Below are 226,856 nucleotides of genomic sequence, written 5' to 3' on the forward strand. Positions count from 1 at the left end.
CCGTATAAGGCGTGATTTCGGCACGGAAATGCCCGCCGGCGATCGCCGCGGACGCGCGCTGGTTCGAATGCAGTGCGAAAAGATCCTGGTCTTCGCGGCTGACTTTCCACTGCTGCGCGACCTTCTCGGCAGTCAGCCCCATGCCGAACGCAATGCCGACGTTGTCGCGGTTCGCGAAGATCGCCGGGTTCAGGCTGACCTTGTTGCCCATGATCTGCGGCATCACGCTCATCGACTCGGTGCCGGCGGCAATGATCACATCGGCTTCACCGAGGCGGATGCGCGCTGCGGCGTCCGCGACCGCCTGCAGCCCGGACGCGCAGAAGCGGTTGATCGTGATACCGGGCACGTTGTCCGGCAGCCCGGCGAGCAAGAGGCCGATGCGCGCGACGTTCATGCCCTGCTCGGCCTCGGGCATCGCGCAGCCGACGATGACGTCCGCGATCTCGTGCGCGTCGAGCCCCCGCACTTTGCCGACGACGGCCGACAGCACGTGCGCGAGCAGGTCGTCGGGCCGCACGTGCGCGAACATGCCGTTGCGCCGGCCGACAGGGGTGCGCGTCGCGGCGACGATGTAGGCGTCCTGGACTTGTCTGGTCATGTCGTCCCCCTCTCAGTTGCGCAGCGGCTTGCCCGTCTCGAGCAGGTGCGCGATGCGCTGCTGTGTTTTTTCGGTTTTCAGCAGCTCGACGAACAGCGCACGCTCGACGTCGAGGATCCACTGCTCGCCGACCTGCGCGTTGGACTCGACTTCGCCGCCGCACAGCGCAGTCGCCGCCGCCTTCGCGACCTTGTAGTCGTGTTCCGAGATGAAGCCGCCTTCGGCCATGTTGACGAGCATCAGCTCGCAGGTCGCGATGCCGTTGCGCCCCGCGACCGTCACCGCGCGGTTGACCAGCGGCGGGCGCCAGCCGGCCTCAAACATCGCCCGCGCGCGAGCAATCGCGACGTAGAGCAGTTCGCGCGCATGCATCACGACATCGTCCGAAGGTTGCGCGAAGCCGAGTTGCACCGCCTCGAGCGCGCTTTTCGCGACGGTTGCCATCGCGATCGTCTGGAAGCTCTGCTGGATGAACGGGAACACGTCGCGCCCCGCGGCGTGCTGCGCGCGCCGGTGCGCCTGCAGCGCGAATTCCTTGCTGCCGCCGCCGGCCGGAATCAGGCCGACGCCGGCTTCGACGAGCCCGACGTAGCTCTCGAGCGCGAGCACGCGGTGCGCCGCATGCATCGCGAACTCGCAGCCGCCGCCGAGCGCCATCCCCTCGACTGCGGCGACGACCGGCACCTGCGCGTGGCGGATCGCCATCGACACCTGCTGGAACTTCGCGACCTTGCCATCCAGGAGCCCGAACTCGCCGGCCTTGCACGCTTCGGCGACCTGCTGCAGGTTTGCGCCGACTGCGAACGGCGCGTCGTGCCACAGCACGACGCCGTCGAGATCCGTCTCGGCGCGCGCAATCGCTTCGAGCATGCCGTCGATGACTTCGTCGCCGATCGCGTGCAGCTTCGCCTTGAACGACAGAATGCCGATGCGCGCGTCGACGTCCGGGCGCGTCCACAGCCGCACGCCGCTCGCGTCGTCGCCGTTCTCCCACAGCGTCTCGCCGCGGTCGGCCGGCGCTTCGCCGAGCAGCGCGTCGGGGTAGAGCTGGCGGCGATAGACCGGCAGCGTCGGGCGCGCCTTGAGGACGTTGTCGCGTGCGGAATACGAGCCCGCCGCCTCATGCACACTCCCGCGCAGAAACACCCACGCCGGCAGCGGCTCTTTCGCCATTGCGCGGCCGGCGTCGATGTCCATCTGGATCGCTTTCGCGACGTCCGCCCAGCCCGCGGCCTGCCAGGTCTCGAACGGTCCGCGCGTCCAGCCGAAACCCCAGCGCATTGCCAGGTCGATGTCGCGCGCGCTGTCGGCGATCTCCTCGAGATGCACTGCGCAGTAATGGAACAGGTCGCGGAAGATCGCCCACAGGAACTGCGCCTCGGGCAGCCCGCTCGCGCCGAGCCACGCGAACTTCTCGGCCGTGTTCAGCGTTTGCAGCGCGGTCGCGACTTCCGACACGATATCGCCGCGGCTCGGGCGGTAGTCGCCCGTCTTCCGGTCGAGCACGAGGATCTTCTTGCCGTCCTTGCGGTAGATGCCGGCGCGCGTCTTCTGCCCGAGCGCACCTTTCGCGATCAGCGCCTGCAGCCAGTCCGGCTGCTTGAAGTACCCGTGCCACGGGTCATCAGGCAGCGTCTCGCCCATCGTGTCGATGACGTGCGCGAGCGTGTCGAGACCGACGACGTCCGCGGTGCGGTAAGTCGCGCTTTTCGGCCGGCCGATCAACGGGCCGGTCAGCGCGTCGACTTCGTCGAAGCCGAGGCCGAGCCGCGTGGTGTGGTGCATCACCGCGAGGATCGAGAACACGCCGACCCGGTTCGCGACGAAGTTCGGCGTGTCCTTCGCACGCACGATCGACTTGCCGAGCCGCGTCACCAGCCACGCTTCGAGCGCGTCGAGCATCAATGGGTCGGTCGCGGGCGCCGGGATCAGCTCGACGAGCGCCATGTAGCGCGGCGGGTTGAAGAAATGCACGCCGCAGAAGCGCGACCGCAGCGCTTCGGGCAGCCCTTCGGCAAGCGTCGCGATCGACAGGCCCGACGTGTTCGATGCGAAGATCGCGTCCGGTCGCAGATACGGCGCGGCTTTCGCGTACAGGTCGCGCTTCCATTCGAGCTTCTCGGCGATCGCCTCGATGACGAGATCGCAGTCACGCAGCCGTTCGAGGTCGCTGTCGTAGTTCGCGGCGTCGATATGGCTGGCGCGGACCGCAGCCGCGAGCGGCGCCGGGTCGAGCTTTGTCAGGCCGCCGATCGCGCGGTCGACGACGCGGTTCGGCGGACCGTCCTTCGCCGGCAGGTCGAACAGCACGACCGGCACATCGGCGTTCGCGCAATGCGCCGCGATCTGTGCCCCCATGACGCCGGCGCCGAGGACGGCGACCTTGCGGATGATCAGCTTGCTCATGCGAGTTCTCCAGATCCTGGCTCGCCCCGAATGACCGGCCCGGAACGGGCCGATGCACGAGGGGAAATCCCGCCATCGTTTCAGTGGAACCGGCCGGCCCGGGCCGGCACTGCGCGGGGGCGAAGCACACCCCCGGTGTTCGCCGCGGCGATCAGAACGCCATCGAGTACTGCGCGCCGAAGAGCCAGACGTCGGTCTCGTATTCGCCGGTCACGCGCCCGCGTCCTGCCGCGCTCTGGTCGTTGTCGATCTTCGTGTCGCGCACGTAGAGATAAGCGCCGCCGACATCGAGCGTCGTCGTCTTCGTCGCTTTCCACTGCGCGCCGAGCGCATACCAGGTGCGATCGTTGTCCGGCAGCGCGACGAGCCGGCGGTCCCGGCTCCTCACCGGCGCCTGGTCGTAGGCGACGCCGAACTTCAGCTTCCATGCGTCGTTGAGCTTGTAGTTCGCGCCGAGCGCGACGCGCCAGCTGTCGCGATAATCGGTGTCGAGCGTCTGCACCGTGACGCCCGACAGCGGCCCCGAGCGGCGGTCGATATCGACTTTCCTGATGCTGCTCCAGCCCGTCCACGACAGGTCGCCGAGCATTTCCCAGCGCTCGTCGATCTTCTGCGCGACGCTCATGATCAGCGTGTCGGGCAGATCGACATCGGCGCGGGCCTTGCCGTTGCTCGTCTGCGGCACCCGGCCCGCGAGCGTCCCCTTGAGCTTCAGGTCGCCTTCGAGCTCGTGCTCGATTCTCGATCGGTACGAGACACCGATTTTCATCGACGGCGACGGCGTGAACAGCACGCCGATGTTCCAGCCCCACGCATCGGAGTCGACGTCGAGCGTCGCGAATGTCGTGGCGAGGCCGGGCGCGACCGCGGCGATGCGCTCGTACTCGGCTTCGGCGCGCTGCCAGTTCAGGCCGGCACCGAGCGAAAGCTTGTCATTGACGCGGTACGCGATCGACGGGTTGATGTTGTAAGTCTTGATCTCGAAGTTCAGCGACTGGGCGCCACCGACCCACGACTCGTCGTAATCCGTGACGAGGCCGAACGGGGCACCGAGGCCGACACCGACATACAGGTCCTTGTTCAGCGCCCACGACAGGTAGGCGTTCGGCAACGCCTCCCACCCGCCCGCGTCGTCGCCTTCGCCCCTGAGCACACCGCTTTGCGAGCCCTTGTCGCTGAACTCGAAGCTCGGCCGCACCGCCGTCACGCCGAACGACGCTTCGCGCGCCTGCAGCTGCGTCATGCCGGCCGGATTGAAGAAGATCGTCGCGGCGTTCTCGGCGACCGCCGCGGAGCCCGCGTAGGCGTTGCCGAGTCCGCTGGCGTTCTGCTCCATCAGCTGGAAACCGGCAGCCGAGGCCAGGCCGGACGCCATCGTCAGCAGCGCCGCCGGGACTGCCCGGGCAATCATCGTCGTATGCATGGGTGTGTCGCCTCCTTGTCATGCCATCAGCAAGTCTAGCACTGCATTCGCGAAGCCGCCGGGCTGCCCGGTGTCGCTCATTCGGCCGGCGGAACCGGTCGCTTGTTGCCGTGGTCGTCGAGCGCCACGTAGGTCAGCTTCGCCTCGGTGACTTTCACGACGAACAGGCTCTCGGGATTGCGCTCGGCGAACACCTGGACATCGACGGTGATCGACGTGCGCCCGACCGACACCACGTCGGCATAAAAGCTGACCAGGTCGCCGACCGAAACCGGCTGCTTGAACGTGAAGGCGTTGACCGCGACCGTCGCACAGCGGCCGCGCGCGCGGTAGTGCGCGGCGATGCCGCCCGCGATATCGACCATCGACATGATCCAGCCACCGAATACGTCGCCGGCGGGGTTGAGGTCCCCCGGCATCGGCATCACCCGCAGCGCCGGCTGGCGGTTCTTCGGCAATTTCACCGGGGTCGTTGAAACATCGGACATCAGCTCGTTTTCCAGGAATTCATCGGGCCGAAACGATAGCATCATCCCGGCGCGCCGATGCCGCGTCGAGCGGTTTTTCCCCGACGGACGCCAGATAGTGCAGCGGGCCGCCGGTGAAAGGCGCGAAGCCGGTGCCGAAGATCACGCCGGCATCGGCGAGATCCGCATCGGCGACGACGCCTTCATCGACGCATCGTCGCGTCGCGGCGAGGAGCGGTGCGACGATGCGCGCGGCGAGCCCCGCGGGGACAGTGTCGACCGGGGTTTTCTGCGCCTTGCCGTCGCTCCAGCGGTAATAGCCCTGGCCGGACTTCCTGCCGAGATGGCCGGCGGCGACGAGCTCCGCGAGCCGTTTCGGCACTGCGACTGCGCCCCCGCCGAGCGCCCTGCCGGCGGCGAGCGCGATATCGAGTCCGACCGTGTCAACGAGCTCGACGGGTCCCATCGGCATGCCGAACGCGACCAGCGCCGCGTCGACGGCTTCCGGCGCGACGCCTTCCTCGACGCAGCGCAGCGCTTCGAGCATGTATGGCCCGAGCACCGCGTTGACGAGGAAGCCCGGCGCGCTGCGGACCGGCAGCGGCAGCTTGTCGAGGCGGCGGACGAACGCCGCGGCGCGGTAGAGCGCGTCGGCATCCGACGCCTCGCCGGCGACGACTTCGACGAGCGGCATCTGCGCGACCGGGTTGAAGAAATGGATGCCGACGAGGCGCGCCGGGTTCGCGAGTTCCGCGCCGATGTCCTCGATGCGCAGGCTCGACGTGTTCGTCGCGAGCACGGCGTCGGGTCTGGCGCGGCGCTCGAGCTGTGCGAACAGCGCGCGCTTCGCGTCGAGATTCTCGAAGATCGCCTCGATGACGACATCGGCGCGCCGCGCGCCATGGCCGTGCGGGTCCGGGATCAGCCGGTCGAGGGCGAAGCGCACCTGCCGCGCTTTCGTCGCCGTGTCGCCGCGCAGCTTGCGCTCGAAGAGCTTCGCGGCGCGGCCGACGGCCGGCGCGATGCGCTCGACGGCCTGATCCTGCAGCGTCACCGTCATGCCCGCGAGCGCGCACACCGCCGCGATGTCGCCCCCCATGACGCCGGCGCCGACGACATGCACACGGCGCGGCGCGAGGTCCCCGCTGTTGTCATCACTCTTGCCGAAACCTTTCAGCCGCTCCTGCAGGAAGAAAACGCGGATGAGGTTCTTCGCCGTCGGCGAGCGCAAGATCGCTTCGAGCGACGCCGGATGGCCGGCCGGCACCGCCAGCGCGTTGCCGCCGAAACGCTGCCAGATGTCCACGATCGCGTACGGCGCCGGGTAATGCTCGCGCGGCGCCTTCGAGGCGACCTGCTTCCTCGCCCGGTCGGCGACGACCGACTTCAGCGGACCGTTCATCAGCCGCAACGCGAGGGGCGGCTTTCGCCGCCGCTGGCGGGACAGCACGAGCATGCGCGCGGCGTTCTCCATGACGCGCGGCGGCACGCACTCGTCGGCGAGCCCGAGCTGCTTCGCGCGGCGCGCGTCGACGCTCTTTCCGGTCAACATCAGGTCGAGCGCCGCCGGTGCGCCGATCGTCTCCGGCAGCCGCTTCATGCCGCCCCACGCGGGCACGATGCCGAGCATCACTTCGGGCAGCGCGAGCTTCGTCGCAGGCTCGTCGACGACGACGCGGTAGCGGCACGCGAGCGCGAGTTCCAGCCCGCCGCCGAGGCAATGGCCGCGAATCAGCGCGAGCGTCGGAAAGCGCAGGCGCACGAGCCGGTTGAAGAGCTCCCAGCCACGGCCGACCAGATCGCGCGCTGCCTGCGGCGAGTCGAGGCGCGTGAATTCCTCGATATCGGCTCCGGCGATGAAACCGGCGGGTTTCGCCGACGCGATGACGAGCCCTTTCGGCGGCTGCGCTTCGAGCGCGGCGAACACGGCCGCGAGTTCGTCGAGCACCGCGCGCGACAGCGTATTCGTCGCCGCGTCGCGACAGTCCAGATGCAGCCACGCGACGCCGTCCCCGGCCCCCTCTCCATCTCCCTCGTCGCGCACGAGGCGCAGATGTTCGTAGTGCGCCCCCATCACACCGTCTCCACGAGCATCGCGCCACCCTGTCCGCCGCCGATGCAGATGCTCGCGATACCACGCGCGAGATTGTCGCGGCGCAGCCGCTGCACGAGATGCAGCACGATGCGCGCGCCACTCGCGCCGACCGGATGGCCAATGGCGATCGCGCCACCATCGACGTTCAGGCGCTCCTCGTCGAGGCGGCCGAGCGGAGCGTCGAGGCCGAGCTCGTCCCGGCAGTAGTCGGCGTCATCCCAGGCACACAGGCACGCGATGACCTGCGCAGCGAACGCTTCGTTGATCTCCCACGCGTCCAGGTCGTTCAGCCCGAGTCCATGCCGCGCGAGCAGCGGTGTTGCCGCATGCACCGGGCCGAGCCCCATCTGCGCCGGATCGAGCGCTGCCCATTCGCAATCGACGATGCGCCCGACCGGTGTCAGGCCGCGGCGCTGCACCGCCTCTTCGGACGCGAGGATCAGCCACGCCGCGCCATCGGTGATCTGCGAGCTGTTGCCGGCGGTGACGCGGCCGTACTTGCGGTCGAAGAACGGCTTGAGCTTGGCCAGCTTGTCGACGGACGAATCGCGCCGCACGCCGTCGTCGTCCTTGTACAGCATGCCGTCGCGATCGATCAGCGGCACGATCTCGCCGAGATGCCCGCCATCCTGCGCCGCAGCGACGCGGCGGTGGCTGCGCACCGCGTATTCGTCCATCGCGGCGCGCGAAATGCCGAAGCGGTGCGCGAGGTTCTCCGCCGTCTGCCCCATCAGCTGGCCGACGACCGGATCGGTCAGCCCTTTCATGATGCCGAGCACCGGCGCGAGATCGGCCGGGCGGAAGCTGTGCAGCGCAGCTGCTTTCCGACCGACCGTCTTCGCCGCGTACCATCCCGACAGCCAGCGCACCATCGCGTCGGAAAACAGCAGCGGCGCGCGGGATAGCGCGTCGACGCCGCCCGCGAGCACGAGGCCCGAGCGGCCGGTGCGGATGTTCATCATCGCCGAATCCAGCGCCTGCATGCCGGACGCGCAGTTCCTCATGACGGTCCAGCCCGGCACCTTGTGGCCGCAGCCGAGCCGCAGCGCGACGACGCGGCCGATATTGACTTCGTCCGGCGACGGGCTTGCGCAGCCGAGGATCACTTCGTCAAGTTCGTCGGGCGCGAACGTCTGGCGCACGAGCAGCGCCGTGCCGGCGGCGGTCGCGAGGTCCGACGCGGCGAACGGTCCGGGGCCGTTCCTCGCCTTGAGGAACGGCGTGCGGGCGCCGTCGATGATGTAGATGCCGGGGCTCATGCGCGAGCGGCTCCTCAGGCGACCGCGTGCAGCGGGCGCGAATCGTTCGGCCCGACTTCGGCAAGCGCTTCGCGCAAGCCGAAGTCGTACGGGAAATCGTCGACGCGGATGACCTTGTCGCGCAGCACGTTGCGCCGTTCGACGAGCGCGAATTCGGCGTCGCTGATGACACCGGCTTCGAGAGCGCGCCGCCACACCGCATCGACGCCGCCGCCGACGGCCAGGCCCGGGTCGAAGCGCCCCTGGCGGCGCGCCTCTTTCAGCTTCGCTTCGACCGGCTCGGCTGCGATCGTCGCGGCGAGCGCCGCTTCGAGCGCCGCGGCCGGCTCGTCGAGGTCGTCCGGCACATACACGTCGGCAGTCAACCGGTCGCGCGTCGGCGACGGCTCGATCAGCAGCTTCGCGACTTCGTGGCCGAGCGCGTCGGACGGCACGACGTACGGCCGCCCGAGCGGGAACACGACGAGCCGGCGCAGCACCGCTGCGAAGAACCGGTTCGGGAAGTTCGCGATGACGCCTTCGAACGCGTTCTGGGCGCGGAACATGCAGTCCCAGATCGCCCAGTGCATCAGCGGCGCATCCGTCACCTGACGCCCTTCGGCTTCGAAGCGCCGCAGCACTGCCGACGCGAGATACATCAGCGACAGGATGTCGCCGAGCCGCGCGGAGAGCTTTTCCTTGCGCTTCAACGCGCCGCCCATCGTCCCCATCGAGATGTCCGCGAGGAACGCGAACGCCGCCGAGAAGCGCGTCAGCTGCTGGTAGTAACGGCGCGTCTCGGGCGCGACGTGCTGCGGCACGGCGACGAAATGCGAGCCGGTGAGTCCCATCACCAGCGCGCGCACCGCCGACGACAGCGTGTAGCCGACGTGCCCCCAGAACGCGCGGTCGAACGCGGCGAGGTCGCCTTTCTGCGCCGCGTGCATCTCGTCGAGGACGTAAGGATGACAGCGGATCGCGCCCTGGCCGAACAGGATCAGGCTGCGCGTCAGGATGTTCGCGCCTTCGACGGTGATGCCGATCGGGACCTGCTGGTAGGCGCGGCCGAGGAAGTTCTGCGGCCCGAGGCAGATGCCCTTGCCGCCGATGACGTCCATGCCGTCATTGACCGTCTGGCGCGCGCGCTCGGTGACGTGGTACTTGACGATCGCCGACACCACCGACGGCTTCTCGCCGAGATCGATCGCGCCCGCCGTCATGATCCGCGCCGCATCGGACAGGTAAGTGTTCGCGCCGATGCGCGTCAGCGCCTCCTCGACGCCTTCGAAGCGGCCGATCGCAGTCTTGAACTGGTGGCGCACGCGGGCATACGCGCCGACCGCGCGCGCGGTCATTTTCTGCATGCCGGTGTTCGAGCCCGGCAGCGAGATCGAACGTCCCGCCGCGAGGCACTCCATCAGCATCCGCCAGCCCTGGCCGGCCATCTGCGGGCCGCCGATGATGAAATCGAGCGGCATGAACACGTCGCGCCCGCGCACCGGCCCGTTCATCCACACCGCATTGAGCGGCAGGTGGCGCCGGCCGATATCGACGCCCGGGTGCTCGGCCGGCACGAGCGCGCAGGTGATGCCGAGGTCCGCGTCCGCGCCGAGCAGGCCGTCCGGGTCGTACAGGCGGAACGCGAGCCCGAACACAGTGCAGACCGGCGCGAGCGTGATGTAGCGCTTGTCGAACGTCACGCGCATGCCGAGCACCTCGCGTCCCTGCCACATGCCTTTGCAGACGACGCCGGAATCGGGGATCGATGCCGCGTCCGAGCCGGCCCACGGGCTCGTCAGCGCGAACGCCGGGATGTCGACGCCGGCGGCGAGCCGCGGCAGGAAATGCGCTTTCTGCTCCGGCGTGCCGTAATGCAGCAGCAGCTCGGCGGGTCCGAGCGAGTTCGGCACCATCACCGTGACGGCCGGCGCCGACGAGCGCGTCGACAGCTTCGTGATGACCTGCGAATGGGCGAACGCCGAGAAGCCTTTCCCGCCGTATTCCTTCGGGATGATCATGCCGAGAAAGCCGCGCTCCCTGATGTAGCGCCACACTTCGGGCGACAAGTCCTGGCGCTGCGTCGCCGCCCAGTCGTCGGTGAGGCGGCACAGCTCGCCCGTCTCGTTGTCGAGGAACGCACGCTCCTCGGCGGTGAGCGTCGGCCACGGATACGCGAGCAGCTTCGCCCAGTCCGGCTTGCCGGCGAAGAGCTCGCCTTCCCACCACACGCTGCCGGCTTCGAGCGCGTCCTTCTCGGTCTGCGACATCGACGGCAGCGCACGGCGGAAAGCGGTGAAGATGCGCGCCGTCACGAGCCTGCGCCGCAGCGGGCGGAGCAGGAACACGCCGGCGAGCGCCGCGTAGAGGACGAGCACGGTGACCCTCGCGGCGGTCGGCCACCCGGCCGCCGCGCCGAAGAGCACCAGCCACAGGAAGCCGACGGCCGCCCAGACCGGAAACCCCGCCCGCCGGTAGGCGAGAATGCCCCCCATGACAGGGAGAAAAGCGATCAGCAGCCACGTCATTGTTGTCTCCTCACTATGCAGTCCGGCGATCCGCTCGCGCCTCGCTTCGCGCTGCGGTCGTCCGCCGCATTCCGGATCGGAGGCGCGGGTGCGGGGAGCGTGTTCCGCTCTTCACGCGGCAGCGCGCCCCGGCTGCTCGTCGCAGGCCTGCTCGAACCCCGGCAGCGGCGCGCGCAGGCCGCCGAGCAGGAAGGACATCAGCCGCGGCATCAGCCGTCCCGGGTCCGCGTCGTCGAAGCAGCCGGCGAAAAGCTGCAAACCGTCGGTGCCGGCGAGCGCGTACGACATCGCGCCCATCATGAAGTGGAAGCGCCACAGGATCTCCTCGCGCGGCACATCGGGCAGCGCCCGGTACAGCGCGGCGCGAAAGCGCTCGAGCACGCCCGCATACTCCTCGGCGAGAAACTTGCGGATGAACGCGTTCGGCTCGGTGTAGGTGCGCCCGAGCAGGCGCATGAACGTGTGGCCGCCGTGTTCGGTATCGGCTGCGAGCTGCAGCGCGGGGCCGAAGTAGGCTTCGACGATGCGGCTCGGTTTCAGCGCCGCGCCCCCGGCGTCGGCCTCGAGCCGGTCGAGCGCCGCGAGCCGCTGGCGGTTCAGCTCGGTGAGGCGGCGGCGGAACACTTCCTGGATCAGCGCATCCTTGCTGCCGAAGTGGTAATTCACCGCCGCGAGGTTCGCACGCGCCGCCCCCGTGATCATCCGCATCGACGTCGCCTCGAAGCCGTGTTCGACGAACAGGACTTCGGCGGCATCGAGGATGCGGTGGCGCGTTTCCGGCGCGGCGGGAGACTTCGCAGGCAGGGTCATCACGGCAGCCCATTCAAACGATCGTTTTAATCATACGTTTCATCGATCGGGAGTCAAGGCCTGCTTTCGGACTTCGAATGACAGTGGCGGGGGGTGGTGGCCGCCCTTTCCCGGAATTCTCACGACGCGCTGCGACCGGAAACAACAAAACCCGCTAGCTGCGCGGGTTTCGTCGACTATTGCAACGTGCCGAGACGGTGCAAAACGTCATTCAATGTTTTGCACCTGCTCCCGCATCTGCTCGATCAGCACTTTCATTTCCATCGCGATACCGGTGACGTCGGTGGCGGCGGATTTCGAGGCCAGGGTGTTCGCTTCGCGGTTCAGCTCCTGCATCAGGAAGTCGAGTCGTTTTCCTGCTGCGCCGCCGGCAGCGAGGATGCGTTCGACTTCGTCGAGATGAGTGCTGAGGCGCGACAGTTCCTCGGCGACGTCGATGCGGTGGGCGAACAGCGCGACTTCCTGGCGGATGCGGTCCTCGTCGAGCGAGGCGACCGCATCGCGCAGCCGCGTCGCGAGCCGCTCCTGGTATTCGGTGACGATCACGGGCACGCGGGGCTCGGCCTGGGCGACCAGTTCACGCAGGCGGACGAGCCGCTCGCGGATCATCGCGGCGAGCTTGCCGCCTTCGCGCCGGCGCGTCGCGGCGAGTTCGTCGAGCGCGGCCTGCGCGAGTTCGAGCAGCGCCGGCTGCAGCTGCTCGAAGCTCACGCCGTCGTCGGCGAGCATGCCGGGCCAGCGCAGCACTTCATTGACCGACAGGCACCCGGCCTGCGGCAGGCGTTCGCGCACGAGCTGTTCGGCGGCACGCAGCTGGTCGAGCAGCGCAGTGTTCAGCGCGAGGCTGCGCGGGGCGGCACCGTTCGTCTGCAGGTTGAGGCGGCATTCGACCTTGCCACGCGTGAGTTTCGCCGTGATCCGCTCGCGCAGCGCCGGTTCGGCCTGACGCAGTTCGTCGCCGATGCGGAAGAACAGATCGAGGTAGCGTGAATTGACGCTGCGCAGTTCGATATGCAGGCTCACTGGCCCGAGGTCCCGCGTCTGTGCAGCGAAACCGGTCATACTGTGGATCATGAAGTGTCTCCGGGAACCTGCCGCGATCCTTTACACTGCAGGCCTAATCAAGAAAATTCCGCGGAAAGCCGGCTCCGGCTCTCCCCCTGTCAATGCCGCCTCCAGCCAACTGCCCTCTGCCCTCCGGCTTCCAGCTGGACCAGTACCAAATAGAGCGGCAGCTTTCCGTCGGCGGTTTTTCGATTGTCTATCTCGCCCGTGATCGCCACGGCACGGCAGTGGCGATCAAGGAATACCTGCCGAATTCTCTCGCGCTGCGCCAGGACGGCGAATTCGAACCGCAGGTCACGGCAGAGAACCGCCCGGTCTTCCGCTACGGCATGAAATGCTTCTTCGAGGAAGGTCGTTCGCTCGCGAAGCTGATGCATCCGAACGTCGTCCGGGTGCTCAATTTCTTTCGCGCCAACGGCACAGTGTACATGGTGATGGAGTTCGAGCGCGGCCGCACGCTGCACGACTATATCCACAGGCACCGCGACGGCGTGCGCGAGACTTTCATCCGGGCCGTTTTCGCACGCATGCTCAACGGCCTGCGCGAAGTCCACTCGCACAAGCTGCTGCACCTCGACATCAAGCCCTCGAACGTCTATCTGCGCAACGACGGCACGCCGGTGCTGCTCGACTTCGGCGCCGCACGCCAGACCCTGCTGGCCGGCCAGCCGATGCTCAGACCGATGTATACGCCCGGCTTCGCATCCCCCGAGCAGTTCACGAACCGCGACGCGCTGGGGCCGTGGAGCGACATCTACAGTGTCGGCGCAAGCCTGTACGCATGCGTCGCCGGGGCCGCGCCGCCGCGCTCGGACGAGCGCAGCCGGCGCGACACTTTCGTTCCGGCGAGCAGGGCGTATGCCCCGCGCTATTCCGCGCAGTTGCTGCAGACGATCGACTGGTGCCTGAAGCTCGACCCGCTCGAGCGGCCGCAGAGCGTCTATTCGCTGCAGAAGGCGCTGATGCACAGGGGCGATGACGCAGTTCCGGCCACCCTGTTCGGCGAACTGGGTGCGCGCATCAAATCGTTTATCGGCCGCACTTGAGAGGCCCGCGATGAAATTCACGATCTACCAGGAAAGCCGCATCGGCCGGCGCAAAAGCAACCAGGACCGTCTCGCATACTGTTACTCGCGCGACGCACTGCTGATGGTGATCGCCGACGGCATGGGCGGGCACCGGCATGGCGAGATTGCGGCGCAGCTGGCCGTTCAGTCCGTCACCGAAGCGTTCCGGCGCGAAGCGACCCCGACGCTTGCCGAGCCGGGGCGCTTCCTGTCGCGCGTGCTGATGAACGCACACACCGCGATCGTCGACCACGCGTTCGACAAGGACCTCGACGACACGCCGCGCACGACAATCGTCGCCTGCGTGGTCCAGGACGGCCTCGCGCACTGGGCGCACGCCGGCGACTCGCGCCTCTACCTGCTGCGGGACGGTCGTGTCGCCGTGCGCACGCGCGATCATTCGCGCGTGCAGCTGATGATCGACCAGGGCCTGCTCGACGACGAAGCGGCCGCGCACCATCCCGAGCGCAATCGCATCTACAGCTGCCTGGGCGGCACGCGGACGCCGCAGGTCGAACTGTCGATGCCGACGCCGCTGTGCGACGGCGACATCCTCGCGCTATGCACCGACGGCGTGTGGGGCCCGGTGCGCGACCAGGGCGTCGTCGACGGGCTCGCCGGAACCAATGTCATGCACGCCGTGCCGAAGCTGCTGGACCGCGCCGAGCAGCTCGTCGGCCCCGGCTGCGACAACCTGTCGATGATCGCGATGTGCTGGCACGACGAGAGCGGCGCGGCGCACGACGACATGGAAGCGACGCAGACGAGGGCGCTCGACCGGGTCACGACGCAGCTCAACGTCTTCGGACACGCGCGCGCACCGACCGCCGCCGGCGACATCAGCGACGACGAGATCGAGAAAGCGATCGCCGAAATCAACCACGCCATTCACAAGTACAGCAGATAGGAATCCTTCATGCGTCCCAGCCAACGCCGCCCCGACCAACTGCGCGCGGTCATGATCACCCGCAACTTCACCTGCCACGCCGAAGGCTCGGTGCTCGTCGAATTCGGCGCCACGCGCGTGCTGTGCACCGCCAGCGTCGAGGACACCGTGCCGCCGTTCCTGCGCGGCCGCGGCCAGGGCTGGCTGACCGCCGAATACGGCATGCTGCCGCGCGCCACCCACACGCGCAGCGCGCGCGAAGCGGCCAAGGGCAAGCAGAGCGGGCGCACGCAGGAAATCCAGCGCCTGATCGGCCGCAGCCTGCGCGCGGTGGTCGATCTCAGCGCGCTCGGCGAACGCCAGATCGTCATCGACTGCGACGTGCTGCAGGCCGACGGCGGCACCCGCACCGCCGCGATCACCGGCGCCTGCGTCGCGGTCCACGACGCGTTCCGCAAACTCGTCACCGAGGGCAAGCTGCCGTACAGCCCGCTGCGCGAGTTCGTCGCCGCAGTGTCGGTCGGCATGTTCCAGGGCGTGCCGGTGCTCGATCTCGACTATGCCGAGGATTCGGGCTGCGATACCGACATGAACGTCGTCATGACGGGCGCGGGGGGGTTCGTCGAAGTGCAGGGCACTGCCGAAGGCGCGACGTTCTCCCGCGCCGAGCTCAACGCGCTGCTGGAGCTTGCCGAGTCCGGCATCCGCCGGCTCGTCGAAGCGCAGAAAGCGGCGATCGACCGGAACTGAAATCATGACGGCCCGACTCGTTCTCGCCAGCAACAACGCCAAGAAAGCCGTCGAGATGACGACGCTGCTCGCGCCGCTCGGCATCGAAGTGCTGCCGCAGTCGGCGTTCGACATTCCGGAAGCCGACGAGCCGCACCCGACGTTCGTCGAGAACGCGCTCGCGAAGGCGCGCCACGCTGCCGCGTTGAGCGGGCTGCCGGCGGTCGCCGACGACTCCGGGCTGTGCGTCGCGGCGCTCGGCGGCGCACCGGGCGTGCAGTCGGCGCGCTTTGCCGGCGAACCGAAGTCCGACGCGCGCAACAATGCGCTGCTCGTCGAGCGGCTCGCGGGCAGCGCCGACCGGCGCGCATTCTTCTACTCTGTTGTGGCACTGGTGCGCCATGCCGATGATCCGCGCCCGCTGATCGCCGACGGCGAGTGGCACGGCACGATCCTTTACGCGCCGCGCGGCGCCAACGGCTTCGGCTACGATCCGCTGTTCTTCCTCCCCGAGCTCGGCCAGACTGCTGCCGAGCTCGACGCGCAGCTGAAGAACACGCTCAGCCACCGTGGCGCGGCGATGCGCCACCTGCTGGCCCGCCTGTCCACCGCACCGCTGTGACCCGCCATCGCGTCATCCCCCTCGCGCCCGCTCCAGCCGCTGCCGGACCGCTGCCGGAGCGGGCGCAACTGACGGCGTCGCCGCCGCTCGCGCTGTACGTGCATTACCCGTGGTGCGTGAAGAAGTGCCCGTACTGCGACTTCAACTCGCACGCGTCGCGCGGCGGGCCGGGCGAGATCCCGGAGCAGGCCTACATCGACGCGCTGCTCGCCGACATCGAGACCGCCTTGCCGCAGGTGTGGGGACGGCGCGTGCTGTCGGTGTTCATCGGCGGGGGCACGCCGAGCCTGATGTCGGCCGCGGCGCTCGACCGCCTGCTGACCGGCGTGCGCATGCTGCTGCAGCTCGACCCGCTGGCCGAAATCACGCTCGAAGCCAATCCCGGCACCGTCGAGGCGGGCCGCTTCCGCGATTACTGCGCTGCCGGCGTGAACCGCCTGTCGCTCGGCATCCAGAGTTTCGACGACGCGCAGCTTGTGCGCCTGGGGCGCATTCACGACGGGCGGGAAGCGCGCGTCGCGATCGACACTGCGCTGGCGAACTTCGATCGCGTGAACCTCGACCTGATGTACGCGCTGCCGGAGCAGACGCCGGAGCAGGCACTCGCCGATCTCGACACTGCGCTCGCGACCGGCGCGACCCATCTGTCGTGCTACCAGCTGACGCTCGAGCCGAACACGCCTTTCCACCACGCCCCGCCGCCGCTGCCCGATACCGATACTGCGGCCGACATGCAAGATGCGATCGAAGCGCGCCTCGGCGGCGCGGGATTCCGCCACTACGAGACGTCGGCGTTCGCCCGGCCCGGCGAGGAATGCCGCCACAATCTCAATTACTGGACGTTCGGTGACTACCTCGGCATCGGCGCAGGCGCGCACGGCAAGCTGTCGAGCTTCGAGGGCATCGTGCGCGAGATGCGCCACAAGCATCCCGGGCGCTATCTCGACGCGGCGAAGAGCCGCGAGTTCGTGCAGGAACGTCGCACGATCGGCGTCACCGAGCTGCCGTTCGAATTCATGATGAATGCGCTGCGCCTGAGCGGCGGCGTCCCGCGCCGGCTGTTCGCCGAGCGCACCGGCCTGCCGCTCGCGGTGATCGAGGACGAACTGAAGGCGGCGCGCGAGCAAGGGTTGGTCGAGGTCACGCCGGAGCTCATCCGTCCGACTGAACGCGGACGGCATTTCCTCAACGATCTGCTGACACTGTTCCTGCGCGACTGAGCGAGTCTCTCAGGACCGCGCCGTGCCCGCCGGAGGTCACGCCGGGCGGCACTCCGTCGCGAGCGGCCGGTCCTCGCGCGAATCGAGCAGCATGCTCTTCCACGGCAGGTCGATCCACACCAGTCCCGCGTCGCGCGCCTCGAAGCGCGGCAGGCCGGACGACGACACGTCGCGCTGCAGGTCGAACGAGCGCCCCGCCCAGCCCAGCTCGAGACGATTGGCGTCGCGCAGGTCGCGGCTGACGCGCACCTTGACGCCCAGTTCGCAGTCGTAGTTGCCGCTCGCGAGCTCGAAATACAGCTGCTGATCCGGCCCGACGCGGGTCGCCGGCAGTTCCGGCTCGCGGGGCGTGTCGCGTGTGCCGGCACACGCGGCGAGCAGCAGCGGCAACAGCACGGCAACCAGGGCGCAGCGCGGCGACAGCACGGCAGCGCGGGGCAAATCGGGATTCGGCATGGATCATCCTCGGCTAAAGCGCTTCGCAAAGGCAATGCGTGTAAAGGTGGCGCGGATCATTCCAGCGTAGCAGCTCATTGGCATCCTGCTGCAGACCGCCGATGACGACGGCGAGCGGCGACGCGGGAAGACCTGAAAGAACTGAAAGACCGCCGACGGGCGCCAGCGCGGCGACGAAGCGCTGCAGGAGCCGCTGGCCGGGGCCGACGTCCGCTCTCGGCCAGACCGTCTCGTAGCGCTTCAGGCCGGCGCGAGACGCTGCCGCCGCGACCGCCGCCTCCAGGCCGCCGAGCTGGTCGACGAGGCCGAGCTTGGTCGCCGCCTCGCCGGTCCAGACGCGCCCGCGCGCGACCGTATCGACTTCGGTGGCGCTCATGTCGCGCGCCTTGGCGACGGTTTCGAGGAAGCGCCGATAACCGTGTTCGATGCCGAGCTGGATCGTCTTCGCCGCTGCCGGTTCGAGCGGGCGGCGCGGATCGAAGGCGCCGGCGAGAGGACCGGTCGCGACGCCGTCAGTATTCACGCCGAGCTTGTCGAGCGCTCCGGCGAGCTCCGGGAACAGCGCGAAAATGCCGATCGACCCGGTCAGCGAAGCAGGGCTTGCAAAAATCTCTTCAGCCCCGGTCGCGATCCAGTAACCGCCGGACGCGGCGACCGAACTCATCGACGCGACAACCGGCTTGCCCGCCTCGCGCGTCAGTTCGAGCTCGCGCCGGATCACTTCCGACGCCCACGCGCTGCCGCCGGGGCTGTCGACGCGCAGCACCAGCGCCTTCACCCGCTCGTCTTCGCGCGCCATGCGGATCAGGTGCGCAAGGCTGTCGCCGCCGACTGCCGACTGCGTGTCGCTGCCGTCGATGATTGCCCCCTGCGCGACCAGCACTGCGACGTGATCGTCCTGCTCCGGCCGCGTGGCGCGCACCACGGCGAGATAGTCGTCAGCCTCGACGCGGCGGAAATCCTTGCCGTCCTCGCTTGCGCCGACGCGCGCCTTGAGCAGCTCGCGCCACTCGTCGCGCGTGCTCGCGCGATCGATCAGGCCGGCATCGCGCGCCGCGCTCACCGCATCGCCACCGGTCGCCGCGAGCGCGGCGGGGTAAGCGTTGACGTAAGCGTCGAGCTTCTCGGGGGCGAGGCGGCGGCTCGCGATGAGATCCTCGCGCACACCGGTCCACAGCCCTTCGAGCAGATCGCGCGACGCTTCGCGGTCCGCCTCCGACATGTCGTTGCGCGTGAAAGGCTCGCTGAACGCCTTGTATTCGCCGACGCGAAACACATGCATTTTGACGCCGAGCTTGTCGAGCGCCTCGGCGAAATAGCTGATGTAGCGCGCGAGCCCTTGCAGCAGCACGAAGCCGTCGGGTCCGACATGGACTTCGTCGGCAGCGCTGGCGAGGTAGTACTGCCCCTGCGTGAAGCGCTCGCCACGGGCGAATACCGGTTTTCCGCTCTGCCGGAAAGCGACGATCGCGGCGCGCAGCTCGGCGAGTTTCGACAGGCCGGTCGGGCCGAGCCGGTCGGTTTCGATGACGAGCGCCTTGATCCGCGTGTCGTCGCGCGCCGCCTCCACCGCTTCGAGCAGATCGTGCAGCACGGTTTGGGAAGGCGCGACACCGCCATTGCGCAACAAATCGAGCGGCGTCTCGAACGTCTTCTGCTCGACGAGCGGACCGGCCGGGCGCAGTACCAGCGCCGCGCCGTCCGGCACCGCGGGCAGCGCGCGCCACAGCAGCACCACGACAAAGGCGAGCAACAGCAGGAATACCGCATTGAGGACCACGCGCCGCAGCACATCGATCGTGCGCCAGAATCCCGCGAGAACCGCGCCGAAAAAGGCAAAGATGCGTTTCACCATCGTTCAGATCTCCCTTCGACGCGCGCTTCGCTCAACCGCGCCGCCTGAACACCAGGTCCCAGACGCCGTGCCCGAGCTTCAGGCCGCGGTTTTCGAATTTCGTCAGGGGGCGGTAGGCGGGACGCGGGGCGTAGCCATCGGCAGTATTCTCCAGCGCCGGCTCGGCGGCGAGCACTTCGAGCATCCATTGAGCGTATTCCTCCCAGTCGGTCGCGCAGTGCAGGTAAGCGCCGGGCGCGAGCCGGGATGCGATCAGCGCGACGAAGTCGGGCTGGATGATGCGCCGCTTGTGATGACGCTTCTTGTGCCACGGGTCGGGAAAGAACACATGGACACCGGCCAGCGCCCGCTCGGGGATCATGTCGCGCAGCACTTCGACCGCGTCATGCTGGACGATCCGCACGTTGTCGAGCACGCCTTCGGCGATCAGCTTGCACAGGCTGCCGACTCCCGGCCCGTGCACTTCGATCGTGAGGAAATCCTTGTCGGGCAGCGCAGCGGCGATTTTCGCGGTCGTCTCGCCCATGCCGAAACCGATTTCGACGATTTTCGGCGCCGCCCGTCCGAACGCCGCGTCGAGATCGAGCGGCGCGACGCGGTAGGGAATGCCGACTTTCGGCAGCGTCTCGTCGAGGTGGCGCTGCTGCGCGACCGACATGCGTCCCTGGCGCAGCACGAAGCTGCGGATCGAGCGGCTCGAAAAACGCGCTTCCGGGTCGCCCGGCACAGGGGCTTCCGCGGCCGGGAGCGCTTCGTCCGGAGCTGCGGACGGATGCCCGGTTTCCGGCGGGTTGTGGGAGGGAAAAGTCATCGTCGGGGATCGTAACGTCGTGCGAATCCATACCGGCGCGCGTGCCGGCACGGCGAAAAGGGTCGACGCGCGCGGTCCAGCTTGCAGGCGGCGCGCGCGACGTTCGTTCAGGAACCGATCAGACCGCTCGTCGGCGAGCTCGGATCGGCCGAATAATGCTTGCGCGGCATGCGTCCGGCAAGAAACGCCTCGCGCCCGGCCTCGACCGCCTTCTTCATCGCCGACGCCATCAGCACGGGGTCCTTCGCGTGCGCGATCGCAGTATTCATCAGCACGCCGTCGCAGCCGAGCTCCATCGCGATCGCCGCGTCGGATGCGGTACCGACGCCGGCATCGACGAGGACCGGCACGTTCGCCTGGTCGATGATCAGCCGCAGGTTCCACGGATTCAGGATGCCCATGCCGGAGCCGATCAGGGACGCCAGCGGCATCACCGCGACACAGCCGATGTCCTCGAGCATCTTCGCCTGGATCGGGTCGTCGGCGCAGTACACCATCACCTGGAAACCGTCCTTGACGAGGGTTTCGGCCGCCTTCAGCGTCTCAGGCATGTTCGGAAACAGGCTCACCGGGTCGCCGAGCACTTCGAGCTTGACCAGCGCGTGACCATCGAGCAGCTCGCGCGCGAGCCGCAGCGTGCGCACCGCGTCGTCCGCGGTGTAGCAGCCGGCCGTGTTCGGCAGGATCGTGAAGCGCTCGGGCGGCAGCACGTCGAGCAGGTTCGGCTCATCGGCGTTCTGGCCGATGTTCGTGCGGCGGATCGCGACGGTGACGATCTCGGCGCCGCTCGCATCGATCGCGGCGCGCGTCTCGGCGAAATCCTTGTATTTTCCGGTGCCCACCAGCAAACGGGAGCGGTAGGACTTGCCTGCGATCGTCAGGGAGTCGTTCATGTTCGGCCTGTAGGAATCGGGTTGATGAAGGCGCGGCTCAGCGACCGCCAGCCGGGGCGGCGAAGGCTTCAGCCGCCGCCGACCGCGACGACGATCTCGAGCCGGTCGCCGTCAGCGAGCAGCGTGTGCGCATGCTGCCCTTTCGGCACGATCTCGCCGTTGCGTTCGACTGCGAGACGCTTGCCGGCAAGCTGCCTGGCTTCGAGCAGCGCGAGCACGGTCGGCGCGTCGTCGAGGCGCTCGGGTTTGCCATTGATGATGAGCTCAATCATGCTGAAGCTGTCGAGGGTGCAATGAACCGAAATCTTACCATGTCCCCCGCCGGCGCTTGCCCGGTCGCCGGTTTCCCCGAAGCCCCCGCCGCACGCCTGACTCACGCATTGCGCGCTGCCGCGCCCGCCATTAGAATGGCAGCCCTGTTCAGCGCAAATCGGGCTGAAGCGCGGGCGTCGTATAATGGTAATACCCTAGCTTCCCAAGCTAGAGCCGTGGGTTCGATTCCCATCGCCCGCTCCACTTCAACTTTCCAGGGACTTCCACTGAAATCCAAGGACTGTTGTAAGTTACTGGCCCGATTGACTTTTTAGCAATCCTCTCAGTCCAGTGACATCCAGCGAAATCCACTGACAGCCGGTACAAAGCGGTACAAAAAGTGGTACAAAATGCGGAGAGCGTTCGTTCCGCATTGTGGCTGGAGGAGCCCGGGCCCGGTAACGAACATGGCATCCAACTCGCTTTTCAGGAGTTGGACACATGCTCACAGACATGACGGTCCGGCAGGCCAAGGCCACCGGCAAGCTGTACACCATCGCGGACTTCGATGGTCTCTGCCTCCATATCTCCGCCGTCGGCGGCAAGGCGTGGCACTTCCGCTACACCTGGATGGGCCAGCGCGCCCGCATCTCCCTGGGCAGCTACCCCGAACTGTCGCTGCGCGAGGCCCGCGAACTGCGCGACGCGGCGCGCTCGCTGCTCGCCAGGGGCATCAATCCGCGCACCGATCGCAAGCAGAAGCGCCACGCGATCCGGCTCGCCGGCGAAAACACCTTCATGGCGGTCTACGAGAAGTGGATGGAACACCGCCAGCTCACCCTCGAGGAGGGCCGTCAGAGTTCGCTGGAGCAGATCCGCCGCGTCTTCAGGAAGGACGTTTTCCCTTTCCTGAAACGGCTGACCATCTACGAGATCACCCGCCCCCACCTCCTGGAGGTGATCGGCCGCATCGAAAAACGCAACTCGTTGTCGGTGGCCGAGAAGGTACGTACCTGGCTCAAGCAGTTGTTCGACTACGCGATGGTCGTCATCTCGGGCATGGAGACCCACCCGGCCACCGACCTGCATGTGGTCGCGGTGCCGTTGCCGCCGGTCGAACACAATCCGTTCCTGCGCATGGCCGAACTCCCCGAGTTCCTGCAGACGCTGCGCAAGTACCGCGGCATGCTGAAGACGCAACTGGCGATCCGCCTGCTGCTCCTGACCGGGGTCCGAACGGGCGAACTGCGCCTGGCCACGCCAGATCAGTTCGATCTGGACCGCCGGCTGTGGATCATCCCCGTCATGTCGCTCAAGCAGCGCAAGATGCTCACCCGCAAGAAGCGCAGGCGTGTCACCGACATCCCGCCGTACATCGTCCCGCTGTCCGTCCAGGCCATCGAGATCGTCCGCTACCTGCTCGAAGACGTCAAACCCGTTCAGAAGCACCTCTTCGCCGGGGTCAAGCGCCTCACCGACCGCATGAGCGAGAACACGGTCAACGTTGCCCTCAAGCGCCTCGGCTACGATGACCGCCTGACGGGCCACGGCCTCCGCGCCACGATCTCAACCGCACTGAACGAGCTGGGCTATCCGAAGGTCTGGGTGGATTCCCAGCTCTCGCACGCCGACCCCAACCGCATCAGCGCCACCTACAATCACGCGGAGTACGTCGAACAGCGCCGGGTGATGATGCAGGACTGGGCCGATCGCCTGGACCTCTTCGAGCAGAACCAGGTGCAGGTCGCCAGCATGCACCTGACCATCCACCTGCAGGGTTTGCCGACGATCGCCGGGCAGGAAACCACCCCGTTGCCGACTCCGGGCCAGCACGCGCCCATCCTGCTGGTGGCGTCCACCGAGCGGAGTGTGCCGACGGTAACGCCCGCAACGCAGCGCCTGTCGGCCGTTGAGATGCCCGAGTACGCGCGGCCGAAGCTTTCTGACTTGCAGCACGAGCGCCTGAAGCTGCTGGAAATTTTCGAGGGGCCGGACAACCTGGTGGTGGCTGACTACGCCAACCTGGCAGGCAAGTCGCGCCGCTGGATCACCTACGAGATCCAGACCGGCAACCTGCTGTCGATCCAACTGGGGAACAAGGGTCAGCGCGTCCCGGTGTGGCAGCTCGATCCGCTCAAGCGTCAGCTGGTTCAGGCCATCCTCAGGCAGACGCCGCGGGGCGTAGATACCTGGGACATCTATCATGCACTGCTACGACCGCATGACGCCCTCGGCAATCGTTCGCCTGTCGACGCGGTGACGCCCGAGAACATGAAGATCGCCGTGCGCGTGGTTGTAGAGCAGTGTTCGCAGCAAGTTGAAACCTTGGCTCCAACGCACTACCCCATGCAGGTGGTGCAGAGCGTGCAGCGAATGGTTCAAAACGCAATCGCGACCGGTTCGGTGGAAAGCGTGGCGAGCGACTGATCGGCATACTGGCGATCCATGAACTGCCGCCGAACAGACGAACGGGCGCCAACTATTCGGGTCAGGCTGACTCGGCTGTCGCGACCCTCACCGCCCGTTCGGCGAACCTCTCGACAGCCGGCGTCCATCGTTGGGGCGACTGCAGCAACTGGGTTCTGATGAGATAGGGGCCGTTGGCCAGTGGGCGCATTGCGACACCCCTGCTACGTGCCTGCACGACGCACGATCGAGGCGCAATGCCGACACCGTAGCCAGCCGCCACCAGCACAGTCATGAGTTCGAAGGAGGCAATCTCCTGGGCAGAGCGCTTTTCAGGTCCGAAGAGTGCATCAAGCTGCTCGCTCAGCGCATCACATTCCCACCGGCACCACCGAAACAACGGATAGTGCAGCAGGGCATCCAGTGACACCTCAGGATAGACGAGCAATGGCGAGCGCAAGGGAACCGCCAAGGCCAGTTCATCGACCCACAGCAGCTGGACGTTGAACGCATGGTCCGTCGGCCTCGTCGCCAGCGCCAATCCGATGTCGTAGGTCCCGTCTTCGAGGCCATCGACCAGGTCCCCGGAAGCGACGTCCTGCGGCACGATGACGGTCTCCGGCTCCTCGACACGTTGCAGGGCAAGCAGGGTTGCCAGCCGAGGCGAAAGTGCTCCAGCCGAGATGGCGAGTGTGAGGATCGACGATTGACGAGACGCACTCGTGGTTCCCATGTCGTGATGAAAGCCGGACCGCAGAAGAAGCGTTCATCATAGCAAGAGTTAAATTTAACGTGGTTAAACACGTCGCGATATTCGACGCTTTTGCCGATGCAAAAGCGTACCGTCCAGCGTGGCCGCCCTGTCGGATCGACCACCTACGAACCTGAGCCTGCGTTGGCCTTCGGCCAGGCGGTTCGTGCTGCACGGATGGAACAGGGAATGGCCCAGGAGGAACTGGCGTCCTTGGCAGAAATCGAGCGCTCCCACATGGGCAAGATCGAGCGTGGAGAGCACATGCCCACGCTGGCGCTGATCCTCAGAATTGCAGCCGCGCTGAACAGAAGTGCCGCGGATCTGATCGCTGCAACGGAGAAAAACCTGCGCTCGGGACTGACGACTTAGCCCGCGAATAGGCGCGAGGCATTGCCCGTCACTTGTCCGTCTGAGCGTGTAGACGCGCCATGAAGCGGTCCAGCGGTATGGCGGGAGCGGCGGCAGTGCCACTACTGTCCGGCCGTAATAGGTAGGTAGTGTGGACGACGTTTGGGGCCGCGAGGGGACGCGTCACGATGTCGGGACGATGGCAACCCCCAATTCGTGCGGCGTTCGCGAATCCAACGCCATAACCTGCTGCGGCCAGCATCAGCATCATGTCCATCGAGGTGACGTGCTCGACGACAATGGGTCTGTCTGTCGCGGTACGTAGCAATCGGTCCAGGTCGGAATTGCATTGCCCGAATAGACGGGGGTCGCCCATCACGAGCGGATAACGTACCAGATCTTCCAAGGGGACTTGCTTGTGAACGAGCAACGGATGCCGTGTCGATACGACTACGACCAACGAGTCTGTCCAGATCGGTTCGGCAACGATTCCGTCCCCGACCTCAGTGGTATATCCAAACCCGACATTGAAGCCCCCTGATCGCAGTCCGCGCAGCTGTTCGGCCAGCGGCGCCTCGGTCAAACGTATCTCGACTGCCGGATCCTCCTCGCGACAGCGTGCGAGAAAAGCAGAAAGCCGCGGATCGATGCAGCCACAGGGGACGGCGACGCGAAGAATGCCCAGGTAGCCCGAAGAAACAGCCTTTACGTTTTCACGGGCCATCTTCAAAGTTGTGAACAACCTCCGCACATCCTGGAGAAAAACCTCACCTGCCTGCGTCAGTCGTGTGCCGCGGCGGTCTCGATCAAAAAGCAACACGCCAAGTTCGCCTTCGAGCTCCTTGATGGTGCGGGACAGTGGGGATTGTTCGATGTGCAGTCTTTCCGCGGCACGCGTGAAGTGCAGTTCCTCCGCCAAGACCTCAAAGCAGCGAAGATGGCGCAACTCCATGGCCTCGCCTCTTTCGAGATACCGTGGGTCAACGATCGGCACGCATGCCGCGCCGATCAAGCTGAACAACCGTATTGAGACCGTATTTTTCCCTTTCCCAAGCTTGAATAGATTGACCTGGGGGGACTCTGACGGCAGGGCACTTGCGCCTACATGTCATAGCATGATCCGACGGCAACAAAAAGCTCGATTACCACCGATGACTTGCGCGAAACCTGCGGATAGCACGGCTATCCCTTCTACTTTTTTCCGTTTGCTGAGCAATGGAAAAGAGTCTGGTGGAGCAGTTTCCGACGATCGAAGACGTAAGAAATCGGCACGCAGCGCATGACTTGATGAAGATGCTGGTACCGAACTCTTCAACCGCGGAGTGCGTGATCGTCAAGTCGTCCTCCGGAAGGTCGACGCCCAGAGTGGTACCGCTTATCAAGCTGGGGTCCCACGCAAGGGACGATTCGCGTAAAAAGGAAAGATGCCGCGCATGACGGGGAGGAGAGGAGGACGAAAACCATCAGGCGCTTTGTTGGCATCTTTCCGTAAGCTGCTGTTCACCTACATTCCTTGGTAGATGGGCCACTCACCGCCCTGCGGCACGACCCAGTTGACGTTCTGCGTCGGGTCCTTGATGTCACAGGTCTTGCAGTGCACGCAGTTCTGCGCGTTGATCTGGAGGCGCGCGCTGTTGCCAGATGAGTGCCCCGCCTCGTCGCGCACGATCTCGTACACCCCGGCCGGACAGTAGCGCTGCTCGGGGGCGTCGAACTTGGCGACGTTCACCGCGATCGGCGCTACAAGCTGTCCACCAACATCGACAATAAGTCGAATCGCTGGAACCCACGACGATTCGAAGCAAGAACGGGGCGACACTGCCGGCGAAGGCGGTGATTTGCCGAAGGAATTGAACCGAATTCGGTCACGATCATCTTTGCCCGGCGGGTTTTGGCGAGAACCTCAAGTTATTCGAGCTGCCCACGTGTTAGTTTATTCCGGTTGTCGACTGAATCAACTTCGCAGCGCCTAAGCATTTCTTCAATCCATGCTGGATCAATCGCCTGTCCAATGAATATCAGCAAAGTTTGCCGCGGCTCAAAGGTGCGCCAGATCGTTCCACCTGTGATCTGGAGAAGACTCTGCACCCCCTGAACGACGAGACGTGGGCGCTGATGCGCGGCCCAAACAATGCCCTTGTAGCGCCATAGCCGGGGACCGTAGCGCCGCTGCGCCATGTCAAAAAACACGTTCAACCGCTCCAGATCGAGCGGGACACTGGACTCGAAGATATAAGACACTATATCGCTGGTGTGGCGTGACGTAGGCGCCGCAAGACAAAATCTCTTATCCGTCGCCGGCCGACGCCGCTTGATCTGAGTCAGTTCCTTACGCGGCACATAGTCAAAGGTGTACCCATGTGTATCGAACAAGTGATTCAGGACGTCCACGATAGGCGCGTTGTGCAAATCCACGGAGAGTAGCTCTGCCCGCGGATTCATTTCTGCCACGCGTCTGCCAATCGCTTCGATCTGCGACTCCGTAGCGAGGTCGAATTTGGTTAAAAGCAATCGGTCGGCATAGGCCACCTGCGCCCGATTTTCAGTCATGTCGAGTTGCGCAAGTGCATGCACGCTATCGACGAGCGTGACAACACCGTCAAGGTGGAACCGCGTCAGAATCGTCGTTTCCGCGAGGAATGTTTGAACAATCGGTCCCGGATCGGCTATACCCGTTGTTTCAATCAGGACTCGATCAAATACAAATCCCTCTGCCTCACTGCTCTCGCTTAGCGTGTTCAGGGCGCGCGCAAAGTCGCCTCGCACAGTACAGCACAAGCAACCGTTGGCGAGCTGAATGACTGTTTCGTTACCATCCGTTATAAGAAACTCTGCATCGACGCCGACCGCACCGAACTCGTTTTCAATCACCGCGACACGCTCGCCGTGCAACTCCTGCAGTATGCGGTTGACGAGTGTCGTCTTCCCGCTACCGAGGAACCCGGTAATGACCGTAACGGGCGTCGTGATCTGCGTCATCAGTTACTCGACCGCCAGTACAATGGCTGCGCCCGTGTCACGCGCAAGTCCAGGGCTTGAAACGTCCGCCAAGCTGCTCTACCAATGATCAAATGGCGAGGACCACAAGTGCCGCGCACTGAATAAGGCATGTTCGAATTTCACCTATTCTCAGTGTCTCACCATACCGCCATCAACCGCGAGCGTCTGGCCTGTAATAAAACTGGCGTCATCGGAAGCCAGGAACGCAGCTGCGCCCGTCAGATCCAGGGGCACCTGAAGACGCGGAATCGCCTGAAGCATGTTTGGCAGCACGTCGAACATCGCGGACAATGCAGAAGCTTCGGTTGTTGCCGTGCGGACAAGGCTCGGCGCGATGGCGTTAACAGTGATTCCGTCCTTCCCCAGGTCCGAGGCAAGGGCGCGGGTAAAGCCTATGTTTGCCGCTTTCGTGCTGATGTAATGGGTATACGCCTCGATCTTTAGCCAATATGTCGTCGAAGTCAGGTTGATGATGCGTCCCCACCCGTTCCTCTTCATCCCGGGGACAAAAGCCTTCGCCATAAGAAAACCTGAATCGACGTTGATCTCGAATGTTTTCTTCCACTGTTCAAAGGTCAGCTCGTCAAAAGGAATCAGCGGGTAAATTCCCGCGTTGTTGACGAGGATGTCGCAGCGACCAAACGTGGAGATGACCTGCTTTCCGAATGCTTCTACGTCGCCAGGTTGCGAGACATCGCACTTCACGGTCAGAACGCGCCGACCGAGGTTCCTGATTGCTGCCTCGGCTTCCGGGGCCGGCACCAGATCCGCGATTGCGATGTCGGCACCTTCGACCGCAAATCGCTCCGCAATTGCCCGCCCGATGCCGTTGGCACCGCCGGTAATTACTGCAAGCTTGTCCTTCAGTCTTTGCGTCATTGGGATTGCTCCTAGATGAATGCCGCACGCGGCAAGAATTTCTCGGCAACGAACCTGCTGGAAAAGCAGGCCTACTGAATGGTCCGGCGACGGCGGTTGAACTCCGCATCGCCCTCCACGAATTGCGCGACGACCCGGGCCAAGTCCGCGTATGGCGTGCCTTCTGCAACCGACCTGAGCTTCTCGCTAAACTTTGGAATCCATTCAGCGACGTGCTTCTCCAGAAAATCGGCTTCGGCAGTGGCGTAGATATCCACCATGTCGACCGGCGCGCCCGCCTCGAGAAAGGTCAGGTAATGCAGAAATTCCAGTTGAATGCAGATGTGATCGGGCCACTCCTTGCATGCCCCCAGGTCGTAGTTCAAACCGAAATGCTCGTAAAAGCGGATCAATTCTTCCCAGATGAACTTCGTCTCGTCCCTGGAATAGTCCTTCTCATGCAGGGATACCGCGGGCCGCCCGGAGCAATTGTCGAAAATCCGGCTGTACGTCACAGCGAGATTCTCTGAACTCACTCCCCGAGACACACCGATGTTCGCGAGGGATTCAATTGCCGGAACCGTGAAGGGGAGCCCATCAAGAGACTCGCGCAACTCGCGCCTAGCCTGCAGCATGAAGTCCTCGGGCAGACTATCCACCGGATAGCCAAACATCCCGCTCAATATCCTGTAGCACCGGGACCGCGCGGCGGTGGCGCGATTGTGCTGCGAGAGTTCCACTTCGAGTTTTTCGCTCATTTGGTCGCTCACTTGAGGATTTCGAAATCGACGAATTCGCCTGAATATGACTTGCGCCCGGACCGCTCGGCGTTCCCCCCGCTCCAGACGGCGAAGGCTATCTTCGAGCTTCCACCTGCCTGGAGTTTCGCGAGCCCGTCGCCAGTTGCCATCGACCGACACAGGATGACGTTCCATTCTCCGTTTCGATGTTGCGCAACCGCCTTGAGGTCGCTGCCCGCTTTGTCCTTCATGCGCCGAACCGCTGAGAAGCCTTCAGCAACGATTTCCATTGGCTCGTTCGCGTTGGCCTTCCAGTACCAGGCGTTGACCGGTCGTCCCGTCGCCCCCATGGTGACAGCCTGCGCACCACGCGCGACCGGAAACATCGCCCCGACGCCATCAACGAAGGAATTCAGATCGACGATTTTGTCGTGCTTTTCCGACGCCCATTTGAGGCGTAGCGCAATCATGCTGCCGTTATGCAGCGCCGCGACGTCGAGACGCTTGATCACCCCGTGTCCTTCACTCAGCGCCAGAAACGGAGAGACCTCCTTGACCATGACCAGCGGCGTGGGAAACATCTCGAACGTCGTGCTCTCGGCGCCTGCCCAAATCGGCGCGTCCAGATCAAGAAGCAGTTCTTTTCCACCCGGAACTCGTTTTGCTTTCATCTCATCCCCCGTGTGCTGTTAGGACTGAGTCAAGGGGTCATTCGTAAAGCCCCCGAATCGATCGGACCATTTCTTGCTGATCAGAAGGTCCATCAGTTCCGAGCCCCGCCCCGCCCTCATGTTTTCGCGCTCAGTGTGCAGAACCGCGAGCACGCGCTTGACTTCGGGCCCGAACAGCCCTTCGAGGACGTCAAGCGGAATACGGGTCTTGTCGGTAATTTCCCCGTCCTCCCCGAAACCACGCGCGCCCATGGGCGGCACGTAATAGATGTTTGGGCCGGTTCCGTATTCAGCGTGCAGCGGCAGGGCAACCTTCCATTTCTTGACCAGTTTGTGGACATGGCTCGTCGTGTCATCGAGATAGCCAAAAGCGCGGACCCGACCTGGACATTGCCGGTTACAGGCATTTGCGATCCCCTTTTCGATGCGGGGATAACACAGAATGCACTTTTCACTCGTTTGCGAAACCGGGTTGAAATAAATCGCCTTGTATGGACAGGCCTCGACGCAATGGCGATGCCCTTTGCAGCGCTCTTGGTCCACGAGAACGATACCGTTGTCCTCACGCTTGTAGATCGCCCCGGTCGGACACGCGGCGAGGCAAGCCGGATTGGTGCAGTGGTTGCACATTCTTGCCAGATAGAAGAAGAAGGGATTCGGCCACTTTCCACCGCCCTGATCTTCATCCCAGTTGTAGCCCCACGCAGGGTCCTTTCCGGTTGACTTGCTGGTCGGATGGAAGTGCACCGTCTGCCCTTTCCCCTCATAGAAGACTTCCTTGTGATTGAACTGGAAGTCATCACCCGAGTCGATGAGCGTAGGGAGCACGCCCGGTTGCGGCTCGCCTCGCAGGAATCCGCCGCCCTTCCTTTCATAGTCGCGCGGATACCCCTTGCCCGGATAGGTGGTCACGTTGTTCCACCGCATGTGCTCGGTTCCGGGGCGCTTGGTCCAAATGTTTTTGCAGGCAACCGTGCATGTTTGACACCCCAAACACTTGTTCAGGTCGATTACCGTTACGAGTTGCCGCTTCGCCTTTCTTAGCTCACTCTTGTTACCGTCTTGCACGTAAGTCATGTCTGTCTCCAACGACTGATCTCTGCGCCACTATGCTTTCTTGATGCTTACCCGCACGCCACGGTCCGTGACGGGGGCCGGACTTCCGTTCATGAAGTAGTAGCGAAACTGTTCGTAACCGCCCGCCAAGTGCAGTGGCTTGGGCATTCCGATGAGCAGGATGTCGTAGGGTTTCCAGCCTTTGTACTGATGCGCGTCCCAGAAATAGACAATGCACTGCTTCGGCTGAACGTTCGGCGCCGTGCGCACCATGATTTCGCAATCGGCAAAGTCGTTGAACAGCTTTGCCATGTCGCCGTCCTTGATCCCCAGCTCCGCGGCGTCCTTGCTATTCATGTGCACGACCGGTTGTCCGCGATGCAGCCTGGACAGATGGGAATTCGTGAGGTGCGTGGAATGGATGCTCACACGCGGATGCCCGCCAGTGATCTTGAACGGATGGTCGCCCCCCACCATCGGCGTGTCCTTATGGGTAGGCAGCGACTCGCCGGCTTCGAGATACCAGTCGTGGTCAAGGTAGAACTGGGCACGGCGCGTATGCGTCGGAAAGACCTTCTTGTCATCGAAGTGCCATCGCATCGGATAGATCGGCTTGGTCACATCGACCTCGTTTGCATGCGCGTACCTGGAAACGCCCGTTCCCATGCTCAGGAACCTGGTCTGACCTTCCTTCTTGAACTTTTCGTACGTGTAGTCCTTCGCAAAGACGCCCACCGCCCGGTTGATGTCGACCATTTCCTTCAAACAGTCCTCGTTCGTCAGGAGGTGCCCGTCCATCGTGAACTTCTTGTACAACTCGTCGTACCGGCGCTTGCGCCCGTTGTGATCATTGAACTCCGTGAGCCCCCGGGCTGCCGCGCGTTCCCCGACCTTCTTGAGAATGAGCGCAATCGCGTCCCATTCTTCGCGACATTCACCCGGAGGTGCTACCGACCGATCCACGAAGGTGAAGAACGGATTGCCGCTGCACGGCGTCGTCATCTCGTGTTTCTCGTAATACCATGCACACGGCAGAACGATGTCGGCATACATCGCTGACGACGACATGCGCGTTTCCAGGGCGAAGATCATCTTGAGTTTCGGAAATAAAACGTCCGGAAACATCTTGGCACCGCTACGCTTCCGTCTCATCGGATTCTGCGACAGGAGCATGTACACCTGAGGCGTCTTGTCTGGGGCCGGGCGGATGTGGTCGTTCGTCCACCAGCCCTTTTCCTTCGCCTCGTCCAGATACGCACCAAACGATTTCTTGAGGGCCGGATCAGTCCACGCCTTGTTGTTCCACAACTGATCGTAGCCGACGTGGTAGTACAGCCACATCGCCGGTGGCACCAACCCCACCGCCGAAGTAACGACTTTCATGAACTCGATATTCCCCATTTCGTCTGTTGACGTGGGGTCTGCCTCGAGCGTGCGCTTGTTGAAGCCCTCGGCCATCTGATGCAACTCGTCCATGCCACCTTGGGCGGTCGGTTTGCTCATTACACCGAGGTAGACCATGTTGTCGTCGGAGTAGGCCCACGCGAACGCGCCGGTTCCCGGCTTGCCCCAATTACCGCTGAGTGCCATCGCGAGAAACAGACTACGTTCCATCAGGTCGCCGTGGTAGCTCTTGGCGGACGAGAAACCGATATAGCTACACGTGCGCTTTTTCGCGACTTTTCGGCCCAACTCACGAATCAGCGAAACCGGCACACCGCACTTCGCACTCGCCTTTTCCGGCGTGTAGTCCTTCAGATGCTCCCTGAGTCCTTCGAAAACCGTCCGCACCTGAATCGTCTTGCCGTTCTTGAGCCGCGCACTGAACGTGCCCTCAAGGGCCGGCATGAAATCGAGTTTCAGAGTTCCTCTGGACGCCTTGCGAACCGATCCCGCTTTTTCGTCGAAGAAATAGAATTGCTTCGCTTCACCGCCATCGACGTCTTCGGCACTGAGAAATTTCCCTGTATCCATGCGCACAAGAAGCGGCAGGTCCGTCTGCTCACACACAAACTGACGATCGAACAGCTTCTCGTCGATCATGACTTGCGAAAGCCCAAGCCAGAAAGCGGCGTCGCTGCCCACACGGACCGGAACATGAAGGTCTGCGGCCGGCGTGGTGGGATTGAAGTCAGGCGCAATGACCACGACCTCGGCCCCCTTGTAGCGAGCCTCCGACAGGAAGTGGTAACTGGACGGGTAGGTGTACGACCAATTGCTACACGTCATGAAGATGAGCTCAGCATCCAGCAGATTGTCCGCCGAATAGCCCATATGCATTTTCCCGAACGTGTGGAATGCTCCCATGTAGGTATCGCCAATATCCACGTTGATATCGGGCGAGACACCGTCCATCAGATACGTCATTCTGAAACCGGCACCCCACGCAATGGAGCCCGCGTGAACGTGAGGCGCATCCAGGATGAAACCGTCCGAGCCCTGGGCCTCGAAGCTGTCGATAATAGAATCTGCGATATCGCCGGCGGCTTCGTCCCACGAAACCCGCTTCCACTTGCCTTCACCCCGCTTGCCGACACGCTTTAGCGGATACTTGACCCGCTCGTCACCGTACAGATTGTTGTTGAATGCTGAACCCTTTTGACACCCCAGCGGGTTGTAGTCCACATAATCGACGTTACACGCGGGCGTCTGGGCGGCCTGCTCTTCACGCCAGACGATGCCATTTCTGACGTATACGTAGAACTTGCACGAACCCTGCGGCCAGCAAATGTTCAGATGGGACCCCCAATTGACCTTGTCCCATTTCCACTCTTTGCGATAGATGTCTTCCCAACTCGCGTAACCGGGTGCTTTTGTCCCGGCCTGCGCGTCCTTTAGAAAGCCTGGAACCACGCCGGTCGCAAGTGACGACAGCGAAAGTGAGAGCACCGCCGCCCCACTGCGCTTCAGAAAATCGCGCCTGTGTTGGTCCTGCAATTCTGCGGCTTCGGGCTCCACAGAAATCATTTCGTCTCGTGTCATCTCAAGCTCCGCCAAGTTGATTGGATAGTCTGCGTTTGCTGTCTCAATGTGGGTGAGACTTTAGGTGGAATTGCGACTTCAACCAATTGGCAACAAACACCTAAATGCTAAAGGTTTACCCGTATTGCGACGCGTCACCCGACGGCTTGCGCCAACTCTCACTCCGACCTTCCGGCACCGGACCACCTAAATTCAATTTCGAATTTTCAGGTCGAGGACCTGCCTGCCAACGCGTCGTAGGCCCCTCCCCAATAATTAACTAGTCGCGTTAGTCGCCACCGCGCATGTTCTGAACGGTGAATAAATTGGGTGGATTATTCTCCGGATCGACTACGATTCGCGCCTTCAGGGTCGTGCAATGTCCGGTCTGGACGTCGACCATGCTCGCACCGGTATAGACGGCAACTCCTGCCCCCTTGTTTTTCGGCGCCGATTTCTCCGCATCAGTGAAGCTGACTACCCAACGCTTCCAGATCTCGCCCTTTTTGTCATAGATCAGGACGATCGGAAACTGCATCGTCTGGGCGTCCATATACATGATTCGTTTTCCGACCGGACTGCTTCCTTCGACGGGCTTCGACTCGAGGATGAAAACCTTCCGCAGCGACCACGGAACATCCGGAAAACAGCCGGATTTCCCACCAAATTTTATCTGTCCGTAGCCGTCCTCAAGTTTCGGATCCACATTCTTTAGTGCGGTGTGATCATAGAACGGAACCAGCGTTTCAGCGGTTCCAGAATATGTCCATTGCATGTCTTGGATACGCGCATTGTAGCCCTCGAAATCCTCGATCATCAAGTCTGAGCCAAGGAACGCATCCGTCGTCTGGCCGGTGGCGAGGCGCCTTACCCGGCGCTGAAAACCAAGATACAAATAGGAGTCGTCGAGCTTGTTGTCATCATCAAATCGCTGAATCAGCAGCTGGGTGTTCTTGAGGTCTTGTGGCTCGAGAACCTTGACGTAGATTCCCCTATAAATATCGGCGGGATTGGGTGTGATATTGGGTGTCGGCTCCTGAGCGATCCGGTACTTATAATTCAGAAAGTGAAAATCGAAGGAAATCGATCGCTCGACTTTGCCGGTATTCAGGTTCTTGTAATCCCACAAAAAGGGGAAGATGCGCCCGCTGTCGCCGGCAACCTGGCTGTACTTGAAGTTGAATGCGAGCTTTTCGCCGGCGCGCGGATCTTTCGTGTCCGGTTCTTCCGGAAAGGGGCGGCCGCCCTTGTAGCTCTCGATGCTCCCGACCTTGGCGCCGAGTTTTGCCTGGTTTGCATTTTTCTTGGTCAGGGCAATGTAGTTCGGATGCAATGCAATTGATTCGGTAGGCCCGACCTCGATCTCGTTCCAGCCACTCTCAATGAACTTCGCTGTCGCCGGATCGATGGCGTTCTTGAAATTTTGAATGTTCGCCTTGTTAATAATGGTCCCGCGTTGCAGTCCCGAAAGACCGGGCACTTTGTTCTTGTACGGAAAAAAAGATGTTTCAATGTCCGCATCAGTAACCGCTCTTGCCGAAGTGCAGAGGCCGGCAACCGTCGCACAGGTCAGCGCGACGCCGACTTTTTTTGTGATGCTCATGTAGCAATCCTCCTTCGAATTCAGGATCTGTATCACACAGTCAATGAATCTCGCTTTCGGCGTGCGTCGTCTCCCCACGCCATAGGGGCGTCTTCCAACGGGTCGCAACCCCCCAGTTCACCCCTCGATCAGTGACTTCCCATGGGATGCAACAGCGCCACCTTCTCGACGGTGGTAGGGAGCTTAGAGCCGATCACCCGATAACAAAATTGGCATCGAATACCTAAGGGCTAAAGCTTTACCCGTATTGCGACGCAACAACAACGAGGGCGCGCTGGCGTCCGGAGTACGACAACTAGTCGCGCAACTGTCAAATTTGCTGAAACCGAATTTCAAACAGGGCACTACGATTGACGCAACGAGAGGAAGCACGACGTGAAACGCATCCCGAAGCAGGAATACACGACCGAGTTCAAGGAGCAGGCGGTCAAGCGCGCCGACGAGGTCGGCAGCATCGCTCGCGCCGCCGAAGAGCTGGGGCTGGTCGAGCAAACGCTGCGCAACTGGGCCAAGGCCGCGAAGGCCGGCAAGCTGAACCCAGCCGGCGCTAAGCAGATCACCGCCGAGCAGATGGAACTGTCTCGATTGCGCGCTCAGGTGGCGCGATTCGAGATGGAGAATAAGATATAAAAAAGCGACGGCACATTTCGCGTAGGAGCTGCTATGAAATATGCCTGTATCGAGAAGCAGCGCGGATTCTTCCCATTGCCCATCCTGCGTGAGGCCCTATCGGTGAGCCAGAGCGGCTTTCGGGCCTGGCAGGCGGGCGGCACGCCACAGCGCAAGCGACTGACCGATGCGCAGGCGCTGACGCTGATCAGTACGATTCACCAGGAGGTTCGGCAAGCGTACGGCGCGCGCCGCATTCACGCTGAGCTGCGCGGGCCTGGCTAGCGAACGACAGAATCAGCAGGAATTGGCAGTATGACGACGGCCGGTTGGAAGACGGAAAACGTAGGGCACCTCAGCTGCGCTCGCCCACCGCCATCGAGCGTACACGCCGCTACGCAGCGCGCCAAGACGCAAGGGGTGCGCATCGCCGATTACGATTTCGCTAACAAGGCGGCTTTACTTAATAGCATTGGCGATAACCGTGGACACTAGGGAATCCCTGATCAATTGACGTTTCGAGCACGCCCACCCAAGCCAGCCTGTTGAACCGACTCCGATGAACGCTTTCTTCGCCGCCACCGCTGAAATTCGAGGCCTATTCGGCTTCGATCGCCCTTTTTCGGGCGCAGCGGGCGGATTTCGCCTGTCAGTTCATCAAGGCTCGCCTCGCCAGATAAAGATTGGTCAGCCCGATCAGCGAGAACACCTGCGCGGCGTTCTTCGCGATCCCCTTGTAGCGCACCTTCGTGTAACCGAACTGGCGCTTGATCACGCGAAACACATGCTCGACCCGAGCGCGGATCGAGGACATCTTGTGATTGAAGCGCTTGTTCGCCGCGCTCAGCGGATGCGGCTTGCTCGCCTTGAGCGACACGCCCCAGAACACGCCGGCCTTGCGCGCCGTGCGCTTGAGATCGTTATTGACGTAGCCCTTGTCGCCGAACACCGCGCGATCATCTTCGCGCAGCAGATGCGGCAACTGGCTGATGTCGGAGGCGTTGGCAGGCGTCACCGATACTGTGTGTGCCAGGCCGGAATTGACGTCCGCACCGACGTGGATCTTCATGCCGAAGTACCACTGCTTGCCCTTCTTGGTCTGGTGCATGTCGGGGTCGCGCTGCCTAGCCTGATTCTTCGTCGAGGGCGGTGCGTGGATGATGGTCGCGTCAACCATCGTGCCGCCCTTGAGCAGCAATCCCTTGTCGGTCAGGACCTCATTGATGACATTCATCATCTGCGAGGTCAGCCCGTGCTGCTCAAGCAGGTGACGGAAATTGAGGATCGTCGTCTCGTCGGGCATCGCGTCGTCGGCCAGATCGAGTCGCGCAAAACGACGCATCGACTCGATTTCGTAGAGCGCATCTTCCATCGCAGGGTCCGACAGCGCGTACCACTGCTGCATGAAGTAGATCCGCAGCATCGTTTCCATCGGCATCGGCTGACGACCCCGTCGGCCCGCCTTCGGGTAGTGCGGTTCGATCACCGCAAGCAGCGCCGCCCACGGCACGACCGCATCCATCTCGGCGAGGAAGCGCTCCCGACGGGTCTGTTTCTTCTTTCGGTCGAAGGCCAGCGAGGCGAAGGTCGTTTGCTTCATGGCGGCAGTGCGATTTATGACCTCGATATTTTACAGGCTCTGAATAGATCAGAGTTTCCCTAGGGGCCAGATACGGGAATGGCAACTTTCAGTTTCACGCCTGCCCCTCGGCGACTGCCAATCTCAAAGCGCCCTCCCAGGAGGATGGTGCGCTCCTTGATGCCACGCAACCCGAGGCCACGCAGTTGATCGTCGCTCCCTGACGGATCGAATCCAACCCCGTCATCTTCAATCACCAACTCTGCAAATTTACCATTCCGCGCTAGCCAAACCCCAACGTTGCTCGCCTTTGAATGACGGGCCGCATTGGTAAGCGACTCCTGCAATATTCGAAACAGCGCCAGTGTCTGACTACTACCGAGAGAATTTACAACGCCTTCGTCCTCCAAATGAAGCTGGCAGTGGATGCCCGATCTACGCATGAAATCCTGAAGCAACCATTCGACGGCAACCACCAACCCAAGTTCGAGAACTTTTGGCCTGAGGGCGGTTGCGATATCCCGCACGCGGACGATTATCGAGTCGATCAGGACGCCCATGGCGTCAGCCTTGGACATCAGCTCGACGTCGTGACTGCGGCCTGGTTTGATACAAAATACTTCCATCTTCAGCGCGGTAAGCAACTGCCCCAGCTCGTCGTGAATCTCGCGCGCGATGCTTGCTTTCTCCTCTTCGCGCACTTCCTCGACGTGCTTGCACGTTTCACGCAGGAAACGCTCCGACTCAATCAATTTTTTTTTCGCACGGTTTCCGGCGGTAACATCCTGCCAGGTGGCATGTATGATCTTCTTCCCGCCCACAAAGATCGCAGTCAGAACAACCTCCGCATCAAGCACCTCGCCGTCTTTTCGGCGGATCGCCCAGGGGAAATGGTACGAACCGTTTTCCAGCGCAATTCGAACGACCTCAATCGCTTTTTCGGACGACAGCCGACCGTCTGGCTGACTCTCCGGGGATACATCGGCGGGCGTAAGGCCAATCAGTTGAGCCTTGTTTTCGTACCCGTGAAGACTAACCGTCGCGTCATTGCAGTCGACGAATACGCCGTTGTCGATAAGGGTTACGGGGTTCGGCGATTTCTCGAATATCGTGCGAAATTTGCTTTCGCTTTCCCTCAACGCAATTGCGGTGGCACTGCTGGTTTCGCAGTTGCCGCATTGCGGCCCCGAACTTCCCTTGCCAAAATTTACGCCGTTTTTGTGGTCCTTCATTGCGATCACCCAATAGAGAACAACAACTTCTTCTACGTTCTGAAGAACGGCTCCCCCCGCGCAAACCCTGACACCGGGAGGCATGACCAGGATCGCGCTCGCATCGAGGGGCAATCCATGCTCTGCGGGTTGTATGGAAGCCCGTGGCCTAAAGTCCTTCCTCGGGACGATAGCGGATCAGGTCAGCATTGTTCGCAATACCGAGTTTGCGCATGAGGTGGACCTTGTGCGTACTAACCGTCTTCGGACTAAGCGACAGCTCTACGCTGATTTCTGTAACCGTCTTTCCCAGCTGCAGCATCCGCAGAACCTGAATCTCCCGCTCTGACAGCGGTTCCTGCGGGCCAGCGAAAAACCTTGCATTAAAGATGATCTTCTCAGCGAGGTCAGGGTCGATGCACGGTTGTCCCGCAGCTACCTTCCGGATAGCGTTCGTGAGCGACTCCACGTCCTTCCCCTTCGTCAGATAGCCGGCCACTCCGAGCTTCAGAGCGCTCGCGGCGAGTTGGGCCTCACCATGCATCGTGAGCACCAAGATCGGAAGAAGTGGTTGCTCCGCCCTGACACGCTTGATGAGATCCACACCATCGTGCCCCGGCATGCTCATATCCAACAGGAGCACATCGAACTTCTTTCGCCGAATGAGGGCCAACACCTCGCCTCCATTCGCAGCTTCCCCGGTTACGGCAATATCCGGGGCCATGGATATCACTGTCTTCAACCCCTCGCGCACGATGGGATGGTCATCTGCCACCAGAATCTCGATCATGTGAGTCTCCTGCCACAGTCGCAGCCGATCTTCCAGCCCTTTTTGAACTTCGCGTGGTAGTCGAGCACAGTAGCCGGACATCTTCGCCGACCGTGCAACTGATTATTATTCTCGAAACAAAATTCCACGTAACGTACCGATCGGGAGTCCGCCCTCCGGGCTCTTCCATTCATAGAAGTCAGAATTAGATAATGATACGCCCAAATATTCTGACTCCTTTCAGGGTCGATGGACAGCGACTGCCCCATCACACTCAGAACGTCCCTGAACAGCTGGCTGACTCACTCCGTCCGGCATGCAGCCCCTCGCACGGCGAAGGGCCCCTGCCTGCGACCTTACTCTGGAGTTCGGGACGGATGCACGGTGTGCGTGTCTTCTTCAGGCCAAATCCTGACAGGAATTTCCGGGCGCCATAGGATTTTTCCTATCATACGTTCGGGTAATTCCAGAAGAACAATCTGAATTTCCCGATATCGATTCCCCAGTGTCGCCGGTATGCTTTGTGAACGGTGCCGCAAAACCGGTGGCTGTGGAGCGAATCTTCGGCACCTTCGCATGACGAAATCGTCGGCGACACCCGCTTCTAAAGCACCCTATAAATTTACCATAACCACGCACCCCGACCGGAATCCGCCCAATCCCATGGAGCAGTACGCGTTGGCTCGGCCACAAGAAAGTTCGCCCACTGGGAGGAACACGACGACAAAAATCTCGACAAGAGAGGACCTCGTCCCCTATGACCTGATCTTTGACAACGCGATTGTGGGCATCTGCTTTATGCGTGGTCGACACTTCGTTAAGGTCAACCCGAAAATGGAAGAAATGTTCGGGTATGGTCCTGGCGAGCTGAACGGAAAGTCGGTACGTACGCTTTACGCCAGTGGAGATGATTTCGATGCCATTGGCAGACTCTATCCGACAATTTCGCGCAACGAAGGCTATGTCCACGAAAAACCGATGGTGCGCAAAAACGGCGAAATATTTTGGTGTCAAATCTCGGGGCGCGTAGTAAATCCGGACCGTTTTGCGTCGTCCGTGTGGGTTGTACAAGATATTAGCGCCCGCAAACTCGCCGAGGATCAGCTACGGCGTTCGAAGGAGCGGCTAGCCCAAACAGTCGAGCGGCGCACTGTCAATTTGCAGCGCACAAACCGTGCTTTGAAGGACGAAGTCCGTCGGCGGAAGGATACAGAGCGGGAGATGATCGAAAGTCGGGAGAAATATCGGGCGCTGTTTCGCAATATTCCGATGGGCATTCTCGCCACCGACGAATCCGGAAAGGTCATTGAGATCAATCCTGCAATAAAAAGAATGTTCGGCATTGGAAGGTCTGTCGATTTTGAGCGAGTAGCACGCGATCCAGATCGCGTCATTATAGACAAGAGCAAGCGCCTTTCGCTGTACGACCTGATTCAATTTCATTCGCCCACCGACGGACGCCGGATTAAGTCCGGGCATGTCCAGTGGAGGAAGGAGAATGGATCGCTGTCCGAGTACGAAGTGACCGGTATTCGGCTGCCGATCAGTGGCCTAGGCGCCGCTCTGGTTTTCGAAGACGTAACCGACCAATGTGTCGCCCGGCAGCGAGAACAGGAACAGCAGCACCAGTTGGCTCATGCTACACGCCTGTCGGTGATGGGGCAGTTCGCGTCCGCTCTGGCTCACGAATTGGGACAACCCCTGAATGCATGCCAGAGCTATCTCGCCGGTCTTCGCCACCGCTTGGCGCCGGAGCTGTCTGTCCGTCCTGATCTTCGTGAGGCCGTGGACTGGATGGATCTACACCTTACGCAATCCGGCGACATCGTGCGCAACGTGCGCAGCTTCGTCACCAGGCATCGCCCCGACAATGGCGAAATCGAGTTACCCACGTTGATTTCCAAAACTTTGGAACTGTTGCACTTTCATCTTTGCAGCGCGCGCGTCCTTGTAAATGTTCAGGTTGCAGGTGACTTGCCGCCCGTGTGTGGGAATCGTGTCGAGATTCAGCAAGTTTTGATCAATCTGGTAATCAACGCGATCGAAGCCATGTCTGAAGCGCCGAGCGCCAGACGGGAAATAGAAATCGGATTATCGGTGGAAAACCGGTCTCAGATCGCCGTACGCGTCAGCGACAGTGGCGTCGGGGTTCCCAGCGAATATAGTCAAAAGATATTTGAGCCGTACTACACAACAAAACCCAGTGGTCTTGGACTTGGACTCATGATGTGCCGAACGATCCTCGAATCACACGGGGGAATGCTCACGCTGAGCTCGGGCTCACGCGGTGGAGCCACATTCAAGTTCGTCTTGCCGGTATCGACGAGCGCGAAGGACGAGGAGGAGGAATATGAACCCGCATCAAGTGACAGTGTACCTGGTTGATGACGAGCCGAATGTGACACGGGCGTTATCGTGGCTGCTGGATTCCATCAACGTTCCGTCCCGGGCATTTGGCTCGGCTTACGATTTTATTGCCCAACTTGATCTGTCCGGTGGGCCAGCGTGCCTGGTGCTTGACCTGCGAATGCCTGAAATCGGAGGACTGGAGTTGATGCAAAAATTGAACGAAACAGGGCGTAGTCTTCCTGTCATATTTCTGTCCGCTCACGGTGACATCCCCGCCGCTGTTCGCGCCATACAGCTCGGGGCCATGGACTTCCTGCAAAAACCATTCAATCCGCAGTCATTTATCGACGCAATCAATAAGGCGATGCAGATTGCTCGCGAACGTTTCGAATTGCTCCAGTCGAAATTGACGACCGAGAGATTGTTGCAACGCTTGTCAACACGTGAGCGCGAGGTGCTGGACCACTTGCTCGCCGGCTCGACAAGCAAGGACATCGCTCGCCTGCTCGACATAAGTTACAAGACGGTCGACGTCCATAGAGCCAATGTGCTCAGGAAGCTGGGGGTAACGTCGTATTTGGACCTAAAAAGGAAACTCGAACACGCTCAGGAGAAGTGCGAATACTAATTGTTTAGTCCACAGTGCAAATCAACACGGACAGTTATGAACGATCCCCGCGGCCTCCGAGCACGGCCCTTCAACGGCCGCTGCTGAGATTAAGTCCGACAACGCCTACGACGATCAGCGTCAGAAACAGGAACCGCCGCAACGTAAACGGCTCGCCGAAGAAGAGGATGCCAATGGTGGCGATCACGGCTATGCCAACGCCCGACCAGATCGCGTAAGCAATGCTGATGTCGACGACCTTGACCGCCAAGGTCAGACAGAGAACGCTGGAGATATAGAAAATAAATATCCCGATCGAAGGCAGCGGTTTCTGGAATCCTTCGGAAAGCTTCATGCAGGAGGTGCCTGAAAGTTCGAAGAGAATCGCGGCGTAGAGGTAGAGCCAGTGCATGAACGCGGCCTTCGTGTCAGTGCCATTGCGGGACTGCCGCAATGGCACATAGGATTAGCGACGCTCAGCCCTTCTTGCGGGCGACGAATCGTCCTTGGGCAATCTTGCCGGCACGGGCGAGCTCCCCTAGGAACTTCATCTCACCGGCGACTGCTCCGAGCATGGCAGTGTCGAAATTCAAAATGCGTAAAGCATCATAAGTTAATTGTTTGTCGACCATGTCGAGGTACAGATCGACATAGGGATCGAAGCGCCCCGTATCACTCGCCTCGATGACCTCGCAGCCGCTCGCCTCGAGCAGTTTTGGGTAGCCCTCGAGCGATTCGACGTTGGGGAATTTCATGAAGCTCAGATAGCGCCGGATTTCGTCGTCGCTCATCGATACATTGCCAAGCACCCAATCGGTGAAGGCAATCTTGCCGCCCGGCTTGACGATGCGCGCCGCCTCGCGGATCAGCGCGGGCTTGTCGACGACATAGCACCAGGCATCCTCCCCCCAGACGAAATCGGTGTAATTATCAGGCAGGCTGCTGTGCGTCACATCCGAGTGGACAAACTCGATCTGCTTGTCGAGTTCTTCCTCGAAGCAGCGATCGCGACCGCGGTCAATAACGGTCTTGGCGGCATCGACGCCGGTCATCTTCTGGACATTGCGGAAGCGCACCAGAAAGCGCATGCCAGCACCATTGCAGCAGCACAGATCGACGCCATGCTTCGCCCCGGCAAGGCCGGCGCGCTCCGACAAATCCATCGATGACCGGAAGCCACCGATGTGAATCTGGTGCCCCATGATGAGTTCCCAGAGATCACCTTCGGCGCCGTTATATACCGCTTTGACTTCATCCAGCCCAACCAAATTGCTCATACACCATCCTCCTTCATGCAAAAGCAATTCCTCCGCGCGTCTTCGCGTGTCGTATTGAGAGCCCTACATCAATTTCGCCAGAAGCCCAACCGTCGGCTCCGCATAAATCTACGAGAAATTCGATGTGTGGCTCTCAACGTATTTCTTGTCAGAATTTGTAGCGTAGCGTCACGTACGCCTCATCTTCCCTCCACGCTGTGCCGACCGGTCCGGCTCGGAATCGTCCGAGTGGCTCCAGGCCCGAGAGACCAGCTGAACCAGGCGACAGAGTTTGCCCTGAGTAGGTCGTATAGGGTGCCCACGGATTACATGAACGGCAGTCGTCCCATTCCCAACGTCTGTCGGAATCGTCGCTCTTGCCCTTGATGTTTGCGCCGATCGTCAGCTTCAGATTGTCGGTAAGCAGCCAGTCAACCTGGGGTGAAGCCACCCACGCCTTTGCCTTGAAGTCCCGCACCAGAATGAGTTGGGGGCTGACGCGATCGTTCTGCACGAAACCCTTGATCAGCAGGGTGCCGATGAAGTTGTCCTTCCAGTCCGGCATGCCGACGATGCCGCCTTGGGCATGCTCCTCTTCATGGTTGAAAATGTGCTGATGGAACAGCTGCGCCGAGATCAGCGTCGTCCGTGACGTGCTGATAAAGGGAATGAAGGTTGGCCGGTCCATGCCGATCACCGAACGCCATACCCTGTTGCGCGAGTAGAGCCCTGGTCGGGCCGTGTTCACAAACTCTTCGCCCGACGTCATGGCACCTTCCAATCTGAATGCTGCCCCCAGTGCCTCAGACTGGAAGTCGAGCGAGCCACCAAGCAGGTTCACCCTCGGGAAGTGCATATCGAAGGCGATCAGGTGCGTCGTCGGGATGCCTTGCGCCGGCCCCGAGAATGGAGAAGTGTTGCCCTTTGCGCCGGTAAAGGCGTTTACCGCTGCACCGTTGATTGCATGCAGCGACGGAAGTTGCGACCGGTAGTGCAGGGCGTTCAACGAGAACGAAAGACCACCCTCCGTGACACCTTCAAACTTGGCGCCGATTTGCGTATTGGAAAGACTCCATTCGGGCAGTTTTACGTCGCGAATGCCGATCTGATGGGTACCGAAGTTGGTGGCAAACCACGGGCCTGCGACGCTGCCCGGCACCCCGGGCGGCGACAGCGCGGCAAAATTGGCGACGGTACCGCCGTTATCCCACAGGTTCTTCATGCCGCGGAAGAAGCAACCGGCGTCGAGCATGACATTGGGCGTTCCGCACTGACCAAGGTTGCTCGCGCGATACTTGTCGAAGTTCCAAACTACGCTCAGGTTGCGTTCCTGCATGCTTTCCGAACTACCCATTCGCCATTCGCCCTGGGCAATCCACATCGGAATCCGGATATCCTGCAGCTCATCGTAGATATTGTTACGAGAATAGTCGATCGGGTTCACGACGTCGAGCACGCGGAACAGGTCGGTTCGGCCCCACACGACCTGCTGCTTGCCCAGCTTAACAAAGACGTCGGTGCCATTGGCAAGACCGAAGGTCTTCTTGACATAGGCTTCACGGATGAAATCAAGGCGATCGTTGAATTCCGGAAATTCAAGTTCGCTCTGGTTCTGATCGCCGTAGCCACCGAAGTCTGCGCAACCGCGGCTGTCGACGTTGCACGGGCGCACCGGAACTGCAAACGTGATGCCACCCCGGTTGTTGTCGTGCCAGGAGTCCCCGAGCAATCGCAGACCGGCGCCCGGGCCGTACTGGGCCGGCGGAATGTTGACGTTGGCATAGTTGGGATCGACAAACATGTTGATGTTCGGGCCGCCGCCAGGGCCGCCAAGATTCGGGAGGCCGGCGCCGGCCTGGATGGCGTCCACGACCGTTCGGCCGACGCCACCGCCAAAGGGAACCGTTGAACCCAAATGGACTGGAGGCAACCCGAGTCCGCCGAGCGAAGCTGCAGCGGGACCTGCGGTATTCTGAAGGCGGACATCGGTGGCACGTCGGCTACCAGCAGACCTGCCAAACTGATCCTTGTTCAGCTCATAGACACCGTCGTAGGTACCCCGGAATACGCCATGAAAAGCCCATCCATTCGCCAATTTCTTGTCTGCTTCGGCCTGTAACGTGTTTCGAAACTTCGACAGTCCGACCACGTCGCCGGTGCTGTTTTTTCCACGATAACGTGTGTCGTTTTCATAGTAGATGTCGACCTTCCAGGGGTCGTCCTTTACGTCAATCGAGGCGACTTTCTCCTCGGCGCGCACCCCCGGCATCACCATTGCAGCAAGGGCCGTCGCCGTAACACCGACGATCTGACGTCGCTTCAGTCTGGTTCTCTTTTTCATAGCGTGCTCCTCCCGTGGATTACTCGCTCACGCGAACAAAAAACACTCATTCAGCATCAGGCACACCGATGAACCTTCAGCCCGCCATAGCCGCCTGCCGCCCATGCTCAATGTTTTCATCCTCTTCCAGCACTCCGTCTGAATCGTAGTGCGTCGCAACCAGAAAATGCGGTTGAAATACTACGCACCATGCTGGAACGATCAGCACTGCAGCGATTGCGTTCACAACGAGCATGAATGAGAGCAAGACGGCCGCATCGGACTGAAAGCGCAAGTCAGAGAGGAATATCCACATGACGACCCCGGCTATGAGGGTCGCTGCAGTAAATGACACTGCATAGCCCGTGGTCGCCACAGCATTCACTACTGCCTTGTGAATGTTGCGCGTCGCTGCCATTTCCTCGCGGATTCGGTCCATGAAATAGACTGCATAGTCGATCCCCACACCGACGCCAACGGCTATCACCGGAACTGTGTTCACGTTGATGCCAATGTTCGACGCACCCATATAGGCGTATGTGAGCAGGGTGGAGAACAGCATCGGCAGCACCATCAGCCAGCCGGCATGAATTGACTGGTAGTACGCCATGACCATCAGGAACGCGAGCACCATTACTGCCGGAATGATGACCATGTGGTCCTTGTGCAGTGCCTGGTTTCCAGCAGCGGTAACCCCCATGATTCCGCCGCCAAGTTCGATGTGAAGTCCCGGCACTTTCGCTTCGATCTTCTCGATCCCCGCTTGCGCCAGGGCCACAGCCCGCGCGACGGTTTCCGCCTGATGATCCTTGTAATAGAAGACCATGTTGGCTTCGTTCTCGTCCGGATTGATGAACTCGTTGAGCGCGCCAGGAATGGGGCTGGATGCCATGTAGGCGAACATCAGGCCGCCCACCTCATCTGCGTTGTCCGGAATCTGCATCCAGCGCGGATCATCGTTATGGGTAAGACGGTTGACCACCCTCACAACACCCGGGATCGCCTTGGTTCCGCCAACCGATGGATCATCCAGCATATGTGCCTGAAATTCTTCGATGGCAACCAGTACTTCCGGCTTCTTTATGCCGCCCGGCGCGTCAGTGCGGGCTACGATGTGCAACTCGTCCGAACCTGGGAAAAGTGTGTTGATGGCTTTCGTGGACTGGTTGTAGTCATGATCGCGGTGCAAGAGCGGGCTGCCCGGCTCCGACTCGCCCATCTGGACCCGACTGACAAAGTAGGCAGCCCCCAACGCCCCTATCGCCGCCAAAACAAGAATTGAGCGCGCACCACCGGTGGTGCCGCCCGTCTTCGCCATCGCCATTCCGAGGAAATTGCGTACCCCCGAATTCTTGTTCTCCATCGAGCGGGGTTGCGGCAGGATCGTCAGGGCCAGCGGAATCATGAAGTGGACGGTAAAGATGACCGAGAGTCCCCAAAACCCCGCACCAATACCGAGCTTGTGATTGAAAGGCGCCGCACCCAGGATGAGGACGCCGATACCGACGGCATCGACGATAATGGCCAGGGAGCCCGGCCGAAATAGAGCCTCCAACGCGTTTTGTGCCGCGCGCTTTCCGTTATGAACGACAGCCAGTTCTTCGTAGTAGCGCGCGACGAGTTGAACGCCGTGTGATGTGGCGCGGGCAGCGATCAGAAAGGGAATCGGCAGAGACAGCGGCTCCAGATTGATGCCCATGATTGCCATGAAGCCAAGGCCCCAAATCGAGGAGAGCGCGATTCCGAGCAACGGCAGCGCAATACCGTAAAGGCGCCGAAAGTAGACGACCAGCAACGCGGCAATCAGCGTAGCCGTGTAGGCGAGGATTTCAACAATCTGGGCCGTGTAGGTATAAACCCACCCCGTCAATACCGGGTTGCCGGTGATGTGAATGCGATGCCCAGGACGAGTGATCGAGGTACGCAACTTTTGCAGTGCCGCGAAGGTTTTGGCGTAGTCAATCCCGGACTCGTTGAGTTGCGCCTTGATGAGACCTGCCTTGAGATCCGGTGACACGAGCAAGCCATACATCAGCGGGTTGGCAATGACGTCCTGCTTGGTCTGCTCAAGTTCCGCGACGGTGCGCCTGGATTTGCCAGGGTCGTAGTACGGCTTGGACAGAAACGAGCCTTCCTCCGAGAGGTAGACCTTGCGCGAGGTGCGATGCGTCAGACTGGAAACGAGGTTGTGGTTGACTGACGGCAGCTCGTCGACACCCCGGGTCGCATCGTCGATGAGCTTCAGTGTTTCATCGTTGAAGATCGTGCCTGTCTCGACTTCGACGGCGATAACGATCATGTTGGCACCGCCAAAGTTCGCCTTGATGCGGTTGTAAGTTTTAATGTAGCTATGGTTCTGGGGCAACAGATCGGCGAAATCCGAATACACCTGAAGTCTGGGCAAAGACAGGGCGAAGATGACGGTGACGGCGAAGATGAACCCCAACACGATCTTTGGATTTGCGAAGAGCCATTCCTCGCCCGTGTGCAGTACGTGGGTTAGCTTGTGGCGCAAGGCATGCATGGGAGTATTCCTTCAATTGACCTGGGTACCGATGACGCGGGCAAGACCACCCGTACCACCGATCACAATGGCGGCTTCGCCCGGCAAGGCCGCGCCTGCAGCGACCAGGACGGGAGTCGAATCGGTATAGGGCACCTGCCTGAGGACGTTTCCGTCAAGCCGGGCAACGACGCCCGCTGCACCGACGCCGTAGGGCTTCCCTTCTGCCAGGAAGAGCCGGTAGAGTGGTGCCTGCGTGGCGTTCTCGATCTTGCTCCAGGTGACACCTGCATCTTGCGTGCGGAGAATCGTCCCGGCGATACCGCTCACATACCCGTCATTTCGGTTTGTAAAGACAGCTGCATAGGGATAGAAGTCGTTGGCGATGGGAGCTCCCTTCGTCCATGAAGCCCCACCGTCTTCGGTTCTGGCGACGATACCGAATTCGCCCAAGGCAATCCCTGATTGCCCTTCGGTCATGGCGAGCACGGTGATTTGTGCATCCGCCGCCAGATCCGTCACTTGCCAGGTCGCGCCCCGATCGGAACTCATGGCGATCGTCGCGTGCGAGCCACCCACCAGCCATTGCATCCTGGCATCGCAGGAAATTGTCAGCGGTGTTTCCGGGGTTTTGAGCGCCACACTTTTCCACCCATTGCCGTGTGCGTCTGCGCTCCAGACTTTGTGATAGAAATCGATCCCGACAAAACTGCCGTCCGGACAGGTCGCCAGCCCAACAATTGAGGCCAGACCCAATGACTGTCTTGACCACGTTTTGCCCTGATCTGCCGACACCAACAGTGCGCCGCTCTGGGTTCCAGCCACCACCACCACATCGTTCGCTGCCAGCGACTGAAGGACGTCGTAACGCTTGACCGCACTGGCGCGATCAGCGTTCGTCGCATTCACGTCCTGAACTTCTGCACACGCAGAAAGCAGGAGTGCCGTGAGCAACGCAGAAACTCTGGTACCGATTCGCATATTCATTCTCCGAGTCAGGTGCGTATCCATGTGCACTCCCTGCCTTCGCCGACCGCGCGCGATGACACCTCGTTCGCTTACATGGTCGGGCTTTAATCAGTGCAGTTGTCACGCGACGGATCGCCTATGTTTTTTTTGAGCTCAACTGCTGCCTCGCACCGCGAGGAGCGAGTTCTTGTAGGCGCTGCGCGGCAGGCTGCCGGGTTCGAGCACCTTGGCTTCGATACGCACCTGCAACTGAGCGCGCACGGCCTGCGCGATCGCGGTGGCAAGTCCGGCATAGGCACTTGCGTCGAGCCGCGGCGATGCTTCGACATCGACTGCAATGGGGTCGTCGAAGCGGACCTGATCGGCTCGCTCCTTCCAGATTCGCACCATCGGCCCCACGTCTTCCGCGAAGCGCTGGGTGATCAGGTCGCGGATCGCGGTCGGGAAGACGTTCATGCCCTTGTAGATCAGCATGTCGTCGGTGCGCCCGATGCAGCGGATGCGGGGACTCGTGCGGCCGCAGCGGCAATCCGTGCCGATGACGAGCGCGTGGTCGCGCGAGCGGTAGCGAACCAGCGGCGTGGCGTCGCGGGCGAAGGTGGTATACACGAGTTCGCCGGTCGCGCCCGCTTCCCACGGCACCGTCGCGCCGGTCTGCGGGTCGATCAGTTCCACCGCGACGTGCTTCTGCGCGTTGAAGTGCATGCCATCGTGCTCTTCGCATTCGCCCCACATCGCGGAGATGACGTCGCCGAGCCCCATCACTTCGCGCAGTTGCGAGATGCCGAGCCCGCGCGTGATGCGTTCGCGGATCTCGGGCTGGTTGAGGCCCGGCTCGCCGCCACACAGCACCGTGCGCAGCGCCGAGGGCACGCCGGTCTCGCGGCCGACCGCGTCCCACTGCTCGGTCAGATAAATGCCGAACGAAGTCGTCGCCAGCAGCGCCGACGTGCGCAGCCGCCGCATCTCGCGCAGGATGCGTTCGGTCGGGAAGCCGCCGAGCCAGCACAGGGTCGCGCCGATGCGGCGGAAGGCGTCGGCGTAGGGCAGGCCGCCGGCAACCATCGGCAGGCCGACGAGGTGGGCAACAACGTCGGACTTGCGTACGCCGGCCGTGAAGAAGTTGTTCGCGATCGCATCCGTCCACACTTCCACGTCGCTGGCGGTCAGTGCGTAGTACAAGGGCCTGCCGGTCGTCCCCGAGGACGACACGGTCTGCACGATATCGGCGAGCGCTACCGATTGATTGGCGCCGAAAGGCTCGGATTCGCTCGCTCGATCCTGCGCATCGCGGATATGGTCCTTCATCGTAAACGGCAGGTCGGAGAGATCGGCGAGGGACCTGATCTCCCTCTCCAGATCCACATCCGCATGCAGTTCCCAGTACAGATCGGAGCGCTGCCGCAGCGGCGCGAGCATCTGGTCGATGCGCTGCGCCTGCCAGCGCTCGACCTCCCGCCACGGCATCGTTTCGAGTACTTCGTTCCAGTATTCGCGCTTCCGGCCGCGGGTATCGTCCGAGTGTTGGGTGGCGAGTTCATTCAACATGACTTCTCCTTGCTGCTCATTGCCTGGTGCTCATTCGCCGCGCACGCGCTCGACCTGTGCCTTGAGCGTGGCAATCTCGGTTTCGGGCGGCACTTCCGCGTCCGTGAGGATCAGGCGTTCCGCAACACCCTCGACCGGTAGGCACGGCCAACCGGCGGGGTCGGCGGCCCAGGCGCGAGCGTGGGTGCGCACCGGGGGCAAGGGCGGATGGTTCAGTGCCGGGCAGGGAACGGCCTGCGCAGGCCAGGGGCCGGCGGCGAGCGACGCAGGCAGGACCAGCACGGGCGGCACGCGATGGAAGCGGGCGACGTTGCCGGCGGTGCCGAGGGCGCCTTTCCAGAAGTCGTCCTGTTCCTCGGCGGGGCGCGCCGCCTCGTGCCACGACAGCAGATTCACGCCGGCTTCTGCATACAGCCGCGCCAGCGTCGCGAGGATGCGGCCGGCGAAGTCGTAGATGGCTTCGTCACCGGCTTCGACGCCCGCCGCGCGCAGCTGCGCGACCAGGGCCGCCGGTCCGGTGAGCGCCGCGGCGATAACCGGCTCACCCGGATCCACCGCGATCTGACGCACCGCGTCGAGCGCGGCGGCAATGCGCGGACTTGCGGCAAGACGATCGGCATCGATCTCGGCGGTCACATCGACCTGCGCCGTCGTTCCGATGCGCGGCGGCCATTGATCCTGTGACACCTCGACACCGACCGCTTCCGCTTCCATGCACGACGGTACGGCGCAGGTCAACGCGTCGAGCTTCAACATGCGCCGCAGCTCGGACAGGTTCTTGCGCAGGCGCGTGCCGTCGCGAACCATGTCGATCGCGGGGATCGCCTCGATTTGCGCGGCGCAGCCCATGATCAGGGGGACGAAGAGCGGCGCATGCGGCTTGCCCGCACCACGGGCAAGCTCCTGCATGCGACGCCGCCAGAGTGCTCCAGCGGCTTCCATGGTGGTCTCCTCTTATGCGCGCAACAGCGGTTGCGCAACCTTCGCATCGGGCCAGGTGCCGTAGTACTTCAGGATCTCGTCATCCGGCCTCTGCTTGAGCCACTCGCGCTCGAACTGCTCGTAAGGCACGCCGCGCTTGCGCCGCGCGTCGTGCTCCGCGGCGCGCAGACGGCTGGTCTCGTCGAGATCGACGCGCCGCAGATTGGCGTCCCACTTCACCTTGTAGATGTTCTGCGCGGTCTGCTCGGTCAGCACGCCCTTGAGCAGATCGACCTCGACCGACTTCGGATCGCGGTCGAGCGGGTCGCCGTAACCGGTGCCGCCGCACGAGAACGCGAAAGTGACGACTTCGCCGTTGCTGTACGGGCGCACCGAACGACCCTGGAACTCGATCTCGTACTTGCCGTCGATCGTGCGTTCGGCAAGCAGCGTCTCGACGTCGAGCTTGATCTTGTCGCTGCCTTCGGCCATCAGCTCCTTGATGTTGGCGTTGCGGATGCCGATTCCCGGCACGGTGCAGGGCGCGTAGCCGCCGAACAGCGGCTGTGGGGTCTGCAGCTTGGTGTTGTCGGCGATCGCCATCATGTACAGCTCCGGCACATGGTGCGCGACCCACACCTGGGCGGTGCCGACGCCGCCGCGATACTTGCCGTGGCCGCACGAGTCCTTCCAGTGATTGGACAGCGGTACCAGCAGCGGGAACTCGTTCTCGACCGACTCGGTGTTCGGCGCACGGCCGAACACGCACCACGGGAAACCGAAGGCGTCCATGCCGTCCTCGGTCGGCCGGGCCCCCTGGCCCTCGGTGTTGATCGAATACGCGAGCATGTCGGCGAAGGACGATCCCCACTGGTTCTGGCCCGCGAGCACCAGTGCGTTGCCCCCATTGCCCATCGACGCACCCGACTGCTTCCACAGCGAGGTGGAGAACATCGCCTTGGCGCACGCGTTATGCACCGCGCTCATGACGCCGGTGGAGATCATCACCGAACACGAGGTCGCCGCACGCGGGTCGGGCGACAGGCAGGTGTTCTTGCCAAACTTGAAGTCGATGTTCGCAAAGGTGCCGTTGGAGATCGGCAGCGAATGAAACAGGTACTCGTAGATGTAGTTCGAGAAGTGTGCGATCGCGGCCTGCGGATGGGCGTTGTACGGGGACGGCGTTTCCGGCCCGGTTTCGGACAGGTCGACCAGCATGCGGTCGCCCTTCTTCTCGAGCGTCATGTAGCAGGAACGCACCAGGCCCTGCTTGAGGCCCACCGCGTCGCTGAAGGTCACGCAACGGTACTTGCCGTCGGGCCACTGCTCGATCAGCTCGCGCGCGCCGGCCTCGGCCACCTGCAGCATCTTGCGGAACAGCCCCGTCACGTAATCGGCACCCTCGCGCTCGCAAAGTTCGATGATGCGGGTGCGCACGCGGTCCGCAGTGGTGCAGCGGGCCTTGAGGTCGACCGCGATCATCGACGGAGCACGCAGGCCGAAGGCGACGAACATCGACACCACGTCCTCGCGCAGCTTGAAGTTCTCGCCGATGCGCATCGGCGGCAGGTTCATGCCTTCCTCGAAGCGCGTCGTCGCCGACACCGGCATGCCGCCCGGCTCGATTGCGCCGGTCTCGGTCGTATGCACGAGCGCTGCGGTCCAGGCGACGAGCTTGCCTTCGTAATACACCGGCATGCAGACCATCTGGTCCGGGTTATGCACGCCGCCGTACACCGCATCGTTCGCGAACCACAGGTCGCCGTCCCTGATCTCGTCGCCGTACGTCTCCAGGATGTACTTGATGATCAGCGGCGGGATGACCGCGTGCAGGTAGGTGCCGCAGGAACCGTTCACGATGTCCCCGTCGGCGGTCATGATCGCGACCAGCGAGTCACCAGCGACGCCCATCGCGCAGCGGCACGAACGGACGAACACGTCCATGCCTTCGTCGAGAATGTCGTTGGTGCGCTGGAAGCCGATTTCGAACTGCGCGGGATCGATCTGCGCCGCCAAGTCGAGTTCGCGCGAGCTGGCGGGCGCGGGCTTGAGCCAGGTGAGTTTCTGTTCAAGGGTGGGAATAGCCATTTCTGTGTCTCCTCAACTTGTATCAATCAGACGATCGCTGCGGCGGCCGCGCTGACCCTCTTGGTCGGGGGGGCCGGATCGATCGCTTCGAGGATCGCCAGGCCATGGGTGTCGATCGAAAGGCGCTGTCTGGGCGGGACGACGATGGTCGTGAGTTCCGCTTCCACGATCGCCGGGCCGTCGATGACGTTGCCGGCCTGCAGCAGTTCGAACTGGTAGGTCGGCGTATCGGCCCAATGCTTGGTCTCCGGCCAGTACGCCTTGCGCTTGCCGAGGAAGGCCGCGCTCGGGTCCGTGCCCTGAAGCGGGTACTCGGGGATCGGCGGCTTCCACGTCGGCACGGTCACGCGCAGCACGAAGTTGTCGAGGAACACGCCGCCGGGCTTATTGACCACCAACGGACTGAAAGCTTCGGAGAATTCCGTCTCGAAGGCCTGATACACCTTCAAAGCGTCCTCCGCGGTGCGGATGTGCAGCAGCGGCGAGGACATGCGTTTGAGGTTCACCTGGCCGCCGTAGAGCATGTCGAGTTCGAGGCCGAAGCTCGCGTCGTCGACTTCCAGCCCTTCGCTCCGCAGCTCCTGGCGGGCCCGCTCGATCATGGTGTCGACCGTCTGGTTGAAGTGCTCGTAGTCCACGACGAACTTCTCTGTGCCCGGCTCCATGAACACCATGCGGCGCGACTGCTCGTACATATGCACGATGTCCATGATCGACGAGCCCATCGCGCAGAAGACGGGGGCAGCCGGGAAGACCACCGCCTTCGGGATATCGCCCTTGAGGCCGGCCATGTGGGTGGGGCCGGCCCCGCCGAAGGCGAACAACACGAAGTCCTCGGGGTGATAACCGCGCATGTGCACTTCGCGCTTGATCGCCGAGGCCATGTTCTCGTCGACGATGTAGCGGATCAGCGCGGCCGCCTCGATCGTCTCGATGCCCAGCGGCTGGGCGATCTTCTCGCGGATCGCCTTCTCGGCCTTGGCCTTGTTGAGCGGCATGCGGCCGCCGTAGTAGGTATCAGGGTTGATGTAGCCGAGCACGACGTCGGCGTCGGTGACCGTCGGTTCGGTGCCGCCGAGGTCGTAGCACACCGGTCCGGGCATCGACCCGGCGCTGCGCGGACCGACCTCGAGGCGCGTGCCGCTGCGGTCGACTTTCGCGATCGAGCCGCCACCCGAGCCGACGGAGATCGTCTGCATCATCGTGACGTTCACCATCCACTTGTCGATGACCGGACGGAAGGTGTAGTTGCGCACGCTCGACTCGACCACCAGCGCGACGTCGAAGCTGGTGCCGCCGACGTCGCCGGCGACGACGTTCTTGTAACCGAGCTTGTTGGCGAAGTAGGCCGAACCCATGAGGCCTGCGACCGGGCCACCGTTGAAGGTGCGCGAGGCCGGCGTCTTGAAGATGTCGGCACTGCCACCCGAGTTGTGGATCATCAGGAAGGCGCCGTGGTAGCCCTTCGCGCGCAGCTTGTCCCAGGTCGCGCCGATGTCGTTCTGCATCGAGCGCTGCAGATAGGCGTCGAGCACCGCGGTCATCGTGCGCTCGTACTCGCCGATCTTCGAGACCACGGAGTGCGACATCACCACCGGCACGAAGCCAATGTGATATTCCTTGTACTCCTCGCGGATAATTTCCCGCACGCGCTTCTCATGCGCCGGATTCATGAAGGACCACAGCAGCGACACGACGATGGCGCGGGCACCGCGGTCCATCAGCATGCGCAGCTTGGTTCGTACGTCCTCTTCATCGAGCGGCCGCACCACCGAACCGCTCGAATCGATGCGCTCACGCACGCCGAGGATCAGGTCGCGCTCGATGAGCGGCAGCGGCTTGTTCTGCACCGCGATGTTGCGCCGCTCGGCGACACGCTGGCCGTCGGTCCATTGCGCACCGCGACCGATGAGGATCGCGTCCTCGTGGCCTTCAGTGGTCAGCAGGCCGATCCGCGGCCCCTGGCGCTGCAGCAGGCGATTGAGGGCGACCGTCGTCGAATAGCGGATGATGTCGATGCGCGGCAGCAACTCCTCGACCGACAGGCCCACCTTGTCGCCCCCCGCCTCGACCGCGTTGAGGAAGCCGATGGATAGATCATGCGGGGTCGTCGGGCACTTCGCGATGTGGCGCTCGCCGTCGAGCGTCAGCACGAAGTCGGTGAAGGTGCCGCCGACGTCGATGTCGATCGAATTGATGGCGTCCTGGTTGGTCAGTGAGCTCATGCCAGCACCTCCGCTTCGGGCTTGGTCAGTTTTCCGTCCTTGATCACGATGACCCCCTTCTTCAGGCGGGCCTTGAGGCTGTCGATATCCACCTCGATATCGACCGTGATCGGGTGGCCCGGCGGCAGGTATTCGGTTTCGATCTGGCGCGTGCAGCCGGGGCAGTAGAACTCCAGGATGCGGACCCAGTTTTCGTCGGGTGCGAAGCTGTATTCACCCTCGATCACCGGGTTGTGGATCTCGTGCGGGCGGCGTTCGGCGACCAGGCAGCCCTTCTTGTAGCTTTCGCGGGCCGAGATCAGCTTGGTGCCGCAGTCATGGCAGTACCAATGCTCGTCGTTGAGGTCGAGATCGAGGTACTCGGTGAATCGGATGCGTTCATACATGTCTTGTGTCTCCTCGGGAATCCGTTCTTATTGCGCGCGGCTCAGTTCGGCATTGCCGTAGTCGTCGACACGCAGTTGCCAGCGCGGGGGAATCGGGCAGGTCAGCGTGCTGCCGTTGACCACCGCCGGTCCGACTGCGATATCGCCGACGTTCATCGTTTCCCAGCGATAAACCGGTGAGGCGGCTTCGCTTGCACCGTTGAAGCGCATCTCGCGGGAGGCCGGCGCCTCGGCGGGGACGCGGTCGGCGCGCTTCTTCATGCCGTGGGCGCCGACGACGAAGCGGCTGGACAGTCTGGCCCCCAGGAGCGGCAGGCTCGCCACGCCCGCCGCGGTGACCGCCTGCGTGAGTGCATCGAGCACGGTGCTCGCCGCGCTTTGCGCCAATTCCGCACGCACCGTCGACACCTCCGCCTCGGTCGTACCGAAATCGAGCTCCCAAACGTAAGCCGCCTTGGCCGGATCGAAGCTCTCGCCCTTCAGGTCGCGCTCTGCCTGGGTCTGCAGTGCATCGAGTGTCGGCAGCAGCTGACCCTTCACGGTCGCGTTCCAACGCAGGTCGACGCCGCGCTCATACACATGCACCACGTCGGAGATCGCCGAGCCGAAGGCGCTGAACACCGGGCCGAGGTTGAATGCGTACGCCGCCTGGACGCCCAGCCGTTCAGCAACGAAGGCGGCGAACATCGGGCCATTGCCGCCGAAGGCGAACAGCGCGGCGTCCTGCGCGGTGAGCTTCGCCTCCGCCAGGGTCGCCTGCAGCAGCTCGGTCATCATCGCCACCGCCTCATCGCGGATCGACAACGCCGCGACTTCCAGCGATACGCCCAGCGGCTTCGCAACATTGCGTTCGATCGCGGCGCGGGCGAGGTCGACCTTGAGCTGACGACGACCGCCGAGGAAGTTGTTCGGATCGAGGTAACCGAGCGCCAGCAGCGCATCAGTCAAGGTCGCTTCGTTGCCGCCGAGGCCGTAGCACGCAGGGCCGGGAGCGGCGCCCATGCTCTCCGGGCCGAGGGTGACGCTCTTGTCCCGCACGCGGGCGATCGAACCGCCGCCGACGACTGCCGAGCGCAGCATCGCGAACGACGATTGCACCGGCACTTCCATGAGTTCGCCGCCGCGCTGGAACATCGGCTGGCCGTCGCGAATGATCGACGCCTTGGTCGTCGTCCCGCCGACGTCGAAGCACACGACATCCTTCAGCCCATACAGCCGCGCCATGTAGGCCCCGCCGAAGGTGCCGAAAACCGGGCCGGATTCGATCGTATCGACGGACTTGGTCTTGCCGATGCGCGCGACCCCGCCGTTGGTGTTGCCGATCAGCAGCGGGCCGGTCCAGTTGTGGTCGTCGCGCAGCAGATCCTCAGCCTTGAACAGGGAAGTGGCGAGCTGGGTGTGCGTGTAGGCGTTCATCAGCGAGTAATGCACCCGCGTCTGGTCGTGGCGCAGCGGCGCCATCTCACTGCCGAGCAACACCGGCACCGCGCCGATGATGTGGTCGGGATACTGGTCCTCGATAACCGCCTTGATCTCGCGCTCGGCACCGTTGTCCGGGAAGGCGTTCGCGAGGCACACGCAGATCCGGCGCACGCCGCCTTCCAGCAGCTGCTTGACTCCGGAGAGAATGTCGACGGCGGTCGGGTTGGACGGCAGACCGATGATGTTGCGCTCGTCGACCAGCTCGCCGACGACCGGGGATTGCACCGTGCCGTAAAGGTTCTCCTCATTGCCTTCCGTGACCAGCAACCCAACCTTCGAGCCACGCCGCTCGCCAAGCACGTTCGTCGTGATCGTCGAGGACCAGCGGATCATGCCGACCTTGGCGAGAAAGGCCTCGGTGCTGGGGTAGCCCAGGCGCTTGGCCGCCTCGCTCAGGCAGCCGTTGAAGGAAACGGTGTAGTCGTGCGGGGTGGTGTCCACCTTGATCGCGTGGCGCTGTTCCCCATCGGAAACCAGCGCATCGGTCATGGTGCCGCCGGTGTCGATATCCACGGTGTACATGAAGTTCTCCTGTATGTACTTTCGTCAATTTTTCTGACAGGCGAACGCCGTGCTGCCTGTCCCTCGTGAGCGTTGAACTGGACTGCACTCTATCGAGTCGAAATTCGTGCCGCATCGGGATCGAGCACCTAGGCAATAAAGCAAACTCGTATTGCACCGCAGCACGCCGATGCGTTCGAATTCAGATACCGCCCGCAAAGCCGGTGGCCTGGTCTTGTAAGTGCTTCAAGGACGCCTTCAAAACCGTGATCCGCTTCGCCACTAATCCATTGCCGACTCGAGCCCCGTTCCGAACATTGATGAGCAACCCGCAATTTCCGTGGTCCCTATTGATACGCCGCATCAACAATTTTTTTGAACGGCTGCATTATTCTGCCCTCATAAATATTTATTAAATTCCGTGGAAGAGGCTGATAAATTCGGACGTCACCACATTCCGCTGTTTATGCATTTGCGATATAACGAAACAAATTGGTTACCGAACATTGATTTCTGGCGATATGCGAAATTTCGACATGGAGAAGAGAAATGGTCGCTTCCTGTCACATGCCACGCTCGACGACATTCGAATTCGGGCGGTGCAGCGCATCGAAACGGGTGAATCGCCGTAAGTCGGCGGTCAAAGCACTGGGATTTTCGCGTCCGCGTATTTACGAGGGGTTGGCGCTGTGAGGGCGGGCTCGATGCTCTGCGTGCCACGCCGAAGCTCGTCAGCAGGACGCTCGATTGGTCGTGCCGCACGATCACGCTGTCGAACCCGCAGCAGTTCAAGTTCGAGTTCGCGCTGTGGACGCGGGCGATGGTTCGGAATCTGATTCGCACCCAATTCAAGGTGGCGATGTCGGAGGTGAGCGTCGGGCGCCTGCTTCACAAACAGGGGCTATCACCGCAGCGGCCTTTGATGCGCGCCTACCAGCGCGATCCGGCTCTGGTGAACGATTGGATCAAGGACGAGTTTCCGCACATCCGTTCCGAGGCTAAAAGCAGCCGGGGCGGACATCTTCTTCGGCGACGAGGCTGCGGTGCGCTCGGACTATCACACCGGGACGACATGGGCGCCGGTCAGCGTAACGCCGGTGGAAAACGACCGGTGCGCGCTTCAAGCTCAATCTGATCTCTGCTATCAGTCCGAAGGGACAGTTGCGATTCACGTGCATCGAAGGAACCGTCACCGCCGATGTCTTCATCGAGTTTCTGAAGCGCCTCTGCTCCAGGGCACAACTCGGACGATCTTTCTGGTGGTCGACTGCTATCCAGTCCATCGCAGCGCCAAGGTCCGAAACTCGTCGAGGAACTCAATAGCAGACTGCGCCTATTTCGCCTGCCGGCCTACTCGCCTGACTTGAATGAACACATCTGGGCGCATCCGAAAAGCCACAAACTGGGGCGCAGCATCATCGACGGACCCAAGCAGATGAAGAAACTTGCGCTGTCCTTCATGCGCTCATTGCGGAAAACTCCCAACATCGTGCTAGCCGGTAACTTACTGTGAAAGAGAACGTACGAAAGGCAAAACGCCCCGAACCCCGTGAGCGGGGCGATGAGCGAGTCGTCGATACAAACGGTTGCGGCAATGGCGGTGCTCAATTTCGCTGCCAAGCAACCAAAATGCCTTCGCTCTGTGCGGGAGCGAGGCAGAGGGTGTCTCAAGAAGAGGTGAAAGAACGGGGGAGTCGGGTTCATCGAACTGGGCCGCAAGCTGAACCCTGGCCGAACTCGGAAGGTTGCTGGTACGCGCCTTTCTATGCGGAATCGGCAGCGGGAGATAGCGACAGGTAAGGGTTGTGCGGCGGCATATCGGTGAACAGGACTCGCGGGTCTTCCAGCAGGTAGCCGTGAAGTCTCCGCGACTTCCGAGGCCCCGTGACTGTGCAGGTCCAGATGTTCAGACCGTTTCGCTGCTTGCGATGCAGTTGCAACTTCTCAAACTGTTTCTGCACCCACTGCCAGTCGGCGACCTTGTCTTGCTTCGCAAGTAATGCGGTCTTGGGGTGTTCCTGAGTATAGCGCTGGAACACGCCGGGACTGACCAGATAGACGGTATCCGCAACCGTATGCACCAACGCCTTGGCGTCATTGATGATGAGCGTGCGCTCTTCTATGCGCCTGCGCAGCCAGGCGACAAAATGCTCGCCTGACGGCAATTCCTCCAATTCTGGAATCGACGCAGACGTCGGCGGCATCAAGTCGACCGGAGCCATTGACTCACCGGATTTGAGAGATAGCCCTTCCACGGTTGGAGGAAACAATTCGATGGCCGACGGGAGGTCAGCCGACATGTCGAGAGTGTCGAGTAGATTCAGGACAGCTTCGACGCCATCACCTACTGACTGTGCCGACAAAGGCTCAGATACAGTCGACTCCGGTACGGCGGGCTGGGACTCAGCAATGGGTGGATCCCCCTCTTCCTGCACCACGGTCACCGTGCCGGCGAACGGTGGGGGCCGCTCATCGCCTTCCCAGATCACGGAGGGCGCAAGACGCAAGAGCGTGAAGGCATGGGACCAGCCCGCATCGCTGGTGATGGCAGCCTTCCAGATAGCCTTTCCGTCTGGCGTCGGTAGTGCAATGCCATGATCCTGAAGCACGTTGAAGACGGCCGTGTTGCTCGACGGGATGCCATCGATACCCTGCGACAACAGATGGGCGCGCAGCTTGTCCGAAACCGTCTTGCTGACCAGCCACAGCGCATCCTGGGTCAACCAACCGTCCGAGGCTTGAGGCTGGTTCAGCTTGAACTCTTCCTTGAGCAGGTAGCGCAATCCATCAAGGAGCTTCCGCTGAAGCGCATGGCGGGGGGCCGCCAGCGCCTTGGCGGGATCACCCCCCAGCGCCTGCGCGACCGAGGCCTGGTCGGCCTGCGCGACCAACTCCCCGAGCGTGCCGGCGTGCTCGTACTGGCCGGCCAGCACGTATAGGAGCGCCGACCACAGGTCGGGATAGCCACTGAGCCAATCGAAGATCCCAGCGTCGAGCAGTCGGGTGTAGAACAGCCCGGTCGCGGCGCCGTGCAGACGGTACTCGCGCGCCTTGTGATAGCGAAAGCGGTACGGCTTCCGCAAAGGCCCGTGCCAGGGGTGCCAGCGCGTGCCGTCCTCGTACTCGACGTGCAGGTCCACGGCGATCTTGCCGATGTCGTGCAGTAGTGCCGCGTAGGCCGTGCCGGCAGTCCACGCCTCAGCCTGAGCCGCCTGTGCCTCAGGACTGGCGCCGGCCGGCAGCAGATGCGATTGCCGCAGCTTGAGCGCGTAGGCAACAATCTCAAGGCCGTGGTCCAGCATGCCCCCAGGATAGGCATGATGGTGGCTTTCGGAGGCGGGGAACTGCTGGACCAGCTCGGCGTACCGTTCCAGCGGTGCCAAGTAGAGTGTGGCGAACTGCCGGCGCGATAGGGAGGTGCGCTGCCAAATGTGTTCCAGCAGCTTCTGCCGCCGCGGCGTAGCCAGCAGCGATGCTGCCGACTCCGGCCCCATCAGCCCTTTGGGGGCTTCGGGAGGTGGTGTGATCGGTGCACCGACAGTCGGCGTCACCCGTTTCCGCTGGAACAGCGAGAGCATGGCGAATCCCGGATAACGGACTGATCGGGGCAGCCTTTTGGCCTTTTCGGGTAGGGCCTTTCCCCTTGACCCCGTTACCTTGCCCCTTCCCAGCCCTTTGGCCTTTGTAAGGTGATCTGGATACGTCCTCCACAACCAATGAGGTCTTGGAGCTGCCCTGATTGAAAGCGAGACTGACCGCAGTCATAGACCTCGCCCCAAGCATTTTTGACATTGTCTGATTTTTTTTACTACACTCTGACAACACGGAGATCAGGCTATGAGCGATGGACCCCATAGAAGTCTGCCGATGCGAAGGCCCTGGAAGGAACTGGCCAAGCGCGGGGATCAGTGCGCCTACGATGCCGAGCAGGTGGCGGAGGCTGCAGCTGGCGCGCTCGCCAGCGACTTCAAGAACGAGATCAAGTGGTCATTGGTCGATGCTTTGAAGTCCATCTTCACTGGCCGTGACAACTCTCTGGGGCTTCCTGAAATCGCTCTTCAAGAACTGGAGGACGCGAAGTCCTTGGCCGCAGGCTCGGTTTTTGGAACGAACGCAGTTGCGTGGAGCATTGATCTCATCAACGAAGGTAGATTTGGTTTGGATGCTTTTCATGAAGCGATTGGCCTTGCAGCCAAGATGCGTGGTTTCGCAAACGTGCGGCAAGTTGAAGAGCATTACCTTCGGGAATCGAACCAACGGAGGGCGGATCACGTAAGTGTTCGACTCTCTAGCGCAATTTCTAGCTTCTCGGAAGGCAGGTTGGGCGCCATGCTTGTATCTCCTGAGTCTGCCGGAGCCCATCGCCCCGAGAAGAGGACCCATCTGGACGAAGGAGTGCCCTTGTGACGACTCTATTACCTCTCAAGGAGCTGGCGGTAGATGTGGTCGAAGCTGGTGCCCGTCGCCGCAAAAGTATGGTGCCCTGCATACTCGGGCAAAACATTGATTTCGACCTTGAAGCTCTTGAGTCCTTCTCGTCGATCAAATGGCAAACGACGGTGTACGACGCTCTTGTCGTGGCCGCTGTAGTGGAGTTCTGTGATCGCAGCCTTGCACGCAGTGCCATGAACTGGGGGCGGAAATTCTCAGTACATATTCCCGTTCATGATCCCGACAAATGGTCAGACAAGACGGTAATCCGGGCGCTAGTGGAGGCATTGAACCTACTGACCGGGGACGACTGGCACTTCGAATTCCGCGCCAGAAAAGTGCCGGCGGAACCACCTCAGCAGGATCGTCTGAGGTTCCCCTCCGATGCGGAAGCGATCATTGCCTATAGTGATGGAATGGACTCACGCGCGGTTGCCGGGCTTGAAAGCAGCCGCCTTGGCCGCCGATTGGTACGCATGAGGGTGGGAAGCAAGCAACACGACGTTTCAAAAAAGGAGCGTCTCCGAATCCCTTTCACCGCCCTCCCGTATTCCGTCAAGCTTGAAAATGGCAGGAATGCTGAAAACAGCGCACGTAGCCGGGGATTCAAGTTCAGCGTGGTATCCACGATGGCAGCCTATTTGATTGATGCTCCATCGGTCATCGTTCCTGAGAGCGGACAGGGAGCACTGGCACCGGTCCTTCTTCCCGTCGGGCAGGGCTATGAAGACTATCGCAATCACCCCGTCTTCACTGCATTGATGGCACGCTTCTTCAATGCCTTGCTCGGATACAAGATTCAGTACCGATTTCCACGTTTGTGGATGACGAAGGGTGAGACCCTTCGCGAATTTGTCGATGTCTGCGGTAGTGAGGCGCGCTGGGCAACAACCAGATCGTGCTGGCAACAATCGCGGCAGGTCGCCGTCTCGGGCGAAAGGCGTCAATGCGGAGTATGTGCAGCTTGCATTCTCCGTCGCCTCAGTGTTCACGCTGCTGGCTTGAACGAACTGCCCAAGACCTATGTATGGGAATCACTTAAGGCAGCTACGTGGGAGACTGGCGCGGCAAAAGACTTCGCCAGCTTCACGCCGGCCTTGCGCGAATACTCGATCGCAGGGGTGCTTCACTTTGAGCACCTCGCCTCGCTTCGTGGAGCCGTGCAGTATGAACTGATCAAGCGTCGAACGACGAACGAGCTGGCGCGCGCTCTGTCAGAACCGCCGGCAGTCGTGGCGCAGAACCTTGACCGGCTTTTGCAGCAACACACCAATGAATGGTCTGCATTCACGAACGATCTTGGGTCAGGGTCGTTTGTGAGGCAATGGATAGATGACGCATCATGACCACGCCAAACTATGAGTTAAGTCCAGTCGAGCTGGGCGAAAGATTGAAGATTGCGCGGGAGACTGCCAACATTACCCAAGACGCTGCTGCCAAGGCGGCAGGCATCGCTCGTACTACGCTTGTCTCCATTGAGAAGGGGCAACGTACCGCTCGGCTCGATGAGATCCAAGCACTGAGCCGTTTTTACGGTGTATCCGCCAATTCCTTACTGCGCAGAGAGGCCGTTCATGTTGACCTGGTTCCTCGCTTCAGGTCACTTCCGGAAACTGGTGGCGCAGGTATCGAGCATGCTGCGAGGGTGCTGAATGATCTTGTCAGGGTCGAAGTAGAACTCGAGAACATTCTGGGTATTCACAAGCCGTATAACTATCCCGCGGAGAAAACTATCCTGCCGGGCGACGTCCGCAAGCAAGCAGAACAAGATGCGCAGAGCTTACGGAATTGGTTAGGGATCGGAGAAGGGCCTATTCAGGACTTGTTTGCCCTCCTTGAGCTACAGCTTGGCGTGCGGGTCTATGCTCGGAAGCTGGATGCCAAGGTCTCTGGGCTATTCGCCTACGATGAAGCGGTTGGTGCTTGCATCCTTATCAATGCAGGCCATCGAGAGGACCGTCGGACCTTGACCGGCGCTCATGAACTTGGCCACTTCATTGCAACGCGACGCCGGCCAGAGATCTATCAAGACGAGAAGTACGAAAACTCTCGTGAGGAGCGCTATGCGAATGCGTTTGCAAGTGCGTTCCTTATGCCGGCTCGCGCCGTCATGGAAAAGTTCAAGGAGCTGACCATTGGCTCAACCCATTTGACGCGCAGGCATATCATTTTGCTGGCTCACTTCTTTGGCGTATCCCGCCAAGCAACGGTTCTACGGCTTGAAGAACTTGGCCTGACGAAGAAGGGAACCTGGGATTGGTTCATGGACAATGGAGGTATCACCGACGAACAAGTTCGCCAAGTTATTGGCCCAGCAGCATACGGGCCTGTTCCCGCAGAGGAAGCACAATCGTCACGACTGTTTCTATTAGCGATCGAGGCCTGGAAGAAGGATCTGATCAGCGAGGGGCAGATGTCGGAAATGCTGAAGCTCGATCGTGAAAAGGTCCGCGAATTGCTCGATGAGGCCGAAGAGGACGAAACTGATGACCTTTTCAAGCTGCCTCACTAATCAGAACAACGTGATTGTTCTGGACGCCAGCGTAATCATTAATTTGCTGGCGACGGCAAACGCAAGTGCAATCCTGCAAGCGCTGAAGTCGGACCTCGTCGTAACCGGCAATGTCGTGCGCGAAATTGATCAAGGTTTAGCAAACGGCCGCCCGGAGTCCAAACATCTGGCTGAATTGATCGATGCTCGGGTCTTGCGGATGGAAGAGCTTGCCGGTCCGTCTCTTGAGCACTTTTTTGACATGGTCTCTGGCCATACGTCGGACTCCCTGGGGGATGGTGAAGCGGCAACTCTCGCGTTTGCTTACAGCAACGGATTCTGTGCCGCAATTGACGAGAAAAAGGCAACAAGGATCGCAGGCGAACGTTTTGAAGCGATGAAACTCGTCACAACCATAGACATTCTTGCCTATAAGCCTGTGCAGGCGTTGCTGGGGCATGAAGTGCTAGGCAATGCAACGCTTCAGGCGCTACAAGTTGCAAGAATGCAGGTTAGGCCGCATCAATTCGATTGGGTAGCTCAGTTGATTGGTGCGGACAACTTGGCCGAATGCGCGAGTTTGAAGAAACTTGCACGGCGAAGGATAGAAAGCCTGGGCACCACCATACCGACCTCTTCTGTGGACACCAGAAGACTGCCATCATGAAAACTACTGCACATACCAGGTTCGCGGAGCATGCTGGCCGGTCGCTAGGCCGGATGTGGCGGGTGCTCGTGCGTCTGGATCGGAAGGCGCAAGGCGGGCTCGTGACGCAAGGATGGTCCCTTGGTGCGGCTTCGGCCGCACTGCTGGTCACCAAGCTTGTTCTATTCGGTGTGTTGGCCTACGTGGCGTTCTGGCCGGCAATGTCGCTTGCCCTGCTGGCGCTGGTCGCTTGGAACATGCGCGGCTCAGCAACGTGGGATGCGGAGGGCAAGGACGAGCCTGAATGGCGCGAGGGACACGGTGGCTTTGGCCTGTATGACAAGAACGAGTGGCGCCACGACATGTGCGACCCCGACAAGCAATAGTGGCTATCCAGGTGTCACCGCTACTTTCCTGAACCCTTGGCTGCAGAGATCGCAAGGCGGGAGCCGCTTCCGCCGGCCGACTTGGCGTCACCGGTTGCGACGGTGAGGCCGCTCAGCACATTGCCTGCCCGCACACCAACCCACCCCAGTGCCGCCACCCAAAATCCCGGCAGCACGATGAACATCGTCGCCATGACGAAATTCAGCAGCATGTCCCCAAAGGCATTGTTCAGCCCGATCAAGGGGTCGAAATTGCTGTGCGGCCGGTTCGCTCCGAATCCCCAGCCGTAGAGTGCGTCGAGAATTGTGCTGTCCAGCCATCGCGCGAGCTGGAACCAGAAATCCACGAAGAACAGCGCGAACTCCACGCAGCTCACCGCGACCAGGGCCTTCAGCTCGTAGGTTCCGAAGAGCAGCACCAGCGGGATGCAGATGACGAGCGCCATTTTGAGCAGCGACAGCACCATGGGCAGCGCCTGTCGGACCACATCCATGGCCGGGAAGAATCCTAGCGACCCGACGGTCAGGCCGAGGTCGCCGGCGCCGCGGGTCACAACATTGGGCAACGTTTTCTCGATCTGGCCGCCGTAGTCGGTATAGACGGCGCCTTGGTTCATCTGCTGCTGGCGCGGCGACACGACGGCACGGATCACCGCATCGTTCACCTCGATCTGCGACAGGAATCCCGCCCAGCGGCCCATGCGCGACAGCAGATCGGGATCGACCTGAGACAGCAGGCGTGCGCGCAGCCCGCTGCCGTCCGACCACCACTGTCGGCAGGTCGGATAGCCCCCACCGTTGTCCACCTGAGCTAGGCCCGCGTCGCGCGTTGCATCATAGGGCCAAGCGGTGCGCGGCGTGCTCGAATGATAGGTGTCGTAGAAGCCGGACGTGTTGAGGAAGTAGCTCGAACCGATCCAGGTCACGTCGTTCATCTGCTCGTCGGAGAGCGTTGGCCGGTTCATGAACAGCTTGGCGCGCGAGGGGGCGTAGCAGTCATGCACGAAATCGCCGACTTCCTGCGCGAGCACCGGGTCGTTGATGCGCGTGGCATCGACGTCCATGCGTATCTGCCGCAGATCGGTCCCGCAGGGAATTGCCGCCACCGCGGCCCCGGTGACCGCCTTCGAGATGGCGTGCATGAAGAACCACCACACCGGCGCCAGCGCGCTCTGGTTGTTGAGGGTGGTGTAGGCGTTGGACCAGCCCGTGTCCGCGGGCTGCGGCACATTGACTTGGCATTGCGCAGAGCGGCTCGTATCGAACGCGATCGTGCTCAGATCCAACGGAATGAACGGGATGCCGGCGAACATGATGACGACGATCGCCACCCAAACGCGGCTCTCGATGCGCATCGAGGACAGTACGCCCTTGTTGCCTTCGTCCGCGCCTTCCGCGCGCGCCCGGAGCCATTCCTGGATGACGATGGCGACGAAGGGCAAGGCGAACACACCGCTGGCAACGAGGACGTTCCAGATGCCGTTGTTGACCACCCAAGCCACCAGGGTCAGGTAGTACTCTAGGTAATCCGTCGTATAGAGGGTCATGACATCCTCCCTGCATCAGCCATGGCGCAGGAGCTGGCTGCCTTCGAGCAGCACGATGGTGGTCATGGCCGCAATCTCGACCCGCAGCAGGCGTTGATGTGTTTCGGCCGCCGGCTCGCGTTGGCGCAGGCGCTGCCGCATCCACCACCAGCCGTAAGCCGTCCCGGCGTAGAGAGTGAGGCGCCAAGCCAGAAAGTGGGCAGAGTGCGCGTGCAGCCAGCGCTCCCAGCCATTGATGCTGCCGACGACGTGGATGCCGGTGACGTTTACTGCAACCGCGACACCTGCCACCAGCAGCCCCCAAAGCAGCCCGATGCCGACGCGACGGTTGAACAGCCACGCCGGCCACAGCCAGGTGCGGCCGCTCATGGCGTGCCCCGGGGCTTCTGGACTTCCTTGAGGCGGTCGCGCGTGGTGTCACCCTCGAAGATGCCGCGCGATCCACCGGCGCGAGTACCGTGGCGCTGGACGATCGCCATCGCGGAATTGCCCGCCAGCGTGCGCCGCAGTTCGAGTTCGGTCTTGAGGTTGTTGATTTCCTGCTCCAGCGCGCTGTTCTCCTGGTCGACCGCCTTCACGGCCAGTTCGTTGGCTGCAACGTTCGGCTCCTTCTTGCCGGTGAGCAAGGTGCGCTGCAACAGCAATGCCTTCTCCAGCGCACTGGACAGCGCTGCCTCGGAGGCCAGGCGCTTGCCCAGCAGATCCTGGTCGGGCTCGTCGCGAAGGGCCTCGATCACACCGCGGGTGATCGGCAGCGAATTGCTTCCGGCCGCTTCTAGGTTTGCCACCGTCGTCGGCTTCGCCCCCGTCACCAGTTCCTGCAGCGCCTGCAGCTTGGTCTCGTACTCCTCCTGGATCACCGGCGTGAGTCCGACACCGGGCGTGGTCTGGGTCTTGGTGCAACTTTCGCAGGTGCGCTGCTCACGCTCGCCAAGCACGCGGGTCGCCCAGGCCGCAGCCGCAGAAGGCGAGGACCAGGTCTGGCAGGTCAGCCGGTTGCCGCAGGAAGTGCGCGGGATCGACGAAGTGTCCGTCGCGCTGCGTCCGTTGAGCAGGTTGTAGCCCGCGCGCGTCACGTCGCCCACCACCTTGATCGACCCCTGGCCCGAGCCGCCAGCGTTGCTGCCGCCAACCCAGGGCACACCGCTGTTGCCCTTGTTCGACTCAGCCTGCTCGATCGCCGAGACGGCGTCAGCGCTGCTGACCGCATCCCGCAACGCCATACCCTCGGCGAGCTGGTCCCAGCCGGCCTGCCCGCCGGCCATGTCGGCGAGCCGGTTGGCGATGGCCCGGCAGGTCATCTTCGAGCGATCGAAGTCCAGGCGGGCCTGCAGAACGCCGTTGGTGAGCAGGTTGTAGAGGCCGGGGTCGGCGCGCTGGATGATCAGCGCCGGCAGCGATGCCACGGCGCTGGTGGCGCTCTGGATCACCGAGCTCATGATTGCCTGGAAGCCGTTGGTGATGCCGTTGAGCTGGTTCTGCAGCGTCGTCGTGATGCTCATGTCGCCGCAGATCAGGTTGCTATTCCAGCCGATCCCGACGCCGATGCTCTGCATGTTCCCGGCGCCACCCATGGACACGGCCCGGCCGCCGCCGATGCTGTATAGCACGTCGTCGCCGATGACGCTGCCGCTCACGCTGGCGCCGTTGCGGTCGATGCGGGTCTGTGCCCAGGCGACGCTTGCCGCTGCCGTTACGGCGCAGGCGAGCGCGACGGCAAGGGCATAGGGCTTGGTCCGCCGAGCGAAGCGGGAAAGGGACGCTTTCATCGGTGGCACCTCACATGAAATCAACGCTGCCGAGGAAGATCTGCCCCCGGCGCTGGCAGCAGGCATAGGGCCGCCACAGCGCCCAGGCGTAGTCGCCCTGCCGGGCCTGCACGCGCGTATTGCCGTGTGGGAAGACCGCGCAGGTGGTCGAGAGGGTCGGCGTCAGCTCCTGCCACTTGCCGGTGGAGGCGTCGGTCTCCACCAGCGCGCCGGCGGGCCAGTAGCCGGCGCGCGCACTGGCGAGCAGCGGCTGATACACGTGGGGCTGGACGCGCCGCGTCACGACGTCGCCCGCGCGCTGCGCCACCACGGCACCGCTCTTGTAGTCGTCGGCCTGATGCAGGAAACCGCCGCGCGGATAGACGTTGCCCCACAGGTTCAGCGCCGCGCGGCTGCCGATCTCGCGCATGCCGGGGATCAAGGCCTCCGGGTAGGCCAGCTCCGGGATGTTGTAGCGCCAGGCCAGCGTATCGAACGTGCTCAGCAGGTACGGCATGAAAGGCGTTCCCGCACCCTGGCAGGTATAGCCGGATGAGCTGACGAACCGGCTGAACACCAAACCGGCGGGATGCCCGATCACATCCGCATTCTTGAACTTGGCCAGGTTGTTCTCGTTGTCGTGGTTGGTCGTGCCATCACCGCCGGCCCGAGCGGTGGGATTGGGCATGCTCATCGCCCGCACTTCCATCCATGGGTTCGCGCCGGTGTTGGAGTAGCTCGAAACCACGGCATCGGGAACGTAGTGGCGGACCCTGACCGAGGTACGGACCGAGCAACCGAACATGGTGCAGAACAACCAGTAGCAGACACCAACGACTCGATATTCCAGGCAATTCGGCGACAAGGCCGAGGCAACGATGGTTGCCGTGTCCAGGGCGAAGGTTGACGTGGTGCCGTACAGCAGCAGCGAGGCCATGGCCGCCCGCAGGCGCCGGGACGGGGCGGTCAACAGGCAGGTCATGGCCGTGCGCTCCGATAGGCATCTATACGGGCGACGGCCCGCGCCACGTCGGGCTCGCCGTAGACCACGTAGCGCCGGTCGACCACCACGGCCGGAATCTTGGCGATGCCCAGACCCCAGGCATCGGCGACACCCTCGTAGGCACGGCCGATCCGGCGCTGCAGTGTCTCTTTCCCCTCGCGCAACCGCTGCTGCACGCTTGCCTCGGCCTGGCCTGGATCGGCCGGCAGGCCAGCAGACAGTTCGGCCTCGATCCGGTCCGGCAGGTCCAGTTCGATGACACGTTCGTCACCCATGATCTTGATCGGGTGATGGCTATCAGTCACAACCAGCACGTCGGCTACTGCAAGCGGGCTGAACAAGGCCACGCACATCCACGTCACCGCTGCGGCAGCCATGGGTCGCCACGCAGCAAGGGCAGGAAGAATGCGAAAGGGTGGGACCGGCATATGGCGCCTCCGTGGTGTCAATGCAGGTCGTAGTCGAATCCAAGGGCGTTCGCGGAGCGACAAAGAATCCGAAGCCGGCGTGTGCCGGTTTTGCGGGAGCGCTGGCGAAAGAAATGGAGCCCGAAGGCCCCCGTGGAGATGAACGGCGCGTGCCGGGGCAGCGAAGGTGAAACGACGCTGCTACAGCAGGCCGGCTTCGGCGAACGAGTACGGCGCGCCCTTGCCGACGATGAAGTGATCCACCACCCGGACATCGACCATGGCCAGGGCGTCTTTCAGCCGGTCCGTGAGCGCGCGATCGGCGGCCGAGGGCTCGGTCACCCCGGAAGGATGCTGGTGCGCCAGGATCAGCGCCGAGGCGTTGAGCGCCAGTGCGCGCTGGACGACCACCCGCGGATACACCGAGGTCTGGTCGACCGAGCCCTTGAACAGCGGCTCGTAGGCGAGCACCTGGTGCTGGCTGTCGAGGAACACGACGGCGAAGATCTCGTTGGGTTCCACGACCAGTTTCAGGCGCAGGTAATCACGCACGGCGGCGGGACTGCCCAGTGACGGACCGGCCTTGAAAACGCGCTTCTCCAGCAAGGTGAAGGCTTGCTGGATGATCCAGTCCTCGTGCTGGGCGGCGATCAGGGTGAGCGACTCCGAGCGGGAATCGGCGATGACGCAGGACATGGCGAACCTCCAATGGATGAGATCGGAGGGCAAATGCCCCGGGAGGGCAAACCCTCCTGGGAATGACGGGATGAGACAGGCGACGAGTGGGCATCCGCCACCGCTTGTACGGTGGCTGTTCGCGGCAAGCGATGCGAAGCGAACGGGGGTTTCGATCAGCGCGGTCGCGCCGCGCCGTAGCCTTGAAGATCGAGAGCTACCTGGGCATGTCGCCGACGGACGCGGCGGGCATGTCTGGGGGTCGGGACGATTCGGCGGTCGACTCTTCGTCCGAAGCAAGCAAATCGAGCGCCGAGAGCAATGCATCGCCGTCGACCGGCCCGTGCAGCAGGATCACCTTGCCGGATTCGCGGTCGCGCAGTTGCAGGGCCGGCGTGGCCGCGACGCCATGCCGTGCCGCTTCCGCGGCGTGGGCGCGGACCACCGCATCGGGCCGATCGCTGGCGAGACACTGCTGCGCGGCAGGCGTGAGGTCGGGATAGTGTGTCCCCTCGGGCAGTCCCAGGCCGTCGCCGCGCGTGTGCGCATAGACCCAGTCCACGGCCTGCCAGAACGCCGCGTGGCCGCCGGACTCTCCGACGCACTCCACCAGGCGCGCTTCGGCGGTAGCCGCCGGCTCGTGCATGGCCAGTGGCAGGTGATGCCATTGCCAACTCACCTCGGGATGTTCGTCGATCCAGCGCTTGAGCACCGGGAAATATGTCCGGCAGAACGCGCATTCCAGGTCCGCATACTCGACCACCGTGAAACGCGCCTCAGGGGGACCATAGCGCCAAGGGGGCCCCGCTGGAGTCAGAGGTGGTGAAGGCGTCGAGGGGGCCGCTTCTGCAGGGTGCAAGGGACGCGCGTCAGCTTGTGCAGTGATATCCGGGCGAAGGAACATCCAGGCGGCAGTGCCAAGCGCCATGGCCGCCGCCGGCAGCGTGAGGAGAATGACGGCACGCGATCGAGCACATCCGGGCAGTTTCATCGCGTCGCCATCACGTCAACATATCGAGCGCAAGTGACGCGATACCGCGAGCTTGGTCGATCTTCTCGGCCACCTTGAATGCCGCATCCAGCTCGCTGATGCCGTACTGCTGCATCAACTGGTAGCGCTCGGCCTTCTCTTCCGGCTCGGTTTGCGCGAGCGCCAGGTACAGGCTGGGTGGCACCGCGCGGAACAGCACTTCCATCGATTTGGACAGGATCACGCCTTCGGTGAATTTCCCGGCCTCCTTGCGGGCGGAGAGCATCAGCGCCTTCTGCGCCGGCTTCAGCTCGCGGAAGCGCGCGAGCTTCTCCACCTCGTCGGGCGGCATCGAGAGGCAGATCCACCACTCGATCATGTTGAGCATCGGCTCGACGGCCTTTGGCAGGTCGTCGATGTTCTGGGTCGCCAGCCAGTACCAGGCCCCGAGCTTGCGCCACATCTTGGTGATCTTGACCACGTAGGGCGCGAGCAGCGGGTTCTTGGTGATGATGTGGCCCTCGTCGGTGACGTTGATGATGGGCCGGCCGAGGAACTGGTCGCGCTCGGCGATGTTGTTCACCGTGTTGATGAGGCTGATGTAGGCGATCGAGAGCTGCGCGTTGTAGCCCTCGCGGGCGAAGGTCGCCAGATCGACGATCGTGATGTCGGCCTCGGGCCAGGGCGTGCCGGGACGATCGAACATCTCGCCGTCCACGCCTTGGCAGAACATGTCCATCGCATCGGCCATCTCCAGCAGCCGGGTGCGCCGCGCCTCCGGTAACGTCGCATCGCGGGCACGTTCGCGCAGCGCATCGCGCACGTCGCGCGTGAGCGCCGCGCGCTTCTCCGCCACGCAGCGCTGCGCCGCATCGAGGATGCACTGGCGGATCAGGCTGCGATCGGCGCGCGTCATGCGGGCCTCTTCCTTGTCCTCGCCGCCGGTGATCATCAGGCGCGCGGTGATCTCCAGCTCGCCCAGCACGTCGCGCTGCTCGTCAGCCTCGGCGACTTGAGCCGCTTCGTCCCGGTCTTCGTCCAGGTCGTCCGCATCCAGGGTCTGGACCTGGCTGGGTGTCTCCACCAGGCGGTGTGCGTCCGCAAACGGAGCGAGCCTGACCCCCGCACCGGGCGCGAGCTTCACACGATGCACCGTGAGGCCCAGCCGCGCCGCGAAGTCGCCGAACAGGCCGAAGCTGTTGCCCGCCTCGACGATGAAAAGCCGAGGCCGATAAATCGCCGTCACCTGGTTCAGGATATTGTTGAGGGTCGCGCTCTTGCCCGAGCCGGTGGGGCCGAAGAGGAACAGGTGCGCATTCATCTGCCGGTCGAGACGATTCAGCGGATCGAAGGTGATCGGCCCGCCGCCACGGTTGAAGAAGGTGATGCCCGGATGCCCCGTGCCCAGGCTGCGGCCCCAGACCGGCGCCAGATTCGCCGCATGTTGCGCGAACATGAGCTGGGTGTACCACTGCCGCTTGTCGAGGGCCGGGTCGAAGACGCAGGGCAGCCAGCGCAGGTAACTGTTGAGCGGCGCCACCTCGTCCTCTTCCCGCACCGGCTGCAGGCCGGCGTTGAGCATGACATTGACCAGCTGCAGGCCCCGGGCGTCGAGCTGCGCGAGATCGCGCCCGCGCAGGTAGAAGGCCAGCGCGCCCCGGTAGAGCTTGTGCGTGCTGCCGATCAGGCTGCGCGCCTGCTGCACGTCCTGGCGGGTGTGCTCGGAGGCCAGCGTCTCGCCGACCGACTTCTTGCTCAGCTGGTTCAGGTGTGCCTCCAGCACGTCCTGGGGTGTAGCGACCAGGGTCAGGCACATCACCGTGTCCTCCGGCATCTGGTCGAACAGCGCGTTGACCGCATCGCCGCCCTTGCGGGTTTCGCCGGTGATGTGGCCCGTCGGCGGCGCCATGCGTAGCCGGTCCATCACGATCACCCGGTGCGGGAGCCCGTCGAAGAGCCAGGTGCCGTTCGTCACGTCCGAGCGAGGCCGCCCGAAGAAGAGACGCTGCGCGAAGTCTCCGCTGGCCAGCTCGATCTCGCCCTCTTCCTGTTCTTCCGGATAGCGGGTCAGCGCGTAGAAGCGCTCCCGATCCTCGGCGCTCGGGCCGAGCAGGGTCGGATGGGGATTGAACCAACGCAGCAGCCAGTCGTGGATGTTGGCTGCTTCCATGCGGCGGGCCTTCACGCCCGCGTTCGCGAGCCCGCCTGCGAGGCGGTCGCAGATCGTCGTGAGCGCCTGCTCGGGCGACAGACCGCGGCGGGGAGACGTAGTCAGGGGGCTACGCCGGTAGACCACCATGCGCACCCGCCGGACCTGCCCACGCCACGGCAGGCGCGTCACCGTCGTGTCCTCGAACAGCCCGCCGGGCTTGGCAATGGCGCGCAGGTGATGCGCGAAGAAGCGCAGGTAGAACTCGCTGAAAGCACTGCCTTGGGCACGCGGTTGCACATAGCCTGCCAGCGTGCGCAGATAGCTGTCCCAGTTCGCCTCATCCTGGGCGTAGAGCTGGACCACCCAGGGGTTTTCGTCGAGTTCGTCAAAGGAGTCCTGCAGCGCGTTCTCCAGCGCATCGCGCGCCTGCCACTGCCAGGCCATCTCGCGACCCTCGGTGCCGACCGGTGCCAGCTCGAAGAAGGCCGCGACCGATTGGCCGTCCTCCAGCAGCATGCTCTTCGACTCGGGCAGGTATTCCACCCAGGGCAACAGATCGGCGAAGGACTGGGCCACTTCATAGAGTGCCTGGGCATCCGCCTCGGTGGCGGGCTTGGGGCGATCACCGTTCAGGGGGCACCCGGGCTCGGCAATGCCATGCGCGGCCAGCGTCGACACGTGCCGGGTCCAGGCGTCGTCGGCCGGCACCTCCGCGCCGTTTGGCGTTACGGCCTGACGTGCCCGCAAGAAAGGAACGGACGAGGCCATCAATAGTCCTCCAGGCGCTCGCCCGGCATGGCGTACTGCACGCGCTGGTACAGCGGAAACACCGTCGTGTAGCCGGGCACGGAGACGGGATCGCTGCCTGCCAGGTGGGGGAACACGTACATCACCAGGTCGGGGTTCGGTAGCCGGTGGAACTGGCGGTGGATTTCGTTGACCGCCGTGCGGGTGTAGGTCGCGTTGGTCACGGGCACGGCCTGCACGTCGGCCTCGGTCAGCGGCCGGCGCAGGCCCTGGCGCGCATCGAGCAGTTGCCGGGCAGGCTGGCCCCCGCCCGCGCTGCCGCCAGTCTCCTGGTTCCAGACATCGAACATGGTGTGATCGCCATGCGGCAGCAGCTTGTCCTTGCTGGTGGCGCAGCCGCCCAACACCATCAGCGCGATCAGCGTTGCGGCCGTTTTAGTCCAGATCCGATGCATGGGTGTCTCCGAGACGGTGATTGACCCGACGCCCCTTGGCGTCGTAGTCGATGTCGAGCGGGTGCTCCAGATGCACGGCGACCCTGGCGCCGGGCTGCACGTAGATGGCGGCGAAGGCCTGTCCGTAGAGTTTGTTCACCCAGTCGGCCATGTCGCGCACGCCGCCGGCCAGGATGCGACCCATGGCCTCGTTGCCCGAGATGCCGACCGTCCCGAGCGAGCCGTTGCTGTTGGCGACCACGGCCACGCTGCCGTTGTCGGACTTGATGAGCGAAGCCGCGCCGGCCCCGGCTGCGGTGATCAGCGCCTGCGAGCCGAGGTACTGCTGCGCATTGCTGCGCCGCTCGCCGGAAACGCAGGGAATACCGTAGGGGTCGCTGATCCAGCCCAGACCGCCCTGGGTCGTTCCGTTGGCTTGGCCGCCGTTGCCTCCCTGACCGCGACTGCCCCCCTCCGGCACGGTGCGGATGGTGCCGTCCTGGAACACAAAGGTGACGCTGCGGATCTGCCCGCGCACGCAGGAGAGTGTCCAGTCGCCCGAGGCCGTGCCGCTGACCACGGCGCCCGCCACGTCGGGAATGTCGATGCCGTTGGCAGTGAGGTTGTCCGCGCCGATCAGCACCTTGAACGGGTACGGATCGTTGACGGTGCCGTCGATCGGCACACGGCCGATCAGCGCCGTCATGGCCACCGACCCCATCAGCGTCGAGTTCGACGGCACCGTGAAGACCGGCTTGGTCGAGACGCCCACGGCGCGGCTGCCGGCGTCGGCGACGGTATCCGCGGCACTCGAGAGGGCTTTCTGCGCCGGACCGAAACTCGTCGGAAAGTTCGGCCCGCCGCCAGTGCCGCCGTTCCTGGCCTGAGGCTTTGCGTCGTCCGGTTCGACCCAGCGCGTGCCGCTACCGCTGCGATGATTCCCGCCACCCTGAGCACTGCCGAAGTTCTTGCCGTCCCCCTCCTCCAAACCCAACCCCACGGGTAGATCGGCTTGGCTGCCCTTGCTGGAGAGGCCGTCGAGGCGTCGCTGCAGGTCCTGTAGCAGGCTCTGGGTCTGCTGGCGGTCGGCTGCCACCTGATCGCGGTCCTGCTGCAGGCGGCCACGCTCGCCGTCCAGGGCGGTCTGGATGCGCTGATCGACCGCGCTTTCACGTGCGCGCAGGCGCTCGTTCTCGGTCTTCTGGTTCTTGTTGTCGGTAAGGGACGTCTGCAGTTCATTGCGCAGCTGCTTGACCTGGGCCACCAGCGTGGCGACGGTATCGCGCGGCGTGTCGCCCTCGATGCCCAGGGCCTTCATCTCCTCGGGCGTGAGCGGGTTGGCCGCGCCGGACTGCGTGGGCTTGGCGCTGTGATCACCCGAGAAGAGTTTGATGCTGACGAAGACCACCAGTAGCGCCATCGGGATCAGCAGCCACTTGAGCAGCGGATTACTTCTCATCGCGTGCGCCTCCTTCGGCCTGGCCGCCCGCGGCTGCCGGCGGCAGGTTCACCGTCGCGTCGATCGGCGCCACCTTCGGCAGCAGCGACTCGGCCAGGCCATGGCCACGGGTGACGAGGTAGACCACGGTGGTATCGGCCGACTGACCGGCCGGCCCCAAGGTCGTGTGCTGGAAGGTCGCAGCGACGAAGTCGCCCTGCAGGGCGCGCGGATCGAGATCCAGCCAGCGTGCAGAGGTGTTGGTGAGCTTCACGGCCGTCACCCACTGGTCTTCGAGCCGCCAGGCGGCCAGCACCTGGGCGCGCACCGGCAGCGTAGGCAGCAAGGTGTCCAGGGCCAGACTGCGGCGCGGGCTGACGCGGCCGATGCCGGCCACCGGCTCCACGGTCCGCAACGGCGCATAGAGGTTCTGGGCCGCATAGCGCGTCAGCACCACCGGTACCGGAGTTGCGTGCGGCGCCGCTGCGCTGGCCGTGACGCTGGGCTCGTCCTCGCTTGCGCTGGTGCTCGCGGGGTTGGCGGTGGGGGACGGCGCCCACTCGCTCGCGACGATGCGTACCGGCTCCAGTGCCGGCTGCCCCGCCTTGGCCGGCTCGGCGGCGATGTCGAGCAGGATCAGCGCACCGGATTCCGCGTCCTGCAGTTGCAGCCGCGAAGGCGGAATCGGTTCGCTTGCCCGCAGGTAGATCGCCCCGCCTGCGCTCTGCACCCGCAGGTGCGCGCCGATGCTCTCCGGCACGCCGATGCGCACGTTGCGGTCGATGAAGATCACGCGCTCCTGGCCGACCACAAGTGGCACCGCGAGGGGCAGACGCTCCCAGCGCAGGATCTCCACGGCTCGAGCGGTGGAGGCGAGCCCCATGCTGAGCAGGAATCCGGCCAGGGCCGGCAGGACAAGGCGTTTCATGGGGCTCCTCCTTGCAGTGTGTTGGCGGCCGTAGGCTGGCTGGCCGACGCAGATGCCGGTGCCGGGTCAATGCGCTGCGGCGCGTATGCATAGCAGTTCAGAGCCAAGCCGAAGGGGTTGCGCTCCGGGTCGACATCCATGCGCTCGACCTTCAAGGCGTAACGCACCAATGCGCGCTTGACCTGCTCGGAGCCCAGGTACTCGTCGGCGCTCACATCGAGCGTGACGATCCAGTTATTCGTCGACACGACCCGGACGCGTGCTGAAGGATCGTCGCCGTAGCCCCGGCCGGGAATCTCGTAGATGCCGCGCACGCGCTGACGCAGTTCGCCGTTACCGCGCCGATACACGTAGTCCTGCTGCAGGAAGGCCCGGCAGCTCGGCGTGAGGTAAGCAGACAGCGCATTGAGGTTGCGCGGATAGTCTTCCTCGCCGTTCGTTGGCCAGCGCTGGGCCTGCTGCCAGATGTAGAAGGTGAAGGCGTACACGCTCTCCGGCGGCACGTCCCACCACTTGCGTGTGCTGCCGGAACGCAGGTCCGGGGGCACATGGATGGTCAGGCTCTTCGGCGCATTCCACCAGCCGACTCCGAGCAGCAGCGCCACCACGAACAGCGCGGCGGAACCCAGACGCAGGGTTTTGACATGCGCCTGCAGGTGCATGACCTCGTTCTTGAACCGACTCATGCACCACCTCGCCGGATGAACGTGGAAGTCCGCTGGCGCCGCGTGGTCCACCAGCCCGAGCGGGTGATAAGCTGGCCGCCCCCCACGTGAGCCCCCAGCGACGGAAAGCGCAGCGCGAGCCGCCACTGGAGCTGGCGGTAGAGCCAGGTGTCGGGCCGGCCGCGCTTCTGCCGGCGCAGGAAGCCGCCGCCCGCGAAAACGCCGACCCCGATACCTACGACGACCAATGTCGGTACCATCGCGATGCTGTGGGTCAGCCAGGCCAACGGCACGCCCGCCACGAACCCCGCCGCGGCCGACAGGCCGGCGCAGACCCACAACTCGTCGGCAGTGAGCCCACGCACGACCACGGGGTGCCGGTTCAGCCGATGCGGCAGAAAGGTCACGAGCCCGTCGCGCGGACTCTCCGAGGGGCCAATCATCGGTCCCGGCCCTTACAGCACGCCGGTGGCCTTGGTCAGCAGCCAGATGCCGACGACCAGCAGGATGGCACCCACCGCCACGGACAGGCCGAACTGGCCCCAGGTCGCGCGGCCGGTGTGGATCTCCGAGTAGCGCGTGTAGGCGTGGTAGCAGACGCCGACGAACATCGAAGCGACCACGAGCAGCGCGATGAGCAGCACGATGTCATAGCCGTAGTTCTGCAGCGTCTGCATGATGCCGCTTCCTGCGCCGCGCGACGGGTCTTCCATGGTGGGCAGGCCCGCCGCGAGCGAGGGCAGCGGTGCAGCCGCGATCGCCAACGGGGCGAAAGCGGCAACGTTGCGGGAGAAGATGCGACGCGAAGTCGAGGAAGCATTCATGGTGGAACCCCTTTGGTGGTGGTCAGGACAGGAGGAAGAAACCCAGCACCAGGTACATCGCGACGAAACGCACGATGACGCCGAGGAACTGGCGTTCGTTCAGGCGGTGTTCCGCCCAGCCGACATAGGCGGTACGCATTGCCCACACGCCCCACAGCAGCAGGACGGCGAAGACGAAACCGAGGACGACGACGGAGACGGCTGCCGGAGTAAAACCACCGTTGGCCTGGAAGGCGGCGACCTGATCGGCAGAGGGCGTCATGGCGTGGACTCCTCCCGGTCGTCGCGGCGCACGTAATCGCCGGTCAGCGGGACCGAATCGCGTGGTTGGGCGCGCCGTGGGACGAGGTAGTCCTGCACGCCGGCGCGGACGCGCTTGAGGTCCGTCCGCAATCGGGCATAGTCGAAGTGGTAACGGCTGCGGTATTGCGGCGCAGTGTTGGTGGCGTGCTCGGCGAGGCGATCGAGCAGGTCGAGCTGACGTGCAAGTGCGGCGAGTTGCTCACGCTCCGGCGTGTCGTCGGCGGCATGGGCAGGAGGCACAACCGAGAACGACACGACCAATGCCAATGGCAGCACGGCCATCAAGTGATGCAATGTGGATGCGTGGCGGTTGGTATGTCCCATCGTGCCATTCCCCGTTGATGCGGATGGCCAGATGCTGTCGCGCGCTCTCGCTTTGCGCCGCAGGGAATGGGAACTACGGTCTGACCGGATTCCTCGGTCGAGCCGGCCGTCAATCGCGGAATGCTCCCTGGATTGAGGAGTTGGCCAGCAACCCACAACACCTTGGTAGAATTGGGCAAACTTGGCAATCCAACGCCACGAAAGACCAAATCAAATGGATTTCAGATGACTGACGTCGAGAGCGAGATCCTCACGCTTGAGGAGGTCGCGGCCTACCTCAAGGCCGGCAAGAGGACGGTCTATCGCCTTGCCCAGAAAGGAGAGATTCCGGCGTTCAAGCTTGGAGGGACTTGGCGCTTTCGCCGCTCAGAACTGGATCGCTGGATCGCCGAAAGCATCAACAAGAAGAAGCCGGAGGCCGAGTGAGCGCGGACCAAGCCAGCCGCCGAATCACGCTCGGGGAAGAACAAGGGGAGGATCGCCGTTGACAACACAGCAGCTTCTGACGCCGCACCAGAGCCAGTACTTTGCTTGGCTGCTGACCAGGCGTGCAGCAGGCGACTCCGTGGAGTCGCTGGCTTCGACCTTGGTCGATTCGCAAGTCGATCTGAATCCCCATCAAGTCGAGGCCGCGCTCTTCGCTTGCCGCAACCCCCTCTCACGCGGCGTGATCCTCGCCGACGAGGTTGGTCTGGGCAAGACCATCGAAGCCGGCTTGGTGCTTTCCCAACGCTGGGCCGAACGGCGGCGGAAGGTGCTCATCATCGTTCCGGCGAACCTGCGCAAGCAATGGCATCAGGAGTTGCAGGACAAGTTCGGCCTGCAAGGGCTGATCCTCGAAGCCAAAAGCTACAACGCGATCCGCAAGCAGGAGCAGCGGAGCCCGTTCCTGTTCGCGTCCGGCCCGACCATCTGCTCCTATCAGTTCGCGAAGGCCAAGGCCGACGACGTCAAGGGCATCGACTGGGACCTGGTCGTGCTCGACGAAGCGCATCGCCTGCGCAACGTCTACAAGACCAGCAACGTCATCGCCAAGACCCTCAAGGAGGCGCTTTCGCGCGTTCACTCCAAGGTGCTCCTGACCGCGACGCCGTTGCAGAACTCATTGCTTGAACTCTATGGACTGGTCAGCTTCATCGATGACCGCGTGTTCGGAGACCTTGATAGCTTCCGCTCGCAGTTCACTGGCAGAGAGCAAGCCTTCAGCAGCCTGCGTGACCGGCTGGCCCCCATCTGCAAGCGCACTCTGCGCAAACAGGTTCAGCCCTACGTGTCGTACACAGCGCGCAAGGCCATCGTTCAGGAGTTCACGCCGTCGAGCGAAGAGCAGGAGCTTTCCAGCCTCGTCGCCGATTACCTGCGCCGCCCCAACCTCAAGGCCCTGCCCGAGGGGCAGCGCCAACTGATTTCGCTAGTGCTGTGGAAGCTGCTCGCCTCCAGCACGCACGCGATTGCGGGTGCGTTGGAGACGATGGCCAAGCGCCTCCAGGGCGTGCTCGACGAAGTCACCGCGGTTCCCGATCTGGCCGACCAGCTCGACGAGGACTACGAGTCGCTTGACGAAACCGCCGATGAGTGGAACGACGAAGACTCAGACGTCGCAGCGGCGAGCCGCTCGGAACGCGATGTCATCGCGCAGGAGATCGAGGAGCTTCGCCACTTCAAAACGCTGGCAACCAACATCCGAGACAACGCCAAGGGCAAGGCGCTGCTCACCGCGCTGGATCGCGCCTTCGCCGAACTGGATCGGCTAGGCGCGCCCAGGAAGGCCATCATCTTCACCGAGTCCAAGCGCACGCAGGAATACCTTCTCAACTTGCTGGTCGACACGCCATACGGCGACGGCATCGTGCTCTTCAACGGTACCAATAGCGACCAGCGTGCGCAGGCGATCTACAAGGACTGGTTGAAGCGCCACGAAGGCACCGACCGCATCACCGGCTCCAAGACCGCCGACACCCGCGCGGCCCTGGTCGAGCACTTCAAGGAGCGCGGCAAGGTCATGATCGCCACCGAGGCCGGAGCAGAGGGCATCAACCTCCAATTCTGCTCGCTCGTCATCAACTACGACCTGCCCTGGAATCCGCAGCGTATCGAACAACGCATTGGCCGGTGTCACCGTTACGGGCAGAAGTTCGACGTGGTGGTGGTGAACTTCGTCGATCTCGGCAATGAGGCGGACAAGCGCGTTTACGAATTGCTGTCGCAGAAGTTCCAGCTCTTCGAGGGCGTGTTTGGGGCTAGCGACGAAGTGCTGGGCGCCATCGGTTCGGGTGTCGATTTCGAGCGGCGTATCGCCGAGATCTACCAGAACTGCCGAGAGCCCGCGGAAATCAAGTCCAGCTTCGAGCAACTCCAGCTCGACCTCTCCGGCGAGATCAACGAGGCGATGGTCAAGACGCGCCAGGTATTGCTTGAGAACTTCGATGAGGAGGTGCAGGAGAAGCTGCGCATGCGGGCCGACGACAGCCGCAACGCGCGCAACCGCTTCGAGCGCATGCTGATGGACTTGACCCGCGCCGAACTGGTCCATTGCGCTGCGTTCGATGACGACGGCTTCGATCTCCGCCACATACCGACTGGAATCGAGCATGGCGGCCTCGCGGGCATCGAGCTGGGGCGCTACGAATTGCCCCGCCGCTCCGGCGACGCGCATCTATACCGCATCAATCATCCGCTGGCGCGATGGGGCATCGAGCAGGCCAAGGCTCGCGTACTCGACGGGGCTCGTCTCGTCTTCGACTACACCGCCTACGGTTCAAAGATCAGCACGCTTGAAGCCCACCGCGGCAAGGCCGGATGGCTCACCGTGAAGCTGGTCACGGTCGAGACGCTCGGCAACCAGGAGCAACATCTGCTGGTTGCCGCGGGCACGACCAACGGCGTTGTACTCGCGGAAGAAGACCCGGAGAAACTGCTGCGCCTGCCCGCGACCACGCAGGCAGCGAGTCTGTTCAACGCCCCCGATGCCACCCTGCTGGCCGACGTGGAGGCCCGCAAGACCGCACTCCTGCGCGACGTCAACGAGCGCAATCTCGGCTACTTCGAGCAGGAAGTCCAGAAGCTGGACGCCTGGGCGGACGATCTGAAGCTAGGGCTGGAGCAGGAGATCAAGGAGATCGACCGCGAGATCAAGGAGGTGCGTCGAACCGCCGCGACCGCGCCAACGCTGGAAGAAAAGCTCTCATGGCAGAAAAAGCAGCGTGAGCTGGAAGGCAAGCGTAGCAAACTGCGCCGCGAGCTGTTTGCCCGGCAGGACGAAGTCGAAGCGCAGCGCAATGACCTCATAAGTCAGTTGGAAGTGCAGCTCCAGCAGCAGGTCGAAGAGCGCACGCTGTTTACCGTCGAATGGGAGTTGAAATGATGTCCGATAAGGTCGAGAAAATGCTCCCCAACATCTTGAGGGTGCGTGATGACCATCAGCCAGTGCGCTTTGAAAAAGCGGCCGAAGACGGCAGGTTCAAGATTTGCGACGGTTTCGACGCCTCATGGGCTGGTGAAGAATTTGGTCCCAAGGAACTGCGCCGCCAGATCGAGCCTTGGCTCACCGCACTGTTCCAGTCCGAGCACCTTTCGCTACTGGCTGGCTCCGGGCTGACCCATGCGGTGCATTACCTAGCCGCCGGGAAAGGCGCTGCCGGCATGGGCGCCCTGACGCTGAGAGATTACCAGGCCAAAATCGATCAAGCAGCAGAGAAAGCAGCGGAAGCGGCCGGGCGTAAGAAGGGCAATCTGGAAGATCAACTGCGCGTTGCCAACGAATTGCTGCGCGGCCTGGAGATTCTGCAGCAGGACAGCGAGGCCGAAGCCCTGTGCAACGAACTGCGGACCGGCATGCAGGCGTTCGCGCAGTCGATTTTGAGCAGCGAAGCGGGCATCGCCACGGCCGAAGAAGGCAAGCGCGAGCAGGCGTTCAATACCCTAGTCACCTTCCTGATGAGCTTTGCCAGCCGCACCGGGGTACGCGACCGCCTGAATATTTTCACCACCAACTACGACCGGCTGGTCGAGGCCGGGGCGGAGCTGGCCGGCCTGCACCTGCTGGATCGCTTTCTCGGCAACCTCATGCCGATCTTCCGCTCTTCGCGGCTGGATCTAGACATGCACTACAACCCGCCCGGCATTCGCGGCGAACCGCGTTATCTGGAAGGCGTGGCGCGCTACACCAAGCTGCACGGCTCAGTGGACTGGGTGCAAACAGGCAAGGATATCCGCCGTATCGGCCTGCCGTTCGGAGCAGGGAGCGTCGCCCCCTATCTGAAGGCGCCGGGCTTGGGCGCGGTCACAGCCCACCAACTGATGATCTACCCCAACGCTGCCAAGGATAGGGAAACCGCCGACTACCCCTACGTGGAGCTGTTTCGCGATCTCGCGGCCGCCGTCTGCCGCCCGAACAGCACATTGGTGACCTATGGCTACAGCTTTGGCGATGAGCATATCAACCGCGTGATCCGCGACATGCTCACCATCCCTTCGACGCATCTGGTGGTGATCTCATACGACGATCCGCTTGGTCGCATCATGCAGACCTACCAGGAATTGGGCAGACCATCACAGATCAGCTTGCTGATTGGCCCCGCGTTGGCCGACCTGACCACGCTGACCGAGAACTATCTGCCCAAGGCCGCCATCGACAAGACAACCTTCCGCATGAGCGAACTGCTCAAGCAGCGAATGGGGACAGAGCCACCGCCTGCCAAGCGTCCCTCCGCAGAGGCTAGCGCCTTCGACGGGAGCGATCTGGTATGAGCTTGTCACCGCTGGCCTTTGCTGACTCCCTGCGCATTGGCAGCATCGACTTCGTCTCTCCCGACGAAATCAAGGTGCTGCTGGACATCGAGGCTCCCGATGGTGTGGCGCTCAATACCGGTACGCCTCGCTCGTTTCCGCGCATCAACGGTTATCTGCTGATCCCCAGCGACGAGGGGCACCTGGTCGCCCAGGTCGAATGGATCACCATCGAGCGTTCGCAGTACCCCAAGCGCAAAGGAATGCAGGACTTCGGCCTGGTGGACTTGCCTTACCCACTACGCAAGATGAGCCTGAATCCGCTGGGTTGTCTCATCTACGAAGGCAGCAATGCAGGCGGCGAGGAGGTCTACCGTTTCCGGCGCGGTGTCGAGAGCTACCCCACTGTCGGCGATGCGGTGCTGTTGCCCACGCAAAACCAGTTGCGTGCCATCGTGGAGTCGGGCGATAACCGCCGCGTACTGATCGGCAGTAGCCCACTGGCTGCCAATGCCAAGGTGATGATCGATCCGGACCGGCTTTTCGGACGCCATCTGGCGGTGCTGGGGAACACCGGCAGTGGCAAATCTTGCTCGGTCGCGGGCCTGGTCCGCTGGTCCATGGTCGAAGCCCGAAAAGCTCGCGCAGGCGCAGACCCCAATGCCCGCTTCATCGTGCTCGACCCCAACGGCGAGTACGCAAATACCTTCCGAGACATGAGCAAGGTACGGGTGTATGCCGTCGAACCCGGCGAGGGAGTGGAGCAACTGCAAGTACCCCTGTGGTTCTGGAACAGCGCGGAGTGGAGTGCGTTTACCCAGGCCAGCGCAAAGATGCAGCGCCCCCTGCTCAGGCGAGCACTGCGTGACATCAAGGCAGGAAGAGCCCTTTCAACGTCCTCACCAGAAGAGGAAAAGCTCGCGCTACGCCGCTACCTCTCATCCAGACTGATCTCAATCCGTCGGGACCTCCGTTCCGGTGACATCCAGACCGATGAGTCAAAGTTCGGCTTCCGCCTGAAGGCGATCGCTACGGACATGCAAGGAAAAATTGCTGTACATGGCAACAACAAGTTGGATGACGTTCTAGCCGCGATCAATACCGCGTTAACGGCCGCGCACAACAGCTTCATCAAAGACGGCAAGACGATTGAATACTACCGGGCCTTTAATGAGGCTCACGTGCAGGCAATCATCGCAGCGCTGGAGTCCTCTGTTGACACGGTGGGCGGTGTGCTTCTCCAAGAGGGTCCAGATGAGGACGTTCCAATAGCCTTCGATGGATCTCAGCTCCCAGATCACCTCGAAATTCTGGCGGAGCAAGAGAACGCCAGTCAGTTCACTGACTTCCTAGTGTCGCGCATTCGCACGCTCCTGTCCGACACCCGGATGCGTTCGATCATTTCCAACCCGAATGGCATCAATCTTCACGACTGGTTGAGCAGGTGCATCGGCGACAGCCAGGCCTCCAACGGCTCCGTCACCGTCATCGATCTGTCGCTGGTGTCTGCGGAAGTGGTGCACATCATCACGGCAGTAATCGCCCGCATGACCCTGGAGGCCCTGCAGCGCTACCGCACGCTGCACCACGGCAAGACCTTGCCCACCGTGCTCGTGATGGAAGAGGCGCATACCTTCATCAAGCGCTACAAGGACGACGCTGAAAACCAGAACTCGGCCGCTATCTGCTGCCAGGTGTTTGAAAAGATCGCCCGCGAGGGGCGAAAGTTCGGGCTAGGGCTGGTGCTGTCCTCGCAGCGCCCAAGCGAACTGTCGCCCACCGTGCTCTCCCAATGCAACAGCTATCTGTTGCACCGCATCAGCAACGACCGCGATCAGGAACTGGTGCACAAGCTCGTGCCCGACAACCTGCGTGGCCTGCTGCGCGATTTACCCTCGCTCCCCTCCCGCCACGCCATCCTGCTCGGCTGGGCATCGGAGCTACCGGTGCTGGTGCAGATGAACGCACTGCCCGAGCACCATCGTCCGAAATCGGACGATCCAGACTTCTGGGCGGTGTGGTCAGGCCAAGGCAGTGACGGCAAAACGGTCGAGCGCAATGTGGATTGGAAGGAAATCGCGGACTACTGGCAGCAAATACGGCCATCTAACGAAGGCCGTGACGAAGATTTGGAACTCTAGAAATGACTGGTAAGCAAAAACTAGAACTCACTTGGATCGGCAAGGAAAAACGGCCCAAGCTGGAGCCGCGCATCCTGCTTGAGGATTCCGAAAAGTCATACCACGCCAAGCATCGTGTGTCGGACAACGACATCTTTGACAACCGGCTGATCTTCGGTGACAACCTGCTGGCGCTCAAGGCGCTGGAGCAGGAGTTCTCCGGCAAGGTGAAGTGCATCTACATCGACCCGCCCTTTAACACGCAACAGGCATTTGAGCACTACGACGATGGATACGAGCACTCCATCTGGCTTGGGCTCATTCGTGATCGCGCTGAGTCACTTCGGCGATTGCTGTCCGATGACGGAACGCTGTTCGTGCACATCGACGACAACGAGCTTGGCTACCTGATCGCCTTGCTTGACGAAGTTTTCGGCCGGCGTAATCGCATCGGCGTAGTGACCTTCAAGCAAAGTTCGGCCTCAGGGCCGAAAGCCATCAATCCAGGGCTTGTGACGACAAATAACTACATTCTCTATTACGCGAAGAATAAGGATGTCTGGTCTCCGAACCGAGTTTATGTTCCCGGATCTCGCGATGACAGATACTCCAAGTACATAGAGAATTATGAGGACGATTTTCAAGACTGGTGCCTCATCGGACTTCGTGAGGCATTCCTCCGAAGCAACAGACTGCAATCGTGGGATGAGGCCAAAGCGAAATTCGCAGATAAGCTCGAAGTCAAGTTGGCCGACTTTGTCGTGACCAATGCCCACCGAGTGGTTCGCACCGCACGGGTTGCTCCCAAGGATGTCAATGAGTCGGCAAGAGATGCCCTTGCTCAATCAACCGCTGACCGCACCAAGGTTTATCGATCTGCCCGAGAAGACAAGGATGACTACTACTTCCTCGGGGGCGAGCAGCTAGTCTTCTACAAAGCCAAGACTCGCATCATTGACGGTAAATCAACGACCGCCTCACCCCTGACGAATCTTTGGGATGACTTGCTATCGAACAACTTGCATAACGAGGGGGGTGTTTCGTTCCCGAATGGAAAGAAGCCCGAGGCGCTAATCAAGAGGTGTCTTGAACTCTCCACGACCATTGGGGACATTGTTCTTGATTCATTTGCCGGCTCCGGGACTACCGGATCTGTTGCACACAAGATGGGTCGCCGCTGGATCATGGTCGAGCTTGGGGAGCATTGCCACACTCATATCATTCCTCGACTCAAAGCTGTCATTGATGGTGAAGATCAGTCTGGGATATCAAAGGCAGTTGGTTGGCAAGGCGGCGGCGGCTTCCGGTATTACCGGCTCGCCCCTAGTCTGATCATCAACGACCGCTGGGGCAACCCGGTCATCAACCCGGAATACAACGCGGCGATGCTGGCCAAGGCGCTGGCCAAGCTGGAAGGCTTCAACTACGCACCGTCGGAAACGCATTGGTGGCAGCACGGCCACTCCAGCGAGCGCGATTTCATCTATGTCACCACCCAGAACCTGTCCGCAGAGCAACTGCAAGCCCTGTCTGATGAAGTCGGACCAGAACGGAGCCTTCTCGTGTGCAGCGCCGCTTTCCACGGAGTCACGGCGGCCAAAGCGGCGGAGCGCTGGCCGAACCTGACGTTGAAGAAGATTCCGAAGATGGTGCTGGCCCGCTGCCATTGGGGCCGTGACGACTACAGCCTGAATGTGACCAACCTGCCGATGGCGGAGATTGAGAAGGCCGAGCCTGCGGCCCCTGGCAATAGCGTCAAGAACACCAAGAGCAGAAAGGCGGCCCTCGCCAACGCGGGACAGGGCGGCCTGTTTGGGGAGAACGAATAATGAACGCCCGCGTCCTGCACGCCGTCACCGGTCGCCTGTCCCTTCGTCCCCCCCAGGCGGAATCGCTCACCAAACTGTCTCGCGCGCTCAATGCCGCGCCCGAACTCTTGGGTCACGAGCGCGATGTCTCGGCGATCCTCTCCACGCTGAAGGCCGAGTTCAGCACCCTGGAGGACTTCGAGCGCGAATTCCCCTCGCTGTGCTTTGCGCTGGCTACAGGCGTGGGCAAGACCCGCCTGATGGGGGCCTTCATCGCGTACCTGCATCTGGCGCACGGCATCAACAACTTCTTCGTGCTCGCGCCCAACCTGACGATCTACAACAAGCTCATCACGGACTTCACACGCAATACGCCGAAGTATGTCTTCAAGGGGATCGCCGAATTCGCGCAGCAGCCACCGCTGATCATCACCGGCGACAACTACGACCAGACCGGCGCGGCGGTGGATGAGCAGTCGATGGGCTTCGCTCACGACGTGCGCATCAACATCTTCAACATCTCCAAGATCAACTCCGAGGTGCGCGGCGGCAAGGAGCCGCGCATCAAGCGGATGCGCGAGGTGCTGGGCGACAGCTATTTCAACCATCTCGCGAACCTGCCTGACCTCGTGCTGCTGATGGACGAATCGCACCGTTACCGGGCCAGCGCCGGGGTGCGCTCTATCAACGAGCTCAAGCCGCTATTCGGTCTCGAAGTGACGGCGACGCCGTTCGTCGAGTCCAACCGTGGGCCGGTGCCGTTCAAGAACGTGGTGATGGACTACCCGCTGGCGCGGGCGATGGAGGATGGCTTCGTCAAGGAGCCGGCCGTGGTCACCCAGCGCAACTTCGACGCCAAGGCGCACACGCCCGAGGAGATCGAGAAAACGAAGCTGGAAGACGGTGTGCGCCTGCACGAGACGACCAAGGTCGAGCTGCTCACTTATGCCCGCGAGAACGGCGTCAAGCCGGTCAAGCCCTTCATGCTCGTCATCGCCCGCGATACCACACACGCGCGGCAACTCTTGGCGCTTCTGGAGTCGGAAGCCTTCTACGAGGGGCGCTACCAGGGGAAGGTGATTCAGGTCGATTCAAGCCGTACTGGCGCGGAAGAAGAGGAGATGATCACGCGCCTGTTGGCCGTGGAGAGCGTGGACGAGCCGACCGAGATCGTGATTCACGTCAACATGCTCAAGGAGGGCTGGGACGTGACCAACCTCTACACCATCGTTCCGCTGCGCGCCGCCAATGCCCGCACGCTGATCGAGCAGTCCATCGGGCGCGGCCTGCGTCTGCCGTACGGCAAGCGCACGGGCGTCGCGTCCGTGGATCGCTTGAACATCGTCGCGCACGACAAGTTCCAGGAGATCATCGACGAGGCCAACCGCGGCGACTCGCCGATTCGCCTGAAGCAGGTCATCCTCGAGGCGCCGAGCGCCGACGACAAGAAAGTCAGCGTGCAGGTCGAGTCCGGGGCGGCGGCGCGTCTCGGTTTGACGGAAGCACCAGTCGTGATCACAGGGGCTTCAGCCACTGACAGCGGAGCGGAAGTCCCCGCGCCCAAACCGATGTTCACGACGGAGGCGGAGAAGCAGGCCGCGCGCGTGGTCATGGACGTCATCGGCAAGTACGAGGTCAAGCGCGATCTAGTGCCCACCAGCAGCGCGCTGCTGAAACCAGAGGTTCAGAAGGAAATCCTCGCCGAGGTGGCGGAGCGATTGAAGCCGCTGCAAGGCGAATTGCTGGCGGGCGTGGACGAATCAGTCCCCGCACTTGACTTGTCCGCCGTGGTGGCGAAGACCACCGAGATCGTGGTGCAGCAGATCATCGACATCCCGCGCATCGCGGTGGTGCCGACTGGCGAAGTCACGACGGGCTTCCACGCCTTCAAGCTGGATGTGAGCCAGCTCCATCTCCAGCCGGGCGAGCGCGAGATCGTCGGGCAGATGCTGCGGACCAACGAGCAGTTCACCCTGGCCGCCGAGGTCGGGCTCAAGGAGCAGCGCCCGGAGGACTACATCGTCCACGCGCTGGTGGACTTCGACGACATTGACTACTTCACCCACGCCGATCTTCTCTACGACCTCGCAGGCCAGATGGTGCAACACCTGCGCGGCTATCTGTCCGAGGACGAAGCCATCAGCGTGCTGGATCGTGACCGCCGCCTAATCGCGCGCGAAATCCACGCGCAGATGATGGCTCACTTCTGGGAGGAGGCAAATGAGTACGAGGTGCAGGTCAGTCGCGGCTTCACCGAACTCAAGCCGTGCAACTACACCGCCACGGCAGGCCAGACTGCCCACCACTTCCGGGAGACCGTGACCGAGACCAGTCGCATCAAGCAGATGCTCTTCGGTGGCTTCACGCGTTGTCTGTACCCACTACAGAAGTTCGACTCGGATACCGAACGGCGCTTCGCCATCATCCTGGAGCGCGACGCCTTGAAGTGGTTCAAGCCTGCGAAGGGGCAGTTCCAGATCTACTACAAGCTCGGCACCGAGCAGCCGGAGTACATCCCCGACTTCGTGGCCGAGACGGACACGACCATCTTCATGGTGGAGACGAAGGCACGCGCCGACATCAACACGCATGAGGTTCAGGCCAAGGCCGCGGCCGCCATGCGCTGGTGCAAGCACGCATCCGATCACGCTTCGAGCGTCGGCACCAAGCCCTGGAAGTACCTGCTGGTGCCCCATGACGAAATCAACGAGTCGAAGCGGCTCGCGGATTACCTGCGCTTTGAGGTCAAGGCGTAATTGAGTTGCCGCTGTTCGCCGAAAAAGACGCGAGGAAAAGCATGAGCTTGACGACCGATCTTATGGCCCTAGTAGATGAGCTGGATCGTGTACACAAGGGGGCCGCACCGTGGTCTGAAGAGGCTGGCATACCTGATTTTGTCACTGCTGAAAACGGCATGCAGCGGTACTTCACCCGAAGAGGCAGAGAGGCGCTTGGGCAGTTCTCCAACACTCTTCATCAGAATCGAGACCGAAACTCGCTGAAGATCGAGCTTGAGGATTACCGAAAGATCGTCAGACAGGCTGTTGCCGACATGCACGCCACGGGCGAGCTGTCAGGGTTCGACGAAGGCAACCAGGATGCACTACCCAAGCTGAAGTTGCTCATTGTGGAGCGCCTCGCAAGCATCACCAACGAGCATACGCACTACTTCCCCGCCTGGACCCTGGGCATGGAGAGAACTTCTCCGTTCTCGCTCGGCCCGGTGACATTCTTGAATAGGGCCGCCTGGATAGATTCCGTCGACTTTCCTCAGCAGGGAAAGGATCACTATCTGAATCAGCCAGAGGCGAACCACCGCTGGAAGGAAATTCTCAAGGATGCCTTGGATAAAGCCAACCGCGACGTCCCCATCGACGGATTGGCCAACGCTGTCTATAGCGCGGTTGCTGAATGTCCTGCCCTGCTCAAAGTAACCGTCCGTGGCTATGAGCATAATTTCTCGTGCAAGCTGGCAAGGCTGGTTGGTAAGACTGCGCTTGATGCCATCTCTTTGGGCTTCGGAGCCCCTGAGTGTTTCCTGCAGCAGGCGCTTCAAGACGAACGCCTGCCGCCCGTCGGCAGCAATAGCCTGGTAGAAACCAAAGGATTTCTGTGGCTGCCTGGGACCGCGCTTGGAAAGCGGATTCCCTCGCAGCCTCCCCAGCGAGTGAGGCAGGCATTGGATGACATGGCACCCGTTCTTCCAGCGTTCGCGGCAATCCTGGAAGGACTGGTTGACCCAGCGAGTCATCCGCACCCCAAACTCGCCAACCGATGGGCTACAGCATTGGATTGGTTCGGTGAAGGCCACCGTGAGTCTAGTGATGCGATAGCGCTGGCCAAGCTCGGGACCTGCCTGGATGTACTGTGCTGCGGCGGAAAGAACGACGGTATTCGAGAAATGGTCGTACACCTTACCGGCACGAGTGGCGACACGCAGGTAGTGCGGGGCAGTCGTCCTCGCACACTGAAGCAGTTGGTCAAGGACATCTATGACCACGGTCGATCTCAGATACTGCATGGCACCCACTATGACAGGCTGGAGTCGTTCGCCGCGGAGCGTAACTACGCCGCCTACCTCGCCCGGATCGTCTTGATTGAGAGCGCAGTGCGGCTACAACGCTATGGCGGTCCTGATACAGATAAGGCGTTCAGAACGATATAGCTACAGGTACTTCTTGAACGTCGCCGCCGCAATGCACACCGCCACGCCGAGCAATGCGGCGCTGGGCAGCAGGATCAGCAGCGGGTTCACGCTGACCGGCAGTGCTAGGTAAGTCACCCACGGCAGCACGGCCAGCGGGATCAGGCTGGCCCTGGCGCGGTGATAGATGAACCCCGACTCGCGTCCCGCGCCGAAGCGGCGGATGTCCCGGCGCACCAGGCCGTCCACCAGCCCGACGAAGGCGGCCACCAGGAACAGTGGCAGGGTCAGGCACAGCACCAGCAGCCGCACGAGGAAGACCAGCGTCGTATAGGCCGCCGCGATCAGGTAGCTCTCCACGTTCACGTAGACCAAGCCGATGTAGTAACGGAAATCCTTGGTCGGGCGATGGCTGCCGGCGCTGGCCTGCACCGAGGCGTCGCGTATCCAGTCCAGCAGACCGCTTTTCACGAACAGCCAGTCGTAGCCCTGTTCGACAAGCCGGTGCGCGGTGCGCCCCGGCTCCTGCACCAGCGCGCTGCGCGTGAAATACGTGGAGAGCTGATCCAGCTCGTAGTGCAGCATGCCCTGCGCGTGGCGCCAGCCCTGATCGGGCCAGAAGAAGTGCATGCCGACGAATTCGATCAGGATGCACAGCAGCAGCGCGCCGCACAGCACGCCGAAGAAGCGGAACGGCAGCGTGACCAGGCCGGCGATCAGCCCCTGCTGTCGTTGCTGCTGGCGCTGGGCCGCGACGGCCGGATCGCTCACGCTTCGGCCTCTTCAGGGGCGGCCATCTGCTTGAAGTCGTCCAGCAGGTCGTCGGGCAGGGCCTCGTCCTGCAGGCCGGGGATGCCCTGGTTCTCCCACCAGTCTCCTGCCTCGACGTAGCGCTGTCGCATGTAGCCGGCCAGCTCCTGCAGATCCTTCGGCATGGCTTCGTCGGGATCGGGTGCCGGCAGTGGCATGCGGACTTTCCAGAGGTTGCCACCCTCGATCAGCGCGAAGCATTGTCCCTTGGGCAGCGCCACGACATGCGCCGGCTCGATCAGCGGCACGCTGGTGCTGCTGATGCGGTCCTGGGTATTGGAGGTGAACGCGGTATTGCCGTGCGGGTCGGAGCTGTCGGTGGCGCCGCTCATCAGTGCGGTGGCGTACACGTCGACCTTGGGAAGCTGGCGCGTCAGCAGTTCGGCCGTGGCGGTCTCGCGCACACGCAGCATGAACAGGTTGTTGAAGTTGCCGACCACCTGGCCGGCCTTGGCGCGGTTGCCGATGCGGGCCTCGATGTCTGAGAGCGTCTGCGTATAGGCCGTGACCTGGACCCCGGCACCACCACCCTTGTTGATCATCGGGATGAACTCGTCGCCCATCAGCTCGTTGAACTCGTCGGCGTGGACGTTGATCGCCACCTTCACGCCGATCGCCGATCCGGGCAGGCCGTCGTCGATGCCGAATTTGTAGATGTGCCCCGCGACCGAAACGAGGTCGGAGAACATGGAGTTTCCCACGGCGGCAGCGACCTCCGCGTCGGACAACGCATCCAGCCCGACATAGACCACTGCACGTTTGCGAATGATCTGCATCCAGTCGAAGATCGGCCGCGGGTCACCCAAGTCCGAATAGTTCGGCGCCAGCAGTTGCGCGATCTTGCCGGTGGTCAGCTTCTCGAGTAGAGGCAGCAGCGAGGCGACAATCTTGTCGAAATACGTCCGGTCGTAACGCACGGCGCTGCGCAGGCCGTCGAGCACCGGGTCGTAGACCCGCACCTGCGACAGGTACTGCTCCAGCGCCACGACGCGCTTCTCGCGGCCGATCATGTTGCGCGGGATGTTCTTGTCGTTCAGCCTGGCTTCGAGCTGGACGATGATCTCCCAGGCCTTCGGCTCGTTCTTCGCGAAGAAGTGCTGGGCGTACTCGATGAACAGCGCGTCGATGTTGATGACGTGGCGCTGGATCAGCAGGTAGTCCGGGCGTTGCCCCAGCTCGACCAGGGCGCGGGCGATGATGTTGACGAAGCGCCAGGCGAACTCGCGGAACGCGGCGCTGTTGCCCTCGCCCGAGAGCTGGCCCGCGATGCGCGTGGCGACCTCGGAGATACGACCGAACCGGCCCACGGCGTTGTAGCGCGCCGAGATGTCCGGCCAACCCAGGTGAAAGACGTAGAACTCGCCCTCACGCCCAGCGCGCTTGGCTTCCACGTACATGCGCTTCAGGAGATCGGCATCGCCCTTGGGGTCGAAGACGATCACGACCTCATGCTGGCCGCCCACCTTGCGGCGGATGTCCTGGGTGATGAACAGTTCGGCCAGGCGGGTCTTGCCCACGCGTGTGGTGCCCAGGACCAGCGAATGGCCGACCCGTTCGCCCAGCGGCAAGGTGACGTCGCCCTCATTCAGCTCGATGCCGTGCAGACGTGGAAGCCCGCCGAGCGGCGGCAATGGACGCACCGGATTGAACGCGCTGTCCCAAGTCAGGGCGCTGGCGAGTTTGGACAGCGGGGACGGCGCGAATTCCAGGCGCTCCTCGATGCGCCGGGCGGCCCGGTAGATCGCGGTCGGCTCCACGTAACGGCGGAACTCCGGCCGGTAGGTCTGCATCAGCCGGTGCGTGTGGCGCTGGTCCCAGCGAAAGCCCCGGCCGACGAACAACCGTTGCTGGCTCACCGGCACGTCGCGGCTGGTCATCACGTAGCGCGGCAGGCGGCGGATGTTGCGGCGGTAGCGCAGAATGACCCAGGCATCCCCAAGGCGGATGGCGCCGAAGGTGAGAAACGCCAGCGCGCTGCCCAGACCCAGCAAGGGGCTCAGCGCGAGCGACCACGGTGCCACCAGGCACAGAAGCGCGGCGCCGGCACACACTGCCACGGTGTACAGCTCCACCGCTGGCCGCAGCAGCACTTCGACAGCTTGGGGCTGGGCCATCGCGGGCGCTTCACCTTATTTCACTTCAGGGCTCGATACCGGTGGCAGTGACCAGCACCGGGTAATGATGGATGCCCAGCCGCTGGGCCAGATCGTCAGCCGAGACCGGCGCGAGCGTCAGACCGGGAGCGAGGCGGCGCAGCGCGGCAAGCGCCTCAGGCGACGCCACATTGACCACCAGCCCCACCGCTTGCAGCTCCTGCAGCGCAGAGCGCCGCTGCCGCAGCCAGGCGCGCGAGCGATCGTCATCGCCGACCAGGAACAGCGGCGTCAGGCCTGGCGCGCGAATGACGCGACGCGGCTCGTTGCCAGGCGACAGACGCGCCGAGCGCACCGGCAACATCGCTGCCTCGGCGTCGGCCGCGCTATCCATACGGGGAGCCGGTGTCGGCACCGGTGGTGTCGTGCGGTCCAAGTCTTGAGGATTCAATGCCTGGTAGTACGGAAGCGCCGACACGCCGCCACGGTCCTCGACGACGGTCAGCGGTTCGGCAGCGGCTTGGACGGCGGCAGTCGCGGAGGACAGCAGCCCCATGGCGGCGGCATGCAGAATGCAGTTCATGGCGTGGTGGTCCGGGTGGAGATAACGGACGCGTCGGGCCCCAGTACGCGGGCGAGGTGCAGATGGACGCTTTGGCGGTAACGGACGGCCGGCGCGCCGCCAGCCGGTCGGTGATAGCGGCCGATGGCGATCAGCCAGTCCTCGCCAGGCATGTGCTGCTCCCGCAGAATTTCCGCGGCGATGGCGAGATTGCGGTACGGATCGAGCAGCTCGCAGGGGTGGTCGTAGCGCTGCGTGTGGTAGCCGAGGTTCACTTGTCCCAGGCCAGCATCGATGCGGTTCTCGGGGGTGCTGGCGAGCGCTTTGCGCAGGCCGGCGCAGGCCTCGGCGCGGGAGGCGAAGCGGCGCGAGGCACCGGCCACGTTGAGCATCCAGGGCCAGGGCACGAGGCGGCCGTTGAAGCGGGTGCCGCTTTCCTGCAAGGCGACGGCATAGAGCACGGTCGAGGGGATACCGGCGCGCTGCGCTGCGACCTGATAGGCCGGCGGCGGGACTTCCTGCGCCTGCGCGGCGCCGACCAGCCAGCTCACCAGCAGCACGAGCATGGCGTGGCACCGGGTCAGGGCTGCCGTTGCCATTGCCCGCCGACTTGGCGCACGACGGCGGGCAACTCGCCCTGCAGGCGGAGGGACAGCCAGCGCCCGCTATCGTGGTTGAGGGTGATCTGCCGGGCACCTACCTTGGCCGGGTCGATCCGCACGCGCCGCGCCCAGTCGCGGATGCGTGCATCGTCGGCGCGGCTACCCACGACGTAGACGTCGAACTCGGCACCGGAAGCCTGCAGCCGCTGCGCGGCCTGGTCGCAGGCGGGGCAACCGTCCTTGACGAAGACTGCGATTCGGTCGTCGCCCTGCGGGATGCCGGGTGCAGAGCCGACGGAGTTGGCACCGGGCAGACTGACCCGCTGCATGCCGGGTGCCAACCGCTGCCAGGCCGCATCGTAGGCCCGCTGGTAGGCGAGCGTCTTCTCGACCCGGCGGGCTTCGGCCTGCACCTGCAGTTCCGCGTAGCGACGGCGCTCCTCGTCGGAGCGCGCCTCGATGCCGAGCGCGGTGAGCGGATCGAGATTGGGCGAATACACACCCAGCGGCCCCTGCATCAGCTCACGGTAGTGCGCCCAGTCGTCAGGGCGCAGCCCCCAGTCGCGCGCCTGCTGTTCGTCGCTGCGTACGGTGGTCGTCGGGCGCTCGCGGCTGGGGGCGGTGGCGGACAGGCTGGTGTGCTGGGCGACGGCGGCGGGAGCCGCACCGGCGAGCAGCACGGCAATCAAGAACGGGGCGCCCCTGAAGCAGTTCACGCGCCTTCTCCTACCGTTCGGGAACGGTCAGGCGGCGGGTTTCGTCGCCATGCCGGAAGACGGCGGTGCCGCTCTCGATCGCCTCAAGCCGCCAGCCGGCCTCGGCCTCGCCGGGCCGTAGCAGGCGGACCTGTGTGAGTGCGGCCGCGTCGGTCGGAAGAATTGCCAGGAAGCGTTCGCCGGCGCGCAGCTCGACGCCAATCACCCGGAATGCAGGTTCGATGGGCCGCGGTCTCACCGGCGCGGGTACGCGGGGACGAACAGACGCCGAGGGCGTCGGCCGGGCGGAGGCGAGGCGCTCCTCCATCCGCTCGAGGCGGGCCAGCAAGGACTGCAGCGCGTCAGTGGTCGGGCGATCGCCGAGTGCCGCCTCGACCGCGGCAATCCGCTGATCGAGCGCGAGGCGCTCGGACTCGTAGCGCGTCTGAGGCAGTGCGGTCGGCCGTTGCCGGTACTGCTCGAGCTGCTGCGCGAGTTCGTCCATCCGCCCCTCGAGGACGGCGATCCGCATGGCTGGAGTGCGGTCTTTGGCCTCTTCGGCCAGGTTCGAGAGGACGACGTGGTCGATCACGACCGTGGCGCTGACGAGCAGCAGCCAGGTGGCTGCGGCCACGTGCAACAGCTGTAAGCGCCGATGTTGCGGGGTGCCGGGAATCGCGATCATGGCTGCGCCTCCTCGACGAGTGGAAAGGCCTCGGCTGGCGTTTCGGCATCTTGGAGGGAAGCCGGCAACAGGGTGAGTGGATCGGCCGGTGTGATGGCCGGACCGAAACAGACCCGGCGCGCGCCGTCATCTGCGCGCAATTTCCAGGCTGGGCCAGCGAGCGTCAACAGCGCGTCGCGCAACACGATCGGCCCGAGTTGGTAGTGGGCTGTCGGCAGCGGGAGGGCGTTCAGTGCATCGGTCTCAGGACCGCTGCAAAGCTGGTAGCCGGAGCGCTGCAACACATGGCGCAGCGCGTCGCCCACCGTCGCGTGCAGGGTGTCCGGCACGGTCACGTCGACCACTTGCAGCAGCAGGTTCCGCTGGGCCTCGGTTGGTGCGAGTTCGACCAGGGTGTAGCGGCCGTAGCGGACCACCGGGACGTAAGCTGGTGGTGGGGGCGCGGATTCAACGGCTTGCGATGACGTGGATGGGGACGGTGCGGTAGTCGCGCAGCCTGCGGCTAGGGCGGCGCTCAGCAACAGGCCACGGCGTGCCGTCCGATGGGACGGAAGGGCGGATTGCATGGATCGGCTCTCGGCAATGTCGAGCCGACACCATCGCCATCCGGGGAGGTCATATCAGCAAACAAAGGGAATCGCCGCTTTACCGATTTCACGAGGAGCAGGGATCCCGTTGGTCGAAAAAGCGTCATAGCCTTCGGGGGCCAGAACGTCGGGCGGTGGCGGACTTATCGAGAGAGTTATCCACAGTTTCTGTGGAGAAACGCGGAAAGGGACTGCCGGCTGGGTCGGTTGCGTTCGACGCTTGCTTGGGCGATTGGCGAGCTCGAAACGGGGGAGGACCGTCTGACGACGATGAACCCTGCTCAGGCGGCCTTTCTGCGGGCGGTTGCCACCATGGGGGCAACATCCACCCGTTCTCGCAATTCCTTGCCCGATTTGAAGTGGGGCACATACTTTCCGGAGACATGCACCGTCTCGCCGGACTTCGGATTGCGGCCCACGCGTGGTGGTCGATAGCTCGACGAAAAGCTGCCAAAACCGCGAATCTCGATTCGGCCACCTTGGGTGAGCGCATTGGTCATGGTGCCGAGGATCACCTTCACCGCCTCTTCCGCATCCCGTGCAACAAGCTGTGGGAAGCGCTGTGCGAGACGGTCGATGAGTTCTGATTTCGTCATCGGGCGATTATATCAATTGAAACAGCAACTTCGCGTGCAAGCAAAACCCCGTGTTTGGAGCCGATCCGCGCGTAGGGGAGGATTGGTCGTGCCGCATTCCGGCGAGGCGTATTTCGACGATAGGGGAGAAGAAAATGCCGACGACCCGATGGGCCGCCGGCAGCGTCAGTGAATCAAGTCGCAACAAGTTGCCTGGCGAGCGCGACCTCGACGGAGTCCCCGTCCTGGTTGAGGACATCCAGACCCGACTCGGGCACGTCGCCCGACGTGCTCTGCGACACCATGATTTTCTTGGCCATCAACCCCAAGCAGGTCATCTGCGAGGAGTTGGCATAGCCCAGGTAGATCACGCGCACCGGCTGCTTCTGGCCGATGCGCCATGAGCGCCGGGCGGCCTGCTGCAACGAATACACGTTGTAGCCCGACTGCATGAACACGATCGTCGGAAACTCCAACAGGTCCAGGCCGGTTTTCACCAGCTCGGGATTGGTGATGAGCACGTCGATGCCGCGGTCCAACTGCTCAGCGATCCAGTCCTCGCGGCGGGAGGCATCCACGCTCGCGCGCAGCACCGCCACCTTGAAGCCTTCCTGCTCAAGCAGCACCTTCAAACGCGACGTGGTATCGCGCGTGCCGGTGTAGACCGAATAGACCAGGGTCTTGCGACCTTCAGCCTTCTCCTGCTTGCAGATCTCGATCAACTCGCGTTCCTTGGGCATCACCTCCAGCTCGTTGAACTGAGCCGGGACGAAGGCCAGGGTGTTGCGCGTACGCGGATGCACCACCGTTTCCGAGCGGAAGCAGCAATCCGGCCAGGCCAGCAGCACGTTGAGGACCACACCCAGCAGCGTCGTGTCGCGCCTCGCCAGGGCCTCCTTCAGCTCCTGAGTCAGCCGACCCGCCAGATCGCGATAGGCGGCAGCTTGCGCCGTGTCCATCGCGACTTCGCGGAACTCCTCGTCGTAGGGCGGCAGCACGTTGCCGCCGATGTCCTTCAACTTGAGGAAGACCGTGAACGGCAGGACGCAACGCAGCACGCCCTTCGGACCGAAGCCCGGCGCCTTGACCGTGCGCACCGATACCTTGGTGCCCTTGGCCGTCTTGTGCGCCGTGCCGGTGCTCTCGGAATAGATGTCCTTGAGCACCCCGTGGTCGCGCATGAACGCCATCGCGGCCGACGTCATGCTGCCGCTCTTCGTCGGTCGGTAGCCGTCTTCGATCATCCGCCCAGGCAAGGCGCGGAACAGCAGGTGGAACAGGTCGTCGCCGTAGCCGCCCATCAGCGTACCAGTGAGCAGCAAAGTCTTGCGCGACTTCGCTGCGAGCACGCCCATGGCCTGGCCCTGCGCACTGCCACCGTTCTTGTACTCATGCGCTTCGTCGGCAATGAGCAGGTCAAACGTGCCTTGCGGCAGGTAGCGTTTGATGAACTCGGACGGCTGGTAGCCGCCCTCGCCGAAGCCGAACTCCATGTTGGCCATCGCGCGCTCCATGCGGTGCGCCTGACGGTCGGAGAAGACCAACTCGCCGCGGTCGTCCATCAGGTTGATGAACTCGTGGATGTTGTCCCCGAGCATCGACGCGAGGAAGGCGTCACCGAATTTCTGCATCAGCTTCTGTGCGGTGACTTCCCCGATGGTCGGGATACGCTTCAGGGCTTTGAGCACGGACGAGGACTGGTCACTGGCGGACAAGCCTCTCGGGCGGATCAGCGTCCACAGCGGTGCGGCGCAGTGGCTGCACTTGCGGCGGATCTCCTCGGCTTCCAGCTCGACCGGGTTCGCCGGCTCGCCGTCGAGGTCGGTAATGACATGGCCGCAGTCCGGGCACGCCGCCACGTCGCCGTGGCGGCTCCGATGCCGGGTGAACACTGGCTTCCAGTGAAACCCCATCCGCATCCGCACGCGGCCGAGGACGAAGAACTCCTGGCCATGTGCCGGCACGCCCAACTGCTCGCGCAGCTTCAGCAGCTTGACCAGCGTGTCCGGGCCGTTGAGCACCCAGACCTTGGCGCTGGCCACCGTTTCCTGGATTTCGCGCCGCCACTTGTAGACCAGGTGGGGTGGCGAGAGCACCAGGGTGCGGCGGTAGCCTTCGGCATTGAGTGCGGCGGCCGTGGCGATGCCGACGGTCGTCTTGCCGCAGCCCATCTCGCCATTGACGATCGCGGCGCGTTCGCCACGGTCGACCAGCAGTTCGGTGACGGCATGGACCACATCGGCCTGCGCCTGGAACAGCTTGCGCTTGAGACCCGCGAGGACGATCTGGCGATGCGCCCGCGGCTGGCCGGTGTAGACCGGCGGGTTGGCACGGTTGAGCGAATCGAGCAGTTCGTCGCCGAATTCGGTGACGAAGTCCTGCAGGCTGAGGATGAGAGGAGAAGCGGCCGCTTCGAGCAGGTCGCCCTGTGCAGCGGTTTCGGGAATAGTTTCAAGATCGAGGGACATGGTGATGCTCCAAAGCGATCGGGCATGCACCTCCCCTACGGGGCGATGGCATGCCCCAGAGTGGGAAGAAGGAAGCGTCTAAAGCCGCTGGATGCGGATCAGTACTCGCTGGGCAACAGCAGCGTGGTGACGCTGCGATCCCATTCGGTGATGATCCAGAGCTTCAGGTCGGGCGTGACCTGGTAGGACGAGAACAGACGATCCTCGCCGGACTTGAGCGCGGCATCGTTCAGTTGCCGATCGTCGTCGCCGAGGTCGCCCCAGTCGCCATGAAGATGGCGACGCAGGAACGGCGCGGGGTTGAGACGGCCCTGTCGGATCAGACCATCGACGCCGACGGTCATAACCACCTGCCCGGCGGGAAAGCGTGCTTGTGACGCGAGGTTGAGGACTGCGAATGCCATGATGATTTCTCCTTGTGGAGGAAGGGGCCACGGCACCCCAGCGGGGCGACATGACCCCGGTGGGTAGATGAAGGCGACGGCGAACCGTCAGGGAACAGCGATCAGCGGATGGTCAGCACCTCGCCCCGTGTCGGGGAACCTGGCGTCATGTCCCAGGCGCGGATGACCGGCACGAACTTGTCGGTGAGGATGCGCGTCTCGGCCACGGAGCCGTCGTCGCGTTCGGTGTATTCCGTCTGGAGGGTCTTCTCCTTGTGGGTATCACCTTTGACGACGAGCACCCGCCCAGCCCTGGACCTCACCACGCCCGAGATCGCGCCCGCGGCCAAGGCCAGGGCGAGATGCCAGTGCGACAAGGCCCGCGCTGGCGGACGCAGCGACTGCTGCGCGGCGCCCAGGTGCATATCGAGCGCCGGCCAGAGCCCTTGCAGCCGGCCGACCTCGTCGGCGAACTGCTCGGGTTCCATCGTCACGCGATAGAAGTGCTCCGGCTCGGCCGGGCTGGCGGGGACCACGTAAGGCAGGAACGGCCATTCCAGCGGCAGTTCTTCGGCTTCGGCGTCGCCCTGCCCGATCTGCAGCAGGAGACCGCGCACGGCCTTGACCGAATCCGATGCCTGGTCGCGCTGGCGAACCCGACGACCGAAGATCACCACCTGCTTGAACTGCGTCTCCACCGCACGGTAGATGCGCAGGCCAGCGAAGTGGCGCGTCAGCCATCCGACCAGTTCGGCGTCGAGCACATAGGACGGCACGATGAAGACCAGCACGCCGCCGTATTGCAGCAGCGGCAGCGTGCGCTGGTAGAACAGCTTCTCCAACCTGGCGCGACCCTGCCCCTGGTAGCCGATGTTGCCGTTGGCGTCCTTGCTCAGGTCGCCATAGGGTGGGTTGAGCCACAGCAGGCCGAAGGATTGGCGCGAGATCAGCGTGTCCATCAGGTCACCGTGGATGCAGCGATCGACGAGTCTGCGTGCGTGGGCTGCCCGCTCGGCGTCGTACTCGACGGCGAACGCCCGCACCTGCGCGCGCCCGAGGGCGTGAGCGGCTTCGGCGATCGCCACGCCTTCGCCGGCGCAGGGATCGAGGATGCACATCGGCCCGTCGGTGGGCGCCAGTGCGGCGAGCGCTCTTTCGAGCGTGGGTTCATCCGTTGGGAAGTACCCGTTCTTGACGAAATTGCGGGCGAGCCGCGGGAACATGAGTGCCATGGGAATCTCCTGGGGCATATCGATGGAACGAAGCGGACATGCGCGCGCATGTCCGGTGCGGAGACCTCAAGCCACCGCCTCGAGCGGCAGGTCAGAGGTGATCGGGTGCCCGAAGGCGTCCGTGGTGAGCACGTTGCTGCGGATCAGGCCGCCCAGCGCCTGGGTCAGCGCCGACACGTCGATGGCGAGCCGATGGCCTTCCAATGGCCCGAGGGCGAACGGAAGGCGGGTCAGCATCGACCGCGCCTGCAGCAGCTCCAGCACGATGTCGCGCCAGTGATCGAGCAGCGGCAGCGGGCAGGTGTCCCGTACCAGCGACCACAGCCGGTCGAACCGGTGAGCGGACTCGCGCGGCAGAAGCGCCAGCGCGCTGGCGTTGGCCTTGTCGGGCCGAACGCAGCGGCGGTCGAACAGCCACACGTTTGTCAGCGAGCCGAACAGCGTGCGGCGATATGCGCGCGTGATGCGCTTCTCCAGGTTGTCGACGTTGCCGACGAAGACGGGAAGCGAACCGCCCTCCCCGTTGATGATGTGGAACTGGTCCAGCCCCTGCTCGTCGCGCCCGAGGGTCAGGCGAGCCAGGAACTCCTGAACGGCGGTATCGCGCGCCCAGATGGACAGAAAGACCAGGTTGCCGTGTTCGTCGCCGACGCTGCCGTCGGCCATGAGGTCGGGGCATTCGTCGATGCGATACAGCGTCTTGGATGATGCAGGTACGGGCATGGTGATGTCCTTTCGAAGAGGCTGGGACAGCACCGGCCCCAGGGGCGGCTACGGCCCCAGGGGCGGCTACGGCCCCTGGGGATGGAAGAACGCTCTGGTCGGAGCGGTGTGTGAAAACCGCGGCCCCTGCCCGGGATGGGTAGGACTCGCGTGGAGATCAGGCCTTCAGCTGCCGCAGGCCTTCTGCCAGCATCCACAGCGCCCGGTTGAGCCGGACGTTCTGGTCAATGCCTTGCACTGGTCGCGTCCGTTGATGCCGGCCCAGGGCCGTTCGGCCGGACAGGCCGCCTTTGACGAGGTTTTCCTGTACGCGGTTGAACACCGACCACAGGTCCGAGTACTTGTCGTCGAAACGGCGAGGCGCCAGCACCTGGCTCTCGGTGATCGGCAGCGCCTTGTTCTGGCTGTCGTACTTGAGCGTCAGGGCCGAGTGTGCGAAAACCTCCGCCTCGCCATCGTCGAGCGCGACGACACGCATGGCATCGCGGGAGTCCTGAACCTGCGCGAAGCCCTGCAGGACCTCGTAGGCGCCTTCGATCACCTGTTCGGTGACGTTGCCCTTGTGGGGCACACGGACATCGCCGAACGTATCGCCGCAGACCAGGCCGTTCTGGCAGACGAAGCGGAACATGCCGGCCAGCATCTGGTAGCTGCTGGTGCCGTCGTGCGAGTTCAGCAAGATGACCTCGTTCGCCTCGGCGCCGTTGATCTGGCTCGCATGGCGAAGGCGGAGCATATGCTTGGTGTACTCGCGGCGATCCTCCTGGCGCACGCGGGTCTGGCACACCATGAATGGCTCGAACCCTTCTCGGCGCAGCTCCGCCAGGACGGCGGCGGTTGGTATGTAGCTGTACCGCTCGGACCGGCTTTCGTGCGGGGACTCTGCAAAGATCGAGGGTGCGACCGCGCGGATCTGGTCATCGGACAACGGATGATCCGCACGCAGCGTCGGGGAATGGGGTGCGAAACGAGAAGCGAGTTGCATGGCTATCTCCTTGAGGATGGAAGCAATCGGCCTTGACCGGCTTGGAGCCGGGCGTGCGCGAATGCGTGGGACAAGAAGGGCCCTGTAATAAAGGGCCCGGACAGGGACAAGTAGGGAAGAAAAAAGCCCGAGCCCCTCCCCGTCGGAGAAGAACCCCGGCGGGTAGTGGAACGTCGCGGATGCGACGGACGGATCAGGCCTGGGCGCGGTGCCAGTCCTGGGACAGCGGTGCGAACTCGTAGCCGAGCGCTCCGAGGCGGTCGCGCTGCTGACGCAAAACGCGGCGATCCACGGTGGCGTCGAGCTTGACGCTGTCGCCCAGCGGCCAGAGCGCGCCGAACAGCGCCTCATCCGCGTCGGCCGAGGACTCGGGGGACGGCGCGGCCGATTCGCGGCCGAACGGCGTGGTATCGATCAGGGGATCGCGCAGGCTGCGGGACTTTGCCTTGGCCGGCACCTTGGGAGCGGCCGGCGCGGGTGTCTGCGCTTCCTCGTCGATCGGATCGACCTCCTGCGGACTCAGCCGGTGGGCTTCGTCGCGGCTCAGGGCATCGATGTTGGACAACGTCATCCCGCCCAAGAGAGCGCGGATCTCGATGACCATGCGGCCGTTGGCGGTGTAGGTGGAGGGCCGAATCTCGGCAATGACGAAGTCGCCCTCGTACTTGCCCTCGGCGTACTGGTCGAGTTCGGCGTTCTTCACGACGAACTCGCCGATGGAAGTCTCCAGGCGACCGACGTTGAAGTCGCCGTTCCTGCCGTGAATGGTCTTGATGGCCAGTTGGCCGGGGATGGTGATCATGAAGGTCTCCTGCTGAAGAGCGAGCGATCACCCGCCACCGACTAGAGGTTTCGGTAACGGGTGAATCGCGGAAGGAAGGACCAGGCTCCGGAGGCGGAGCCTCGTGGATCAGAACGACTCGGCAACAGCCAATGCGGAGGCATCGGCAGCGGCTTCGTCATCAGCCACGGCAACGGGCCTGGAAGGCTCCGGCGCGGCGGCCTGCGGCTCGGCGGGCGTGGACGTCGCAGGGACTTCCGTATCGCGCTCGTCACCATCCGCCGGCTTCGACTCGGCCTTGTAGACGAGCTTGCCGTCGACCTTGATCCAACTGATGAACAGCAGGCGTGCCTTGAGGCTCACGCCCTGTTCGCCGGCACGCTTGCCCTTGGAGTACGTGAAGGTGTCGGTCCACAGGTCGCCCAGACGAAACCCGATCATCACTTTCTTCTCTGCCTCGACGGCATCGATGCAGCGACGCACCAGGTGCTGCGCTTCCGAGCCCGATACGCGCGTATCGAAACGCACGTACGAGACGTCATCGCTGGGACCGTTCAGCGCCGCGATGTCGCAAGCCAGGAACGCGTCACCCTTCTTGGGCTTCACCTCGCGGATGCGATTGAGGTACCCGAGGCCGGTGATGTGCAGATCGAAGTAGGACTTCTCGGTGGGAGTGGTCATGGTGAATCTCCTGAAGGACAAAAAGGCGGAGACACACCCGACCCGGGCGGAGAAGGTGTGGAACCCCCGCGTGGGTTGATTGAGCAACGTCGTGGCATCGCCATCGGAAACCGATGGGCGTTCGAGCGTGGATGCCGGTGCGAACTGGGGTGATCAACGCGGTCGGAACCGCGTCGTAGCCTTGAAGATCGTGGCTACCTGGGCATGCTGCTGACGGGAGTCAGCGGAACATGGCAGGAAGCGTGGAGGTAGGATGGCGTTAACACGAGCAGATATCGGTATTCGTCAGTGCCCGCATTGGTGGAACTTCAGTGATGAAGCGTCACTGACGCGCAGAGGGGTGAATCGTTGTCTTCTCGGGGCTCGGCTCGAAGCGGTCGTTCCTGCTGCTTCGGGCTGAAAGGCGGCGTGACAACGCAGCGGAGCCGTCGCACGACACGGCCACTCGCGGACTAGGCAATCTATGTTGCCTTCACTGGCACGTTGGATACCACGGCATTCGCGTCGAGGAACTCACTCGGTGGGTCGTAAGGAGTCCATCGCGCCATCATCCAGTGACGCATGGCGTGACGCAGATTCAGTCAGCTCTAACCAGACGCCCTGGCGCTCCGCGGAGACCGCCCAGACGGCCATGGAGACAGGACTGCCGCGGTTGCCAATGATGACCAAGAGGTACCGGGACCGTTGGCCCTGAAAGGTCTCCAAGTACTCGTGCGTGGTCTGGCGGTCCAGGTCTGAGGGAGAAGGCCACGGCTCGGGGTGCGTATGCCACAGGCCCACTGCATGCTTTCCCAGGGCGAATGCGGCGTGGCGTGCCCGGTCGGCCGCAGCTGCATCCGGGATCCAGCCATGTCTTCGGCGGTGATCGCGCGGGTGTGGGCCGGCCGCAGCACTGATGACAAGGCCGGTCGCGCTTGGTGCGGCGCTGAAGATTTCACCGCCCGCTTCCTTTTGCCACGGCCGGCGTTGAGCGTGGACGTACATATGCGCGAGGACCTGTTCGGTAAACAGGACGTAGCGCGTGGAGTCGGGGTAGAAGAAGATCCGTATCACGGGAAGGGCCGGGTCAAAATGAGACCCTCGTGAGGGGCCGCCGGGAGTGCCCAGTCCCGAAGTGCCAAGCCGGGCCAGTGCTTGTCAAGGAAATGCTGGCCTCGCACCCAGCTCACCACTTGGGCCGTTGCTGAGCCGTCGCCCCCGTCGATCAGGTCCAGGGCATTCTCAGTGACGAGAGCGACCGCATGGGCTGCCGCTGCCGCCGTATAGCTCTGGAACCGGCTGCTGCAGCCAGGCTCCCGACGAATCACCTCGTCTGGCCAGGACACCGCTTCGAGATCGTTCAGAGGATCCCTACTACCCTGGATCCACGGCGTCTGCGGCGGAAGAAGGCACGCGTGAGCAGCCGCGACATATGGCTCCATCCAGCCGATCAGCAGCGGACAAGGATGCTCGTGTCGGGCTTGGTCAACGTACCAGCGCACATCCGGCTCGCCGGTGAGATCGAGGACGACGTCCACGCCGGACAGAGCGTGTTTCTTCAGCCAGTTTTCCGCGGTCATCGCGTGGGGAGTAACGACCGTGGCGGGGTATCCGAGGTTGACGCGCTGGGCAGCGGCGCTGGCCTTTCTCTTGCCGATCGATTCGGCACCCAACAGGTGCCGTCCGATGTTCGCTGGCGAAAGATTGTCGGCGTCCACCACAGTGATAAAGCCGACCCCGGCCTTGGCTAGATGGTCGATTACCGGACTACCAAGAGCGCCGGCGCCGAGAACAAGAACGTGTTTACCCTGACGATCCGCCACTTCAGGGTGCTGGTCACGCCCCACGGTCCAACCCGGATCGAGGCGGATTGCGCTGAGCGGCAAAGGCCTGCTCAAGGGCGGGTACGTCTTCTTGCGCTTACCGTCATCTACGACAGTCGGCGGGCCGCCTGGGAGCAGGTACGCGACGGTGGCCTCGGAATTACGCAGCAGGACCACCCGATGAATGCGGCGGCCACGCCGGCTGGTGGCCGAATGGAACATCTCGTAGTCAGCGGGCTTGAGGCGTCCTCCGAGGATCAGATCCAGGTCGGACGCGGTGCGTGGCCACGTACCTGGGGTGAGGGTGTGCGAAATGGGGATGACGGCCACCAGAACGCCGATGTGCTGGCTTGCCCTCTTGCCCATGGACTGGAGCAATCGATTGGTGATGGGCAACTGTTCATCGGCTGCGATGACGATCCGCTCGGGTAAGAGAAGCAGGCCCTGTCTGACGATGGCCTGAGCGGGGCATGGATCGGCCGTCCAGACGGCCCGGACTGGATCGCTGTGGGAAAGGGACTGGGCCACCTCGATTGCCCAGTAGTTGAGGGCCTCTGCAGCGAAATCGCCATCCAGGGCGCCAGCCAACCAGGGGGCCAGGAAATGCTCCTGATAGGCCCGCAGAAGGAGAAGAATTCTGTCTTCGGGCGAATGCCCCGAGCCGGGGCCTGGGTCTCCGTCGGTGCATAGGACGCCAGCTTGGTCGAGGTGCGGAACACGCAGCACTGCGTCGGGAGAGAGAACGATTTCGGCCCGAGCATGCTCAGGAAAATCCTTCGGCAACCGCATCTCTGCCCACCCGAATGCTCTGCCCGACGGAAACGCCGGCAGTCTTAACCGATAGGCCGTTGCGCCGCGGTCACGGCTCAGGGCGGATGGTAGCAAGTCCGGGAAGTGCTGTTGGACACTGGTTAGGTCCAGATTTGCAAGACTCACACTACAGCCTTATGCCAGCCCTCGTCCGGGACGAGTCGGCGGCGGCGCGGGATAACGGGCAGACGACAGACCTGTACCGTCGGTCGTGGGCGCCGGAATGCCGAACACTTCACGGACGCGCGTGGATATCTCCTGCGGCTCGGAAAGGGCCAGAATCGTCTCCAGATCCGCAGACAGGGCGTTGCACCATGCGACGAACGCCCTATATCGAGTCCCACCGTCGTGATTCCACTTTTCAGCAAAGTTCTCGCCCTCAACGGTCGGGTTATCTACCCGGTACTGGTCTTCGAGTTTCAGGACAAGGTGGGGCAAGAGGGAGGCGAGATCGTCGAGCAATTCCACCGGATGAGCGTAGACGCGACCGAGGTCGGCGAGGCCCTCGTAGCAACTGGTCAGCAGGGTCACGATGATGATGGAGATTGGCTTGGCCTCGCCTGCAATGATGCCCCGTCGCACGCACATGTCTCGATGGCGCTTGAAAAGGCGGATGGCAACCCGCAGCGTATCGGTAATCTCCACTGCCTGCTCTGGCACAGGCGCGACCTCCGCCTTCGCCTCACGTAGTACTGCAGTTTCCATTGAGACTTGACGGATCAGGGACCGCTTGGCCGTGTCATCGACCCACTTGGTTATGCCTGCTGGGTTCGATGTCTTCCAGCGTTCGGTCGGTGTGTCCACGACTGCCAAGGCGGTTGCTCGGTATGCGAAAGCTGCCCGGTACCGGGGCGCCATCGACTCCATGGTGTACTGGGGCACGTTGTTCAGCGGCACTGACGGGGTGAACTCGAGATAGAACGGCCGGTTGGGGAACGGAATGTTCCAGCAGCGCTTCTTCGCTTCTGCCTCGAGTTCCTCAAGGGCGTCCCCGACCGACTGAAAGAAACCCATCGGGTCTTGCGCTGCGACGCGGGAGATATCGACCTGGCAGACGGCATCGATGTCGAACTTCTCACCGCCGAAAGGGGAGCGGATGAGGGTTTGCGTGCTGGCGGAGCCTTGAGGCAGGATTCTGATGGTGTCATTTGGCCAGTCCAGCTTCGCGACCAAGAGTCCCGCCACCTCCCTGTATGCCTCGGCCGCGGCGGCGATTTCTTCCGGGCGCACCGTGATGTGGAGGTTGGCTTCATTCAGTGCCCGAGCCCAAGGACTGTAGGCCAACAGTAGATCTCGCTCCGCGGAACGGGTCAGGCCGTCGTTCCGCAAAGCGGCAATCGATTCGAGGGACTCGGTAAGGCGGGCAGGACGGGTACGCTCGGCTTGAAGGACCAGGTCGGCGCTTTTCGTGAGTGTCATGGCGTCAGGGCACTTTATCGAAGGGAGATAGAGAAGGGGCGCTCGCTATCGAGAGCCGACACATCGTGGCCTGTGATGGAGAAGGCCGGAACGAATGGATATTCGCGACCGGCGCGGTCGTAGAGGATGTATTCGGGATGGTGGCCAGGCTGGAGCATCTGGCCGAAACGAAACACGGTGCTGGCCGAGCTGATGGCGATCAGATGAACTTTGCGGGCCCGCATCACGTCTTGCACGTGGTTGATCGTCCTTCGGGCGACCTGCATGAACTGGTCCAGGTCGTCCGGGTGTGCAATGCAGTCGGAATCAGGATCCGGCGTCGTGATACGAAGCCACGGCAGGCGTCCGACGGCCAAATCCGGTTGCAGCGCCGGCGGTATGGCGTCCTCGTCGATCGCAGCGCTGAGTTCGATGGTGATGAGGACCTCGGAAGCACGCGCCTGGGGCATAGTGCTTACGCTGAAAGTGCCGACGGGCTTGGGGGCGACGTTGGGATTCCACGCCCACGTGCGACGGCTCCTGCTGTACTGGAAGACTTGGATGGCCTGGGCTTCGCCCATGATGCGGCCGGCCAGAACCATCGTCGGGATATGGTGGAGTGGGAAAACGGCGAGATTCTCCGTAAGTGCGCCACTTGCGGCACTGAACCCGGCGACCAGTTGGCGGATATCTCCTTCGTGGTCCCGGAGGTACTGGGACCAGAACCCCGGCGTGTTGCGATCATCGCGTGGAGCCTTACGGCGCACATAGTGGATAACCCCTGGCAGCATGGCGCAACCGGTTGCCAGAATGGCGTCGATCAGCTCGGAATCATGAAAGTAGGTCGGGACGTGGGCCAGATTGGCATGCAGCGTTGCCGCGCGGGTGCGCGGGAATGCCAGAGAGTCCAGGTAGTCCCGCACCATGTCGCGGTGGGTCCGGCGCATCTCGTACAGGATGTGGGGTTTGTAGTCGTCCGGGGCAAAGGAGTCGATCAAGCGGTGATGCGCATCGCACATCAGCATGATGTTCTCCGGGTTGTTTGCGAGCCGGTGGGAGTCCTGCTGGTTGCCGCGCGGTCCCTGAGGATCGGACGCGATGATGTGAGCCAGATATCCAATCCTGGCGGTCCGGGTCCAGAGGGGGATCTCGGTCAGGTCTTCCCCGCATCCCGCGAACATGCATCGACCACCAGCATCAGCCCAGACCTTCTGCGCTGTCTTGTCGGTGATCTCCGGCCCTCGACCGGCGGTCCTGCCAAGCAGCCCATCGCGCGTAGCAATGAGGGTATCCACGGCTGGTTTCGACGACACCTGGGAATACGTCCAGCCCGGATCGGCTACGTGAGCATCCTGTAGGGTCTGAAGCGGTAGTTCCAGGCATTGGAGCAGGCCTCGGGTGGCCAGTTTCTTCAAGCACTTCTTCGCCTCGCCTTCGGGATCTGCCGGATGCAGGGAGTGGTCTGGCCCATCGAGATCCATAACCTTGCACAGGAAGCCGCTGTGGATATACGCGACGTGGTGTCGAGAGGCGAGGCGAGCTTCCAGCCAAGCCACCAAGTCCTGATCGTCGAGATAGTCGGTGGACGGGGTAACACCGGGTGCGGACGCATGGGGGCTGGTAGCCATAGTGTTCGGCGTTCTTCTTCGTTGGCAGCAGCCTACGTGGGGGCGAGAAATCCCATTTCAACCCTGTGGAATTGCGATGCTCATGACGAACTGCTTCTGACTTGGTGGAGAGAAGTGACTTCGAGCATCGCGCATCGCAGCGCGGTGAGGGCCTGATGCCGGACGATCAGTTCTTGATTTGAGCGGCAACTCTACAAAGGATCGTTGCCGAGACCACGGAGCAGTCATTCACCCTCTGGCGATGAAACGCCCCCGGAGCGGGGGCTGGGAATATGGGACGGTCAGTCGCCGTTCGGCGTTGGGCCCACGGCTTGCAACGACAGGTGTGTCGCGGTGGCGGACACTTCGAGGTCGTTCGCGCTGTGCAGGATGAGCGCAAAGACACCGTCGCGCGGATTGAAGAACTCGCCGAAGTCGTCGCCACCGAGCTCCGCGCGCGCCAGCTCCCACCAATCATCGAACACATCGACATCCGGGTTGCAGCCCACGGCGTAGGCGATGAGCTTCTGGCGCCCGTCGGGCCTGCGCTCACCACGCTCGGCCAGGAAATACACGCCCTGATCCTTGACCAAGACGACGCGACATTGGTTGACCACCGCTTCGAGGAGCACGGGCCGCAGCTCGGTACCCTTGAATCGAACAGACATGGATGTGATCTCCAGGGAAAGGAATGAAGGGCCTTCCGTCGAAAGGACGGAAGGCCGCGTGGCAGTCAGTGCTGGGCAGACTTACGGCCGGGCAGGCATTGCACGCGGATGCGCCGCCAGTTCCCGTCGTCGATCAGCCGTTCCAGCGTCTCGCCGAGCGCATCGAAGAACACCTCGCCGACCCGCTCGACGAGTTCGCCGTCGCGGTGCAGTTCCACCGCGTACAGGTCGAGCCCGCGTTCGTACAGGACAGTGACGCGCCCCTGAAACTTCGCCGTGGCCACCGTGAAGCCAATGGCCGGCGGCGTCGCGATGATGTCCTCGGGCAACGGATCGACCCAGGTGAAATCCCGCGCGCCCGCATCCACCAGCATGTGGGTGATGCGCCGGAAGCCGTCGGGCGCGGGCAACTGCTCCATCTGCTGGATCAGCTGCTGCAGCTCGGGGCAGCGGGGCTCGGGGATAGGCAGCTTCGCCGGCGCGGAGCCGAGCACGAACCGCTGCACCGTGTAGGGCTGGCCGTCGGCGGTGAATGCGGTCTCTTCCTCGGGCGTGTCGGCGCGCAGGCCGTCGAAGCGGTGTCGGGCATAGGGTTCGACCTGCACCTTGGCGCCTTCGTCGGGCACCTCGGTCACGAGCGCCCGGTCGAGCACTGCGAACTCGGCCCGCCCCGTCTTGACGACGATGGCCTCGTCGGTCCTGGCAATGACCTTGCCCTCGAAGGGCTTAGGATCGATGTGGAAGCCCAGCGTCGATACCTTGGGCTGGCCGTCGAAGATGTTGAACTTGAAGGTACGGAGTTTGGAAGGCACATGGCCGCGAACGAGCGTCGGCATCTGTGCGCGAATGACTTGGGTATCCATGGGAGGCTCCTTGTGGCAACCAAGGGACTCCAGCCCGCAAGGGAGGCATGTCCCTTGCGGGTGAGGTGGATGGACGCGAGAAGCGTCCGACGAAAGAAACGAGCGGCGTGGTGAACCGGCTCACCACCCGCTGTAGTTCAGCACCAAATCGGCGATGACCTTGCGACGCTCCAGATCAAGACCTCCCAGATCGGAAAGCCCCTCGAATCCGCAACGCTTGAGCATCGCGCCGCCTTCGCGGGCGTTGTAGAAGCTCACCATGGCGGAAAGGAACATGCGCTGGCCGCCGCTCAGGACATCCAGGGCGTCGTTGAGCAGCAGGACCTTGGGGCGCAGATCCCACTTGCTGGTCGCACGCTGCAGGCCTTCGGGCGTGCCGTCGCCGAACCATTCGGCTCCGGCGATTTCCGCTCCGCGTTTCCACGCTTCGAAGAAAGCCCGCGGTGCATCAGCGAAATGCCGCTCTTCCGCCGCGATCTGATCAAGTACGTCCTGAGGCAAAGAGTGGTTCATGAAATTCTCCTGGTGAGTGGAAGTCAGGGATGAATGCGTTGCTGCCAGCGGTCTATTGCCAGGGCGCGGTCGGCGGTGGGGTGGGAGCGGATACCCGAAGGGCTGAACACGAACAGCACCGGCGTCGTGAAGACGCTCGTCCGCGGCGGGCGATGCGAAGCGGACTGGTTCGATCCACGCGGCGAACCGCGTTGCAGCCTTGAAGACCGGAGCTGCCAGGGCATGGTGCTGACGGCTGTCAGCAGCGCATGGCAGCAGCATGGACGCGACGCATCACGGGCGTCTTCGAGCAATGCGCATTGCACGCGGGCCGCTTTGAGGCTGGGCGACACCGATCACGATCAAACAAAGACCAACAGGCCGAAGGCCCTTGAGCCTTCAGCCGGAGAAGAGAGAAACCACCTGTGGGCTGTGGCAGTCCCGGCCGTCGCCAAAGCCGCTCGCTGCGTCAGCAATCGCACCCGACCCGTGTCGTGGCTGGGGTCGATATCCTTCGGCACACATCCGCGCACAAAGGGAGCCCGTTGTTCCGCCGGCGGGCACCGGCACCGAATACCGTCGACCCGAGGGGTCTCCTGACGGCTCGCCAGCGTAGCCAGGCGTCAGGAGACCTCTCGTCATCGGCGGAAGCATCTCGATCAATGGCGTCGCGGCAACCGCGACTTGCGGAGGAACGGCCTTCTCGTCCCGCGAACCCGTTGCGGGGCAGCGAGACGCGCACACCGTTGCAGAAGGAGACGTGTGCTGGGGAGTCCCGCGGGGTGCGGGACGTTGGCACCGCCGTCGGAAACGGCCGGCGTGGCGAAGGGATTCGTCGGCGTCAGGACGCCTTGGGGGAAGCGCGCTGCTTGCGCGATGCACTGCGCTTGCCTGTCGAGGTGTCGACCGGCAGCGTGCCCTTGCAGTCCGGGTAGCGGCTGCATGACCAGAAAGCGCCGCTCTTGCCCGTGCGCTGACGCATCGGCGCGCCGCACTGCGGGCAGGATGGCGATGGCGATGGCGGCAGCTTGATGGCGAGCGTTGTGCCGCGGTACTGCTGCACGAGTTGGGTCACCCAGGCGGATTGCTTGGCGATGAAGGCGTCCAGTGTCATCTGGCCTGCCTCGATCATGTCCAGCGCCTGCTCCCAGACCGCCGTCGTGCCCGGATCGGCGATGGCCGCCGGCACGGTGTCGATCAGTGTGAAAGCTGCATCCGACGCGCGGACGGCGCGGCCCTTCGTCAGCAGATAACCGCGGCCGAGCAGGCCGCTGATGATGTTGGCGCGCGTGGCCTCGGTGCCGATGCCCGTCGTGTCCTTGAGCTTCTGCTTCAAGCGCGGGTCGGTAACGAGCCTGGCGACGCCCTTCATGGCCTTGACCAGTTCGCCCTGGGTGTAGGGCTTGGGCGGCAGGGTCTTCAGCGCCTTCAGGTCTACGTGACCGACCTGGCAGGACAAGCCGGCTCGCAACGCCGGCAGAACCTGACTGCGCTGCGCGTCATCGCTATCCGCCCCGCCTTCCTCCGATGACGCCAGCACCTGACGCCAGCCGGCCACGGCGATCTGCTTGCCGACGGCCAGCAGCGACTGCCCGCCGCAAGCGAGCTCCGCCACCGTCCGGTCGAACTCGTGATGTGGCAGGAACTGCGCCAGGTAATGCGCGCGGATCAGTTTGTAGACGGCCAGCTCCTTGTCGTTCATCGCGGAGAGATTGGCGGGCTCCAACGTCGGGATGATGCCGTGGTGGGCCGTGACCTTGGCGTCGCTCCAGGCGCGCGAGCGCTGATTGCGGTCCAGGCGATCGATCAACGGGCGCAGGCTGGGATCGGTCTTGACCAGGCTGTCGAGAACGGTCGGCACCTCCGCGAGCATGCTCTCGGGCAGGTAGCCCGAGTCGGAGCGCGGGTAGGTCGTCGCCTTGTGCGTCTCGTACAGCGCCTGGGCGATGTCCAGCGTCTCCTGCACGTCCAGGCCCAACTGCTGGGAACACAACTCCTGCAGCGTGCCCAGGTCGAATGGCAGCGGCGGACCTTCGCGCACGCGCTCCGTCTCGACCGACGCCACCTGGGCGCTGCCAGTAGCACGCATGCGCTCGGCAGCCTGCTGGGCCACCGGCTGTTGCAGGCAGCGGCCGGCCTCGTCGGTACAGCCTTCCGGCGGCGTCCAGCTCGCCGTGAAGGGCTGCCCCGCATGGGACAGCGCCACCTCGACGGCCCAGAACGGCGCCGAGACAAATCGCGCGATTTCGCGGTCGCGATCCACCACCAGTTTCAGCGTCGGCGTCTGCACCCGGCCCACCGACAGCACGCCGGTGTAGCCGGCCTGTCGCCCGAGCAGCGTGAACAGCCGACTCAGGTTCATGCCGATCAGCCAGTCGGCGCGCGAGCGGGCCAGGGCCGAGTAGTACAGCGGCAGCGTTTCGGCGGAGGACTTCAGCGCGCCCAGTGCCTTGCGGATCGACGCATCGTTGAGCGCCGACAGCCACAGGCGCTGAATTGCCCCGCGGTAGCCGCACAGCTCGATGATCTCGCGGGCGATCATCTCGCCCTCGCGATCAGCATCGGTGGCGATCACCAACTCGGTGGCCTGACCGACGAGTTGCTTGACGATCTTGAATTGCGCGGCGGTCGCAGCCTTGGGCTCGACGCGCCAGCGCTCGGGAATGATGGGCAGCTGCTCGATGACCCAACGCTTATCGCGCTCGTCATAACCCTCGGGCGGAACCGCTTCCACCAGATGACCGATGCACCAGGTCACGACGATGCCGGCGCCGCTGTAGCAGCCATTACGACGCTGGCCCGCGCCCAGCACGCGGGCGATGTCCTTGCCTTGCGAAGGCTTCTCGCACAGGAACACGCGCATGAAGTCTCCTCGGGATGTGCTGTTCATCGGATGAACAGCAGCATGTCCTGATCAAGCGCGGCGGTCCGCAGGGAAGCGGAACCGTCCTGGCACCGATTTGTTGGCTGGCGCTATCCCCTGGGGATAGCTCGTTTGGCGCATGGAGGGCGTCTGATGGCTGCTACAGCCGCCCTTGAGCGCCGGCTACTGGCCCCCGGTTGGTTTGGCGCCGAGCGTCACGGTCTCGATGCGGTACGGCAGGATGCCGACGCGCCGGGCCTCGATCTTGAAGGTCACACGCTCGTTTTCGTCGGCGTCCTCCCATTCGTCGCGCACGGTCCGGCCGTCGACCAGTACGCGCATGCCCTTCCGGTACAGCGACTGCCAGTGCTCGGCATCGCGATGCCACAGCTCCACCGGTGCCCAGAAGCCGCCACGGTCCTCATACTCGCCGTCCTTCTTCGGCACCGGGTTGTCGAAATAGACATTCAGGCGCAGCAGCCGACGCGGCTCGTCGTTGCCGTTGGGGAATTCGCGATACTCCGGCGCAGATCCGATGTTGCCCTCGCCGACGAAGTGCGTGCTCATGGTGACTCCTTGGGGGTGGTGGGAATGGATGCGTCATGCCCGTGGGCACGCCGCAGATAAGTCGCCTCAGCCCGCTCCATCCTGCTGGCGCATTCCAGGGCGTGGCGGGCGATGCTGTGGGTCAGGCTGATCTGCATGTTCAGCGCGATGCGCTGCAGTTCGATCGCGTACAGGTCGTCGATCAGCGAAACCGGTGTCGCGGGGCGAGCGAGCAGCACCTCCCACAAGGCCACGCCCATGGCAGAGCGGTCGAGGTTGCGCCAGCGCAGAAAGGTCGTCCCTGCGCCAGTCGTCTGCTGGGCCAGTTGCACGTCAAGCAGGTTGAAGGGGTAGGCCCGTGCCTGGGGCAACATCTGCCGCCGTGCCAGGGTGATCAACCCGTCGCGCAGCGCAATGCACTGGCTGGCCCAGATTTCCAGACTCCCCTTACCTTTAAAAGGCTGTAAAAGGCCTTTTAGGTAGCCTGCGTGTTCCAGCCGCTGGAAGTCCGCCTGTGCCAGCGGAATGAAGCGCGCCGGACGGCCGGAAGAGAACACGGCTGTCATGCCTTGGCGTCCTCGTCTTGCGCCGTGGTGTCGACTGCGCCATCGGCGAGGCTTGGCTCCGGGGCATCGGCGGCTGGAGCCTCGGGCCGGTTTCCCCGTCGCGCGACAGGTGGCGCAAAGCGCGAACGGCGCGTGCCTTCCAGCACATCCTGCGGCAGCTCGCCGAATTTCTCCTGTGCCGCCCGCGCCGCGGCGTTCTTCGCCGCGAAGTCGTCGCGCGTCGTGCCGGAGAAGCGGTACTGCTGGGCCAGCGAGAATAGGCTGCGCAGTGCATGCGCACCGTCGTTGAGCCAGCGTTCCAGCGTGCTGCGGTCGATCAGCGCCGTGTGGTGCGCCAGGATCAGCTTGCGCGCCAGATCGTCATAGTCGGCCAGGAGGTACACGGCCATAAAACCGAGCTGCGCGTTCACGAACAGTGGTAGCTTGACCGGCTGCACGTTCATGTTTTCGCCGAGAGATAGCGCCGGTGGCACGTCGGACAGGGCCTGGTCCACCTGTTCGCGCAAGGTCTGCAGGCGGCCCTTGGTGTCGGCCAGCTTCTCCTCGATGCGCAGCATCCACCAGTCCGAGTAGGGGTCGTCCTGCTCGGCGCCGCGCTTCATCTTGTTCATCGCGCTGATGTACCCGTTGAGGCCGATGATGCCGGGGCGCCCCTCGGCCGGCGCGCGGCCGTGCCAGATGCGCGAGGCGTGGTGGGTGTGCAGCGTCAGCGACATCGCGCTGCGCAGCGATCCGAGGTTGAGCTGCAGGGGTTCGTTGGCCATGGAAGCGACTCGCGGTGAAGGAACGAGTCGCCAGCATCGGGATGGGCCGGAAGGCCGTCAGTCAACAAACCGCAGCCAGTGTTGGCCCGGTTTGCCTGATGCGGAAAGCCGCCTGTTCCGGCTATCCCCTGGGGATAGCGCTGCGGAAAGCAAAGCAAGGCATGAGTGCTGGCACAGCATCATGCAATGCCGAGCAAGGCTACATCTCTCGTGCCCTGAACCAAGCTGCACGCCGACCATCTACGTCGCGGTAGCGAAGCTCGAAGAACCGGCACTCATGCACCACCTGGCGCCAACTGCTGCATCCGTACTTGGCGGGCAGTTGCTCGGGATGCCGTTCGGAGATCCACCGTCCGGCCGCGGCGACGGGCGTCCATCCCTCCACGGCCAGTTCCCCGGCCGCCTCGCGCAATGCGCGAACGATGCCAACCGCCGGCCAATCCACCGTGCCGTCCGGTGCAATGCCGTTGACCACCAGGTCGTGAAACACATCCGACTGGACGAACTCCGCCGCCAGGCGGCGCGCCTGATCCATGTGCTCGGCCCAACCACGCAGTTGCTCGAAATGCTGGTCGATGCGGGTGTAGGCGGTGGTCAGCGCATCGTGCGCGGTATGACACCCCTCGATTGTCCAGAGGTCGTGCTGGTCGATGAAGTGGTGTACCAAGGCATTGCGCAGCGACACCAGATCCTTGAGGTCGGCCTGCGTCCTGACGTAATCCTCCGCAGAGAGGCTCAGTTGCACCCGCGTGCGAAATGAAATCATGTCGGCGGGCAGGTCCGGTTCATTCTCGCTGACGTCGCCGCCCTCCGTGACGACATACGATCCGAACAATTGGCCCACCAGCGTACCCAGAGTCTTGGTCGCCGTGTCCTCGATGCGCGCCGCACGAACAGCCTCCAGTGAATGCGCGGGCCCCGAAATGTCGTGATGGGCCACGATGGCCTTCATCAGGCGTTCGTATTGCTGTAGGCGCAACAGGCAGCGGCCCAGCAAGCGCTGAACTTCTCGCTGCTGTGCCTGAGGTTCGTCATCGCTCACAGAGTGGTGGAATCCGGGGTGCAGCAATCCTGAGCCCGGACCATGCGGGTCGGAAGCCATCGAAGGTACTGCTTCAGAGATCAGGCTCATTTGTGCCATCAAGCGGCAGTTTCGCTCATGGGACGACAGGGAGCAATCAAGAACTGAAGGAAGCCTGTCTGTGCCGGCTATCCCCTAGGGATAGCCCAGTCGATCAGGGATCGCGCATCATCGACCGCAACTGCGCCAGGTAAGCGCGCGCCATTTCGCGGTCGGGTCCATTGGACGCAGGAGGTGGCGACGGCGCAGGTGCCGCGCCTCGAGGCGGTGGCGGCACTGACCCGCCTTCGCCAGCCCAGGCCTTGAACTCCCCGCGGATCGCCTTCTGGATGATGCCGAACAGGTAGCCGGCCGGGTTGCGCACCGTGCTGCTACGGCAGCGCGCCGCCCACTCGTCGAGCACCGCCTGCCGCTGGGCATCGTCCACCTGTTGCAGAGCGATCATCGCTCCGGCCTGTTGTTCCTCCTGCAGACGCAGGAAGCGCTCGGGCAGGCGCAGGTTCTGCAAGGCCTTCGTGCGCGGTACTGTACGTACTTCATTTATACGATCCTTACGTACCGTACGGTCTTCCTTCGGATTCCGAAGAGAGCAGTCCGGCGCGGGTTTTGGTCCTGCTACGGATTCCGAAGACGGGTGTTCTGCATTCCGAAGCAAGCCCTCCCTGCCTCCTTCGGAATCGTGATCGGCACCATCCTGTGGATAACTCTCTGGCATCCAGCCGTGCGGGACCATGCGCTGCGCGAGCACCTGCAGGCGTGTCGGCAGCATGCGGCCGCTGAGCAGCGGGTCTTCGGCGATCTCCTTGAGCGAATGTATGCCGACGATCTGTACCGCCTTGGCGGCATGGGTGAGGGCCTGGCTCACCAGGCCCAGGTAGTCGGGGTCGAGTTGCATCGCCTCGAAGGGCGTCAGCGGTTCGTCGTGCAGCACATAGAGGTTGCCCAGAATGCGGCCGGTCTTCGGATCGCGCCGTCGGCGCACCAGGCTCAACCAGCGCGTCAGCCGCAGCAGCGTCAGGGCACGCGCGACGGTCTCGTGGGAGGCCTGCGCCGAACACGGCATCGACGCCAGGTAGGGCCGAAGCTGGTCGTAGGTCGGGAAGGCGGTCACACCGTCGTCGTTGAGCAGCAGGCGGAACACTTGCCAGGCGTTGCGCTCCAGCGGCGTCAGGCGCCGGTCGAGGAACAGCGCCCGCGGCACGCTCTCGTGGCGGTTGCCGCTGTAGAGGAATCCATCGGCGGCGGGTGCCGTGGCGTGGCTTGATCGTGGGGACGGCGCCAGCTCGCGCAGCGCATCGTCGAACAACGCCGACAGCGCCATGGGACCATCGCACCGTGGCGCGCCGCCCGTGGCCATAATCTACACGGCCCCCTGATCGATCCAGTTCCGTATCGCCGCCCAGATCACCGACATCGGCAGCGTCAGGGTCTCGGCGAGGTCCATGGTCAGCGCCAGCATCGCGATGTCGTCGTCCAGCGCGATGTGACGCTCGGTGAAACCGGCCTTCCAGCGCTCCCACAAGGCAGCGTCCTGCGCCTCGTCCAGCACCGGATGCCGCCCCTTGCGCTTGGGTAAGCCGAGGATGTCGCGCCGTAGGGCGACCTCCTGATGCGTGAGACCGTAGAAGCGGCTCACCATCTCCGTGCTCGCACCCAAGCGCAGCATGCGATCCACCGTGGCGATTTCCTGCTCCACGTCATGCACCTGGCTCAGGAGCCGTTTCAGCACCTCGCGGTTGACGGAGACCGAACACCACGACACCGTGGCGTTGACCAGCACGCTGACCAGCGCCGGATGCTTGAGCGCATCCAGCTCCTCCTCGCCAAAGCCCATCGCCTTGCAGCGACGTAGTTGGCCGTTGCGCAGATCGTGCAGCGCCTGGGCGATGACGGCTTGGTTGAGCGGATGGGGTGACGACATGGTGGTCTCCCGAGCTCAGGGTTCGTGGCCCGGGGCAACGGATGTCACACCGGTCTCCAGGTCCAGCAGGCGGCGCGCCAGGCGCAGCAGCCGGAACAGCTTCACCAGGCCGGCGTCGCTCAGCCGCATGGACGTTCCGCCGCCGCGCAGCAGCGGCGCCAGGTCGTTGGCCAGTCGCTCACGATCCAGCCCCGGCGCCGGTACCCGCGCCGCGCTCAGCGCATGTAGCAGCGTCAGCACGGCACAAGCGAAGGCCGGAAAGTCCTTCGTCTGGCCCACGGCCGTAGTCACACAGATAAACCCGATGCCGCTCTCACTGGACTCGACGTGCTCGGCGACCGCCGCCTCCTCGGCGATCTCGCGAGCGAACTGTGCGATATGCACCCGGAGCCGGTCCGGACCGTCCAGTCCGGGTTCGATGTACCAGACATCCGAGATGGGGTAGAGCCCGCCGACCTGCACCGGAATCGCGCGCAAGGCATCGGTCTCGAAGTCGGGCAGCTTGTCGCCCATCTGATCGGCCACCAGGCGCTGAATGGATTGCAGGCGTTCGGTGGTCAGCGCCGGAGACACGATATGTCCCTGCAGGCGCTCCGCATCGCGGTCGGCCGGTACTGGCGCGGCGCCTTCGCCCTCACTTTGCTCATTGCCAAGCGCGAGCGCCGTAGCAGTCGGTGTCGCGGGAAGCTCGGCAACGGGTCCAGCCGGTGCGCCAGCCTGCTGTGCAGGTGTCGCCGCCGGAGGTGGCGACGCAGGCCTCGGCGTCGCGGGCACGATGGGTGCCGCCGGGCTCGCCGACGCCGGCTCGCGGGTCAACGCCCGCTGCCGGTTTTCGCTGTCGTCGATTTCCAGGCTCAGCGCGTCATAGTCCGCGTCCAACTGTTCGGCCATCTGGCCCACCAGTTCGTCCTGCACTCGCTGGAACGAAAAGTCATCCGGCTGCGTGTCGAACTGCGACAGCACATCCTGAAACAGCGCGGCGAAATCCACGGCGAGGTGACGGCCCAGTGCTCTCCGGTCCCAAGTGCGCTCGCACGCCTTGCGCAGCACCGCGAGCCGTTCCACCTGATGGCGGCCGAGCCCGCCGTACAGCACGGTCGGAATCGCCGGCAGCAGGTAGTGCACCGCGTCCTGCATGCGGCTGATGTGCGACTGCTGCACCGGGTAGCCGTCGGCCGTCAGGCGCCGCGCCAGCTCGGACTGGGTCAGCGTGCTGCCGATCTCCTGCTCGTAGAACTCGCGCGCCTTCTCCACCCCCAGTGCGCGCTCGATGAAGGTCAGGCCACCGCGCAGCTCGTTTTCGGCCAGGTGGCCCGTCAAGGCGACGATCTCGCCCCGTTCCGGCCAAGGGCGAAACAGGCAGGAGATACGGAAGAAGCGCTCCTGCCTGGTCTCGGCCCACAGCTCGCGAAGGATTGCCAATCGCGTGTTGCCGCCGTTGCGAATGATGAAGTGTTCTTCGCCCGGGCGCCGCGTGATCGCCGGTGGGGCATCCAAACCGCGCTCTCGGATGGACGCCTTGATTTCCTCGTAAGCCGGATTGCGCTTGACGCGAGGGTCGTGGTCATACGGGCGCAACTCGTCCAGCGTCACGATCATTGGGGTGTCGGCGATCGGATCGCTCAAAACCGTCGCGGCGGGACCGGTGCGCTGAAACCCGGCGGCGAGCAACTTGTCAGCCATGTCCCGAGGGGTTATCTCAGCCATGCCCACCGCCGTTCACGGCAGCATCGAGGGCGCAACGAGCTTCGCGATCGGCGCGCCGGATCTGAGCCCGGGCATTGAGGCTCGCCCGATGGTCGCTGGCCGTCGAACTGGTGTAGATCGGCGCGCAGCCGTGCTTGATGAACTTGAGATGCCCTCCCGGCGTGCGCTTGACGTGCCAGCCCTCGGCGAGGGCGAATTCGATCAGGGCGCGCAATCGCTTGTGGCCACGCGCCAGTTCATGCGCGTTCGCCATGGCGGGCTCCCCTGGGCTCATTGTGTTTGCCTGTCACCAACGCGAAGCGTTCGCGCCACGCCGGAAACAACTCCCCTGCCAGGGCACGCATGGTCTCCAGTGCCGCCGGCGCGACCCGCCCCAGGGGTTGTCGGTACTCGACGCGGTGCACAGGCAGGCCGCTCGTTGAGGCACGCGGGTAGGCCTCGATGGCGGGCACGTCAGTGTCGAGGACATGCACCCCGACGTGGCTGGCGAATACGTCGCGCAACGCCTGGCGGATCAGCTTTGCATTCGACGAAACAGGATGCACACGGTTGATCAGCAGAGTCAGCGGCGGGGGCTCTATGCCCAGACGCCGGTACGGGGAGATGTCCTCGATCAACTGCAGGGTGCCGCGGCGCAGTTCGCGCGCAGCCAGGATTTCCGGGGTGACGGGCGAAAGCGCCAGGTCGGAGGCGAGTACCGCCATTTCCAGCAGCACGCTGCGTGCGCCCTGGGTGTCGATGAGTACCAGGTCGTACAGCGGTGCCAGGATTGGCAACTGATGGCGCAGACGCAGCCGCCCGTCCGGGGCGTGCAGGAGCAGCGTGTTCAGTTCGCCCCGGTCGTCATTGGACAGAACCAGGTCCAAGCCGGTGATGGCAGTCCGCGATACCAGTTGCTCCAGGCGCCGCTCATTGAATGCCAGCAACTCGTAGATGCCGCCAGGGGCTCGGTGCGCCAACTGATAGTAGGACGACAGCGTAGGCTGCACGTCGAGATCGATCAGCAGCACGCGCAAGCCCGCGTCGGCCACCAAGCCGCCCAGGTTCGCGGCAGTGGTCGTCTTGCCGACACCGCCCTTCGTGGAAATGATGGATACGACCCGCATCAGGCTCTCCTCATGGGTATTCAAGGAATCCGTGGGAGACTCGGTCACACCCGGTTCTTGAGGCGTTCGCTGATCCAGAGGTCCACCTCGGTCGAATCCCAACCGACCGCGCGCACTCCAAGGCGCAGGGCCTGGGGGAATTCGCCCTTCTTCATCAGGCTGTAGATGTGGGCGCGCTTGAAACCAGACTTGGCTTCGACTTCGTCGAGCCGCAGGATGCGGCGCTCGCCCGGCGGCAATGCAGGCGTTTGCGACATGAGGGTCACTCCTTAACGCTCGGTGGCGTTCGTTGGCGTGACGCTCATTAAATAGACCTGATTGACGGAAGCCACTGCAAATGCAGTTTCCGGGACTGCACATACACACTTGCAAGTCGGCGCGTAACTGGACTCGCGTCTCCGCGGCGTGACGGCCGGCGGTCTATGGGCCTACGAGGCCGAGCTGCGGATCTTTCGGCGCGCCTGCGCGAACTTGCCGTGCAGAGTGCGCTCGGTGATCCCCATGATGCCGCTGTGATGTGCGATCAAGGCGGTCACGACGGCTTCCTGCGTCCTGAAGCACGAGTACGGAGTGCCTGCCGGCGACTGGCTCAGCATCAAGTCAAGCATGCCGCCGATGATGTGCTGGTAGGTGGATTCCGACCGATCGGTGATCGAACACTCGTCGCAGGCGGGTATCACTTCGCCCTGTTTCGACAGGACGTGATGCTGCTCCTGCAGCGTCTGGAGCTGGCGCCGGCAGTGTTCCAGTTCGGCCTTCAAGGCCTCCCGCTCGACCAGCATTGCCTGGCCGGTCTCCAAGGTGATGACAGGGTGAGCGATGCGCTCGCGGCGACTGAAGAGGAAGGCAGGACGTTCGTCAGGGTAGTGATCCCGCATCCAGCGCTTGAGATCCAGGTGCCTGATGGTGAGGTCGGGAGAATCCCAGAGTGCCTTGTCGTTCTGCGTGATGCCATTGCATCCGTACGGAAGCTCGCCATTGAAGATGGCATCGTGGATGCGCTCGGTGCATAGCCGTAGCTCAGCCCATCCAGGGCAGTCGAGCGTCATCGGCAAATGTGCTGGTGACGATATCAAGCGCAAGATATCTTTCTTGTATTGCAGCAGGCCTGCCCAGCGTATGGCCGCTTCGATCGGTCGATAGTAGACCTTGGATATAGGTGGACTGTCGTGCATGCATCCGGCTCCCTACAAGGAATATCTTCCAAAACTCCTCCAGACCAGGGCGTCCCAGGCGCTAACAACGCCGAGGGCGTCAAGGCCCGTGCGTTCGCGCGCACCGATCACCTCGCCCCCTGCCAGACCACCGCGAAGCGGTTCATGTGCAAAGATGGATATTGGGTCGGATCCGCTCTTGACTGCAGGACGATGCTGGGCCGAATCTCGCGACAGCGACGTCTAATCATGCCCTTCGCATAGACGTGAGGGTCACGGCTCTGTCGGAACCCGACAAGACCCGTTTTGCATGAGCTGTTGCACCCAGGGTCTATCTGCCTCCGCACCACGAGCGTTCCGATCGACACCATGCAGCACATTTCAGGCACGCTCGGCTTATCCGTGCGCGTGCTTAAACCTGCAGAGAATGCTGTCAGACTGAAATAGTCGCAGGCGCCACGTGGATCACGGTGCTTACAGCGCGTCCCAAAGTACGGGCGTGGCCCTGGTGGGATCGACGCCCAGGCGGACAAGCAGCTCTCGTTTCTCAGGCCATTCTTCGGGGAAACAACAGGCGACCTGCCACTGCGCGTCAGCCACGCGGCGCTGTTCGAGTAGGGCCCTGAAATAGGCCGCGTCGACATCCGACAACGAGTGCCCCAGCACGATCACCTGCTTGATGTCGGTCAGAGCGTCGAAAAAGCCCTGGTGTTGCGCGATGAGTTCGGCGGAGCGCTTGAACGTCGCCGAAAAGTAGCCGTCGATGATGTCGTTGGCCTCCATCAACCGCGTATCGATCTCCTCGATATCTGGACGATCGTTCAACGACGTGCGGGTCTGCGGATGCCACGCGTGCCCCAGCACAAGTTCGTCGTCATCCAGATCGGCGCAGCCGTGTATGAACAGAATCCGTTCGGGACGGACGCCGTACAGCGTGCCCAGCGTGCTGGTGTAATTGAAGCTGAAGAACACCGCGCCCGTATCCATTGTCGCAATCCGTTTCCGGGCTGTTGACGGGCTGGGGATTGGCAACTTTCGGATCCACTCGGCGAACCTTAGTCGCAAGCCGGCGGACAGGCGCTTAACGACGTTCTGCACCTCGTACTGGAAATCGTGATGCCCCGAGTCGCTCCAGTCCTCAGCGCCGTACGAACCCATGAAGTGCCCCAAGTTGTCGATCAGGGCATCCACGTCCATGTCGGCCAGTGCAAGCTCCAGATCGCTCCAGTCATCCTCTGTGGGGAGGTACTCCTCGACCTCACGGTAGACGTCGCGGTCGGTGGCTTGGACGTGCTGCTTGAACTGAGCCAAGCTTGAGGGAATGCCGTGCCACAGGTCAAAGCCGTTGCCGATCACATAGAGCGTGCGAGATTTCATGGACCCTTTCCTCCGATTCAGGCGCGCCGCCTCTGCAGAAAGGAGTGCGCTTTCAAGGTTATTTGAGATATGTTAACATTAGATAACTTTCATAACCTCCAAAGGAGAGCATCCATGAGCGTCGTTGCAGACCATCCGGGGGTCTCGACCTTGGTTGGCACCCCGAAGGAGGTACAGGCCCGTCTTGGGAAATCGCACGCTGACCGCGTGCTGGTGGTCGCGTTCGACCACATAAATCCGAACGTCTTCCAGGCCCTGGCGGAGAACTTCACCAACGTGGCTTCTTCCATGTTCGAGGTATTGCTGGAGCGCCATGACCGGGAGTCGCTGGAGCGCTTGGCCGAGGTTCTAGTGCCCCGGACGCCACCGTCTCCCCGTCTGCTCAAGGAAGCGGCCATGCTGGTGCGGTCGCGCAAGGCTGTGCTGGAGAGCGGTGACTGGTTGACCGCAGCCGACATCGCACAACTAGCAGGCCTGAGTACCCGCAATCCCAGCGCCCAGCCCAACAAATGGAAGAAACAGGGGTTGATCTTTGCCATCAACCATGGGGGCGTCGATTACTTCCCGGGCTATGGGCTGGACCGCGACGCCGGTTTCCGGCCGGTGAAGGCGCTCGCCAAGATCATCGAGACCTTCGCCGGACGCAAGGACAGCTGGGGCATGGCCTACTGGTTCCGCTCCGACAACAGCGTCCTGGGCGGCAAGCGGCCACAGGATCTGCTGGCATCAGCACCCGAGCGTGTGATGGACGCGGCAATGGACGAGGTTCAGGAGATCGCCCATGGCTAAGCGAAGCGCCAAGCCCGCGGGCAGCACGGACCCGTCGCCGCCCGCCGACGAGGCGTATTCCTGCACGCCAGCTCCTCCGGACAAGCTCCATGTCACGCTCACCTCGCTGGTAAAGGACGAGGTGCTGCATCGTGTGCATCAGAGCAAATATCAGGCTGACCAGTTCAACCCGGGCGTACAAGGCAATGCGCGTTTCAGCCCGATCCACAATGAATATGGAAAGCCGATCCCCACCCTGTACGGCGGAACGACGATGGCGTGCGCTTTGATGGAGACGGTCTTCCACGACGTTCCGCATACCGCCGGCTTCAAGAGTTTCGACAAGGGCAAGCTGGTTGAACAGGTGCATTCCACCATCCAGATCGAACAGGAGCTTCAACTCGTCGATCTGGCGAGCGTGCCCCTGCGCAAGCTGGGTGTGACGCGCAAGCAGCTCATCGACACCGAGAAGGATCAATATCCGACCACCCGCAAGTGGGCGGAGGCGATCCTCCGCCAATGCCCGCAGGCCCAAGGGCTGTCCTGGATCTCAAGGCAGGACGACTCGGCGCGCGCCTTCGTTCTTTTCGGTGATCGCATCCCCGACGGTGCCCTTCGACGGAAAGGCAACTCCCGCAACCTGCTGGACGATGGGGACGCTTACGATGCGGTGCTCGATCTGGCCGATCGAATCGGCGTCAACATCGTGCCGGGGAAAAACTGAATGGAGTGCTTCCAGATCGCCGAAAGCGGCAAGAGGGGCGGTCTCGGCAAGGCATGCGGGCCGCTGTGTTGATCGACTTCAGCACTAACAGGCTGATGCAAAAACACTCGACACCGCGCCACCCGGGGCCGTCCAATTGAATTTCATGCCGACTTCGTCTCAGGAATTGGATTTTCAATCCCTTTCGAATTGCCGAAAGGGTGTTTCTCGTGCCCTGCGCGGGCCATTTTGGCGCTCCGGTTCACGCCTTCACCTCCGAACCGCTCAACTTCGCGATTCGCAACAGGTTGTAGGCGGCCCCCGAAATAAATGCAGCCATCTGGGTTTTTTCCTGGCCGATAAATCGGGTCTTGCGCATTCCGCCAACCGTCTTCAACCAGCCAAAGATTTCCTCGACCCGTTTTCGCTTGCGCTGACTGATTTGGTAGCCCTCGGTTCTCGTCGTCCGTCCGTCGAGCCCCGGTGTCGTTCGGTTCGCGATCCGTGCAATGTGCGGGCGGACACGATGCTCACGAAGATGGCTGACGAACTCCTTGACGTGATAGCCCTTGTCGGCGCCCAAGGTCTTCGGATGAATACGCCGGCGCCGAGCACGGGTGAGCAGTTGGCGCGCAGCGCGATGTTCGGCCTGGGTGGATTCGGTGATCAGGATGTCGACGCACAGCCCGTTCCGATTCTCCATGAGCACGTGACCTCCATAGCTGAGCTTGGCGGGCTGTCCATTGCCCTTCCTCATGAGCCGGGATTCGGGGTCGGTGGTGCTCTGATGGGTGGCGTTCGAGCGCTTCTCGCCCTTGAAATCGACCATTCCGGTGCCATCGCCGCCGTCCTTGGGCGGCTCACCATCTTTGCGCTTGAAGCTTTTGAACGAGGCCCATGCGTCGATCAGCGTGCCGTCGACGGTGAAGTGATCGGACGAGAGCAATTTCTCGCGCCGGGCCAGGCTCACCACCTCGTCGAAGAAGCGCCGGGCGATGTCGGTCTGCACCAGGCGCTCGCGCAGTCGGCTGAAGTTCGACTGATCCAGGCTGGTACTCTCGAGATTCATGTCAAGAAACCAGCGAAAGAGGATGTTGTAATCGAGCTGCTCGCAGAACTGACGGTCAGAGCGAATGGAGTACAGCGCGATCAGCAATTGCCCCTTGAGCAAACGCTCCGGTGCAATCGACGGCCGACCGATGTTCGAGTAAAGCCCGTTCAGGTCTGCCGATATCGCACTGAGCGCGCGGTCGGCCAGTTTCTTCACCCGGCGCAGTGGATGGTCGGCCGGGACTCGCGACTCGGGCGAGAAATAGTGGAACGTCGAAGACTGGGGGTCGAGTTGGCCGCGCATCGTCGTAGCTCAATGGACTTGGGAATGTTTCTATGACAAAGACATCGTCGAATCGTTCACTGGCTTTTGCATCACCCTGCTAACCTCGATGGCTGTGGGTGGATGTCAGAAGTTCTCGGCAGACAGCACTACTTGCCGAGGGTGAGGGGGGCGGAACATAATACGGCCTTGTCCCGTTGGGCGAACACAAAGAAACTGTTTTTCGTCAATGGGTTGGGTGCGATATTCTGTTCCCATCGCCCGCTCCACTGCACACTTTCCACGGAGTTCCGTGGATGTCCAAGAAGCTTTTTAAGTCGTTGATAAAAGACGGCTTTTCAGCGCATCGATGTTCCAGGGACATCCACAGAAATCCACCTGAAGCCGCGATTTTTGTGTCCATTATTGTGTCCATTTTTGCGGGCGCGGCTGATTCCGGATTGTTGATGGAGGGGCGAGGTCGACGTGACCAGCATCTGGTTCCTGACTCATGTTCAGGAGCAAGAGCATGGCACTCTCAGACCTGGCCGTTCGACAGGCCAAGGCAACTGGCAAGGCATACACCCTCCCTGACTTGGATGGCCTCTCCCTGGCCGTCACGGCTGCAGGGGGCAGGACTTGGCACTTCCGCTACTACTGGGCGGGCAAGCAGAAGCGGATGTCGCTCGGCACCTACCCGGAGGTGACGCTTCGCGAGGCCCGCAGCCTGCGCGACGAAGCGCGCGCCCTGCTGGCCAAAGGCACCAATCCTCGCGTTCACCGCAAGCAGAAGCGCACCGCTGTCCGGCTCGCCGACGAAAACACCTTCGAGGCCGTGTATCGCAAGTGGCTCAAGCATCGCGGGCTCAGCCTCAAGGAAGGCCGGCAGACGACCCTCTCGATACTCCCGCGCATCTTCGACAAGGATGTGCTGCCCACCTTGGGCAAGCGGTCGATCTATGAGATCAAACGTCCCGACCTCTTGGAGGTGATCGCCAAGATCGAGAAGCGCAAGGCGCTCTCCGTTGCCGAGAAAGTCAGGACGTGGTTCAACCAACTGTTCCGCTACGCGCTGGTGATCGTGCCGGGCCTGGAGCAGAACCCCGCCTCCGATCTCGATGTGGTGGCGCTGCCGCTGCCCCCCGTCAACCACAACCCGTTCCTGCGCATGGCCGATCTGCCGAAGCTGTTGCAGCGTCTGCGCAAGTACCGTGGCCGGTTGCAGACCCACCTCGGTCTGCGGCTGTTGCTACTGACCGGTGTGCGAACCGGCGAGCTGCGCCTGGCGACGCCGGATCAGTTCGACCTTGATCGGGGCCTGTGGATCATCCCGCCGGATGTCGTGAAGCAACTCCAGGTGGACATGCGCAAGAAGCGCCAGTTGCCCAAGGACATTCCGCCCTACATCGTGCCGCTGTCGGTGCAGGCCACCGAGATCGTTCGCCACATGCTGGAGCAATTCAAACCGGCCCAGCACCACCTGTTCCGGCACGATAGCGAAATGAAGAAGCGCATGATGCGCATTCCGACGAACGTGACCGCCTGCACCGACGAACGTGACCGGTGGGGGCGCGCGCAAGCGTGGGGTTCAGATTCTAACCGCGTCGGTCACGATCACGGTCGATTGGGGGCAGTGCGCAGGCTTATCCACAGGCGACCGCCAGCGCGCCTCATACGCTGGCGGGCGGGCGCCTGTGGGTAAGGCGTCTCGCGCGCACGGCCTCATGCCTTTTCCTTTCTTCTCATCGACTCGCCCTTGAGGGCGAGCTTGTGCGCGGCGTGCACGACGCGATCGAGGATCGCATCGGCGAAGGTCGGGTCGCCCAGGTAGGTGTGCCAGTGCTCGATCGGCAGCTGGCTGGTGATCACGGTCGAACGCGTGCCGACGCGGTCGTCGAGCAGCTCCAGCAGGTCGCTTCGCTCCTGCGCCGACGGCGCGGCCAGGCCCCAATCGTCGATGACGATGAGATCCATGCGCGCGAGCTGCATCAGGCGTCGGCTGAAGCTGCCGTCGGCATGCGCGATGCGCAGCTCTTCGAAGAGCCGCGGCAGACGCACGTAGTAGGCCGCGAGGCCCTGCCGGCACGCCGCGTTGGCGAGCGCGCAGGCGAGCCACGTCTTGCCGCTGCCGGTGGGGCCCGTGATGAGGCAGTTCTGGTGGTGGCGAATCCACTGGCCGGTTCCGAGCGCGGCGATCTGACTGCGCTCGAGGCCGCGCCCGGCGCGGTAGTCGACGTCCTCCAGGCAGGCGGCAGCGGCTTTGATGCGGGCGGCCTTGAGCAGCCGATCGATGCGTTTGCCGTCGCGCAGCAGGATCTCGCGATCGATGAGCTGGGCGAAACGCTCCTCGAAGCTGAGCGCGGTGATGGCGGGCTGGGTGAGCTGCTCCTCGAAGGCGCGGGCCATGCCTTCCAGGCGCAGGGTGCGCAGTTGTTGCAGGCTGTGTTGCATCAGCATCGATGTTCTCCGGTGGGTGGAATCAGTGGTAGTAGCGCGCCCCGCGCAGGTTCTCGTGCACGGCGGGGAGCGCCAGTTCGGTTTGGCTAGCGGCAGTGGGAGTGGGGAGCGGTGCGCGGTCGAGCCCGCTCTTGAGGATCGAGGCGACACTGCGGTAACGCATTGCCCCGAGGGTGACGGCGCGGGTCGCCGCGGCTTCGAGGCGTTCGTTGCCGTATTGACGACCGAGGCGCATCAGCCCGAGGCATGCCCGGTAGCCCTGCTCGGGGTGCGGCATGCGTTCGAGTTGGTGGCTGACCACCTGCTCGGTGTGAGGTCCGACCGTGGCACCCCAGGCGATGAGTTTGCCCGGGGACCACTGGCGATGCGCCTGATGCGATGCGGGCATGTGCTCGGTGAGCGTGGTGAAGGCACCGTGCCGGTGGCTCCTCGCATGCACGGCCACGCGCCTGCCGCCGGCGAGGCATTCGATGCTGCTCGCGGTGATGCGCAGCTCCACCGCCTGGCCGGCGAGCGCATAGGGCACGCTGTAGTAATGCCCGTCGAACTCGACGTGGTAATCGATGTTGGGCTTGGCCCGCTTCCACTGGGCGAACTGGAAGGGCGTGGCCGGCAACGCGCGCAGCGCCGGGCGGTCGAGCGTCTCGAACGCTTCGTGGCGCGAGCCTGGCAGGCGCCGGAAGGCACGCGTGTTCAGCGGCTCGAGTAACGCGGCGATCGCCTCGTTCAACTCCCCCAGCGAGAAGAAACGCTGATGCCGCAACCGCGCCAGAATCCAGCGCTGCACGATCTGTACGCCGACTTCGACCTTGGACTTGTCCTGCGGCTTGTAGGGGCGCGCGGGCAGGATCGCCACGCCGTAGTGCGCGGCGAACTCGGCGGTGGTGCGCTGCAGTTGCGGCTCGTAGCGGTCGGCTTGGCCAACGAGCGAGCGCGTATTGTCGGGCACGACGAGCTCGGGCACGCCACCGATGAAGGCCAGCGCCCGGGCGAGCGAGCCCAGCCAATCCGCCTGCGACTGCGTCGCCGTGGCACAGGCGAAGGTGTAGCTCGAGGCCCCGAGGACCGCGACGAAGATCTGCGCGCGGGAAATCTCGCCCGTGTCGGCGTCAACAATCGGCACCGTGTCGCCGGCGTAGTCGATGAAGAGCTTCTCGCCGGCGCGGTGAACCTGGCGCATCGAGCGCTTCAGGTGCCGGGCGAACTCGCGGTACAGGTCGCAAAAGCGCGAGTACTGGTAGGCCGGCCCGGCGGCCGCCTGCACGTACTCCTCCCACAGCAGCGCGAGCGTGACGCTCTTCTTCTTCAGTCCCTGATGCACCGCCGCCAGGTCCGGCGGCACATAGCCCGCCGTCGCCCCGCGTGGGCGCATCGTCCCGCCGAGCCACCCGCGCAGCTGCGCCTCGTCGGCCGCCGACAACTCGGCCCACGCCCGTCCGCTCGCCTCGGCCGCCTTCACATACTTGGCGACCACCCCCTTCGAAATCGATAGCGCGCGGGCGATGCGCTCATGCGAGAGCGCGCAGTCGTACTTGAGCCGTAACAGCTCCCTGATCTTGTGCATGGCAATCCGCTCCGCCGGCATCCTCGGTCTCCGCGCAAAGCGCGCGAGGGTAGCCGGTCTGATAAACGACGTTGCCACGCCTGCTGCATACACCCGTTCCGATCTGATCGTGACCGGCGATTCCGACAACGTGACCGGTCATTCCGACGACCGCCCAAATCGGTCACGATCAAATCGGAATCCGCGGTCACCATCCCGGAAACACCGGTCACACCCTTCTCGGATTCAGCGGTCACGTTGGGTCGGAATCCGCAGCATGAGTGAGAACACGCTCAACAGTGCCCTCAAGCGCATGGGCTATCGCGACCTGCTGACCGGACATGGCATCCGGGCCACGATGTCCACCGCGCTCAACGAGATCGGCTACCCGAAGGTGTGGGTGGATGCGCAGCTCTCCCACGTCGATCCCAACAAGGTCAGCGCCACCTACAACCACGCCGAGTACGTGGAGCAGCGGCGGCGCATGATGCAGGACTGGGCCGATCGGCTCGACCTGTTTGAGCAGAACCTGGTTGAACTGGCGAGCATGCCGCTCACCGTGCATCTTGAAGGCGTGCCCGTCATTTTGGACAAGGAAGCCGCCAGCGCGCCGCTCAAGCCTGCAGCGGTGCCGCTGCTGATCGTGACGAAGCCCGGGGACGCAATGCCGCTGGTATCGGCCGCAAAGCATCGGTTGCCGGCGGTCACGTCGCCACGGTCGGTGATGAAGCAGCCGCTTTCCGACATTCAGCGCGAGCGGATGGAACTGGTCGATGTCTTCGAGGCACCGCACAACCTGCCGGTTGCCGAGTACGCGAAGATGGCGGGCAAGTCCCGCCGGTGGATTAGCTACGAGATCAAGGCGGGCAACCTGCTGGCACTGAACCTCGGCAACCGTGGCCAGCGCGTGCCGGATTGGCATCTCGATCCGGTCAAGCATGCCCTGATTCAGGCCGTCCTCAAGCTGAGCCGGGGCTCAGACCCCTGGCAGATCTACCACGCGCTCCTGCAGCCCCGCGCAATGCTGCGCGGCCGCTCGGCCCTGGAAAGCGCCACCGCCACCAACCTCGACAAGCTCATCATGGCGGTGAGCACGACCGTGAAGGAGAGCGAGTGGTCCCCGCAGCAGTTGAGGCTCACATAACGGCAGGCGCTGACTGGGACAGCTGCATGGCGTCAGAACGCCGGCCAAGCGTCGGCTGCGAAACGATGCCAAGGACGAGTCTCGCGTGGGGCTCGGCCTCGCCTCTCTCGGCACAATGCCTAGCAAACCAGGGATTAAGCACGACTTTGCCAAGCACGAGTGGCGCCGGAGGCGTCAGGACACGGATCGGGCGCGGCGCGCAAACCTCGCTTGGGGCTCGGTCAACGACGCATGGGGACGCAGCAGGTAGGCCATCACGACGGTTGGTGCGCCTGCCAGCGGCCGCACAGCGATGCCTCGGCGCTGGTAGCCGGTCAGCCTCACGGCCGGCGCGACGGCGATGCCATATCCCGCAGAGACGAGCGTCATCGCCATGTCGAAGGTGCTGACCGTCTGCTCGCGATCCTGAAGCGCATCCTCGAATAGACGTTGTGCCACCGCGCGCCATGGCTCGTCGGCCGTTGACTGTGCGCAGATCAAGGGCTGTTTGAGCACTTCGCAGCAAGGCACTTCGTGGTAAGCCAGCAAGTGCGAGCGCTTGGCCACTGCGACCGCCAGCGTGTCATGCCACAGCGCCTCGCATACCCAGCCCGGCCACTGCCAAGCAGCCGTGGACAAGGCGAAGTCGAAGCCTTCGCCTGGCTGCTGTGTGGCCTGGTCATCGGCCGTACAGCCGACGAGAGCTGCGGGGATCTCCGGCTCTTCGGCGCGCTGCAGTGCGAGCACATCAGCAAGCTGGGGCGGCACCCATTCGCCAAGGACGGCCACTCGAATTTCGGTGGAGGCATCGCTCGATTTCACGTCCAGCTCCCTCCAGGCAGTGGATTCGCGGCGACTGGGGCGCCGCTGGATTGAGTTAAGTTTAACGTGGTTTAGATCGTGGCTGTATTCGACGCTTTTGACAATGCAAAAGCGATCGATTCAACGAGGCCGGCCTACCGGCACCACCACCTACGAAGCGGAACCCGCCATCGCGTTTGGGGCGGCCGTGCGCGAAGAAAGAATGAACCAGGCCATCTCCCAAGAGGCGCTGGCCCATCTGGCCGGGATCGAGCGCTCGCACATGGGCAAGATCGAGCGTGGCGAACACGTTCCCACGCTCCCCCTGATCCTCAAGATCGCCCGTGCGCTGAAATGCAGTTCTGCCCATCTGATGGCACTCACCGAGGACAAGCTGGCATCGCCCAATTCCTCGGACTGAAGCCGACCTGTATTGCGGCGGCTGGTCTATTCCTGGTCGTCGTTCCTGCCCCCCAAGGCTGAATTTTCGCGCTTTGCGGTTTCGTCGGCGAGACGCAGGTGCGGATTGTTCGGAGGCACCTCCTGGAACAGCGTCTGGGGATCGGTCAACAGGTAGCCGTGCAGCCGCCGAGACTTGCGCGGCCCTGTGACTTCACAGGTCCAGATGTTCAGCCCGCTGGCCTGCTTGCGGTGCAGGCCCAGCTTTTCGAAACGCTTCTGCACCCACTGCCATCCCTCCAGCTTTTCCGGCTTGGCCAGCGCGGCGACCAGCAGGTGTTCCTGCGCATAGCGCTGAAAGACACCAGGGCTGACGAGGTAGGTCGTTCCATCGACGGTGTGCACCAGCGCCTTGGCATCGTTGATGATGAGTTTGCGCGTCTGGATGCCCTGACGCAGCCAGGCCATGAAGTGGGTGCCGGAAGGTTCGGCGCGCTCTTGGGCCGCTGTGTGGATCGCCGTGGCCGACAGCGCGGTTGCCGGCATCGATACGGGGTCAGCCTCGACGCCAACATCTGTGCCGACCTCGGGCTCGGATGCGATCGGTAGCGTCGATGGTGTGGGCGTGACGTCCAGCAGATCGAGCAGCGCCGCCACGTCGTTGTCCGCGGTCATCGGTGCGGCCGGCATGACCGCTGGAGCCGCTGCCGCGTGTTCCACGCGATGGGCTTCAGGCTCAACGGGCGTCTGCGGCACCGTCTCTTCCTGTTCCTCCTGATCGACCAACACACGGCCTGCGAAGGAAGCCGGCCGGTCGGCGTGTTCCCAGATCGCCGCGGGCGACAGCTTCAGGAAGGTGAAGCTGTGCGACCAGCCGGCGTCGCTCGTGACGGTGGCCTTCCAGATCGCCTTGCCGTCCGGCGTGGCCAGAACGATGCCATGGTCCTGCAGCACGTTGAACACCGCCGTGTTGTTCGACGGAATGCCGTCGATGCCCTGCGACAGCAGGTGTGCGCGCAGCTTGTCCGAGACGGTCTTGCTCACCAGCCAGAGTGCGTCCTGGGTCAGCCATCCATCCGAGGCCTGGGGCTGGTTCAGCTTGAATTCCTCCTTGAGCAGAAAGCGCAGGCCGTCCAGCAGCTTACGCTGCAGCGCGTGCCTAGGCGCAGCCAGTGCCTTGCCGGGATCGCCGCCGAGTTCCTGGGCAACCGAGGCCCGGTCGGCCTGCACCACCAGTTCGCCGAGCGTGCCGGCATGCTCGTACTGGCCGGCCAGTACGTAGAGCAAGGCGGCCCACACGTCGGGGTAGCCGCTCAGCCAGTCGAAGATGCCCGGATCGAGCAGGCGAGCATACAGCAGCCCGGCGGCGGCGCTGTGCAGCCGGTACTCGCAGTCCGTTCGGTAGCGGAAACGGTACGGCCGCCGCAGCGGGCCGTGCCAGGGGTGCCAGACCGTGCCGTCTACGTACTCGACATGCAGGTCCACGGCGATCTTGCCGATGTCGTGCAGCAGGGCCGCATAGGCGGTGCCGGCGGTCCAGGCTTCGGCCTGAGCGGCTTGGGCTTCCGGCGTGGCGCCGGCAGGCAGCAGGTGCGACTGCCGCAGCTTGAGCGCGTAGGCGACGATCTCCAGGCCGTGGTCCAGCATGCCACCTGGATAGGCATGGTGATGGCTTTCGGAAGCTGGGAACTGCTGGACCAGCTCGACGTAGCGTTCCAGCGGTGCGAGATACAGCGTGGCGAACTGCCGGCGCGACAGCGAGGTGCGCTGCCAGATGTGCTCCAGCAGCTTCTGCCGACGCGGCGTCGCCAGCAGCGATGCGGCCGAAGCCGGCCGCATCAGCCCTTTGGGTGGCTCGGTGAGTGTGGGCGGCGCGCCGGTGGCGGGTGGCACCCGTTTGCGTTGGAACAGTGAGATCATGGCGAACCCCGGATGACGGGGCCGGTCGGGGGAGCCTTTTGGCCTTTTCGGGTAGGGCCTTTCCCCTTGGCCCCGTTCCCTTGCCCCTTGCCGGCCCTTTGGCCTTTATGGAGGCCTTTGGGTATAGGGACGTTGCTTCATGGGGGCCACGATCAATGCGGCATGGGGCAATCCCGGCAAGCTGGGAGCGTCGTCACGTCTGGCCCAGGCCGGCATCAAGGGCACCGGCGTGGGCTGTGAAGCAAGTCTCATGGGATGGAGGGCACAAGGGGCGTGCCAGCTGCAGGATGAGCTTCAGTTCGAGTTCCAGTCCTTGGCGGTACGACCTTCTGCTGCACTGTCTTCGTGATTCTGGACAGCGCCTCGCAGAATTTTCATTGCGGCCAGCACGGGCCTGGGTTTTCAGTTCGTCAGAACGCCGTAGCGTTTGAACAGTGCCTCGAAGAAGGCCTTGACGTCAGCCTTCGCCGTTGGCACCTGCAGTTCCGCTGCCCCGAAGCGAAAGACTTCATAGCCGGCGAGTTTGAGTTCGCGGTCGGCTTTGACCATCTGCGAATAGCGCTGCACGTCGGCGCTGCCAGTGGAGTCTGCATAGTGATGCTTGCCGTCGACCTCGATGACGACCCGAACGCCTTGCGGTAGCAGGAGCAGGAAGTCCATGCGAAACCGCAGAAGCGCATCCGGCCCTCGCGCCTTGACCGTGCGTGGGTCCCAGTGCAGCCAGACCTCGGGCAGCAGTGCCGGCAGGTTCGGCACCGCACTGCGAAACCCCTCGAAGAAGGCATCGAATAGCAGGGTTTGCGGCGGGGAGTTGCGTGGCAGGCTGGCCTTGAGACGCGCGTACAGCGAGCGCTTGGCCTGCGTGGCATCGGAGATCTGCTCGGCTTCCGCCCACCACTGCTGCAGATCGTTCCAGCGCAGCCCGACGTTGCCGATGGGCCGGTCATAGACGAGCACCTTGTCCGCATTGGTGACGATCTCGACGTCGTTGTCCAGCGCGTCGCGAAAGCGCAGGTCGGGCTTGTCGGGCGAGGCGAAAATGAGATTCTTCGGCCGGCCCTTGGTCGCCGCGTGCAGTGAGACCAAGGAGAAGATCGGGTAGCCGCCTTCCGAGTCGGTCTCGCGTAGCTCGGCGCCGCAACTGCGCAGCGGCTCGTTGACGCAGGCCACGAAGTGGCGTTGCGCGGCCTCGTCGGGGCGCACATCGGCCGAAGCCAGCCCCTCAAGAAACAGCGCGAAGCGCCGGTCGGATGCGTCATACGCTCCCAACTGGTCGAACAGCACTTCGGCTGGCCAGTCCTCCGGGTTGCGATGGACATGCTGCTGGATTTCAGCGCGCAATCCCGTGGGCTTCCCGCCAAGCAGGCACATCCAGTCACCGGCATCCAGAATCCACAGGCGCTCCAGCAACTCGTCGAACCTGCGGGCATCTCCGTACAGTTCTTCGCTGTTGAGCCTGCGCGCGACTTCGCGCCGGTACCGCTTCGGGATGGGCGGACACGGACTGTCGCTCCAGAGGATGTCCTGAATCTGATTGCGCGTGGTGGCGCTGGGTGGGTGGCGAATCAGCAGTTTCCGAGCAACCGACGGCAGGTCCGCGTCCGCGAGCGCGTTGAAGCTGGCCGTCATGCGTTCGCGTTTGGAGCCATCGGCGGCAGGCACAGGTAGGCCCAGCTCCTCGCAAAGCACCGGCAACATGGTGTGCGTACCGGCATCCTTCAGCCCGGTCACCAGGGGCTCCAACAGGTTGCGAAGTCGCGCGTAGTCCATGGTCTGAAGCGTGACTCAACCTCGCAGCGCCATGGCGCGCAGCAGCGCGTCGATTTGCCCGAATGCGTCCTGCTGCCACTGTTCGGGCGTGCGATCGCCCAGCGCATGCGTGTCTTCGACGAAGCGCCGCACACAGGTGGGCCCATGACCCTCGAAGGTGTCGAACTTGTCGGCGATGTGCCGGAAGCCACGCTCGCCGCTGGGATGCCCCAGCAGTGGCCGACATTCCTGGGCCAGCACATCGATGCCGCCGGGGTAGTTCCGCACGCAGTAGTAGATGTCGTAGGCGTCCTTCTGCTTGTAGCGGCCCGCCAGTGCATGGCCTTTCATCGCCAGCAGAGCAGGTATCGAGCACACCGCGATTTCCACGCGGTTGGTTCCGCCTTCCGGCATCGGCCCCGCCACAGCGACCAGTTGGTAGAACCGCATCGCCAGGTCGGCGCCATCGGCCCGCTGCACCGCGAAGTCATTGATCAACGGCGGATCGTTCTTCACGATCTCCGCGTCGCGCGGCATCAAGAAATCGACCACGACGTCGATCGCTTCCCCACCATCTCGCGCGGTAACCTGGCGAACCAGTTGGAAGCGCCGAAGCCCCTCACGCTGGGCGTAGCCATGGCCTTGAAGCGCGCCGATCAAGGTCGCGTACTCGCCGTCGCCGAGTGCTTCCGCGTCCAGGCCGACGTCCACATCGAGCGTGCCGACGTGCGGCATGTCCTCGTTGGCCAGCAGCAGCCAAGGAACCGCGCCGCCGATGATGGCGAACTTGCCCTTGAAGCTGCCAAGTATCTGGCCGATCTCGATCAGCACCGACTTTACGGCCGCCGTCGTCCGGTCGTCGTATTCGGCGGCCGACTGTGGTTCGTGGGGTGTCATTTTGGCCATGTGAGCCTTTCTAGGGAATTGTTCGCAAATAACCTGAACAATTATTGGGCTCTGGGGCTGATTCGATAATTCCATTCGCCATGGAAAGGATCGCGTTCGATATTGATAGCGGCGAATGCGTCGTCAGGGACCTTGACTCCCTTGGGATAGATGTTGGTGTCGAGTTGCGCGCGCACTGCCAAACCGGAACGAGTCGTTGTGGAGCCGATCAGATTGACGATGACCTCATGGCTGATCAACGGGCGACCGCGCCAGTTCATGCTGATGAACGAGAATAACCGGTGTTCGATCTTGTTCCACTTGCTGGTGCCCGGCGGGAAATGGCAAACCCGAACCGGGAATCCAAGATCGTTGGCCAGCGTCTGCAATTCCTGCTTCCACAGACGCACTCGAGAGCCGTTGCTCCCACCGCCGTCTGCCGTGATCGTCAATTCGCGGGCTCCGGGGTATAGGGCTTGGCCCATGGCGAACCACCAGCGGCGGATCGACTCCACTGCAAAGGCCGCGGTGTCATGATCGGTCCCTACACTGACCCACCCCTGGTCTGCGCCAACGTCATAGACGCCGTATGGGTTGGCACGTCCCAAATCGGGATCAATGAAGTCATGCACCTTGACTTCGACCGGCCGGCCGGCCTTCTCCCATTCCCGACCGGCATTTTTGTAGGCGCCGACCAGCTCCTTCTTTTTGGTGTCCACCGAGATGACCGGCTCGCCCGCTTCGAGCGCAGTTCCGACGCGGGCATTGATCTGGATAAACTGAGCATCGCGATCCGGATGATCGCCCCCTTCAAGCGTCTTGGCATTGGCCTGCAGGCTGTAGCCTTGCGCCTTGAGCAGTTCCCCCACGACGACATGGCTCACTTGATGCCCCTGGCTACGCAGTTCGTCGGCCAATTTCCGCAAACTCTTGCAGGTCCAGCGCAGCGGCGACTCAGGGTCACCCCGTGTCACCGGGTCAATCAGCATTTCAAGGTCGGACAGCAGGGTGGGATCGGTCTGCGCAAGCTTCTTGCGCCCCCCGCCCAAACGACGCACTCGCCCTGGCGGCAAAGGGGCGGACTCCGCAACCGCGTCAGATTCCAGCTCACCCAGGCCAGCCGTGATCGTTACGCGCGATACCCCCGTCGCCCTCGATACGGCCGAAATGCCGCCTCGGCCAAACACCTTCGCCTCCGTCGCTACAAACAGCCGACGCTGTCGCTCATCCAGCCGGCTCGACAAAAGCTGGTAACGCTGCTCAATCTCATCATCGGTAGATGCCATTTGCGCAGCATAACGGCGTCGACCTTACTGTTCAAGTTGTTTTTTAACGAGTCCTAGGCGTAGGTGCTCGGCGGCCTCAGCGCCGCGTTCGCCGGCAATGGAGAGGTCGAGGTAGGTCTGCACCGGGCTCGTGCAGACCGCACCCGGCGCGGGTTCAATCGTGTCGGCGAGCAGTCCCAAATCCTTCGGCACGGTGATGACTACGTTCTCGCCTTTCGAGGCGGGCGCAAGCTTCAGCGCTGCCTGGAGCTTGCGCAGACCTTCCTCGTCGGCAAAGAAGTAGTGCGTGCCGGTGCGCCCGTATGGGGCAAGCCACTGCGCTGCCGAAAAGGACGCGAAGGCAGCATGTCCGCGGCCGCCTTGTGTGCCCAGTGCACTGCGGGCCGCGTCTTCCAGCGCGCTGCCATGCAATGGCGTGTAGAACCGCATACGCTCACCTGACGGCGCGGCGTAGCTGTCGCGCCATGCGTCGAGCAGTGCGTCGGGCTGCGACAGGAGAAGGCCCTCGTCCGAGGCTCGTGCCCATTCCCGATCGATCAAGCCGGCGCGCACATTGCTGACATGCCCCAGGCTGACCCCGGAGATCTCCGACAGCTCGGCGACGCGCCATGCACGGCCGGGTTCGCGCAGCATGGCGCGTAGAACCTGTGCCGACTTCGGCCTGAACAGCGACTTGAGCTCACGTTGTTCGGCCGCTGGCTTGTCTGCCACCATGCGCTCTATGAACACGCCGCCGAAGGCAATCCGGGCGTTTCCCTCCAGATCGAGATAACCGACGCCCTTCTCTTCGCACAGTTGCCTCACTGCGGGTGAGATGTAGGGCGCCATGAAGACGGGGGTAGCCTGCGGGGCTCGCTGCTCCACATAGTCACGCAGTTCCAGCAGCGCAGAACGGGCGTATCGAGGTTGGCCGTTCGATTTGTATTCGCAGACCAGCACGTGCCGCCGCCCGCCCACCAGCAGCCGTGCGATCAAGTCCGGTTCCCACCGGCCGGACACAGCTTCGGACTCGATGCCTTCGATCTGGAGGATCGGGATCTTCTCAAGCAACCGCCGTAGCGCCTCGCCGGCACGGGCTTCTGCTTCGTTCATTGGATTGGACTCTTTCAGCATCCGCTGAAAGTACCATATTTCTTGAAATAGGCCATTAGATTTCACCGTCTCTGGGCCTTTCACCGGATGCTGAAAACCAGCGTGGTGGTGAAATATTGGACATCGTAAGGAATATTCCTTACTCTGCTTGCGTGCTGACCGGAGAACCTCCATGCCCAAGATCCGAGAAGTCGGGACGCTGACCTCGAAGGGGCAGATCACGCTGCCCAAGTCCATCCGCCAAGTGCTGGGAGTAGGCCCTGGTGACAGGCTGGTGTTTGAACAGCGGGGCAGCGACGTGGTTGTGAGCCGTGCCGATGCCGAGCACGAAGACCCTGCCATCGGCGCCTTCCTGGGCTTGCTCGAGGCAGACATCCAAGCCGGCCGGCATCTTGGGTTCCTTCCCAAGGATCTTGCCCAGGCCATGCTGGCAAATGTTGGCCACGTGGTGGCCCTGGATGGAGACATCGAGGGCGAGGTGGCGATTTGATGCAGCGGCATGGCTGGACACTGCTGTTTCATGATCGCGCGATCGAGCAGTTGCGCGGACTACAGGCGCGCGCAGAATGCGCCAAACAAGACGATCGGCAAGGATGCGAGGGCTACGCGAACCTCGGGCTGTTCCACACACTGAGCCGCCTGATCCTCGAAGTCGTGCCAAGCAACCCCTCGCGGGATGCCTACGTTCCGGACAGCATGCAGGGGCAGATCGGTGGTCACTGGCGCCGCATGGAGATCGGGCGGAGCGTCCAACTCTTCTTTCGCTACGATTCCAAGGCCAGGGTGATCGTGTTCGCCTGGATCCACGAAGAACAGGCCCTGTGGTCGGCAGTCAGCAAGTCCGTCCACACCGCGACATCGAAGAAGATCGGACACGGCAATCCACCAGACGATCGGGGGCGCTGATGGCAGCGAATCAGGCGGACTCGCAGCCATCGAAGAAACGGTAGACCGGCATGATTGATTAGATGTTGCAGAGAACTTCGCCTCTTGGTTGAAATCTCGTGCAGGATTCAATCAACCGAACAGCAAACGAGCTTGAGAACCCCACAGGACAAACGTGAGGTAGCACCATGAAACCCGCTGCACAGACCACATTCGCAGAGCGCGTAGGCCGGACCCTGGGCCGGCTGTGGCGGGGTTGCGTGCGGCTGGACCGACGGGCGACCCATCGGCTTGTGGCGAAGGGCTGGGCACCTGGTGTCGCCAAGGCCGTGATACTGCTTGTCAAGCTCGCTGCAATCGGCGTGTTGCTGTTCGCCGCGTTTTGGTCAGCGCTGGTGGCCCTGGGCATCGTGGTGGTTGCCGCTTGGACTGCACGTAGCCTTGACGATGAAGACGACTCGATTAGCCAGACAGAATGGCGGTATGGCCCTGCTGGATACGGTCTCTACACGTCAAACGAGCAGCGGATTGATCCGCACGATCCCGAAGGCGACCAGCCGTAGCTACTTCGCTGCCTTCAGCGCCACCCCAGCACCTTTGCCTCCCGCCACTTGTGCATCTCGCGTCCCAGCGGCCAATCCCTGGATCGCGTTTCCGGCGCGCACTCCAACCCAGCCGAGCGCAGCCACCCAGAAAGCTGGCAATACGATGAACATCGTCGCCATCACAAAATTGAGCAGCATGTCCCCGAATGCGTTGTTCAGCCCGATCAACGGATCGAAGTTGCTGTGCGGCCGGTTCGCGCCGAACCCCCAGCCGTAGAGCGCATCGAGGATCGTGCTGTCGAGCCAGCGCGCGAGCTGGAACCAGAAGTCCACGAAGAACAGCGCAAACTCCACGCAGCTCACCGCGACCAAGGCCTTCAGCTCGTAGGTGCCGATCAGCAGCACCAGCGGGATTCAGATGACGAGCGCCATCTTGAGCAGCGACAGCACCATCGGCAGTGCCTGACGGACCACATCCATGGCCGGGAAGAAGCCCAGCGAGCCGACGGTCAGCCCCAGGTCGCTCGCGCCGCGCGTGACGATGTTCGGCAGCGTCTTGTCGATCTGGCCACCGTAGTCGGTGTAGACGGCGCCCTGGTTCATCTTCTGCTGCCGCGGTGAGACCACGGCGCGGATCACCGAGTCATTGACCTCGCTCTGCGACAGGAAGCCCGCCCAGCGCCCGACGCGGGTCAGCAGGTCCGGGTCGACCTGTTCCAGCAGCCGGCTGCGCAGTCCCTGGCCGCCATCGGCCCACCACTGTCGGCAGGACGGATAGCCGCCGCCGCTGTCCACCTGTGCCAGCCCTGCATCGCGGGTCGCGTCGTAGGGCCAGGCCGTGCGTGGGGTCTTGGCGCGATAGGTGTCATAGAAGCCGGGCGTGTCGAGGAAATAACTCGACCCGATCCAGGTGACGTCGTTCATCTGCTCGTCGGAGAGCGTCGGCCGGTTCATGAACAGCTTGGCGCGCGACGGCCCGTAGCAGTCGTGCGTGAAGTCGGCGACCTCCTGTGCCAGCACCGGATCATCGATGCGCGTGGCATCGACATCCATGCGAATCTGACGCAGGTCCGTGCCGCAGGGAATCGCCGCCACCGCGGCGCCCGTGACCGCCTTCGAGATGGCGTGCATGAAGAACCACCACACCGGCACCAGCGCGCTCTGGTCGTTGAGCGCCGTGTAGACGTTGGACCAGCCCGTGTCGTTGGGCAGCGGGACGCTGACCTGGCATTGCGCAGAGCGCGTGGTTTCAAACTTGATTGTGGCGAGATCCACCGGGATGAACGGGATGCCGGCGAACATGATGACCACGATCGCCACCCACACCCGGTTCTCGATGCGCATCGACGACAGCACGCCCTTGTTGCCCTCGTCCGCACCTTCGCTGCGGGCCTTGAGCCATTCCTGGATCACGATGGCCACGAACGGCAGCGCGAACACGCCGCTGGCCACGAGAATGCTCCAGATGCCGTTGTTGACCACCCAAGCCACCAGGGTCAGGTAATACTCCAGGTAGTCCGTGGTGTAGAGCGTCATTGCCTGCCTCCCGGTCTCAGCCGTGCTGCAACAGTTGGCTGGCTTCCAGCGCGACCACGGCGATCACGGCCGCGATCTCCGTGCGCAGCAGGCGCTGATGCGTCTCGCGGGACGGCTCCCGCCGCAACAGGCGCCGACGCATCCACCACCAGCCGTAAGCCGTCGCTCCGTAGAGGCACAGCCGCCACACGAAGAAGTGGCCGGCGTGCGCCTGCAGCCAGTGCTGCCAGCCCTCAACGCCGCCGACCACGTGGATGCCGGCGATGTTCACCGCCACCGCCGCGGCCACCACCAGCAAGGTCCACAGCAGCGCCACGCCGACGCGGCGGTTGAACAGCCATGGCAGCCGCAGCCAGGCCAGCCGGCTCATGGCGTACCGCTCCGCGGCTTCTGGACTTCCCGCAGACGGTCGCGCGTGGTGTCGCCCTCGAAGACGCCGCGCGAACCGGCAGCGCGGGTGCTGTGGCGCTGGATGATCGCCATCGCCGAGTTGCCGGCCAGCGTGCGGCGCAGCTCCAGCTCAGTCTTGAGGTTGTTGATCTCCTGCTCCAGTGCGCTGTTCTCCTGGTCGACCGCCTGCACGGCCAGCTCGTTGGCGGCGACGTTCGGCTCCTTCTTGCCGGTCAGCAACGTGCGTTGCAGCAGCAGGGCCTTCTCCAGCACGCTGGACAGCGCCGCCTCGGACGCGAGGCGCCGGCCCAGCACGTCCTGGTCGGGCTCGTCACGCAGGGCCTCGATCACGCCGCGGGTGATCGGCAGCGAACTGCTGCCGGCCGCGTCGAGATTGGCCAGCGTCGTCGGCCGGGCGCCCGTCACCAGTTTCTGCAACACCTGCAGCTTGGTCTCGTACTCTTCCTGGATCATTGGCGTGAGCCCGACGCCAGGCGTGGTCTGGGTCTTCGTGCAGTTTTCGCAGGTGCGTTGCTCGCGTTCGCCCAACACGCGGGTCGCCCAGTCGGCGGCCGCCTGGGGCGAGGACCAGGTTTGGCAGGTCAGGCGGTTGCCGCAGGCGCTGCGCGCGATCGACGAGGTATCGGTGGCGCTGCGCCCGTTGAGCAGGTTGTAGCCCGCGCGCGTCACATCGCCGACCACCTTGATCGAACTCTGGCTGGAGCCGCCCGCGTTGCCGCCGCCGACCCAGGGCACGCCGTTGTTCCCTTTGTTGGACTCGGCCTGCTCGATGGCGGAGACGGCATCGGTGCTGCTGATTGCATCCCGCAGCGCCATCCCCTCGGCGAGCTGGTCCCAGCCGGCTTGGCCGCCGGCCATGTCCGCCATCCGATTGGCGATGGCACGGCAGGTCATCTTCGAGCGGTCGAAGTCCAGGCGCGCCTGGAGGATGCCGTTGGTCAGCAGGTTGTAGAGCCCCGGGTCGGCGCGCTGGATGATCAGCGCCGGCAGCGAGGCCACGGCGCTGGTGGCGTTCTGGATCACGTTGCTCATGATCGTCTGGAAGCCGTTGGTGATGCCGTTGAGCTGGTTCTGCAGCGTCGTGGTGATGCTCATGTCGCCGCAGATCAGGTTGCTGTTCCAGCCGATCCCCACGCCGATGCTCTGCATGTTGCCGGCACCACCCATCGACACCGCCCGGCCGCCGCCGATGCTGTAGAGCACGTCGTCGCCGATCACGCTGCCGCTGACGTTCACGCCATTGGGATCGATGCGAGTCTGCGCCCAGGCGACGCCGACGACCAGCGTGATGGCCGCCACGAGCAGCGTGGCCAGCAGGGGCGACTTCGCGCGGCGCAGGAAGTCAGGGAGGGAGGCGTTCATCGTGGGTTCCTCACATGAAATCGACGCTGCCGAGGAAGACCTGGCCACGGCGCCGGCAGCAGGAGTACGGCCGCCACAAGGCCCAGGCGTAGTCGCCCTGCTGGGCCTGCACGCGGGTGCGGCTGTGCGGGAAGACCACGCAACTGTTCGAGAGCGTGGGCGTCAGCTCCTGCCACTTGCCCGTCGAGGCGTCGGTCTCCATCAGCGCGCCGGCCGGCCAGTAGCCGTCGCGGGCGTTGGCCAGCAGGGGCTGGTACACGTGAATCTGGCCGCGGCGCGTCACGATGTCGCCCGCGCGCTGCGCGACCACGGCACCGCTCTTGTAATCGTCGGTCTGGTGCAGGAAACCACCGCGCGGATACACGTTGCCCCAGAGGTTCAGGCCGGTGCGCGTACCGATTTCGCGCCGGCCGGGGATGAGCGCTTCGGGGTAGAACGCTTCCGGGATGTTGTAGCGCCAGGCGATCGTGTCGAGCGTGCTCAGCAGATACGGCATGAAGGCCGTGCCCGCGCCTTCGCAGGTGTAGCCGGAGGCGCTGGCGAACTGGCTGAACACCATCCCGGCCGGATGGCCGATGACATCGGCGTTCTTGAACTTGGCGAGGTTGTTCTCGTTGTCGTGATTGGTCGTGCCGTCACCGCCAGCCTTGGCGGTCGGGTTGGGCATGCTCATCGCCCTGACTTCCAGCCACGGGTTTTCGCCGGTGTTCGAGTAGCTCGACACCACCGCATCGGGGACGTAGTGGCGCACCTTGACGGAAGTGCGAACCGAGCAGCCGAAGGGCGTGCAGTACAGCCAGTAGCAGATTCCGACCACGCGGTATTCGAGGCAGTCGGGGGACAGCGCCGACGAGACGATGGTGGCGGTGTCCAGGGCGAACGTCGACGTGGCCGTGCCCAGCAGCAGCGAGGCGACGGTGGCGCGCAGACGCCGGGATGCCAGCAGGAGGCTCATGGCTGCGTGCTCCGGTAGGCGTTGATGCGCGCGACGGCGCGGAGCACGTCGGGCTCGCCGTAGACCACATAGCGTCGATCGACCACCACGGCGGGAATCTTGGCGATGCCCAGTCCCCAGGCATCCGCGACACCTTGGTAGGCGTGGCCGATGCGGCGCTGCAGGGCCTCGCCGCCGTCATGCAACCGCTGCCGCACCAAGGCCGCGGCCTGTTGGGGGTCGGCCGGCAGGTGCGCGGCGAGTTCGACCTCGATGCGCGCGGCCTGGTCCAGCTCGATGATCCGCACGCCGGCCGGGGCCTGCACCGGATGACGGCTGTCGGTGACGACGAGCACATCGGCGGCGGCCGCGATGGGACCGAGCAGCGCGGCGCACAGTCCAGCGGCCAGCCGGGCGGCCAGGGGACGCCGCGAGGCGGCAGGAAGGTTGAGGGAATGAGCCGGCATGTCGCGCCTCCGCGGAGTCGATGCAGACTCGTAGTCGAGCGCAACGCAGATCAGGGGACGACAAAGAAACCGAAACTGGTCAGTCCCGATTTCCTGCGGACCGACGAAGAGAAACGGGAGCCAAGGGCTCCCGTGGTGATGAAATGAGTGCGCTACAACAAGCCGGCTTCGGCGAACGAGTACGGGCTGCCCTTGCCGACGATGAAGTGATCCAGCACCCGGACATCGACGGTGGCCAGGGCGCTCTTCAGCCGCTCGGTGATCGCACGATCAGCCGCCGATGGCTCGGTGTTGCCCGAGGGGTGCTGATGCGCCAGGATCAGCGCCGAAGCGTTGAGCGCCAGCGCACGCTGGACCACCACCCTCGGATACACCGAAGTCTGGTCGACCGTGCCCTTGAACAGCGGCTCAAAGGCGAGCACCTGGTGCTGGTTGTCGAGAAACACGACGGCGAAGATTTCGTTCGGCTCCGCGACCAGTTTCAGGCGCAGGTAGTCGCGCACGGCGGCGGGACTGCCCAGCGCCGGACCGGCCTTGAACACGCGGTTCTCCAGCAGGGTGATGGCCTGCCGGATGATCCAGTCTTCGTGCTGGGCGGCGAGCAGGGTGAGCGACTCCGGGCGGGAGTCGGCGATGACGAGAGACATGGCGAACCTCCAATGGATGAGATCGGAGGGCGCCTGCCCCTGGAGGGCAAACCCTCCTGGGGACGATGGGGATGGAACAGGTGACGAGCGGGCATCCACCACCGCGGATGCAGTGGCTGTTCGCGTCAAGGGATGCGATGCGAACGGGTGTCGATCAACGCGGACAAGCCGCGCCGCAGCCTTGAAGATCGATGGCTACCTGGGCATGTCACCGGCAACGCCGGCGGGCATATCTGGGGAATGGGCGGGTTCGGCTGCGGTCGTGCTGCTGGCGGCAAGCAGGTCGATGGCCGACAGCAAGGCATCGCCTTCGACGGGACCGTGCAGCAGGAGGGTCTTGCCGGACTCGCGGTCGCGCAGTTGCAGGGCCGGCGTGGCCGCGATGCCCGGCTGTGCGGCTTCCACCGCCTGGGCACGGATGACGGCATCGGGGCGCTCGCTGTCGAGACAACCCTGCATGGCTGGCGTGAGGTCGGGATAGCGCAGACCGTCCGGCAGGCCGTGGCCGTCGCCGCGGGTGTTCGAGTAGAGCCACGCCATGGGCTGGACGATGAGCCTCCGATAGTTCTCGGGGAAAGCTCGCATTTCCCCAGGAGGGGCCATGAATCAACAGACACAGCCATCACCAAGAGAGCATCATTTCTACGTTGCGATTGCCAAGTTCCTTTTCCACCATCCGGAGCATGGCGTTGTATCAGTGCAGGACCCGATCAAGGTCAAGGACGCAGAGCGGTACGGGCTCAGCCCCCTCATACTCTATGGATTGACCGTTGCCGGGTTGCCCATTCGGTGGATGACCTTTACCCCGGTCGATCAGCCCAGGGCCTTCCGGGATGTTCTTTTGGATGCGTGGCGTAACGCCGAGGGCTTGCGTGGCCGACCGGACATTCTGCGGATCAACCGCCACCTCGCGACAGCCAGCCCTGAACTGGCACGGGATATGGCGGAAATCGGAGTCCAGGTCGAGGTCGCCGATGCCAAGGAGAAATCCCTTCCAGCTTCCCTGCGCTCAGCCCAGGACTCCAGCCGGTGGCTGCTGAGGAAGCACGACGGAAAAGACCAGTCTCTTAACGGGTCCATCCAGGCCCTTTGCCGGGACGCTCAAAATGACCACGATTTTCGTGTCAGGGATGGTCACAGAGGCGTAAGCAGCCGCGAGGTCGAGGACAGAATCCAGCAGTGGCTGGCCTTACCGGCGCAAGTACCGGTGCCAACAGTGACAGGTGGGCTCGACTGGCAACCCGGTCCATGGATGTCGTCCTGGGAGACCTCTCTGCCGCCCGATCAGCCCCGTTATTTCAACCTCGACGGGTTCGATGGCAGGACTTGGCTGGTGACAGGTGAGAAGGCACCGGAGGACATCGTTGAGGATGATGATTTCTGGGCCGACAGTGACTATGACAACGCAGCCGAAATCGCCAAGAACCTCGTGGCGTGCTGGCCCAATTCGCCTGCAGACGTTGCCAAGTGTGCAGGGATCACCCTGCGGGAACTTCAATGGTTCACCTCGGGAAAGGCTCCCCTGGGCCGACATGCACGCTTTGACCTGGAAGACTTGCTCGGCATCGAATACGACGAACGCATGGGTAGTTATGTAGGGGCCGGGCCTTATGTCCTGGTGGCCCACAAACCCCAGGCCATCAAGGAGGTCTACGAAGCCATTTCCAAAGGCGGAGACGCACGTCCCTGTGAGATTGTCCCTCGCCAGGGAGCCGCAGACCCAAGCTGGCGATACGTGTTGATCAATACGTGTGGAGAGCCCCCGAGCATTGTGATGGCACCTCGCGGAGCAAATATCACGGAGCGTCTTCCGGACTTGCTTATGAATTATGACGGCATCAGGACTGTCGCCCCGGAGTTCTACCGGGATGTCGTTTCTACCTGCGCCCGGGCCTGCCGCGAACCTGCCGTCAACATCCGGGAGATGAAAGACTTTGTGAAACGCTACGAAGCGCACTGGGCAGATTGCGCCTGGCAGCCGGAGTGATCTACAGGTACTTCTTGAACGTCGCCGCCGCAATGCACACCGCCACGCCGAGCAGCACCGCACTGGGCAGCAGGATCAGCAGCGGGTTCACGCTGACCGGCAGTGCCAAGTAAGTCACCCATGGCAGCACGGCCAGCGGGATCAGGCTGGCCCTGGCGCGGTGATAGATGAACCCCGACTCACGTCCCGCGCCGAAGCGGCGGATGTCCCGGCGCACCAGGCCGTCGACCAGCCCGACGAAAGCGGCCATCAGGAATAGCGGCAGGGTCAGGCACAGCACCAGCAGCCGCACGAGGAAGACCAGCGCGGTGTAGGCCGCCGCGATCAGGTAGCTCTCCACGCTCACGTAGACCAAGCCGATGTAGTAGCGGAAATCCTTGGTCTGGCGATGGCTGCCGGCGCTGGCCTGCGCCGAGGCGTCGCGTATCCAGTCCAGCAGACCGCTTTTCACGAACAGCCAGTCGTAGCCCTGCTCGACCAGCCGGTGCGCGGTGCGCCCCGGCTCCTGCACCAGCGCGCTGCGCGTGAAGTGCGTGGAGAGCTGATCCAGCTCGTAGTGCAGCATGCCCTGCGCGTGTCGCCAGCCCTGCTCGGGCCAGAAGAAGTGCATGCCGACGCATTCGATCAGGATGCACAGCAGCAGCGCGCCGCACAGCACGCCGAAGAAGCGGAACAGCAGCGTGACCAGGCCGGCGATCAGTCCTTGCTGTCGTTGCTGCTGGCGCTGGGCCGCGACGGCCGGATCGCTCATGCTTCGGCCTCTTCGGCCGAGTCCATCTGCTTGAAGTCGTCCAGCAGGTCGTCGGGCAGCGCCTTGTCCTGCAGGCCGAGGATGCCTTGGTTCTCCCACCAGTCTCCTGCCTCGACGTAGTGCTGTCGCATGTAGCCGGCCAGCTCCTGCAGATCCTTCGGCATGGCTTCGTCGGGGTCGGGCGCCGGCAGCGGCATGCGGACTTTCCAGAGGTTGCCGCCCTCGATCAGCGCGAAGCACTGCCCCTTGGGCAAAGCGACCACATGCGCCGGCTCGATCAACGGCACGCTGTTGCTGCTGATGCGGTCCTGGGTGTTGGACGTGAACGCGGTATTGCCGTGCGGGTCGGAGCTGTCGGTGGCGCCGCTCATCAGTGCCGTGGCGTACACCTCGACCTTGGGCAGTTGTCGCGTCAGCAGCTCGGCAGTGGCGGTCTCGCGCACGCGCAGCATGAACAGGTTGTTGAAGTTGCCGACCACCTGGCCGGCCTTGGCACGGTTGCCGATGCGCGCCTCGATGTCGCTCAAGGTCTGCGTGTAGGCCGTCACCTGCACGCCGGCACCGCCGCCCTTGTTGACCATCGGAATGAACTCGTCGCCCATGAGTTCATTGAATTCGTCGGCGTGGACGTTGATCGGAATCTTGGCGCCCGCCGCGGCGCCGGGCAGCCCGTCGTCGATGCCGAACTTGTAGATGAATCGAAAATAGGGGACAGACCACGATTTCCACCGCCTCCGAAAAACGTGGTCGCCCTATTCGCTCAATTCGCACGAATCACGGCGCCGCTTCGACCGCGACCGGCCTTCCGTCGATGAGACTGGCCGCGAAGAACGTCTTCCACTGCCCGGGCGCCGCGGCCCACAGCTGCTGTTCGTGCTCGACGTGCGCGGCGCCGTCCTTCCGCTAGCCACCCCAGGCGACGAGTGCGCCGCAGGGCGCGATCTCCAGCCTGTCGGCATAGACGAACACGGGTGCTCCGTCGCTGGTGACGCACCAGTAGTGCGTACCGTAGTCGTTCGCAGAGCTCATGATGACCTCCATCGCCGCCGCGTGGCAGGGCCCAGGGGGAACGCAACACCGCCCGTGGCGCGCTTGGTTCGTAATAGCATGCGCGGGGCGGAATGCGAAAAATCGGCGACCGCCCGCGTGTGTTCCGTACGAAATAGGGGGACAGACCATGATTTCCCGGCAGAAGAGAGTCACGGCCGCGGAGTCGTGTAGCATATATGCATACCGCAGACACCGTTCGCCGTTATGCCGCGCCGCCCCCGCCTGTCCCTGCCCAACGTCCCGCTGCACCTGATCCAGCGCGGCAATAACCGACAAGCCGGTTTCTACGCGGACGAGGACTACCGGCGATATCTCGAGTGGCTCGACGAGTACGCAGCGACGACCGGCTGCCGCGTCCACGCTTACGTGCTGATGACCAATCACGTTCACCTGCTCGTCTCCGCGCGACGTGCCGAGGCGCCGGGCGAGATGATGAAGGCCCTCGGCCAGCGCTACGTGCAGTACATCAACCGCACTTACCGGCGCAGCGGCAGCCTGTGGGAAGGTCGCTACCGCTCCTGTCCGACGCAGACTGATGGGTATCTCCTGACCTGTCAGCGCTATATCGAGCTCAATCCCGTGCGCGCCGCGATGGTCGAGCATCCGGCCGACTACCCGTGGTCCAGTTATCGCGCGAATGCTCAGGGCGAACCCAGCACACTCGTGGTTCCGCACGAAGTATTCGAAGCGCTCGGCCGGGACGCGCTCGAGCGGCAGGCGGCCTACCGCGAACTGTTCCGCCACGCGCTCGACCCTGGCTTGGTCGATGAGATTCGCCGCGCTACGAACGGCAATTTCGCATTCGGCACTGGGTTGTTCGGCGCGCAGGTCGCCACCGCACTCGGCCGCAGGGCCATACCGGGCAAACCGGGGCGACCGCGAAGACCGCCCTAGCCGGAATCAGACCGCTCTGCGTGAATCTCCGCGATATCACGAACCGATTCACCTCGACTTGCCCGAGCCGCCGTAACAAACTACGATACACTCAATGATAAAGAGCTTTCGCCACAAAGGGATCGAAGCTTTCTTCAGGACGGGCAGCAAGGCCGGAATCACCGCCACGCACGTCGGCCGGCTGGCCCGCCAACTGGCCCTGCTGAACGAGGCGACCCATCCTGGACACATGGACGTGCCCGGTTGGAAGCTGCATCCGCTGGCAGGCAGCCTGAAGGGTCACTGGGCCGTGTTGGTCAGCGGGAACTGGCGCCTGACCTTCGCATTCGAGGGCGAGGATGCCGTGCTCGTCGACTATCAGGACTATCACTGAGGACTTCGCCATGGCACCGATGTACAACCCACCCCATCCCGGCGAAACCCTGCGCGAGGATATCCTGCCAGCGCTCGGCCTGACGGTGTCCGAGGCCGCCCGCCAGCTGGGCATTTCCCGGGTCCAGCTTTCCCGCGTATTGCACGGGCGCGCACCCGTATCGCCCGACCTGGCGCTGCGCCTCGAACAATGGCTGAGCGGGCCGACAGCCGACATTTGGTTGCGCATGCAGATCGCTTACGATTTGTGGCAGGCGCGGCACGGTGGAAGTCTGCCTCGCGTCGCGCCAGCGCAGCGGAAGGCCGCGTGACGGACGGCACGCCGCGACCGTCACACGCCGACCGCGAGAAAATCGTGGTCTGTCCCCTATTTCCTGGGAAAAAGCGCAAGAGTGAACCGGGTGGGGAAGATTCAATTTCACCGGAGGGGAACAGGGGTTCGTCGTTACATTTGCTGCAATGCTAAACTCCCTCTTGTCACGCTGCAGGAGTGAGTATGTTGAATGTTCTTATCGCCGGCGCTTCCCGTGGCATCGGTCTGGGTCTGGCACGTGCCTATCTCGAAGGCGGTGCGCGCGTATTTGCTGTGGCGCGCAATCCGGCCGCGTCACCCGGCTTGAAGGAATTGGCGGTGCAGCACGGTGAACGGTTGCGGGTCGTGACCTGCGACCTGAACACCGTGAGCGCCGCTGACGAGATTGTCACGGCGCTCAACGGCGTGCGCCTCGATCGTGCGATACTCAACGCAGGCATCTACGGTCCGGCGGCGCAGGATGTGGCGACCGCGAGTGAGGCCGAAATCGGCCAGCTGTTTTTTACCAATGCGATCAGCCCGTTGCGCCTGGCGCGCACTCTGCATACGCGACTCGCAAGAGACGCGGTGCTGGGCGTCGTCAGCTCGGAGATGGGCAGTCTCGAGCTCTCGAAGGGCGCCGAGAGTCCGCTGTACGCGGCGAGCAAGTCTGCGCTCAATAGCTTGCTGGCCAGTTGGGCTGCGCAGCTCGGCAAGGCTCGCGACTTCACGCTGCTGGCGCTGCACCCGGGCTGGGTACAGACCGACATGGGCGGTGATAAAGCGCCGCTGACGGTGGAGCAAAGCGTGCCGGGGCTTGTCGCGGTCGTCGAGGCAGCCGCGGGCACGCGGGACTTCCGCTTCGTCGACTACAAGGGCGAAACCGTGCCGTGGTAAACCCCGCGCTGTAAAGGAAATAGGGAACAGGCCACGTTTTTCGACTTGTTCTCCGGTATCCCCGCTTTACTGGATGAGCACCGCAATGACCAATCCATATCTTTCGCCGACCGCGCTGATCGACAGCGATCACCCGGAAGTCATTGCCTTCGCCCGAGCGCACTGTCGCGGAAGCGACGTCCGCGAGCGCGCAGTGTCGCTGTATTACGCTGTACGCGACAGCTTCCGTTACGACCCCTATCGCATCGACCTGTCCGAAACCGGGATGAAGGCGAGCAGCGTCATCGCCAGCGGCGCCGGCTGGTGCGTGCCGAAAGCGACGCTGCTGGCTGCGGTGTGCCGCGCGGCGGGAATTCCGGCGCGGCCGGGTTACGCCGACGTACGCAACCATCTGAGCACCGAACGCATGCGCGAGACCTTCGGAGAGGACCTGTACCGGTGGCACGGCTACACCGAAATTCTCGTCGACGGGTCGTGGTACAAGGCCACGCCGGCTTTCAACCTCGCCTTGTGCGAGCGGTTCGGGTTGCTGCCGCTGGAATTCGATGGCCGAAGCGACTCGATTTATCACCCGTTCGACCGCAGCGGCAATCAGCACATGGAGTACGTGCACCAGCGCGGCCACTATCCCGACGTGCCGCTGTCGCTGATGGCGGAGGATTTCCGCACGCATTACCCGGTATGGCTCGAACAGGCCGAGCAACTGAGGGCGGCGGATTTTCTCGCGGATGTTGAAAGGGAAAACCAGCCCGCGTAGGGGCGGAAACAGGGGACGCTATTTGCGCTGTCGGGCTGAGAAAGCGAACCGAGGGAAGCTATCGGGACTCATCGCACGACCTTGACCCGCCCGCCGGCGAAGCCGCGCGGCGCGGCTCGCGACGATTTCTTCACACCATCTCAATCCGCCTGCATCGCTTCGAGCTGCTCGGAGATTTCGAGCCAGCGCAGCTCGGCGTCGTCGACCCAGCCGGCGAGTTCCGCCTGGCGCTTCAGCAGCGTCTGCAGCTGGCCGGCTTCGGCGCCGGTGTAGAGCGCCGGGTCGGCGAGGCGCGCGTCGAGGAGCTTTTTTTCGCCGTGCCAGTTGGCGAGCTTCTTTTCGAGCTGCTCGAGTTCCTTGACGAGCGGGCGGCGCGCGGCGAGGCGCGCCTGGCGCTCGGCGGCGGACTGTTCGCGGTCGGCCTTGCGCGCCGCCTTGTCGGCGCTGCGGTCCGGGCATTTCGCCGCTGCGCTCGCCTGCGCGCGACGCTCGGCGAGCCAGTCGCGGTAGTCGTCGAGGTCGCCGTCGAAGGGCTGGATGCGGCCGTCGTCGACGAGCAGGAAGCGGTCGCAGGTCGCGCGCAGCAGCGCCCGGTCGTGCGACACCAGCACCATGCCGCCTTCGTAGTCCTGCAGCGCGAGCGTCAGCGCGTGGCGCATCTCAAGGTCGAGGTGGTTCGTCGGCTCGTCGAGCAGCATCAGGTTCGGCCGCTGCCAGATCATCAGCGCGAGCGCGAGGCGCGACTTCTCGCCACCGGAGAAGCTGCCGCACGGCGTCGTCGCCGGCGTCGAAGTGCCACCAACGCCGTCGCCGCGAAAATCGAAGCCGCCGAGGTAGTCGCGCAGCTCCTGCTCGCGCGTGCGCGGATCGAGGCGCGTCAGATGCTGCAGCGGCGACTCGTCCGGGCGCAGCGTTTCGAGCTGGTGCTGCGCGAAATAGCCGATCGCGAGGCCCTTGCCTTCGCTGCGGCTGCCTGCCGCGAGCGGCAGCTGGCCGGCGAGCAGCTTGATCAGCGTCGACTTGCCGGCGCCGTTGCGCCCGAGCAGGCCGACGCGCTCGCCGGGGCGCAGCGTGAGCCGCAGGCGCTCGAGCACGGTATGCTCGCCGTAGCGCACGACGCCGTCCTCGACCTGCAGCAGCGGATCGGGCGCCGGCGGGCCGTCGCGGAAGCTGAAGCTGAACGGCGTGTCGATATGCGCCGCGGCGATGCGCTCCATGCGTTCGAGCGCCTTGATGCGGCTCTGCGCCTGGCGCGCTTTCGTCGCCTTCGCGCGAAAGCGGCGGATGTAGTCCTCGATGTGCGCGATCTCGCGCTGCTGCTTGTCGAACAGCGACTGCTGCTGCGCGAGACGTTCGGCGCGCTGGCGCTCGAAGTCGGAGTAGCCGCCGGAATACAGCGTCAGCCGCTGCGACTCGATGTGCGCGATGTGCGTGACGCAGGCGTCGAGGAATTCGCGGTCGTGCGAGATCAGCACCAGCGTGCCGCGGTAGTCGCGCAGCCACTGCTCGAGCCACAGCACCGCATCAAGGTCGAGGTGGTTCGTCGGCTCGTCGAGCAGCAGCAGATCGGAGCGGCACATCAGCGCCTGTGCGAGGTTCAGCCGCATGCGCCAGCCGCCGGAGAAGTCCGACACCGGACGATCGGCCTCGCCCGGCAGAAAGCCGAGGCCGTCGAGCAGCGCCGCGGCACGGGCGCGCGCCGCGTAGCCGCCGATCTCGTGCAGGCGAGCGTGGAGGTTACCGATATGAGCGCCGATATGGGCTTCGCGATGAGCACTCTCATGCGCGTCGTCGTGCGCGGCTTCGGCCGCGGCGAGCTGCGCCTCGATGGTGCGCAGCTCGACGTCGCCGTCGAGCACGTACTCGATCGCCGGTTTCGCCAGCGCCGGAGTTTCCTGCGCGACGTGCGCGATCCGCCACCCGGCGGGGATCTCGAGATCGCCCTGGTCCTGGTGCAGTTCGCCGCGCAACAGCGCGAACAGGCTCGACTTGCCGGTGCCGTTGGCGCCGGTCAGACCGACCCGCCAGCCGGGGTGGATCTGCAAAGAGGCGGCATCGACGAGGATTTTGGCGCCTCGGGCGAGGCGGAGGTAGCGGAACTGGATCACTTGACATCCTCCCCGGCCTGAAGGCCGGAGATTCCTGCGGCGCTCAGGCGCGGCATTGAGCCGCCCCCGAGTCGCTTCGGTGGGTTCCTGCTGCTGGCGACATTACTGCACCGCTCACTTCACAGGCGAACCGGGCGTGCCCCGCCCTTAAAACATTGAGCGCGCCGACCACATCGGCGTTTTCCTCGAATCCGCAACCGACGCACGCAAACCGTTCCTGCGTGCGCCGGTTGTCCGCCGACACCTGGCCGCAGCACGGACAAGTTCGGCTCGTGTTCCGTGCCGCCACGGCGATGAGATGTCCGCCGTTCCATGCCAGCTTGTAGTCCAGTTGGCGGCGGAACTCGGCCCAGCCCTGGTCGAGGATGGCTTTGTTCAGGCCGGACTTGGCCCGAACGTTCTTGCCCAGTCGCTCGGCTGTTCCCACTGCCGATTTGCTCATATTGCGCACCTGCAAGTCCTCAATGGCGATCATGGCGTGGTTTTGGCTGATCGTCGTGGTGGCTTTGTGCAGGAAATCGCGGCGGCAATTGCCGATCCGGACATGAATGCGCTGGACGCGGGCCTTCGCCTTCTTCCAGTTGTTGCTGAACTTCGTTTTGCGCGACATCCCCCGCTGATACCGGGCCAGCCGTTGTTCGTGTTTCCTGAAGCTGTTGAGCGGGGCGATGTAGCTGCCGTCGCTCAACGTGGCGAAGCGGGCAATGCCGACATCGATGCCGATGGCGGTAGTCGCCGAGGGTAGGGACTGCTCGGCTTCGCGCTCCGTCTGGATCGACACATACCACTTGCCGCCTGACGAACTGAGGGTGACGTTCTTCACTGCCCCGAGCACATCCCGGCTGTTGCGGTAGCGCAGCCAGCCGAGTTTGGGCAGGAAGATGCGGCTGTGGCCCTGATCGAACTTGATCTGCTTCGGGTCGGGATAGCGGAAGCTGTCCGACTGGCCTTTCTTTTTGAAGCGCGGGAAGTCGGCCCGCTTGGCAAAGAAGTTGGTGCAGGCCCGCTCCAAATCCTTGAGCGCCTGCTGCAGCGGGTGAACCGGAGAGGCGGCCAGCCACACGGTTTCAGTGCTGTTGCGCCACTCGGTGAGCCGCTTGCACAGGCCCGCGTAACCAAGCTTCTTTTCGCCTTGCTCGTAGCGTTCCTTCTGCAACCCTAGCGCCTTGTTGAACACGAACCGGCACGAGCCAGCGAAGCGGCGCATTTGCCGCTGCTGCTCGCCACGGGGCATCAGTTCGTACTTGAAGGCTTGAAGGCGTTTCATGGCGATATTTTACCCGCACTCCCCTGAACGGCAAGGACGGCTACGCCGTCCGCGCTATCCTTCCCCGCCCTGGACGGCGGGGCTTGTCGCGCACCGGGTCAGCGAATCGAAGGGCAAAGGCGTTATTCTACGCATCCCCCAATCGACCGCTGCCGAATGCCGATGATCCCTCGCCTACTGCCGCTGCTGCTGGCTGTCGCGGCTGCGGCCGCCGGCGCCGCTGAAGCCGATCTCGAGCACGCCGAGCGCCTGCGCGACGAGGCCCGCGCGCTGCGCGCAGAGGCCGATGACGCGCTGCGTCGCGCCGAACCGGCGTGCTACGAACGTTTCCTCGTCAACCACTGCATCGCACAGGCGAAGGAACAGCGCCTCGACAAGATCCGCAAGGCACGCGCGATCGAAGCCGAGGCGAACCGGCTCGAACTCGCCGAAAAACAGCGCCAGGCCGCGCTGCGCGGCGCCGTGCCGCCGCCGGCGCCGCCGTCCGACGCACAGGCACCGCAACTGGTCGCGCCGCCCCCTGCCGCGCCGTCCGCCGACCCACAGATCACGCCCGATCCTGCCGCCGAAGCCACGCGACGGGAACGCGACGCGCAGGCTGCCCGGGATGCCGCCACCGCCCGTGACCGGCAGCGCGAGCAGGACGCGGAAAAAGCGCGCGAACGCTCGAAAGCCGAAGCGGAAGCCGCGAAGCGGGCCGAAGACGCGGCACGCGACCGTGCGCGCTACGACGAGCGGATCCGCAAGCGCGAGCAGGAAAAGGAAAAAGAAAAGGCCGGCAACTGACAGCCGCCCGGCGCGCGCCGCCGGGCGGCGCCCGCTACACGTCGCCTGTTTCCCGCTCGCCCGGGCTGAAGCTTTTCCGTCAGCCGGGCCGCCGGTTCGCCCAGTCGAGCGCGTCTTCGAGCCGGTCGTTGCCCCAGAAAAGCTCGTCGCCGACGCGGAACGTCGGCGCGCCGAACAGCCCGAGCGCGGTCGCCTCTTCGGTCTGGTGCCGCAGCGCGAGCTTGTTGTCGGTGGCGACAGCCGCTGCGAGCAGTTCGCCGGCCGGCAGACCCAGGTCGCGCAGGACCGCCTCGACGACTTCCTCGTCGCCGATTTCGCGATCCTCGGCAAAGTTCGCGCGCATGATCTCGCGCGAAAACGGCGCGATCCAGCCTTCTTCGACCCCCAGCAGCGCGACGCGCGCCGCGAGCAGGCCGTTGCGGGGAAAGCGGCTCGGCACGCGGAACGGCAGGTCGTACTTTTCTGCGAGCCGGGCGAGGTCGCGCCACATGTAGCGGCCTTTCGGCGGGTAGATATTGAACGGCGAGTCGTTCCAGCCGAGGGAGAGGAACACCGGCCCGAGCAGGAAAGGCCGCCACGCGACATCGACGCCGGCAGCGCCGGCGAGCGCTTCGACGCGCATTACCGAAAGATACGAATAGGAACTCGCGAACTCGTACCAGAACTCGACGCGGGGTCGCTGCATGGGAAGGTCCTCCGTTCCTGTGGGTGATCGACTTTAGCGCACCGGCACGGGCGCCGCTTCGGGAGACGGGCGGTTCGCGATCCAGATGCCGGCGCCGACAAGCGCGAGCGCGGCGAACACCGCCGGCGTCAGCGCCTCGCCGAGCAGGAGGCCGCCGGCGAGCACGCCCATCACCGGCGTCAGGAACGAGAACGACGACAGGCGCGTCGCCGGATACTGGCTGATCAGCCAGAACCACGCGACATAGCTCGCAGCGGCGACGATGACGGTCTGGAAGGCGAGGCTTGCCCACACCACTGTCGTCGGCGCAAACACGCCCGGCTCGCCGAACGCGAGCGACAGCAGCGGCAGCACCAGCGCCGAGATGCCCAGTTGATACAGCAGCGTTTTTTCGGCCGGCACGCGGATCAGCGGACTGACCTTGACGGTCAGCGTGGTCGCGGCCCACATGCTCGCGGCGAGCAGCATCATCAGGTCGCCGATCCAGGCGCGGCCGGACCCGAGCAGCAGGCTCTCGCCAAACAGCGTCAGCACACCGAGGAACGCCAGCGCCATGCCTGCCCACTGCGCGCGACGCATGCGCTCGTGCGGCAGCAGCCACACTGCGCCGAGCGCGACGAAGAACGGCGCGGTGTACAGGAAGATCACGCCGCGCGACGCAGTCGTGAATTCGAGCGCCCAGAAGATCAGCGCGAACTCGCCGGCGAACAGCAGACCGGCGACGAGGCCCGGCGCGAGCGTTCCGTCCGACGACCACAGCTTCACGCCGCGCGCGCTCGCCCACCCCCACACCAGCGCCGTCGCGCCGAGCGAGCGCAGACCGGCCTGCCATACCGGCGAAATGCCCGCGTTGGCAAGCTTGATCGCGACCTGCTGCAATCCCCACACCGTGCACAGCAGCACCATCAGTCCCATGGCAAAGCGATCGAGATGCGGGCGAGGGGGCATGATCGACCTAGTCGACGACAGTGACTCCGGGCGTACCGGAAGGGAACTGGAGGCGGGCGCGCAGCGCGCGGGTGACTTCGATGCGGCCAGCGGCGGTGACGCGCAGCGCATGGTCGATGTCGTAGCGGCGCGTGTATTCGCGCCAGTCGTCGCCGGCGATGAAAGCGGGCTTGCTCGCCACGTCGGACAGCGTACCGGCGTCCTTGCGCGGCGTGACCAGCACTGTCAGCGACTGGCTGTCGGTCGCGGGCATGCCGGTGCGCGGATCGAGCAGATGCGAATAACGGCGCCCCTCGAGTTCGAAATAGCGCTGGTAGTCGCCGGACGTCCCGATCGCCTCGCCGTCGTACAGCGGCAGCGTCGCGAGCGGTTGAGGCTCGCGCGGATGCTGCAGCCCGAGGCGCCACGGCGTGTCGCCTTTCTTGCCGAGCGCCATGACGTTGCCGCCGATATTGACGAGCGCGTTGTCGATGCCTTTGTCGCGCAGGATCGCGACGGCGCGGTCGAGCGCGTAGCCTTTGGCGTAACCGCCCAGATCGAGCTGCACGACCGGATTGCGGCTCTCGACGCGATTGCCGGTGATGACGAGGTCGGACATGCGCGGTCGCGCTTCGATCACCGTTCGCAGCGCCGCCGGATCGGGCAGGCGCGGCGCGAATTCGTCGGCATGGAAGCCCCACAGGCCGATCAGCGCGCCCATCGCCGGGTTGAACAGCCCGTCGCCGGTCGCGGACAGCTGCTGCGCGTCGGTCAGCATCGCGGCGAGCTCGTCGGACACCACGGCAGCCTCGCTACGCGCGATGGCCTCGTTCAGCGCCGTCAGCTCGGAAGGCTGCCACGCGTGGTAGGCGCGGTGCAGGCGGTCGAACTCCTGCAGCACCGCGCCCATCGCCTCGGCCGCGACCTCGTGCGGTTCGCCGTACACGGTGAGATCGACGCGCGTGCCGAACACATAGGCTTCCTGGTGGAAGAGCTGCGGCTGCGTGCAGGCCCCGAGGAGCGCGACGCACCACAGCGCGACCCATGCCGCACCGAGGCGGCCAAGCCTGTGCCACCCGCGCATCAGCTGCAAGCCTGTTCGAGTTTGTCGACGAACAGCCCGGCGACCGAAAAACCGGTCTGCGCGGCGATCTCGACGAAGCACGTCGGGCTCGTGACGTTGATTTCGGTCAGGTGGCCGCCGATGACGTCGAGGCCGACGACCATCAGGCCGCGCTGCCACAGGACCGGCGCGAGGAATTCCGCGATCTCGCGCTCGCGCTCGGTCAGCGGCATCGCCACGCCGCGCCCGCCGGCAGCGAGGTTGCCGCGCGTCTCGCCGGGTTTGGGAATGCGCGCGAGCGCGTACGGCACGACGTCGCCGCCGATGATCAGCACGCGCTTGTCGCCGTCCGCGATCGCCGGCAAATAGCGCTGCGCCATGATCGTGCGCGCGCCTTCGTGCGTCAGTGTCTCGACGATGACGTTGCGGTTCGGATCGGACGCCGTCACGCGGAAGATCTGGCTGCCGCCCATGCCGTCGAGCGGCTTGAGGATCACGTCGCCGAGTTCGTCGATGAAGGCATCGATGTCGGCAGCGTCGCGCGCGACCAGCGTCGTCGCGGTGAACTGCGGGAATTCGGTGATCGCGATCTTCTCGGAATGGTCGCGGATCGCGCGCGGATCGTTGAATACGCGCGCCCCGCCGGCGACGGCGCGTTCGAGCAGCCACGACGCAGTGATGTATTCGAAGTCGAACGGCGGGTCCTGGCGCATCACGACGGCGTCGAACGCGGCGAGCGGCAGCGACGCCTCGTCGCCCGCTTCGTACCAGCCGCGCTCGTCGGCACGGGTGTGGATCGCATGGCTGCGCGCGGCGACCACGCCTTCGCGCCACGTCAGCGCCTCGCGCTGGATCGCCGACACGCGGTGGCCGCGCGCTACGGCTTCGCGCATCATCGCGATGCTCGAATCCTTGTAGGCCTTGAGGCCGTGCAGCGGGTCGAGGATGAACGCAAGGTTCAGCGGGCGCGACGGCTGCACTTTCGGCTCAGGCACCGGGCGCTCGCCCGGGATTCGATCGAGGCTGCCCATTCACGCCGCCAGTTCGGCTTCGGCCGGCATCGTTTCCTCGATCTCGATCGAGGCGGCGAGCAGCGCGAGCCGGGCGACGACGCCGTACGCGTAGAAGCGGTTCGGCGCGGCGTCCGGCCCCTGGCGGCAGTCCGGCAGCGAGCAGCAGGTCTCGAACGCCAGCGGCTTGAAGTGCATGCCTGGCGCGTTGAGGTTCTCGTCGCGCGCGCGTTCGGTATGGACGCGGTAGAAGCCGCCCACGACGTAGTGGTCCATCATATAGACGACCGGCTCGGCGACCGCGTCGTCGACGGTCTCGAAAGTGTGCACGCCTTCCTGGATGATGACTTCGTGCACCTCGAGGCCTTCCTTGACGACGCTCATCTTGTTGCGCTGGCGGCGGTTCAGGCCGCGCACTTCGGACGCGTCCCGCACGGTCATGACACCCATGCCGTAAGTGCCGGCATCGGCCTTGACGACGACGAACGGCGTCTCGGTGACTTCATATTCACGGTATTTCTCGCGGATGCGTGCGAGCAGCCTGTCGACCTCGTCGGCGAGGTGTTCCTCGCCGGTGCGTTCGTGGAAGTCGATCTGGCTGCATACGCCGAATTCCGGGTTGATGCGCCACGGGTCGATACCGATGACTGAAGCGAAATCGCGCGCGACGCGGTCATAGACGGCAGCGTGGATCGACTTGCGGCGCACATGCCAGCCCGCATGCAGCGGCGGGATCAGCCACTGGTCGTCGAGTCCCTTGAGGATCGGCGGCACGCCGCCCGACAGGTCGTTGTTCAGCAGCACCGCGCACGGCTCGAAATCCGCGAGGCCGAGGCGCGCGCCGCGCCGTTCCAGCGGTTCGAGCGTCAGCGTACTGCCGTTCGCCAGCTCCAGCGTCGTTGGCGCAGTGATTTCGGGCAGCAGCGAGCCGAGACGCACGTCGAGCCCGGTGAGTTGCAGCACCGACACCAGCTTGGCGACGTTCTGCAGGTAGAACTGGTTGCGCGTGTGGTTTTCCGGGATCAGCAGCAACTGCCGCGCATCGGGACAGATGCGCTCGATCGCCGCCTGCGCCGCCTGCACGCACAGCGGCATGAAAGCATCGTTGAGGTTGTTGAAGCCGCCCGGGAACAGGTTCAGGTCCACCGGCGCGAGCTTGAAACCGGAGTTGCGCAGATCCGTCGAGCCGTAGAACGGTGGCAGGTGATCCTGCCACTGCACGCGCATCCAGCGCTCGATTTCCGTCGCGTGGTCGAGGAATCGCTTTTCGAGTTCCAAAAGCGGGCCGGTCAGCGCGGTAGTCAGATGAGGAACCATGAGCTTTTCTCGGGAAAGTCCGCGGGCGGACATGCCGCGGCAAATGAATTGCAAGCAATATTACACCAGCCGGCGTGGCACGCTCCCACGCCACTCAGACCGCGGCGAAGGCCCGGAAGTGCTCCGGCAGCGGCGCGTTTTCGAGGCTGCGCTGCGAAAAGAGGAAGCGGCCGTCGCAGACGAAGCCCAGATCGGCCCAGTCGACATCGTTCAGCGCATCGCGGAAAGCGGCGATATCGATGGCCGCGCGGCGCGGGAAAACCGCCAGCACGGCGCCATCGTAATGGCGGCATTCGTGCAGGAAGAACGGCCGCGGCGTGCGCGTGCGGCCATTGACGTACACGCGCGGCTGCGCCGACTGATGGTAGCCGCGCCCCCAGTGCCACCAGTTCGATTCGTCGAAAGGCTGGACGCGGCGCGCGATCAGCCGCGCCTTGTGCGCGAGCAGCGCCGGCGGCGGTGGATCGCCCGGCGCGATCCACAGCATGCGCCGCGTCTCGCCGGTCCTGACCGTCGCCGAGCAGACGAAATCCCGGTTCGCGCCCGCCGCGCCCGCGTACAGGTCGTCCGCGCCCGACACCGCGCCGACCTTGACGAACGCGACGTCCGACAGTCGCAGCGGATAGTCGCCGCGCGCGAACATCAGGTGCCCGGCGCATTCGACGAGGTGGCGAGCCTGCCAGCGCGGCGCGGCGAGTGCCGCGGCAAGCCGGTCGGCGACGCCGATCTGCGCGTAGCGCATGTCGCGCGCGAAGCAGTCCTTCTCGAAGCGCCAGATCAGGCAGTTCGGCACCGCGTCGTCGAACACCCGCGCGTCGCCCAGCTCGATCGCCTCGGTGATCGTGCCGGCAGCGAACAGCAGCCGGTTGAGCTTTACGGCAGAGGTCCCCTTGAGGAAGTCGCGCGGCGTAATGAAGATCAGCTCGCCGCCCGGCGCAAGATGGCGCACGCACTTCTCGATGAAGAACAGGTACAGGTTCGAGCGCCCGTCGAAATGTTCCGCGTGCAGCAGCCGTCGCGTCGCCGGCGGAATGTCCTGGAAGCGCACGTAGGGCGGATTGCCGATGATGGTGTCGAAGCGCTCGGCGACCGGATAGGCGAAGAAATCCTCGTTCAGCGCGCCCGGCGGGCAATGCGCGCGGTCGAACTCGATGCCCACGGCGCCGGGCAAGTGGCGCAGGAACGCGCCGTCGCCGCACGCCGGTTCGAGCACGCGGCCGCGATTGCGCCGCAGCGCAAGCATCGCCTGCACGACCGGCTCGGGCGTGAACACCTGGCCGAGTGCGGCGACATCACGCAGGCCGAGTTCGAGCTGCACGCTCATGCGCGGCAGTTCGCAGCGCCGGCACGGGAGGGCTGCACGGGTTTCATCGGGATCCTCGAGCTCGTATCGGGAAACGGCAAAGCCTGCGAAGATAAACTGCCGCGCAGGCCGATGCAACGCGCGCAGCGTCCGCGAGGGAACCGTCTTCCCCGCCGCACCTCTGACGTTCGATACCGGAGCCACGCATGGGACTGACCGCCGCAGACATCGAAGACCTGCGCCGCGCACGCGCGCTGCTCGAGAACCCCGGGCTGGCCGCGCGCATCAGCGACGTCGTCGGCTCGCCGATCGAGCGCGGCTTCGGAATGCTGCCGAAGAGCTGGAACGCAGCAGTGATGAACGCCACGCGCAAGGCGATCGAGACCGCGCTCGACGTCGCGCTGCGCACGCTGGAACGCGACCGGACCGAGACGCCGTCGACGACCTCGAACCGCTGGCACAAGCTCGCAGTCGGGACGACCGGCGCGGCGGGCGGGGCGTTCGGCCTCGCCGCGCTGGCGATCGAGCTGCCGCTGTCGACGACGCTCATGCTGCGCTCGATCGCCGAGATCGCGCGCAGCGAGGGCGAAGACCTCGGTTCGGCCGAAGCGCGCCTGCAGTGCGTCCAGGTGCTCGCGCTGGGCGGGAAATCCGGTCATGACGACGCTGCGGAGACGGGATACTTCGCGGCGCGCGCGGCGATGGCAAAAGCTGTCTCCGAAGCCGCGAGATACGCTGCGCAACAGGGGGTGATCGCCCGCGGCACCCCGGCGATCGTGCAGCTCATCACCCAGGTCGCGTCGCGTTTTTCGATCACCGTGTCGCAGAAAGTCGCGGCGCAGGCCGTGCCGGTCGTCGGCGCAGTCGGCGGGGCGCTGATCAACACCTTGTTCATCGATCACTTCCAGGACATGGCGCGCGGCCACTTCACCGTGCGCCGCCTCGAACGGGTGCATGGTGTCGACGAAGTCAGGCTCGTCTATAAGAAAGTGTGAAGTCCGCCGCCGGCCATGCCGCACACCGGCGATATTCAATATTCCCTTGGCAACATACGAGGAGGCAGCGATGGTCGTTCGTATCGTGCGGCTCGGCAAGCCGCGGGCCGCAGATGAAGGGCTGCGCATCGGGACCGTGCGCCGGCCCCCGCGCGGCGTGCCGAAAACCGACTTCGCGTCGCACGACTGGTACGACGTCTGGTATCCGAACCTTGCGCCGAGCGTGGCGACGATGAAAATGGCGCAACACGCGAGTACGCCTGCCGAATGGCAGGCTTTTGCCAGGCACTACCGCACCGAGATGACAACGCCGGACAACAGCCGCTCGCTCGACGTGCTCGCAGCCCTGTCACACCATGCGAATTTTTCCGTCGGCTGCTACTGTGCCGACGAATCGCACTGCCACCGCTCGATTCTTCGTGCGCTGCTGACCGAAAAAGGCGCGCAGGTGGATCCCGCGGGCTCCTGAATCCTGCGCCTGCTCGGCGGGGAAACCTGCCGGTTTTTTTACAGCTTCCACGGCGCCGGGACGATCATCGCCCTCAAGCGGCTGCGGGAACCAGCACGGGCGCATTGCGAGCGTCACCGGGGCGCTCGGAGCGGCCGGGGTTCGACCTCCCGGCCGCCACGTCGAGCCGGCTGAATCGTCCGGAGCAAATGTGCGAGCGCCGCAGTCCCGATGCCTTGTCGGCGATCGCGCGCAGCGGCGGTGTGGAAACTCCTGGTCAACGGACGGACTGAGGAATTCTGCGGACGTGCGCCGATCGAAGTATCAGGAGAGTGCGAAAGCGCAGGGACGCCGCCATCGCCGCGCCCGTTGACAATGGCATGAGTTCTCCCGCACAGCCCCCGAACGCGATCCTGCCGGCGGATCTGTCTCGACGCACCCTTGACGGCATTGCATCAGCGGAGGAACCTACCTGTTGTTAGACTCGACAAATACCCATTAAGCTGTACCCTTCACATGGCTTCTCACGGAGGGCCGCACTGGCGTGCCAGGCGACCACAGGCATGCAGAAAGCATTGCCTCCCGCTTCCCGTTTCTGTGCAGCAAGCCCTGTTCTGGAGCGATGGCAATGGATGCACGATCGAGTTCACAATGGAAAAGGCAGTACCAGCTGCCGCGCCTGATTCTTCTCGCACTGGCAGGCGTTTTTCTCGGCATCGTCGTCAACCCGGCGCTCGCGCTGTTGCCGGTCGCGCTCCACTTCCTTTTCAGGAGCTTCGGCACACGCGCCGGCTCCGCAGCGGAAGGTTCTTCAGTCCTGGTTGCCGACGATTCCCCGGCACATGTCCCGGGGATTCTCGTCGAGACCGAGCCCGAACGCACCGCTGAGGTGGCCCGCGCAATCGCGGCAGTGCCCGAGCTCGACATCTGCACGATCAACCCGGCGGGCAAGCTTGCCGTGATCAGCGACTGCACGCGCTTCTCCGACACGCTGGAACTGGTCGGCTGGATACGCGAACTCCCCGGCGTCGTGAGCGCGACTCCGGTGTACCACCGCGAACCTGAGGACGCAGCGAACGACCCGTCGCGCCGTTGCGCCGAAAAACGCCCCGCTCCTTAGCCAGCCCCTCGCCCGTGGCCGGGGCGGCCGGGATATATCCGTCGCTGCGTCACGCGACACAGGCTTCGAAGAAACGCCAGAAAAGCTTCAACGCGTCGGGCCCGCGGGGATCGGAGAAAGCCTGCTTCGCGGCCCCGCCGCTCCACGCATGGCCGAGCCCTGCGACGCGGACCATCCGCACATATGCGCGGCGGTCGCGCTTCCAGTCGGTGACCGCATACGGGTGCCGCGCCCCGCGCCGCGCCGTGCGGGATATCCCCGCCGAAGCCACGACCGGCGCCATCAGCCCGAGCCAAAGCGCGACTGATTCCTCGGCGTTCGCCGATGCGACGCTGCGATCGACGTCGCCATGGATCACGATCAATGGCGGCAGGCGGCGCCCGCCGAGCCGCTGGCGCAGCCCGGCGATTTCGGGCGAGCGCCGGCCGCGCATCGCGTGTCCCGCCTGCAGCGCCGACGACGCGCTGTGCGGCACAGCGCCGGAGTGCGTGCCGACGGCGGCAAAAAGCCCCGGATAACGCAGCGCGAGCGTCAGCGCCATCGCGCCCCCTGCCGACAGACCGAGCGCGAACACCCGGTCAGCCCGCAAGCGATGGACGTCGCAGACGTGCTCGACGATGGCTTTCAGGATCGCGGCCTCCATCGCCACGACAGGCTCGCGCCCGAACCAGTTCCAGCAGCGGTTCGGGTTCGCCTCGGACGCCTGTTCGGGCAACAACACTGCGTAGCCTCCGGCGCGGGCGTTCGCCGCGGCGCGGGTCGTCGCCGCGAAACTCGCCGAATCCTGGCCGCAGCCGTGCAACAGCACGACGAGCGGCAGCGGCCGGCGAACGCCCGGCGGCAGGTACAGGCGGTAGCGGCGCATCGCCATCGGCCCGAGGCCCCAGCGGCCGACTTCCCAACGCCCGCCGCCACGTGTCGCGGGAGGCGGCGTCGGCGTCGCGACGCCGGTCAACATCTGCGTCGCGGCTTTGCGCAGCGCCGGTCCGGCGCGCTTCGCCGTCGCCTTGCCGGCCGCCCGGTTGATCTTTCCCGACGCGCGGGCAGTCGTCCGGGCGAGATCGAACCAGACGCCGACCCAGCCGGATTTTCGTGCTCTCATCCGCGATTTCTCCCTGTGATGGCGACACCGGCGAATTGCGTTGCACCCTGCCGGGACGCCCGACGATAACCGCGATCACTGCGAATGCCCGCAAGCCTTTGTTTCATCCCCGCTGCGCTCCCCATGCTCCGCGCCCTCCGCGCCGCTCGCGCTTGCGCCGGCCCGCAGGCCGGATGGCGGCAGGTGGTCTAAGCTTCGGGAAGGTTTTCCGTCGTTGAAGGCGCGTGATCGTGCGGAATCGTGCCACCCCGCCCCCACGGAGGGAAAAGAATGAAAACGACAGCTTTCACGCTCGCGTTCGCAGCACTCGCGGCAGCCGCACCGGCCACTGCGGCCACACCGGCTGCGCCTGACGCAACCGTCAGGATCACTCCGCTCGGAAGCCACGACGGCGAATTCTGCGCGTTCGACCGCGCGATGGTCTTCGAGGACCCGGACGGCACCCGCGTCCTTTACGACCCCGGGCGCACGGTGCGCGGCGCGGACGACCCGCGGCTCGGGCAAATCGACGCGGTGTTGCTGACGCACGTGCATGGCGACCATCTCGGTGACGCCCACACGCCGGCGGCGAACGCAGGGGAATGCGGCAAACCGGATGCCTCGGTGAAGGTGACGCCGAATTCCAACACCGTGAACATCGCCGTCGGCAAGAAAGCGAAACTGGTCGTCGGCGGCGAGATGCACGGTTTTCTCGCCGCCCGCGTCAAGGCGGCGGGCGGCGACCCGAAGCAGGTCCAGTTGCTGCGCTTCGGCGGCAGCGCAAAAGTCGGCGGCGTCACCATTGCCAGCGTGCCGGCAGTGCACAGCAACGGCCTCGACCCGGCATTTCTCGACGACGGCCACGCCGAAGCGCTGAAAGCCGCAGGACTGACCGCTTACGTCGGCCCGCCCGGCGGTTACGTGCTGAAGTTCTCGAACGGCCTCGTCGCGTATCTGTCCGGCGACACCGGCGTGACGGCCGAGCAGGATCTCGTCGTCCGGCGCTTCTACAACGCCAAGCTCGCGGTGATCAACATCGGCGGCACTTTCACGACGGGCCCGGCCGAAGCGGCTCATGTCATCAACGAAATGGTCAAGCCGAACGCGGTGATCGCATCGCACGCGAACGAGGCGGCGACGCGCGACGGCCAGCTGCTGCCCGAGACGCGCACCGCGCAGTTCGGCAAGGCCGTGACGGCGCCGATGCGCGTGCCCTTGAGCGGCCGGACGATGACGTTCGACGCTGACGCGAAGTGCCTCTCCGGCTGCTGAACGTCAGTCGGCGGAGTTCGCGAGCCTGGCCAGATAGGCCCGGATCCGCTTCGCGTTGGCGCCGACGTCGCTGACGCCGACGCGTGATGCCGAGCGGACGTCGATGCGGCTGCCGCCCTCTGTCGGTGCGACGCGCGCGACGACATCGTCCCTGAAGCCGAACCACAGCGTCGTCGCCGTCGCTTCGATCCGTCCCGCGGCAGCATCCTGCGCGACGATCTCCCAACCCATCGCGCGCGCTCCCCGCAACGCGTGCGCGAAAGCGTCCGCGGGCGGCAGCGGCAGCACCAGCGGGCGGATGTCCGGATAGGCGCGGCGCTGCGCTTCGGCAACGGCGGGGCCGCCATGCTCGGGCGGATTTGACGCGTCGCCCCGCTGCGCCAGCACCGCGTCGAAAGCCGGCGGATTGTCGAGGTCGGTGCTGATGTCGTGAATCCGCGGCACTTGGCCGGCCGCCTGCATCCAGTACACCGGCACGGCCGCGACGGCGAGGCCGAGCACGAGCGCCGCGGCGAAGCTGCGCCCCTGCCCGGCGCGCAGCTTCGGCACGATCAGGCCGACGAGCGCAATCGCGGCCGCCGCGAGCCCGAAATACGCGGCCCATTTCAGGAGCATGAAGCCGGTCGGAAACGGCCACAGGCCGAAGCGCGTGCCCGAGCCGGACAGGAACAGCACCACGGCGGCGAGGATCGCGACGCCAAGCGTGAGGCGGGACAGCATCATGTCGAAGTCTCCTCGGTCAGATTCCCGCACCCGCGGTGCTCCCCGGCCAATCTCCTGCCCCCGCGAGCGTCCGGCCGCCGGAGTCGGACAGCAACTATAGGACACCGTCTCTGCTCCGGCTCCGTTTTTGTCAGGATCAGTGATCGCGGCGAGCCCGGAATCGGGAAAAAAGCGACGTCCCGAACGCTCGTCTTGCGTTACATCCATTGACTTTTGTCCTTGGTTTTATGTATCGTTTGCGCCGCTGATTGTTTGATATCAATCTTTTTGCTGCGTTGCGGTCACGTCATCGTGCGCGCGACGGCGAGCGCGGGGAAAACACCAGGTTCGATCCGTCACAGCGGCAACGACATCATCTCGACGAAGGAGGTTCGGTCAACATGAATGCGCGGGAACATGACGGCATCGCCCGCAGCGGCGCGCCGCTGCTCGAAGGCACCGCCCGCGTCGTCCGGATCACCGGCGCCGTCGCGTGGCTCGAGCCGGAACCGAGCGCCGGGTGCGGCAGCTGCGCGGCCGCGCGGAGCTGCGGTTCGGCGACATTCGCCCTCGCCAGCGGCGCCGGCACTTTCTCGCGCCGGATGGCGGCGCGCCGTTTTCCGGTCGACACGGGCGCCGACGGGCCGTGCCTCGAAGTCGGCGACCGCGTCGTCGTGGGCGTCGGCGAGGACGCGCTCGCGACGGCCGCGCTGACCGCTTACGCGCTGCCGCTCGCGATCATGCTGGCCGCCGGCGCCACCGCCGAGTTTGCAGCCAGCAGCGACGTGGCCACTTTCGGCGCGATGGCGGGCGGCCTCCTGCTCGGCCTCGCGATCGCCCGCCGCCTCGCGTCACGGCTCGCCGCAACCGGCAGCACCGTGCCGCGCTTCCTGCGCCACGCCGGGCGCGACCTTTCCCGCAACCCGGCCTGAGCGGGAGCACGCGATGCACGAATATGCGCTCCTGCTGCTGTCGACCGCGCTCGTCAACAACGTCGTGCTGGTCAAATTCCTCGGCCTGTGCCCGGCGATGGGCGTATCGAAAAGCATGGATGCCGCGCTCGGCATGGGGTTGGCGACGACTTTCGTCATCACGCTCGCGGCAGCGGCGAGCTGGATGCTCGAGCACTGGCTGCTGGCGCCGTTCGACCTCGGCTTCCTGCGCATCCTGAGCTTCATCCTGGTCATCGCGGCGGCGGTGCAATTCACCGAAATGGCGATCCGCAAGATGAGCCCGGCGCTGTACCAGAGCCTCGGCATCTACTTGCCGCTGATCACGACGAACTGCGCAGTGCTGGGCGTTGCGCTGCTCAACGTCCAGCAGGGCTACGGCTTCTTCAAGAGCGTGCTGTTCGGCTTTGGTTCGGCGCTCGGCTTCACGCTCGTACTGCTGATCTTCGCCGGCCTGCGCGAACGCCTCGCCCTCGCGTCCGTCCCGGCCGCTTTCGCCGGCGCCCCGGCCGCATTCATCACGATCAGCCTGCTGAGCCTCGCCTTCATGGGGCTGTCCGGGCTGGTCGCCACCTGAGGAGGAAACCCGTGCTTTTCGCCGTCGTCAGTCTGACCATTCTCGGCGCCGCGCTCGGCGTCATGCTCGGTCTCGCCAGCCGCTTTTTCGCCGTCGAGGCGAATCCGGTCGTCGCCGAACTCGAAGCGATGATGCCGGGCTCGAACTGCGGCCAGTGCGGTTTCCCCGGTTGCGCCGGGGCCGCAGCGGCAATCGCTGCGGGCACTGCGTCCCCGGCCTGCTGCCCGCCGGGCGGACGGGCGCTCGCCGAAACGATCGCCGCGCGGCTCGGCATCGCGGTCGACCTCGCCGGCCTGCGTGACGAAGGCCCGAAAGTCGCCAGCATCAGGGAAGAAATCTGCATCGGCTGCACGCGCTGCATCAAGGTCTGCCCGACCGACGCGATCCTCGGCGGACCGAAGCAGATTCACAATGTGCTGCGCGACGCCTGCACCGGTTGCGGCAGTTGCATCGAGCGCTGCCCGACCGAAGCGATGGCGATGCAGCCGTTGCCGGTCACGCTGCAGCAGTGGGTCTGGCCGAAGCCTGCGGCTTGCGCCTGAGGAAACGAAATGGGTTTCATCGACCGCTTCCTGCGCACGCGCAAATTCAGCCGCGGCATCCACCCCGAAGACCACAAGCGGCCGGCGGCGGACGCGCCGCTGCGCAAAATGCCGCTGCCGAAGCGGCTCTACGTGCCGCTCTTGCAGCACGTCGGCGCGCCCGCGCGCGCTGCCGTCGCCGTCGGCGACATCGTCAGGAAGGGACAGCGGATCGCCGCGCCCCAAGGCGCGATCTCCGCTGCGCTCCATGCGCCCACCTCGGGGCGAATCGTCGCCATCGGCGACATCGTCGCGCCCCACCCGTCCGGCCTGCCGGTCGCGGCGATCACGATCGAAAGCGACGGCCGGGACGAGTGGACGACGCTGACGGCGTGCACCGACCCGTTCGCGCTCGACCCGGCCGAGATCGGCCGGCGCGTTTCGGCCGCCGGCATCGTGGGCCTTGGCGGCGCGGCGTTCCCGTCGGCGGTCAAGCTCAGCGGCGGGCGCGAGGCGAACGTCGACCTGCTGATCATCAACGGCGGCGAGTGCGAGCCGTTCCTGTCCTGCGACGACCGGCTGATGCGCGAGCGCGCCGCCGACGCGATCGACGGCGTCGCGATCATGCTGCATGCAACCGGGGCCCGCGAGGCGCGCATCGGCATCGAGGACAACAAGCCCGAAGCGATCGCCGCGATGCGCGCCGCCGCGGCCGGACACCCCAAAATCCGGGTCGAACCGGTCCCGACGCGCTACCCGATGGGCTCGGAGAAACACCTCGTCCTCGCGCTCACCGGGCTCGAAGTGCCGGCGAACGGTCGCCCGGCAGATGTCGGCGTCGTCGTGCACAACGTCGCCACCGCGGTCGCCGTGCGCGATGCAGTGCGTTTCGGCCGGCCGCTGGTGTCGCGGCTCGTCACCGTCAACGGCGCGTGCGTGCGCGAGCCCGGCAACGTCGAAGTGCTGATCGGGACGCTCGCCGACGAAGTCGTGGAGTTCTGCGGCGGCCTGCGCGCGGATCGCGGGGCGCCGGCGCGCCTGCTCCTCGGCGGCCCGATGACGGGGATGCAAGTGCCTTCGCTGCGCGTGCCCGTCATCAAGGGGACCGGAGGCATCCTCGTCCTCGATGGCGACGAAGTCGGCTTGCGCGCGCCCGGCCCGTGCATCCGCTGCAGCACCTGCGTGCGCGCCTGCCCGGTCGGACTGTTGCCGCTCGAGATCGCCCGCCGCATCGGCGCCGGCGACTTGGACGCTGCGGTGAAGTTCGGCCTCAAGGACTGCATCGCGTGCGGTTGCTGCGCGTACGACTGCCCGTCACACATTCCGCTCGTGCAGTACTTCCATCACGCCAAAGGCGAGCTCGCCGCGCGGGACCGCCACAAGCTCCGCAGCGAAGCGACGAAGACGCTCGCGCAGGCGAGAGCCGAGCGGCTCGAACGCGAGACGCGCGAGAAGGCCGAAACCGCCGCGCGGCGCAAAGCGGGGCCCGACTCGCAACCGGCTCCGGCGCCCCGGCCCACCGGCGCCGCCGCACAACCGACAGGAGAATGCGCATGAGCAGGATGCCTCACGCATCGCCTCCCGCTTCGCCGCACGCGCATGGCGGCGCGTCGATAGCGCGGACGATGCGCCACGTGCAGCTCGCGCTGCTGCCGGCGACGCTGTTCGGTTTCTGGCTTTTCGGCTGGCCGGCGGTGCATCTTTTCGCCGTCACGGTCGGCGCGTGCGTGCTCACCGAGCTCGTCTGCCAGCGCCTGATGCGCGTCGAGAGCAGCCTCGGCGACGGCTCCGCGCTCCTTACCGGCTGGCTCCTCGCGCTGTCGCTGCCGCCGTGGGCACCGGCGTGGATTGGCGCGCTCGGCGGCTTCATCGCGATTGCGATCGGCAAGCAGTTGTTCGGCGGCCTCGGCCAGAATCTTTTCAACCCGGCGATGGTCGCGCGCGTCGCGCTGCTGGTGTCGTTCCCCGTCGTGATGACCCAATGGGTGGCGCCGCTGCCGATGACAGCGGACGGCGCGCCCGCCTTCGGCGAAGGGCTGTGGATCACGCTCGCGTCGCCGCCGGTTCCCGATGCGATTGCGTCGGCGTCGCTGCTCGGCCACGCCAAGACCGAGCTTTCCCGCGGCGTCGACGTGCTGCACGCGATCGGCGCGGCGACCGATCCGCTGTTCTCGTGGGTCGGTTCGCGCGCCGGCAGCCTCGGCGAAACGGGCGCGATCTTCCTTCTCGCCGGCGGTCTGTACTTGCTCGCAACCGGCGTCATCCGCTGGCATATTCCGCTCGCCGTGCTGGCCGGACTCGCGATCCCTGCGGCAATCGGTCACGCGCTCGATCCGGCGCATTACCTGCCGGCCTCCGCCCATCTGCTGTCGGGCGCAGCGATCCTCGGCGCGTTTTTCATCGCCACCGACTACGTGACGTCGCCGAACACCACTTTCGGGCAGCTCGTCTTCGGCTTCGGCATCGGGTTCCTGACGTGGATCATCCGCAGCTGGGGCGGTTACCCGGAAGGCATGGCGTTCGCCGTGCTGCTGCTGAACGCGCTGACGCCGGTCATCGACCGCTACTGCCGGCCGCGCATCCTCGGCAGGACTTACCGCGGCGCCCCGATCGACGCGGCTGCGCAGCGAGGTGTGAAGTGAGCGGGACGGATCGCGCTCCGGCGTTCGACGCGCTCCGCGAGACGCTGCCCTACCAGCCCGTGCTGCTCGGCGCGATCGCGCTGCTCGCCGGCACTGCGCTCGCGTGGGCGTTCGACGCGACGAAAGTGCCGATCGCCGCCGCGGAAGAAAAAGACCTGCGCCTGACGCTCGCCCAGGTGCTGCCGAGCGGCTTCGCCGACAACGACCTGCTGCGCGACGTCGTCGAGCTCGACGGCCCGAAAGGCAAGGTCACGGTACATCTCGCGAAGCACGCGGGCGCGCCGGTCGGGGCGGTGTTCAAGACCGCCGAGCGCGGCTACGCCGGCGACGTGACGGTGCTGATGGCCGTCGACGTGCGCGGCACGGTGCTCGGCGTGCGCGTCCTCAAGCACACCGAGACGCCCGGCCTCGGCGACAAGATCGAGACCGCGAAATCGCGCTGGATCGATAGTTTCGCGGGCAAGTCGCTCGCCGACCCGGCCCCCGCAAAGTGGGGCGTGAAGAAGGACGGCGGCGTCTTCGACGCGTTCGCCGGCGCTACGATCACGCCGCGCGCGGTCGTCAAAGCCGTCAAGGGCGGGCTCGACTTCTTCGCCGCCCATCGCAGCGACATTCTCGGAGACAAACCATGAACATCGGAGGCATCGTCCGGGATGGCCTGTGGGAGAACAACGTCGTCTTCTCGCAGATGCTTGCGTTGTGCCCGACGATGGCGGTCACGACGACCGGCACGAACGCGCTGGCGATGGGGCTGGCGACGACGGCGGTGCTCGTCGTGTCGAACGTCCTCGTGTCGATGATCCGCACGACGGTGAGCTCGCAGGTGCGCATCCCGGTCTTCGTCGTGCTGATCGCGACGCTGGTGACGATCGTCGATATGGCGATGAACGCGTGGGCGCACGAACTGCACAAGATCCTCGGCCTCTTCATCGCGCTGATCGTCGTCAACTGCGCGATCCTCGGACGCGCCGAAGCGTTCGCGAGCAAGAACGGCGTCGTCGCGTCGGCCTTCGACGGGCTGGCGACCGGGCTCGGCTTCACGCTCGCGCTGACCGTGATCGGCCTGATCCGCGAGCTCCTCGGCTCCGGCACGCTGTTCGCGCAGGCGAGCCTGCTGCTCGGGCCGGGCTTCGCGTTTCTCGAAATGCGTCTTCCCGAGTACGACGGCGCGCTGTTGATGATCCTGCCCCCGGGAGGCTTCGCGGTGCTCGGGCTGCTCCTCGCGGCCAAGCGTGTATTCGAAACACGGCGCGAAACACCGCGACAGGCAGTGCCGCAGGTGCCGGCATCCGCGCCGGCCGCTTGAAGGAGAAAACGGAAATGCCCATGAAAATCGGAGTCGCCTATTCGGAGCCGTCGCACCAGGTGTGGCTGAACCTCGAAGTCCCGGACGGAACCACCGTCGGCGCGGCAATCGAGCGCTCGGGCATCCTCGCGCAGTTCCCGCATATCGACCTGACGGTGCAGAAAGTCGGCGTTTTCGCGAAAGTCGTGAAACTCGACACTCCGCTCAGGCACGGCGACCGGGTCGAGATCTACCGCCCGATCACGTGCGACCCGAAAGCGGTGCGCAAGAAAGCCGACGCGGACGACACGTCCGCGAAACCCGAAGCGATCCCGGCCTGACCGCCCGGGAAAAGCCCGGAATACCCGATCCCGTTCCCCATTTCCCCTATTTTCTTTGTGTATTCAATAAGTTTTTACGTTTGACGTCCATCAATTCGCCGGGAAATTTCCGTCTCTAAACTTTGCACTACCTCACAGGGGGTATTCAACTAACAAAAAATAGGCATTTCGATGAACAAAACGTTTTTGGCGGGCGCTCTTGCAGTTTTATCCGCGGGGAGCGGCGGCGCTGCACAGGCGGCCGATGTGACTTTAGCTGTCGGCCAGACCGGTGACTCGACAGCGGTTTATCGGGTCAGCACCCAGGTCGACTTCGGCAGCCGCTGGCTGCAGAGCAGCACGGGGCATCTCGGCGGTTACTGGGATGCCGGCTACACGTACTGGGAAGGCGACGAGACTGCCAGCAACCACAGCCTGTCCTTCAGCCCGGTGTTCGTCTACGAATTCACCGGCAAGACGTTCCGGCCTTATGTCGTGATCGGCATCGGGATCGCGGCATTCAGCAGCACCGAACTGGAAGGCAACGACCTCGGCTCGTCCTTCCAGTTCGAGGATCGCCTTGGCTTCGGCGTCCGCTTCGCCGACCAGGAACTCGGCGTGCGGGTGATCCACTATTCCAATGCCGGACTCAAGCAGCCGAACGACGGAGTCGAGACTTACACGCTGCATTACCGTTTGCGCTTTTGAAAAGGGCAAAGCGTCACGGCCGCCAGGACTAGAATGGCTGCCATGCTTGAACGGACAGGAAATCCGGTTTGTCGCGCCTGCGCTGGCTGATCATCGAAATCGGCCGGCGTCTTTGGGTGCGGGCGACACTCTTTGCCGTGGCCGGGATACTCACTGCCGCCACCGGAATCGTCCTCGCGCCGCTCATTCCTGCCGACTGGTCGGTCAAAATCGGGGCTTCGAGTATCGGCAACGTGCTGGAGATACTCGCATCGAGCATGCTGGCCGTGACGACGTTTTCACTGGTGACGATGGTGTCGGCCTACGCCACCGCATCGAGTGCGACGACGCCCCGGGTTGCCGATCTGCTGATACAGGACAGCAGCGCCCAGAATGCGCTGGGCACTTTCGTCGGCAGTTTCCTGTTCAGCCTGGTCGGCATCATTGCGCTTAACGCTGGCGTGTATGGAGACAGTGGCCGCGTGGTGCTGTTCGTCGGCACGATCGGGATCATCGGCGTCATCGTGCTCACCCTGTTAGCCTGGATCGACTTGCTGGCCCGTTTCGGGCGTGTCGGCGATGCCATCGAACGCGTCGAGGCTGCCGCAGGCCATGCCGTGCGCGCACGCTGGAAGCATCCATGCATCGGTGGGCGAATGCGGATCGGACCGCCGCCGACCGTCGCTTCCGTCACCAGCACCCGGATCGGCTACCTGCAGCACATCGACGTGGACACGCTGGAGCGGCTGGCTTGCCTGGCAGGCGGCGAAATCCATGTTGACGCAATCCCCGGGGACTTCGTCGATACGATCGTGCCGCTCGCCTGGTTCGATTTCGTACCGGATGACAAAGTCCTGGAGGCCGTACGCGATGCATTCAATGTCTGCGAACAACGCTCCTTCGATCAGGATCCTCGCTTCGGCGTCATCGTGTTGTCGGAGATCGCATCGAAAGCGCTATCGCCGGCCATCAACGATCCCGGCACCGCAATCGCGACACTCGCCGCACTGGCCCGCGTGCTCGCCGTCCTGGCCGACCCTCGAGACGAAGACAGCGAAATTTTGCATCCCCACGTTTTCATCCCGCCGCTCGCGATCGAAGATCTTTTCAACGATGCGTTCTCGCCCATTTCCGAAGCCGGAGCCGGGACGCTGGCAGTGGGCATCCGGCTGCAAAAAACCTTGCGGTCGCTGTCCCGCCTGGCCCACCCGGCCTTTCCGGCTGCGGCGCGACAACAGTCGCAACTGGCACTCGGGCGTGCCCGACACGCCCTGCCACTGGAAGAAGACGTGGCAAAGATCGAACAGCTCGCAGCGGCCCTCGGATAATCCCCTGGACTATGCGCACTGCGGCAGCTCCATAAGGTCAGTCCTGGCAAGCCCTTCGGCAGGGTTGGCCGCCTCCGGCAGACCCGCAAATCGCGATCCAATGCTCAGCGCATGGCGAACAGTTCCTGATGGAAGTCGCCCGGCGACAAGCCTTTCGCCGTGAACCCCTCGCGCAGGGCCTGACCGAAGCCTCCGGGGCCGCAGAACCAGATGTCGGCGGAGGCCCATTCCGGCACGGTCGTGCAAATGCGCGCCACGTCCAGGCGCCCTTCCCGCGCCGCCCACTTCGTGCCCTGCGCCCACAACCAGTGAATGATGGACACTCCCAGGCCGGTGATGCCCAGCCACTTGTGCAGCCGGTAGGCCTTGTCCATGCCGCCCAGCAGCGGCTCCAGCCGCACCGACCGCAGCGCGAGCATCATGCCCACGCTCATCACGCCGATGCCGATGATCCCGGTGTAGTTGATCACGACCGTGCGCAAGGCGAAATATTCGTACCCCTGCGGCAGCAGCGGATCGGCCATCCACCACAGCAGACTGAGCACTGCAATCAGTCCCGCCCAGGCAATCCTGATGTTCTTCATGCGACGCGCCCCCTGTATCCCCGCATCCAGAGTGTAACGCCCCATCCCGAGCCGCAATACCCAAAGCGGACTAACACCAGTCGCAGGGACCGGGTTCTGCAGGCAAGGCAGACTGCGGCTGATTTACGGCAGCGGCGCCGTTCCCGCCTGTCTCGCCGCCTTCTCGCGCTCGACCCGTTCGGTGACGTCGCGCGCAACCGCGACCGAGCCGGCGACAAGGCCGGAATCGATGACGAGCGCGAAGCTCATTTCGACGTAACGCTTCTCCCCGGACTTGTGCTGTGCGCGGGTGAGCGTCGGGTGACCGGCGAGACGGGTCTTGCCGCTACGGATCGCTGCGTCGAACCCGCGCCAGTGCGCCTGCCGCAGGTTTTCCGGGATGATCAGGTCGAGGCTCTGGCCGAGCGCTTCGGCAGCGGTGAAGCCGAAAAGCGCTTCGGCGCCACGATTCCACAGGCGGATGAAGCCGCGCGTGTCGGCATAAATGACCGCCTCGGCAATCTGGTCGAGGATCAGGTCGGGGCGTAGCTCGGGGGCGGGTGTATCGTCGGGCATCGCAGCCTCCGACAAGTTGATCGTTCGAGACACGGACGGGTAGACAGCGGTTTTCGGGCGCAGTCCTGCCTTTTCGTGAAATGCCCGAAGAGCATATGAAGCGCGACCTGAAGACAACGATTCGTTCCGGCCCGATTGCAAAGACGGGCGCGGAGAAGATCCGCGATGGGTTGAAGGACACGTTGCTCGAGCCGACACAGCTGTACGAGGCATTGCGGGCGCGGTCGCCGCGAAGCGTTAGCGGCGCAAGCGTTTGACGTCGCCCGGTGTCGCCGACAGAATCGAACCTCTTCCACGACTGCGCATCCCCATGCTTGCCCTCGACACCTTGCTGGCTTTCCTTGCGATCTCCGCCGCGGTCACCGTCGCGCCGGGGCCGGACAACCTGATGGTGCTCGGGCAGAGCCTCGCGCGCGGGCGCGTTGCCGGCTTCGGCATTGCCGTCGGCTGCGCGCTCGGCTGCTTCACGCATACGCTGTGGGCGACGCTCGGCGTCAGCGCCTTGCTGCTCGCGTCGCCGAACGCGTTCTTCGCGCTCAAGCTCGCCGGCGCGGCGTACCTGTTCTGGCTCGGCGTGCAGGCGCTCCGGAGCGGCGGCATCGCGGCAGCCGAACGCAGCGAAGCGCTCGCGCTGCCGTGGCGCCGCTATGTTGCGCGAGGCTTCATCGCGAACGCCGTGAACCCGAAAGTCGCGCTGTTCTTCCTCGCTTTCCTGCCGCAGTTCGCTCGCCCCGAGGCCGGCCCGGCGTCGACGCAGATGCTGGTGCTCGGGGCGGTGTTCGCCACGCAGACGGTCGTCGTGTTCGGCGCAATCGCGTTCGCCGCCGGCGGCATCGGCCGCCTGCTCGCGCGCCGGCCGCGGCTCGGCCCGTGGCTCGACCGGGTCACCGGCATGATCTTCATCGGGCTCGCCGCGAACCTGCTGCTCGGCGGGCGACGGGGGTAAGGGCGCGGCGCGTGCAGTAGAATCGGGCCATGAGACGAGCGCCCGCCACCGCCCTGCCCGGCCCTGAGCCGACCCACCGCCACGACTGGCAGACTCTCAAGAGCCTCGTCCCGTACATCTGGGCCTACAAGGGCCGGGTGGTGTTCGCGCTGTCGTGCCTGATCGCGGCGAAAGGCGCGAACGTCACCGTCCCGATCATCTTCAAGCACCTTGTCGACACGCTGTCGCTGACGACCCAGCAGGCTTTCATCATCGTGCCGGCGGCGCTGCTGCTCGCGTACGGCGCGCTGCGCTTTTCGACGTCGCTGTTCACCGAACTGCGCGAGCTTGTGTTCGCGCGCGTCACGCAGGAGGCGGTGCGCGAAATTGCGCTGCGGGTGTTCCGCCACCTGCACGCGCTGTCGCTGCGTTTCCATCTCGAGCGCCAGACCGGCGGGCTCACGCGCGACATCGAGCGCGGCACGCGTTCGATCGGTTCGTTGATCAGCTACACGCTGTATTCGATCCTGCCGACGCTGATCGAGATCGGCCTCGTGATCGGCATCCTGCTCGCGCAGTACGACGCGGTGTTCGCGATCATCACGTTCACGACGCTGGTGATCTACATCACGTTCACGGTGAAAGTCACGAACTGGCGCACTGCCTTGCGCCGGCATGCGAACGAGCTGGATTCCGCGGCCAGCGCGCAGGCGATCGACAGCCTGCTGAACTTCGAAACGGTGAAATACTTCAACAACGAGGAATTCGAAGCGCGCCGTTACGACGAGCAGATGAAGAAGTGGGCGAACGCGCAGGTCAAGAACCAGTTTTCGCTGTCGGCGCTGAATGTCGGCCAGGCTGCGATCATCGCGGTCGCAGTGACGCTGATGATGTGGCAGGCGGCCACCCGCGTCGCCAGCGGCGCGATGACGATCGGCGACATCGTGCTCGTCAATGCCTTCCTGATCCAGCTCTACATCCCGCTGAACTTCCTCGGCGTCATCTACCGCGAGCTGCGCCAGGCGCTGACCGACATCGAGCGCATGTTCGGGCTGATGCACGAGCACCGCGAGATCGCCGACCCGACCGACGCGCTGGTGCTGCCGCCCGGTCCGGCGACGGTGCGCTTCGAGAACGTCAGCTTCGCGTACGACCCGAAGCGGCCGATCCTGCACGGCGTCGATTTCGAGATTCCGGCGGGGCGCACGCTCGCCGTCGTCGGCCATTCGGGGTCGGGCAAATCGACGCTCGCGCGCCTGCTGTATCGCTTCTACGACGTGCAGGGCGGCGCGATCCGCATCAACGGCCGCGACTTGCGTCAGCTTACGCAGGCGAGCCTGCGCGCGGCAATCGGCATCGTGCCGCAGGACACCGTGCTGTTCAACGACACGCTGTTCTACAACATCCAGTACGGCCGCCCGCTCGCGGCTCGCGAGGAGGTCGAAGCCGCGGCGCGCGCCGCACAGCTCACCGACTTCATCGCGCGGCTGCCCGACGGATTCGAGACGCGCGTCGGCGAACGCGGCCTGAAGCTCTCCGGCGGCGAGAAACAGCGCGTCGCAATCGCGCGCGCGCTGCTGAAGAACCCGGCGATCCTGATTTTCGATGAAGCGACCTCAGCGCTCGACTCGAAGACCGAGAAGGCGATCCAGGCGCAGATGGAGCTCGCCGCCGCAGGCCGCACCGCGCTGGTCATCGCGCACCGCCTGTCGACAGTGATGAATGCCGACGAGATCATCGTGCTCGACCAGGGCCGCATCGTCGAACGCGGCACGCACGCCGCACTGCTCGAGCACGACGGCGACTACGCACGGATGTGGGCGCTGCAGCAGCAGGAAGGCGAGGAAGCCGTGAAAGCGGCATGACTACGAAATCGCATGTACTTGACCATGCGTGCATCCGTCTTGCGCACCGATTTGCACTGACTTGACCAGCATTCATCGGAGTCGCGTCACGGGCCGAGACCGGCCAGTAAGGGCATTCCATTACACACAACTCAATCGTCATCATGATCGCCGCGCGGGTGTTCGACCTCTGCGGCGAAGTCCATGACGCGCTGCAGGCCAATCCACCGGAGTTCGACAGTTAATCTCGTAACTATCTGATTTCGCTAGAGGCGACTTTCAAACGTGCCCCTACAACAGCGTCAGCTGCTCAGGCGCGACCGGTTTTTTCACCCGCAGGGCACTGAGGACCTCGTTCTGGTGTGCGTTGATGGAAGACACCCCCGTCACAGGTTCGGCGGCGCCGAGCCGGACGCGGTGGTGCTGGATGCGATGCAGCTGCTCGAGCGCCCGCTCGGGGGTGAGCCCGGTGTGCGCCGCACGCAGCCGCGCGCGCATGATGCGGTGCAGGATCAGCGCCATGAAGCAGATCGAGGCGTGTGCGCGGATGCGTTCGGGCAACCGGTGATAGACCGGCCCGATCTCGATCTCGGATTTGAGCACCTTGAAGCCGCGCTCGATGTCGGCGAGCGCCTTGTAGCGCGTGACGACGTCGGCAGGGGCGAGATCCTTCGTGTTGGTCACGAGCAGGAGCTTGCCGTCCATGAGTTCGGCAAGCCGCCGGGCCGTCTCGTCGATTTCGTAGCGGAAGAGCTCGGCCTTGAGGTCGACGCGGATGATTTTGGACAGATGCGCCTCGCACACCGCGTGGTAGAAGCGCGCCTTGGCCCCGCTGTCCGAGAGTTTGCGGCCGCGGTGCTTGACCCCGCCGTCTTGCTCGACGAGCTTGCTGGCCCAGGCTTCGCCCTGCGCGATGAGCGCGGCGATCTCGCCGTTGCGCCGTGTGCTCTGCACCGCGGCTGTCGCCGGAGCGTGGGCGACGATGAGCCGCAGCCCCTGCCAAGCGAGTTCGCCGGTCACCTCGGCCCTCGCCTGCGTGCAGTGCGTGCGCTGGAAGGGGCCGAGGAGCTCGGCGAACTCGTGATAGCGCCGCCCCGGCACCGCGATGATGAACTCGAGCGGCTCACCGCTCGCGAGCCGCACCGCCTCGAGCGCCTCGAGGTTGTCCAGGCTGAGCAACCCGCGGTCGGCCACGAGGATAAGCCGGCGCACTTCGGGGAAGCGTTCGAGCACCGTCGTGAGGGTGGGCAGGAGCGTCGTCGTCTCGGCCGCGTTGCCCGCGAACACCTCGTGATAGATCGGAAGCCCGTCGGCCGTCTGCACCACGCCAAGCATGAACTGGCGGGCAATCAACCCCTCTTTGGCCATGCCGAAGGCGCGTACGTCGCCGGCCACGTTCGTGAGCCCCTCGGCGCGGATCGTGGTGAGATCGTAGAAGACGACCGACAGGTCCTGATCGACGAGCGGGCGCAGGAGTCCCGTCACCACCGCATCGACCGCCGCCTGGTGAGCCATCAGCGCATCCATGCTGCGCAGCAATTGCTGATGCGTGATCGCCTTGACGTCGACCTCGGGCAGCGCGACCGTCTCGAGCCAGCGCAGCACGCCGAGCTTGGAGTCCGGATCGCACAGGCGGTTGAGCACCATCACGCGGATGAGCGCCTCGACATCGGTCGTGTGGCGCGTACGGCGAAACACCCGGCGCAGCGCCCCGAAGCCCAACTCCTTCCACAGCTCGGTCAGCGCCCAGACGTCGCCCAGTGCGCGGGCCGATTCGAACGCGACCGAAGGGGGTGCAGGGCGCTCACCCATGGGTTCTCGGCCGGAGACCCTGAGCAGTCCGTTGATCACGGAATCCAGCTCACCGCCGACCTGGTCGAGCCGACCAAGCGTTGCCACGGTACGCTTCTTCACCCGGCCGGCATCATCCCGATAGGACTGGACGAGCTGAAGGTAGCGGCGGCCGCCGGAGGTGGTGATCTTGACGAACATGCCGCCACTTTAGCAGCACGGCATACATCGTCAAGCAAGGTCGTAGCTGTTACAAACGTGCCACCACAAGAGTTTCGGAAAAATCGGGCTGAAACCCGCATGAATGCTGAGGCGGGTTTTCAAAAAACGGCGTTTTTCGGGCTGAACTGTCGAACTCCGGAATCCAGATCGTCTTCACCGTGCGCTGGTTCAGGCGCTGTCGCACGGGGTACCGACGCTGACGCTGTGCCCTGCCGGACATGGCAGCTGTCCCCAATGGCTGGGTGGCACGGAATCCTGCCGGGTAATGCAGAGCGGGTTGCCATCACTTACGGGGGTGAGCTCAATCCACACCTGTCACGGCAGTGAGGGCAACCCCAACTCCTTCAGGAAAGCGTTGTGCTTGTCCTTTGCCTTTACGATTTGCTTTTCGATGTCGACCAGTTGTTGATGCACCGCCTTAAGATCGACCTCCTCTTCCGCAACTGCCGTACTGACGTAGCGCGAAATGTTCAGGTTGAAATCGTTCTTCTCGATTTCTTCCATGCCCACTCGCCGGGCATAACGGGGAATGTCCGAAGGGCGTTGCTGATAGGTGTCGATGATCCTCTGAATATGCTCGTCGCTCAGCTGGTTCTGTCGCTTGCCTTTCTCGAAATGCTCAGCCGCATTGATGAAGAGCACGTCGTCCGGCTTCTTGCATTTCTTCAGCACGAGGATGCAGACCGGAATGCCCGTCGAGTAAAACAGGTTGGCGGGTAGTCCGACCACGGTATCGATGTGTCCGTCGATCAGCAGCTTGCGGCGGATGCGTTCTTCCGCCCCGCCGCGGAACAGCACACCGTGCGGCAGGATGATGGCCATCACGCCATCGTCCTTCAGATAGTGCAGCCCATGCAGCAGGAAGGCGAAGTCCGCCGCACTCTTCGGCGCCACGCCGTGGTTCTTGAAGCGCATGTCTTCGCTCATGGCATCGCCAAGGTCCCAGCGATAGCTGAACGGCGGATTGGCTACCACCGCGTCAAACTGCGGCTTCTTCGCCGGGTTGGTCTCGCGCAGGGAGTCCCAGGTGTTGGCGAGCGTGTCACCGTGGTAGATCTCGAACTCGGTGTCCTTCACCCCGTGCAGCAGCATGTTCATGCGTGCCAGGTTATAGGTGGTGACGTTGTATTCCTGCCCGTAGATCTTGCCGATGGTGCCGCCGGCCTTCTTCATGCGGTGCCGCACGTTCAGCAGCAGCGAACCCGAGCCGCAGGCAAAGTCGAACACGTTTTCCAGCTTCTTGCGCGGCCCTTCCTTCGGCTCCTGGCTGTCGAGCGTAACGATGGCAGACAGAATGTCGGAAATCTGCTGCGGCGTGTAGAACTCGCCCGCCTTCTTGCCCGAACCCGCTGCAAACTGCCCGATCAGGTACTCATAAGCATCGCCCAGCGTATCGGTGTCGGTCGAGAACAGCGACATGCCGCGCGCCAACTCCGAGATGATCGAGCACAGCTTATCGTTGCGATCCTCGTACTTACGGCCGAGCTTGTCGGAGGCGAGATTGATCTCCGAGAACAGGCCCTGAAAGTTGCTCTGGAAAGACCTTTCCTCGATGTACTTGAAGCCCTTTTGCAGGGTGTCGAGCAACTTACTGCTCTCTGTCTTGGCCAGGTGGACGATGCTGCCCCACAAGTAGTCGGGCTCGATGACGTAGTGCACCTTGCGGCGCATCTGCTTTTCGAACTCGGCCACATCGTCGGCGTTCTCTTCGTACCAAATTTGAAGAGGTGTCGTGGAGTCGGTCTGTTCCATTACACCCGGAGCTACGTCCGGATAGTCCGCCCCCAGCTCCTTCTTTGCGGCCTGCTCGTAGTTGTCCGAGAGGTAGCGCAGGAACAGGAAGGACAGCATGTAATCGCGGAAGTCGTCCGCATTCATCGACCCGCGTAGTTGGTCGGCAATGGCCCACAGGGTTTTGCCCAGTTGTTTCTGGTCTTGTTCGGTCATATTGAATGTGGCTTTCCGGGGCGTTTCTTCACGGTGTTTTCCAGTGCCTTCAGTTCGGCGTCGTCCTGCGCGTCGGCTTGCCAGGCTTCCTGCTTCTTGCGGCGCTGGTCGTAGTCCAGATAAAGCGCGTTGGTGGTGCGCTCCATCTGCTCGTGGCTGACCGAGCCCGCGCGCGTGAGCACGGGAAAGCCGTTGCTGCCGATGATCTGCTCCACGTTCTGGCGCCAGAAGCTCATGCGGATTTCCTCGCGGCGCTTGGTGCGCAGTTCTGCTGTCTCCAGAAAGATCACCACCAGACGGTTCAAGGTGTCGATCTCGTCTTCGCTCAAGTAGTTCTTGGCGATCAGAATGTCCTGCTTGCGCACTCTGGCCCCCTGCCAATGCAGGAGACCAAAGTTTACGTCGTCACGATTGGCGCGGGCGGTGATGAGCTCCGCCGCCGTTTTTTGCGTTACCGCATAGAGCAGCAGGTTTTGCACTGAGGCAAAAAAGGTCTGCGTAGCCTTGTCGGTCTTGTCGTAGTCGCTGGAGAGGGCAAACAGGTCCCGCACTTTTTGGTAGAAGCGCTTCTCCGAGGCACGAATGTCCCGGATGCGCGCCAGCATCTCGTCAAAGTAGTCCGGGCGGCCGTCCGGGTTCTTCAGGCGCTCGTCGTCCAGCGCAAAGCCCTTGAGCAGATACGCCTTGAGCACCGTGGACGCCCAGCGGCGGAACTGCACGCCGCGCGGCGAGCGCACCCGGTAGCCCACGGCCAGGATGGCGTCCAGGTTGTAGAGCTGCGTCCGGTAGCGCTTGCCATCGGCGGCAGTTGTCAAGGATTCCTTGACAACTGAAACCTCGTTCAGCTCCCGGTCCTGAAAGACGTTTTTCAGATGCAGCGAGATGTTCTGCTTGGTGGCGTCGAACAACTCGGCCATCTCCAGCTGCGTCAGCCAAACCGTCTGTTGGTCGGCCCGCAGCTTGATCTGGCTGCGCCCGTCTTCGGTGGTGTAGAGGATCAGCTCGCTCATGCTGCTGGTGCCTCATTGCTCGGATCGTCAAATAGAATCGGATTGAACTGAAAGTGTTTGCGGAAGTCACTCAGCAACTTCCTGAAGAGGGCTTGGTTCTCTTCCATCATGGGCACCGGTTCGTAGAGCGAATAGTTGCCGTGGCTCATGATGTTGACCACTCGCGCATACATCGTCTTGTCCGGACCATCCGCCTCGTCGGGCCGAATGCAGTCATAAAAACTGCCGTAGCCGTGGAAGCTCGCTGTCTTCTCCATGATGGCGCGCAACATGTTGAAGTGGTGGGTGCGCAACTCACCCGATTCAGCCGCATCGCACAGCTCGCGCAGCGAGGCGACATGGTGAAAGAACGGCGTGTTGCCAGTGTCGCGCAGCAGATAGCTCTCACCGGCCCCTTTGCTCAGGAAGTGCCGGTTCGCCTTCCTGCCGAACTCATTGCCCAGCACATTGAAGAACAGCGTGTGGTGCGACGAGACGACCGTCTTGGGCGGGTTCTTCGCGTTCAGCAGCAGCTGCGCCAGATGGTTGGCCACCCCAATCGCGTTGTGCTCGTCTAGCGACGAAATCGGGTCGTCGATGTAGACGTACTTCACCCACCGGTAGGCCTCAATCTCCGGGTCCATCGCCAGTTCCACGATGGCGAGGAAGAAACACCAGATGAAGATGTTCTCCTCGCCCCGCGAAACCTTGATGTCTTCTGCGACCGTCTTCGCACCTTCGATCTCCACTTCGCGTGAGAAGCTCACCTCCCACTCGGTCGTGTCGATGCGGAAATCGAAATCGGCGTAGCGATTCAACAGCGGGCGGATGCGGTTATCCATTTCCAGCTCACCCAGACCCGCGAAAAAACGCGAGTCCTTGTTGATCTTCAGCACCCGCTCGCGGTCGTTCTTCAGATCGTTGTCCCAGTGGAACAGGTCCTCGGTGAATGCGTTGAAGTAGAGCGTGTCGCCCTGAATGTCTTCAAGCTCTATCGTGTCCCCATCTTCTGTCTCGATAGGCTCGCTCGCTTCCGTTAGCAGCGAACCCAGCAGAACTCGCTTCTTGCCCAAGTCCTTGAACGCCACCGATAGCCGTGTCTTGCCGGTGCCGTTGTAGGCGTAGAGCAGGACGAACTTCTTTTGCGCCAACTCCGTTCGGAGCTGCTGCGCGAGTTCGGGCAGACTGGGGAAGCTCATGGGCGCCATGCGCTATGCCTCAACCGGCGACGGGAATAGTTGCTGCATCAGGCCATCCTTGTGGATCTTCAGCGCGGCGAGCTTGTCCGCCTCGGCTGCGATCTGGGCATCCAGGGAGGAAAGAAAGTCGGCGATCCGCTGCTGTTCGGCTGGTTTCGGTGCCGCTAGCTTAAGAGCTTTCAGTTCGTCAGTATTCAGCTTGCCGGTTCCGTGGCCCGCAATGTCGACCATCCTCAACAAGCGTTGCTTATTTCCAAGCAGCAGGAGCGCCACGAACAAGCCTGTCGTTTCACCCTTTGGCAGCAGAGCTTTTACGTCTTGATTGAAGCTCATCTCGCGGCGCAATACGCAGATGGGCACGTTTTTAAGCAAAGTCATGCCTCTCGTCAGCATGAGCACCGTACCAGCAGGAACCAGTTTGGCTCCGTCATCGACAGCAGCGGCCGAGATGTGATCCTCCGCGTCATCCAAGAAAAGCCGCTTCATATCTTTAGCGGAGACCCACGGAATCGAACCATTCCAGAAGGCAAGATTGATCTTCGAGGGAGTGCCGCCAGACTGGAGGTCTACCAGACCATCCAAAGTCGTTGGTTCCCACTTCGGCGAATCGCGGAACTCGGGGAAGCGGAGGCGGGGGAGGGTTTCGCCTTCGCGGGGGAAGAGCTGCTGCATCAGGCCGCGCTTGTAAGTCTTCACGGCCTCGACTTTCCGCCCCTGAGCGGCAATCACCTCGTCCAGCGAAGTCAGGCAGTCGGCGATCTTCTGCTGCTCGTCTGGTAGCGGAGTGGGAATGCTGATGCCGTAAAACTGATCTTTGCTGACGTTCAGCAGGCCGTTGCTACGAGCGCCGCTGGTAATGTGCTTCTTGAGCTGAGCGCCGTGGATGTTCTTCTCAAAGCAGTACTGGAAGTACTCGGCCACAAAACCTTGCTTGAGTCGAAAGCTGATGAACACATTAGGGGCTGCGACTTCACCCAATCCACGGAGTTGATAGACGCATCCCTGAGGAAATTTCAGAGAATTTCCTTTGTTGTAAACGAAGTCCCCATCGCGAACCAACGTATAAAGAGAATACTGATTCCCGGAGATGTCCCGCCCAAATTTCTCTGCCTGAGGGACAAAGCCAATGCCTGCAGAAATACTCACGGGCGTTAGCTTTCGATCTCCAACTCGCTCTGTGACCGGAGTTGATGCATCACCGAGTACGGTGTACTCCCAGCTTGCTCTAGTTCTGAACTCCGGAAACCGCAGTTTCGGCACCGCCGTTGTCTTACCCTTCTTCGCCACGCTTCAATCCTCGTAAGCCTTGAGGCCCGAGATATCCCGGCCACCGGCTCGCTTCTTCAGCAGTGGGACCAAATCAGCCATCAAGGCCAGTTCCTTCTGCGTGCGGGCTTTCCAGCCAAGCTCCAGCGGGGCCAGCAGTTCGGTCAATTGCTCACCGTCGAAAATGCGGCGGGCGAGGATGGCGTCCACAAAGCCTTGCAGCGCCGGCGCGGACAGGCCGTGCTCTGCGGCAAGTTCGGCCAGTTCGCGGGCGGCCTTTGCGGCCTTGAACTGCAGATAGCCCGCGCGGATGGCGCGCTCGTCCAGGCCCTCGCCGGCCTTGAGACTCATCACGTACTCGGTGATGTCGTCGCGCTCGTCGATGAACTTGGCGTCGGCCGCGATCAGGCCAACCAACTGTTCACGGCTCATCGTGGCCTTGCCGGGCTTCCTGGTGGAGAAGTCAGCGATAAGCTTCATGATGTAGTCGTAGTCGATGGTGGCCGAGGCAAAGAGCACGAACTCGAAATCGAGTTGCACCACTTCTTCGCTTTTATCATCGCCCGCGCGGTTGCCGACGCTCGCGCGTTCATCGCGCAGTCGCTTCGCGGTCTCCAGGTACTGGCCGCGGAAGGCGTTCAGTTCGTCCTTGGGCAGAATGCTCTGAATGACCTCTTCCTGCTCGGGCGTGAGATCGGTGTACTGTTCAAGCCGGGTTTGCAGCTTCTGCACTTTCTTGAAGGCCTCGACGAAGCCGATACGGGCATCGTCGCCTTGCAGTTTGGCGATCTCTTCGGGCTTGCCTGAGAGCCCGTACGAGTTCATGAAAATCTGCAGGGCATGCTTGGCCTCTTGCAGCTTTTCGATGACAACGGGGGCCTTGTCCACAAGCCAGATCTTGCGTGCGGCTTCGCCTTTGGCGCCAGAGAAGAGGGCAATGGCGGCATCCACCGCGTCTTGCTGGCCACGGAAGTCGAGGATGTGGCCGAAAGGCTTGGTGTCGTTGAGCACGCGGTTGGTGCGGCTGAAAGCCTGGATGAGGCCGTGATGCTTGAGGTTCTTGTCGACGTAGAGGGTGTTGAGGTACTTGCTGTCGAAGCCGGTGAGTAGCATGTCGACGACGATGGTGATGTCGAGCTTGTGATGCGGGATGTGGGGCGCGGCTTTGCGCAGGTCGGCATCGGGCCACTGCTGATCCTTGATGCGTTGCTGCACGTCCTGGTAGTAGAGGTCGAAGTCCTCGATGCGGTGGTTTGTGCCGAAGCGGGCGTTGTAGCTGACGATGATGGCTTGCAGTGCGGCCTTCTTGCCTTCGGGGTCGGTCTGGTTGTCTTGCTTCTCTTGCTGCAGGTCGTCCTGAAGCTGGCGCACGTCGGCGCTCACATCGCCCGGCGGTGAGAAGACGGCCGCGATGTTGAGCGACACGAAGGTCGGGTCTGTCAGTTGCCGCTCGGCCTGTGCATCCTCTAACAGCGCGTGGTACTCGATGGCGTCGTTGATGGAGCCCGTGGCGAGGATGGCGTTGAACTTGCGCCCGCCCGTGGCGGCGTCGTGCTTGGCGAGGATGGCGTCGACGATGGCGCGCTTGGCAAGCGTTTCCCCGGGCTTGGGCGGATTCTTGCCATCCGGCTTGTAGTAGTCGACGTGAAAGCGCAGGACGTTGCGGTCTTCGATGGCGTGGGTGATGGTGTATTCGTGCAGCGACTGCTGAAAAAGATCCTGCGTGGTCTTCAGCGTCTTCTCATCGCCGCTGATCTGCTTGTAGCTCGCGTTCTCCGGGAAGATGGGCGTGCCGGTGAAGCCGAAGAGCTGCGCTTTGGGGAAGAACTCCTTGATGGCCTGGTGGTTGTCGCCAAACTGCGAGCGGTGGCATTCGTCGAAGATGAACACCATGCGCTTGTCGCGCAGTTCTTCCAGTTGGTCAGTATAGGTGGCCAGCCCCCGCTTCTCGCGGCTCTTGTTGCGCTTGCTGTTCTCGTCCAGCGCCAGACCGAGCTTCTGGATGGTGCAGACGATGACTTTGTCCGCTGCGTCGTCGGACAGCATGCGGCGGACCAGTTCGCCGGTGTTGGTGTTCTGCTCGACGCAGCCTTCCTGGAAGCGGTTGAATTCCTCGCGGGTCTGGCGGTCGAGGTCCTTGCGGTCCACCACGAAGAGGCACTTCTCGATGGCCGAGTTGGTCTTCAGCAGCGTGGACGCTTTGAAGCTGGTGAGCGTCTTACCGCTGCCGGTGGTGTGCCAGACGTAGCCGTTACCGCTGTTCTCGGTTATGCACTTGACGATGTTCTTGACGGCGTAGATCTGGTACGGGCGCATCATCAGCAGCTTTTGCTCGCTGGCCACCAGCACCATGTAGCGGCTGATCATGTGGCCTAGCGTGCACTTGGCGAGGAAGGCGTCGGCAAACTCGTCCAGCCCGGTGATCTTGGTGTTGTCTGGCGCGGCGTACTGGTAGATGGGCAGAAAGCGCTCGTCAGCGTTGAAGCTGAAATGCCGCGCATTGTTGTTGGCGAAGTAGTAGGTCGAGTCGCGGTTGCTGACGACGAACACCTGCATGAAGCACAGCAGCGTGCGCGTAAAACCGTTACCCGGGTTGTTCTTGTATTCGACGATCTGCTCGATGGCGCGGCGCGGATTGATGCCGAGCGTCTTCAGCTCGATCTGGATGACGGGTACCCCGTTAATCAACAGAACGACGTCGTAGCGGTGATGGCTGTTGTCGGTGTTGATCCGCAGTTGGTGGACGACCTCAAACGTGTTTTTGCACCAGTCGTCGATGTTGACCAGGGTGTAGTTCAGCGGCGTGCCGTCTTCGCGGGTGAAGCTGTTGCGGCTGCGCAGCGTTTGTGCCGCGGTGAAGACGTCGGGTGTGACGATCTCTTCCAGCAGCCGCTGAAACTCCTCGTCGGTGAGCTTGACCCGGTTGAGCTGCTGGAATTTCTCGCGGAAGTTCGCTTCCAGCGTTGCACGGTCACGAATGTCGGGCCGGTAGGTGTACTTGAGATCGCCCAGCTTAGCGATCAGGCCCAGCTCGATCTGGTTTTCAGTGGAGATCATCAGCAAGCGCAGGAAGAAGTAGCATTTGAGAGTTTTATCGTGAGCGCTTGCTTTCAAGGAGCGCGACGATAGCACACAGTCGAAAAAGTGGTCCCCCGAGGGGGCGTAGCTCTCGTTGCCCTACGTGAATGACTGGAACTAGCGTGAGACGGTCGTTGCGCGCGCTGAAGGTGAACATCTGGATTAGCCAAGTATGAGGCGGCCAGCCCGACGCGCCGGCTGACAGCTTGAAGATCACGCAGCCGACTTCGGCCCTGCAAACATCATCAGGCAGGTTTGGGTCGTTCTGACACGATCAGGCAGGCCGCGCTAGCGATCATCACCTTTGCAGAGCCTGGTCACATCGAATGCAAGTGACTGACCCGTGGCAATGCAAAACGGCGATCACGTGCCGCGCAATTTCGCGGCATGACGATACTGTTCCCGGAGACGCTCGAATCCGGGCTCCAGCTCGCCGGCTCGGTGTTCGAGACGCTCGGCGTGCCGGGCGACGTCGCGACGCGCCTGCTCGACCAGGAGCGCAAGCGGCGCATCGATTCGTTTCTTCCGGTCTGAAGCCGGCCTCTCGTCGCAGGCCGCCTCGTCACATGCCGTAGTCCTCGCCGCCGCCGGCGAGCGCGACGTCGATCATGCGGCGCGTCAGGTGCGGCGCGAACAGTTCGATGAATGCGTACACATAGCCGCGCAAGTAGGCATTGCGGCGCAAGCCGACGCGCGTCGTGCTCGACTCGAACAGGTGCGCCGCATCGCTCATGCCGAGCGTCTTGTCGGCCGCGGCATCGAACGCCATGCGCGCGAGGATGCCGATGCCCAGATCCATCGACACGTAAGTCTTGATGACGTCCGAGTCGAGCGCGGTGAGCACGACGTTCGGGCGCAGACCGCGGCCGAGGAAAGCCTTGTTGATCAGGCTGCGGCCGGTGAAAGCGTCGTCGTAAGTGATGAGCGGGTAGCGCGCGATCGCCTCGAGAGTCAGCGGATGCTCCTTGAGGATCGGGTGGCGCGGCGTCGCGACGATGCAGCGGTTCCACTGGTAGCAGGGCAGCATCACGAGCTCGTCGTAGTCGGCGATCGCCTCGGTCGCGATCGCGAGGTCGGCTTCGCCCGACATCACCATGTCGCACACCTGGCGTGGGTTGCCCTGGTGCAGCGACAGCTTGACCTGCGGGAAGCGCTGCATGAAATCGCGGATGATCCGCGGCAGCACGTAGCGGGCCTGCGTGTGCGTGGTCGCAATCGAAAGACTCCCGGTCGACTCGTTGGTAAACTCGTCGCCTACCTGCCGCAGGTTGTCGATGTCGCGCAGCACCCGTTCGGCGAGCGCGAGAACCTGGCGACCGGGATCGGTGACTGCGACGAGACGCTTGCCGTGGCGCACGAACACGTCGACGCCGAGCTCCGTCTCGAACAGCCGGATCTGCTTGGACACTCCCGGCTGCGACGTGAACAGCGCCTCGGCAGCTTCCGACACGTTCAACCCGCGTCGGGCGACTTCGTAGATGTAACGCAGTTGCTGGAGGTTCATTCCGGGACCCTTATAACCAATTCTTCTTAGAGTCTAACGTCAACTGGCTTTTTGCATCTAGCGATCTGTTTTACGATGCGCCGCACCATACAAGAAAGAAAGAAGACGCATCTCATGGAACTCGCCTACACCGTTGCCGGATTCGCAGTTGGCGCTATCGTCGGACTCACCGGCGTCGGTGGCGGCTCCCTGATGACGCCCCTGCTGGTGCTGCTGTTCGGCATCCACCCTTCGGTCGCAGTGGGCACCGACCTGCTGTACGCGTCGATCACGAAGACCGGCGGCACCCTTGCGCACGGGCTGAAAGGAACGGTCGACTGGCAGATCACGCGGCGGCTCGCCACGGGCAGCCTTCCCGCCGCGGTGGTCACGCTGCTGCTCGTCGGCACGTTCGCGCCGGGAGGCATGGAGGGCGCGACAGGGCTGATCAAGGTCGCGCTGGGGGTTGCCCTGGTGCTGACGGCAGTGGCGCTGATCTTCCGCAAGCAGATCCAGGCGTATGCGCTCGCGCGCTTCGGCGGCACGTCGAACCCGGTGCGCACGGCGCGACTGACGGTGCTGGTCGGCGCGGTGCTCGGCGTGCTGGTGTCGATTTCCTCGGTCGGGGCCGGGGCGCTCGGCGTGACCGCGCTGTTCTTCCTGTACCCGGGAATGCCGGCGCTGCGCATCGTCGGCTCCGACATCGCGCACGCGGTGCCGCTGACGCTGGTCGCCGGCATCGGCCACTGGATGCTCGGCAGCGTGGATTGGTTCCTGCTTGGCAGCCTGATCGTCGGCTCGCTCCCCGGCATCTGGCTTGGGACCCACATTTCGACGAAAGTGCCGGACCGGGTGCTGCGCCCGATCCTGGCAACGATGCTGGTGCTGGTCGGCGCCAAGCTGATCAGCCACTGAGCTGCAACAAAAGTATTTAACGAGAGAGACGCGATGTACCGATACGACGACTATGACCAGCAGCTTCTCGACGAACGCGTCGTGCAGTTTCGCGACCAGATGCGCCGCCATCTTGCCGGCGAACTCTCCGACGACGAGTTCCGTCCGGTGCGGCTGCAAAATGGCCTGTACATCCAGCGCCACGCCCCGATGTATCGCATCTCGGTGCCGTACGGTCACCTCGCGAGCCGCCAGTTGCGCAAGCTCGCATACCTCGCGCGCACCTACGACCGCGGCTACGCGCATTTCACGACGCGGACGAACGTCCAGTTCAACTGGTCGCCGCTGGAAGCCATCCCCGACATGCTCGCCGAGCTGGCGAGCGTGCAGATGCACTCGAACCAGACTTCGGGCAACGACATCCGCAACATTACCGCCGACGCGTTCGCTGGCGTCGCCGCGGATGAAATCGTCGATCCGCGTCCGTGGGCGGAGATCCTGCGCCAGTGGGCGACCTACAACCCCGAGTTCGCGTACCTGCCGCGCAAGTTCAAGATCGCGCTGAATGGCGCGACCGAAGACCGCGTCGTCGTGCGCATCTACGACATCGGGCTCGACCTCAAGCGCGATGCCGACGGCAACATCGGTTTTCGCGTGCTGGTCGGCGGCGGCCTCGGGCGCACGCCGATCCTCGGCGAGGAGATCGCGGGCTTCGTGCCGTGGCAGCACCTGGTCACTTACTGCGAGTCGATCCTGCGCGTCTATAACCGCCACGGCCGGCGCGACAACGTGTGGAAAGCGCGCATCAAGATCCTCGTCAAGGCGCTGGGTGCAGAGGAGTTCGCGCGCCAGGTCGAAGAGGAATGGGCGCACGTCAAGGACGGCCCGAACACGCTGACCGAAGCCGAAGTGCAGCGCGTCGCAGCACACTTCGTCGACCCGGACTACGAGACGCTGCCCGGGCGCAATGCGCTCTACGAGGCGCAGCTCGCCGACAGCAAGCCGTTCGCCGCGTGGGTCAAGCGCAACGTGCGCGCGCACAAGGTGCCCGGCTACGCGTCGGTGACGCTGTCGCTGAAGAAGACCGGCGTGCCCACGGGCGACATCACCGCCGAGCAGATGGAGCTCGTCGCCGACTGGGCCGACCGCTTCAGCTTCGGCGAGGCGCGCATGACGCACGAGCAGAACATTGTCCTCGCCGACGTCAAGCTGTCGGATCTGCACACGCTGTGGCAGCTCGCCCGCGAGGCCGGTCTCGCGACGCCGAACATCGGCCTCCTGACCGATATCATCTGCTGTCCCGGCGGCGACTTCTGCGCGCTGGCGAACGCGAAGTCGATCCCGATCGCCGAGGCGATCCAGCAGCGCTTCGACGATCTCGATTATCTCTACGACATCGGCGACATCGACATCAACATCTCGGGCTGCATGAACGCCTGCGGCCAGCACCACGTCGGCAACATCGGCATCCTCGGCGTCGACAAGAATGGCGAGGAGTGGTACCAGGTGACGATCGGCGGCTGCCAAGGCAACGCGACCGCGCTCGGCAAGGTCATCGGCCCGTCGTTCGCGCGCGCGCAGATGGCCGACGTCGTCGAGAAGCTCATCGAAACCTACATCGAATACCGCCACGAGGACGAGCGCTTCGTCGACACCGTGCATCGCCTCGGCATCGAGCCGTTCAAGCAGCGCGTGTATGGCGGCGAAGTCCAGAAGCAAAGGAAGGTGGCTCATGCCTAAGTTGATCAAGAACGGCCGGGTCGTTTCCGACGACTGGCAGATCGTCACGCTCGCCGAGGGCGAAACTCCCGACAACGCGTCGGTGCCTGCCGGGCACGTGCTCGTCCCGCTCGTGGTTTGGCAGACGCGCCGCGAAGAGCTTGCCGGGCGTGCCGACGCCGGCGAGCTGGGGGTGTGGCTCGGCAGCAGCGAAGGGCCGGAAGCGCTCGCCGACGACGCCGCGCGCTTTGCGGTCATCGGCATCGATTTCCCGAAGTTCACCGACGGGCGCGGCTACTCGACCGCGACGCTGCTGCGCACCCGCTACGGCTACAGCGGTGAATTGCGCGCGATCGGCGAGGTGCTGCGCGACCAGTTCAACTACCTGACGCGCTCCGGCTTCGACGCGCTGCAGCCGCGTGCCGGCCGGTACTCCGACGAGCAGCTCGAAGCGGCAACCGCGAGCCTCGCCGATTTCACCGTGCCTTACCAGGCATCGGCCACGCATCCGCAGCCGCTGTTCCGGCGCGTTGCCCGCAGCACTCCGCCGCAGGTGAAATCGTGAGCGGCGCCGTGACGCTGTTGCGTCCCGCGACGGCGAATCCGGCGACCCGCCCGGAACTGACCGACGCGTTGCGCGCGAGTGTCGCGACGAAATCCGCCGCCGCGCTGGAGTTCCTTCGTGCCGCAGCCGCCGAGTTCGGTTCGGCCGGCGAGCTGACGTTCGCGAACAGCTTCGGCGCTGAAGACATGGTGCTGACCGACCTGATCCTGCGCGAAGCGCTGCCGATCGAGATCTTCTCGCTCGACACCGGCCGCCTGCCGGCCGAAACCTACACGCTGATCGGCGAAGTCGAACAGCGTTACGGCGCGAAGCTGAAGATCTTCTTCCCCGACGCAACAGCAGTCGAAACCCACGTCCGCACCCACGGCATCAACGCGTTCTACGACTCGGTCGAGCTGCGCAAGGCGTGCTGCGGCGTGCGCAAGATGGAGCCGCTGCGCCGTGCGCTGGCCGGGAAAAAAGCGTGGATCACCGGTCTGCGCGCCGCCCAGTCGGTCACTCGTACCGGCCTGCCGCAGCGTGAATTCGATGCCGGCAACGGGCTCGAGAAGCTCAACCCGCTGTCGGACTGGTCCGAGGCCGAAGTGTGGGCCTACATCCGCATCCATGAAGTGCCGTACAACGCGCTGCATGACCAGTTCTACCCGAGCATCGGCTGTGCGCCCTGCACGCGCGCGATCGCGCTCGGCGAGGACGTCCGCGCCGGACGCTGGTGGTGGGAGGATCCGGCGTCGAAGGAATGCGGACTGCATGTCAGGAAGGGCTGAGACCATGAACCGCCGCCTCGACATCCCTCTGCATTCCCGGGCTGCCGCCCCGTACGCGGGTCCTAGCCTGCTCCGCCGCCTCTCGGCGCTGCGTGCCGGGCTGAAAGCCGCTTTCCGCGCGCTGCGCGCCTCGAACATCAAACGTTAAGAACCGACCATGTCCACGCTGACCAGACAAACCCTGACCCATCTCGACTGGCTCGAAGCCGAAGCGATCCACATCCTGCGCGAAGTCGCCGGACAGTGTTCGAACCCGGTGCTGCTGTTCTCCGGCGGCAAGGACTCGCTCTGCATGCTGCGGCTCGCCGAGAAGGCTTTCCGCCCGGGCCGCTTCCCGTTCCCGCTGATGCACATCGACACCGGCCACAATTACAAGGAAGTGACCGACTTCCGCGACAAGCGCGCCGCCGAGCTCGGCGAGCGGCTGATCGTGCGCTCGGTCGAGGACTCGATGGCGCGCGGCACGGTGGTGCTGAAGACGCCGGACGAGTCGCGCAACAAGCATCAGTCGGTGACGCTGCTCGAGTCGATCGAGGAATTCGGCTTCAACGCCTGCATCGGCGGTGCGCGGCGCGACGAGGAAAAGGCGCGGGCGAAGGAGCGGATCATGAGCTTCCGCGACGAGTTCGGCCAGTGGGACCCGAAGAACCAGCGCCCCGAGCTGTGGAACCTGTTCAACGCTCGCACGCACAAGGGCGAGAACATCCGCGCGTTCCCGATCAGCAACTGGACCGAGCTCGACGTGTGGCAGTACATCGAACGCGAGCGCCTCGAGCTGCCGTCGATCTACTTCGCGCATGTCCGCCCGGTCGTGCGCAAGAACGGCCTGCTGCAGCCGGTCACCGACGTCACGCCGGCCAAGCCCGGCGACGTGGTGGAAAACGTCCAGGTGCGCTTTCGCACCGTCGGCGACATCACCTGCACGGCCCCGGTCGAATCCGATGCCGACACCGTCGCGAAGATTCTCCTCGAAACCGCGACGACGACGATCACCGAGCGCGGCGCGACGCGGATGGACGACCAGACTTCGGACGCGTCGATGGAGCAGCGGAAGAAGGAAGGGTATTTTTGAGAGGTAGGGCTTTTCGTATGGAGCCTTCGGGGTGCTAATCGAGCGGAGCGGGGAATTTGCTCCGCGGCTGCGGAACTCGCCCTTCGGGCTCAGACAGTCCTCGCCGCTCCGCAAACACCCCGCCCCGCTCTGAGGGTGTGCCAGTTCGAACGAGAAGCAAGAAGCGAAACCAGTTGGCTGCACCCGAGCCGGTAGCCGGGGACGGGTGGGGTGTTCGTGGCGCGGGCAAGGACTGTCTGAGCGAGCGCAGCGAAGCGAGTTCCGCAGCCCGCAGAACGAACACCCCACCCGGCCCCGGCGGGCAGGCACCCCCGAGACCGCATCGACCTTTAAGCCGCAACAGAAATTTTGGAAAGAACTGAAGGAACCATGACCATGTCCGCCCTCGAAAACCTGCCCGACACCGACCACGGCCTGCTGCGCTTCCTGACCTGCGGCAGCGTCGATGACGGCAAGAGCACGCTGATCGGCCGCCTGCTGTTCGACAGCAAGACGATCCTCGCCGACACGCTCAACGCGATCGAAAAGACCTCGGCCAAGCGCGGCATGACCGCCGTCGATCTGTCGCTGCTCACCGACGGCCTGCAGGCCGAGCGCGAACAGGGCATCACGATCGACGTCGCCTACCGCTACTTCTCGACCGGCACGCGCAAGTACATCATCGCCGACGCGCCCGGCCACGAGCAGTACACGCGCAACATGGTGACCGCCGCCTCGACCGCGAACCTCGCGATCATCCTTGTCGATGCGAGAAAAGGAGTGCTGACGCAGACGCGCCGCCACTCGTACCTCGCCAGCCTCGTCGGCATCCCGCATCTGCTCGTCGCGATCAACAAGATGGACTTGGTCGATTACGACGCGGCGGTGTACGAACGCATCCGTGCCGACTACCTCGCGTTCGCGGCGAAACTCGGCATCAAGGACGTGCGCTTCATCCCGCTGTCGGCGCTCAACGGCGACATGATCGTCGACCGCGGCGAGCGCATGGGCTGGTACGACGGCCCCACGCTGCTCGAAATCCTCGAGACGGTGCCGGCCGCGCACACCGAACAGGCCGAGAACTTCCGCTTCCCGGTGCAGTTCGTGTGCCGCCCGCACGACTCGGCGAACCCCGAACTGCACGACTACCGCGGCTTCATGGGGCGGGTCGAATCCGGTGAAATCGCCATTGGCGACGCTGTCACCGTGTTGCCGTCGGGGCGCATGAGTTCTGTCCGCGACATCCAGATCGGCGGCCTGAGCCAGCGGCGTGCGATCCACGAACAGTCAGTCACACTGCTGCTGGCCGACGAAATCGACATCTCGCGCGGCGACATGATCGTCAAGAGCGCCGAGCAGCCGCAGGCGCTGAAGCAGATCGACGCGACCCTGTGCTGGCTGTCCGAAACCCCGATGTCGCCGGCACGCACTTACCTGCTGCGCCACACGACGCGCGAAGTGAAGGCGAAGATCGCGAAGATCGACTACAGGCTCGACGTCAACACGCTGGAACATGAGCCGGTGGCGACGCTTGCAATGAACGATATCGCGAACCTGACACTCAAACTCGCCCAGCCGGTTTTCGCCGATCCTTACACCGACAATCGCGCCACCGGCGCTTTCATCATCATCGATGAAAGCACGAACAACACCGTCGGTGCCGGAATGATCCGCTGAACCTGCCCTGCCCGAACACCCGCATCCCCTGCCGCCCCCGGCGCCCTCGCGGCACCGGGGGCGCAACGCCTTCCCCGTCGACCCCCGGCGTGTGGGAAAATGGCGCCTTGCCCGATTTCCAGCTGCAGGGCACAGCGAGCAACATAGAAGACGAACATGAAATCTGTCGATGATTTTCGCCTGCGGTTCGGCAGCAGGGAATATGTTCCCATCATGATTGGCGGGATGGGCGTCGACATCTCGACGTCGGACCTGTCGCTCGAAGCCGCGCGACTCGGGGGTATCGGGCACATCTCGGACGCGATGATCCCGACCGTCAGCGACCGGCGCTACGACACCAAGTACACGCGCGACAAGCTCAAGATCTACAAGTACAACGTCGCGAACACCGACAAGTCCGAAGTGCAGTTCGATCTCGGCCTGCTCGCCGAAGCGACCGAGCGCCACGTGCGCCATACGATGGAGCGCAAGCACGGCAATGGCCTGATCTTCATCAACTGCATGGAAAAGCTGACGATGAACGGGCCGAAGGACACGCTGCGCGTGCGCCTGCGCTCGGCGCTGGACGCCGGTATCGACGGCATCACGCTCGCCGCCGGCCTGCACCTGGGTTCGTTCGCGCTAATCGAGGATCACCCGCGCTTTCGCGACGTCAAGCTCGGCATCATCGTGTCGTCGCTGCGCGCGTTGCTGCTGTTCCTGCGCAAATCGGCACGCACCAACCGCCTGCCCGACTACGTCGTCGTCGAAGGCCCGCTCGCCGGGGGCCACCTGGGTTTCGGCATGGACTGGGCGCAGTACGACCTGCACGCGATCATGGCCGAGATCCAGGATTACCTGAAAGCCGAAAACCTCGACATCCCGCTGATCCCGGCCGGCGGAATCTTCACCGGCAGCGACGCGGTGTCCTTCCTCGACGCCGGCGCCGCGGCAGTGCAGGTCGCGACGCGCTTCACCGTGTCGCACGAATGCGGGTTGCCGCCGGAGGTGCAGCAGCACTACTTCAGCGCGGACGAAGAGGACATCGAGGTCAACAACACTTCCCCGACCGGCTACCCGATGCGCATGCTCAAGAGCAGCCCGTCGATCGGCGCCGGCAACCGCCCGAACTGCGAAGCCTACGGCTACCTGCTCGACGCGAACGGCAATTGCGCGTACATCACCGCCTACAACCGCGAGCTCGCGGCGCACCCGGACGCGCGCCGCCTGCGCGTGATGGACAAGACCTGCCTGTGCACGCACATGCGCAACTTCGACTGCTGGACTTGCGGCCACTACACGTACCGGCTCAAGGACACGACGCACAGGCGGCCGGACGGCACGTACCAGATCCTCAGCGCGGAACACATTTTCCACGACTACCAGTACAGCAAGGACAACCGCATCGCGCTGCCTCCGGCCGAACAGGCCTGAAACCGCTCTGACCTCCTGAAGGGAGCGCCCGCCTGCTGCGGCGGCCGCTCCCTTTTTTCGCCTTCCGACGATCGCACAGCCCGTCGTCCGCCCCTGTCAGCGGGAACGCTTCGCCCGCGCTACACTCAGACGAGCGGATGCACGACGCATTACACCTCGCACGCGTGCATCGGCGTCCGAAGGAACCGGCATGCACGCTGCGATGCGACGACTGGGCACCCTGCTTTTTCTGCTTTTTTTGCTGTTCGGCTTGGGCCTGCCGGCCGGTGGGCGGGCGGCCGAAGCTCCGGCGGCCAGGGTGGTCGCGCTGCGGCTGGACGGAGTCATCGGCCCGGCGACAGCCGACTTCGTCAGCCGCGGACTGGCCCGCGCGCGCTCCGAGAACGCCGGACTCGTCGTCATCGAGATGGACACTCCCGGCGGGCTCGACGCCTCGATGCGCGTCATCATCCGCGAAATCCTCGCGTCACCGATACCGATCGCAACTTACGTCAGCCCCGGCGGCGCACGCGCCGCCAGCGCCGGCACCTACATCCTCTATGCAAGCCACATCGCCGCGATGGCGCCGGCGACGAATCTGGGCGCTGCGACCCCGGTCGCGATCGGGGCGCCGGGAGGCGGGAAACCGCCGGCGAAGGACAACGATCCGGCGACCACCCGGCCCGGCAAGGATGGCGACAGTGCCGACAAGGCCGCTGCGCCCAAAGCCCCGCGCGGCGACGCGATGATGGCGAAAATCGAGAACGACGCCGCCGCCTATCTGCGCAGCCTCGCCCAGCTTCGCGGCCGCGACGCGGATTTCGCCGAACGCGCGGTGCGGGAGGCGGCGAGCCTGTCGGCCGACGAAGCGCTCAAGGGAGGGGTCATCGATGTGGTCGCGAGCGACCTGAAGGACCTGCTGGCACGGATCGACGGTCGCACGGTGAAGCTCGACAGCGGCAACGTGGTGCAGCTGGCCACAGCGGATGCCGCAGTCGAACGAATCGCGCCCGACTGGCGCAACCGCATCCTGTCGATCCTCTCGAATCCGCAACTCGCGCTGGTCCTGATGATGATCGGCATCTACGGCCTGTTCTTCGAATTCACCAGCCCGGGCTTCGGCGTCCCCGGAGTCGCCGGACTGATCTGCCTGCTGGTCGCGCTGTATGCGTTCCAGTTGCTGCCGATCAACTGGACCGGAGTCGCGCTGATCGCGATCGGCGCGACGCTGATGCTCGCCGAAGCTTTCCTGCCGAGCTTCGGGGCGCTCGGCGTCGGCGGCATCGTCGCCTTCGTCGTCGGCGGCCTGTTCCTGATGGACACCGAAGCGCCCGGCTTCGGCATCCCGTTGCCGTTCATCATCGGACTCGCCCTCGTCAGCGCCGCGCTGATCCTCGCGGTCGGCAGCCTTGCCGCACGAACCCGCAAACAGACTGTCGTCAGCGGCCGCGAAGCGCTGGTGAACAGCGTCGGCACAGTCACGGTCGTGTCGGGCGACGGCAGCTGGGCACAGGTGCAGGGCGAATCGTGGCGCGTCACCGCACCGGGCCCGCTGGCTCCGGGCGACCGGGTGCGCGTCGTCGGCATCAGCGGCCTGACGCTGCACGTCGAACGAATCGTACCTCCTCATTCTGCGATCGAAAGGAGTTCCTCATGATCTACGACTTCAACCTCGGCCTCGGCGCCGTCCTGCTGATCCTGATCGCGCTCGTCGTCAGTGCGATCAGGATCCTGCGCGAATACGAGCGCGGCGTGATCTTCATGCTCGGACGCTTCTGGAAAGTCAAGGGCCCGGGCCTGGTGCTCGTGATTCCGGGCGTCCAGCAGATGGTCAACGTCGACCTGCGCGTCGTGACGATGGACGTGCCGAGCCAGGACGTGATCTCGCGCGACAACGTCTCGGTGAAAGTCAACGCGATCGTGTTCTTCCGCGTCGTCGACCCGGAGAAGGCAATCATTCAGGTCGAAAACTACATGGTGGCCACCAGCCAGCTCGCACAGACGACGCTGCGCGCGGTGCTCGGGAAACATGAACTCGACGAGATGCTCGCCGAACGCGAACGACTGAACCTCGACGTGCAACAGATCCTCGACGCGCAGACTGATGCATGGGGCATCAAGGTGACGAACGTCGAAATCAAGCACATCGACCTCAACGAAACGATGGTGCGCGCGATCGCGCGTCAGGCTGAAGCCGAACGCGAGCGGCGCGCGAAGGTGATCCATGCCGAAGGCGAGAAGCAGGCGGCCGAGAGCCTGATGGAAGCGGCCGAGATGCTGTCGCGCCAGCCTGCCGCGATGCAGCTGCGCTATCTGCAGACACTGACGCAGGTCGCCGGCGACAAGTCGTCGACGATCGTCTTCCCGGTGCCGGTCGACTTGCTCAAGGGATTCCTCGAAGCCGGTGCGGCACGCCCGGTCGTGGCGACCCGTCCGCCGCAGGCCTGAGCAACTGTCGGATCCTCCGAGCTCACACGGGTTGCCCGCGGCGCAATACCCGAGTATTTTAATCAACATTAGCCAACCCCGACGGAGCTGCCGATGTCCTTGCCAGCCGACCGCTTCACCACTGAGCGCATCATCACGCTACGGCGCTGGACGCCGCATCTGTTCAGCTTCCGCACCACGCGCGACCCGGCATTCCGCTTCGTGCCGGGGCAGTTCGCCCGCCTCGGGCTGCAAAAGGAAGACGGCTCGATCGTCTGGCGCGCGTATTCGATGGTCTCCGCACCGTACGACGAACACCTCGAGTTTTATTCGATCGTCGTGCCGGACGGAGAATTCACGAGCCGCCTCGCCCGCCTCGCCGAAGGGGACGAGATTTTCGTCGAGAAGATGAACTACGGCTTCCTGACGACCGATCGCTTCGAAAGCGGGCGCGACCTGTGGCTGCTCGCGACCGGCACCGGGCTCGCGCCGTTCATCTCGATTCTGCATGACCGCAGCACCTGGACCGACTACGAACGCATCGTCCTCGTGCACAGCGTGCGCACCGCTGCCGAACTTGCCTACCGCGACGAGATCGCGCGGCTCGTCGATCACCCGCTGGTCGGCGACGTCGTGCACAAGCTGCACTACGTGCCGGTCGTCACGCGCGAGCGGGTTGCCGGGGCATTGAGCGCGCGCATCACGACGCTGATCGAGAGCGGCGAACTCGAACGCACAGTCGGCTTCCCGCTCGACCACGAACGCAGCCGCATCATGCTGTGCGGGAATCCGCAGATGGTCGATGACGGGCGCAAGCTGCTCAATCGTCTCGGCTACAAGCTGTCGCGCCGCGCGGCTCCGGCGCAGCTCGTCGTCGAGAACATGTGGTGAGAAAGCTCAGGGCAGCACGAGCGCCAGCGCGATCGGCAGGAAAACCACCGCCGCGACGTTGCCGATCAGCACCATCGACGCCACCGCCTGCGGCTCCTGGTGATAACGCTCGGCGAAAATGTAGTTGAGCACTGCCGGCGGCAGGGCGCCGAACACCAGCAGCAGGGCTTCCTGCTGCGGCGGCAGGTCGATGAACAGCATCACGGCGTACGCCAGCATCATGCCGACGAGGGGGCGCGCGGCGGCGCCGTAAAATCCCAGCCCGATCGACGAGATGTTCGAATCGGTGAGGCGCACGCCGAGCGCGAACAACATCAGCGGAATCGACACATCGCCGAGCATCTTGATCGCGAGCATCAGCGGCGGCCACACCGCGATGCCGGCGATGCCGACTGCAAGTCCGGCGAAAGTCGCCAGCACCGACGGCACTTTCCACACCGTCCACAGCTTGATGCGATGATCGAGTAACCAGGCGCCGAACGAGAAATGCAGCAGGTTCGACACCATGAACATCACCACTGCGGGCGCCAGCGCCGGTTTGCCGAAAGCCAGCACGGCGAGCGGCAGCCCGAGATTGCCGCAGTTGTTGAACATGATCGGCGGCACGAAAGTCTTCGGTGCGATCCGCGATGAACGTGCCAGCGCCCAGCCGATCAGGCCCGAGCCGATGACGATCACCAGCGTCGCGACGACGAGCGGCACGAACTCGACGACGCGGAACTCCTTGTTCGCCAGCGCCGCGAACACCAGCGCCGGGATGAAGACGTCCATGTTCAGCTTGTTCGCGTGCGACAGGTCGGGCTTCATCCGCCTGCCGACGAAATAGCCGAGCGCGGTGATCGCGAACAGCGGAAAAAGGATCGAGACGATGCGCACGAGCATGGCGAGTGAAATTCCGGCGCGCTCGTCGGCGCCGGAGGCCGGTCAAGCGGAGGGGGAGCCGCGGCACGCGCGGAGGAGCTCCGGCGCGCGGTCTGCGAACGACGAACGGCGGCGCGCGACCGCCGTCTGGCGCCGCGCTAAAGCACGTAGCGCGCGAGATCCTCGCGCTGCGCGAGAATCTCGAGCCGCGCATCGACGTACGGAGCATCGACGAGGAGCTTGTCCAGGCCGATCCTGCCAGCCTCGAACGAGATTTCCTCGAGCAGCTTTTCCATTACCGTATAGAGGCGTCGCGCACCGATGTTCTCGGTCTTCTCATTGACCTGGTACGCGATCTCGGCGAGACGGCGGATGCCGTCGTCGGTGAACTCCAGCGTCACGCCGTCAGTCGCGAGCAGTGCCTGGTACTGGCGCACGAGGCACGCATCTGTCTGCGTCAGGATGCACTGGAAGTCCTCGACCGACAGGCTCTCGAGCTCGACGCGGATCGGCAGGCGCCCCTGCAATTCGGGGATCAGGTCGCTCGGCTTGGCGAGGTGGAACGCGCCGCTGGCGATGAACAGGATATGGTCGGTCTTGATCATGCCGTACTTCGTCGAGATCGTCGTGCCTTCGACGAGCGGCAGCAGGTCGCGCTGCACGCCCTGGCGAGACACGTCCGCGCCCTGTCCTTCCGAGCGCGATGCGACCTTGTCGATCTCGTCGAGGAACACGATGCCGTTCTGCTCCACCGCGCGGACGGCCTCGGCCTTGACTTCCTCGTCGTTGATGAGCCGCGCCGCCTCCTCGTCGGTCAGCGCCTTCAGCGCCTCACCGATCTTCATCTTGCGCACTTTCTTCTTGCCGCCGCCGAGGTTCTGGAACATTCCCTGAATCTGCTGCGTGAGTTCTTCCATGCCCGGGGGCGCGAAGATCTCGGCAGTCATCGCCTGCGCAGCGACTTCGATGTCGATCTCCTTGTCGTCGAGTTCGCCTTCGCGCAGGCGTTTGCGGAATTTCTGCCGCGTGCTCGAATCCACCGGTTCCGGCTCGTTGAGGCCGACCGGGCGGGCCGCCGGCAACAGCGCGTCGAGCACGCGGTCCTCGGCGGCGTCGAGCGCGCGGTCGCGCACCGTCTTCATCGCGCGTTCGCGTCCGTCCTTGACGGCGATCTCGGCGAGGTCGCGGATGATCGTGTCGACATCGCGGCCGACGTACCCGACTTCGGTGAACTTCGTCGCCTCGATCTTGATGAACGGCGCATTCGCGAGCCGCGCCAGCCGGCGCGCGATCTCGGTCTTGCCGACGCCGGTCGGTCCGATCATCAGGATGTTCTTCGGCGTGATCTCGCTCCTGAGCGGCTCCTCGACCTGCGCGCGGCGCCAGCGGTTGCGCAACGCGATCGCGACGGCCTTCTTGGCCTTGCCCTGGCCGACAATGTGCTTGTCGAGTTCGGAGACGATCTCCGGGGGGGTCATCTGGGTCATCCCTCGAGTACCTCGATTACGTGGCTCTGGTTCGTATAGATGCACAGATCGCCGGCGATCTGCAGCGACTTCTTCACGATCTCTTCCGGCGGCAGCGCGGTGTTCTCGAGCAGGGCGCGGGCCGCGGACTGTGCGTACGCGCCGCCGCTGCCGATCGCGACGATGCCCTGCTCGGGCTCGAGCACGTCGCCGTTGCCGGTGATCACCAGCGAGTTGTCGGGATCGGCGACCGCGAGCATCGCCTCGAGCCGGCGCAGCATGCGGTCGGTGCGCCAGTCCTTCGCCAGCTCCACCGCACTCCTCAGCACGTTGCCCTGGTGCTTCTCGAGCTTCGCCTCGAAGCGCTCGAACAGCGTGAATGCGTCGGCCGTGCCGCCGGCAAACCCGGCGAGTATCCTGCCCTGGTAGATCGGACGCACCTTGCGCGCGGTCGCCTTGATGACGACGTTGCCGAGCGTGACCTGCCCGTCCCCGCCGAGCGCTACGCGCCGCCCGCGGCGCACCGAAAGGATAGTGGTGCCGTGATACTGTTCCATCGATATTTTCCTTCGCAGCGCGGCAACGCCTCCGCCTCAAGCGCGGAGCATCACCTGCGCGACCTGATCGACGCTCATGACGCGCAGAAGTGCGGCGACCATGGCGTTCACGTTTCTCAAAATCACCTGTTTACCCTGCGCGTGCAAGGGTGCGAGGACGTTGAACAGCGTGCCGGCGCTGACGAAGTCGAGCCGGCGCAGTTGGGCGCAATCGACCTCGAAGCGCTGGCGGTCGGCGGCGAAAGCGGCAAGCCGGCGAATGCTCTCGGTCGTCGCGCCCGTCAGCTCGCCATCGAGACTGAAGCCTTCGGCGGCGGTGACGGCCGCTTCGATCGCCGCGGTGGAGATCGCCTCGCGCTCCATCTTCGGTTCCCACGACGGCGGAGATTCCTCGAATGTTATCGCGTAATCGACCGCGATCTGTTCGAAGCGGTCCTGCTCGCCGGTGTGCTGCAGCATTTCGAGCAGCAACAGCCAGCCGTCCCGTCCCTCGGGCCGGCCGACGTGCACCTGCCCCACGAGCATGTCGACAAGCTGTCCGCACTTGAGCAGCGACACCTTGACGCGCTCGGCGGCGAGTTCGCGCAGCAGCTTGCGGAACAGCGTGCAGCCGACTTCATCCACCGAGCGCAGCCGGCTCAATTCGATGCGGATCGCGCCGCTTTTCTTGCCGATGATCCCGATCTGCTCGAACTGCGTCGCCGATTGCCCTGACAGGGTGCCGGAAAGGCTCAGCAACGGCACGGCTTTCGGCCGCCCTTGCGCGGGCGCGCTCGAAAGGTCCTGCCAGGGAGGCGGGGAACGCTCGAAACGGGTCGCGTAATCGACCACCCGCGACTCGAAGCGCTGGCGCTGGCCAGTGAGGCGATAAAGATCGAGGAGCATCATCCATACCCCTTCGCCAGCCTGATGCGACGGACTGTCGAGCACGGTGCCGAGCACCGCTTCGGCGGCGTCGACACTGCCATTGGCATAGAGCACCGCCGCCTCCTCGTACGCCGCGCCGAGACCGGCCCCGACTTCCGTCACCTCCATGAGTCCGGCGTACTGCGTGAGCCCGTGGTTCGCATCGCCGCTGAAATCCAGCGTGGACAATTCTGCGGCAGGCTCGCCCCGGGCGGACGAGGCCGCGTGCGCGGGGGCATCGCTGCTGGTCGGGGCGCTGGAGGCGGACTTCTTGCCGAAAAATGGAAGGACCACGTCGCAGCCTGTCCAGGAAATATGGTTAGGTGAATCGTGCCAAGCGGCAAAGAATAGCACTTCGGAAACGGGCATTGCTCATCTTGGGCCACTCGCCTGCGCATCCGCTCGACTTGCCCCTTCGCATGGCCTCCCGACAACGCCTTGCATTTTGAAAAAATGTGGCAGGAAACGGATTCGCAGCACCGCTGCGAGTCAGCTAGAATGCTGCGATGCACACCGCTTGCCACCCTGCGATCGCAGCGGAAAAGACCGTTTTTTCGCTGCCGCTGAGGGTCTATTACGAAGACACCGACGCCGCTGGCATCGTCTATTACGCCAACTACCTGCGCTTTTGCGAGCGCGCCCGCACCGAAACGCTCAGGGAAATCGGCTTCGAGCAGCAGGCACTGCTCGCCGAACAGCGGCTCGCCTTCGTCGTGCGCTCGGTAAAGGCCGATTATCTGTCACCCGGATTCCTCGATGATGCGTTACAGGTCGTGTCGAACATCGACACGGTCGGCGGCGCGAGCCTCGTTTTTGCGCAACGCGTGCTGCGCGGCACTGAACTGCTGTTCGATGGCCGCTTCGTGATCGCCTGCGTCCATCTCGACAAGAAACGCCCCACCCCCTTCCCTGCCGAAATACGTTCCAGACTGGAAAGACTCGTTCAAGCATGACCCTCACCGAAAACCTCTCCATCATCAGCCTGGTCAGCCAGGCCAGCGTCCTCGTACAGCTGGTGATGACGCTGCTCGCCACCCTCTCCCTCGTTTCCTGGTACTGGATTTTCCGCAAGTCGTTCCAGATCCGCTCGGCGCGCAACAAGACCAACGGCTTCGAGCGCGACTTCTGGAGCGGCGGCGACCTCAACGGGCTGTTTCAGTCTGCCGCGGCGGCGCGTCATCAGACAGGCGGCATGGAGCGCATCTTCGAATCGGGCTATCGCGAATTCACCAAGCTGCGCGCGAAAAGCCACGACCACGCGGCGACGATCGACGGCGCCCGGCGCGCGATGCGCGCCACCTACCAGCGCGAGATGGACGACCTCGAAGCCCACCTCGCGTTTCTCGCCTCGGTCGGCTCGGTCTCGCCGTATATCGGCCTGCTCGGCACGGTGTGGGGAATCATGAACGCGTTCCGCGGCCTGTCCAACGTCAGCTCGGCGACGCTCGCCCAGGTCGCGCCCGGCATCGCCGAGGCCCTCGTCGCCACCGCGATCGGCCTGTTCGCCGCGATTCCGGCGGTCGTCGCGTATAACCGCTTCGCCCACGACATCGACCGGGTCGGCATCCGCTTCGAAAGCTTCATGGAAGAGTTCTCGAACATCCTGCAGCGCCAGCTGCGCTGAGCGCCGGAGGCTTTGCGATGCGCCAGCGCCGCCTGATGAACCAGATCAACGTCGTGCCATACATCGACGTCATGCTGGTCCTCCTCGTCATATTCATGGTCACCGCGCCGATGATCCAGACCGGCAGCGTCGACCTGCCGACCGTCGACCAGGTGCCCCAGACTCCGCTCGAGGCGATGCTCGTCGTCGTCAAGCGCGACGGTTCGCTCGCCCTCAAGGCGAGCGGCGGTGCGACAGAGCAGGCGATGAACAATAACGAACTGCTGCGCGAACTGCGCCGGGCAATCGAGCGCAACCCGCTCCAGCCGGTGGTCATTGCGGCCGACCGCAAGGTCAGCTACGAGAAAGTCATGGATACGCTCAACGGTCTGCGTCAGGCGGGGATACAGAAAGTCGGCCTGCAGACTCAGGCGGGCAGCAGCGGGCGATGAACGGCGCAGTCCCGAATTCCCCCCGCGACGAGCCGGGAAAATGGGCATCGCTCGCGCTGACGATCGCCGTCCATCTCGGCCTCATCGCGTTTCTCGTGCTGGGCGTGCGCTGGCAAAGCACTCCGCCCGCAGCGCTGGAAGTCGACCTGGTGGCCGCAGTCCCGGCCCGTCCCGCCCCGCTGCCAAAGCCGGAACCGGAGGCGAAGCCCAAACCCGAACCGAAGCCCGAACCCAAACCGGAACCAAAGCCGATCCCGAGGCCCGAGCCGCCGAAGCCTGCCCCGCCACCCGAACCGCCGAAAGCGCAGGCAAAGCCCGACATCGCCATGAAGGCGCCCGAGGCGAAGAAACCGGTCAAGCCGGAACCGCCCAAACCCGAACCCCCGAAGCCGGAACCGAAGAAGCCGGAACCGAAACCAGAGCCCAAGCCGCCGGAACCGAAGAAGCCGGAACCGAAGCCGGAGCCGAAGAAACCGGAACCGGCGAAACCGGAGCCCAAAAAACCCCAACCGGTCGTGCCGCCGAAAGATGACTACATGGCGCAGCGCCTGGCGCAGGAAACCGAACGCACACAACTCGAACGGATGATGCGCGCCGACGCCGCTCGTGCCTCGGCCGCCCGTAACCGTGCCGCCGGCGACGCCTATGAGAATGCCGTGCGCACCAAGGTGCGCGGCAATCTGCTGCGCCCGCCCGGCCTGAGCGGCAATCCGGAAGCTGTTTTCGAGGTGGACCAGCTGCCGAGCGGAGAAGTGCTCGCGATCCGGCTCAAGCGCTCGTCCGGCATCCCCGCGCTCGACGAGGCGATCGAACGCGCGATCCGCCGCTCGAGTCCGCTGCCGCTGCCCCAAGCGAAGGAACTTTTCGAGCGCACGCTCGAACTGAAGTTCAAGCCTCTCGACGAGGACTAAGGCGTGCCTGTCATTTTCGTTGCGCCTGTTGTTCCGATTCGTTCGTTATAATCGCCAATTGACGGCCACCGCCACGCCATGAATATCCTCCTCTCCCGTTTCCGCCTGCTGCTCGCCGCCGCCCTCGCCGCCCTCTCGTGGGGCGCTCAGGCCCAGCTTTCGATCGAAATCACGGGCGCGGGCGCGACGCGGTTTCCGGTCGCCATTCCGCTTTTCGAGAACGAAGGATCCCTGCCGCGGGGCATCACGGACGTGGTGCGCGCGGACCTGGAACGCAGCGGCCTGTTCAGCCTCGTCGACATGGGCCTCGTCACGCTGCCCGCGACGGCGGTGCCGGATCTCGCCGGCGTGCGCGCCCGCGGCGCCGATGCGGTGCTCGCGGGGAGCCTCTACCCCCAAGCGGACGGGCGCTACGACGTACGCTTCCGCTTGTTCGACACCCAGAAGCAGACCGAACTCGGCGGACTGTCGCTGCGCATGACGCCGGCCCAAAACCGCGCGACGGCGCATCGCATTGCCGACTTCGTCTACGAAAAACTCACCGGACAGCCGGGCTACTTCGCGACCCGCATCGCCTACGTCGTGAAGAGCGGTCCGCGCTACGAACTGCAGATCGCCGACGCCGACGGAATGAACGCGCAGACTGCGCTCGCGTCGCGCGAACCGATTATCTCGCCGGCCTGGGCGCCGGACGGCCAGCGCCTTGCCTACGTGTCGTTCGAGGCCAAGAAGCCCGTCGTGTATGTGCATACGCTGGCAACGGGCCAGCGCCATGTCGTCGCGAATTTCAAGGGCTCGAACTCGGCGCCGACGTGGGCCCCGGACGGTCAGCGGCTCGCGGTCGTGCTGACGAAGGACGGCCAGTCCCAGCTATACGTCCTCAACGCGGACGGCTCCGGCCTGCGCCGGATGGCGACCTCGCCGGGAATCGACACCGAACCGGCCTGGTCGCCCGACGGAGAATGGATCTATTTCAGCTCCGATCGCGGCGGCAGCGCGCAGATCTACCGGATTCCGGCATCGGGCGGCAGTGCCCAGCGGGTGACTTTCGAAGGCAATTACAACGTGACGCCGCGCCTGTCCCCGGACGGCCGCAGCCTCGCCTTCATCACTCGCAACAACGGACGCTTCCAGGTCGCGGTGATGGACCTCGCGACCCGTCAGACCACGATCCTCACCGACTCGTCACGCGACGAGTCACCCAGCTTCGCTCCCAACGGCCGCATGATCCTGTACGCCACCGAAAGTGGCGGACGCGGAGTCCTCGCGGCAGTGTCGTCCGACGGCCGGGTGAAACAGCGTCTTTCGGTGCAGGCGGCCGATGTGCGCGAACCCTCATGGGGACCGCTCACTAGGTAACAACCACTGCTGTTCGTCTCATTACAAGGAAAATTCATGAAGAAATTCGTTCTGCCCGCACTGCTCGTCACATTGCTGGCCGCTTGCAGCAGCACCGGGACTTTCGACCAGGCAGGCGGCACCGCTGTCGAAGACCGCTCGACAGGCGCCCCTGGCGTGGCCACCGTAACCGCACCGAGCATGGCAGGTTCGGGCATCGCCGCCCTGACCGACCCGAACAACATCCTGTCGAAGCGTAGCGTGTTCTTCGACTTCGACCAGTTCGTCATCAAGCCCGAAGCCCGTCCGCTGGTCGAGGCTCATGCACGTTTCCTCGTGCAGAACCCGCAGATGAAGATGTTGATCCAGGGCAACACCGACGAACTCGGCAGCCGTGAATACAACCTCGCGCTGGGCCAGAAGCGGGCCGACGCGGTGCGCCAGGCGCTGACGCTGCTGGGCGCGAAGGAATCGCAGATCGAATCGGTCAGCCTCGGCGAAGAAAAACCGCGTTGCGGCGAAAGCAGCGAATCGTGCTTCGCGCAAAACCGCCGTGGTGACATGCTGTATTCGGGCGAGTTCTGATGAAACGCCTCCTGCCGCTGGCAATGCTTGTCGCATTGTCGTCGATGGGGCCCGCGCAGGCGGGTCTTTTCACCGACGACGAGGCGCGGCGTGCGATCTCCGACATGCGGATGGAATTGAACGGCCGCCTCGAGCGGTTGGAGGCGAGCAGCCGCGGGCAGCTCGAACTGGCGAGCCAGAACGAGCTGCTGAAGGCCGAGATTTCCCGGTTGCACGGGCAACTCGAAGTCCTGCTGCACGAAGTCGAATCACTCAAGCAGCGCCAGCGCGATTTCTATGTCGACCTCGACGCTCGCGTGCGCCAGATCGAAAGCGGCCGCACCGCGTCCGCCGCCTTGGCGCCGAACGCCCCGCCGCCTGATCCTGCGGCCGAGTCGGCCCAGTACGAGGCCGCGCTGAATCTCCTCAAGGAGGGCCGGTACAAGGACGCGCTGACCGGATTCGAGCAGTTCATCAGGCAGCACCCGCAAAGCACCTTCCTGCCCGGTGCGCACTTCTGGGCCGGCAACGCTGCCCTACAGGCCAAGGAAGTCGCCGCAGCAAGCACCTATTTCAACACCGTCCTCAAAACCTGGCCGCAGGACGCCGCCGCACCCGATGCGATGCTCGGCCTGGCAAACAGCCAGCAAGCCTTGGGCGACACGAAGACTTCGCAGGAAACACTGAAAAAACTCGTCGAGCGCTTTCCCGACAGTTCCGCCGCACAGGCGGCCCGCCAGCGGCTCGGGGTAAAGCGCTGAACGGTTCCACGATGCAGCAGGCAAGCGACCGCCACGACGTGAAAGTACGGCTGACCGAGATCTTCGCGTCCCTCCAGGGAGAATCGACGCGAGTCGGCCTGCCCACCGTTTTCGTGCGGCTGACCGGCTGTCCGCTGCGCTGCGTGTGGTGCGATACCGAGTACGCATTCCAGGGCGGCGAGAGCCGCAGCATCGCGTCGATCGTCGAAGAAGTCCTCGGGCACGGCATCGAACACGTCTGCGTCACCGGAGGCGAACCGCTCGCACAGAAAAGCTGCCTCGCGCTGCTGGCGGCGTTGTGCGACGCCGGCCTTTCAGTGTCGCTCGAAACGAGCGGCGCACTCGACATCGCCGCAGTCGACCCGCGCGTGTCGCGCGTCATGGACCTGAAAGCACCCGGCTCCGGCGAGGTTGCGCGCAATCGCTGGGACAACCTCGCGCGCCTGAACGAGCGCGACGAAGTGAAGATCGTCCTCGCCGACCGACTCGACTACGAGTGGGCCGTCCAATGCCTCGCCGAACATCGGCTGGCGCAGCGCTGCACGGTCCTGCTGTCGCCCGTACAGGGAAAACTCGACCCCGCGCAGCTCGCCGAATGGATCGTGCGCGACCGCCTCCCCGTGCGCTTCCAGCTTCAGCTGCACAAGATTCTCTGGAACGACGCCCGCGGGCGATAGCGCGGATGCCGGCCGAGAGATCCACCGCCTCTGCCGACGGTGCGGCGATCCACGATCCGGCACGCCGCATCCCTCCCAACCGCTCGATGCGAACCTTCACATGACTGAACCGAAACGCGCCATCGTGCTGCTCTCCGGCGGCCTGGACTCCGCAACCTGCCTCGCGATCGCCCGCAACGCCGGCTTCGATTGCTACGCACTGTCGATCGCTTACGGGCAGCGCCACACTGCCGAACTGGCGGCGGCACGGCGCGTCGCGCAAAGCCTCGACGCCCGCGAGCACCGGCTCGCCCACGTCAGCCTCGGCGAATTCGGCGGCTCGGCGCTGACGGATTCGTCGATTCCGGTGCCGATCGAAGGTGCGGTCGGCGGCATCCCCGTCACCTACGTGCCGGCCCGCAACACCGTGATGCTGTCGATCGCCCTCGCATGGGCGGAAGTTCTCGGGGCGCACGACATCTACGTCGGCGTCAATGCCGTCGATTACTCCGGCTACCCGGACTGCCGCCCGGAATTCATAGCCGCCTTCGAGGCCATGGCCAACCTCGCCACCAAGGCCGGCATCGAGGGCGCGCGCATCACCATCCACGCACCGCTGATCCGGCTGTCGAAAGCCGGCATCATCCAGCGGGGAACGGCGCTCGGCGTCGACTATGCCCAGACCGTCTCATGCTATCAGGCCGATGAGGCCGGGCGCGCCTGCGGCGTGTGCGACGCATGCCGCCTGCGCAAAGCCGGATTCGAAGCTGCAGGCATCCCCGATCCGACTCCCTACCGGTAGTCTGCCTGCACGGCGCAAATGCCATCGAGAAAAGCGTTTATCACGCTTTATCACCAATGACTTGACGCGCCCGGCCGCATTCCCTAGAATCGCAATCCTTCTAGGTTTGGGTCGTTAGCTCAGCTGGTAGAGCAGCGGACTTTTAATCCGTTGGTCGCAGGTTCGAATCCCGCACGGCCTACCAAAAAACACAGAACCGGGGGTATAGCTCAGTTGGTAGAGCAGCTGACTCTTAATCAGTAGGTCGTAGGTTCGAATCCTACTGCCCCCACCAACAGATTCAAGCACTTAGGCCAGTTCTCACGGACTGGCCTTTTGCTTTCTGGTCGCCGTGTAGCCACGGTGTAGCCAAATCCAGCAGGTGTAGCCGGGCTGGTCCCACAAGCGGAAAACCCGGCGCGCGGCCGGGTCGGGGGTAGGGGGCGACTTCAAACTCCACGCGTTCAGAGGCCGTTACCGGCCGGTTCCATCGCTGCGCATGACCGCGAAATGGGGCGGTTTTCCGGGGGATGCAGGGGCCGGCTTTGCGCAGGGCGATGTCGCGGGTCTGGCCGGCCTGTCTGTCGCCTCTCGTGGCGAAATGACCTCTTTGCCGGGCTGAACGCGCTCGTCGGGGTGAATCGTGCTCCCGGCCGGGCTGTACGCTGTACGCTGTACGCTGTGTTGTATTACACGCGCCCGGAGTCGAGCACGTCTTGCCGGAGCCAAGGCCGGACTTCTTGGCGATGATGTCGCGGGTCTGCCCTTGCTCAATTAAGGAAATATTTCCTGAATTGGCGCGAAGCTCTGGATTGCCTACCCGCCCCTGCAACCGCTCCGCAATCGCCTCCGCGCAGTCGTTTTTTCGGAGCGGTGAAAATTTGTGGAACCGTCCGGTCCTACGGCCCGAAGAGTCAGAGATTCCGATGCCCCCCGGCCTCGTGTGTTTGTCGCTCCAAGTGCGCAAGCATTTCCGCATGGCTCGCGCCACCAGCTCTCAGACGCTCCAAATCGGCCAGCAAGCGGCTTTTGACCAGTTCCTCGTGTGCGAGTGCTTCGGCGTGCGCGCGGCGGTTCAGTTCGTCGAGCCAGTCGCCTACGCCCGGCGGAACGCACACCTCCACCTCGAAGCCACGGATCTTCAGCCGGTGCGCGGCGGCATAGGCGGCTTTCTGGCCGGCGAAGTTGGCGTCGTGGTCCGCGAAGATGACGATTTCCCGGACACCTTCCGGCGGCTCGAAGCTCTCGATGCCGGCAGTGCTGATGCAGGACCATGTGGGCACCTCGAACAGCTCGGATGCGGCCAGCGCAGTCTCGATGCCTTCGGCAATGCCCAGCACTTCGGAAACGGGCGTCAGGCGGATCGCAGCGCCGGCAAGGGGTAACCCCTGCATCAGCTTCTTCGGAGCCGCCACGGGCGCTTTCCGTGCGTCCCGAAGGTATGTTCGATGGATCGACACGGCTTTCCCGTCCGGCCCGGTCACGAGCGACACCATCGCCGGGAACATGCCGCTCGTTTCGTCGTCCCGATATTGCATGCCGGGATGCAGGCGGATGGACTCGGGCAGGTCGTACAGCGCCAACCCCCTCCCAGCCAAGTAGCGATGCGCTTCATCGCCTCGTTCGATGGGCTTCGACTCGCGGAACGCCCGGCGTAGGGCGTCGAGCTTGTCGTCGTCGCTGCGCTCGGGGGTGCGGGTGACGGGCTGCACCACGCCGGCAAGCTGCTCGATGCGCCGCGCGGTTTCCACGAAGGACAGGTCGGTGATGCCCATCGCAAGATGGACGCCATCACCGGGCCGGCAGCCTGAGCAGAAGTAAGTCCCGCGCCCATCCTTGTCATCGAAGCGGAAGCGATCCTTGCCTCCGCACAAGGGGCAGGCGCAGTGCTTGCCGCTCAGAGTGCGCTCGTCCAACCCCAGCGCCAGCAGGATGCCGCGCCACCGGCCTTTTGCGATCTGGCGCACGTCCAGTTGCGCATTCCGACGAACGTGACCGCCTGCACCGACGAACGTGACCGGGGGGTCTGCGCGCGAAGCGTGGTGTTCAGATTCTAACCGTGTCGGTCACGATCACGGTCAATTCGGGGCACGGCGCAGGCTTATCCACAGGCGGCCGCCAGCGCGCCTCATACGCTGGCGGGCGGGCGCCTGTGGGTAAGGCGTCTCGCGCGCACGGCCTCATGCCTTTTCCTTTCTTCTCATCGACTCGCCCTTGAGGGCGAGCTTGTGCGCGGCGTGCACGACGCGATCGAGGATCGCATCGGCGAAGGTCGGGTCGCCCAGGTAGGTGTGCCAGTGCTCGATCGGCAGCTGGCTGGTGATCACGGTCGAACGCGTGCCGACGCGGTCGTCGAGCAGCTCCAGCAGGTCGCTTCGCTCCTGCGCCGACGGCGCGGCCAGGCCCCAATCGTCGATGACGATGAGATCCATGCGCGCGAGCTGCATCAGGCGTCGGCTGAAGCTGCCATCGGCATGCGCGATGCGCAGCTCTTCGAAGAGCCGCGGCAGACGCACGTAGTAGGCCGCGAGGCCCTGCCGGCACGCCGCGTTGGCGAGCGCGCAGGCGAGCCACGTCTTGCCGCTGCCGGTGGGGCCCGTGATGAGGCAGTTCTGGTGGTGGCGAATCCACTGGCCGGTTCCGAGCGCGGCGATCTGACTGCGCTCGAGGCCGCGCCCGGCGCGGTAGTCGACGTCCTCCAGGCAGGCGGCAGCGGCTTTGATGCGGGCGGCCTTGAGCAGCCGATCGATGCGTTTGCCGTCGCGCAGCAGGATCTCGCGATCGATGAGCTGGGCGAAACGCTCCTCGAAGCTGAGCGCGGTGATGGCGGGCTGGGTGAGCTGCTCCTCGAAGGCGCGGGCCATGCCTTCCAGGCGCAGGGTGCGCAGTTGTTGCAGGCTGTGTTGCATCAGCATCGATGTTCTCCGGTGGGTGGAATCAGTGGTAGTAGCGCGCACCGCGCAGGTTCTCGTGAGCGGCCGGTAGCGCGAGCTCGCTTTGCTGCGCAGTGGATGCGGGGAGCGGCGCGCGGTCGAGCCCGCTCTTGAGGATCGAGGCGACGTTGCGGTAACGCATCGCCCCGAGGGTGACGGCGCGGGTCGCCGCGGCTTCGAGGCGTTCGTTGCCGTATTGACGACCGAGGCGCATCAGCCCGAGGCACGCCCGGTAGCCCTGCTCGGGGTGCGGCATGCGTTCGAGTTGGTGGCTGACCACCTGCTCGGTGTGAGGCCCGACCGTGGCGCCCCAGGCGATGAGTTTGCCCGGGGACCACTGACGGTGCGCCTGATGCGATGCGGGCATGTGCTCGGTGAGCGTGGTGAAAGCCCCGTGCCGGTGGCTTCTCGCATGCACCGCAACGCGACGGCCTGCGGCAAAGCATTCGATGCTGCTCGCGGTGATGCGTAACTCCACCGGTTGGCCGGCGAGCGCATACGGCACGCTGTAGTAATGCCCGTCGAACTCGACGTGGTAGTCGATGTTGGGCTTGGCCCGTTTCCATTGGGCGAACTGGAACGCGGTGGCGGGCAACGGGCGCAGCGCCGGCCGATCGAGCGTCTCGAACGCTTCGTGGCGCGAGCCTGGCAGGCGCCGGAAGGCACGCGTGTTCAGCGGCTCGAGTAACGCGGCGATCGCCTCGTTCAACTCCCCCAGCGAGAAGAAACGCTGATGCCGCAACCGCGCCAGAATCCAGCGCTGCACGATCTGTACGCCGACTTCGACCTTGGACTTGTCCTGCGGCTTGTAGGGGCGCGCGGGCAGGATCGCCACGCCGTAGTGCGCGGCGAACTCGGCGGTGGTGCGCTGCAGTTGCGGCTCGTAGCGGTCGGCCTGCCCGACGAGCGAGCGCGTATTGTCGGGCACCACGAGCTCGGGCACGCCGCCGATGAAGGCCAGCGCCCGGGCGAGCGAGCCCAGCCAGTCGGCCTGCGACTGCGTCGCCGTGGCGCAGGCGAACGTATAGCTCGAGGCGCCGAGCACCGCGACGAAGATCTGCGCGCGCGAAATCTCGCCCGTGTCGGCGTCGACGATCGGCACCGTGTCGCCCGCGTAATCGATGAAGAGTTTCTCGCCGGCGCGGTGCACCTGGCGCATCGAGCGCTTGAGCGTGCGGGCGAACGCGCGGTACAGGTCGCAAAAGCGCGAGTACTGATAGCTCGGCCCGTCGGCCGTCTGCACGTACTCTTCCCACAGCAGCGCCAGCGTGACGTTCTTTCGCTTGAGCCCCTGATGCACCGCCGCCAGATCCGGCGGCACATTCGCGACGCTCGCGCCACGTCCACGCCGGGCGACCCCCAGCACCCGGCGCAACTCGGCCTCGTCGGCCGCCGACAACTCGGCCCACGGCCGGCCGCACTCCTCGGCCGCCTTCACATACTTGGCGACCACGCCTTTGGAAATCGACAGCGCGCGGGCAATGCGCTCATGCGACAGCGCGCAGTCGTATTTGAGCCGTAACAGCTCCCTGATCTTGTGCATGGCAATCCGCTCCGCCGGCATCCTCGGTCTCCGCGCAAAGCGCGCGAGGGTAGCCGGCCTGACAAACGACGTTGCCACGCTTGGCCTCACAAACCCGTTCCGATTTGATCGTGACCATTGATTCCGACATCGTGACCGCCCATTCCGACAACTCGCCGAAATCGGTCACGATCAAATCGGAATCCGCGGTCACGACCGCGGATTCACCGGTCACACTATTTCGGAGTCAGCGGTCACGTTGGGTCGGAATCCGCAGTCCAGTCTCTCAGACATGGCTGCGGCCCTCCTGCGCCTTCTCGCGGCCCTTGAGGTAGGCGATGCGCTGCGACTTCAGCCAGCCTTCGATTTCCGGGGTCGGGGTTGCGGTCACGTCCCGCAGTCCGCGCGGCCACACGCCGAACATTTTCTTGTACTGGTTCGCAGTCCATCCGGGCTTGTGCCCTTTCTTGCGGCAGATGTGCAGCAGTTGCGAATAGACGTGCTGCTTGCGGTCCGGGGTCGCCGGCTTCTTGACCTTGCGATCGATCTTCACGAGTTCGCCGTCTGCGACTTCCACGTCGCTCTGTCGCTGCGGCGCGAATCCGCACGACGGGCAGGCATGCTGTCACCGATCGCCGTAATGGCGCCAAAGCGGGATCGGCGTAAAGGCGCCACGTGGTGATCGGCGTTATGGCGCCAGTGCCGGATCGGCGTAAAGGCGCCAGCCGGTGATCGCCGTATAGGCGCCACCGCAAGATCGCCGTAAAGGCGCCAGGAGGCGGCGCCGAGAGGAAGAAGTCAGCGTTTCGAACGTCCACCCACCGGGCTTAACCTGCCGAGTTTTTTCGGCCGGAAGAGTCCATGAGCAAACGGAGGTTCGAGATGTATCAATACCGACAGGTCCTGGTGCGCATGCGCCAGGGAGACGCCGACCGCGACATCGAGCGCTCGGGGCTGATGGGGCGCAAGAAGCTCTCACGACTACGCAAGACCGCGCAGGATCACGACTGGCTGGCGGCGGAGCGTCCGCTCCCCGAGGACGCCGAGCTGGCGGCGGTGTTCCAGGAACGGCCGCTACCGGCGAGCTGCGTATCGAGTCTGGTCGATCACCGCGAGCGGATCACCGCATGGGTCGAGGCTGGCGTTGCCGGCACTGCGATTCATGCCGCATTGGTCAGGAACCACGGTTACGCGGGGAGCTACTCCTCGGTCCGCCGCCTGCTTCAGTCGATCGACGCGAGCACGCCGCCGGCCTCGACTTGTCGCCTCGATTTCGAAGCGGGTGAGGCCGGCCAGGTCGATTTCGGCGCCGGCCCGGTGATGACCGACGTGATGACTGGGGCCAGCTTCAAGACCTGGTTCTTCGTCATGACACTTGCCTGGAGTCGCCACCAGTACGTCGAGTTCGTCCGC

Annotated in this window: 208 protein-coding genes, 3 tRNA genes and 6 pseudogenes (2 of these 217 only partly in view); 81 read left to right on the forward strand and 136 right to left on the reverse strand. The window is 64.0% G+C overall.

Features of this window, described 5'->3' with window-relative positions; genetic code table 11:
- The 9 genes from EBN1_RS06455 to EBN1_RS06495 form a co-directional block, all read right to left on the reverse strand.
- Positions 1-601 carry the 5' portion of an acetyl-CoA C-acyltransferase gene (locus EBN1_RS06455; RefSeq protein ID WP_011237125.1) on the reverse strand. The gene continues 599 nt to the left of window position 1, outside the view, so 601 of the gene's 1,200 nt are visible here — the first part of the coding sequence; the start codon lies at positions 599-601; its stop codon lies off the left edge, out of view.
- Between the two features lie 12 nt (positions 602-613).
- A complete protein-coding gene (locus tag EBN1_RS06460; RefSeq protein ID WP_011237126.1) occupies positions 614-3,007 on the reverse strand; it encodes a 3-hydroxyacyl-CoA dehydrogenase/enoyl-CoA hydratase family protein in 2,394 nt (797 codons plus the stop codon).
- Between the two features lie 151 nt (positions 3,008-3,158).
- Positions 3,159-4,430 (reverse strand): OmpP1/FadL family transporter, encoded by a 1,272-nt coding sequence (locus EBN1_RS06465; RefSeq protein WP_011237127.1) that lies wholly within the window; start codon positions 4,428-4,430, stop codon positions 3,159-3,161.
- Positions 4,431-4,507: 77 nt separating this feature from the next.
- A complete protein-coding gene (locus tag EBN1_RS06470) occupies positions 4,508-4,918 on the reverse strand; it encodes an acyl-CoA thioesterase (RefSeq protein ID WP_011237128.1) in 411 nt (136 codons plus the stop codon).
- Between the two features lie 19 nt (positions 4,919-4,937).
- The gene (locus tag EBN1_RS06475; RefSeq protein ID WP_041645920.1) at positions 4,938-6,971 is read right to left on the reverse strand and encodes a 3-hydroxyacyl-CoA dehydrogenase NAD-binding domain-containing protein; all 2,034 of its coding nucleotides are present in this window, start codon (positions 6,969-6,971) and stop codon (positions 4,938-4,940) included.
- Positions 6,971-8,251: an acetyl-CoA C-acetyltransferase gene (locus EBN1_RS06480; protein ID WP_011237130.1), complete on the reverse strand. Its 1,281-nt coding sequence runs from the start codon at positions 8,249-8,251 to the stop codon at positions 6,971-6,973. Before EBN1_RS06480 ends, EBN1_RS06475 begins: the two co-directional genes overlap by 1 nt.
- Positions 8,252-8,265: 14 nt before the next feature.
- Complete coding sequence (locus EBN1_RS06485; protein ID WP_011237131.1) at positions 8,266-10,755, reverse strand: acyl-CoA dehydrogenase; 2,490 nt, start codon at positions 10,753-10,755, stop codon at positions 8,266-8,268.
- A gap of 111 nt (positions 10,756-10,866) precedes the next feature.
- The gene (locus EBN1_RS06490; RefSeq protein ID WP_041645922.1) at positions 10,867-11,565 is read right to left on the reverse strand and encodes a TetR/AcrR family transcriptional regulator; all 699 of its coding nucleotides are present in this window, start codon (positions 11,563-11,565) and stop codon (positions 10,867-10,869) included.
- Positions 11,566-11,772: 207 nt separating this feature from the next.
- On the reverse strand, positions 11,773-12,639 hold the full coding sequence (locus tag EBN1_RS06495) for a YicC/YloC family endoribonuclease (RefSeq protein ID WP_011237133.1): 867 nt from the start codon (positions 12,637-12,639) through the stop codon (positions 11,773-11,775).
- Positions 12,640-12,731: 92 nt separating this feature from the next.
- Here EBN1_RS06495 and EBN1_RS06500 point away from each other — a divergent pair, with 92 nt between their 5' ends.
- Genes EBN1_RS06500 through hemW form a run of 5 tightly spaced genes read left to right on the forward strand, consistent with a single transcriptional unit; the run spans position 12,732 to position 17,154 of the window.
- Positions 12,732-13,676, forward strand: a complete 945-nt coding sequence (locus EBN1_RS06500) for a serine/threonine protein kinase (RefSeq protein ID WP_041645924.1) — start codon at positions 12,732-12,734, stop codon at positions 13,674-13,676.
- A 10-nt stretch (positions 13,677-13,686) separates the two neighbouring features.
- The gene (locus EBN1_RS06505; protein ID WP_011237135.1) at positions 13,687-14,604 is read left to right on the forward strand and encodes a PP2C family protein-serine/threonine phosphatase; all 918 of its coding nucleotides are present in this window, start codon (positions 13,687-13,689) and stop codon (positions 14,602-14,604) included.
- 9 nt (positions 14,605-14,613) lie between these two features.
- Positions 14,614-15,333, forward strand: a complete 720-nt coding sequence (gene rph / locus EBN1_RS06510; RefSeq protein WP_011237136.1) for a ribonuclease PH — start codon at positions 14,614-14,616, stop codon at positions 15,331-15,333.
- 4 nt (positions 15,334-15,337) lie between these two features.
- Positions 15,338-15,934 carry an RdgB/HAM1 family non-canonical purine NTP pyrophosphatase gene (gene rdgB / locus EBN1_RS06515; RefSeq protein WP_011237137.1) on the forward strand — a complete coding sequence of 199 codons (597 nt, stop codon included), beginning with the start codon at positions 15,338-15,340 and terminating at the stop codon, positions 15,932-15,934.
- Entirely contained in the window at positions 15,931-17,154 is a 1,224-nt protein-coding gene (gene hemW / locus EBN1_RS06520) for a radical SAM family heme chaperone HemW (protein ID WP_011237138.1), read from the forward strand. Before rdgB ends, hemW begins: the two co-directional genes overlap by 4 nt.
- Before the next feature lie 36 nt (positions 17,155-17,190).
- On the opposite strand, the gene EBN1_RS06525 is transcribed toward hemW, so the two are convergent.
- The 5 genes from EBN1_RS06525 to thiS all read right to left on the reverse strand — a co-directional run bounded on the left by EBN1_RS06525 (position 17,191) and on the right by thiS (position 21,441).
- On the reverse strand, positions 17,191-17,610 hold the full coding sequence (locus EBN1_RS06525; RefSeq protein WP_049780207.1) for a hypothetical protein: 420 nt from the start codon (positions 17,608-17,610) through the stop codon (positions 17,191-17,193).
- Between the two features lie 13 nt (positions 17,611-17,623).
- Positions 17,624-19,465 carry a signal peptide peptidase SppA gene (gene sppA, locus EBN1_RS06530; RefSeq protein ID WP_011237139.1) on the reverse strand — a complete coding sequence of 614 codons (1,842 nt, stop codon included), beginning with the start codon at positions 19,463-19,465 and terminating at the stop codon, positions 17,624-17,626.
- Between the two features lie 31 nt (positions 19,466-19,496).
- On the reverse strand, positions 19,497-20,276 hold the full coding sequence (gene trmB / locus EBN1_RS06535) for a tRNA (guanosine(46)-N7)-methyltransferase TrmB (protein ID WP_011237140.1): 780 nt from the start codon (positions 20,274-20,276) through the stop codon (positions 19,497-19,499).
- A 107-nt stretch (positions 20,277-20,383) separates the two neighbouring features.
- Positions 20,384-21,169, reverse strand: a complete 786-nt coding sequence (locus EBN1_RS06540; RefSeq protein ID WP_011237141.1) for a thiazole synthase — start codon at positions 21,167-21,169, stop codon at positions 20,384-20,386.
- A 68-nt stretch (positions 21,170-21,237) separates the two neighbouring features.
- Positions 21,238-21,441: a sulfur carrier protein ThiS gene (gene thiS, locus EBN1_RS06545; protein ID WP_041645926.1), complete on the reverse strand. Its 204-nt coding sequence runs from the start codon at positions 21,439-21,441 to the stop codon at positions 21,238-21,240.
- A gap of 170 nt (positions 21,442-21,611) precedes the next feature.
- Between thiS and EBN1_RS06550 the strand changes: the two genes are divergently transcribed.
- Both EBN1_RS06550 and EBN1_RS06555 read left to right on the forward strand, forming a co-directional pair.
- Positions 21,612-21,685 (forward strand) — tRNA-Gly (locus tag EBN1_RS06550).
- Between the two features lie 237 nt (positions 21,686-21,922).
- Positions 21,923-23,848, forward strand: coding sequence for a tyrosine-type recombinase/integrase (locus EBN1_RS06555; RefSeq protein WP_011237142.1), 1,926 nt, complete (start codon positions 21,923-21,925; stop codon positions 23,846-23,848).
- 61 nt (positions 23,849-23,909) lie between these two features.
- Here EBN1_RS06555 and EBN1_RS06560 read toward each other — a convergent pair whose 3' ends face one another.
- On the reverse strand, positions 23,910-24,560 hold the full coding sequence (locus tag EBN1_RS06560; RefSeq protein ID WP_011237143.1) for a LysR family substrate-binding domain-containing protein: 651 nt from the start codon (positions 24,558-24,560) through the stop codon (positions 23,910-23,912).
- Positions 24,561-24,656: 96 nt separating this feature from the next.
- Between EBN1_RS06560 and EBN1_RS06565 the strand changes: the two genes are divergently transcribed.
- Positions 24,657-24,950, forward strand: a complete 294-nt coding sequence (locus tag EBN1_RS06565) for a helix-turn-helix domain-containing protein (protein ID WP_011237144.1) — start codon at positions 24,657-24,659, stop codon at positions 24,948-24,950.
- 28 nt (positions 24,951-24,978) lie between these two features.
- Here EBN1_RS06565 and EBN1_RS06570 read toward each other — a convergent pair whose 3' ends face one another.
- The 9 genes and pseudogenes from EBN1_RS06570 to EBN1_RS06610 all read right to left on the reverse strand — a co-directional run bounded on the left by EBN1_RS06570 (position 24,979) and on the right by EBN1_RS06610 (position 35,818).
- Positions 24,979-25,881 (reverse strand): LysR family transcriptional regulator, encoded by a 903-nt coding sequence (locus tag EBN1_RS06570; protein ID WP_011237145.1) that lies wholly within the window; start codon positions 25,879-25,881, stop codon positions 24,979-24,981.
- Positions 25,882-26,433: 552 nt separating this feature from the next.
- Positions 26,434-26,667 (reverse strand): annotated as a pseudogene (locus EBN1_RS06575) (4Fe-4S dicluster domain-containing protein); the annotation flags it as partial.
- 170 nt (positions 26,668-26,837) lie between these two features.
- Positions 26,838-27,908, reverse strand: coding sequence for a CobW family GTP-binding protein (locus tag EBN1_RS06580; protein WP_011237147.1), 1,071 nt, complete (start codon positions 27,906-27,908; stop codon positions 26,838-26,840).
- A gap of 150 nt (positions 27,909-28,058) precedes the next feature.
- Positions 28,059-28,808 carry a (S)-1-Phenylethanol dehydrogenase gene (gene ped, locus EBN1_RS06585; RefSeq protein WP_011237148.1) on the reverse strand — a complete coding sequence of 250 codons (750 nt, stop codon included), beginning with the start codon at positions 28,806-28,808 and terminating at the stop codon, positions 28,059-28,061.
- Between the two features lie 71 nt (positions 28,809-28,879).
- On the reverse strand, positions 28,880-29,545 hold the full coding sequence (ebdD, locus tag EBN1_RS06590; RefSeq protein WP_011237149.1) for an ethylbenzene dehydrogenase subunit delta: 666 nt from the start codon (positions 29,543-29,545) through the stop codon (positions 28,880-28,882).
- A gap of 8 nt (positions 29,546-29,553) precedes the next feature.
- Complete coding sequence (ebdC, locus tag EBN1_RS06595; RefSeq protein WP_011237150.1) at positions 29,554-30,198, reverse strand: ethylbenzene dehydrogenase subunit gamma; 645 nt, start codon at positions 30,196-30,198, stop codon at positions 29,554-29,556.
- An 18-nt stretch (positions 30,199-30,216) separates the two neighbouring features.
- Complete coding sequence (ebdB, locus tag EBN1_RS06600) at positions 30,217-31,275, reverse strand: ethylbenzene dehydrogenase subunit beta (RefSeq protein ID WP_011237151.1); 1,059 nt, start codon at positions 31,273-31,275, stop codon at positions 30,217-30,219.
- A gap of 30 nt (positions 31,276-31,305) precedes the next feature.
- Entirely contained in the window at positions 31,306-34,236 is a 2,931-nt protein-coding gene (gene ebdA / locus EBN1_RS06605; protein WP_011237152.1) for an ethylbenzene dehydrogenase subunit alpha, read from the reverse strand.
- A gap of 268 nt (positions 34,237-34,504) precedes the next feature.
- Positions 34,505-35,818 carry a DUF1329 domain-containing protein gene (locus tag EBN1_RS06610; protein ID WP_049780208.1) on the reverse strand — a complete coding sequence of 438 codons (1,314 nt, stop codon included), beginning with the start codon at positions 35,816-35,818 and terminating at the stop codon, positions 34,505-34,507.
- 375 nt (positions 35,819-36,193) lie between these two features.
- Between EBN1_RS06610 and EBN1_RS06615 the strand changes: the two are divergent.
- Positions 36,194-36,709, forward strand: a pseudogene (locus EBN1_RS06615) (transposase); the annotation flags it as partial.
- 367 nt (positions 36,710-37,076) lie between these two features.
- Here EBN1_RS06615 and EBN1_RS06620 read toward each other — a convergent pair.
- Genes EBN1_RS06620 through EBN1_RS06630 form a run of 3 tightly spaced genes read right to left on the reverse strand, consistent with a single transcriptional unit; the run spans position 37,077 to position 40,007 of the window.
- Positions 37,077-38,027, reverse strand: coding sequence for an IS5-like element ISAzo27 family transposase (locus EBN1_RS06620; protein ID WP_041645937.1), 951 nt, complete (start codon positions 38,025-38,027; stop codon positions 37,077-37,079).
- 59 nt (positions 38,028-38,086) lie between these two features.
- Positions 38,087-39,352: a PAS domain-containing sensor histidine kinase gene (locus EBN1_RS06625; protein WP_011237156.1), complete on the reverse strand. Its 1,266-nt coding sequence runs from the start codon at positions 39,350-39,352 to the stop codon at positions 38,087-38,089.
- A 34-nt stretch (positions 39,353-39,386) separates the two neighbouring features.
- Entirely contained in the window at positions 39,387-40,007 is a 621-nt protein-coding gene (locus EBN1_RS06630) for a response regulator (RefSeq protein ID WP_011237157.1), read from the reverse strand.
- A 555-nt stretch (positions 40,008-40,562) separates the two neighbouring features.
- Here EBN1_RS06630 and EBN1_RS06635 point away from each other — a divergent pair.
- Positions 40,563-42,371, forward strand: a complete 1,809-nt coding sequence (locus EBN1_RS06635) for a PAS domain S-box protein (protein WP_162014368.1) — start codon at positions 40,563-40,565, stop codon at positions 42,369-42,371.
- Positions 42,337-42,963 (forward strand): response regulator transcription factor, encoded by a 627-nt coding sequence (locus tag EBN1_RS06640; protein WP_011237159.1) that lies wholly within the window; start codon positions 42,337-42,339, stop codon positions 42,961-42,963. Before EBN1_RS06635 ends, EBN1_RS06640 begins: the two co-directional genes overlap by 35 nt.
- 70 nt (positions 42,964-43,033) lie before the next feature.
- Here the strand turns inward: EBN1_RS06640 and EBN1_RS06645 are convergent, their stop codons facing one another.
- From EBN1_RS06645 to apcA, 11 genes are all read right to left on the reverse strand, one after another.
- On the reverse strand, positions 43,034-43,354 hold the full coding sequence (locus EBN1_RS06645; RefSeq protein WP_041645941.1) for a DMT family transporter: 321 nt from the start codon (positions 43,352-43,354) through the stop codon (positions 43,034-43,036).
- Between the two features lie 64 nt (positions 43,355-43,418).
- Positions 43,419-44,219: a class I SAM-dependent methyltransferase gene (locus EBN1_RS06650; RefSeq protein WP_049780211.1), complete on the reverse strand. Its 801-nt coding sequence runs from the start codon at positions 44,217-44,219 to the stop codon at positions 43,419-43,421.
- Between the two features lie 148 nt (positions 44,220-44,367).
- Entirely contained in the window at positions 44,368-46,539 is a 2,172-nt protein-coding gene (locus EBN1_RS06655; RefSeq protein WP_011237162.1) for a DUF1302 family protein, read from the reverse strand.
- A gap of 76 nt (positions 46,540-46,615) precedes the next feature.
- Positions 46,616-49,042 carry an efflux RND transporter permease subunit gene (locus tag EBN1_RS06660; protein ID WP_011237163.1) on the reverse strand — a complete coding sequence of 809 codons (2,427 nt, stop codon included), beginning with the start codon at positions 49,040-49,042 and terminating at the stop codon, positions 46,616-46,618.
- Positions 49,043-49,054: 12 nt separating this feature from the next.
- The gene (locus tag EBN1_RS06665; protein WP_241762819.1) at positions 49,055-50,002 is read right to left on the reverse strand and encodes a WD40/YVTN/BNR-like repeat-containing protein; all 948 of its coding nucleotides are present in this window, start codon (positions 50,000-50,002) and stop codon (positions 49,055-49,057) included.
- A 141-nt stretch (positions 50,003-50,143) separates the two neighbouring features.
- Complete coding sequence (gene bal, locus EBN1_RS06670) at positions 50,144-51,538, reverse strand: benzoylacetate-CoA ligase Bal (protein WP_011237165.1); 1,395 nt, start codon at positions 51,536-51,538, stop codon at positions 50,144-50,146.
- Positions 51,539-51,568: 30 nt separating this feature from the next.
- On the reverse strand, positions 51,569-52,480 hold the full coding sequence (locus EBN1_RS06675; protein ID WP_011237166.1) for an acetophenone carboxylase epsilon subunit: 912 nt from the start codon (positions 52,478-52,480) through the stop codon (positions 51,569-51,571).
- 12 nt (positions 52,481-52,492) lie between these two features.
- Positions 52,493-54,547, reverse strand: a complete 2,055-nt coding sequence (gene apcD, locus EBN1_RS06680) for an acetophenone carboxylase subunit delta (protein WP_011237167.1) — start codon at positions 54,545-54,547, stop codon at positions 52,493-52,495.
- A gap of 26 nt (positions 54,548-54,573) precedes the next feature.
- On the reverse strand, positions 54,574-56,772 hold the full coding sequence (gene apcC / locus EBN1_RS06685) for an acetophenone carboxylase subunit gamma (RefSeq protein WP_011237168.1): 2,199 nt from the start codon (positions 56,770-56,772) through the stop codon (positions 54,574-54,576).
- The gene (gene apcB / locus EBN1_RS06690; RefSeq protein WP_011237169.1) at positions 56,769-57,158 is read right to left on the reverse strand and encodes an acetophenone carboxylase subunit beta; all 390 of its coding nucleotides are present in this window, start codon (positions 57,156-57,158) and stop codon (positions 56,769-56,771) included. The genes apcC and apcB overlap by 4 nt, the downstream gene beginning before the upstream one ends.
- A 27-nt stretch (positions 57,159-57,185) precedes the next feature.
- Positions 57,186-59,162 (reverse strand): acetophenone carboxylase subunit alpha, encoded by a 1,977-nt coding sequence (gene apcA / locus EBN1_RS06695; RefSeq protein ID WP_011237170.1) that lies wholly within the window; start codon positions 59,160-59,162, stop codon positions 57,186-57,188.
- A gap of 784 nt (positions 59,163-59,946) precedes the next feature.
- On the opposite strand from apcA, the gene EBN1_RS06700 reads away from it, so the two are divergent.
- Together EBN1_RS06700 and EBN1_RS22975 are read left to right on the forward strand one after the other, a co-directional pair.
- A complete protein-coding gene (locus tag EBN1_RS06700; RefSeq protein ID WP_277813125.1) occupies positions 59,947-60,276 on the forward strand; it encodes a helix-turn-helix domain-containing protein in 330 nt (109 codons plus the stop codon).
- Positions 60,277-60,284: 8 nt separating this feature from the next.
- The gene (locus EBN1_RS22975; RefSeq protein ID WP_422103724.1) at positions 60,285-60,464 is read left to right on the forward strand and encodes a hypothetical protein; all 180 of its coding nucleotides are present in this window, start codon (positions 60,285-60,287) and stop codon (positions 60,462-60,464) included.
- A 440-nt stretch (positions 60,465-60,904) separates the two neighbouring features.
- On the opposite strand, the gene mobH (EBN1_RS06705) is transcribed toward EBN1_RS22975, so the two are convergent.
- The gene (mobH, locus tag EBN1_RS06705) at positions 60,905-62,719 is read right to left on the reverse strand and encodes a MobH family relaxase (RefSeq protein WP_011237175.1); all 1,815 of its coding nucleotides are present in this window, start codon (positions 62,717-62,719) and stop codon (positions 60,905-60,907) included.
- Positions 62,720-62,978: 259 nt separating this feature from the next.
- On the opposite strand from mobH (EBN1_RS06705), the gene EBN1_RS06710 reads away from it, so the two are divergent.
- From EBN1_RS06710 to EBN1_RS06730, 5 genes are read left to right on the forward strand one after another with little or no spacing between them, the layout of a single operon-like run.
- Positions 62,979-63,548: a hypothetical protein gene (locus tag EBN1_RS06710; RefSeq protein WP_011237176.1), complete on the forward strand. Its 570-nt coding sequence runs from the start codon at positions 62,979-62,981 to the stop codon at positions 63,546-63,548.
- On the forward strand, positions 63,545-64,918 hold the full coding sequence (locus EBN1_RS06715) for a 7-cyano-7-deazaguanine synthase (protein ID WP_011237177.1): 1,374 nt from the start codon (positions 63,545-63,547) through the stop codon (positions 64,916-64,918). The genes EBN1_RS06710 and EBN1_RS06715 overlap by 4 nt, the downstream gene beginning before the upstream one ends.
- Positions 64,915-66,084 carry a helix-turn-helix domain-containing protein gene (locus EBN1_RS06720; RefSeq protein ID WP_011237178.1) on the forward strand — a complete coding sequence of 390 codons (1,170 nt, stop codon included), beginning with the start codon at positions 64,915-64,917 and terminating at the stop codon, positions 66,082-66,084. The genes EBN1_RS06715 and EBN1_RS06720 overlap by 4 nt, the downstream gene beginning before the upstream one ends.
- Complete coding sequence (locus EBN1_RS06725; RefSeq protein ID WP_011237179.1) at positions 66,059-66,730, forward strand: PIN domain-containing protein; 672 nt, start codon at positions 66,059-66,061, stop codon at positions 66,728-66,730. Before EBN1_RS06720 ends, EBN1_RS06725 begins: the two co-directional genes overlap by 26 nt.
- Complete coding sequence (locus EBN1_RS06730; RefSeq protein WP_011237180.1) at positions 66,727-67,095, forward strand: DUF3742 family protein; 369 nt, start codon at positions 66,727-66,729, stop codon at positions 67,093-67,095. The genes EBN1_RS06725 and EBN1_RS06730 overlap by 4 nt, the downstream gene beginning before the upstream one ends.
- A gap of 20 nt (positions 67,096-67,115) precedes the next feature.
- Here EBN1_RS06730 and EBN1_RS06735 read toward each other — a convergent pair whose 3' ends face one another.
- The 16 genes from EBN1_RS06735 to EBN1_RS06810 all read right to left on the reverse strand — a co-directional run bounded on the left by EBN1_RS06735 (position 67,116) and on the right by EBN1_RS06810 (position 81,260).
- Positions 67,116-68,642 (reverse strand): conjugal transfer protein TraG N-terminal domain-containing protein, encoded by a 1,527-nt coding sequence (locus tag EBN1_RS06735; RefSeq protein WP_011237181.1) that lies wholly within the window; start codon positions 68,640-68,642, stop codon positions 67,116-67,118.
- Between the two features lie 15 nt (positions 68,643-68,657).
- The gene (locus EBN1_RS06740) at positions 68,658-69,011 is read right to left on the reverse strand and encodes a hypothetical protein (RefSeq protein WP_011237182.1); all 354 of its coding nucleotides are present in this window, start codon (positions 69,009-69,011) and stop codon (positions 68,658-68,660) included.
- Positions 69,008-70,411: an integrating conjugative element protein gene (locus EBN1_RS06745; protein WP_011237183.1), complete on the reverse strand. Its 1,404-nt coding sequence runs from the start codon at positions 70,409-70,411 to the stop codon at positions 69,008-69,010. Before EBN1_RS06745 ends, EBN1_RS06740 begins: the two co-directional genes overlap by 4 nt.
- Positions 70,412-70,421: 10 nt before the next feature.
- Positions 70,422-71,372: a TIGR03756 family integrating conjugative element protein gene (locus EBN1_RS06750; protein WP_011237184.1), complete on the reverse strand. Its 951-nt coding sequence runs from the start codon at positions 71,370-71,372 to the stop codon at positions 70,422-70,424.
- Entirely contained in the window at positions 71,369-71,770 is a 402-nt protein-coding gene (locus tag EBN1_RS06755; protein ID WP_197531852.1) for a TIGR03757 family integrating conjugative element protein, read from the reverse strand. Before EBN1_RS06755 ends, EBN1_RS06750 begins: the two co-directional genes overlap by 4 nt.
- A gap of 231 nt (positions 71,771-72,001) precedes the next feature.
- A complete protein-coding gene (gene radC, locus EBN1_RS06760) occupies positions 72,002-72,496 on the reverse strand; it encodes a RadC family protein (RefSeq protein WP_011237186.1) in 495 nt (164 codons plus the stop codon).
- A gap of 196 nt (positions 72,497-72,692) precedes the next feature.
- Positions 72,693-73,466 carry a DsbA family protein gene (locus EBN1_RS06765; RefSeq protein ID WP_011237187.1) on the reverse strand — a complete coding sequence of 258 codons (774 nt, stop codon included), beginning with the start codon at positions 73,464-73,466 and terminating at the stop codon, positions 72,693-72,695.
- A 10-nt stretch (positions 73,467-73,476) separates the two neighbouring features.
- On the reverse strand, positions 73,477-76,365 hold the full coding sequence (locus tag EBN1_RS06770) for a conjugative transfer ATPase (RefSeq protein WP_011237188.1): 2,889 nt from the start codon (positions 76,363-76,365) through the stop codon (positions 73,477-73,479).
- Positions 76,365-76,799, reverse strand: coding sequence for a TIGR03751 family conjugal transfer lipoprotein (locus EBN1_RS06775; protein ID WP_011237189.1), 435 nt, complete (start codon positions 76,797-76,799; stop codon positions 76,365-76,367). Before EBN1_RS06775 ends, EBN1_RS06770 begins: the two co-directional genes overlap by 1 nt.
- Positions 76,780-78,237, reverse strand: coding sequence for a TIGR03752 family integrating conjugative element protein (locus EBN1_RS06780; protein ID WP_011237190.1), 1,458 nt, complete (start codon positions 78,235-78,237; stop codon positions 76,780-76,782). The genes EBN1_RS06775 and EBN1_RS06780 overlap by 20 nt, the downstream gene beginning before the upstream one ends.
- Positions 78,227-79,144, reverse strand: coding sequence for a TIGR03749 family integrating conjugative element protein (locus EBN1_RS06785; protein WP_011237191.1), 918 nt, complete (start codon positions 79,142-79,144; stop codon positions 78,227-78,229). The genes EBN1_RS06780 and EBN1_RS06785 overlap by 11 nt, the downstream gene beginning before the upstream one ends.
- The gene (locus tag EBN1_RS06790) at positions 79,141-79,830 is read right to left on the reverse strand and encodes a PFL_4703 family integrating conjugative element protein (RefSeq protein ID WP_011237192.1); all 690 of its coding nucleotides are present in this window, start codon (positions 79,828-79,830) and stop codon (positions 79,141-79,143) included. The genes EBN1_RS06785 and EBN1_RS06790 overlap by 4 nt, the downstream gene beginning before the upstream one ends.
- On the reverse strand, positions 79,827-80,252 hold the full coding sequence (locus EBN1_RS06795) for a TIGR03750 family conjugal transfer protein (protein WP_011237193.1): 426 nt from the start codon (positions 80,250-80,252) through the stop codon (positions 79,827-79,829). Before EBN1_RS06795 ends, EBN1_RS06790 begins: the two co-directional genes overlap by 4 nt.
- Positions 80,253-80,264: 12 nt before the next feature.
- On the reverse strand, positions 80,265-80,633 hold the full coding sequence (locus EBN1_RS06800) for a TIGR03745 family integrating conjugative element membrane protein (RefSeq protein WP_011237194.1): 369 nt from the start codon (positions 80,631-80,633) through the stop codon (positions 80,265-80,267).
- A 22-nt stretch (positions 80,634-80,655) separates the two neighbouring features.
- On the reverse strand, positions 80,656-80,895 hold the full coding sequence (locus EBN1_RS06805) for a TIGR03758 family integrating conjugative element protein (protein ID WP_041645946.1): 240 nt from the start codon (positions 80,893-80,895) through the stop codon (positions 80,656-80,658).
- Positions 80,892-81,260, reverse strand: a complete 369-nt coding sequence (locus EBN1_RS06810; RefSeq protein ID WP_011237195.1) for an integrative conjugative element protein, RAQPRD family — start codon at positions 81,258-81,260, stop codon at positions 80,892-80,894. The genes EBN1_RS06805 and EBN1_RS06810 overlap by 4 nt, the downstream gene beginning before the upstream one ends.
- A 225-nt stretch (positions 81,261-81,485) precedes the next feature.
- Here EBN1_RS06810 and mads1 point away from each other — a divergent pair, with 225 nt between their 5' ends.
- Genes mads1 through EBN1_RS06845 form a run of 7 tightly spaced genes read left to right on the forward strand, consistent with a single transcriptional unit; the run spans position 81,486 to position 94,081 of the window.
- On the forward strand, positions 81,486-81,686 hold the full coding sequence (mads1, locus tag EBN1_RS06815; RefSeq protein WP_041645948.1) for a methylation-associated defense system helix-turn-helix domain-containing protein MAD1: 201 nt from the start codon (positions 81,486-81,488) through the stop codon (positions 81,684-81,686).
- 58 nt (positions 81,687-81,744) lie between these two features.
- Positions 81,745-84,624 (forward strand): SNF2-related protein, encoded by a 2,880-nt coding sequence (locus EBN1_RS06820; RefSeq protein WP_011237196.1) that lies wholly within the window; start codon positions 81,745-81,747, stop codon positions 84,622-84,624.
- Positions 84,621-86,009 carry an SIR2 family protein gene (locus EBN1_RS06825; protein WP_011237197.1) on the forward strand — a complete coding sequence of 463 codons (1,389 nt, stop codon included), beginning with the start codon at positions 84,621-84,623 and terminating at the stop codon, positions 86,007-86,009. Before EBN1_RS06820 ends, EBN1_RS06825 begins: the two co-directional genes overlap by 4 nt.
- Complete coding sequence (locus EBN1_RS06830; protein ID WP_011237198.1) at positions 86,006-88,129, forward strand: ATP-binding protein; 2,124 nt, start codon at positions 86,006-86,008, stop codon at positions 88,127-88,129. The genes EBN1_RS06825 and EBN1_RS06830 overlap by 4 nt, the downstream gene beginning before the upstream one ends.
- Before the next feature lie 2 nt (positions 88,130-88,131).
- Entirely contained in the window at positions 88,132-89,937 is a 1,806-nt protein-coding gene (locus tag EBN1_RS06835; RefSeq protein ID WP_011237199.1) for a site-specific DNA-methyltransferase, read from the forward strand.
- The gene (locus EBN1_RS06840; RefSeq protein ID WP_011237200.1) at positions 89,937-92,672 is read left to right on the forward strand and encodes a DEAD/DEAH box helicase family protein; all 2,736 of its coding nucleotides are present in this window, start codon (positions 89,937-89,939) and stop codon (positions 92,670-92,672) included. Before EBN1_RS06835 ends, EBN1_RS06840 begins: the two co-directional genes overlap by 1 nt.
- Before the next feature lie 5 nt (positions 92,673-92,677).
- Complete coding sequence (locus tag EBN1_RS06845) at positions 92,678-94,081, forward strand: hypothetical protein (RefSeq protein WP_241762820.1); 1,404 nt, start codon at positions 92,678-92,680, stop codon at positions 94,079-94,081.
- Here EBN1_RS06845 and EBN1_RS06850 read toward each other — a convergent pair whose 3' ends face one another.
- The 35 genes from EBN1_RS06850 to EBN1_RS07020 all read right to left on the reverse strand — a co-directional run bounded on the left by EBN1_RS06850 (position 94,082) and on the right by EBN1_RS07020 (position 128,647).
- Positions 94,082-94,831, reverse strand: a complete 750-nt coding sequence (locus EBN1_RS06850) for a TIGR03747 family integrating conjugative element membrane protein (protein WP_011237202.1) — start codon at positions 94,829-94,831, stop codon at positions 94,082-94,084.
- Positions 94,828-96,984, reverse strand: coding sequence for a type IV conjugative transfer system coupling protein TraD (traD, locus tag EBN1_RS06855; RefSeq protein ID WP_011237203.1), 2,157 nt, complete (start codon positions 96,982-96,984; stop codon positions 94,828-94,830). Before traD ends, EBN1_RS06850 begins: the two co-directional genes overlap by 4 nt.
- A 25-nt stretch (positions 96,985-97,009) precedes the next feature.
- On the reverse strand, positions 97,010-97,546 hold the full coding sequence (locus EBN1_RS06860) for an integrating conjugative element protein (RefSeq protein WP_011237204.1): 537 nt from the start codon (positions 97,544-97,546) through the stop codon (positions 97,010-97,012).
- Entirely contained in the window at positions 97,543-98,124 is a 582-nt protein-coding gene (locus EBN1_RS06865; RefSeq protein WP_011237205.1) for a lysozyme family protein, read from the reverse strand. Before EBN1_RS06865 ends, EBN1_RS06860 begins: the two co-directional genes overlap by 4 nt.
- Entirely contained in the window at positions 98,106-98,843 is a 738-nt protein-coding gene (locus EBN1_RS06870; RefSeq protein WP_011237206.1) for a TIGR03759 family integrating conjugative element protein, read from the reverse strand. The genes EBN1_RS06865 and EBN1_RS06870 overlap by 19 nt, the downstream gene beginning before the upstream one ends.
- A 10-nt stretch (positions 98,844-98,853) precedes the next feature.
- Positions 98,854-99,507 carry a hypothetical protein gene (locus EBN1_RS06875; protein ID WP_011237207.1) on the reverse strand — a complete coding sequence of 218 codons (654 nt, stop codon included), beginning with the start codon at positions 99,505-99,507 and terminating at the stop codon, positions 98,854-98,856.
- On the reverse strand, positions 99,504-99,923 hold the full coding sequence (gene pilL2 / locus EBN1_RS06880) for a PFGI-1 class ICE element type IV pilus protein PilL2 (protein WP_479682064.1): 420 nt from the start codon (positions 99,921-99,923) through the stop codon (positions 99,504-99,506). Before pilL2 ends, EBN1_RS06875 begins: the two co-directional genes overlap by 4 nt.
- Before the next feature lie 452 nt (positions 99,924-100,375).
- On the reverse strand, positions 100,376-100,690 hold the full coding sequence (locus EBN1_RS06885; RefSeq protein WP_011237209.1) for an integration host factor subunit beta: 315 nt from the start codon (positions 100,688-100,690) through the stop codon (positions 100,376-100,378).
- Between the two features lie 173 nt (positions 100,691-100,863).
- On the reverse strand, positions 100,864-103,137 hold the full coding sequence (locus tag EBN1_RS06890; RefSeq protein WP_011237210.1) for a DEAD/DEAH box helicase family protein: 2,274 nt from the start codon (positions 103,135-103,137) through the stop codon (positions 100,864-100,866).
- A gap of 98 nt (positions 103,138-103,235) precedes the next feature.
- Complete coding sequence (locus EBN1_RS06895) at positions 103,236-103,541, reverse strand: hypothetical protein (RefSeq protein WP_011237211.1); 306 nt, start codon at positions 103,539-103,541, stop codon at positions 103,236-103,238.
- 101 nt (positions 103,542-103,642) lie between these two features.
- On the reverse strand, positions 103,643-104,752 hold the full coding sequence (locus EBN1_RS06900; RefSeq protein ID WP_011237212.1) for a DUF6094 domain-containing protein: 1,110 nt from the start codon (positions 104,750-104,752) through the stop codon (positions 103,643-103,645).
- Positions 104,753-104,818: 66 nt separating this feature from the next.
- Positions 104,819-105,475 carry a hypothetical protein gene (locus EBN1_RS06905; RefSeq protein ID WP_011237213.1) on the reverse strand — a complete coding sequence of 219 codons (657 nt, stop codon included), beginning with the start codon at positions 105,473-105,475 and terminating at the stop codon, positions 104,819-104,821.
- Between the two features lie 157 nt (positions 105,476-105,632).
- A complete protein-coding gene (locus tag EBN1_RS06910) occupies positions 105,633-106,460 on the reverse strand; it encodes a DUF932 domain-containing protein (RefSeq protein ID WP_011237214.1) in 828 nt (275 codons plus the stop codon).
- A gap of 193 nt (positions 106,461-106,653) precedes the next feature.
- Entirely contained in the window at positions 106,654-107,262 is a 609-nt protein-coding gene (locus tag EBN1_RS06915) for a DUF3275 family protein (protein WP_011237215.1), read from the reverse strand.
- Between the two features lie 108 nt (positions 107,263-107,370).
- The gene (locus EBN1_RS06920) at positions 107,371-107,922 is read right to left on the reverse strand and encodes an STY4534 family ICE replication protein (protein WP_011237216.1); all 552 of its coding nucleotides are present in this window, start codon (positions 107,920-107,922) and stop codon (positions 107,371-107,373) included.
- Between the two features lie 513 nt (positions 107,923-108,435).
- Positions 108,436-108,975, reverse strand: a complete 540-nt coding sequence (locus EBN1_RS06925; RefSeq protein WP_068881125.1) for a Mov34/MPN/PAD-1 family protein — start codon at positions 108,973-108,975, stop codon at positions 108,436-108,438.
- Complete coding sequence (locus EBN1_RS06930) at positions 108,972-110,507, reverse strand: HesA/MoeB/ThiF family protein (RefSeq protein WP_197531854.1); 1,536 nt, start codon at positions 110,505-110,507, stop codon at positions 108,972-108,974. The genes EBN1_RS06925 and EBN1_RS06930 overlap by 4 nt, the downstream gene beginning before the upstream one ends.
- A 162-nt stretch (positions 110,508-110,669) precedes the next feature.
- A complete protein-coding gene (locus tag EBN1_RS06935) occupies positions 110,670-111,953 on the reverse strand; it encodes a nucleotidyltransferase family protein (protein ID WP_041645951.1) in 1,284 nt (427 codons plus the stop codon).
- A gap of 14 nt (positions 111,954-111,967) precedes the next feature.
- Positions 111,968-113,560, reverse strand: a complete 1,593-nt coding sequence (locus EBN1_RS06940; protein ID WP_068881126.1) for an SAVED domain-containing protein — start codon at positions 113,558-113,560, stop codon at positions 111,968-111,970.
- 281 nt (positions 113,561-113,841) lie between these two features.
- Positions 113,842-114,207: a DUF3085 domain-containing protein gene (locus EBN1_RS06945; RefSeq protein ID WP_011237223.1), complete on the reverse strand. Its 366-nt coding sequence runs from the start codon at positions 114,205-114,207 to the stop codon at positions 113,842-113,844.
- Positions 114,208-114,272: 65 nt separating this feature from the next.
- On the reverse strand, positions 114,273-115,070 hold the full coding sequence (locus EBN1_RS06950) for a hypothetical protein (RefSeq protein WP_011237224.1): 798 nt from the start codon (positions 115,068-115,070) through the stop codon (positions 114,273-114,275).
- 120 nt (positions 115,071-115,190) lie between these two features.
- A complete protein-coding gene (locus tag EBN1_RS23040; protein ID WP_479682065.1) occupies positions 115,191-115,844 on the reverse strand; it encodes a hypothetical protein in 654 nt (217 codons plus the stop codon).
- Positions 115,845-116,403: 559 nt separating this feature from the next.
- A complete protein-coding gene (locus tag EBN1_RS06960; RefSeq protein WP_011237227.1) occupies positions 116,404-118,425 on the reverse strand; it encodes a DNA topoisomerase III in 2,022 nt (673 codons plus the stop codon).
- 183 nt (positions 118,426-118,608) lie between these two features.
- Positions 118,609-118,992, reverse strand: a complete 384-nt coding sequence (locus tag EBN1_RS06965) for a single-stranded DNA-binding protein (RefSeq protein ID WP_011237228.1) — start codon at positions 118,990-118,992, stop codon at positions 118,609-118,611.
- Positions 118,989-119,537 carry a DUF3158 family protein gene (locus tag EBN1_RS06970; protein WP_011237229.1) on the reverse strand — a complete coding sequence of 183 codons (549 nt, stop codon included), beginning with the start codon at positions 119,535-119,537 and terminating at the stop codon, positions 118,989-118,991. Before EBN1_RS06970 ends, EBN1_RS06965 begins: the two co-directional genes overlap by 4 nt.
- The gene (locus EBN1_RS06975) at positions 119,534-120,301 is read right to left on the reverse strand and encodes a PFL_4669 family integrating conjugative element protein (RefSeq protein WP_011237230.1); all 768 of its coding nucleotides are present in this window, start codon (positions 120,299-120,301) and stop codon (positions 119,534-119,536) included. The genes EBN1_RS06970 and EBN1_RS06975 overlap by 4 nt, the downstream gene beginning before the upstream one ends.
- A 199-nt stretch (positions 120,302-120,500) precedes the next feature.
- Complete coding sequence (locus EBN1_RS06980; protein WP_041647018.1) at positions 120,501-121,253, reverse strand: OST-HTH/LOTUS domain-containing protein; 753 nt, start codon at positions 121,251-121,253, stop codon at positions 120,501-120,503.
- A 283-nt stretch (positions 121,254-121,536) separates the two neighbouring features.
- Positions 121,537-122,739 carry an STY4528 family pathogenicity island replication protein gene (locus EBN1_RS06985; protein WP_011237232.1) on the reverse strand — a complete coding sequence of 401 codons (1,203 nt, stop codon included), beginning with the start codon at positions 122,737-122,739 and terminating at the stop codon, positions 121,537-121,539.
- A 3-nt stretch (positions 122,740-122,742) separates the two neighbouring features.
- Complete coding sequence (locus tag EBN1_RS06990; RefSeq protein WP_011237233.1) at positions 122,743-123,303, reverse strand: DUF2857 domain-containing protein; 561 nt, start codon at positions 123,301-123,303, stop codon at positions 122,743-122,745.
- Positions 123,304-123,318: 15 nt separating this feature from the next.
- The gene (locus EBN1_RS06995; RefSeq protein WP_011237234.1) at positions 123,319-125,010 is read right to left on the reverse strand and encodes a ParB family protein; all 1,692 of its coding nucleotides are present in this window, start codon (positions 125,008-125,010) and stop codon (positions 123,319-123,321) included.
- Complete coding sequence (locus EBN1_RS07000; protein ID WP_011237235.1) at positions 125,003-125,263, reverse strand: hypothetical protein; 261 nt, start codon at positions 125,261-125,263, stop codon at positions 125,003-125,005. The genes EBN1_RS06995 and EBN1_RS07000 overlap by 8 nt, the downstream gene beginning before the upstream one ends.
- The gene (locus tag EBN1_RS07005) at positions 125,247-126,116 is read right to left on the reverse strand and encodes a ParA family protein (RefSeq protein ID WP_011237236.1); all 870 of its coding nucleotides are present in this window, start codon (positions 126,114-126,116) and stop codon (positions 125,247-125,249) included. Before EBN1_RS07005 ends, EBN1_RS07000 begins: the two co-directional genes overlap by 17 nt.
- 44 nt (positions 126,117-126,160) lie before the next feature.
- Positions 126,161-126,373 (reverse strand): AlpA family transcriptional regulator, encoded by a 213-nt coding sequence (locus tag EBN1_RS07010; protein ID WP_011237237.1) that lies wholly within the window; start codon positions 126,371-126,373, stop codon positions 126,161-126,163.
- Positions 126,374-126,544: 171 nt separating this feature from the next.
- Complete coding sequence (locus EBN1_RS07015) at positions 126,545-127,291, reverse strand: hypothetical protein (protein WP_011237238.1); 747 nt, start codon at positions 127,289-127,291, stop codon at positions 126,545-126,547.
- Positions 127,292-127,744: 453 nt separating this feature from the next.
- Positions 127,745-128,647: a bacteriophage abortive infection AbiH family protein gene (locus tag EBN1_RS07020; RefSeq protein WP_011237240.1), complete on the reverse strand. Its 903-nt coding sequence runs from the start codon at positions 128,645-128,647 to the stop codon at positions 127,745-127,747.
- Positions 128,648-128,761: 114 nt separating this feature from the next.
- On the opposite strand from EBN1_RS07020, the gene EBN1_RS07025 reads away from it, so the two are divergent.
- Together EBN1_RS07025 and EBN1_RS07030 are read left to right on the forward strand one after the other, a co-directional pair.
- Entirely contained in the window at positions 128,762-129,436 is a 675-nt protein-coding gene (locus EBN1_RS07025) for a hypothetical protein (RefSeq protein WP_011237241.1), read from the forward strand.
- Positions 129,429-130,139: an RES family NAD+ phosphorylase gene (locus EBN1_RS07030; protein WP_011237242.1), complete on the forward strand. Its 711-nt coding sequence runs from the start codon at positions 129,429-129,431 to the stop codon at positions 130,137-130,139. Before EBN1_RS07025 ends, EBN1_RS07030 begins: the two co-directional genes overlap by 8 nt.
- Positions 130,140-130,380: 241 nt before the next feature.
- Here the strand turns inward: EBN1_RS07030 and EBN1_RS07035 are convergent, their stop codons facing one another.
- Positions 130,381-131,472 (reverse strand): IS5-like element ISAzo31 family transposase, encoded by a 1,092-nt coding sequence (locus tag EBN1_RS07035; protein WP_011237243.1) that lies wholly within the window; start codon positions 131,470-131,472, stop codon positions 130,381-130,383.
- Positions 131,473-131,959: 487 nt separating this feature from the next.
- Here EBN1_RS07035 and EBN1_RS07040 point away from each other — a divergent pair, with 487 nt between their 5' ends.
- Positions 131,960-133,132, forward strand: coding sequence for a tyrosine-type recombinase/integrase (locus EBN1_RS07040; RefSeq protein WP_011237244.1), 1,173 nt, complete (start codon positions 131,960-131,962; stop codon positions 133,130-133,132).
- Between the two features lie 20 nt (positions 133,133-133,152).
- On the opposite strand, the gene istB (EBN1_RS07045) is transcribed toward EBN1_RS07040, so the two are convergent.
- Entirely contained in the window at positions 133,153-133,887 is a 735-nt protein-coding gene (gene istB, locus EBN1_RS07045) for an IS21-like element ISAzo4 family helper ATPase IstB (RefSeq protein WP_011236010.1), read from the reverse strand.
- A 22-nt stretch (positions 133,888-133,909) separates the two neighbouring features.
- Entirely contained in the window at positions 133,910-135,472 is a 1,563-nt protein-coding gene (gene istA, locus EBN1_RS07050) for an IS21 family transposase (RefSeq protein WP_011237019.1), read from the reverse strand.
- 235 nt (positions 135,473-135,707) lie between these two features.
- Between istA (EBN1_RS07050) and EBN1_RS07055 the strand changes: the two genes are divergently transcribed.
- Positions 135,708-136,574: a tyrosine-type recombinase/integrase gene (locus EBN1_RS07055; protein WP_479682066.1), complete on the forward strand. Its 867-nt coding sequence runs from the start codon at positions 135,708-135,710 to the stop codon at positions 136,572-136,574.
- Between the two features lie 174 nt (positions 136,575-136,748).
- Here the strand turns inward: EBN1_RS07055 and EBN1_RS07060 are convergent, their stop codons facing one another.
- The gene (locus tag EBN1_RS07060) at positions 136,749-137,375 is read right to left on the reverse strand and encodes a substrate-binding domain-containing protein (protein ID WP_011237246.1); all 627 of its coding nucleotides are present in this window, start codon (positions 137,373-137,375) and stop codon (positions 136,749-136,751) included.
- Between the two features lie 103 nt (positions 137,376-137,478).
- On the opposite strand from EBN1_RS07060, the gene EBN1_RS07065 reads away from it, so the two are divergent.
- Positions 137,479-137,775, forward strand: coding sequence for a helix-turn-helix domain-containing protein (locus EBN1_RS07065; protein ID WP_026295731.1), 297 nt, complete (start codon positions 137,479-137,481; stop codon positions 137,773-137,775).
- 26 nt (positions 137,776-137,801) lie between these two features.
- On the opposite strand, the gene mobH (EBN1_RS07070) is transcribed toward EBN1_RS07065, so the two are convergent.
- The 5 genes from mobH (EBN1_RS07070) to EBN1_RS07090 form a co-directional block, all read right to left on the reverse strand.
- Positions 137,802-139,673, reverse strand: coding sequence for a MobH family relaxase (gene mobH, locus EBN1_RS07070; RefSeq protein WP_011237248.1), 1,872 nt, complete (start codon positions 139,671-139,673; stop codon positions 137,802-137,804).
- 402 nt (positions 139,674-140,075) lie between these two features.
- On the reverse strand, positions 140,076-141,404 hold the full coding sequence (locus EBN1_RS07075) for an AbiJ-related protein (protein ID WP_241762822.1): 1,329 nt from the start codon (positions 141,402-141,404) through the stop codon (positions 140,076-140,078).
- 54 nt (positions 141,405-141,458) lie between these two features.
- Positions 141,459-142,328 carry a hypothetical protein gene (locus tag EBN1_RS07080; RefSeq protein ID WP_011237250.1) on the reverse strand — a complete coding sequence of 290 codons (870 nt, stop codon included), beginning with the start codon at positions 142,326-142,328 and terminating at the stop codon, positions 141,459-141,461.
- Between the two features lie 41 nt (positions 142,329-142,369).
- The gene (locus EBN1_RS07085; protein ID WP_011237251.1) at positions 142,370-143,593 is read right to left on the reverse strand and encodes an ISAzo13-like element ISAzo13 family transposase; all 1,224 of its coding nucleotides are present in this window, start codon (positions 143,591-143,593) and stop codon (positions 142,370-142,372) included.
- A gap of 24 nt (positions 143,594-143,617) precedes the next feature.
- Complete coding sequence (locus EBN1_RS07090; RefSeq protein WP_197531855.1) at positions 143,618-144,685, reverse strand: hypothetical protein; 1,068 nt, start codon at positions 144,683-144,685, stop codon at positions 143,618-143,620.
- 172 nt (positions 144,686-144,857) lie between these two features.
- Between EBN1_RS07090 and EBN1_RS07095 the strand changes: the two genes are divergently transcribed.
- From EBN1_RS07095 to EBN1_RS07105, 3 genes are all read left to right on the forward strand, one after another.
- Complete coding sequence (locus EBN1_RS07095) at positions 144,858-145,175, forward strand: type II toxin-antitoxin system PrlF family antitoxin (RefSeq protein ID WP_041645957.1); 318 nt, start codon at positions 144,858-144,860, stop codon at positions 145,173-145,175.
- Positions 145,175-145,591, forward strand: coding sequence for a type II toxin-antitoxin system YhaV family toxin (locus EBN1_RS07100; protein ID WP_049780213.1), 417 nt, complete (start codon positions 145,175-145,177; stop codon positions 145,589-145,591). The genes EBN1_RS07095 and EBN1_RS07100 overlap by 1 nt, the downstream gene beginning before the upstream one ends.
- A gap of 167 nt (positions 145,592-145,758) precedes the next feature.
- On the forward strand, positions 145,759-146,133 hold the full coding sequence (locus EBN1_RS07105; RefSeq protein ID WP_011237254.1) for a DUF3742 family protein: 375 nt from the start codon (positions 145,759-145,761) through the stop codon (positions 146,131-146,133).
- Here EBN1_RS07105 and EBN1_RS07110 read toward each other — a convergent pair.
- The 7 genes and pseudogenes from EBN1_RS07110 to EBN1_RS07140 form a co-directional block, all read right to left on the reverse strand.
- A pseudogene (locus EBN1_RS07110) lies at positions 146,134-147,651 on the reverse strand (conjugal transfer protein TraG N-terminal domain-containing protein). It abuts the gene before it with no gap.
- Positions 147,652-147,667: 16 nt separating this feature from the next.
- Positions 147,668-148,021: a hypothetical protein gene (locus EBN1_RS07115; protein WP_011237257.1), complete on the reverse strand. Its 354-nt coding sequence runs from the start codon at positions 148,019-148,021 to the stop codon at positions 147,668-147,670.
- Positions 148,018-149,424, reverse strand: a complete 1,407-nt coding sequence (locus EBN1_RS07120) for an integrating conjugative element protein (protein WP_011237258.1) — start codon at positions 149,422-149,424, stop codon at positions 148,018-148,020. The genes EBN1_RS07115 and EBN1_RS07120 overlap by 4 nt, the downstream gene beginning before the upstream one ends.
- 10 nt (positions 149,425-149,434) lie before the next feature.
- Complete coding sequence (locus tag EBN1_RS07125) at positions 149,435-150,379, reverse strand: TIGR03756 family integrating conjugative element protein (RefSeq protein WP_011237259.1); 945 nt, start codon at positions 150,377-150,379, stop codon at positions 149,435-149,437.
- Positions 150,376-150,825, reverse strand: a complete 450-nt coding sequence (locus tag EBN1_RS07130) for a TIGR03757 family integrating conjugative element protein (RefSeq protein WP_011237260.1) — start codon at positions 150,823-150,825, stop codon at positions 150,376-150,378. Before EBN1_RS07130 ends, EBN1_RS07125 begins: the two co-directional genes overlap by 4 nt.
- Before the next feature lie 152 nt (positions 150,826-150,977).
- Positions 150,978-151,472, reverse strand: coding sequence for a RadC family protein (gene radC, locus EBN1_RS07135; protein ID WP_011237261.1), 495 nt, complete (start codon positions 151,470-151,472; stop codon positions 150,978-150,980).
- 195 nt (positions 151,473-151,667) lie between these two features.
- A pseudogene (locus EBN1_RS07140) lies at positions 151,668-152,018 on the reverse strand (DsbA family protein); the annotation flags it as partial.
- A 55-nt stretch (positions 152,019-152,073) separates the two neighbouring features.
- On the opposite strand from EBN1_RS07140, the gene EBN1_RS07145 reads away from it, so the two are divergent.
- Entirely contained in the window at positions 152,074-153,459 is a 1,386-nt protein-coding gene (locus EBN1_RS07145) for a hypothetical protein (RefSeq protein ID WP_011237263.1), read from the forward strand.
- 1 nt (position 153,460) lies between these two features.
- Here the strand turns inward: EBN1_RS07145 and EBN1_RS07150 are convergent, their stop codons facing one another.
- From EBN1_RS07150 to EBN1_RS07160, 3 genes and pseudogenes are all read right to left on the reverse strand, one after another.
- Positions 153,461-154,210, reverse strand: a complete 750-nt coding sequence (locus EBN1_RS07150) for a TIGR03747 family integrating conjugative element membrane protein (protein ID WP_011237264.1) — start codon at positions 154,208-154,210, stop codon at positions 153,461-153,463.
- A pseudogene (locus EBN1_RS07155) lies at positions 154,207-154,905 on the reverse strand (TraM recognition domain-containing protein); the annotation flags it as partial. The gene EBN1_RS07150 and the pseudogene EBN1_RS07155, both read right to left, overlap by 4 nt.
- 208 nt (positions 154,906-155,113) lie before the next feature.
- Positions 155,114-155,239: a hypothetical protein gene (locus EBN1_RS07160; protein ID WP_256469880.1), complete on the reverse strand. Its 126-nt coding sequence runs from the start codon at positions 155,237-155,239 to the stop codon at positions 155,114-155,116.
- A 225-nt stretch (positions 155,240-155,464) separates the two neighbouring features.
- Between EBN1_RS07160 and EBN1_RS07165 the strand changes: the two genes are divergently transcribed.
- From EBN1_RS07165 to EBN1_RS07185, 5 genes are all read left to right on the forward strand, one after another.
- Positions 155,465-156,154 (forward strand): transposase, encoded by a 690-nt coding sequence (locus EBN1_RS07165; protein WP_011237267.1) that lies wholly within the window; start codon positions 155,465-155,467, stop codon positions 156,152-156,154.
- A gap of 94 nt (positions 156,155-156,248) precedes the next feature.
- Positions 156,249-156,527 carry a type II toxin-antitoxin system RelE/ParE family toxin gene (locus EBN1_RS07170; protein WP_041645963.1) on the forward strand — a complete coding sequence of 93 codons (279 nt, stop codon included), beginning with the start codon at positions 156,249-156,251 and terminating at the stop codon, positions 156,525-156,527.
- Positions 156,528-156,537: 10 nt separating this feature from the next.
- Entirely contained in the window at positions 156,538-156,837 is a 300-nt protein-coding gene (locus EBN1_RS07175; protein ID WP_011237269.1) for a HigA family addiction module antitoxin, read from the forward strand.
- 185 nt (positions 156,838-157,022) lie between these two features.
- On the forward strand, positions 157,023-157,715 hold the full coding sequence (locus tag EBN1_RS07180; RefSeq protein WP_011237270.1) for an SDR family oxidoreductase: 693 nt from the start codon (positions 157,023-157,025) through the stop codon (positions 157,713-157,715).
- 85 nt (positions 157,716-157,800) lie between these two features.
- A complete protein-coding gene (locus tag EBN1_RS07185) occupies positions 157,801-158,472 on the forward strand; it encodes a transglutaminase-like domain-containing protein (RefSeq protein WP_157866591.1) in 672 nt (223 codons plus the stop codon).
- A gap of 140 nt (positions 158,473-158,612) precedes the next feature.
- On the opposite strand, the gene EBN1_RS07190 is transcribed toward EBN1_RS07185, so the two are convergent.
- Together EBN1_RS07190 and EBN1_RS07195 are read right to left on the reverse strand one after the other, a co-directional pair.
- Positions 158,613-160,580, reverse strand: coding sequence for an ATP-binding cassette domain-containing protein (locus EBN1_RS07190; protein WP_011237272.1), 1,968 nt, complete (start codon positions 160,578-160,580; stop codon positions 158,613-158,615).
- A gap of 43 nt (positions 160,581-160,623) precedes the next feature.
- Entirely contained in the window at positions 160,624-161,847 is a 1,224-nt protein-coding gene (locus EBN1_RS07195) for an RNA-guided endonuclease InsQ/TnpB family protein (RefSeq protein WP_011237273.1), read from the reverse strand.
- 162 nt (positions 161,848-162,009) lie between these two features.
- On the opposite strand from EBN1_RS07195, the gene EBN1_RS07200 reads away from it, so the two are divergent.
- Positions 162,010-162,633 carry a hypothetical protein gene (locus EBN1_RS07200; RefSeq protein ID WP_241762823.1) on the forward strand — a complete coding sequence of 208 codons (624 nt, stop codon included), beginning with the start codon at positions 162,010-162,012 and terminating at the stop codon, positions 162,631-162,633.
- Between the two features lie 79 nt (positions 162,634-162,712).
- On the opposite strand, the gene EBN1_RS07205 is transcribed toward EBN1_RS07200, so the two are convergent.
- The 6 genes from EBN1_RS07205 to EBN1_RS07230 form a co-directional block, all read right to left on the reverse strand.
- Positions 162,713-163,318 (reverse strand): 2-hydroxychromene-2-carboxylate isomerase, encoded by a 606-nt coding sequence (locus EBN1_RS07205; RefSeq protein ID WP_011237276.1) that lies wholly within the window; start codon positions 163,316-163,318, stop codon positions 162,713-162,715.
- Positions 163,319-163,351: 33 nt separating this feature from the next.
- Entirely contained in the window at positions 163,352-164,266 is a 915-nt protein-coding gene (locus EBN1_RS07210; protein ID WP_041645970.1) for a DMT family transporter, read from the reverse strand.
- Positions 164,267-164,273: 7 nt separating this feature from the next.
- Complete coding sequence (locus EBN1_RS07215) at positions 164,274-165,329, reverse strand: FAD:protein FMN transferase (RefSeq protein WP_011237278.1); 1,056 nt, start codon at positions 165,327-165,329, stop codon at positions 164,274-164,276.
- A complete protein-coding gene (gene gshB, locus EBN1_RS07220) occupies positions 165,329-166,339 on the reverse strand; it encodes a glutathione synthase (protein ID WP_049780216.1) in 1,011 nt (336 codons plus the stop codon). Before gshB ends, EBN1_RS07215 begins: the two co-directional genes overlap by 1 nt.
- Positions 166,340-167,635: a glutamate--cysteine ligase gene (gshA, locus tag EBN1_RS07225; protein ID WP_011237280.1), complete on the reverse strand. Its 1,296-nt coding sequence runs from the start codon at positions 167,633-167,635 to the stop codon at positions 166,340-166,342.
- Between the two features lie 94 nt (positions 167,636-167,729).
- Positions 167,730-168,959, reverse strand: a complete 1,230-nt coding sequence (locus tag EBN1_RS07230) for an Eco57I restriction-modification methylase domain-containing protein (RefSeq protein WP_011237281.1) — start codon at positions 168,957-168,959, stop codon at positions 167,730-167,732.
- 185 nt (positions 168,960-169,144) lie between these two features.
- On the opposite strand from EBN1_RS07230, the gene EBN1_RS07235 reads away from it, so the two are divergent.
- From EBN1_RS07235 to EBN1_RS07245, 3 genes are all read left to right on the forward strand, one after another.
- Positions 169,145-169,933 carry an EcsC family protein gene (locus EBN1_RS07235; protein ID WP_011237282.1) on the forward strand — a complete coding sequence of 263 codons (789 nt, stop codon included), beginning with the start codon at positions 169,145-169,147 and terminating at the stop codon, positions 169,931-169,933.
- A 70-nt stretch (positions 169,934-170,003) separates the two neighbouring features.
- Positions 170,004-170,402, forward strand: a complete 399-nt coding sequence (locus tag EBN1_RS07240; protein ID WP_011237283.1) for a DUF488 domain-containing protein — start codon at positions 170,004-170,006, stop codon at positions 170,400-170,402.
- A gap of 607 nt (positions 170,403-171,009) precedes the next feature.
- Positions 171,010-171,501, forward strand: coding sequence for a chaperone NapD (locus tag EBN1_RS07245; protein ID WP_049780218.1), 492 nt, complete (start codon positions 171,010-171,012; stop codon positions 171,499-171,501).
- A 49-nt stretch (positions 171,502-171,550) separates the two neighbouring features.
- Here the strand turns inward: EBN1_RS07245 and EBN1_RS07250 are convergent, their stop codons facing one another.
- Positions 171,551-172,603 carry an extracellular catalytic domain type 1 short-chain-length polyhydroxyalkanoate depolymerase gene (locus EBN1_RS07250; RefSeq protein ID WP_011237286.1) on the reverse strand — a complete coding sequence of 351 codons (1,053 nt, stop codon included), beginning with the start codon at positions 172,601-172,603 and terminating at the stop codon, positions 171,551-171,553.
- Positions 172,604-172,873: 270 nt separating this feature from the next.
- Between EBN1_RS07250 and EBN1_RS07255 the strand changes: the two genes are divergently transcribed.
- Positions 172,874-173,854 carry an MBL fold metallo-hydrolase gene (locus EBN1_RS07255; protein ID WP_011237287.1) on the forward strand — a complete coding sequence of 327 codons (981 nt, stop codon included), beginning with the start codon at positions 172,874-172,876 and terminating at the stop codon, positions 173,852-173,854.
- Between the two features lie 3 nt (positions 173,855-173,857).
- Here the strand turns inward: EBN1_RS07255 and EBN1_RS07260 are convergent, their stop codons facing one another.
- Positions 173,858-174,577 carry a DUF1499 domain-containing protein gene (locus EBN1_RS07260; RefSeq protein WP_041645972.1) on the reverse strand — a complete coding sequence of 240 codons (720 nt, stop codon included), beginning with the start codon at positions 174,575-174,577 and terminating at the stop codon, positions 173,858-173,860.
- 380 nt (positions 174,578-174,957) lie between these two features.
- On the opposite strand from EBN1_RS07260, the gene EBN1_RS07265 reads away from it, so the two are divergent.
- The 10 genes from EBN1_RS07265 (at position 174,958) to EBN1_RS07310 (ending at position 182,866) form a co-directional block, all read left to right on the forward strand.
- A complete protein-coding gene (locus EBN1_RS07265; protein WP_011237290.1) occupies positions 174,958-175,488 on the forward strand; it encodes a SoxR reducing system RseC family protein in 531 nt (176 codons plus the stop codon).
- A gap of 13 nt (positions 175,489-175,501) precedes the next feature.
- The gene (gene rsxA / locus EBN1_RS07270; protein WP_011237291.1) at positions 175,502-176,083 is read left to right on the forward strand and encodes an electron transport complex subunit RsxA; all 582 of its coding nucleotides are present in this window, start codon (positions 175,502-175,504) and stop codon (positions 176,081-176,083) included.
- Between the two features lie 11 nt (positions 176,084-176,094).
- A complete protein-coding gene (locus EBN1_RS07275; protein WP_011237292.1) occupies positions 176,095-176,625 on the forward strand; it encodes an RnfABCDGE type electron transport complex subunit B in 531 nt (176 codons plus the stop codon).
- Between the two features lie 9 nt (positions 176,626-176,634).
- On the forward strand, positions 176,635-178,161 hold the full coding sequence (gene rsxC / locus EBN1_RS07280) for an electron transport complex subunit RsxC (protein ID WP_011237293.1): 1,527 nt from the start codon (positions 176,635-176,637) through the stop codon (positions 178,159-178,161).
- Positions 178,158-179,246 carry an RnfABCDGE type electron transport complex subunit D gene (locus tag EBN1_RS07285; RefSeq protein WP_011237294.1) on the forward strand — a complete coding sequence of 363 codons (1,089 nt, stop codon included), beginning with the start codon at positions 178,158-178,160 and terminating at the stop codon, positions 179,244-179,246. Before rsxC ends, EBN1_RS07285 begins: the two co-directional genes overlap by 4 nt.
- A complete protein-coding gene (gene rsxG, locus EBN1_RS07290) occupies positions 179,243-179,878 on the forward strand; it encodes an electron transport complex subunit RsxG (RefSeq protein WP_011237295.1) in 636 nt (211 codons plus the stop codon). Before EBN1_RS07285 ends, rsxG begins: the two co-directional genes overlap by 4 nt.
- A complete protein-coding gene (locus tag EBN1_RS07295) occupies positions 179,875-180,552 on the forward strand; it encodes an electron transport complex subunit E (protein ID WP_011237296.1) in 678 nt (225 codons plus the stop codon). Before rsxG ends, EBN1_RS07295 begins: the two co-directional genes overlap by 4 nt.
- Before the next feature lie 20 nt (positions 180,553-180,572).
- Positions 180,573-180,872 carry an RnfH family protein gene (locus EBN1_RS07300; RefSeq protein ID WP_041645975.1) on the forward strand — a complete coding sequence of 100 codons (300 nt, stop codon included), beginning with the start codon at positions 180,573-180,575 and terminating at the stop codon, positions 180,870-180,872.
- A gap of 246 nt (positions 180,873-181,118) precedes the next feature.
- The gene (locus tag EBN1_RS07305; protein ID WP_277813123.1) at positions 181,119-181,559 is read left to right on the forward strand and encodes an acyloxyacyl hydrolase; all 441 of its coding nucleotides are present in this window, start codon (positions 181,119-181,121) and stop codon (positions 181,557-181,559) included.
- Positions 181,560-181,627: 68 nt separating this feature from the next.
- On the forward strand, positions 181,628-182,866 hold the full coding sequence (locus EBN1_RS07310; RefSeq protein WP_011237299.1) for a DUF2254 domain-containing protein: 1,239 nt from the start codon (positions 181,628-181,630) through the stop codon (positions 182,864-182,866).
- A gap of 104 nt (positions 182,867-182,970) precedes the next feature.
- Here the strand turns inward: EBN1_RS07310 and EBN1_RS07315 are convergent, their stop codons facing one another.
- Positions 182,971-183,450, reverse strand: coding sequence for a ferric reductase-like transmembrane domain-containing protein (locus tag EBN1_RS07315; RefSeq protein WP_011237300.1), 480 nt, complete (start codon positions 183,448-183,450; stop codon positions 182,971-182,973).
- Positions 183,451-183,573: 123 nt separating this feature from the next.
- Positions 183,574-184,005 (reverse strand): PAS domain S-box protein, encoded by a 432-nt coding sequence (locus EBN1_RS07320; protein ID WP_011237301.1) that lies wholly within the window; start codon positions 184,003-184,005, stop codon positions 183,574-183,576.
- A gap of 95 nt (positions 184,006-184,100) precedes the next feature.
- On the opposite strand from EBN1_RS07320, the gene EBN1_RS07325 reads away from it, so the two are divergent.
- Genes EBN1_RS07325 through EBN1_RS07335 form a run of 3 tightly spaced genes read left to right on the forward strand, consistent with a single transcriptional unit; the run spans position 184,101 to position 186,795 of the window.
- Entirely contained in the window at positions 184,101-184,262 is a 162-nt protein-coding gene (locus EBN1_RS07325) for a hypothetical protein (RefSeq protein ID WP_157866592.1), read from the forward strand.
- Positions 184,263-184,315: 53 nt separating this feature from the next.
- A complete protein-coding gene (locus EBN1_RS07330) occupies positions 184,316-184,951 on the forward strand; it encodes a LysE family translocator (RefSeq protein WP_011237302.1) in 636 nt (211 codons plus the stop codon).
- Positions 184,952-184,980: 29 nt separating this feature from the next.
- Positions 184,981-186,795, forward strand: coding sequence for an ABCB family ABC transporter ATP-binding protein/permease (locus EBN1_RS07335; protein WP_011237303.1), 1,815 nt, complete (start codon positions 184,981-184,983; stop codon positions 186,793-186,795).
- A 270-nt stretch (positions 186,796-187,065) separates the two neighbouring features.
- On the opposite strand, the gene EBN1_RS07340 is transcribed toward EBN1_RS07335, so the two are convergent.
- The 6 genes from EBN1_RS07340 to EBN1_RS07365 form a co-directional block, all read right to left on the reverse strand.
- Positions 187,066-188,766 (reverse strand): IS1634-like element ISAzo6 family transposase, encoded by a 1,701-nt coding sequence (locus tag EBN1_RS07340; RefSeq protein ID WP_011237305.1) that lies wholly within the window; start codon positions 188,764-188,766, stop codon positions 187,066-187,068.
- A 336-nt stretch (positions 188,767-189,102) separates the two neighbouring features.
- Entirely contained in the window at positions 189,103-190,734 is a 1,632-nt protein-coding gene (locus EBN1_RS07345) for a type I restriction-modification system subunit M (protein WP_011237306.1), read from the reverse strand.
- A complete protein-coding gene (locus EBN1_RS07350; RefSeq protein WP_011237307.1) occupies positions 190,731-191,744 on the reverse strand; it encodes a virulence RhuM family protein in 1,014 nt (337 codons plus the stop codon). The genes EBN1_RS07345 and EBN1_RS07350 overlap by 4 nt, the downstream gene beginning before the upstream one ends.
- The gene (locus EBN1_RS07355; RefSeq protein ID WP_011237308.1) at positions 191,741-192,931 is read right to left on the reverse strand and encodes an ATP-binding protein; all 1,191 of its coding nucleotides are present in this window, start codon (positions 192,929-192,931) and stop codon (positions 191,741-191,743) included. The genes EBN1_RS07350 and EBN1_RS07355 overlap by 4 nt, the downstream gene beginning before the upstream one ends.
- A gap of 3 nt (positions 192,932-192,934) precedes the next feature.
- Entirely contained in the window at positions 192,935-194,209 is a 1,275-nt protein-coding gene (locus tag EBN1_RS07360; RefSeq protein WP_011237309.1) for a restriction endonuclease subunit S, read from the reverse strand.
- A 3-nt stretch (positions 194,210-194,212) separates the two neighbouring features.
- Positions 194,213-197,245 (reverse strand): type I restriction endonuclease subunit R, encoded by a 3,033-nt coding sequence (locus EBN1_RS07365; protein ID WP_011237310.1) that lies wholly within the window; start codon positions 197,243-197,245, stop codon positions 194,213-194,215.
- A 408-nt stretch (positions 197,246-197,653) separates the two neighbouring features.
- Between EBN1_RS07365 and EBN1_RS07370 the strand changes: the two genes are divergently transcribed.
- Complete coding sequence (locus EBN1_RS07370) at positions 197,654-197,800, forward strand: hypothetical protein (protein ID WP_157866593.1); 147 nt, start codon at positions 197,654-197,656, stop codon at positions 197,798-197,800.
- Positions 197,801-197,828: 28 nt separating this feature from the next.
- Here the strand turns inward: EBN1_RS07370 and cysB are convergent, their stop codons facing one another.
- Positions 197,829-198,770 carry an HTH-type transcriptional regulator CysB gene (gene cysB, locus EBN1_RS07375; RefSeq protein ID WP_011237313.1) on the reverse strand — a complete coding sequence of 314 codons (942 nt, stop codon included), beginning with the start codon at positions 198,768-198,770 and terminating at the stop codon, positions 197,829-197,831.
- Positions 198,771-198,884: 114 nt separating this feature from the next.
- Between cysB and EBN1_RS07380 the strand changes: the two genes are divergently transcribed.
- From EBN1_RS07380 to EBN1_RS07430, 11 genes are all read left to right on the forward strand, one after another.
- Positions 198,885-199,664, forward strand: coding sequence for a sulfite exporter TauE/SafE family protein (locus tag EBN1_RS07380; RefSeq protein WP_011237314.1), 780 nt, complete (start codon positions 198,885-198,887; stop codon positions 199,662-199,664).
- A gap of 33 nt (positions 199,665-199,697) precedes the next feature.
- Positions 199,698-201,383 carry a nitrite/sulfite reductase gene (locus tag EBN1_RS07385; RefSeq protein ID WP_011237315.1) on the forward strand — a complete coding sequence of 562 codons (1,686 nt, stop codon included), beginning with the start codon at positions 199,698-199,700 and terminating at the stop codon, positions 201,381-201,383.
- On the forward strand, positions 201,376-201,927 hold the full coding sequence (locus EBN1_RS07390) for a DUF934 domain-containing protein (RefSeq protein ID WP_011237316.1): 552 nt from the start codon (positions 201,376-201,378) through the stop codon (positions 201,925-201,927). Before EBN1_RS07385 ends, EBN1_RS07390 begins: the two co-directional genes overlap by 8 nt.
- Positions 201,924-202,694, forward strand: coding sequence for a phosphoadenylyl-sulfate reductase (locus EBN1_RS07395; protein WP_041645978.1), 771 nt, complete (start codon positions 201,924-201,926; stop codon positions 202,692-202,694). The genes EBN1_RS07390 and EBN1_RS07395 overlap by 4 nt, the downstream gene beginning before the upstream one ends.
- A 4-nt stretch (positions 202,695-202,698) precedes the next feature.
- Positions 202,699-202,842: a hypothetical protein gene (locus EBN1_RS07400; RefSeq protein WP_157866594.1), complete on the forward strand. Its 144-nt coding sequence runs from the start codon at positions 202,699-202,701 to the stop codon at positions 202,840-202,842.
- Positions 202,843-202,851: 9 nt separating this feature from the next.
- A complete protein-coding gene (gene cysD / locus EBN1_RS07405; RefSeq protein ID WP_011237318.1) occupies positions 202,852-203,766 on the forward strand; it encodes a sulfate adenylyltransferase subunit CysD in 915 nt (304 codons plus the stop codon).
- A gap of 375 nt (positions 203,767-204,141) precedes the next feature.
- Positions 204,142-205,422, forward strand: coding sequence for a sulfate adenylyltransferase subunit CysN (cysN, locus tag EBN1_RS07410; protein ID WP_041645980.1), 1,281 nt, complete (start codon positions 204,142-204,144; stop codon positions 205,420-205,422).
- A 156-nt stretch (positions 205,423-205,578) separates the two neighbouring features.
- The gene (locus EBN1_RS07415; RefSeq protein ID WP_011237321.1) at positions 205,579-206,835 is read left to right on the forward strand and encodes a nitronate monooxygenase; all 1,257 of its coding nucleotides are present in this window, start codon (positions 205,579-205,581) and stop codon (positions 206,833-206,835) included.
- 190 nt (positions 206,836-207,025) lie between these two features.
- Positions 207,026-208,471 carry an NfeD family protein gene (locus EBN1_RS07420; protein ID WP_011237323.1) on the forward strand — a complete coding sequence of 482 codons (1,446 nt, stop codon included), beginning with the start codon at positions 207,026-207,028 and terminating at the stop codon, positions 208,469-208,471.
- Positions 208,468-209,262 carry a slipin family protein gene (locus EBN1_RS07425; protein ID WP_011237324.1) on the forward strand — a complete coding sequence of 265 codons (795 nt, stop codon included), beginning with the start codon at positions 208,468-208,470 and terminating at the stop codon, positions 209,260-209,262. The genes EBN1_RS07420 and EBN1_RS07425 overlap by 4 nt, the downstream gene beginning before the upstream one ends.
- A gap of 93 nt (positions 209,263-209,355) precedes the next feature.
- Positions 209,356-210,132, forward strand: coding sequence for a ferredoxin--NADP reductase (locus EBN1_RS07430; protein ID WP_011237325.1), 777 nt, complete (start codon positions 209,356-209,358; stop codon positions 210,130-210,132).
- Between the two features lie 6 nt (positions 210,133-210,138).
- Here the strand turns inward: EBN1_RS07430 and EBN1_RS07435 are convergent, their stop codons facing one another.
- From EBN1_RS07435 to EBN1_RS07450, 4 genes are all read right to left on the reverse strand, one after another.
- Positions 210,139-211,014, reverse strand: coding sequence for an AEC family transporter (locus tag EBN1_RS07435; protein ID WP_011237326.1), 876 nt, complete (start codon positions 211,012-211,014; stop codon positions 210,139-210,141).
- A gap of 137 nt (positions 211,015-211,151) precedes the next feature.
- Positions 211,152-212,480, reverse strand: a complete 1,329-nt coding sequence (gene hslU, locus EBN1_RS07440; protein ID WP_011237327.1) for an ATP-dependent protease ATPase subunit HslU — start codon at positions 212,478-212,480, stop codon at positions 211,152-211,154.
- A complete protein-coding gene (gene hslV, locus EBN1_RS07445) occupies positions 212,477-213,016 on the reverse strand; it encodes an ATP-dependent protease subunit HslV (RefSeq protein WP_011237328.1) in 540 nt (179 codons plus the stop codon). Before hslV ends, hslU begins: the two co-directional genes overlap by 4 nt.
- Positions 213,017-213,052: 36 nt before the next feature.
- Positions 213,053-214,216 (reverse strand): STAS domain-containing protein, encoded by a 1,164-nt coding sequence (locus tag EBN1_RS07450; protein WP_041645982.1) that lies wholly within the window; start codon positions 214,214-214,216, stop codon positions 213,053-213,055.
- Positions 214,217-214,428: 212 nt separating this feature from the next.
- Between EBN1_RS07450 and ybgC the strand changes: the two genes are divergently transcribed.
- The 11 genes from ybgC (at position 214,429) to EBN1_RS07505 (ending at position 221,283) form a co-directional block, all read left to right on the forward strand.
- A complete protein-coding gene (gene ybgC / locus EBN1_RS07455; protein WP_011237330.1) occupies positions 214,429-214,875 on the forward strand; it encodes a tol-pal system-associated acyl-CoA thioesterase in 447 nt (148 codons plus the stop codon).
- Positions 214,872-215,546, forward strand: a complete 675-nt coding sequence (tolQ, locus tag EBN1_RS07460) for a protein TolQ (RefSeq protein WP_011237331.1) — start codon at positions 214,872-214,874, stop codon at positions 215,544-215,546. The genes ybgC and tolQ overlap by 4 nt, the downstream gene beginning before the upstream one ends.
- A gap of 17 nt (positions 215,547-215,563) precedes the next feature.
- Positions 215,564-215,977: a protein TolR gene (gene tolR, locus EBN1_RS07465; protein WP_011237332.1), complete on the forward strand. Its 414-nt coding sequence runs from the start codon at positions 215,564-215,566 to the stop codon at positions 215,975-215,977.
- On the forward strand, positions 215,974-216,888 hold the full coding sequence (locus EBN1_RS07470) for an energy transducer TonB (RefSeq protein ID WP_011237333.1): 915 nt from the start codon (positions 215,974-215,976) through the stop codon (positions 216,886-216,888). The genes tolR and EBN1_RS07470 overlap by 4 nt, the downstream gene beginning before the upstream one ends.
- Positions 216,889-216,966: 78 nt before the next feature.
- Positions 216,967-218,247: a Tol-Pal system beta propeller repeat protein TolB gene (tolB, locus tag EBN1_RS07475; RefSeq protein ID WP_011237334.1), complete on the forward strand. Its 1,281-nt coding sequence runs from the start codon at positions 216,967-216,969 to the stop codon at positions 218,245-218,247.
- Between the two features lie 36 nt (positions 218,248-218,283).
- On the forward strand, positions 218,284-218,811 hold the full coding sequence (gene pal / locus EBN1_RS07480; RefSeq protein ID WP_011237335.1) for a peptidoglycan-associated lipoprotein Pal: 528 nt from the start codon (positions 218,284-218,286) through the stop codon (positions 218,809-218,811).
- The gene (ybgF, locus tag EBN1_RS07485; RefSeq protein WP_011237336.1) at positions 218,811-219,551 is read left to right on the forward strand and encodes a tol-pal system protein YbgF; all 741 of its coding nucleotides are present in this window, start codon (positions 218,811-218,813) and stop codon (positions 219,549-219,551) included. Before pal ends, ybgF begins: the two co-directional genes overlap by 1 nt.
- An 11-nt stretch (positions 219,552-219,562) precedes the next feature.
- Complete coding sequence (gene queE, locus EBN1_RS07490; protein WP_011237337.1) at positions 219,563-220,228, forward strand: 7-carboxy-7-deazaguanine synthase QueE; 666 nt, start codon at positions 219,563-219,565, stop codon at positions 220,226-220,228.
- Between the two features lie 100 nt (positions 220,229-220,328).
- Positions 220,329-221,009: a 7-cyano-7-deazaguanine synthase QueC gene (gene queC, locus EBN1_RS07495; protein WP_011237338.1), complete on the forward strand. Its 681-nt coding sequence runs from the start codon at positions 220,329-220,331 to the stop codon at positions 221,007-221,009.
- Positions 221,010-221,117: 108 nt separating this feature from the next.
- A tRNA-Lys gene (locus EBN1_RS07500) sits at positions 221,118-221,193 on the forward strand.
- Between the two features lie 14 nt (positions 221,194-221,207).
- Positions 221,208-221,283 (forward strand) — tRNA-Lys (locus EBN1_RS07505).
- Positions 221,284-221,902: 619 nt separating this feature from the next.
- On the opposite strand, the gene EBN1_RS07510 is transcribed toward EBN1_RS07505, so the two are convergent.
- The 4 genes from EBN1_RS07510 to EBN1_RS07530 all read right to left on the reverse strand — a co-directional run bounded on the left by EBN1_RS07510 (position 221,903) and on the right by EBN1_RS07530 (position 226,020).
- Positions 221,903-222,955 (reverse strand): DUF7146 domain-containing protein, encoded by a 1,053-nt coding sequence (locus EBN1_RS07510; protein ID WP_011237340.1) that lies wholly within the window; start codon positions 222,953-222,955, stop codon positions 221,903-221,905.
- Between the two features lie 213 nt (positions 222,956-223,168).
- On the reverse strand, positions 223,169-223,903 hold the full coding sequence (gene istB / locus EBN1_RS07520) for an IS21-like element ISAzo4 family helper ATPase IstB (protein WP_011236010.1): 735 nt from the start codon (positions 223,901-223,903) through the stop codon (positions 223,169-223,171).
- Between the two features lie 22 nt (positions 223,904-223,925).
- A complete protein-coding gene (istA, locus tag EBN1_RS07525; protein ID WP_011237341.1) occupies positions 223,926-225,485 on the reverse strand; it encodes an IS21-like element ISAzo4 family transposase in 1,560 nt (519 codons plus the stop codon).
- 244 nt (positions 225,486-225,729) lie between these two features.
- The gene (locus EBN1_RS07530; RefSeq protein WP_041645985.1) at positions 225,730-226,020 is read right to left on the reverse strand and encodes a hypothetical protein; all 291 of its coding nucleotides are present in this window, start codon (positions 226,018-226,020) and stop codon (positions 225,730-225,732) included.
- A 305-nt stretch (positions 226,021-226,325) separates the two neighbouring features.
- Between EBN1_RS07530 and EBN1_RS07535 the strand changes: the two are divergent.
- Positions 226,326-226,856, forward strand: a pseudogene (locus EBN1_RS07535) (transposase); its annotated part runs 66 nt beyond the window's last position; the annotation flags it as partial.

Origin of the sequence: Aromatoleum aromaticum EbN1 (genome assembly GCF_000025965.1) — a bacterium.
GTDB classification, from domain to species: Bacteria; Pseudomonadota; Gammaproteobacteria; order Burkholderiales; family Rhodocyclaceae; genus Aromatoleum; species Aromatoleum aromaticum.

Bases quoted from the DNA above. Each gene is read 5' to 3' on its own strand.
- EBN1_RS06460 (WP_011237126.1), bottom strand. From the start codon at position 3,007: ATGAGCAAGCTGATCATCCGCAAGGTCGCCGTCCTCGGCGCCGGCGTC.
- EBN1_RS06465 (WP_011237127.1), bottom strand. From the start codon at position 4,430: ATGCATACGACGATGATTGCCCGGGCAGTCCCGGCGGCGCTGCTGACG.
- EBN1_RS06470 (WP_011237128.1), bottom strand. From the start codon at position 4,918: ATGTCCGATGTTTCAACGACCCCGGTGAAATTGCCGAAGAACCGCCAG.
- EBN1_RS06475 (WP_041645920.1), bottom strand. From the start codon at position 6,971: ATGGGGGCGCACTACGAACATCTGCGCCTCGTGCGCGACGAGGGAGAT.
- EBN1_RS06480 (WP_011237130.1), bottom strand. From the start codon at position 8,251: ATGAGCCCCGGCATCTACATCATCGACGGCGCCCGCACGCCGTTCCTC.
- EBN1_RS06485 (WP_011237131.1), bottom strand. From the start codon at position 10,755: ATGACGTGGCTGCTGATCGCTTTTCTCCCTGTCATGGGGGGCATTCTC.
- EBN1_RS06490 (WP_041645922.1), bottom strand. From the start codon at position 11,565: ATGACCCTGCCTGCGAAGTCTCCCGCCGCGCCGGAAACGCGCCACCGC.
- EBN1_RS06495 (WP_011237133.1), bottom strand. From the start codon at position 12,639: ATGATCCACAGTATGACCGGTTTCGCTGCACAGACGCGGGACCTCGGG.
- EBN1_RS06500 (WP_041645924.1), top strand. From the start codon at position 12,732: ATGCCGCCTCCAGCCAACTGCCCTCTGCCCTCCGGCTTCCAGCTGGAC.
- EBN1_RS06505 (WP_011237135.1), top strand. From the start codon at position 13,687: ATGAAATTCACGATCTACCAGGAAAGCCGCATCGGCCGGCGCAAAAGC.
- rph (WP_011237136.1), top strand. From the start codon at position 14,614: ATGCGTCCCAGCCAACGCCGCCCCGACCAACTGCGCGCGGTCATGATC.
- rdgB (WP_011237137.1), top strand. From the start codon at position 15,338: ATGACGGCCCGACTCGTTCTCGCCAGCAACAACGCCAAGAAAGCCGTC.
- EBN1_RS06525 (WP_049780207.1), bottom strand. From the start codon at position 17,610: ATGCCGAATCCCGATTTGCCCCGCGCTGCCGTGCTGTCGCCGCGCTGC.
- sppA (WP_011237139.1), bottom strand. From the start codon at position 19,465: ATGGTGAAACGCATCTTTGCCTTTTTCGGCGCGGTTCTCGCGGGATTC.
- trmB (WP_011237140.1), bottom strand. From the start codon at position 20,276: ATGACTTTTCCCTCCCACAACCCGCCGGAAACCGGGCATCCGTCCGCA.
- EBN1_RS06540 (WP_011237141.1), bottom strand. From the start codon at position 21,169: ATGAACGACTCCCTGACGATCGCAGGCAAGTCCTACCGCTCCCGTTTG.
- thiS (WP_041645926.1), bottom strand. From the start codon at position 21,441: ATGATTGAGCTCATCATCAATGGCAAACCCGAGCGCCTCGACGACGCG.
- EBN1_RS06555 (WP_011237142.1), top strand. From the start codon at position 21,923: ATGCTCACAGACATGACGGTCCGGCAGGCCAAGGCCACCGGCAAGCTG.
- EBN1_RS06560 (WP_011237143.1), bottom strand. From the start codon at position 24,560: ATGGGAACCACGAGTGCGTCTCGTCAATCGTCGATCCTCACACTCGCC.
- EBN1_RS06565 (WP_011237144.1), top strand. From the start codon at position 24,657: ATGCAAAAGCGTACCGTCCAGCGTGGCCGCCCTGTCGGATCGACCACC.
- EBN1_RS06570 (WP_011237145.1), bottom strand. From the start codon at position 25,881: ATGGAGTTGCGCCATCTTCGCTGCTTTGAGGTCTTGGCGGAGGAACTG.
- EBN1_RS06580 (WP_011237147.1), bottom strand. From the start codon at position 27,908: ATGACGCAGATCACGACGCCCGTTACGGTCATTACCGGGTTCCTCGGT.
- ped (WP_011237148.1), bottom strand. From the start codon at position 28,808: ATGACGCAAAGACTGAAGGACAAGCTTGCAGTAATTACCGGCGGTGCC.
- ebdD (WP_011237149.1), bottom strand. From the start codon at position 29,545: ATGAGCGAAAAACTCGAAGTGGAACTCTCGCAGCACAATCGCGCCACC.
- ebdC (WP_011237150.1), bottom strand. From the start codon at position 30,198: ATGAAAGCAAAACGAGTTCCGGGTGGAAAAGAACTGCTTCTTGATCTG.
- ebdB (WP_011237151.1), bottom strand. From the start codon at position 31,275: ATGACTTACGTGCAAGACGGTAACAAGAGTGAGCTAAGAAAGGCGAAG.
- ebdA (WP_011237152.1), bottom strand. From the start codon at position 34,236: ATGACACGAGACGAAATGATTTCTGTGGAGCCCGAAGCCGCAGAATTG.
- EBN1_RS06610 (WP_049780208.1), bottom strand. From the start codon at position 35,818: ATGAGCATCACAAAAAAAGTCGGCGTCGCGCTGACCTGTGCGACGGTT.
- EBN1_RS06620 (WP_041645937.1), bottom strand. From the start codon at position 38,027: ATGAAGCAAACGACCTTCGCCTCGCTGGCCTTCGACCGAAAGAAGAAA.
- EBN1_RS06630 (WP_011237157.1), bottom strand. From the start codon at position 40,007: ATGATCGAGATTCTGGTGGCAGATGACCATCCCATCGTGCGCGAGGGG.
- EBN1_RS06635 (WP_162014368.1), top strand. From the start codon at position 40,563: ATGACGAAATCGTCGGCGACACCCGCTTCTAAAGCACCCTATAAATTT.
- EBN1_RS06640 (WP_011237159.1), top strand. From the start codon at position 42,337: ATGAACCCGCATCAAGTGACAGTGTACCTGGTTGATGACGAGCCGAAT.
- EBN1_RS06645 (WP_041645941.1), bottom strand. From the start codon at position 43,354: ATGCACTGGCTCTACCTCTACGCCGCGATTCTCTTCGAACTTTCAGGC.
- EBN1_RS06650 (WP_049780211.1), bottom strand. From the start codon at position 44,219: ATGAGCAATTTGGTTGGGCTGGATGAAGTCAAAGCGGTATATAACGGC.
- EBN1_RS06655 (WP_011237162.1), bottom strand. From the start codon at position 46,539: ATGAAAAAGAGAACCAGACTGAAGCGACGTCAGATCGTCGGTGTTACG.
- EBN1_RS06660 (WP_011237163.1), bottom strand. From the start codon at position 49,042: ATGCATGCCTTGCGCCACAAGCTAACCCACGTACTGCACACGGGCGAG.
- EBN1_RS06665 (WP_241762819.1), bottom strand. From the start codon at position 50,002: ATGCGAATCGGTACCAGAGTTTCTGCGTTGCTCACGGCACTCCTGCTT.
- bal (WP_011237165.1), bottom strand. From the start codon at position 51,538: ATGTTGAATGAACTCGCCACCCAACACTCGGACGATACCCGCGGCCGG.
- EBN1_RS06675 (WP_011237166.1), bottom strand. From the start codon at position 52,480: ATGGAAGCCGCTGGAGCACTCTGGCGGCGTCGCATGCAGGAGCTTGCC.
- apcD (WP_011237167.1), bottom strand. From the start codon at position 54,547: ATGGCTATTCCCACCCTTGAACAGAAACTCACCTGGCTCAAGCCCGCG.
- apcC (WP_011237168.1), bottom strand. From the start codon at position 56,772: ATGAGCTCACTGACCAACCAGGACGCCATCAATTCGATCGACATCGAC.
- apcB (WP_011237169.1), bottom strand. From the start codon at position 57,158: ATGTATGAACGCATCCGATTCACCGAGTACCTCGATCTCGACCTCAAC.
- apcA (WP_011237170.1), bottom strand. From the start codon at position 59,162: ATGTACACCGTGGATATCGACACCGGCGGCACCATGACCGATGCGCTG.
- mobH (WP_011237175.1), bottom strand. From the start codon at position 62,719: ATGCTCTCGCTGTTCCAGCGGAAACGGGTGACGCCGACTGTCGGTGCA.
- EBN1_RS06710 (WP_011237176.1), top strand. From the start codon at position 62,979: ATGAGCGATGGACCCCATAGAAGTCTGCCGATGCGAAGGCCCTGGAAG.
- EBN1_RS06720 (WP_011237178.1), top strand. From the start codon at position 64,915: ATGACCACGCCAAACTATGAGTTAAGTCCAGTCGAGCTGGGCGAAAGA.
- EBN1_RS06725 (WP_011237179.1), top strand. From the start codon at position 66,059: ATGACCTTTTCAAGCTGCCTCACTAATCAGAACAACGTGATTGTTCTG.
- EBN1_RS06730 (WP_011237180.1), top strand. From the start codon at position 66,727: ATGAAAACTACTGCACATACCAGGTTCGCGGAGCATGCTGGCCGGTCG.
- EBN1_RS06735 (WP_011237181.1), bottom strand. From the start codon at position 68,642: ATGACCCTCTATACGACGGATTACCTAGAGTACTACCTGACCCTGGTG.
- EBN1_RS06740 (WP_011237182.1), bottom strand. From the start codon at position 69,011: ATGAGCGGCCGCACCTGGCTGTGGCCGGCGTGGCTGTTCAACCGTCGC.
- EBN1_RS06745 (WP_011237183.1), bottom strand. From the start codon at position 70,411: ATGAAAGCGTCCCTTTCCCGCTTCGCTCGGCGGACCAAGCCCTATGCC.
- EBN1_RS06750 (WP_011237184.1), bottom strand. From the start codon at position 71,372: ATGACCTGCCTGTTGACCGCCCCGTCCCGGCGCCTGCGGGCGGCCATG.
- EBN1_RS06755 (WP_197531852.1), bottom strand. From the start codon at position 71,770: ATGGCTGCCGCAGCGGTGACGTGGATGTGCGTGGCCTTGTTCAGCCCG.
- radC (WP_011237186.1), bottom strand. From the start codon at position 72,496: ATGTCCTGCGTCATCGCCGATTCCCGCTCGGAGTCGCTCACCCTGATC.
- EBN1_RS06765 (WP_011237187.1), bottom strand. From the start codon at position 73,466: ATGAAACTGCCCGGATGTGCTCGATCGCGTGCCGTCATTCTCCTCACG.
- EBN1_RS06770 (WP_011237188.1), bottom strand. From the start codon at position 76,365: ATGGCCTCGTCCGTTCCTTTCTTGCGGGCACGTCAGGCCGTAACGCCA.
- EBN1_RS06775 (WP_011237189.1), bottom strand. From the start codon at position 76,799: ATGCATCGGATCTGGACTAAAACGGCCGCAACGCTGATCGCGCTGATG.
- EBN1_RS06780 (WP_011237190.1), bottom strand. From the start codon at position 78,237: ATGAGAAGTAATCCGCTGCTCAAGTGGCTGCTGATCCCGATGGCGCTA.
- EBN1_RS06785 (WP_011237191.1), bottom strand. From the start codon at position 79,144: ATGAAACGCCTTGTCCTGCCGGCCCTGGCCGGATTCCTGCTCAGCATG.
- EBN1_RS06790 (WP_011237192.1), bottom strand. From the start codon at position 79,830: ATGAGTCGGTTCAAGAACGAGGTCATGCACCTGCAGGCGCATGTCAAA.
- EBN1_RS06795 (WP_011237193.1), bottom strand. From the start codon at position 80,252: ATGATTGGCCCCTCGGAGAGTCCGCGCGACGGGCTCGTGACCTTTCTG.
- EBN1_RS06800 (WP_011237194.1), bottom strand. From the start codon at position 80,633: ATGAATGCTTCCTCGACTTCGCGTCGCATCTTCTCCCGCAACGTTGCC.
- EBN1_RS06805 (WP_041645946.1), bottom strand. From the start codon at position 80,895: ATGACGCCCTCTGCCGATCAGGTCGCCGCCTTCCAGGCCAACGGTGGT.
- EBN1_RS06810 (WP_011237195.1), bottom strand. From the start codon at position 81,260: ATGGGACATACCAACCGCCACGCATCCACATTGCATCACTTGATGGCC.
- mads1 (WP_041645948.1), top strand. From the start codon at position 81,486: ATGACTGACGTCGAGAGCGAGATCCTCACGCTTGAGGAGGTCGCGGCC.
- EBN1_RS06825 (WP_011237197.1), top strand. From the start codon at position 84,621: ATGATGTCCGATAAGGTCGAGAAAATGCTCCCCAACATCTTGAGGGTG.
- EBN1_RS06830 (WP_011237198.1), top strand. From the start codon at position 86,006: ATGAGCTTGTCACCGCTGGCCTTTGCTGACTCCCTGCGCATTGGCAGC.
- EBN1_RS06835 (WP_011237199.1), top strand. From the start codon at position 88,132: ATGACTGGTAAGCAAAAACTAGAACTCACTTGGATCGGCAAGGAAAAA.
- EBN1_RS06840 (WP_011237200.1), top strand. From the start codon at position 89,937: ATGAACGCCCGCGTCCTGCACGCCGTCACCGGTCGCCTGTCCCTTCGT.
- traD (WP_011237203.1), bottom strand. From the start codon at position 96,984: ATGGCCCAGCCCCAAGCTGTCGAAGTGCTGCTGCGGCCAGCGGTGGAG.
- EBN1_RS06860 (WP_011237204.1), bottom strand. From the start codon at position 97,546: ATGAACTGCATTCTGCATGCCGCCGCCATGGGGCTGCTGTCCTCCGCG.
- EBN1_RS06865 (WP_011237205.1), bottom strand. From the start codon at position 98,124: ATGGCAACGGCAGCCCTGACCCGGTGCCACGCCATGCTCGTGCTGCTG.
- EBN1_RS06875 (WP_011237207.1), bottom strand. From the start codon at position 99,507: ATGATCGCGATTCCCGGCACCCCGCAACATCGGCGCTTACAGCTGTTG.
- EBN1_RS06885 (WP_011237209.1), bottom strand. From the start codon at position 100,690: ATGACGAAATCAGAACTCATCGACCGTCTCGCACAGCGCTTCCCACAG.
- EBN1_RS06890 (WP_011237210.1), bottom strand. From the start codon at position 103,137: ATGTCCCTCGATCTTGAAACTATTCCCGAAACCGCTGCACAGGGCGAC.
- EBN1_RS06895 (WP_011237211.1), bottom strand. From the start codon at position 103,541: ATGGCATTCGCAGTCCTCAACCTCGCGTCACAAGCACGCTTTCCCGCC.
- EBN1_RS06900 (WP_011237212.1), bottom strand. From the start codon at position 104,752: ATGGCACTCATGTTCCCGCGGCTCGCCCGCAATTTCGTCAAGAACGGG.
- EBN1_RS06905 (WP_011237213.1), bottom strand. From the start codon at position 105,475: ATGCCCGTACCTGCATCATCCAAGACGCTGTATCGCATCGACGAATGC.
- EBN1_RS06910 (WP_011237214.1), bottom strand. From the start codon at position 106,460: ATGCAACTCGCTTCTCGTTTCGCACCCCATTCCCCGACGCTGCGTGCG.
- EBN1_RS06915 (WP_011237215.1), bottom strand. From the start codon at position 107,262: ATGATCACCATCCCCGGCCAACTGGCCATCAAGACCATTCACGGCAGG.
- EBN1_RS06920 (WP_011237216.1), bottom strand. From the start codon at position 107,922: ATGACCACTCCCACCGAGAAGTCCTACTTCGATCTGCACATCACCGGC.
- EBN1_RS06935 (WP_041645951.1), bottom strand. From the start codon at position 111,953: ATGACACTCACGAAAAGCGCCGACCTGGTCCTTCAAGCCGAGCGTACC.
- EBN1_RS06940 (WP_068881126.1), bottom strand. From the start codon at position 113,560: ATGGCTACCAGCCCCCATGCGTCCGCACCCGGTGTTACCCCGTCCACC.
- EBN1_RS06945 (WP_011237223.1), bottom strand. From the start codon at position 114,207: ATGTCTGTTCGATTCAAGGGTACCGAGCTGCGGCCCGTGCTCCTCGAA.
- EBN1_RS06950 (WP_011237224.1), bottom strand. From the start codon at position 115,070: ATGGATACCCAAGTCATTCGCGCACAGATGCCGACGCTCGTTCGCGGC.
- EBN1_RS23040 (WP_479682065.1), bottom strand. From the start codon at position 115,844: ATGCTGCTGCCATGCGCTGCTGACAGCCGTCAGCACCATGCCCTGGCA.
- EBN1_RS06960 (WP_011237227.1), bottom strand. From the start codon at position 118,425: ATGCGCGTGTTCCTGTGCGAGAAGCCTTCGCAAGGCAAGGACATCGCC.
- EBN1_RS06965 (WP_011237228.1), bottom strand. From the start codon at position 118,992: ATGAGCACGCACTTCGTCGGCGAGGGCAACATCGGATCTGCGCCGGAG.
- EBN1_RS06970 (WP_011237229.1), bottom strand. From the start codon at position 119,537: ATGACAGCCGTGTTCTCTTCCGGCCGTCCGGCGCGCTTCATTCCGCTG.
- EBN1_RS06975 (WP_011237230.1), bottom strand. From the start codon at position 120,301: ATGGCCAACGAACCCCTGCAGCTCAACCTCGGATCGCTGCGCAGCGCG.
- EBN1_RS06980 (WP_041647018.1), bottom strand. From the start codon at position 121,253: ATGAAGGCCATCGTGGCCCATCACGACATTTCGGGGCCCGCGCATTCA.
- EBN1_RS06985 (WP_011237232.1), bottom strand. From the start codon at position 122,739: ATGGCCACGGGCGGCGCGCCACGGTGCGATGGTCCCATGGCGCTGTCG.
- EBN1_RS06990 (WP_011237233.1), bottom strand. From the start codon at position 123,303: ATGTCGTCACCCCATCCGCTCAACCAAGCCGTCATCGCCCAGGCGCTG.
- EBN1_RS06995 (WP_011237234.1), bottom strand. From the start codon at position 125,010: ATGGCTGAGATAACCCCTCGGGACATGGCTGACAAGTTGCTCGCCGCC.
- EBN1_RS07000 (WP_011237235.1), bottom strand. From the start codon at position 125,263: ATGGCGAACGCGCATGAACTGGCGCGTGGCCACAAGCGATTGCGCGCC.
- EBN1_RS07005 (WP_011237236.1), bottom strand. From the start codon at position 126,116: ATGCGGGTCGTATCCATCATTTCCACGAAGGGCGGTGTCGGCAAGACG.
- EBN1_RS07010 (WP_011237237.1), bottom strand. From the start codon at position 126,373: ATGTCGCAAACGCCTGCATTGCCGCCGGGCGAGCGCCGCATCCTGCGG.
- EBN1_RS07015 (WP_011237238.1), bottom strand. From the start codon at position 127,291: ATGCACGACAGTCCACCTATATCCAAGGTCTACTATCGACCGATCGAA.
- EBN1_RS07020 (WP_011237240.1), bottom strand. From the start codon at position 128,647: ATGAAATCTCGCACGCTCTATGTGATCGGCAACGGCTTTGACCTGTGG.
- EBN1_RS07025 (WP_011237241.1), top strand. From the start codon at position 128,762: ATGAGCGTCGTTGCAGACCATCCGGGGGTCTCGACCTTGGTTGGCACC.
- EBN1_RS07030 (WP_011237242.1), top strand. From the start codon at position 129,429: ATGGCTAAGCGAAGCGCCAAGCCCGCGGGCAGCACGGACCCGTCGCCG.
- EBN1_RS07035 (WP_011237243.1), bottom strand. From the start codon at position 131,472: ATGCGCGGCCAACTCGACCCCCAGTCTTCGACGTTCCACTATTTCTCG.
- EBN1_RS07040 (WP_011237244.1), top strand. From the start codon at position 131,960: ATGGCACTCTCAGACCTGGCCGTTCGACAGGCCAAGGCAACTGGCAAG.
- istB (WP_011236010.1), bottom strand. From the start codon at position 133,887: ATGCTGATGCAACACAGCCTGCAACAACTGCGCACCCTGCGCCTGGAA.
- istA (WP_011237019.1), bottom strand. From the start codon at position 135,472: ATGCCGGCGGAGCGGATTGCCATGCACAAGATCAGGGAGCTGTTACGG.
- EBN1_RS07055 (WP_479682066.1), top strand. From the start codon at position 135,708: ATGAGTGAGAACACGCTCAACAGTGCCCTCAAGCGCATGGGCTATCGC.
- EBN1_RS07065 (WP_026295731.1), top strand. From the start codon at position 137,479: ATGCAAAAGCGATCGATTCAACGAGGCCGGCCTACCGGCACCACCACC.
- mobH (WP_011237248.1), bottom strand. From the start codon at position 139,673: ATGATCTCACTGTTCCAACGCAAACGGGTGCCACCCGCCACCGGCGCG.
- EBN1_RS07080 (WP_011237250.1), bottom strand. From the start codon at position 142,328: ATGGCCAAAATGACACCCCACGAACCACAGTCGGCCGCCGAATACGAC.
- EBN1_RS07085 (WP_011237251.1), bottom strand. From the start codon at position 143,593: ATGGCATCTACCGATGATGAGATTGAGCAGCGTTACCAGCTTTTGTCG.
- EBN1_RS07090 (WP_197531855.1), bottom strand. From the start codon at position 144,685: ATGAACGAAGCAGAAGCCCGTGCCGGCGAGGCGCTACGGCGGTTGCTT.
- EBN1_RS07095 (WP_041645957.1), top strand. From the start codon at position 144,858: ATGCCCAAGATCCGAGAAGTCGGGACGCTGACCTCGAAGGGGCAGATC.
- EBN1_RS07100 (WP_049780213.1), top strand. From the start codon at position 145,175: ATGCAGCGGCATGGCTGGACACTGCTGTTTCATGATCGCGCGATCGAG.
- EBN1_RS07105 (WP_011237254.1), top strand. From the start codon at position 145,759: ATGAAACCCGCTGCACAGACCACATTCGCAGAGCGCGTAGGCCGGACC.
- EBN1_RS07115 (WP_011237257.1), bottom strand. From the start codon at position 148,021: ATGAGCCGGCTGGCCTGGCTGCGGCTGCCATGGCTGTTCAACCGCCGC.
- EBN1_RS07120 (WP_011237258.1), bottom strand. From the start codon at position 149,424: ATGAACGCCTCCCTCCCTGACTTCCTGCGCCGCGCGAAGTCGCCCCTG.
- EBN1_RS07125 (WP_011237259.1), bottom strand. From the start codon at position 150,379: ATGAGCCTCCTGCTGGCATCCCGGCGTCTGCGCGCCACCGTCGCCTCG.
- EBN1_RS07130 (WP_011237260.1), bottom strand. From the start codon at position 150,825: ATGCCGGCTCATTCCCTCAACCTTCCTGCCGCCTCGCGGCGTCCCCTG.
- radC (WP_011237261.1), bottom strand. From the start codon at position 151,472: ATGTCTCTCGTCATCGCCGACTCCCGCCCGGAGTCGCTCACCCTGCTC.
- EBN1_RS07145 (WP_011237263.1), top strand. From the start codon at position 152,074: ATGAATCAACAGACACAGCCATCACCAAGAGAGCATCATTTCTACGTT.
- EBN1_RS07150 (WP_011237264.1), bottom strand. From the start codon at position 154,210: ATGAGCGATCCGGCCGTCGCGGCCCAGCGCCAGCAGCAACGACAGCAA.
- EBN1_RS07160 (WP_256469880.1), bottom strand. From the start codon at position 155,239: ATGAGCTCTGCGAACGACTACGGTACGCACTACTGGTGCGTCACCAGC.
- EBN1_RS07165 (WP_011237267.1), top strand. From the start codon at position 155,465: ATGCCGCGCCGCCCCCGCCTGTCCCTGCCCAACGTCCCGCTGCACCTG.
- EBN1_RS07170 (WP_041645963.1), top strand. From the start codon at position 156,249: ATGATAAAGAGCTTTCGCCACAAAGGGATCGAAGCTTTCTTCAGGACG.
- EBN1_RS07175 (WP_011237269.1), top strand. From the start codon at position 156,538: ATGGCACCGATGTACAACCCACCCCATCCCGGCGAAACCCTGCGCGAG.
- EBN1_RS07180 (WP_011237270.1), top strand. From the start codon at position 157,023: ATGTTGAATGTTCTTATCGCCGGCGCTTCCCGTGGCATCGGTCTGGGT.
- EBN1_RS07185 (WP_157866591.1), top strand. From the start codon at position 157,801: ATGACCAATCCATATCTTTCGCCGACCGCGCTGATCGACAGCGATCAC.
- EBN1_RS07195 (WP_011237273.1), bottom strand. From the start codon at position 161,847: ATGAAACGCCTTCAAGCCTTCAAGTACGAACTGATGCCCCGTGGCGAG.
- EBN1_RS07200 (WP_241762823.1), top strand. From the start codon at position 162,010: ATGATCCCTCGCCTACTGCCGCTGCTGCTGGCTGTCGCGGCTGCGGCC.
- EBN1_RS07205 (WP_011237276.1), bottom strand. From the start codon at position 163,318: ATGCAGCGACCCCGCGTCGAGTTCTGGTACGAGTTCGCGAGTTCCTAT.
- EBN1_RS07210 (WP_041645970.1), bottom strand. From the start codon at position 164,266: ATGCCCCCTCGCCCGCATCTCGATCGCTTTGCCATGGGACTGATGGTG.
- EBN1_RS07215 (WP_011237278.1), bottom strand. From the start codon at position 165,329: ATGCGCGGGTGGCACAGGCTTGGCCGCCTCGGTGCGGCATGGGTCGCG.
- gshB (WP_049780216.1), bottom strand. From the start codon at position 166,339: ATGGGCAGCCTCGATCGAATCCCGGGCGAGCGCCCGGTGCCTGAGCCG.
- gshA (WP_011237280.1), bottom strand. From the start codon at position 167,635: ATGGTTCCTCATCTGACTACCGCGCTGACCGGCCCGCTTTTGGAACTC.
- EBN1_RS07230 (WP_011237281.1), bottom strand. From the start codon at position 168,959: ATGAGCGTGCAGCTCGAACTCGGCCTGCGTGATGTCGCCGCACTCGGC.
- EBN1_RS07235 (WP_011237282.1), top strand. From the start codon at position 169,145: ATGGGACTGACCGCCGCAGACATCGAAGACCTGCGCCGCGCACGCGCG.
- EBN1_RS07240 (WP_011237283.1), top strand. From the start codon at position 170,004: ATGGTCGTTCGTATCGTGCGGCTCGGCAAGCCGCGGGCCGCAGATGAA.
- EBN1_RS07245 (WP_049780218.1), top strand. From the start codon at position 171,010: ATGGATGCACGATCGAGTTCACAATGGAAAAGGCAGTACCAGCTGCCG.
- EBN1_RS07250 (WP_011237286.1), bottom strand. From the start codon at position 172,603: ATGAGAGCACGAAAATCCGGCTGGGTCGGCGTCTGGTTCGATCTCGCC.
- EBN1_RS07255 (WP_011237287.1), top strand. From the start codon at position 172,874: ATGAAAACGACAGCTTTCACGCTCGCGTTCGCAGCACTCGCGGCAGCC.
- EBN1_RS07260 (WP_041645972.1), bottom strand. From the start codon at position 174,577: ATGATGCTGTCCCGCCTCACGCTTGGCGTCGCGATCCTCGCCGCCGTG.
- EBN1_RS07265 (WP_011237290.1), top strand. From the start codon at position 174,958: ATGAATGCGCGGGAACATGACGGCATCGCCCGCAGCGGCGCGCCGCTG.
- rsxA (WP_011237291.1), top strand. From the start codon at position 175,502: ATGCACGAATATGCGCTCCTGCTGCTGTCGACCGCGCTCGTCAACAAC.
- rsxC (WP_011237293.1), top strand. From the start codon at position 176,635: ATGGGTTTCATCGACCGCTTCCTGCGCACGCGCAAATTCAGCCGCGGC.
- EBN1_RS07285 (WP_011237294.1), top strand. From the start codon at position 178,158: ATGAGCAGGATGCCTCACGCATCGCCTCCCGCTTCGCCGCACGCGCAT.
- EBN1_RS07295 (WP_011237296.1), top strand. From the start codon at position 179,875: ATGAACATCGGAGGCATCGTCCGGGATGGCCTGTGGGAGAACAACGTC.
- EBN1_RS07300 (WP_041645975.1), top strand. From the start codon at position 180,573: ATGAAAATCGGAGTCGCCTATTCGGAGCCGTCGCACCAGGTGTGGCTG.
- EBN1_RS07315 (WP_011237300.1), bottom strand. From the start codon at position 183,450: ATGAAGAACATCAGGATTGCCTGGGCGGGACTGATTGCAGTGCTCAGT.
- EBN1_RS07320 (WP_011237301.1), bottom strand. From the start codon at position 184,005: ATGCCCGACGATACACCCGCCCCCGAGCTACGCCCCGACCTGATCCTC.
- EBN1_RS07325 (WP_157866592.1), top strand. From the start codon at position 184,101: ATGAAGCGCGACCTGAAGACAACGATTCGTTCCGGCCCGATTGCAAAG.
- EBN1_RS07330 (WP_011237302.1), top strand. From the start codon at position 184,316: ATGCTTGCCCTCGACACCTTGCTGGCTTTCCTTGCGATCTCCGCCGCG.
- EBN1_RS07335 (WP_011237303.1), top strand. From the start codon at position 184,981: ATGAGACGAGCGCCCGCCACCGCCCTGCCCGGCCCTGAGCCGACCCAC.
- EBN1_RS07340 (WP_011237305.1), bottom strand. From the start codon at position 188,766: ATGTTCGTCAAGATCACCACCTCCGGCGGCCGCCGCTACCTTCAGCTC.
- EBN1_RS07345 (WP_011237306.1), bottom strand. From the start codon at position 190,734: ATGACCGAACAAGACCAGAAACAACTGGGCAAAACCCTGTGGGCCATT.
- EBN1_RS07350 (WP_011237307.1), bottom strand. From the start codon at position 191,744: ATGAGCGAGCTGATCCTCTACACCACCGAAGACGGGCGCAGCCAGATC.
- EBN1_RS07355 (WP_011237308.1), bottom strand. From the start codon at position 192,931: ATGGCGCCCATGAGCTTCCCCAGTCTGCCCGAACTCGCGCAGCAGCTC.
- EBN1_RS07365 (WP_011237310.1), bottom strand. From the start codon at position 197,245: ATGATCTCCACTGAAAACCAGATCGAGCTGGGCCTGATCGCTAAGCTG.
- EBN1_RS07370 (WP_157866593.1), top strand. From the start codon at position 197,654: ATGACGATACTGTTCCCGGAGACGCTCGAATCCGGGCTCCAGCTCGCC.
- cysB (WP_011237313.1), bottom strand. From the start codon at position 198,770: ATGAACCTCCAGCAACTGCGTTACATCTACGAAGTCGCCCGACGCGGG.
- EBN1_RS07380 (WP_011237314.1), top strand. From the start codon at position 198,885: ATGGAACTCGCCTACACCGTTGCCGGATTCGCAGTTGGCGCTATCGTC.
- EBN1_RS07385 (WP_011237315.1), top strand. From the start codon at position 199,698: ATGTACCGATACGACGACTATGACCAGCAGCTTCTCGACGAACGCGTC.
- EBN1_RS07390 (WP_011237316.1), top strand. From the start codon at position 201,376: ATGCCTAAGTTGATCAAGAACGGCCGGGTCGTTTCCGACGACTGGCAG.
- EBN1_RS07400 (WP_157866594.1), top strand. From the start codon at position 202,699: ATGAACCGCCGCCTCGACATCCCTCTGCATTCCCGGGCTGCCGCCCCG.
- cysD (WP_011237318.1), top strand. From the start codon at position 202,852: ATGTCCACGCTGACCAGACAAACCCTGACCCATCTCGACTGGCTCGAA.
- cysN (WP_041645980.1), top strand. From the start codon at position 204,142: ATGTCCGCCCTCGAAAACCTGCCCGACACCGACCACGGCCTGCTGCGC.
- EBN1_RS07415 (WP_011237321.1), top strand. From the start codon at position 205,579: ATGAAATCTGTCGATGATTTTCGCCTGCGGTTCGGCAGCAGGGAATAT.
- EBN1_RS07420 (WP_011237323.1), top strand. From the start codon at position 207,026: ATGCACGCTGCGATGCGACGACTGGGCACCCTGCTTTTTCTGCTTTTT.
- EBN1_RS07425 (WP_011237324.1), top strand. From the start codon at position 208,468: ATGATCTACGACTTCAACCTCGGCCTCGGCGCCGTCCTGCTGATCCTG.
- EBN1_RS07430 (WP_011237325.1), top strand. From the start codon at position 209,356: ATGTCCTTGCCAGCCGACCGCTTCACCACTGAGCGCATCATCACGCTA.
- EBN1_RS07435 (WP_011237326.1), bottom strand. From the start codon at position 211,014: ATGCTCGTGCGCATCGTCTCGATCCTTTTTCCGCTGTTCGCGATCACC.
- hslU (WP_011237327.1), bottom strand. From the start codon at position 212,480: ATGACCCAGATGACCCCCCCGGAGATCGTCTCCGAACTCGACAAGCAC.
- hslV (WP_011237328.1), bottom strand. From the start codon at position 213,016: ATGGAACAGTATCACGGCACCACTATCCTTTCGGTGCGCCGCGGGCGG.
- ybgC (WP_011237330.1), top strand. From the start codon at position 214,429: ATGCACACCGCTTGCCACCCTGCGATCGCAGCGGAAAAGACCGTTTTT.
- tolQ (WP_011237331.1), top strand. From the start codon at position 214,872: ATGACCCTCACCGAAAACCTCTCCATCATCAGCCTGGTCAGCCAGGCC.
- tolR (WP_011237332.1), top strand. From the start codon at position 215,564: ATGCGCCAGCGCCGCCTGATGAACCAGATCAACGTCGTGCCATACATC.
- EBN1_RS07470 (WP_011237333.1), top strand. From the start codon at position 215,974: ATGAACGGCGCAGTCCCGAATTCCCCCCGCGACGAGCCGGGAAAATGG.
- tolB (WP_011237334.1), top strand. From the start codon at position 216,967: ATGAATATCCTCCTCTCCCGTTTCCGCCTGCTGCTCGCCGCCGCCCTC.
- pal (WP_011237335.1), top strand. From the start codon at position 218,284: ATGAAGAAATTCGTTCTGCCCGCACTGCTCGTCACATTGCTGGCCGCT.
- ybgF (WP_011237336.1), top strand. From the start codon at position 218,811: ATGAAACGCCTCCTGCCGCTGGCAATGCTTGTCGCATTGTCGTCGATG.
- queE (WP_011237337.1), top strand. From the start codon at position 219,563: ATGCAGCAGGCAAGCGACCGCCACGACGTGAAAGTACGGCTGACCGAG.
- queC (WP_011237338.1), top strand. From the start codon at position 220,329: ATGACTGAACCGAAACGCGCCATCGTGCTGCTCTCCGGCGGCCTGGAC.
- istB (WP_011236010.1), bottom strand. From the start codon at position 223,903: ATGCTGATGCAACACAGCCTGCAACAACTGCGCACCCTGCGCCTGGAA.
- istA (WP_011237341.1), bottom strand. From the start codon at position 225,485: ATGCCGGCGGAGCGGATTGCCATGCACAAGATCAGGGAGCTGTTACGG.